At 70.2% G+C, this 181631-nt stretch carries 156 protein-coding genes, 1 tRNA gene and 2 pseudogenes; 89 read left to right on the forward strand and 70 right to left on the reverse strand.

All coding sequences use genetic code 11. The annotated features are described in order from the left end of the window. Positions 1-453: 453 nt before the first annotated feature. Positions 454-1614, forward strand: coding sequence for a hypothetical protein (locus AB0C02_RS13335; RefSeq protein ID WP_357547737.1), 1161 nt, complete (start codon positions 454-456; stop codon positions 1612-1614). 15 nt (positions 1615-1629) lie between these two features. On the opposite strand, the gene AB0C02_RS13340 is transcribed toward AB0C02_RS13335, so the two are convergent. Further along, the gene (locus AB0C02_RS13340) at positions 1630-2289 is read right to left on the reverse strand and encodes a response regulator transcription factor (RefSeq protein ID WP_357547738.1); all 660 of its coding nucleotides are present in this window, start codon (positions 2287-2289) and stop codon (positions 1630-1632) included. Further along, complete coding sequence (locus AB0C02_RS13345; protein WP_357547954.1) at positions 2286-3515, reverse strand: sensor histidine kinase; 1230 nt, start codon at positions 3513-3515, stop codon at positions 2286-2288. The genes AB0C02_RS13340 and AB0C02_RS13345 overlap by 4 nt, the downstream gene beginning before the upstream one ends. A gap of 179 nt (positions 3516-3694) precedes the next feature. On the opposite strand from AB0C02_RS13345, the gene AB0C02_RS13350 reads away from it, so the two are divergent. The 3 genes from AB0C02_RS13350 to AB0C02_RS13360 all read left to right on the forward strand — a co-directional run bounded on the left by AB0C02_RS13350 (position 3695) and on the right by AB0C02_RS13360 (position 6936). Then, the gene (locus AB0C02_RS13350; protein WP_357547739.1) at positions 3695-4318 is read left to right on the forward strand and encodes a hypothetical protein; all 624 of its coding nucleotides are present in this window, start codon (positions 3695-3697) and stop codon (positions 4316-4318) included. Between the two features lie 36 nt (positions 4319-4354). Then, positions 4355-5218: a GPR1/FUN34/YaaH family transporter gene (locus AB0C02_RS13355; RefSeq protein WP_357547740.1), complete on the forward strand. Its 864-nt coding sequence runs from the start codon at positions 4355-4357 to the stop codon at positions 5216-5218. Positions 5219-5292: 74 nt separating this feature from the next. Beyond that, the gene (locus AB0C02_RS13360) at positions 5293-6936 is read left to right on the forward strand and encodes a hypothetical protein (protein WP_357547741.1); all 1644 of its coding nucleotides are present in this window, start codon (positions 5293-5295) and stop codon (positions 6934-6936) included. On the opposite strand, the gene AB0C02_RS13365 is transcribed toward AB0C02_RS13360, so the two are convergent. After that, complete coding sequence (locus tag AB0C02_RS13365) at positions 6921-7199, reverse strand: hypothetical protein (RefSeq protein ID WP_357547742.1); 279 nt, start codon at positions 7197-7199, stop codon at positions 6921-6923. The two genes, AB0C02_RS13360 and AB0C02_RS13365, sit on opposite strands and share 16 nt — an antisense overlap. Before the next feature lie 293 nt (positions 7200-7492). On the opposite strand from AB0C02_RS13365, the gene AB0C02_RS13370 reads away from it, so the two are divergent. Beyond that, positions 7493-8314 (forward strand): RICIN domain-containing protein, encoded by an 822-nt coding sequence (locus AB0C02_RS13370; RefSeq protein ID WP_357547743.1) that lies wholly within the window; start codon positions 7493-7495, stop codon positions 8312-8314. A 322-nt stretch (positions 8315-8636) separates the two neighbouring features. Further along, entirely contained in the window at positions 8637-10607 is a 1971-nt protein-coding gene (locus tag AB0C02_RS13375) for a zinc ribbon domain-containing protein (RefSeq protein ID WP_357547744.1), read from the forward strand. On the opposite strand, the gene AB0C02_RS13380 is transcribed toward AB0C02_RS13375, so the two are convergent. The 3 genes from AB0C02_RS13380 to AB0C02_RS13390 form a co-directional block, all read right to left on the reverse strand. Next, positions 10590-10778, reverse strand: coding sequence for a hypothetical protein (locus AB0C02_RS13380; protein ID WP_357547745.1), 189 nt, complete (start codon positions 10776-10778; stop codon positions 10590-10592). The genes AB0C02_RS13375 and AB0C02_RS13380 overlap by 18 nt on opposite strands. Further along, positions 10766-11137 carry a hypothetical protein gene (locus tag AB0C02_RS13385; protein WP_357547746.1) on the reverse strand — a complete coding sequence of 124 codons (372 nt, stop codon included), beginning with the start codon at positions 11135-11137 and terminating at the stop codon, positions 10766-10768. Before AB0C02_RS13385 ends, AB0C02_RS13380 begins: the two co-directional genes overlap by 13 nt. Before the next feature lies 1 nt (position 11138). Further along, a tRNA-Tyr gene (locus AB0C02_RS13390) sits at positions 11139-11211 on the reverse strand. 230 nt (positions 11212-11441) lie between these two features. Here AB0C02_RS13390 and AB0C02_RS13395 point away from each other — a divergent pair. From AB0C02_RS13395 to AB0C02_RS13405, 3 genes are all read left to right on the forward strand, one after another. Then, positions 11442-12131, forward strand: coding sequence for a hypothetical protein (locus tag AB0C02_RS13395; protein ID WP_357547747.1), 690 nt, complete (start codon positions 11442-11444; stop codon positions 12129-12131). A 92-nt stretch (positions 12132-12223) separates the two neighbouring features. Further along, positions 12224-14185 (forward strand): histidine kinase, encoded by a 1962-nt coding sequence (locus AB0C02_RS13400; protein ID WP_357547748.1) that lies wholly within the window; start codon positions 12224-12226, stop codon positions 14183-14185. Continuing rightward, positions 14182-14829 (forward strand): response regulator transcription factor, encoded by a 648-nt coding sequence (locus tag AB0C02_RS13405; protein ID WP_357547749.1) that lies wholly within the window; start codon positions 14182-14184, stop codon positions 14827-14829. The genes AB0C02_RS13400 and AB0C02_RS13405 overlap by 4 nt, the downstream gene beginning before the upstream one ends. Before the next feature lie 16 nt (positions 14830-14845). Here the strand turns inward: AB0C02_RS13405 and AB0C02_RS13410 are convergent, their stop codons facing one another. Both AB0C02_RS13410 and AB0C02_RS13415 read right to left on the reverse strand, forming a co-directional pair. Then, positions 14846-15508 carry a response regulator transcription factor gene (locus tag AB0C02_RS13410; RefSeq protein WP_357547750.1) on the reverse strand — a complete coding sequence of 221 codons (663 nt, stop codon included), beginning with the start codon at positions 15506-15508 and terminating at the stop codon, positions 14846-14848. Positions 15509-15584: 76 nt separating this feature from the next. Continuing rightward, positions 15585-16715, reverse strand: a complete 1131-nt coding sequence (locus tag AB0C02_RS13415; protein ID WP_357547751.1) for a sensor histidine kinase — start codon at positions 16713-16715, stop codon at positions 15585-15587. A 143-nt stretch (positions 16716-16858) separates the two neighbouring features. Here AB0C02_RS13415 and AB0C02_RS13420 point away from each other — a divergent pair, with 143 nt between their 5' ends. From AB0C02_RS13420 to AB0C02_RS13450, 7 genes are all read left to right on the forward strand, one after another. Further along, positions 16859-17848 carry a carboxymuconolactone decarboxylase family protein gene (locus AB0C02_RS13420; RefSeq protein WP_357547752.1) on the forward strand — a complete coding sequence of 330 codons (990 nt, stop codon included), beginning with the start codon at positions 16859-16861 and terminating at the stop codon, positions 17846-17848. Between the two features lie 9 nt (positions 17849-17857). Continuing rightward, complete coding sequence (locus AB0C02_RS13425) at positions 17858-18301, forward strand: DUF6220 domain-containing protein (RefSeq protein ID WP_357547753.1); 444 nt, start codon at positions 17858-17860, stop codon at positions 18299-18301. Next, complete coding sequence (locus AB0C02_RS13430; RefSeq protein ID WP_357547754.1) at positions 18298-20034, forward strand: multicopper oxidase family protein; 1737 nt, start codon at positions 18298-18300, stop codon at positions 20032-20034. The genes AB0C02_RS13425 and AB0C02_RS13430 overlap by 4 nt, the downstream gene beginning before the upstream one ends. 97 nt (positions 20035-20131) lie before the next feature. Further along, positions 20132-20956 (forward strand): ABC transporter ATP-binding protein, encoded by an 825-nt coding sequence (locus AB0C02_RS13435; RefSeq protein ID WP_357547755.1) that lies wholly within the window; start codon positions 20132-20134, stop codon positions 20954-20956. 31 nt (positions 20957-20987) lie between these two features. Beyond that, positions 20988-21971, forward strand: coding sequence for an iron-siderophore ABC transporter substrate-binding protein (locus AB0C02_RS13440; protein WP_357547756.1), 984 nt, complete (start codon positions 20988-20990; stop codon positions 21969-21971). Then, positions 21968-24076, forward strand: a complete 2109-nt coding sequence (locus AB0C02_RS13445) for an iron ABC transporter permease (protein ID WP_357547757.1) — start codon at positions 21968-21970, stop codon at positions 24074-24076. The genes AB0C02_RS13440 and AB0C02_RS13445 overlap by 4 nt, the downstream gene beginning before the upstream one ends. Positions 24077-24120: 44 nt before the next feature. After that, positions 24121-25044, forward strand: coding sequence for a siderophore-interacting protein (locus AB0C02_RS13450; RefSeq protein ID WP_357547758.1), 924 nt, complete (start codon positions 24121-24123; stop codon positions 25042-25044). Here the strand turns inward: AB0C02_RS13450 and AB0C02_RS13455 are convergent. Together AB0C02_RS13455 and AB0C02_RS13460 are read right to left on the reverse strand one after the other, a co-directional pair. Continuing rightward, the gene (locus tag AB0C02_RS13455) at positions 25014-25589 is read right to left on the reverse strand and encodes a GNAT family N-acetyltransferase (RefSeq protein WP_357547759.1); all 576 of its coding nucleotides are present in this window, start codon (positions 25587-25589) and stop codon (positions 25014-25016) included. The two genes, AB0C02_RS13450 and AB0C02_RS13455, sit on opposite strands and share 31 nt — an antisense overlap. Then, positions 25579-27636, reverse strand: coding sequence for a penicillin acylase family protein (locus tag AB0C02_RS13460; protein ID WP_357547760.1), 2058 nt, complete (start codon positions 27634-27636; stop codon positions 25579-25581). The genes AB0C02_RS13455 and AB0C02_RS13460 overlap by 11 nt, the downstream gene beginning before the upstream one ends. Positions 27637-27833: 197 nt before the next feature. Here AB0C02_RS13460 and AB0C02_RS13465 point away from each other — a divergent pair, with 197 nt between their 5' ends. From AB0C02_RS13465 to AB0C02_RS13480, 4 genes are read left to right on the forward strand one after another with little or no spacing between them, the layout of a single operon-like run. Beyond that, a complete protein-coding gene (locus tag AB0C02_RS13465; RefSeq protein WP_357547761.1) occupies positions 27834-29390 on the forward strand; it encodes an aspartate aminotransferase family protein in 1557 nt (518 codons plus the stop codon). 40 nt (positions 29391-29430) lie between these two features. Next, on the forward strand, positions 29431-30726 hold the full coding sequence (locus AB0C02_RS13470; protein WP_357547762.1) for a SidA/IucD/PvdA family monooxygenase: 1296 nt from the start codon (positions 29431-29433) through the stop codon (positions 30724-30726). Further along, on the forward strand, positions 30723-31310 hold the full coding sequence (locus AB0C02_RS13475) for a GNAT family N-acetyltransferase (RefSeq protein WP_357547763.1): 588 nt from the start codon (positions 30723-30725) through the stop codon (positions 31308-31310). Before AB0C02_RS13470 ends, AB0C02_RS13475 begins: the two co-directional genes overlap by 4 nt. A gap of 13 nt (positions 31311-31323) precedes the next feature. Next, the gene (locus tag AB0C02_RS13480; RefSeq protein WP_357547764.1) at positions 31324-33132 is read left to right on the forward strand and encodes an IucA/IucC family siderophore biosynthesis protein; all 1809 of its coding nucleotides are present in this window, start codon (positions 31324-31326) and stop codon (positions 33130-33132) included. 36 nt (positions 33133-33168) lie between these two features. On the opposite strand, the gene AB0C02_RS13485 is transcribed toward AB0C02_RS13480, so the two are convergent. Beyond that, entirely contained in the window at positions 33169-33918 is a 750-nt protein-coding gene (locus tag AB0C02_RS13485) for an ABC transporter permease (protein ID WP_357547765.1), read from the reverse strand. Then, positions 33908-34675 (reverse strand): ABC transporter ATP-binding protein, encoded by a 768-nt coding sequence (locus AB0C02_RS13490; protein WP_357547766.1) that lies wholly within the window; start codon positions 34673-34675, stop codon positions 33908-33910. The genes AB0C02_RS13485 and AB0C02_RS13490 overlap by 11 nt, the downstream gene beginning before the upstream one ends. 41 nt (positions 34676-34716) lie before the next feature. Between AB0C02_RS13490 and AB0C02_RS13495 the strand changes: the two genes are divergently transcribed. The 8 genes from AB0C02_RS13495 to AB0C02_RS13530 all read left to right on the forward strand — a co-directional run bounded on the left by AB0C02_RS13495 (position 34717) and on the right by AB0C02_RS13530 (position 42144). Continuing rightward, positions 34717-35265 carry a TetR/AcrR family transcriptional regulator C-terminal domain-containing protein gene (locus AB0C02_RS13495; RefSeq protein WP_357547767.1) on the forward strand — a complete coding sequence of 183 codons (549 nt, stop codon included), beginning with the start codon at positions 34717-34719 and terminating at the stop codon, positions 35263-35265. Between the two features lie 329 nt (positions 35266-35594). Then, positions 35595-36380, forward strand: a complete 786-nt coding sequence (locus AB0C02_RS13500; RefSeq protein ID WP_357547768.1) for an AraC family transcriptional regulator — start codon at positions 35595-35597, stop codon at positions 36378-36380. A 127-nt stretch (positions 36381-36507) separates the two neighbouring features. After that, the gene (locus tag AB0C02_RS13505) at positions 36508-38517 is read left to right on the forward strand and encodes a carbamoyltransferase C-terminal domain-containing protein (protein ID WP_357547769.1); all 2010 of its coding nucleotides are present in this window, start codon (positions 36508-36510) and stop codon (positions 38515-38517) included. Positions 38518-38519: 2 nt separating this feature from the next. Next, entirely contained in the window at positions 38520-38777 is a 258-nt protein-coding gene (locus tag AB0C02_RS13510) for a hypothetical protein (protein ID WP_357547770.1), read from the forward strand. Positions 38778-38874: 97 nt separating this feature from the next. Further along, the gene (locus AB0C02_RS13515) at positions 38875-40032 is read left to right on the forward strand and encodes an epoxide hydrolase family protein (protein WP_357547771.1); all 1158 of its coding nucleotides are present in this window, start codon (positions 38875-38877) and stop codon (positions 40030-40032) included. A 5-nt stretch (positions 40033-40037) separates the two neighbouring features. After that, positions 40038-41366 (forward strand): FAD-dependent oxidoreductase, encoded by a 1329-nt coding sequence (locus tag AB0C02_RS13520; protein ID WP_357547772.1) that lies wholly within the window; start codon positions 40038-40040, stop codon positions 41364-41366. Positions 41367-41391: 25 nt separating this feature from the next. After that, positions 41392-41763, forward strand: coding sequence for a VOC family protein (locus tag AB0C02_RS13525; RefSeq protein WP_357547773.1), 372 nt, complete (start codon positions 41392-41394; stop codon positions 41761-41763). 15 nt (positions 41764-41778) lie between these two features. Then, the gene (locus tag AB0C02_RS13530; protein WP_357547774.1) at positions 41779-42144 is read left to right on the forward strand and encodes a VOC family protein; all 366 of its coding nucleotides are present in this window, start codon (positions 41779-41781) and stop codon (positions 42142-42144) included. 47 nt (positions 42145-42191) lie between these two features. Here the strand turns inward: AB0C02_RS13530 and AB0C02_RS13535 are convergent, their stop codons facing one another. Both AB0C02_RS13535 and AB0C02_RS13540 read right to left on the reverse strand, forming a co-directional pair. Beyond that, positions 42192-43349 carry an epoxide hydrolase family protein gene (locus AB0C02_RS13535; RefSeq protein ID WP_357547956.1) on the reverse strand — a complete coding sequence of 386 codons (1158 nt, stop codon included), beginning with the start codon at positions 43347-43349 and terminating at the stop codon, positions 42192-42194. A gap of 14 nt (positions 43350-43363) precedes the next feature. After that, positions 43364-44545: an acyl-CoA dehydrogenase family protein gene (locus tag AB0C02_RS13540; RefSeq protein ID WP_357547775.1), complete on the reverse strand. Its 1182-nt coding sequence runs from the start codon at positions 44543-44545 to the stop codon at positions 43364-43366. Between the two features lie 216 nt (positions 44546-44761). Between AB0C02_RS13540 and AB0C02_RS13545 the strand changes: the two genes are divergently transcribed. Further along, positions 44762-46108: an FAD-binding monooxygenase gene (locus AB0C02_RS13545; RefSeq protein ID WP_357547776.1), complete on the forward strand. Its 1347-nt coding sequence runs from the start codon at positions 44762-44764 to the stop codon at positions 46106-46108. 56 nt (positions 46109-46164) lie between these two features. Here AB0C02_RS13545 and AB0C02_RS13550 read toward each other — a convergent pair whose 3' ends face one another. Beyond that, positions 46165-47379, reverse strand: a complete 1215-nt coding sequence (locus AB0C02_RS13550; RefSeq protein WP_357547777.1) for a glycosyltransferase — start codon at positions 47377-47379, stop codon at positions 46165-46167. Between the two features lie 176 nt (positions 47380-47555). Between AB0C02_RS13550 and AB0C02_RS13555 the strand changes: the two genes are divergently transcribed. The 5 genes from AB0C02_RS13555 (at position 47556) to AB0C02_RS13575 (ending at position 54851) form a co-directional block, all read left to right on the forward strand. Beyond that, entirely contained in the window at positions 47556-49022 is a 1467-nt protein-coding gene (locus AB0C02_RS13555) for an MFS transporter (RefSeq protein WP_357547778.1), read from the forward strand. A gap of 138 nt (positions 49023-49160) precedes the next feature. Next, positions 49161-50075 carry a glycosyltransferase gene (locus AB0C02_RS13560; RefSeq protein ID WP_357547779.1) on the forward strand — a complete coding sequence of 305 codons (915 nt, stop codon included), beginning with the start codon at positions 49161-49163 and terminating at the stop codon, positions 50073-50075. Continuing rightward, on the forward strand, positions 50072-51949 hold the full coding sequence (locus AB0C02_RS13565; RefSeq protein ID WP_357547780.1) for an ABC transporter ATP-binding protein: 1878 nt from the start codon (positions 50072-50074) through the stop codon (positions 51947-51949). Before AB0C02_RS13560 ends, AB0C02_RS13565 begins: the two co-directional genes overlap by 4 nt. After that, positions 51946-53727 (forward strand): ABC transporter ATP-binding protein, encoded by a 1782-nt coding sequence (locus AB0C02_RS13570; RefSeq protein ID WP_357547781.1) that lies wholly within the window; start codon positions 51946-51948, stop codon positions 53725-53727. The genes AB0C02_RS13565 and AB0C02_RS13570 overlap by 4 nt, the downstream gene beginning before the upstream one ends. A gap of 290 nt (positions 53728-54017) precedes the next feature. Then, entirely contained in the window at positions 54018-54851 is an 834-nt protein-coding gene (locus AB0C02_RS13575; RefSeq protein ID WP_357547782.1) for a fumarylacetoacetate hydrolase family protein, read from the forward strand. 168 nt (positions 54852-55019) lie between these two features. Here AB0C02_RS13575 and AB0C02_RS13580 read toward each other — a convergent pair whose 3' ends face one another. Together AB0C02_RS13580 and AB0C02_RS13585 are read right to left on the reverse strand one after the other, a co-directional pair. Then, on the reverse strand, positions 55020-56990 hold the full coding sequence (locus AB0C02_RS13580) for a zinc ribbon domain-containing protein (protein WP_357547783.1): 1971 nt from the start codon (positions 56988-56990) through the stop codon (positions 55020-55022). Between the two features lie 140 nt (positions 56991-57130). Then, on the reverse strand, positions 57131-57727 hold the full coding sequence (locus AB0C02_RS13585) for an XRE family transcriptional regulator (RefSeq protein WP_357547784.1): 597 nt from the start codon (positions 57725-57727) through the stop codon (positions 57131-57133). 94 nt (positions 57728-57821) lie between these two features. On the opposite strand from AB0C02_RS13585, the gene AB0C02_RS13590 reads away from it, so the two are divergent. Genes AB0C02_RS13590 through AB0C02_RS13600 form a run of 3 tightly spaced genes read left to right on the forward strand, consistent with a single transcriptional unit; the run spans position 57822 to position 60221 of the window. Continuing rightward, positions 57822-58781 (forward strand): NAD(P)/FAD-dependent oxidoreductase, encoded by a 960-nt coding sequence (locus AB0C02_RS13590; protein WP_357547785.1) that lies wholly within the window; start codon positions 57822-57824, stop codon positions 58779-58781. Further along, entirely contained in the window at positions 58778-59413 is a 636-nt protein-coding gene (locus tag AB0C02_RS13595; protein WP_357547786.1) for a class I SAM-dependent methyltransferase, read from the forward strand. Before AB0C02_RS13590 ends, AB0C02_RS13595 begins: the two co-directional genes overlap by 4 nt. A 43-nt stretch (positions 59414-59456) precedes the next feature. Further along, positions 59457-60221: a methyltransferase domain-containing protein gene (locus AB0C02_RS13600; RefSeq protein WP_357547787.1), complete on the forward strand. Its 765-nt coding sequence runs from the start codon at positions 59457-59459 to the stop codon at positions 60219-60221. 129 nt (positions 60222-60350) lie between these two features. On the opposite strand, the gene AB0C02_RS13605 is transcribed toward AB0C02_RS13600, so the two are convergent. Then, the gene (locus AB0C02_RS13605) at positions 60351-61466 is read right to left on the reverse strand and encodes a cellulose binding domain-containing protein (RefSeq protein WP_357547788.1); all 1116 of its coding nucleotides are present in this window, start codon (positions 61464-61466) and stop codon (positions 60351-60353) included. 282 nt (positions 61467-61748) lie between these two features. Between AB0C02_RS13605 and AB0C02_RS13610 the strand changes: the two genes are divergently transcribed. Continuing rightward, complete coding sequence (locus tag AB0C02_RS13610; protein WP_357547789.1) at positions 61749-62357, forward strand: class I SAM-dependent methyltransferase; 609 nt, start codon at positions 61749-61751, stop codon at positions 62355-62357. 25 nt (positions 62358-62382) lie between these two features. Here the strand turns inward: AB0C02_RS13610 and AB0C02_RS13615 are convergent, their stop codons facing one another. After that, positions 62383-62898: a putative immunity protein gene (locus tag AB0C02_RS13615; protein ID WP_357547790.1), complete on the reverse strand. Its 516-nt coding sequence runs from the start codon at positions 62896-62898 to the stop codon at positions 62383-62385. Between the two features lie 225 nt (positions 62899-63123). Between AB0C02_RS13615 and AB0C02_RS13620 the strand changes: the two genes are divergently transcribed. After that, positions 63124-64254 carry an N-acetylmuramoyl-L-alanine amidase gene (locus AB0C02_RS13620; RefSeq protein ID WP_357547791.1) on the forward strand — a complete coding sequence of 377 codons (1131 nt, stop codon included), beginning with the start codon at positions 63124-63126 and terminating at the stop codon, positions 64252-64254. 70 nt (positions 64255-64324) lie between these two features. On the opposite strand, the gene AB0C02_RS13625 is transcribed toward AB0C02_RS13620, so the two are convergent. Next, complete coding sequence (locus AB0C02_RS13625) at positions 64325-64858, reverse strand: DUF4240 domain-containing protein (RefSeq protein WP_357547793.1); 534 nt, start codon at positions 64856-64858, stop codon at positions 64325-64327. A 36-nt stretch (positions 64859-64894) separates the two neighbouring features. Beyond that, positions 64895-66103 (reverse strand): histidine kinase, encoded by a 1209-nt coding sequence (locus AB0C02_RS13630; protein WP_357547794.1) that lies wholly within the window; start codon positions 66101-66103, stop codon positions 64895-64897. A 35-nt stretch (positions 66104-66138) separates the two neighbouring features. On the opposite strand from AB0C02_RS13630, the gene AB0C02_RS13635 reads away from it, so the two are divergent. The 7 genes from AB0C02_RS13635 to AB0C02_RS13665 all read left to right on the forward strand — a co-directional run bounded on the left by AB0C02_RS13635 (position 66139) and on the right by AB0C02_RS13665 (position 72104). Further along, positions 66139-66828, forward strand: a complete 690-nt coding sequence (locus AB0C02_RS13635; RefSeq protein ID WP_357547796.1) for a response regulator transcription factor — start codon at positions 66139-66141, stop codon at positions 66826-66828. A 128-nt stretch (positions 66829-66956) separates the two neighbouring features. After that, the gene (locus AB0C02_RS13640) at positions 66957-67967 is read left to right on the forward strand and encodes a glycerophosphodiester phosphodiesterase family protein (protein ID WP_357547797.1); all 1011 of its coding nucleotides are present in this window, start codon (positions 66957-66959) and stop codon (positions 67965-67967) included. Between the two features lie 200 nt (positions 67968-68167). Continuing rightward, positions 68168-68500, forward strand: a complete 333-nt coding sequence (locus AB0C02_RS13645; RefSeq protein ID WP_357547798.1) for a YciI family protein — start codon at positions 68168-68170, stop codon at positions 68498-68500. Further along, on the forward strand, positions 68497-69717 hold the full coding sequence (locus tag AB0C02_RS13650) for a DUF6596 domain-containing protein (RefSeq protein WP_357547799.1): 1221 nt from the start codon (positions 68497-68499) through the stop codon (positions 69715-69717). Before AB0C02_RS13645 ends, AB0C02_RS13650 begins: the two co-directional genes overlap by 4 nt. 237 nt (positions 69718-69954) lie before the next feature. Beyond that, positions 69955-70779, forward strand: coding sequence for a serine protease (locus tag AB0C02_RS13655; protein WP_357547800.1), 825 nt, complete (start codon positions 69955-69957; stop codon positions 70777-70779). Between the two features lie 240 nt (positions 70780-71019). Then, positions 71020-71526, forward strand: coding sequence for a SigE family RNA polymerase sigma factor (locus AB0C02_RS13660; protein WP_357547801.1), 507 nt, complete (start codon positions 71020-71022; stop codon positions 71524-71526). Next, the gene (locus tag AB0C02_RS13665) at positions 71523-72104 is read left to right on the forward strand and encodes a hypothetical protein (RefSeq protein ID WP_357547802.1); all 582 of its coding nucleotides are present in this window, start codon (positions 71523-71525) and stop codon (positions 72102-72104) included. The genes AB0C02_RS13660 and AB0C02_RS13665 overlap by 4 nt, the downstream gene beginning before the upstream one ends. Positions 72105-72237: 133 nt before the next feature. Here AB0C02_RS13665 and AB0C02_RS13670 read toward each other — a convergent pair whose 3' ends face one another. From AB0C02_RS13670 to AB0C02_RS13690, 5 genes are all read right to left on the reverse strand, one after another. Further along, positions 72238-73347, reverse strand: a complete 1110-nt coding sequence (locus tag AB0C02_RS13670; RefSeq protein ID WP_357547803.1) for an ABC transporter ATP-binding protein — start codon at positions 73345-73347, stop codon at positions 72238-72240. Next, positions 73344-74168, reverse strand: coding sequence for an ABC transporter permease subunit (locus tag AB0C02_RS13675; RefSeq protein WP_357547807.1), 825 nt, complete (start codon positions 74166-74168; stop codon positions 73344-73346). Before AB0C02_RS13675 ends, AB0C02_RS13670 begins: the two co-directional genes overlap by 4 nt. Further along, on the reverse strand, positions 74156-75082 hold the full coding sequence (locus tag AB0C02_RS13680; protein WP_357547809.1) for an ABC transporter permease: 927 nt from the start codon (positions 75080-75082) through the stop codon (positions 74156-74158). Before AB0C02_RS13680 ends, AB0C02_RS13675 begins: the two co-directional genes overlap by 13 nt. Positions 75083-75089: 7 nt before the next feature. Then, complete coding sequence (locus tag AB0C02_RS13685; protein ID WP_357547811.1) at positions 75090-76220, reverse strand: ABC transporter substrate-binding protein; 1131 nt, start codon at positions 76218-76220, stop codon at positions 75090-75092. 167 nt (positions 76221-76387) lie between these two features. Then, positions 76388-77662, reverse strand: a complete 1275-nt coding sequence (locus AB0C02_RS13690; RefSeq protein WP_357547812.1) for an MFS transporter — start codon at positions 77660-77662, stop codon at positions 76388-76390. Positions 77663-77969: 307 nt separating this feature from the next. On the opposite strand from AB0C02_RS13690, the gene AB0C02_RS13695 reads away from it, so the two are divergent. After that, positions 77970-79403, forward strand: coding sequence for an acyl-CoA synthetase (locus AB0C02_RS13695; RefSeq protein WP_357547813.1), 1434 nt, complete (start codon positions 77970-77972; stop codon positions 79401-79403). Between the two features lie 45 nt (positions 79404-79448). Here AB0C02_RS13695 and AB0C02_RS13700 read toward each other — a convergent pair whose 3' ends face one another. Continuing rightward, positions 79449-81275 carry an AMP-dependent synthetase/ligase gene (locus AB0C02_RS13700; RefSeq protein ID WP_357547814.1) on the reverse strand — a complete coding sequence of 609 codons (1827 nt, stop codon included), beginning with the start codon at positions 81273-81275 and terminating at the stop codon, positions 79449-79451. A gap of 292 nt (positions 81276-81567) precedes the next feature. Here AB0C02_RS13700 and AB0C02_RS13705 point away from each other — a divergent pair, with 292 nt between their 5' ends. Next, a complete protein-coding gene (locus AB0C02_RS13705) occupies positions 81568-84864 on the forward strand; it encodes an endo-1,4-beta-xylanase (protein ID WP_357547815.1) in 3297 nt (1098 codons plus the stop codon). A gap of 239 nt (positions 84865-85103) precedes the next feature. After that, on the forward strand, positions 85104-86006 hold the full coding sequence (locus AB0C02_RS13710) for a DUF5996 family protein (protein WP_357547817.1): 903 nt from the start codon (positions 85104-85106) through the stop codon (positions 86004-86006). Positions 86007-86028: 22 nt separating this feature from the next. Here AB0C02_RS13710 and AB0C02_RS13715 read toward each other — a convergent pair whose 3' ends face one another. The 3 genes from AB0C02_RS13715 to AB0C02_RS13725 all read right to left on the reverse strand — a co-directional run bounded on the left by AB0C02_RS13715 (position 86029) and on the right by AB0C02_RS13725 (position 88819). Then, positions 86029-86568: a GNAT family N-acetyltransferase gene (locus AB0C02_RS13715; RefSeq protein ID WP_357547818.1), complete on the reverse strand. Its 540-nt coding sequence runs from the start codon at positions 86566-86568 to the stop codon at positions 86029-86031. Between the two features lie 118 nt (positions 86569-86686). Next, entirely contained in the window at positions 86687-87538 is an 852-nt protein-coding gene (locus AB0C02_RS13720) for an NmrA/HSCARG family protein (protein ID WP_357547819.1), read from the reverse strand. Positions 87539-87778: 240 nt separating this feature from the next. Further along, positions 87779-88819 (reverse strand): hypothetical protein, encoded by a 1041-nt coding sequence (locus tag AB0C02_RS13725; RefSeq protein ID WP_357547820.1) that lies wholly within the window; start codon positions 88817-88819, stop codon positions 87779-87781. A 95-nt stretch (positions 88820-88914) separates the two neighbouring features. On the opposite strand from AB0C02_RS13725, the gene AB0C02_RS13730 reads away from it, so the two are divergent. The 3 genes from AB0C02_RS13730 to AB0C02_RS13740 all read left to right on the forward strand — a co-directional run bounded on the left by AB0C02_RS13730 (position 88915) and on the right by AB0C02_RS13740 (position 91453). Further along, on the forward strand, positions 88915-89535 hold the full coding sequence (locus AB0C02_RS13730; protein ID WP_357547822.1) for a TetR/AcrR family transcriptional regulator: 621 nt from the start codon (positions 88915-88917) through the stop codon (positions 89533-89535). 117 nt (positions 89536-89652) lie between these two features. Next, complete coding sequence (locus AB0C02_RS13735; RefSeq protein ID WP_357547823.1) at positions 89653-89871, forward strand: hypothetical protein; 219 nt, start codon at positions 89653-89655, stop codon at positions 89869-89871. 181 nt (positions 89872-90052) lie between these two features. Next, a complete protein-coding gene (locus tag AB0C02_RS13740) occupies positions 90053-91453 on the forward strand; it encodes a DEAD/DEAH box helicase (RefSeq protein ID WP_357547825.1) in 1401 nt (466 codons plus the stop codon). A gap of 92 nt (positions 91454-91545) precedes the next feature. Here the strand turns inward: AB0C02_RS13740 and AB0C02_RS13745 are convergent, their stop codons facing one another. Beyond that, entirely contained in the window at positions 91546-91773 is a 228-nt protein-coding gene (locus tag AB0C02_RS13745; RefSeq protein ID WP_357547828.1) for a hypothetical protein, read from the reverse strand. Continuing rightward, complete coding sequence (locus AB0C02_RS13750; protein WP_357547830.1) at positions 91763-92140, reverse strand: 50S ribosomal protein L11 methyltransferase; 378 nt, start codon at positions 92138-92140, stop codon at positions 91763-91765. The genes AB0C02_RS13745 and AB0C02_RS13750 overlap by 11 nt, the downstream gene beginning before the upstream one ends. A gap of 414 nt (positions 92141-92554) precedes the next feature. Here AB0C02_RS13750 and AB0C02_RS13755 point away from each other — a divergent pair, with 414 nt between their 5' ends. Next, positions 92555-93736, forward strand: a complete 1182-nt coding sequence (locus AB0C02_RS13755) for a low temperature requirement protein A (RefSeq protein ID WP_357547831.1) — start codon at positions 92555-92557, stop codon at positions 93734-93736. Positions 93737-93862: 126 nt separating this feature from the next. On the opposite strand, the gene map is transcribed toward AB0C02_RS13755, so the two are convergent. After that, entirely contained in the window at positions 93863-94687 is an 825-nt protein-coding gene (map, locus tag AB0C02_RS13760) for a type I methionyl aminopeptidase (protein WP_357547957.1), read from the reverse strand. A gap of 87 nt (positions 94688-94774) precedes the next feature. Between map and AB0C02_RS13765 the strand changes: the two genes are divergently transcribed. Next, positions 94775-95035 carry a helix-turn-helix transcriptional regulator gene (locus AB0C02_RS13765; RefSeq protein ID WP_357547832.1) on the forward strand — a complete coding sequence of 87 codons (261 nt, stop codon included), beginning with the start codon at positions 94775-94777 and terminating at the stop codon, positions 95033-95035. A gap of 48 nt (positions 95036-95083) precedes the next feature. Continuing rightward, positions 95084-95581, forward strand: coding sequence for a YcxB family protein (locus AB0C02_RS13770; protein WP_357547834.1), 498 nt, complete (start codon positions 95084-95086; stop codon positions 95579-95581). 45 nt (positions 95582-95626) lie between these two features. Here the strand turns inward: AB0C02_RS13770 and AB0C02_RS13775 are convergent, their stop codons facing one another. The 7 genes from AB0C02_RS13775 to AB0C02_RS13805 form a co-directional block, all read right to left on the reverse strand. Next, the gene (locus AB0C02_RS13775) at positions 95627-96928 is read right to left on the reverse strand and encodes a nucleotide disphospho-sugar-binding domain-containing protein (RefSeq protein ID WP_357547836.1); all 1302 of its coding nucleotides are present in this window, start codon (positions 96926-96928) and stop codon (positions 95627-95629) included. 8 nt (positions 96929-96936) lie between these two features. Continuing rightward, on the reverse strand, positions 96937-99045 hold the full coding sequence (locus AB0C02_RS13780) for an HAD-IIIC family phosphatase (RefSeq protein WP_357547840.1): 2109 nt from the start codon (positions 99043-99045) through the stop codon (positions 96937-96939). Between the two features lie 58 nt (positions 99046-99103). Further along, positions 99104-100492 carry a condensation domain-containing protein gene (locus tag AB0C02_RS13785; RefSeq protein WP_357547841.1) on the reverse strand — a complete coding sequence of 463 codons (1389 nt, stop codon included), beginning with the start codon at positions 100490-100492 and terminating at the stop codon, positions 99104-99106. A 97-nt stretch (positions 100493-100589) separates the two neighbouring features. Next, complete coding sequence (locus AB0C02_RS13790; RefSeq protein ID WP_357547842.1) at positions 100590-102152, reverse strand: MFS transporter; 1563 nt, start codon at positions 102150-102152, stop codon at positions 100590-100592. 292 nt (positions 102153-102444) lie between these two features. Beyond that, positions 102445-102948, reverse strand: coding sequence for an SRPBCC domain-containing protein (locus AB0C02_RS13795; RefSeq protein WP_357547844.1), 504 nt, complete (start codon positions 102946-102948; stop codon positions 102445-102447). Between the two features lie 27 nt (positions 102949-102975). Next, positions 102976-103332 (reverse strand): metalloregulator ArsR/SmtB family transcription factor, encoded by a 357-nt coding sequence (locus tag AB0C02_RS13800; protein WP_357547846.1) that lies wholly within the window; start codon positions 103330-103332, stop codon positions 102976-102978. 86 nt (positions 103333-103418) lie between these two features. Continuing rightward, the gene (locus AB0C02_RS13805; protein WP_357547849.1) at positions 103419-104738 is read right to left on the reverse strand and encodes a nucleotide disphospho-sugar-binding domain-containing protein; all 1320 of its coding nucleotides are present in this window, start codon (positions 104736-104738) and stop codon (positions 103419-103421) included. A 454-nt stretch (positions 104739-105192) separates the two neighbouring features. Here AB0C02_RS13805 and AB0C02_RS13810 point away from each other — a divergent pair, with 454 nt between their 5' ends. Then, a complete protein-coding gene (locus tag AB0C02_RS13810; protein ID WP_357547851.1) occupies positions 105193-106377 on the forward strand; it encodes an acyl-CoA dehydrogenase family protein in 1185 nt (394 codons plus the stop codon). A gap of 149 nt (positions 106378-106526) precedes the next feature. Here the strand turns inward: AB0C02_RS13810 and AB0C02_RS13815 are convergent, their stop codons facing one another. The 6 genes from AB0C02_RS13815 to AB0C02_RS13840 all read right to left on the reverse strand — a co-directional run bounded on the left by AB0C02_RS13815 (position 106527) and on the right by AB0C02_RS13840 (position 115321). Further along, positions 106527-107159, reverse strand: coding sequence for a DUF899 family protein (locus AB0C02_RS13815; protein ID WP_357547853.1), 633 nt, complete (start codon positions 107157-107159; stop codon positions 106527-106529). A 105-nt stretch (positions 107160-107264) separates the two neighbouring features. Next, complete coding sequence (locus AB0C02_RS13820) at positions 107265-108428, reverse strand: epoxide hydrolase family protein (RefSeq protein ID WP_357547854.1); 1164 nt, start codon at positions 108426-108428, stop codon at positions 107265-107267. 27 nt (positions 108429-108455) lie between these two features. Next, the gene (locus tag AB0C02_RS13825; RefSeq protein WP_357547855.1) at positions 108456-109787 is read right to left on the reverse strand and encodes an FAD-binding monooxygenase; all 1332 of its coding nucleotides are present in this window, start codon (positions 109785-109787) and stop codon (positions 108456-108458) included. 53 nt (positions 109788-109840) lie between these two features. Beyond that, positions 109841-110107 (reverse strand): MoaD/ThiS family protein, encoded by a 267-nt coding sequence (locus AB0C02_RS13830; RefSeq protein ID WP_357547856.1) that lies wholly within the window; start codon positions 110105-110107, stop codon positions 109841-109843. 17 nt (positions 110108-110124) lie between these two features. Further along, complete coding sequence (locus AB0C02_RS13835; RefSeq protein ID WP_357547858.1) at positions 110125-110991, reverse strand: formylglycine-generating enzyme family protein; 867 nt, start codon at positions 110989-110991, stop codon at positions 110125-110127. Between the two features lie 16 nt (positions 110992-111007). Next, a complete protein-coding gene (locus tag AB0C02_RS13840; RefSeq protein ID WP_357547860.1) occupies positions 111008-115321 on the reverse strand; it encodes a glycoside hydrolase family 38 C-terminal domain-containing protein in 4314 nt (1437 codons plus the stop codon). A 194-nt stretch (positions 115322-115515) separates the two neighbouring features. Here AB0C02_RS13840 and AB0C02_RS13845 point away from each other — a divergent pair, with 194 nt between their 5' ends. From AB0C02_RS13845 to AB0C02_RS13910, 14 genes are all read left to right on the forward strand, one after another. Continuing rightward, positions 115516-116676: an epoxide hydrolase family protein gene (locus tag AB0C02_RS13845; protein ID WP_357547863.1), complete on the forward strand. Its 1161-nt coding sequence runs from the start codon at positions 115516-115518 to the stop codon at positions 116674-116676. A gap of 35 nt (positions 116677-116711) precedes the next feature. Then, on the forward strand, positions 116712-117290 hold the full coding sequence (rfbC, locus tag AB0C02_RS13850) for a dTDP-4-dehydrorhamnose 3,5-epimerase (RefSeq protein WP_357547865.1): 579 nt from the start codon (positions 116712-116714) through the stop codon (positions 117288-117290). A 171-nt stretch (positions 117291-117461) separates the two neighbouring features. After that, positions 117462-118526, forward strand: coding sequence for a glucose-1-phosphate thymidylyltransferase (locus tag AB0C02_RS13855; RefSeq protein ID WP_357547868.1), 1065 nt, complete (start codon positions 117462-117464; stop codon positions 118524-118526). A 135-nt stretch (positions 118527-118661) separates the two neighbouring features. After that, on the forward strand, positions 118662-119993 hold the full coding sequence (locus AB0C02_RS13860; RefSeq protein WP_357547961.1) for a nucleotide sugar dehydrogenase: 1332 nt from the start codon (positions 118662-118664) through the stop codon (positions 119991-119993). Continuing rightward, positions 119990-120976 (forward strand): NAD-dependent epimerase/dehydratase family protein, encoded by a 987-nt coding sequence (locus tag AB0C02_RS13865; RefSeq protein WP_357547869.1) that lies wholly within the window; start codon positions 119990-119992, stop codon positions 120974-120976. Before AB0C02_RS13860 ends, AB0C02_RS13865 begins: the two co-directional genes overlap by 4 nt. 326 nt (positions 120977-121302) lie before the next feature. Next, positions 121303-122508, forward strand: coding sequence for an aminotransferase class V-fold PLP-dependent enzyme (locus AB0C02_RS13870; RefSeq protein ID WP_357547870.1), 1206 nt, complete (start codon positions 121303-121305; stop codon positions 122506-122508). Positions 122509-122772: 264 nt separating this feature from the next. Further along, positions 122773-124080, forward strand: coding sequence for an extracellular solute-binding protein (locus tag AB0C02_RS13875; RefSeq protein WP_357547871.1), 1308 nt, complete (start codon positions 122773-122775; stop codon positions 124078-124080). Between the two features lie 56 nt (positions 124081-124136). Next, positions 124137-125105 carry a sugar ABC transporter permease gene (locus AB0C02_RS13880; RefSeq protein WP_357547874.1) on the forward strand — a complete coding sequence of 323 codons (969 nt, stop codon included), beginning with the start codon at positions 124137-124139 and terminating at the stop codon, positions 125103-125105. Next, on the forward strand, positions 125102-125977 hold the full coding sequence (locus AB0C02_RS13885) for a carbohydrate ABC transporter permease (protein WP_357547875.1): 876 nt from the start codon (positions 125102-125104) through the stop codon (positions 125975-125977). The genes AB0C02_RS13880 and AB0C02_RS13885 overlap by 4 nt, the downstream gene beginning before the upstream one ends. A gap of 28 nt (positions 125978-126005) precedes the next feature. Then, a complete protein-coding gene (locus AB0C02_RS13890; RefSeq protein ID WP_357547878.1) occupies positions 126006-126839 on the forward strand; it encodes an SDR family oxidoreductase in 834 nt (277 codons plus the stop codon). Continuing rightward, positions 126833-127753: a dihydrodipicolinate synthase family protein gene (locus AB0C02_RS13895; RefSeq protein ID WP_357547879.1), complete on the forward strand. Its 921-nt coding sequence runs from the start codon at positions 126833-126835 to the stop codon at positions 127751-127753. Before AB0C02_RS13890 ends, AB0C02_RS13895 begins: the two co-directional genes overlap by 7 nt. A gap of 85 nt (positions 127754-127838) precedes the next feature. Continuing rightward, the gene (locus tag AB0C02_RS13900; RefSeq protein ID WP_357547882.1) at positions 127839-128843 is read left to right on the forward strand and encodes a LacI family DNA-binding transcriptional regulator; all 1005 of its coding nucleotides are present in this window, start codon (positions 127839-127841) and stop codon (positions 128841-128843) included. Continuing rightward, positions 128840-130351 (forward strand): FGGY family carbohydrate kinase, encoded by a 1512-nt coding sequence (locus AB0C02_RS13905; protein WP_357547885.1) that lies wholly within the window; start codon positions 128840-128842, stop codon positions 130349-130351. Before AB0C02_RS13900 ends, AB0C02_RS13905 begins: the two co-directional genes overlap by 4 nt. Further along, positions 130348-131985: a fucose isomerase gene (locus tag AB0C02_RS13910; RefSeq protein WP_357547886.1), complete on the forward strand. Its 1638-nt coding sequence runs from the start codon at positions 130348-130350 to the stop codon at positions 131983-131985. The genes AB0C02_RS13905 and AB0C02_RS13910 overlap by 4 nt, the downstream gene beginning before the upstream one ends. A 221-nt stretch (positions 131986-132206) precedes the next feature. On the opposite strand, the gene AB0C02_RS13915 is transcribed toward AB0C02_RS13910, so the two are convergent. From AB0C02_RS13915 to AB0C02_RS13925, 3 genes are all read right to left on the reverse strand, one after another. Next, complete coding sequence (locus AB0C02_RS13915; protein ID WP_357547888.1) at positions 132207-133970, reverse strand: extracellular solute-binding protein; 1764 nt, start codon at positions 133968-133970, stop codon at positions 132207-132209. Between the two features lie 64 nt (positions 133971-134034). Then, entirely contained in the window at positions 134035-135825 is a 1791-nt protein-coding gene (locus tag AB0C02_RS13920) for a substrate-binding and VWA domain-containing protein (protein WP_357547889.1), read from the reverse strand. 84 nt (positions 135826-135909) lie between these two features. Beyond that, on the reverse strand, positions 135910-137154 hold the full coding sequence (locus AB0C02_RS13925) for a serine/threonine-protein kinase (protein WP_357547890.1): 1245 nt from the start codon (positions 137152-137154) through the stop codon (positions 135910-135912). 95 nt (positions 137155-137249) lie between these two features. Between AB0C02_RS13925 and AB0C02_RS13930 the strand changes: the two are divergent. Continuing rightward, positions 137250-137355, forward strand: a pseudogene (locus AB0C02_RS13930) (IS5/IS1182 family transposase); the annotation flags it as partial. Between the two features lie 124 nt (positions 137356-137479). Here AB0C02_RS13930 and AB0C02_RS13935 read toward each other — a convergent pair. Together AB0C02_RS13935 and AB0C02_RS13940 are read right to left on the reverse strand one after the other, a co-directional pair. Beyond that, positions 137480-139087 carry a cellulose binding domain-containing protein gene (locus tag AB0C02_RS13935; RefSeq protein WP_357547891.1) on the reverse strand — a complete coding sequence of 536 codons (1608 nt, stop codon included), beginning with the start codon at positions 139085-139087 and terminating at the stop codon, positions 137480-137482. Positions 139088-139317: 230 nt separating this feature from the next. Next, positions 139318-139800 (reverse strand): hypothetical protein, encoded by a 483-nt coding sequence (locus AB0C02_RS13940; protein WP_357547892.1) that lies wholly within the window; start codon positions 139798-139800, stop codon positions 139318-139320. Between the two features lie 225 nt (positions 139801-140025). Between AB0C02_RS13940 and AB0C02_RS13945 the strand changes: the two genes are divergently transcribed. The 3 genes from AB0C02_RS13945 (at position 140026) to AB0C02_RS13955 (ending at position 141943) form a co-directional block, all read left to right on the forward strand. Next, complete coding sequence (locus AB0C02_RS13945; RefSeq protein WP_357547893.1) at positions 140026-141234, forward strand: low temperature requirement protein A; 1209 nt, start codon at positions 140026-140028, stop codon at positions 141232-141234. A gap of 86 nt (positions 141235-141320) precedes the next feature. Continuing rightward, positions 141321-141599 carry a hypothetical protein gene (locus tag AB0C02_RS13950; RefSeq protein ID WP_357547894.1) on the forward strand — a complete coding sequence of 93 codons (279 nt, stop codon included), beginning with the start codon at positions 141321-141323 and terminating at the stop codon, positions 141597-141599. After that, positions 141596-141943 carry a hypothetical protein gene (locus AB0C02_RS13955; RefSeq protein ID WP_357547896.1) on the forward strand — a complete coding sequence of 116 codons (348 nt, stop codon included), beginning with the start codon at positions 141596-141598 and terminating at the stop codon, positions 141941-141943. The genes AB0C02_RS13950 and AB0C02_RS13955 overlap by 4 nt, the downstream gene beginning before the upstream one ends. A 318-nt stretch (positions 141944-142261) precedes the next feature. Here AB0C02_RS13955 and AB0C02_RS13960 read toward each other — a convergent pair whose 3' ends face one another. From AB0C02_RS13960 to AB0C02_RS13970, 3 genes are all read right to left on the reverse strand, one after another. Next, entirely contained in the window at positions 142262-142771 is a 510-nt protein-coding gene (locus AB0C02_RS13960) for a hypothetical protein (protein ID WP_357547898.1), read from the reverse strand. Between the two features lie 62 nt (positions 142772-142833). Then, entirely contained in the window at positions 142834-143970 is a 1137-nt protein-coding gene (locus tag AB0C02_RS13965) for an RNA-guided endonuclease TnpB family protein (protein ID WP_357547901.1), read from the reverse strand. Between the two features lie 478 nt (positions 143971-144448). Then, a complete protein-coding gene (locus AB0C02_RS13970; protein ID WP_357547902.1) occupies positions 144449-145186 on the reverse strand; it encodes a metallophosphoesterase in 738 nt (245 codons plus the stop codon). A gap of 101 nt (positions 145187-145287) precedes the next feature. Here AB0C02_RS13970 and AB0C02_RS13975 point away from each other — a divergent pair, with 101 nt between their 5' ends. Together AB0C02_RS13975 and AB0C02_RS13980 are read left to right on the forward strand one after the other, a co-directional pair. Continuing rightward, the gene (locus AB0C02_RS13975; protein WP_357547963.1) at positions 145288-145569 is read left to right on the forward strand and encodes a hypothetical protein; all 282 of its coding nucleotides are present in this window, start codon (positions 145288-145290) and stop codon (positions 145567-145569) included. A gap of 232 nt (positions 145570-145801) precedes the next feature. Next, positions 145802-146041, forward strand: a pseudogene (locus AB0C02_RS13980) (IS5/IS1182 family transposase); the annotation flags it as partial. Positions 146042-146080: 39 nt separating this feature from the next. Here AB0C02_RS13980 and AB0C02_RS13985 read toward each other — a convergent pair. Next, complete coding sequence (locus tag AB0C02_RS13985; RefSeq protein ID WP_357547904.1) at positions 146081-147070, reverse strand: EamA family transporter; 990 nt, start codon at positions 147068-147070, stop codon at positions 146081-146083. A 607-nt stretch (positions 147071-147677) separates the two neighbouring features. Between AB0C02_RS13985 and AB0C02_RS13990 the strand changes: the two genes are divergently transcribed. After that, on the forward strand, positions 147678-148562 hold the full coding sequence (locus tag AB0C02_RS13990) for a MerR family transcriptional regulator (protein WP_357547906.1): 885 nt from the start codon (positions 147678-147680) through the stop codon (positions 148560-148562). 20 nt (positions 148563-148582) lie between these two features. Here the strand turns inward: AB0C02_RS13990 and AB0C02_RS13995 are convergent, their stop codons facing one another. The 3 genes from AB0C02_RS13995 to AB0C02_RS14005 form a co-directional block, all read right to left on the reverse strand. Continuing rightward, the gene (locus tag AB0C02_RS13995) at positions 148583-149236 is read right to left on the reverse strand and encodes a pyridoxal 5'-phosphate synthase (RefSeq protein ID WP_357547907.1); all 654 of its coding nucleotides are present in this window, start codon (positions 149234-149236) and stop codon (positions 148583-148585) included. After that, positions 149233-149997 carry a class I SAM-dependent methyltransferase gene (locus AB0C02_RS14000; RefSeq protein WP_357547908.1) on the reverse strand — a complete coding sequence of 255 codons (765 nt, stop codon included), beginning with the start codon at positions 149995-149997 and terminating at the stop codon, positions 149233-149235. The genes AB0C02_RS13995 and AB0C02_RS14000 overlap by 4 nt, the downstream gene beginning before the upstream one ends. Positions 149998-150073: 76 nt before the next feature. Beyond that, a complete protein-coding gene (locus AB0C02_RS14005; RefSeq protein ID WP_357547909.1) occupies positions 150074-151468 on the reverse strand; it encodes a short-chain fatty acyl-CoA regulator family protein in 1395 nt (464 codons plus the stop codon). 227 nt (positions 151469-151695) lie between these two features. Here AB0C02_RS14005 and aceA point away from each other — a divergent pair, with 227 nt between their 5' ends. Next, a complete protein-coding gene (gene aceA, locus AB0C02_RS14010; RefSeq protein ID WP_357547910.1) occupies positions 151696-152967 on the forward strand; it encodes an isocitrate lyase in 1272 nt (423 codons plus the stop codon). Further along, the gene (aceB, locus tag AB0C02_RS14015; protein ID WP_357547912.1) at positions 152964-154574 is read left to right on the forward strand and encodes a malate synthase A; all 1611 of its coding nucleotides are present in this window, start codon (positions 152964-152966) and stop codon (positions 154572-154574) included. Before aceA ends, aceB begins: the two co-directional genes overlap by 4 nt. A 66-nt stretch (positions 154575-154640) precedes the next feature. Here the strand turns inward: aceB and AB0C02_RS14020 are convergent, their stop codons facing one another. The 6 genes from AB0C02_RS14020 to AB0C02_RS14045 all read right to left on the reverse strand — a co-directional run bounded on the left by AB0C02_RS14020 (position 154641) and on the right by AB0C02_RS14045 (position 167647). Further along, a complete protein-coding gene (locus AB0C02_RS14020; RefSeq protein ID WP_357547914.1) occupies positions 154641-154964 on the reverse strand; it encodes a hypothetical protein in 324 nt (107 codons plus the stop codon). Positions 154965-155099: 135 nt separating this feature from the next. After that, positions 155100-157022: a hypothetical protein gene (locus AB0C02_RS14025; protein WP_357547916.1), complete on the reverse strand. Its 1923-nt coding sequence runs from the start codon at positions 157020-157022 to the stop codon at positions 155100-155102. Then, complete coding sequence (locus tag AB0C02_RS14030; protein ID WP_357547918.1) at positions 157019-160627, reverse strand: DUF5682 family protein; 3609 nt, start codon at positions 160625-160627, stop codon at positions 157019-157021. The genes AB0C02_RS14025 and AB0C02_RS14030 overlap by 4 nt, the downstream gene beginning before the upstream one ends. After that, the gene (locus AB0C02_RS14035) at positions 160624-161814 is read right to left on the reverse strand and encodes an AAA family ATPase (protein ID WP_357547921.1); all 1191 of its coding nucleotides are present in this window, start codon (positions 161812-161814) and stop codon (positions 160624-160626) included. The genes AB0C02_RS14030 and AB0C02_RS14035 overlap by 4 nt, the downstream gene beginning before the upstream one ends. Before the next feature lie 47 nt (positions 161815-161861). Further along, positions 161862-166793 (reverse strand): hypothetical protein, encoded by a 4932-nt coding sequence (locus tag AB0C02_RS14040; protein WP_357547922.1) that lies wholly within the window; start codon positions 166791-166793, stop codon positions 161862-161864. After that, positions 166790-167647, reverse strand: coding sequence for a DUF4132 domain-containing protein (locus AB0C02_RS14045; RefSeq protein WP_357547924.1), 858 nt, complete (start codon positions 167645-167647; stop codon positions 166790-166792). The genes AB0C02_RS14040 and AB0C02_RS14045 overlap by 4 nt, the downstream gene beginning before the upstream one ends. Positions 167648-168016: 369 nt before the next feature. Here AB0C02_RS14045 and AB0C02_RS14050 point away from each other — a divergent pair, with 369 nt between their 5' ends. Further along, positions 168017-168688 (forward strand): FadR/GntR family transcriptional regulator, encoded by a 672-nt coding sequence (locus AB0C02_RS14050; RefSeq protein WP_357547926.1) that lies wholly within the window; start codon positions 168017-168019, stop codon positions 168686-168688. Continuing rightward, positions 168685-169530 (forward strand): ATP-binding cassette domain-containing protein, encoded by an 846-nt coding sequence (locus tag AB0C02_RS14055; RefSeq protein WP_357547928.1) that lies wholly within the window; start codon positions 168685-168687, stop codon positions 169528-169530. Before AB0C02_RS14050 ends, AB0C02_RS14055 begins: the two co-directional genes overlap by 4 nt. Before the next feature lie 241 nt (positions 169531-169771). On the opposite strand, the gene AB0C02_RS14060 is transcribed toward AB0C02_RS14055, so the two are convergent. Continuing rightward, positions 169772-170212, reverse strand: a complete 441-nt coding sequence (locus tag AB0C02_RS14060) for a hypothetical protein (protein ID WP_357547930.1) — start codon at positions 170210-170212, stop codon at positions 169772-169774. A gap of 142 nt (positions 170213-170354) precedes the next feature. Next, complete coding sequence (locus AB0C02_RS14065; RefSeq protein ID WP_357547931.1) at positions 170355-171479, reverse strand: FAD-dependent monooxygenase; 1125 nt, start codon at positions 171477-171479, stop codon at positions 170355-170357. Between the two features lie 28 nt (positions 171480-171507). On the opposite strand from AB0C02_RS14065, the gene AB0C02_RS14070 reads away from it, so the two are divergent. From AB0C02_RS14070 to AB0C02_RS14080, 3 genes are all read left to right on the forward strand, one after another. Then, positions 171508-172239 carry a TetR/AcrR family transcriptional regulator gene (locus AB0C02_RS14070; protein ID WP_357547934.1) on the forward strand — a complete coding sequence of 244 codons (732 nt, stop codon included), beginning with the start codon at positions 171508-171510 and terminating at the stop codon, positions 172237-172239. A 39-nt stretch (positions 172240-172278) separates the two neighbouring features. After that, complete coding sequence (locus AB0C02_RS14075) at positions 172279-172746, forward strand: hypothetical protein (protein WP_357547936.1); 468 nt, start codon at positions 172279-172281, stop codon at positions 172744-172746. Between the two features lie 125 nt (positions 172747-172871). Next, entirely contained in the window at positions 172872-173396 is a 525-nt protein-coding gene (locus AB0C02_RS14080) for an HAD domain-containing protein (RefSeq protein WP_357547938.1), read from the forward strand. 148 nt (positions 173397-173544) lie between these two features. On the opposite strand, the gene AB0C02_RS14085 is transcribed toward AB0C02_RS14080, so the two are convergent. Then, positions 173545-174354 (reverse strand): DUF5984 family protein, encoded by an 810-nt coding sequence (locus AB0C02_RS14085; RefSeq protein ID WP_357547940.1) that lies wholly within the window; start codon positions 174352-174354, stop codon positions 173545-173547. Positions 174355-174879: 525 nt separating this feature from the next. On the opposite strand from AB0C02_RS14085, the gene AB0C02_RS14090 reads away from it, so the two are divergent. From AB0C02_RS14090 to AB0C02_RS14100, 3 genes are all read left to right on the forward strand, one after another. Then, positions 174880-175347, forward strand: a complete 468-nt coding sequence (locus AB0C02_RS14090; protein WP_357547941.1) for a VOC family protein — start codon at positions 174880-174882, stop codon at positions 175345-175347. A gap of 192 nt (positions 175348-175539) precedes the next feature. After that, complete coding sequence (locus AB0C02_RS14095; RefSeq protein ID WP_357547944.1) at positions 175540-176055, forward strand: SMI1/KNR4 family protein; 516 nt, start codon at positions 175540-175542, stop codon at positions 176053-176055. A gap of 293 nt (positions 176056-176348) precedes the next feature. Further along, a complete protein-coding gene (locus tag AB0C02_RS14100) occupies positions 176349-177089 on the forward strand; it encodes a tyrosine-type recombinase/integrase (RefSeq protein ID WP_357547946.1) in 741 nt (246 codons plus the stop codon). A 71-nt stretch (positions 177090-177160) separates the two neighbouring features. On the opposite strand, the gene AB0C02_RS14105 is transcribed toward AB0C02_RS14100, so the two are convergent. Beyond that, complete coding sequence (locus AB0C02_RS14105; protein ID WP_357547947.1) at positions 177161-178216, reverse strand: hypothetical protein; 1056 nt, start codon at positions 178214-178216, stop codon at positions 177161-177163. 283 nt (positions 178217-178499) lie between these two features. Here AB0C02_RS14105 and AB0C02_RS14110 point away from each other — a divergent pair, with 283 nt between their 5' ends. After that, positions 178500-179267, forward strand: coding sequence for a hypothetical protein (locus AB0C02_RS14110; protein ID WP_357547948.1), 768 nt, complete (start codon positions 178500-178502; stop codon positions 179265-179267). Between the two features lie 99 nt (positions 179268-179366). Here the strand turns inward: AB0C02_RS14110 and AB0C02_RS14115 are convergent, their stop codons facing one another. After that, entirely contained in the window at positions 179367-179912 is a 546-nt protein-coding gene (locus tag AB0C02_RS14115; RefSeq protein ID WP_357547949.1) for a DUF4291 domain-containing protein, read from the reverse strand. Continuing rightward, on the reverse strand, positions 179909-181057 hold the full coding sequence (locus tag AB0C02_RS14120; RefSeq protein ID WP_357547950.1) for a transposase: 1149 nt from the start codon (positions 181055-181057) through the stop codon (positions 179909-179911). Before AB0C02_RS14120 ends, AB0C02_RS14115 begins: the two co-directional genes overlap by 4 nt. Positions 181058-181081: 24 nt before the next feature. Here AB0C02_RS14120 and tnpA point away from each other — a divergent pair, with 24 nt between their 5' ends. Beyond that, on the forward strand, positions 181082-181513 hold the full coding sequence (gene tnpA, locus AB0C02_RS14125) for an IS200/IS605 family transposase (protein ID WP_357547952.1): 432 nt from the start codon (positions 181082-181084) through the stop codon (positions 181511-181513). Positions 181514-181631: the final 118 nt, after the last annotated feature.

Below are 181631 nucleotides of genomic sequence, written 5' to 3' on the forward strand. Positions count from 1 at the left end.
CGTCACGACCAGATCCGTGCCCAACCCGCCAACCACGAGGAACGCGACCACCATCAGCCGCACGATCAGCCACGCCCGACCACGACCCGCGGCACACAGCCCACGCATCATCCGACCTGATCCGTACGCAGCTTGCCGGCCAGGATGAGCCGGCCGCGCCGGACCTGGACGACGGCGTAGGTTTCGTAGACCGCGACCACGCGCGGGACGGCTCGTCGCACCGTCTACCTCCATGCTCTTGTGCCCGGCCTTTGGCGGTGACGGACCGTAGCACGTCGCCGTTGCTGATCCCACCGTCAGCCGGATACCCGCTGAGCAGGGCTGACGGAGAGGTAGCGGCTGTCAGCTTCCGATGCACGGCCGTTCCGTGCGGCCCGGACGGAACGCGTCGGGCATCTCCCCTTCGGTGTCAAGCTGGCGCGACATCCATACGCTGACGCCGGAGGTGGCCCCATGCGGCAGGCACGTCGGCAACGGCTGGCACAGCGCCGGGAAGCGCGGGCGCTGCACTGGTCCCGCGCGGGCCGGCACGCATGGGCGATCCACCTGGCGAACGAGGCGGTCGCGCTGCGGCGGCCGATCGCCGAGCAGCACCCGGCGGCGATGGCACGAGCGCTCGCCGTTCGGGCCGTGTGTCTGCACGTCAGGGGACGTACGGCCGAGGCGGCACGCGATGTCGACGAGTGTCTGGCCTACCTTCTAGGCCAGGTGGATGACGTAGCGGGCACGGCCGACGTCGCGTCGCTGCTCGGGCAGGCGGGCCACACCGACGAGGCAATGGCGCTGGTCGAGCGGCTGCTCGCCGACGCCGAGACGCTTCCGCGACCGCGTCCGCCGGCGCCGCTGCTGGTGTACGGCGAGCTTCTGCTCCGGCGCGGGCGTGCCGAGGATGCCCGCGCCGCGCTGCGCGAGGCGTACGCGGCGGCTGAGGGGTCCGGCCTGCGGCTACGGGCGAGCGGCCTGCTCTTCGAGGCGCTCGCCGCCGCCGGACGCCTCGATGAACTCGAGGAGCACGCGTTTCGCGATCTGTGGCTGTTCGCGGTCAACGCCTGGGGGAACGTCCCTGGGCGCCTGCGATACATCCACCTGCTCGAACTGCTGGCACGCCAGGACCTCGTCTCCGACCGCCTTCCGCCCATGGCGATGGCGATCGCGAAGCAGTACCGGAAGCTGCTTCGCCAGCAACGCCGACGGTGGATCCTGGTGGCGGCCCGCGCGGTGTTGACCGGCCGCTTGCGCGGGCTGCCGGAGCGGCCGCGAGCGGCTGGGCCGTTGGACGCCGGCCGGGCAGCCGTTCTCGCCCACCTGGCGCGGGCCGAGGCCGACATCGAGCGGTGCCGCGAGTCCGGCGATGCCCGCGCGTTGTCGGAGGCCTGGGGCGCGCTGGCCCGGGCCCGCTGGCAGGCCGGCGGGCAGCGCAGCGCCGCCCTGGAGGCACAGCGCACCGCGCTCGCGGCCACCCGCCGGTGGGCCGAGGAAGACCCCGACAAGGCCCGGCCGGCGCTGGTCAGGCACTTGCGGCGGTTCGCGGAGTTCGCCGGCACCGTCGGGCTGCACTCCGATGCACAGCTGGCCCGGGCGGAGGCCGAGCAGCTGGACGGTGTCGGCGGGTAAGCGGCGACGTCGGGTTCAGTGGCCGGGTTGGACGAGACCGCACTCGTAGGCGAAGACGGCGGCCTGGACCCGGTCGCGCAGGCCGAGCTTGGCGAGGATGCGGGTCACGTGGGTCTTGACCGTCGGCTCGCTCAGGAATAGCTCCGCGCCGATCTCCGCGTTGGAGCGGCCGCGGGCGATGAGACCCAGCACCTCGAGCTCGCGCGGGGTCAGCGTCTCCAGCCCGGCGGGTCGGCCCGAACCGGGTCGCGGACGACGTACGTACTCCTCGATCATCCGTCGGGTGATCTCCGGGGCCAGCAGCGCGTCGCCTGCGGCGACCGTGCGGACGGCTCCGGCGAGTTCGCGCGGCGGTGCGCTCTTGAGTAGGAAGCCGCTCGCCCCGGCGCGCAATGCCTGATAGACGTACTCGTCCTCGTCGAAGGTGGTGAGGATGAGCACCCGCGCCGGGCAGCGCCGGCCCCGCAGCAGGCGGCGGGTCGCCTCGATTCCGTCCATGCGCGGCATCCGGATGTCCATGAGGATGACATCGGGCAGCAGGGTCAACGCGCTGTCGACCGCCTCAGCGCCGTCGGCCGCCTCACCGACGACCTCGATGTCGTCCTGGCCGTCGAGAATGGATCGGAAGCCGCCGCGGACCAGGGCCTGGTCGTCCACGAGCAGGACCCGGATCATCGGGGGGCCGCCTGCAGGGGCAGCCTCGCGGCCACCGCGAAGCCGCCGTCGCTGGCGTGTCCGGCCTCCAGGGTGCCCCCGTAGAGCCCCACCCGCTCACGCATTCCGAGCAGCCCGTGGCCGACCCCGTTCGGGTCCGGTCCCGTGACCGCACCCGTGCGTCCGGTGTCCCGCACGTTCACTCGCACGGACTGCTCGTCGTAGTGCACCATCACGTGCGCCGTGGTGGGCGCGGCGTGCTTGAGCGCATTGGTGAGTGCCTCCTGCACGATCCGGTAGACGGCCAGGTCCACGCCGGGCGGCAGCGGGTGCGCCGGGCCCTCCACGGTGAGCTTGACCGGCAGGCCGATGCCGGCCATGTGGTCAACCAACTCGGCCAGGTCCGCGGTGCCCGGCTGCGGCTTGAGTGCGAGCCGCGTCCCTTCCCCACGTAGCAGGCCGAGCATCCGGCCCAGCTCGCCGACCGCCTGCCGTCCGGTCTCCTGCACCGAGCGCAGCGGCGCGTGCGCCTTGGCGGGATCGCGGTCGAGCAGGTCTTCGGCGGCGCCCGCCTGGACGACCATGACGCTGACGCAGTGGGCGACGATGTCGTGCAGTTCGCGGGCGATGCGGGAGCGCTCCTCGGCGAGCGCGACCTGGATCGCCTCCTCCCGCTCGGCCTCCAGCCGCTGGGCCCGGGCCCGGTCGTCGGAGTGGCTGCGGGCCCGGGCGCGCAGCACCCGACCGGCGACGAGGACGATGACGAACGGCACCGCGGCGAACGGGATGTTGCTGACGGTGCCAGCGTCCGGGTTGCGCAGCATCACGACGACGACCGTGGTGGCGGTGGCCGCGACGCCGAGCCAGGCGGGAGTGCGCTCACTGTGCCGGGCCACCGAGTACGTGGCGATCAGCAGCGGCAGGAAGCCGCCCCACAGTGTGAACGTCAGCGGGGTGGCCAGCATCGGTGCGGTGATCGCGACCGCGACGACCACGGCCGTGGCGAGCGGCGCCAGCCTCCGCAGCGCCAGCACCAGCGCCGCCACGAGGGTGGACACCACCACGGGCGGCATGGGGCCGTATCGGGTCGAGTTGTCGAGGTCGAAGAGGATGTCGAGCTGGGCGAAGACCGTGATCGCGAGCGCGAGCAGCGCGTCGGGCAGCAACGCCGCCGGCCTGCGCCGCAGCCAGGCCCGCGCCTCCGACTCCGCTCGCGCCGGCGACTCAACGGGAGCCGTCCACAGCATCACACCCGCACGCTACCGGCGGGCGGGCCCGGGTGGCGTCATCCGCGGGTCGTATTCGTCCCGCACGGATCGCGACCCGGGAACCACCCGGTACCGACCGCGGCACGACGACGCACCGGCTCCGCCGCGCCGACGCTGATGTCAGACCGCCGAGGGGCGGTGCGACCCAGGAGGAGACCATGACTGTGAACCTCAAGCGCCTGGCCGGATGGGCGCTCATCGTCGGCACGATCGTCGCGGCGTTCGGCTACCTCGCCGCCAACCTCCTCGCGCCGGGCAGCGGCGACGAGGTCTTCCGCTACCACCTCTGGCCGTTGTTCGAGGGGATCGCGATCGGCGGGAACGTCATCATCGCGCTCGGGCTGCCGGTGATCCTGACCTTCGCGCGACGGGCGCCGAAACTGCACATCGTCGGCTACCTCGGCATCTTCGCCGCGCTGGCGATGTTGGACATCGGCGAGGGTGTCATCGAGGGGTTCGTCAAGCCGTACCTGGTCGACCACGGCGGCATCCCCACCGACGAGCCCGCCGGCTTCGCCGTCTTCGGGGGCGTCGCGCTGCTCAGCCTGATTGTCGGCGGAATCTGCCTCGGCATCGCCGTGCTGCGTGCCCGGACGCTGCCGTGGTGGATCGGCGTCGCGCTGATCGTCTCGTGCCTGCTCGGCGCCCTCGGGCTGCCCGGGGCCTGGTTCATCCTCCCCGACGACGTCTTCTTCGCCGCGCTGTTCGCGATCGGCATCTACGCCGTACGGGACCGCAGCGAGGTAGCCACGGGGAGCGTCGCCGAGCCGGCCGCCGTCTGACGCCCTGGGGGCCAGCCGCATGGTGACCTGCCCGGCGTGGCGGACCAGCCGGGCGGGCACCGACGGCGGCGGGACCACCCACCGAAGGGCGCGGGCTGTGTAGAACAGCTCTCCGTGGGTATGCGCGCGCAGCTATCGACGGCGTTCGCCCGGCGGGGCGTACGAGAGGGGCGTGCGATGACTCATATGGCACAGCCGGAAGCCGATGGTGAGTTCGACTTCTGGCGCAACCACGCACATATCTCTCTGCAGCCCGTCGCGGCGCCGTCGATCCTGGGGCTCTTCGGCTTCGCGGCGGCCACCTTCATCGTCGCCACCAACCTCGCGGGTTGGTACGGCAACACGACCTCGACGCCAACGTTCCTGTTTCCCTTCGCCGCTTTCGCCGGCGGACTGGCGCAGTTGCTGGCCGGGATGTGGGCGTACCGGGCACGGGATGGGTTGGCTACGGCGATGCACGGCATCTGGGGTTCGTTCTGGCTCGCGTACGGACTGCTCTACCTGCTGGTGGCCGTCGGGGTGCTGGCACCGCCGACCCCGTTCGTGGCGCTCGGCTACTGGTTCGTGGCCCTCGCCGCCATCACCTGGTCCGGGGCGGTTGCCGCGCTGGCGGAGAATCTCGGGCTCGCCGCCGTGCTGGCGACGCTCGCCGCCGGCGCCACCTGCCTGGCGGTTGGTCAGCTCGCCAACAGCTCGGGCTGGCGTACCACGGGCGCTTGGATCTTCATCGTTTCGGCTGCTCTGGGCTGGTATGTCGCCACAGCGATGATGCTGGAGGGCACCTTCCGCCGGATCGTCCTGCCACTTGGCAAGAGGCGTGGCCCGAATGTGCCGGGTCAGTCTCCGCGGCAGGTCATCCAGTTCGTGGCCGGTGAGCCGGGCGTCAAGGTCGGTCAGTGACCGCTCCGGGCCGGCGCGCATAGGAGTAGCCGCAGCAGACGTGGCGGAATGGCGGCGGGCAGGAGGTCGGCGGGATGGTTCCGCTGCGATCGGCGTCCGGGCGCACCCTGGCGCTCCTGCTCCTGACCGTGCTTCCGCCAACGCTGGAGGCGGTGCTGTCGACCCACTACGGGCTACGTTCCGTGGTGGGGCTTGCTCCGCAGGCGAGCGCCCTACCGCCCTTCGCGACCTTTCACGACCTGCGATGGATTTCCGTCTACCACAACTCGTGGCCACAGTTTGCCGGGGAACTTGCCGTCTCGGTCGTGGTACGTGGCCTGTGGGTCACCGCGATCGTGCTGGTCGCCTGGCCGTCACACCTGCGGCCCCGACCGCCGTGGGGCCGGGCGCTCCTCACCGGGGTCACCGGCACCGCTGCGCTGACGGTCGCCATGCTGCCCTGGGCGGCGGTCTCGGTGGCACTCAGCGCGACGTCCCTGTCCTGGTTCTTCGTCGGCGGCGTGGGTACCGTATTCGTGCTTGCCCTCGTCATGCAGCGGGCCGGTCTGGTGTCCACCTGGTGGCGGGGGGCGCCGCCGTTGGCCGGCGCGCTCTGGGCTGCGCTGGCGTTCCTGATCCTGACCATCGCATCGGTGCTCGTCTCCACCGCGCCCGACCCGTCGCCGATTGTGCTGGCTGCCCTCTTCGGCGCGGTGAACGGCTGGCTCTGGCGCCGTCTGCTGCCGGCGGTGCTCGTGGCGCGCGTTCGGCTTGTCCGGGTTCCGGTCGCTCCGCTGGTTGCCGTCGGGCTCGTGGTCGGCATCGCCCCGGCCGGGTTCCTGGGCCGGGCCGCTCTCCAGGATGCCGGGCAACCGCCGGTCCCGCTACCTGCTCGGCGGAACGGAGACCCACCCCAGGCGATCATCTACGTCGACGGGTTTGATTCAGTCGGCGACGGCGGCTCGATCGACGGCGGCGGGCAGGCTGCCGACAGCATCCCGTTCGAGCTGTTCTCCTACGCCGGTCTCGACGCACAAGGGCGACCGCTGCCGTATCAGGCCGAGCAGACCCAGCAGTCGCTGGAGCGCAGCGCGGAACTGCTCGACGCCCAGGTCACAAAGCTGCACAGCCGCACCGGCAAGCCCGTGGCGCTGCTCGGAGACAGCGAGGGCACCCTCGTCGTCCGGACCTACCTGCAGACCCGCCCGCACCCGGATGTGGTCGCGGCCGTTCTGCTCAGCCCACTGCCCAACCCCGCCGCGGCGAGCTACCCGCCACCCGTCGCCCGGCACGGTTGGGGGTTGGCCACCGGCGCCCAGCTGCAGGCGATCATGGCGGCCGTCAGATGGTCCAGCGGCCTCCGGATCGACACCGACGCGCCGTTCCTCCGTTCGCTCCTGGACGACCCGGGGCGCTACCGGGATCAGATGTTCTGCCCCGTCCCCGGAACACGCCTTGTGGCGTTCGTGCCCCTCGACGCCGCCCTCGCCGACCGCCCCGGCAACCCGATCGAGGTGCCCTTCGTCCTGGTGGACACCTTGCACGGGGGCGCGTACGACAGTAGTGAGGTCCGGCGGCAGATCGTCGCGTTCCTTGATGGTGAGGCGCCAGCCACGGCCGGAACAGCCGTGTACCGGGTGCTGCGGGCCGCGGCGGTCGCCTGGCAGGCACCACCGCTACGACTTCGCCTTGTCGACCCAGGTTCGGCCGGTTACGGCCCACCTCACTGCCACGCCTGAACGACTTCCTCACCCTCGCCGGACGGTGGCTCAAAGCTCTCAAGATAGCGGGCCAGTAGTCCCTCGTTGATCGGGAACGCGGCGCTGGCGTCGAAGCGCGCAGCTCGCCCGCGCAGCCGCACCCGCAGCAATGCCGGGTCGACCTGAAGGTAGATCAGGCGCCAACGCCCGCCGGCTTGCTCGATCAGCTCTTTGTATTCCCGCCGCCAGCAGTCTGCACGGCCACCGAATCGGCTGTCATCCGCGTCGCCGTGAAGGCCCACCCGACAACATTAATAGCTGCATTTAAATGCCTCCATGTATCGTGGAAGCGGCGATCACGTCGCACCGGAGCTGCGAAGTGGACCGCCAGAGTCCTCGGTGGACAACCCCTCATCCTAGGGAGGCATGTGTGCGATCTGAGCCCGGAAGCAGAAGATTCCCGTGGCGGCGACTGTTGGTCGCGGCGCTAGCCGCCGTATTGGCGGTTCCGCTAGGTGCGTCCACGGCCTCGGCCGCCGGCACCGCCGGTCAGGCGCCGGCATCGCTGAGCGCGGGGGATAGCGCGCCCGCGGGCATGACGACCGCAGCGGCCTCCGCCGCCGCCACGGTCTGCGCCAAGGTGGCCGCCAAGGCCGGCTTCTCGTACACCGAGAACGTCAGCACCTCGGCGGGCAACGTCCGGAAGATCGTGATCGCCGTGGCGGTCGCCATGGCCGAGTCAAGCTGCAACCCGTCGGCGAAGGGCCAGAACCCCGGCTCGATCGACCGAGGCCTGTGGCAGATCAACAACTACTACCACTCCGAGGTCAGTGACGCCTGCGCCTACCAGGTCCAGTGCAACGCCAACGCGGCGTGGAACATCTCCAACCACGGCAGTAACTGGAGCCCGTGGTCCACGTACAACAACGGGGCGTGGAAGAACTACCTGGACACGGCCCGCGACGCCATCACCGGGTTCTCGTTCCAGCTGAAGAACCGGGGCGCCGGCACCTGCCTGGACGCCATCTCCTCGGACGTACGCAACGGCGGGCGGATCGCCCAGTGGCCCTGCAACAGCAACGACAGCTACCAGCAGTGGCGCGTCGTGGTCGGGGCGAACAACTACAACCCAGTGCTCCAGAACGTCGGCGCCGGCACATGCCTGGACGCCAACGCGTCCGACGTACGCAACGGCGGCGTGATCTTCCAGTGGGCCTGCAACAGCACTGGCGACGCCTTCCAACGGTGGTGGTTCTCCGGCAGCGGGCAGCTCAACACCAACGGCGACGCCAACGCCGGGCTGCACAACGCCGGTAGCGGGACGTGCCTGGACGCCCAGGCATCGGACGTCGGCCAGAACGGGAACATCATCCAGTGGGCCTGCTCCGGCAGCGACCTTTTCCAGCTCTGGAACTGACCGCGTGACAGGGCCCCGCGGGGCGCTGGCCTCAGTCCCGCGCTGCCGGGTCAAGCCATCCAGTGCCCCGCGGTGGTCCAGCCGAGCAGCCGTCGGCCCGTGCCGGCCCTGCCGTCAGGGTCGAACTTTCCGCCGCAAATAACGTGCGCAAGGCCGGTCACCGCCGGCGTCAGCCGGGTCCGCACGTGGTCAGGCTGAGCGATTTGATTACCGATCCACAGTGGTCATAGAATTTCCGTTGTCGGGCGTTTTGTTTGGGAGCGTCGGCGGAAGGCCGGGCTTGTCTGTTATTCGAGTCCGGGTGGTGCCAGGACGGTGGCGGGTGAGCCGGAAGTTGGCGTTGGCTGAGGGCGAGGCGGTGCGGACCGCGTGTGCTCGTGTGCTGCTGCGAACGGGGCTGGATGAGGCGTCCGGGGAGGTCGTGTCCCGGGCGGTGCTTGCCGAGCGGGTCGGTTGGTGTGCTGATCTGGTGGCGGGCATGGTCGGCAGTCTGCTGGCCGGGCACTGGAACGCGGCTGATGTCGGTGTGCTGGCCTCCGGTCGGGATGCGAGTGGTCGGAGGTTGCCGTCGAATGCGTGGATGGCGTTGCGGCGACTGGGCTGGGCGACCACCGTACCGGAGGGTGTGAGGGTCAATGACCGGATCGTGCGGATGGCGCAGGAGCAGGCGGGGCGTGTTCTGCGGTCGGTGAAGTGGCGCGTCGACCTGACCGCCGGGATACTGACGACCTGGCCGGCCGACCCGCGCAAGCGCACCGGCGTCGAGTGGGAGCAGCTCCGCGCGGCGATCCCGGGCGGGCAGGGTCTGGCGTCCAGTGTGATCAAGGGTCGTACCCGGCAGGCCGCCGCGTTCCTCGCCGCTAACGGTCGTTTGCCGGTGGATGTGTTCGAGTTGGAAGGCGTGCCGAGGGTTGCGCGGATGCTGCTGTTGGCCGCGTGTGACCGGCAGCAGGCCACGATCGAACGCAGTGAGACGGACCCGGGCAGGGTGCTGCTGCGCCTGCAGTTGCCGACCCGGGCTGATCCGCGTTCGTATCGGGACTGGACGTGGGTGGCCTGCCCGATCAACCTGCCACCCACCGTCCCCGCCTCAGCGGTCCTGCACCTACCCACCCTGCGCGTCACCGGCGGGACGGTGCGCGCCGATCTCGCCTACACGCATCCGGTGCCGAAGGCCAAGCACGTGGGGCATGAGGTGGCGCTGAGCGTGGACTGGGGTCTGAACACCCTCCTCAGCGCCGGAACCCTCCGCCTCGGGCCCGACGGTCGGATCACCGCGCTCGGGGCCGGTGGCCAATTCCGGGCCACTGGTGTCCTGGCCAAGCAGCATCGGCTGCGACGTCAGAGTGAGCGGCTGCATACCAAGGCCGATCACTACCAGCGGCTGATCGGCGGTGACCAGCAGCACGACCTCGCCGGAAAACATACGGTCCTGCGCGACGAGATCCAACACGTGTCCGCCCGCCGCACGAACCTGAACGACGCACTCGCCTGGTCCGCCGCCCGCTGGACCGTCGACCAGGCCATCGCCGCCACCGCGACCGTGATCTACCTGGAAGACCTCCGGTCGATGGAAGCCACGGGCATGGGCGCCACCATGAACACACGCCTGTCCCAACAGGTCCGCGGGAAGATCGCCGACCGCATCCGACACCTCGCCGCCGAGCAGGGCATCGCGGTGGTCACCGTCCCCGCCCGCAACACCTCCAAACACTGCCCGCAGTGCCTCACCCCGCTACGGCACCGTAAGGCCCCGGACCAGCCGACCGTCGCGGGCTGGAAGTGGGCCATCTGCCCCCACCCGTCCTGCGGCTGGCAGGGCGACCGCGACCACGGCGCCTGGCAGCGCATCGCCGCCCGCGGCCTCACCCACCAAGCCAAGACCGCCATCGACAAGACCAGCGGGCACATGGTGATCCGGTCGGTCGTGGACACGCTCGAAGCCGCAGCCGTCGTTACCCCCACCGCGAAAGCCAGCGGGATGGACCGGTCGAAGACCGGCCCCACCGCGCGCAAGCCAGCACGCCCCGCGCCCAGGCGACGCAGGGCACCCTCCCCCACCCGGCCCCACAGCCGGGCGGGCAAGCGTCCGGAGGGACACGCACCAACGGACCGGAAACTGCCCCGCGCAGCACACCGGCACCAGAACGTGACCACGACCAGCACACCCACCACCGGCCACCAGGCCCGAGGAGCAGCGCTGGGCGCAGGATTCCATCTCCACGCCCACGCCACCCCACCCAGGTGGGAAACGATCCCGGAACCTACTCCGAACTCACGATCGCTTAGCTGATTTGAGACGCTGGACGGCCAGCCGCTGCTCGGCGTCTGCCAGAAAGGCGGTCTGCTCCTCTCCGGCGGACAGCGACAGGAAGAACAGCATCTGCCGCCACGCGTACGCCGTGTTCTTGACCGTGGCCAGCGGTCGCGGATTGTGGTGGATACATGCCGTCAGCCGCAGCACAATCCCGTGTCGCTCAACCAGGACCAGAACAGCGCCTGACGCTCGGCCGGCAGACCCAGTCGCCGCGCCCGGTCGGTCTCGTCCGGGCGCAGCGCACCGCCCGCCGCCGGCTGGCCGGTCGCGAACCCGCCGTGGGCCACCTCCGGCGTCACCCACGTCGGCAGGCCCTTCACCGGCGTACGCGAACCGATGTTCAGCCGTCCCTCGGCCATCCCGTCCACGACCTGCTGCCAGCGGCGTACCTGCAGCTCAGCCCGCTCTCGGGTGGCCGCGTCCTCGTGCGTCCGAACGGTCGTCAGCGCACGCGCCAGCTGACCCAGCGGATAGCCCCGGCCGATGCGGATGTCGTTGTCGCTCACGCCGGCGTGGCGGGTCCCGCCCCCGCGCCCTCCGGGATTACAGCCCGGTGCTCTGCTGACTGAGCTACACGCCGCTGCCGCGAGACTGTACGCGGATCACCGCCGACCGGGCAGCCGAGATTCGAAGCAGTTGGATTGCCGCAACCCGGCCCTCGCCAGTGCTGGCGGTCGTGAAGCCGGAGAACGGTTTCCGTCAGGAAACGGGAATCCCGAGGGTGCGGGGACAGGCGGCTCTGCCGCCCGGGACGGGTGGACGCCGATGGTGGGTAACACCTCAGGCCAACCATCGAAGCAGGAGAAGATCGTGGACATTCGTACCGTTTCCCGAGCCGCGGCCGTGGCCACGCTCGCGATCGCCGGCGTGGCCAACGCCATCCCACTGGTCGTCACCGACAACGACGAGGCGCCGGCCGTGGACCAGTTCCGCGACTATGCCGCGCATTCCGGGGTGGCCGCCACGTCGAACCTCATGCTCCTCGCGTTGATCTGCCTCGTACCCGCGATGATCTACGCTGCGCGGCTGGCCCGGCGGGGCGCGCCGAAACTCGCCTTCATCGGCGGTGGGCTGTCGGCGCTGGCCTGGCTCTGCGGGCTGATGAGCATCGGCAGCTTGCAACTGGCGTTGTATGAGGGGTCGAAACTGCCCGACCAGGCGGGTGCCGCGGCGCTCGTCGACGCGATCACCGGAGATCCGGTCTACAACGCGCTGCTGTCCTCGTTCGTCCTGGCGCACATCGTCGGCATGATCATCCTGGGCGTCGCGTTGTGGCGGTCCGGCAGTGTCGCGTGGTGGGTCGGTGCTCTCTACATCCTGTACGTCGTACTGCACACCGTCGGCCACGCGGTCGGCCCGGTCGTGGACATGGCCGCCGGTGTGGTGCTGGGCCTCGGTCTGCTGGCGGTGGCGTTCCAAATCGCCCGCACCCCGAACGAGCTGTGGGACCTGCCGACCGGCGCGGATGCCCCAGCACGGCAGCCGGTCGCCGTCGCGTGATGAGCACCAGCGACCGCGCCCGTGACCAGACCGACCCTGGCCTGGTCACGGGCGCTTCCCTACGGGCCGGCCGGAGCGCACAATCAGCGGTGATGCCCGCGAAGGTGCGACTCGTCAGCTTGTCCGCGATCACCGTGGCCGTGCTGTTCGCCGTGCTGGGCCTCGCACTCATCGGCACCGGCAACCTGAGCTGGCTGTCCGTCATGCTGTCGGTCGTCGGCGGGATCTACCTCTCGGTCGCGTTCGTCGGCGCGGCGATCCTGCGGACCCGGCCTTGGAGCAGCACCGGCTGGATCTTCCTGATCTCCGGCACGGCGACGCCGGTCGCGTCCGGGCTGGGCGCCGCTTCCGACGTCGCCGTGCACCTCGGGCGCCTCCGGCTGGGCTCCTGGCTGTATCTCGTGAACACGCCCTTCGCGCTGGTCGGCGTGCCGCTGGTCGCCACGTTCGGGATCCTGCTGTTCCCGGACCGGCGACTCGACACGCGGCGGCGGCGCGTACTCGGCTGGGTCTACGCGGTCGAACTCACCTTGCTGTTCGTGTGGGCGCTGCTCTCGACCGACTCCATCGACGTTCCCGGCCTCTACAACCCGATCGGCGTACCGGGCGCGGACATCCTGGTGGTCAGCATCCTCGTGCTCGGACCGTTGAGCCTGCTCGCGTGCGTCTCGCTGTGGCGGTTCGCCCGGCGGGACACCGGCCCGTACGCGATTGCCCTGCGGACCGCCGCCCGAGTGTCGTTCGTGGTGCCGGCCTCCTTCATCGCGTGTGTCGTGGCGGGGTTCACCACCGGCAACACCGCATCGATCGCGATCCTGGAAAACTGCGCGGCGATCGCGCTCGGCACCGCGGCCTGGGTCGGAATCGCCCGGCACGGCCTCTTCGACACCCGTGCGGTGCTCAACCGGGCGCTCGTCTACGGTTTCCTGAGCGTGGTGCTCGTCGCGGTGTACCTCGTGGTGGTCGTCGCACTCGGGTTCTTCGCCGGCGGGCTGGTCCCCCAGGTCGCCGCCGCCGTCGCCGCCGCGCTCGCCGTGCTGCCGCTACGCGACCTGGCGCAACGAAGGATCAACCAGATCGTGTACGGGCTGCGCGACGACCCGGCTGCCGCGTTCGCCAGGCTCGGGGACCGGCTGGACGCGGCCGGAGTGCCCGAGGACATCCTCCCGGCAGCCGCCAGTACCGTCGCCGAAGCCCTTCGGCTCAGGTATGTGGCGATCGAGGCCGGTGGCGCGATCCTGTGCCGGTACGGGCGAGTCGTGCCCGGTGTGACCGAGGAGCTTCCGTTGCCGTTCGCGGGCGAGACCATCGGGCATCTCGTGTTGCAGACCCGTGCCGACGGCGACCTGGCACCGGACGAGCGGCGGCTCCTGTCCGACCTGGCCAAGCAAGTCGCGGTGGCGGCCCGCGCGGTCGTGCTGACCCAGGAGCTGCTGGGCTCACGGCAACGCCTGGTCGCGGCGCGCGAGGAGGAGCGACGGCGGCTACGACGCGACCTGCACGACGGTCTCGGCCCCACGCTCGCCGGCATAGCGCTGGGCATCGACACGGTCCGGCGCGCGACCGGCGACGACGGGCCAACCGCGGAGCTGCTCGCCACCCTGCGGCAGGCCACCGAGGCGGCGGTCGGCGACATCCGGCGGATCGTCTACGACCTGCGGCCCCCGATCCTCGACGAGCTCGGGCTCGCCGGCGCGATCCGCGAACAGGCGATGCGGCTCGGCGCGGCCGACGTCGACGTCCCGGACAACCTGCCGCCGCTACCCGCCGCAGTCGAGGTGGCGGCGTACCGGATCGCGGTCGAGGCGCTGACCAACGCTGCCCGACACGCCCCGGGAAAGCCGGTGTCCGTACAACTCTGTGTCAACGGCCGGCTCGAACTGTCCATCGCCGACGACGGTGCCGGACTGCCCGACGGATACCGCGCCGGGGTCGGGCTGAACTCGATGCGGGAACGGGCCGCCGAACTCGGCGGCCGGTGCGTCGTGAGCCGGCGAGATCCGTGCGGCACGCTCGTACGCGCAGAATTCCCGTTGCTGGAGGCCGTGCCTTGACCGTTCGCGTACTGGTCGCCGACGACCATCCGCTGTTCCGCCAGGGCCTGCGCTCGCTCATCGCCGACTCCCCCGAGACCGAGCTGGTCGGGGCGGCCGCCGACGGCGATGAGGCGGTCGCGATCGCGCTGGCGCAACGGCCCGACGTCGTCGTGATGGATCTCCGCATGCCGGGCCTCAACGGCGTCGACGCGACCCGGAAGATCGTCTCATCGGTGCCGGAGGTCGCTGTGCTCGTGCTGACCATGGTCGAAGAAGATGCGTCGATCTTCGCCGCCATGCGCGCCGGCGCCCGGGGGTACGTGCTGAAGGGCGCCGAACCGGAGACCATCCTGCGCTCGATCCTCGTGGTGGCGGCCGGCGAGGCGATCTTCGGCTCGGCGGTCGCGGCACGGCTGACCCAGTACTTCGCTACCGGAGCGGAGCACACCACGACACCGTTTCCCGAGCTCACCAGCCGCGAACGGGACATCCTCGCCCTCATGTCGACCGGCGCGAACAACGCGACCATCGCGTCACGTCTCGGGCTTACCGAGAAGACTGTGCGCAACAACGTGTCGAACGTCTTTGCGAAGCTGCGCGTCGCGGACCGGGCGGCAGCCGTGGCCCGAGCCCGCGACGCCGGCCTCGGCTCGTCCTCGTAGCCCGATACTCACCGGGTCACCGGCGGCGGGGCGTGACCAGACCCGACTCGTACGCCCACACGACCAGTTGGGCACGGTCGCGGCAGTGCAGCTTCGTCATCGCCCGGTTGACGTGTGTCTTGGCGGTCAACGGACTGATCACCATGCGCTCGGCGATCTCGTCGTTGCTCAGCCCCCGGGCGACGAGCTCGACGATCTCCTGTTCGCGGGCGGTCAGCACGTCGCGCCCAGCCGCCGGGTCGGCCGGCGGCGGTCCGGCGACGAACTCGCCGATGAGCGTACGCGTGACCGCCGGGGCGAGCAGCGCGTCGCCGCGCGCGACGACGGCGACGGCCTGCAACAGGTCGGCGGGGTCGGCGTCCTTGAGGAGGAACCCGCTGGCGCCGGCGCGGAGCGCGGCGAAGACGTACGAGTCGAGCCCGTAGTTGGTGAGGATAAGGACGCGGACCGTGGCGAGGTCGCCATCGGCGGCGATGCGCCGGGTGGCTGCGATGCCGTCGAGCCCCGGCATCTGCACGTCCATCAGCACGATGTCCGGCCGCAGGCGTCGCGCGAGCTCGACGGCCGAAGCGCCGTCGGCGGCCTCGCCGACGACCTCCAGGTCGTCCTCCGCGTCCAGCAGCGCCCGGAATCCGGCCCGCATCAGCGCCTGGTCGTCGACGAGCAGAACCCGGATCACGCCGGCTCCTCCCTGCGGTCGGAGCCGCCACGATCCGTGACGGACTGAGCTGGTTGGACCTCGCGCACGCGCTCGGTCATGCCGGCTCTTCCAGCGGGAACGTGGCCCGTACCGCGAACCCGCCGCCGTCGTGGGCGGCGGCGTGCAGTGTGCCGCCCAGGCCGGTGACCCGTTCCCGCATGCCGCGCAGGCCCACACCCGGGGTCACCGGCCGGGCCGGCGACGCCTGGCCGTCGTCGGTCACCGAGACGGTCAGCTGCGCCGGGGCGTACTCGATGTGGATCTGGGCGGTGGCGGAGCCGGCGTGGCGGGCCACGTTGGTCAGGGCCTCCTGGACGACGCGATACCCGGCCTGGTCGACCTCGGCGGACAGGTCCCGAGGCTGCCCGGTGACGGCCACGTGCACCGGCACGCCCGTCGCCCGGGTCCGCTCGGCGAGTTCGCCCAGCCGGGTCAGCCCGACGCGGTCCCCGTCGGCGGGTGACCGCAGAACCTCCAGCGTCGCCCGCAGTTCCCGCATGGCGGCGCCGCTGGCCTCCTGGATCGCCAGCAGCGCGGCCGACGGTTCCTCGCCGTGCTTGCGGGCCAGGTGCACGGCGATCCCGGCCTGTACCTTGATCACGGAAATGCTGTGGGTCAGCGAGTCGTGCAGGTCCCGCGCGATGCGCAGCCGCTCCTCCCCGGCGCGGCGCAACGCCACCTCCTCGCGGGTGCGTTCGGCCTCGATCGCCCGCTGCTCGACCTGCGCCAGATACGCCCGGCGCTGTCGCGAGACGAGCCCGGCGACGTTGGCCGCCAGAAACCAGCCCAGCAGCAGGGCGGTTCGCTCGGCGATCTGCTGGCCGGGCCGGCCGGCGGGCGCGACCGAGACATCGTGGGCCAGGAAGCCGCCGAGGAAGACGAGGCTGGCCAGGGCGGGGGCGAATCGGTGCCCTCGCCAGGCGGCGACGTAGACCGCGCCGAGGACGGGGAACGCGGCGGACACCCCGGGGTGCACCCGGACGTGGAGAGCCAGCATGGCGGCGGTCACCACCAGCAACGTCACCACCGGGTACCGCCGGCAGACCGCCAGGGCCGCCGCCATGAGCAGGATGTGGACGACGTCGATCGCCTGCACCGGCGCGGCGTCCGCCGCGATCGCGGCGTTGCCGAGCAGCAGGACGCCGAGGACGAGGCCGCTGAGGGCGTACGGCAGATCGCGGCGCATGATCGCACTGTAGAACGGCCTACGCCAGAGAGCATCCCGCGATCGCGGTAGCTGGGGCGTACTGCGGACGCGGTATCGGCGGACGGGCAAGTGTCTGCGGTGGCACGACGTTTTCCCGGCCCGCCGAGGCAAGCATCGAGCCCATGACATACCGCTTCTTCACCCCGGCGAAGGCATCGGCGGCGGCTGGTCTCACCGCGGCGGTCTACCGGCAGCTGCGGGACGAGTTTCTCGGGCCGGTGCCCACTTTCCAGGCGCTCTCGGCCGCGCCGGAGGTGCTGGCCGCGACCTGGACGCTGATGCGCGAGGCCCTGCTCGCCGGGGACGCGTCCCGGGTCGACCGCGAGCTCGTGGCGTCGGCGGTGTCCCGGGCCAACCGCTGCCGGTTCTGCGTCGACGCCCACGTGATGCTGCTGCACGCACTCGGCGAGCACGGGCTGGCCGAGGTCATCGCCCGGGGTGAGACGCCACCGGAGCCGAGGCACGCCGAGCTCGCCGCCTGGGCCGAGGCCAGCCGCAGCCCGGTAGCCGCCGACTGGGACAGCCCGCACCGACCTGAGGTCACCGGCACACTGCTCGCCTTCCACTTCATCAACCGGATCGTCTCGGCGCTGCTGGACCCGGATCTGCTGCCTGGCGGTCTGCAGCGGTCCCCGGTGGTGCGGTCCGTTGGGGGCCGGCTCTATGCCAGGACGGCCCGGGAGCCGAAGGAGCCCGGCCGCAGCCTCTCGCTCGTCGACAGCGGCCCGGTGGCACCACCGGGTTGGGCCGGGGACAGCCCGGTCGGTGTCGCGTACGCGTCGTTGCGGGAGGTCGCCATGCACGGCGGCGAACTTCTGGGCGATGTGGCGCGCCGGACGGTCACGGCCACCGTGCGGTGGGAGGACGGACGGCACCCGGCCGAGCCCGCAGAGTGGGTCGCCGATCTGGTCCGGGACCTGCCCGACACCGACCGGGTCGGGACGCGGATCGCGCTGCTGGCGGCGTTCGCGCCCAGCGCGATCCGTACCGGCGACGTTGCCCGGTGGCGGCTGTCCCATCCGGACGACGCCGACCTCGTGCGGCTGGTCGCGTACGGGGCGATCGCGGCCACCGATCACGTCGCCCAGGCCCTGTCCCCCGCTCATCTCTAGGAGGTCACCGTGCGCAAGGCTTTCGTCGTCGTCACCACTGTGCTGCTCGTCGCGTTCGTCCTGCAGTTCGTCTTCGCTGCCGTAGGCGCGTTCACCAAGCCAGCGGGTGATGGCGCATATGTCCTGCACAGCGTCACCGGGATGGCCGTCATCCCTGTTCTCACCCTGCTCACCACCCTGTTCGCCGTGCTGGCCAAGGCGCCGGGTCGGCTCATCGGGCTGGCGATCCTGCCGCTCGGTCTCGTCGTCCTGCAGGGGCTCATCGCCATGCTCACGAACGCGGCCACCGACGCCGCGGGCGCCAGTACCCCCTTCGGCCTGATCATCGCCGGGCTGCACGCGGTCAACGGAATCATCGCGGTACACGTCGTGGTGAGTGTCCTGCGGGCGGCGCAAAGGCTGGCCAGGCCGACGCCCGCTCTGGTGCCCGTTCGAGAAGGGGCGCCCGCGTGACCGTCGGCTCGCTACTCGTGGCCGACCTCGTGATCGCGGTCCTCGCGGCCGCCGGGTGGCTGGGCGGCGGCGCCTCGGCTACCCGAGGCCGTCGGCTCGCGCTGGGGCTGGCCGTCTTCGCGCTGCTCGCCACAATCGCCCGCGCGATCACGATCACCGCGCTCGCCCGGGCCGGCTGGTGGTTCGCGGCGGAGAAGATCCTCATCGCCGCCCCACTGTCGCTCGCGGCGGTGGTGGTCGCCGGGCCGCGACTGCTGCGGGCCCCGGCCGACATCCGGTCCGTCGCGGTCCCGCTTCTCTTCGCCGGGTACGCCGCGAGCGGCGCCCTGCTCGTGACGGTCCTGCACGGCTATCCGGCGTCGGCGGGGGTGGGACTGCTCGCGGTCGCCGGGGTCGTCGCGGCCACCGCCGTCTCATGGCAGGCCCTCGGTGCGCGCCAGTCGCGGACGATGTCCCGGGCGGCCTTGGTGGTGGCGGTCGCGGCATTGGTGACCGGAACCGGGCTGACCGCCGCCCCGAATGCCGCGCCCGCCGTACCACATGATCATGGACTTGGGGATGCGCGGACCGTGGGCGAACCGACCAGGCGGTTCACCCTGACGGCCGGGACCGCCACGGTGCGCGTGAGCGGCCGCGACATCGCGGCGTGGGCGTTCAACGCCCAGGTTCCCGGGCCGGAGCTGACCGCCACCGTCGGCGACGTACTGGAGGTGACCCTGCGCAACCGGGACATCGCCCGGGGCGTCACGCTGCACTGGCACGGGTACGACGTGCCGAACGGTCAGGACGGGGTGCCCGGCGTGACGCAGGCCGCGGTGCGGCCCGGGCAGGAGTTCGTCTACCGGTTCCGCGCCGATCAGGCCGGCACGTACTGGTATCACACGCATGCGGTGTCCGACGTCGGCGTGCGGATGGGGCTCTACGGTGTCCTGGTGGTGCGCCCGGCACCGGTGACCGGCGTCGAGGTCACGGTGCCGGTGCACACGCTGGCCGGCCTTCCGCTGCCCACGTCGAAGGTGGAGCCCGTCGAGGCCGGGGCGCCCGTGCGGCTGCGGCTGATCAACACCGACAGCACGACCCACCGGTACGCGCTGTCCGGGGCCCCGTTCCGGGTCGCCGCCATCGACGGGTCCGACCTGCGAGGCCCGACGCCGCTGGTGGACACCGCCGTGCTGATCCCGGCCGGAGGCCGCTACGACCTGGTGTTCACCGCGCCCGCCGCGCCGGTGGCGCTGTTCGTCGACGGACGGCCGGTCTACTCGACCGGACCGGTGTCCGCGGCGACCGGCGCGTGGCCGGTGCTGGATCCGCTCACCTATGGCGTCAGTTTGCCGGCGCCGTGGTCCCGGTTCGACAGGGAGTTCACCCTGGTTCTCGACCGCGGCCTCGACTTGCACGGACTGCTTCCGCGGTACGCCCACACCGTCAACGGCGCGGCCGACCCGGACATCCCGCCGCAGGTCGTACGGCGCGGCGACGTCGTCAGGTTCACGATCGTGAACCGATCACTGGTGGTGCACCCGTGGCATCTGCACGGCCATCACGTCCTGGTGTTGTCCCGCAACGGAAGGCCACCGACGGGAAGTCCTTTGTGGCTGGACTCGTTCGACGTTCGCCCCGGCGATGTCTGGGGGGTGGCCTTCCTGGCCGACAACCCCGGAATGTGGGCCAACCACTGCCACAACCTGGCGCACGCCGACGCCGGAATGACGCTGCACCTGATGTACGGGTAGGGCCCCGTTGCGAACACCCTCGGCCATTCGCAACCGGCATCCGAGAGTTTTCCGGCACCTTGACAATCGCAAGTAAGGTTAGGTTAACCTAACCGGCATGAGCGAGGGGTACAGCCGCGCCGAGGGACTTCGGGGTGTGGACCTGCGTCTGGGTTACCACGGCACGACCGTGGTCCACGACGCGGCGATCGCGCTACGTCCCGGCGCGGTGACGGCGCTGGTCGGGCCGAACGGCAGTGGCAAGTCGACGCTGCTGCGCGGGCTGGCCCGGCTGCATCCGTTGGAGCGGGGCGACGTGCTGCTCGCCGACGGCGCCTCGGCCCGCGCCCTGTCCGCCCGGCAGTTCGCCCGCCGGGTCACCCTGCTCGCGCAGAGCCGCCCCACCCCGAGCGGTGTCACCGTGCGGGACGTGGTCGGCTACGGGCGGCACCCCTACCGGGGCCGGTGGCGGGCCGACGACCCCGATGGCCCGGCCGAGATCGGTCGGGCCATGGCGGTCACCGGTGTCGCCGCGATGGCGGACCGGCCGGTCGACGAGCTCTCCGGCGGGGAGTTGCAGCGGGTGTGGCTGGCCACCTGCCTGGCTCAGGACACCGCCGTACTCCTGCTCGACGAGCCGACCACCTTCCTCGACCTGCGCTATCAGGTGGAGATCCTCGACCTGATGCGGGACCTGGCCGACACCGACGCCGTCGCCGTCGGTGTCGTCCTGCACGACCTCAACCAGGCCGCCGCCGTCGCCGATCACGTGGTCCTCCTGCACGGCGGACGCGTGCGGGCCGCCGGCCCGCCCCGGGACGTGCTCACCGAGGACGCCCTCGCCGAGACGTACGGGATCCGGATCGAGGTGACCGCCGACCCGGTCACCGGGCTGCTCTCCACGCGACCCGTCGGGCGGCACACCACCCGGGCCGTCGCCTGACCTCAACCTGTCCACGAACAGAAAAGAAACCATGATGCGTACGCGCGCGACCGTCCTGGTCGCCGCCGCCGCGCTGCTGCTCGGCGCCTGCGGCACCACCGAAACCCCCGCGGCCGACCCGCCCGCCTCCGAATCCGCGTCCAGCGGCCCGGTCACCGTCACCGACAGCCGTGGCCAGACCGTCACCCTGAAGGCGCCGGCCAGCAAGGTCGTCGGGCTGGAGTGGGGCGAGGTCGAGATGCTGGTCAGCCTCGGCGTCATGCCGGTCGGCGTCGCCGCCCCCAAGGGGTACGCCACCTGGGTCAGCGCCGCCAAGCTCGACCGGAGCGTCAAGGACGTCGGCACCCGGGGCGAGCCGAGCGTCGACTCGATCGTCGCGTTGCAGCCCGACCTGGTCGTGATGGAGGCGGAGCGGGGTGCGGCGCTGGTCACCCAGCTCGAGAAGTACGTCCCGGTGCTGGTCACCAGGGGCAGCGACGCCTCGGACAACCTCGGCCGGATGCGGTCCGACCTCAACATGATCGCCACCGCGACCGGCAAGTCCGCCGAGGCGCAGAAGCTCCTCGCCGACCTTGACGCCGCCATCGCCGACGGCAAGCAGAAGATCGCCGACGCCGGCGCGGCCGGTCAGCAGTTCGCCATCGCCGACGGCTGGAAGGAGGGAAGTACGGTCTCGATCCGGATGTTCGGCCAGGGCGCGCTCGTCTCCCAGGTCGGCATCCAGCTCGGCCTGAAGAACGCCTGGACCGGCAAGACCGACGAGATGTGGGGGCTGGGCCAGACCGACGTCGAAGGGCTGACCGTCCTCAAGGGTCCGGACCTGCACTTCTTCTACAACGCCTCGGACAACGACGACGTCTTCGCCGACGGGCTCAGCGGCAACGCGATCTGGAAGTCGCTGCCGTTCGTGCAGCAGCACAAGCTGCACCGGATGCCGGACGGTATCTGGACCTTCGGTGGTCCGCTCTCCGCCACGCAGTACATCGACCAGTTCGTCAAGGTCTACGCGGCTTGAGCCAGCTCAGCGCCCCGGCCCGGTCGGAGCCGGCCACCCAGCCGGCCCCGACCGGGCCGCTCTCCCGCCGCCGGGTCGCCGGCGTGTTCGTCCTCGCCGCCGCGCTGTTCGTGGTGATCACGCTGGTGCACCTCACCCAGGGCACCTCGTCGGTCGGTGCGCTCGACCTGCTGCGCCTGCTCACCGGCGCCGACGACGACACCGCCCGGGTCCTGGTCGCCTCCCGCATCCCCCGCCTGCTCGCCGGGCTTGCCGTCGGCGTCGCGCTGGGTGCCGCCGGTGCCGCCCTCCAGTCGTTGACCCGCAATCCGCTCGCCTCCCCGGACACCCTCGCGGTCAACGCGGGGGCGCACCTGGCGATCGTCGTCGCGGCGGCGTTCGGGCTCGCGCTGCCGGCGTTGCCCGCCGGCGGGCTCGCGTTCTGCGGTGGCCTCGCCGCGGCCGGGCTCGTGATGGCGTTGTCGGCCGGCGGACAGGCCGCGACGACCCGGCTGATCCTCGCCGGGTCGGCCACCGCGATGGCTCTCAGCTCGGTCACCATGCTGCTGATGCTCCTCTTCGAACAGGCCACCATCGGCCTGTTCGCCTGGGGCAACGGTTCGCTCGTGCAGGCCGACCTGACCGCGTTCACCCAGCTCGCCCCGGTCATCGGCCTCGCCGTGCTGCTGCTCGTGGTGCTCGGACACCGGCTGGACATCCTCGCCCTCGGCGACGACACCGCCACCGTGCTCGGGCTGGACGTGCGGCGTACCCGGCTCACGGTCGTCCTGCTCGCGGTGCTGCTCTCCGCCGCCGCGGTCACCCTCGCCGGGCCGATCGGCTTCGTCGGGCTCTGCGCGCCGGTGATCGTACGGCTGCTCGGCCGGGTGGTGCCCGGGGTGCACCGGCACCGGGTCCTACTGCCGCTGTCGAGCATCGTCGGGGTGGTCATCGTGCTCGGCTCCGATGTGCTGCTGCGGGCCGTGCTCGGCGGCCAGGCCGGGGTGGACGTGCCGACCGGCGTGGTCACCACGCTGTTCGGCGCGGCGCTGCTGGTCTGGCTGGCCCGGCGGCACCGGGACGCCGGGCCGACCCGCCGGCCCCCGGGCGGGCACGCCGCCGTCCGGTCCCACGCGTTCCACCGCACCGTGGTCACGGCGTGCGCGGTGGCGGCCGTCAGCGCGGTGGTGCTCGGCATGCTCGCCGGAGACACCTGGGTCCTGGTCGGCGACATCGCCAACTGGGTGCAGGGCCGCACCGGCCCGGCGTACACCTTCGTGCTGGACCAGCGGTGGCCGCGGGTCGCGGCGGCGGCGCTGGCCGGCGCGGCGCTCGCGATGGCCGGCACCACGGTGCAGGCGGTGTGCCGCAACCCGCTCGCCGAACCAGGCATCCTGGGCATCACCGGTGGGGCCGGGATCGGTGCGGTGTCCCTGCTGACCTTCGTCCCGCTGGCCGGCGTGGCCGCCATCTCCGCGGCGGCCGGGGTCGGCGCGATCGTGGCGTTCGCCCTGGTCTACGGGCTGTCCCGCTACCGCGGCCTGAGCTCCGACCGGCTCGTCCTGATCGGCTTCGGGGTGTGGCAGGGCGGCACCGCGATCATCACGTTCATCATCGTCACCTCCGACCCGTGGAACACCGGCAAGGCGCTGACCTGGCTCTCCGGCTCCACCTACGGGCGGACGGCCCCGCAGGTGCTGCCGGTGGCGATCGCCCTGCTGGTCAGCATCCCGGCGGTGATCGCGGCCCGCCGGGACCTCGACCTGCTCGCGTTGGACGACGACACGCCCCGGGTGCTCGGGGTCCGGCTGGACCGTGCCCGGCTGCTCGCCCTGGGCGCGGCGGCGCTGCTCACCTCCACGGCCGTCTCGGCGGTCGGCGTGATCGGCTTCGTCGGCCTGGTCGCCCCGCACGCGGCGCGGGCGCTCGTCGGTGGCCGGCACGCCCGGGTGCTCCCGGTGGCGGTGCTGCTCGGGGCGGTCGTGGTCAGTCTCGCCGACACCCTCGGCCGCACCGTCATCGCGCCCGCCCAGGTGCCCGCCGGGCTGGTCACCGCCATGATCGGCACCCCGTACTTCGTGTGGCTGTTGTGGCGCTCGCGCGGCGCGCCGGCCCGCCCTCGATGAGATTCCGCCACCGGCTGGCCGGTGCCCGTTATAGGAAGGTTCTCATGCCCAGCACCGTCACCGTCACGCCCTGGCGTGTGTTCAACGTCGAGGTCGGCGCGCTACGGCGGCTCAGCCCGTCGTTCCTGCGGGTCACCTTCGCCGGACCGGGCCTGGAGCGGTTCGCCGACAACGGGTACGACCAGCGAATCAAGCTGGCGCTGCCGCTGCCCGGTAGCCGGGTGGCGGAGCTGCCGAACGGCCCCGACTGGTACCAGCGGTGGCGGGAGTTGCCCGACGACCGGCGCAGCCCGGTCCGCACCTACACCGTCCGCAAGGTCCGCCAGCAGCTGCGGGAGGTGGATGTCGATCTCGTCCTGCACGGTGACGGCGGTCCGGCGACCCGGTGGGCGGGGCGGGCCCGGCGGGGTGACCGGCTCGCCCTGGTCGGTCCGGACGCCGGGTACCCGGGCAGGCACGGCGGCGTCGAGTTCCGGCCGCCTCGGGACGGGTTGCTGCTGCTCGCCGGGGACGAGACGGCCGCGCCGGCGATCTGCGCGATCCTGGAACGGCTGCCGGCCGGGGCACGCGGTCACGCGCTGATCGAGGTCCCCGATCCGGGGGACGTGTTGCCGGTGACCGCACCGCCGGGTGTCACCGTGAGTTGGCTGGCCCGGGGCGGCGGCGGGTACGGCAGCCGGCTGCTGCCGGCGGTGACGGCGCTCGCCGCTGAGCTGCTGCCGGCCGCCCGGCCGGCCCTCGCGCCCGTCGGCGCCGCCGGACCGGATCCGCTGATGGACGTGGATGTGGATCGGGAGATTCTCTGGGAGGTGCCGCCCTCGTCCGCTCCCGCGTCGCTGTACGCGTGGCTGGCCGGCGAGGCGGGCGTCATCCGTGGGCTGCGTCGGCACCTGATCGCCGAACGCGGCCTCGGTCGAGACGCGGTGGCCTTCATGGGCTACTGGCGGCTGGGCCGCGCCGACTCCTGACCGCGAGCGTCCAGGAAGAGCAGCTGGGCGTGCTTGTCGGGCAGGTCGATCTGCGGGCCGGGCACGAACCCCGCCCGCATCAGCCGGGCGATGGCGCGGTCGTTGCGGGCGTCGGGCTCGGCCACGATCCGCCGGCGGCTCGGGTCGGCCAGCACGAAGTCCAGGAAGGCGGCGAGGACGGCGCCGGTGAAGCCCGGTTCGGGACCGCCGTCCGGCGGCGCGACCATCAGATGGATGCCGAAGTCGCCGGGCTGCACGTCGTAGCACTCGCCCACCGGGTCGGCCGCCGGCTCGTACGTCTGGAAGAGACCCACCGGGCGGCCGTCCCGGTGGATCAGGTACGCGTGGTGGGTGGTCAGCGAGTCCAGGTACGAGTAGATCTCCCGCACCCGCTCCCGGCTGGCGTCGCGCATCCCCCAGAAGCGGGCCCGGTCCCGGGTGACCCAGTCGTGGATCAGGTCGGTGTCGGTCGCGGGGTCGACCGGCCGGATCAGCACCTGCCCGAGGTTCTCGACGTGGCGCAGCCAGATCGGGTCAGTGGTCATGGTCTCGCTCCTCGGTGAGCCGGTGCCAGTCGGTGACGACCGGGATGAGTTCGCCGCGCAGCCAGTGCGGCAGTTGGTCACGCTGGTGCGGGTCGCCGGGCACCCCGGAGGCCCCGAACGGGACGATCCACCGGCTGTCGTCGCGCCGGCCGAGGTCCCAGACGTAGCGGGCGGCGGAGGCCCGGAAGCAGTGGTGCGTGACGCCGGGCACGCTGGAGGTGGCCAGCACGCAGTCGTGGTCGCCGGCGAGGCCCGGCCACTGCACCGCCGCGTCGGGGAGCGCCTGCCAGGGGGCGAGCCGGTGCAGCTCACCCCAGTGCACCGGGGGCTCCTCGGCCGCCTCCTCGACGGCGGTCCGGGCGGCGTCGGCCAGGTCGGCGGCGGGCAGCAGGCCGCTGCGCAGCAGCGTTTCCAGCGCGAAGCCGACCTTGGGCACCAGCGCGAGCCAGGGGTGGAAAAGCGCCGGGTAGCGGGACGGGTCGGCCAGCGGGGCCAGTATCGGGTGGGCGGCCAGCCTGCGGACCAGGGCGGCGCGGACGGCGGCGAAGGCGGCGGCGTCCACACTGTCGGCGCGCATCTCGCAGTCCCAGGACATCAGCCGGTCGCGCAGCGCCACGGCGGCCGGGCCGAGCCCGGTCAGGTCGGCGAGGAGGGCCAGGAGCGGGTCGGCCGAGGCCAGCCGGGTGTCGGTGTGGACGGTGGTCAGCTCCCCGGCTGTCCAGTCCGCTCGGCTGGTCAGCAGCTCCCGGATCCGGTTCGCCCGGTGGGGTGGCGCGAACTCGACGCCGAGCGGGGTGGCGATCCCCTGCTCGTTCGCCATCACGGCGAGGTCGGGCACGTCGGCTCGGGGCATGGGGTGCCAGCCGCGCCATTCGTGCCCGGGCTCCCAGGCCGGTACGACGAGCAGCCGGTTGGCCTGGTCCCGGACCGGCACGGCACCCGCGACCCGATGCAGCAACCCGCCCGCGGTGTCGGCGGCGAGCACCACGTTGACCGGCTCCACCCAGTGGTCGCAGGCGGCGTCCACGTCGGCGACCCGGGTGGCGGCGAGCAGGGCGGGCAGCGCGGCGAAGCCGAGGTCTCCCCGGACCCGGGGCGGGTACCGCAGGCTGATCGCCAGCTCGACGTCCGGCCCGCCGACGACGATGGGACCGCGTTCGGTCTCGATCACCTCGATGTCGACCGGGTCACCGCCGGCCACCTCGACGGTCTCGACGTGGGCCTCGGCGGGGCACCAGCCGGCAGGGCCGAGCGCCTCGACCGTCCCGTCCCGGCGGCGCAGCCGTTCGGCGTAGAGGTCCTGGTAGTCGGCCATGGCGTTGGTGATCGCCCAGGCCACCGAGCCGGTGTGGCCGAAGTGGGCGATGCCGGGCACGCCCGGCACGGCGAAGCCGACCACGTCGTACGCCGGGCAGGCGAGCCGGATCTGCTGGTAGATGCCCGGGTCCTCGAGGTAGCGGTGTGGGTCTCCGGCGACGATCGACGCACCGCTGGCGGTGCGTTCCCCGCTGAGCAGCCAGCCGTTGCTGCCGGAGGTGTCCGGGCCGTCGGTGGCGAGGCAGGCGACCGCTTCTTCGCCGAGGTGCCGGGCGGCCTCGGTGCGCCACAGCTTTGCGGGGAAGCCGGCGAAGAGGACGTGGTGGGTGAGCCAGACGGCCAGCGGGGTCCAGGGCTGCCACCGGCCGGGGGCCAGCCCGGTGGCGGTGAACTGCGGGGCTCGCCGGGCACCCACGGCGAGGCCGGCGTTGACCCCGTCGACGTACGCGCCCAGCCAGGCCGCGGTGTCCGGGTCGAGATTGTCGTGACAGCGGCGGGCGGTGTCGTCCAGTCGGGCCTGCCGGGCGAACCGGTCCCAGTCGACGGCCTCGGGGCCGAGGAAGGACGCGCTGGTCCCCTGTGACCGGTGCCGCTCCACCTCGATCTGCCAGGCGCGGTCGAGGGCGGTGACGCGGCCCTGGGCAAAGGCCAGCGCGGGCGGATCGGCGGCCCGCAGGTGCGGTATTCCCCACGGATCCCGGAAGACCTGATGCTCCACACCGCTCCTCATGATTTAGGTTTGCCTAACCTATGAAATCCTCGCGCCGCGTGCAATCGCGCCCGTCCCGCGACTCACCGAGAGCGAGCGGCGACTCCTTGACAGAAGATTAGGTTAGGTTAACCTAACTCAGGCTTTCGCCGGTGCCCCCTCGGGGCCGCCGGCCCGGCCGGTCCACCGTCTCCACGCGACCGTTGAGGAAACCGCCGATGAACCTCCAAGGGCACTCCGCCGAGGCCGCGCCGCACCCGACACGCGGGCGGCCGTCGGCCGCCCGCGCGCATCTGTTCCACCACGGCACGGTCGACGCCTACCGGCAGCTGCTGGCCACCGCCGTCGACAAAGTCGCACAGCGGGTGACCGACGTCGACCGCCCCTTCAGCGGGATCACGCCGGACCGGCTCGCCCCGGAGATCGACCGGATCGATCTGGACCGGCCGCTGCCCGACCCGGCTGCCGCCCTCGACGAACTGGACTCGGTCTACCTCCGCGACGCGGTCTGGTTCCACCACCCCCGCTATCTGGCGCACCTCAACTGCCCGGTGGTGATCCCGGCACTGCTCGGCGAGGCCGTGCTCAGCGCGGTGAACTCCTCCCTGGACACCTGGGATCAGAGCGTCGGCGGCACGCTGATCGAGCGCCACCTGATCGACTGGACGGCCGACCGGATCGGTCTCGGCCCCGCCGCCGACGGGGTGTTCACCAGCGGCGGCACCCAGTCCAACCTCCAGGCCATGCTGCTGGCCCGGGAGGAGGCCGTGGCAGCGGCGGACCGACCGCGCGAACAACTGCTGCCCCGGCTACGCATCCTCACCTCCGAGGCCGGGCACTTCAGCGTGCAGAAGTCGGCGAAGCTGCTCGGCCTGGGCCGGGACGCGGTGGTCACCGTCGAAACCGACTCCGACCGGCGGATGCGGAGCGCCGCGCTGGCCCACGAGATCGCCCGCTGCCGGCAGGACGACCTGGTCGTGATGGCCGTGGTCGCCACCGCCGGCACCACCGACTTCGGCACCATCGACCCGCTGCCGGCCATCGCCGAGCTGTGCCGGGCCGCCGGAGTCTGGCTGCACGTCGACGCCGCGTACGGCTGCGGGCTGCTGGTCTCGCCGACCCGCCGGCACCTGCTCGCCGGCATCGAACGGGCCGACTCGGTGACCGTCGACTACCACAAGTCCTTCTTCCAACCGGTCAGCTCCAGCGCGCTGCTGGTCCGCGACCATGCGGTGCTGCGCCACGCCACCTACCACGCCGACTACCTCAACCCGAGGCGGATGGCCGAGCAGCGCATCCCCAACCAGGTCGACAAGAGCCTGCAGACCACCCGCCGCTTCGACGCGCTCAAGCTTTGGCTGACCCTGCGGATCATGGGCCCGGACGCGATCGGCGCCCTCTTCGACGAGGTGCTCGACCTCGCCGCCGATGCCTGGCGGCTACTCACCGCCGACGCTCGCTTCGAGGTGGTGGCCCGGTCGCAGCTGAGCACCGTCGTGTTCCGATACCGGCCGGCCGAGCACCACCTGGCCGACGACGCCAACCTCTACGCCCGCGAGGCGCTGGCCGCCTCCGGCGGGGCGTTGGTCGCCGGCACCAAGGTCGACGGGGCGCACTACCTGAAATTCACCCTGCTGAACCCGGAGACCACCGTGGACGACATCGCCCACGTCCTCGACCTGATCGCCGCCCACGCGAGCCGGTACGTGCGGGCGCAGAGCGGCGTCGACGTGTCGCCGATCGGCGTCGCCGCCCAGCCCTGCCCCATCGGCTGACCGCCGTCGTCCCCCTACCGCGTTCCTTGGAGAAATTCGCATGTCCACCACCCACGACTTCGTCGCGATCGGCCTGGGCCCGTACAACCTCGGGCTGGCCTGCCTGGCCGAGCCGATCGCCGACCTGGACGGTGTCTTCCTGGAGGCCCGGTCGGAGTTCGACTGGCACCCCGGGATGCTGCTGGAGTCGAGCCGGCTCCAGACGCCGTTCATCGCCGACCTGGTCAGCCTGGCCGATCCGACCTCGCCGTACTCGTTTCTCAACTACCTGAAGGAGTCCGGACGGCTCTACCCGTTCTACATCCGGGAGAGCTTCTACCCGCTGCGCCGGGAGTACAACGACTACTGCCGCTGGGCGGTCGGGAAGCTGTCCAGCCTCCGCTTCGGCCAGGAGGTCACCTCGGTCCGCTACCGCGACGGGGTTTACCTCGTCAGCGCCACGATCAGCGCGACCGGGGAGACCGTGGAACATCGCGGGCGACGCCTGGTGCTGGGCACCGGCACCCCGTCACACCTACCAGCGGCCTGCGCCGGGCTCGGCGGCGACGTGATCCACAACTCGCGGTACCTGGAGCACCGGGACGCGCTGCGGGCCAAGGAGAGCATCACCATCGTCGGCAGTGGTCAGAGCGCCGCCGAGATCTATTACGAGTTGCTCGCCGACCTCGACCGGCACCACTACCAGCTCAACTGGGTGACCCGGTCGCCGCGCTTCTTCCCCCTCGAATACACCAAGCTCACCCTGGAGATGACCTCCCCCGACTACGTGGACTACTTCCACGCCCTGCCCGAACCGACCCGCTACCGGCTGGAGTCCGAGCAGAAGGGCCTGTTCAAGGGGATCAACTCCGACCTGATCAACGACATCTTCGACCTGCTCTACGCCCGCAGCCTGGACGGTCCGGTCCGCACCCGGCTGCTCACCCACACCGAACTGACCGACGCCCGATACGACGACTCGACCGGCTGCTACAGCCTCGCCCTGCGACAGGTCGAGCAGGGGCGGGACTTCACCCTGGACACCGCGGGGCTGATCCTGGCCACCGGCTACCACTACCGGGTGCCGGAGTTCCTGGCCCCGATACGGGACCGGATCCGCTGGGACGCACACGGCCGGTTCGACGTGGCCCGCAACTACACCATCGACCACGCCGGCCGGGAGGTCTTCCTCCAGAACGCCGGCACCCACACGCACAGCATCACCTCGCCCGACCTGGGCATGGGCCCGTACCGCAACTCATGGATCATCCGGGAGCTGACCGGGCGGGAGCACTACCCGATCGAGAAGCGCATCACGTTCCAGGAGTTCGGCGTACCGGCGGGAGCCGCGTCGTGACCGATATCGTCTACCGGCGCACCGATCCGCGGCTCGGCGCGTTCGCCCTGCGTACCCTCGACCCGGACGCGGACGCCGCGCTGCTGCACGGCTGGGTGACCCACCCCAAGGCCGCCTTCTGGATGATGCTCGACGCCGATGTGGCCCAGGTCGCGGACGAGTACCGGCGCATCCACGCCCACCCCCACCAGAACGCCTTCGTCGGCCTGTGGCGGGACCGCCCGGCCTTCCTCGCCGAACGGTACGACCCCGCACACGTCGAGCTGGTCGACCGGTACGACGCGGCGCCGGGCGACGTCGGTATGCACTTCCTCTGCGCGCCCACCGACACCCCGGTGCACGGCTTCACCCTGGCCGTGATCACCACGGTCGTGGCCTGGCTCTTCGACGACCCGACGACCCGGCGGGTGGTGGTCGAACCGGACGTACGCAACAGCGCGGTGCACGCCCTCAACGCGGCCGTCGGCTTCACCGTCGTTGGCCCGATCACCAAACCCGAGAAGGACGCCCTGCTCTGCGTCTGCACCCGCGCCATGTTCGAGGACGCCACCGGCCTGACCACCGGCGCTCCGGCCACCCCCTGAAGGAGTCCCTCTCGTGATCCCCTCCGCCCCCGCCGCCCGGCCGTCCACCCCGGACTGGTCGGTCGCGCACCTGATTCCGCAGCACTGGGACCGGGCCAACCGCCTGCTGGTCCGCAAGGCGCTCGCCGAATTCGCCCACGAACGGCTACTCACCCCCGAGCCGGTCGGCGCCGGCCGGTACGTGGTGCACAGCGACGACGGCGCCGTCGAGTACCGGTTCAACGCCCAGGTGCTCACCCTGGAGCACTGGCACATCGACCCGGACAGCATCACCCGGCGCCGGGACGGGCGTCAGCTGCCGCTGGACGCCGTGGACTTCTGCACCGAACTGCGCGGCACGCTTGGCCTCTCCGACCAGGTGCTGCCGGTCTACCTCGAAGAGATCACCTCGACCCTGGCCGGAACCGCGTACAAGCTCGGCCGGCCGCCGATGTCCGCCGCCGTGCTGGCCCGGGCCGACTTCCAGGCCGTCGAGACCGGCATGACCGAGGGGCACCCCTGCTTCGTCGCCAACAACGGGCGGCTCGGCTTCGGCATCCGCGACTACCACCGTTACGCCCCGGAGGCCGGCCGGCCGGTCCGCCTGCTCTGGCTCGCCGCACACCGCGACCACGCCACCTTCACCTGCAGCACGGACCTGGACTACGACACCCACGTACGGCAGGAACTCGGCGACGAGACCCTGGCCCGGTTCGCCGCCACCCTCACCGAGCTTGGCCTCGACCCAGCCGACTACCTGCTCATCCCGGTGCACCCCTGGCAGTGGTGGAACCGGATCTCGGTCACCTTCGCCGGTGAGCTGGCCACCCGCCGGCTGGTCTGCCTTGGCGAGGGGCCGGACGAGCATCTCGCCCAGCAGTCGATCCGCACCTTCTTCAACGTCACCGCGCCGCACCGGCACTACGTCAAGACCGCCCTGTCCGTGCTGAACATGGGCTTCCTGCGCGGGTTGTCCGCCGCGTACATGGCGGCCACCCCGGCGATCAACGACTGGCTCGCCGACCTGTTCGACCACGACGAGCTGATCAGGTCGACCGGCCTGACGATCCTGCGGGAACGGGCCGCGATCGGCTATCGCCACCGACAGTTGGAGGCGGCCACCGACCGGTACTCCCCGTACCGGAAGATGCTGGCCGCCCTCTGGCGGGAGAGCCCGCTGCCGTCCCTGGAGCCGGGCCAGCGGCTGGCCACCATGGCGTCGCTGCTGCACACCGACTGGGACGGCCACTCGCTGGCCGCCGCGCTGATCGCGGAGTCCGGGCTGTCCGCCGAGGGGTGGCTGCGCCGCTACCTGGACGCGTACCTGGTCCCGCTGCTGCACGCCTTCTACGCGTACGACCTGGCGTTCATGCCGCACGGCGAGAACGTCATCCTGGTACTGGACGGCGGACAGGTGCAGCGGGTGATCTTCAAGGACATCGCCGAGGAGATCGTGGTGATGGACCCGGCGGTGGCCCTGCCCGAGCAGGTACGCCGGATCCAGGCGGACGTCCCGGAGGAGATGCGCCTGCTGTCGATCTTCACGGACGTGTTCGACTGCTTCTTCCGGCACCTGGGTGCGCTGCTCGTCACCGAGGGGGTGCTGACCGAGGAGACCTTCTGGCGGACCGTGGCCGCCTGCGCCGCCGACTACCGCGACCGGGTGCCCCACCTGGCCGACCGATTCCGGCGGTACGACCTGTTCGCCGACGAGTTCGCCCTGTCCTGTCTCAACCGGCTCCAACTCCGCGACAACCAGCAGATGGTCGACCTGGCCGATCCCTCTGCCGCCCTGCAACTGGTCGGCACCCTCCCCAACCCCATCGCCGCCTGGGCCTCGTAGATCCGGGGCCGGCACCGGCCGACACGATGGCCGTTGCTACGAGGTTGTCCTGCGGATCCGTAGCGCGGCGGCGGCCAACCCGGTCGCCCCAACGGCGAGCAGGATCCCGATCGAGAGTCCGGCCGCCTCGGTGCGCCCGGTCAGCGCGTCGGTGTATCCCCGCATGGCCCAGAAACCGGGGGACAGCGGGGCGAGTGGACCGGCCCAGGACGGCAGCAGAGCAACCGGGATCAGTGCCCCGCCGAGGCCGGCCAGGGCCAGCGTGGCGATGTCCTTGACGGCGCTGAGCTGAGCATGGCTGCGTACTGCGGTAGCCAGCGCGGTGCCGCAGCCGACGACGCACAACGCCCACGCGCCGCCGACCGCAGCGGTGCGTGGGCCAGCGGCGGCCAGGTCCAGCCGGTAGGCCACTGCGGCGTAGCCCAGCACCACGGCCTGCTGCGCCAGCAGGGCCGCCAGCAGCGGGAGTGCCTTGCCGACCAGCAGCTCCAGCGGGCGAGTCGGGGTGGTACGCAGTCGGTCCCAGGTGTTCCATGCACGTTCGACCAGCAGGCTGTCGCCGATGACGCCGGTCATGAACAGCGAGAACATCACGAGCATGCCGGGTGCCGCCGCGACGATGCCCGGCGTACCGGCGTCGGCCAGCTGAGCGCGTACCGGTTCGAGCAGCGTGGTCAACACGATCGGCATGACGGTGTACGCGATGAGCGGACCGGGCGCGCGGCGCAGCAGGACCAGCTGGTGCCGGGCGATGACGAGGATCCGGTTGGCCGGTTCACGCCACATCGAGCGCCTCCTCGGCGGCGGCACTCCAGCGCTGGAACACGTCATCGAGGGTGGGGGGACGCCCACCGATCGGCGGCAGCGTGGCGAGCAGCTCGGCGCGGGTGCCCCGGAACACCACCCGGCCGGCGTCGGCCAACGCGACGGTGGCACCGAGCAGTTCCAGTTCGGGCAGGTAGTGCGTGGTGTAGCAGACCGCCGCGCCGGCTCGGGCCCGGGCCCGGACGGTCGCGAGCAACGCCTGCCGGCTCGCCGGGTCCGCGCCGACGGTCGGCTCGTCCAGCAGCAGGACGGCCGGTTCGTGCAGCAGCGCGGCGGCGGTGTGGACACGCCGTTGCTGGCCACCGGAGAGCGTGCCGACACGGCGGGCGAGCAGGTCGGTCACGTCCAGCGCGGAGGCGGCATCCTCGATGCGATCGTGCAGCAGCCGACCGCGCAAGCCGTGCAGCCCGCCGAAGAGGCGCAGGTTCTCGGCGACCGTGGCGGTGGGATAGAGCGCCAGCTCCTGGCCGGCCAGGCCGAGCCGACGCCGGGCCTGGACCGGATCGCGGGCGATGTCGATCCCGTCGACCCGCACGCCACCCTGGTCGGGTCGCAGCAGCCCGGCGGCGATGCCGGCGAACGTCGACTTGCCCGCGCCGTTGCGCCCGATCAGGCCGACCACCTCCCCCGCGGCGATGCGCAGATCGAAGCCGGCCAGCGCCCGCACCGGGCCGTAGCGCTTGTGCACCTGCTCGGCCATCAGCATCACAACCTCCATGATATACGTCGTATATCTACGATGTATACTATGCTGGCCGCATGCCGGCAAGAGCGAAGGTCACCCGCGAGGAAATCCTCGACACCGCACTGCGGCTGGCGGACGAGGTCGGCCTGGCCGGGCTCACCATGCGCGGGGTGGGCGACCGGCTCGGGGTCACCCCGATGGCGCTCTACCGGCATGTCGGCGACAAGCAAGGCCTGCTCGACGGTTTGGTGGAGCGGCTGCTGACCGGCGAGCTGCCGGACCCCGGCCTGCCCTGGCGGGAACGGCTGCACCGACAGGGGGCGATCCTGCGGGCCGCCGCCCGACGCCACCCACAGGTCTTCCCGCTCCTGCTGGCACGCCGCGCGGCCACCGACGCGGCGCTAAGCGCCCGGGACGGGGTGTACCAGGCGCTGCGGGAGGCCGGGGTACCCGAGGACCAGGTGCCCCGGGTGGAGCGACTGCTGTCCACTTTCGCGCTCGGCTTCGCCGCCTCCGAGGCCGGTGGCCGGTTCCGCAGCGAACAGGAGGCCGACGCCGACTTCGCGTTCGCCGAGGAGTTGTTCGGCCAAATGATCGAGAGTCTGACCGCTGCGGCGGAATAGCCACTGACGCTTTCTTCGGGCACCGGGATCGGCGCGAGTACGCCTTCCCGGATTCCGGGACGCCCGCCGCCTTGACAATCGAATCATTGCTATGTGGAGTGTCCTGGGTTACCGTCGACGCCGGCAGGCGTCGGAGATCCACGACCGGCGGGGATTGGAGTCGGCATGTGCGCGACGCGAGGGGTGCCGGAATGAGGGTGCGCGCCCTTTTTGCTGTCGCGGAGAAGGCCGATCAAGATAACCGATGAATCACCATTAAGCCTCGCGAGCAGGCGGCATTACGGCTTCGACAATACTCACTTTCTCGATTGTCGAAAATTGGAGGCCTCGTGAACGAGTCCACCGAGCGTGCCGTTCGGCGCGCGATCATCACCATGCGGAACAACCTGGGTGAGCAGATTACCGTCGAGGATCTGGCCCAGGCCGCCGGGTTCAGCAAATTCCATTTTTCACGGGTTTTCCTGCAGGTCACGGGCGTCTCGCCCGGACGGTTTTTGTCGGCCCTGCGGCTGCAACGCGCCAAGACGTTGCTAGTTTCAACCGCGCTCAGTGTGTCCGACATCAGCCTCTGCGTGGGTTACCACAGCGTCGGTACCTTTAGTTCCCGGTTCAGTCGCAGTGTGGGTATGTCGCCAACGCTCTTTCGCCAGCGGGCCGGGTTCGCGTTGGCGATAACCACCGACACGCGCTTCCCGCGCGGTCTCGCCAGCGGCGCCCGCATCTACGGCACGATCAGCCGTAACCACCCTGGAAGCGGATTAATCTTCCTCGGGTTGTTCGCCGATCGGATTCCCGAGGGGCGCCCGGTGCGCTGTGCGGTGCTGGACGAGCCCGGCGAGTTCCAGTTCGATACGATGCCGCGCGGTTCGTGGTATCTGCTCGCCCAGACGGTGACCGGCGACCCGCACGCGGCGACCGTCCGCGGCGGCGGCACCGGGCAGGTGCTGGTGGCCACCTACGGCCCGATCACTGTCCGGGTTGACACCCGGCTGACCGTCGACCTGCGCCTGGAGCCGGCCCGCGAACTCGATCCGCCGGTGCTGCTCGCCCTGCCCGACGCCCGCAAGCTGGCGCTCGCCGGCAGCGGGCGCGAGCCGCATCGACTGGGCGCCTGAGCCACCGCAGGCTGCGGCACCGCAAGGTGGAAGTGGCCGGCTGACTGGCGTTCTTAGCAAAATGGCCAGACAAGCACCTCCGTCTACCAGAACGGTCCGCGTGACGCATGGCGCAAAGGAGGATGGCGTGCTGGTACTCGGGCTCAGCGGCGGGTTCGCCCCGCCCGACGGGGACATCGTGCCCGGCATGGTCGACTGGTTCTTTCACGACGCCGCGGCCTGCCTGGTAGAGGACGGTGTCCTGCTGGCGGCCGTGGAGGAGGAGCGGCTCAACCGGATCAAGATGACCAACAAGTTCCCCGGCAACGCAATCCGCGCATGCCTGGATACCGCCGGGGTCGAACCGGGAAGAGTGGAAGCCGTCGGATACTACTTCCCCCGCGACTTCGTCGACGAGTCGCTCAACGAACTGTACGTCTTCAACCCGCGTACCCCGCTCGGCTACGCCCGGGAGCTCGTCACCGACCGGCTGCGTACCGAGTTCGGCGTCGATGTGCCTGAGGAACGCATCGTGTACGTGAAGCATCACCTGGCGCATGCCACCGCCTGCTTCACCCGCTCGGGCATGGACGAGGCGCTGGTGGCCACGGTCGACGGGCGCGGCGAGCGGGATTCGGCCACCATCTACCACGGTCGCGACGGCGAGCTGACCGAGCTTGCCACCTACGACATCCCGCGCTCGCTGGGCGCGCTCTACGTGCACACCATCGAGCTGCTCGGCTACCGGATCGGTGACGAGTACAAGGTAATGGGGCTGGCGCCGTACGGCGACCCGCGGACCTACCGCCACCTGTTCGACAGTATCTTCACGCTGGGCCCGGACGGCGCGTACGACGTGCAACCGAGCACGATGAACAGCCACCCGGTGGCGGCCACGTTCTACCGGGCCGGGTTCCGCCCGCGTCGCAAGGGGGAGAAGTTCACCCAGCAGCACATGGACCTCGCGGCCGCACTGCAGGAGCTGCTGGAGCGCGCCGCGCTGCACATGCTGGGCCACTGGGCCGGCGTGACCGGCCTGCGCAACCTGTGCTTCGTCGGCGGCGTGGCGCACAACAGCAGCCTCAATGGCCTGCTGCTGCGCTCGGGGCTGTTCGACCGGATGTTCGTACATCCCGCCTCGCACGACGGCGGCGCCGCGGAGGGTGCGGCGCTGGCCGGCGCCTGGCAGCTCGGCTCGCGGTGGCCGCGGCAGCCGCGGATGCGCACTGCTGCGGTCGGTCCCGCGCTCGGCGACGCCGACCAGGTGGCGAGTGCTCTGCGGGCATGGGGCCGGCTGGTTGACGTCGAGCGGCCGGCCGACGTGGTCGACACCGCGGCCCACCTGCTCGCCGACGGTCAGGTGCTGGGCTGGGCGCACGGGCGCAGCGAGTTCGGGCCGCGTGCACTGGGCTTCCGCAGCATCGTGGCGGACGCCCGGCCGGCGGAGAACAAGACCCGGATCAACGCGATGGTGAAGAAACGGGAGGGCTACCGCCCGTTCGCGCCGGTGGTCACCCCGCAGGACGCCGCCGACTACTTCGATCTGCCGGCAACCGAGGCCAACTACGACTTCATGTCCTACGTGGTCCCCGTGCATGACGAGCGCCGCGCCGAGCTCGGCGCGGTCACCCACGTCGACGGCAGCGCGCGGATCCAGATCGTCGAGGCCGACGTCAACCCGCGGTTCCACCGGCTGGTCACCCGCTTCGGCGAGCTGACCGGCACGCCGGTGCTGCTCAACACCTCGTTCAACAACAACGCCGAGCCGATCGTGCAGACCATCGAGGACGTACTGACCAGCTACCTGACCACCGACCTTGACGCGCTGGTGATCGAGGACTTCGTGGTCCGCCGCCGGCCGGACGCCGACCAGGGCCTGGACTCCTTCGTACCGCACTTCCGCCCGACCACCCGGGTGGCCGCGCGCACCCGGATCACCGCGTCGGGTGAACGCGAGATCACCCACGAGATCTACCTGGAGTACGGCGTCTGGGGCCCGCAGGCGCAGATCTCCCCCGAGATGTACGCCGTGCTGGCCGCCGTCGACGGGCGGTCCAGCCTGCGTGAGCTGGCCGGCGGGTCGCTCGACGACGCCCTACGCAAGGAACTGTTCGGCCTGTGGCAGGAGCGCTTCTTCGCCCTCCGGCCGCCGGCGTGACCGTGACCGGGCCGCTCCCGGACAGCGACCCGCTGATCGCTGCCCGGCAGGCGTACCTGGAGGCCGCCGAGGCGATCATGCGGGCCTACCAGCGGCGGGGACAGACGCCACAGGCCAGGCTCACCGATCTGTTGCAGGAGGCGCTGAGCGCCGGACGGGCCGCCTCCGCTGCCGTGCGCTTCAGCCTCATCGAGCAGGGCGACGCCACCCGCCGGGAGACCGGCCAGCGGCGCTCCCTACAGCAGGCACCGCCCCTCTGACAACCGCGCCCTGCCCATGCCGGGCCGCAATCTGGGAGATGCGCGACGCCCGATTGCCGGAAATCGTCCAATCGCGAGCTGCACTGGAGACCGTCCCATGCGACCTTTCCGCGTCGAGATCCCCCAGGCCGACCTGGACGACCTGCGCCGCCGGATCGCCACTACCCGTTGGCCGGACGAGCTGCCGGATGTCGGCTGGACCCGCGGCATCCCGCTCGGCTACCTCAAGGAACTCGCCGACTACTGGCGCACCGGGTACGCCTGGCGGGCAGCCGAGCGGGAGCTCAACAGCCACGAGCAGTTCCTTACCGAGATCGACGGCGCGCAGGTGCACTTCCTGCACGTGCGCTCGCCCGAGCCGACGGCCACCCCAATGATCATCACTCATGGCTGGCCGGGCTCGCCGGTGGAGTTCCTCGACGTGATCGGGCCGCTGACCGACCCGCGGGCACACGGCGGCGACCCAGCGGACGCGTTCCACCTGGTCATCCCGTCGATTCCCGGGTTCGGCTTCTCCGGGCCGACCCGCGACGCCGGGTGGAGCGTGTCCCGGGTGGCGCGGGCATGGGCTCAGCTGATGCGCCGTCTCGGCTACGACCGCTATCTCGCCCAGGGTGGCGACTGGGGAAAGGTCATCTCGCTGGAGCTGGGCCTGGCCGACCCGAAACACGTGCTCGGCGTACACGTGAACACGCTGGTCACCTTCCCGCCGCCCGATCCCGCGGTGCTCGGCGGCCTGAACGCCGATGAGCGGGCGCGGCTGGAGCACGCGATGTGGTTCGCGCAGGACGGCCTCGGCTGGCAGAAGATCCAGTCGACCCGACCGCAGACCCTGGCGTACGGGCTGACCGACTCACCGGTTGGCCAGTTGGCCTGGATCATGGAGAAGTTCCGAGAATGGAGCGCCGCGAAGGACGTCCCCGAGGAGGTCATCGACCGCGACCGCATGCTCACCAACGTCAGCGTCTACTGGTTCACCGCCACAGCCGGCTCCAGCGCCCGGCTCTACTACGAGACCACCCCCACCGACGCCGACTTCGTGCGCACCTGGGGCGGCCCGTGGCCACTGTCCATGCCGTGCGGTGTGGCGGTCTTTCCCGACGACGCGAGCCGCCCGATCCGGCGCTTCGCCGAGGTCGCGCTGCCTACCCTCAAGCACTGGACGGACCTGCCCCGCGGCGGCCACTTCGCCGCACTGGAGCAGCCGGACCTGCTGGTCGACGACGTGCGCGCGTTCGCGCGCCTGGTCCGGTGACCGCGATGACCGCGCCGGGGAACGGCGTAGGGCAGCGGGCCGTCGTGCTCGGTGCCGGTATGGCAGGGTTGCTTGCCGCCAGGGTGCTGGCCGACGCGTACCAGGAAGTGGTGGTGGTGGAGCGCGATGCGCTGGACGGCGGTGACCGGCCGCGGCGCGGCGTGCCGCACGGGCGGCACGCGCACGCGCTACTGGCCCGCGGCCAGCAGATTGTGGACGAGCTGTTCCCGGGACTGACCTCCGGACTGCGCGCTGATGGCATCCCGGCCGGTGACGTGGCCGGCAGCCTGCGCTGGTACATCAACGGCCGGCGCCTTCAGCCCGGGCACGCCGGACTGCTCAGCGTCTCGGCCACCCGCCCGGTGCTAGAGGAGCGGGTGCGTGACCGGGTGGCTGCGCTGCCCGCCGTACAGCTGCGGAGCGGGTACGATGTCGCCGGGCTGGTCTCCGCGAACGGTGGGCGGCGGATCACCGGCGTACGGATCGCCCCCACCGACGGCGGCGCCGGTGAGACGCTCGACGCGGACCTGGTGGTCGACGCGACCGGGCGCGGCTCGCGTACGCCGGTGTGGCTGGCCGAACTCGGCTACGCCCGGCCGCCGGAGGACCGGGTCAATATCGGGCTGGCCTACACCACCCGGCACTTCCGGCTGCGGCGCGACCCGTACGGCACGGATCTGTCGATCAATCCGGTCGCCTCGCCGGCAAACCCGCGGGGAGCGTTCTTTCCGAAGCTGCCCGGCGACATGAGCATGCTGTCGCTGACCGGCGTCCTCGGTGACCACCCGCCGGTCGAGCTGGACGGGTTCCTCGCCTTCGCCAAGTCGCTGCCGATCCCGGACATCTACGACGCGATCCGCGACGCGGAACCACTCGACGAGGGCGTCACCTTCCGCTTCCCGGCAAGCGTGCGGCGCCGCTACGAGCGCCTCGGCGAGCTGCCCGAACGGCTGCTCGTGATCGGCGACGGGGCGTGCAGCTTCAACCCGGTCTACGGTCAGGGGATGACCGTCGCCGCGCTGGAGGCGATGACGCTGCGCCGTCACCTGGCCGCCGGGAGGCCGCCGCAGCCGCAGGCGTTCTTCCGGGACATCGCCCGCGACATCGACGCACCGTGGGACATCTCGGCCGGGGCCGACCTGAGCTACCCGGGGGTGGCCGGCAAGCGCACGCTGAAGGTGCGGATGGGCAATGCGTACATGGCGCGGCTACACGCGGCCGCGACGCGCGACGGTACCCTCACTGCAGCCTTCATGCGCGCGGCCGGCCTGGTCGACCCCGTTCGCGCACTGATGCGTCCCGGCGTGGTACGCCGGGTACTGGTCCGGACGTAGCGGTAGACGACAGATCGGAGCACGGATGGCATTCCCCGCACTCGGCAGTGTGCTGCTCGGCACCGCCGACCCCGACCGGCTGCGCGCCTGGTACCTGGAGGCGTTCGCCCCGCCGGTCGACAGGTACGGCTTCCTCGTCTTCGGCCCGGTGAAGGTCCTCATCGACCGCCGGGCCGATGTGGCCGATAAGAACCCGGAGCCGGGCCGCATCATCCTCAACCTCAGCGTCGATGACGCGCGGGCGGTCGCCGCCCACTTGAACCGGGTCGGCGTGACGTGGCTGGCCGAGCTGGAGGAGCGTGAGCACGGCCTGTTCGGCACGTTGGTGGACCCGGACGGCAACTACGTGCAGATCATCCAGATGAACCAGAGCTACCATGACTCCTTGACAGACTGAGGTGAGGTGTTGATCATGTTTGCGGACAGCCCTGCCTTCAGCGGCTTCGCGGTGAACGACGTACCCGCCGCGCGCGACTTCTACGAGAAGACCCTGGGTGTGCGCGTCACCGAGCAGTACGGGATGCTGCACCTGCATTTGGGCACCGGCGCGGAGGTACTGGTCTACCCGAAGCCGGAACACGAGCCGGCCACCTTCACGGTGCTCAACTTCCCGGTCGACGACATCGAGGCGGCCGTGGCCGAGCTGGCGAGCCGCGGCGTGCGGTTCGAACGCTACGACAATGTCGACGACAAGGGCATCTTCCGCGGGCAGGGACCGTTCATCGCGTGGTTCCGCGACCCGGCCGGCAACATCCTCTCGGTGCTGCAGGAGAAATAGCTGCCACGACGAACGGGCCCGCCGCAGGTGGGCCCGTTCGTCGTGCCTCACCGCAGCGCGGCAATGAAGTTCCTGATGTCGCGTACCAGCAGCTCCGGCTGTTCCATCGCGGCAAAGTGGCCGCCCCGGTCATGCTCGGACCAGTGCACGATGCCGGGGAATGCCGCGTCGGCGAACTCACGGACCGGCGGGAACATCTCGGCCGGGAACACCGACACCCCGAGCGGCACGCCCATCGGCGGTGGCGCGGGAGCCGCCGGTACGTTCGGCAGCGTGGCGGCCTCCTCGTAGTACAGCTGGGCGGACGAGCCGGCGGTGCGGGTCAGCCAGTAGAGGGTCACGTTGGTGAGCATCTGGTCCCGGTCGACCGCCTCCTCCGGCAGGCCGTCCCCGTCGGTCCACTCGTAGAACTTCTCCACGATCCAGGCAAGCTGCCCGACCGGCGAGTCGGTCAACGGGTACGCGATCGTCTGCGGCCGGGTCGCCATGAGCTTCATGTAGCCGGACTGCGGACCGGTGGCGAACCCGAGCAGCCGCTCGATCCGCATCCGATCGGCTGGCGCCAGCCGATCCACCGCCCCCTGCTCCGCCGTGGGTCGGGTGAGCAGCAGGTTCACGTGTACGCCGAGGACGGCCTCCGGCGCGCACAGGCTCAGGATCAGCGACACCGCCGCGCCGAAGTCACCGCCCTGTGCCACGTACCGCCGGTAGCCGAGGCGGCTCATCAGTTCGGCCCACGCCTTGGCGGTGCGCTGCAGGTCCCAGCCCGGCTCTGGTGGGGGCGGGGAGAAGCCGTAGCCGGGTATCGAGGGGACCACCAGATGCACCGCTTCGGCCCGGTCGCCGCCGTAGGCCGCAGGATCGGTGAGCGGGCCGATAATCCGCAGGAACTCGGCGAACGACCCTGGCCAGCCGTGAGTGAGGACCAGCGGCGTCGCGTCGGGCTCCGGCGAGCGAACGTGCAGGAAGTGGATCAGCGTACCGTCGATTTCGGTACGGAACTGGGGGTAGGCATTCAGCCGCGCCTCGGCGGCGCGCCAGTCGTAGCCTTCACGCCAGTACGCCGCCAGATCCTTGAGGTAGCCGCCCGGGACGCCCCGCGCCCAGCCGCCGCCGGGCAGTTCGTCGGGCCAGCGGGTGGCGTCCAGGCGGCGCCGCAGGTCGTCCAGGTCGGCCTCTGGTACGTCGATGGTGAACGACTCCATGTCCGGGCCGCCCGTCACAGGTAGAACGTGTTGGGTTCGAGGCCGCACAGCACCCGCCCGTACAGCTCCAGATTGGTGTCAGGGTGCATCAGCGCGTGCAGGTTGATCGCCTGGACGTCACGGAAGATCTGCTGGATCGGTACGGTGCGATAGATCGACGACCCGCCGCTGGCCCGGCGCAGCACGCCGACCGCGTGCTGGGCGAGCTCGCAGGCCCGGCCCATGTCGGCGCGGGCCCGCGTCCGCTCCAGCAGCGTCCACTGCGCCGCATCGGCGTTCTTGGTGTCCAGGAGCGCGGCCACCCGCTCGGCGTGGAACTGTGCGGCGTCGGCGGTGAGTGTCGCGTCGGCCAGTTGCAGGTGGGTGATCGGCGCGTCGCGCTGATCGTCGTACGTGGTGTAGGTGATCTTCCGGTTCGGCAGGCGCTGCTGGAACGCCTCGATCGCGGCCCGGGCCAGCCCGATCGCCACGCCGACCGAGGACGCTGACGCGGTCGGCAGCAGCGGCCCGCGGAAGATCCGCGCGTCGGCGTTGCGTCGGGACGCGTACTGCTCCTGCAGCACGGCGGGCAGCGGGAGCACCCAGGCGGCGGGTACGAAGATGTTCTCGGCGACTGTGCTGACGCTGCCCGAGCCGCGCAGGCCCTCGGTGTCCCAGTCGTCGACGATCCTCAGGTCGGCCACGCGGGCCAGGGCCAGCACCGGCATCTGCCGCCCGTCCGGCGTCGGCGTCATCGCCACCAGCACCTGCCACTGGCTGTGCAGCGCACCGCTGACAAAGCCCCACCGGCCAGTGAAACGGAACCCGCCGTCGACCGGCTCGGCCAGCGCTGACGGACTCAGCGTGCCGCAGGTGCGCAGGTCGGGGGTGGCGAAGACCTCGTCCTGCACCTCGTCGGGGAAGAGCCCGACCATCCATGTGGTGATCCACGAGACGGACGCCGTCCAGGCCGCCGAGGCGTCGTGCCGGGCCAGCTCGGAGGCGACCGCGACCATCGTGGCGGCGTCGCTCTCAAATCCACCATAGCCCTGCGGCATCCGCATCCGGAAGATGCCGGCGTCGGTCAGCGCCTCGATCGACTCGTCGTGGACGCGCCGGTTCTGCTCTCCCCAAGCGGCATGCGAGCGCAGCAGCGGGGCGAGCCTCGACGCACGCTGGGCCAGTTCGGCAGCGCCGGGTATCTGGGTTTTCTCCACAAGATCCTCCTAGGCGTACGGCTTCGCGTGGTCATCGCATCGTCACACCGGCGGTCGTGGCGGCTCATCTCCTGTATTGCGGGCCTGGCAGAGCGCAAGACCGGAGATGAATCGCCACGGCGGCCAGTGTGACGATGCGATGGCGAGCGGCCGGCGGACAACTTCCTGCGCAGGAATCGAACCCTTTGACCAGTAGGCACGATGGAAGGGAGCACGATGGGAGCATGGGTGGGCAACCGCGCGATCGTGCTCGGCGGCGGCATGGCCGGGTTGCTGGCCACGCGGGTGCTGTCCGAGACGTACGCCGAAGTGTTGGTGATCGACCGGGACCAACTGCTCGGGGTGACCGATCCCCGGCGCAGCACGCCGCAGGCCTGGCACGCGCACGCGCTGCTGGCCCGCGGTCAGCAGGTGCTGGCCGAGCTCTTCCCCGGGCTGACCGGCGAGCTGGAGGCCGCCGGGATGCCGATGACCGACATGGGCATGCTGCACTGGTATCTGGACGGTGAGCGGCTGGCCTCGGCGCGTACCGGTCTGGTGGTAGTCAACACGACCCGGCCGGCGCTGGAGTTCCACGTCCGGCGGCGGGTCGCCGCGCTGGCCAACGTACGGTTCGTAACCGGTTGCGACATCCTCGGCCCGGTGGCGTCGGCGGACCGGTCGCAGATCATCGGCGTCCGGGTACACCACAGCGACGAGGCTGCCGAGCGGATCTACGACGCTGATCTGGTGGTGGACGCCACCGGCCGTGGCTCGCGGATGCCGGTCTGGCTAGGCGAGCTGGGCTACCAGCGGCCGGCCGAGGACCGCGTGAAGATCGACCTGTCCTACTCGACATGTATCTTCCGGCTGCCCGTCAGCCCGCTGGAGGACAGTCTGTCGATCATTCCGCTGGGGACGCCGAACTTCCCCACCGGGGCGTTCTTCGGGCGGGTCGGCGGGAACCGTCACGTGTTGTCGCTGACCCGGATGCTGGGCGCGGCGCCGCCGGCCGACCTGGCCACCTTCCGCGAAGTGGCGCGCGAGCTGTGCACACCGCGGATCTATGAGGCGATCAAGGACGCCGAGCCGGAGGCGCCGCCCGTGGTGATCCGCTTCCCCGCCAGCGTACGGCGGCGCTACGAGCGGCTGCCCGCGTTCCCCGCCCGCATGATCGTCATCGGTGACGGGCTGTGCAGCTTCAACCCGATCTACGGGCAGGGGATGACGGTCAGCGCGCTGGAGGCGCTGGCGCTGCGTGACCTGCTCGCCGAGGGGCGGGCGCCGGAGCCGCTGCGGTTCCTGCAGGCGGCCGCCACGATCATCGACACGCCCTGGGCCATCGCGGCCGGCGGCGACCTGGCCTGGCCGGGCGTGCAGGGCGAGCGGACGCCGGAGGTCGAGCGGGCGAACGCGTACATGGGGCGGCTGCAGTCGGCGGCGCGCTTCGACGGGCGGATCACCGCGGCATTCATGCGGGTCGCGGGCCTGATCGAGCCGCCGGAGAGCCTGTTCGCCCCGGAGGTCGCCACGCTCGTCGACACGTACGTCCCGGCGCCGGCCCCCGCCGAGCAGGCGCATTGATCCTGCCCACGCTGCCGGGGGACCCGGCCGCGTGGCATCGGCGGCTGTCCCGATGATCAGGACGAGGAGGTTTGGCCAGCGAGGTCGGCGGTGCGATGCACCGTGCCGCCGACGCGCCGCGCCTCGGCCGTCAGGTCCCGGCCCCAGCGCGCCCAGAGCCCGGACAGGCGGGAAGTCAGCAACACGGCGTCGACCGCGTGATCGGCCAGCGGAGTGCGCAGCCCGATCGCGTGGTGCTGCGGCCGTACGGTGGCGTCGAAGTCGATCAGCACAGTGGTCGCGGCGCGCGGCGGCACTTTGGCGCCGCAACCAAAGATAGCCACCCGCGCGTCCGGCGGCACCTCGGCCAGGGCCTGCTCGATCTCAGCGGTCACGGCCAGCTCACGCGCCTGCTCGGTCCAGCCGCGCAGGAAGCTGTAGTGCGCCTCCAGCCCCAGCGGGTTCTCCTGTGCCTCCATCAGGTGCCAGAGGATCTCCACGGCCGGCTCGGGGTGCTTGGCCATCAGCCGGACGAGATTCGCCCGGCACTCAGCGAAGATGGTGCCCAGGTCGCGCTCGTGCGGCGACTCGACTACCCATGCGCGCCGGGACACGCGAAACGCCATACCGCCATGGAAGAGCCGGTGGCCGAGCTCCTGGTCTTCCAGGCCCCAGCCGCGGAAGCCCTCGTCGAAACCGCCAGCGCGCCAGAAGTCCTCGGCTGGCAGCGAGCAGTTGAGGGTCCAGAAGAGCACCCACGGCGCGGCCAGCCGGCCGGCGTCGAAGTCGCAGTCGGCGAACTGTTCGTGCCGTACGTCGGCGAACTCCGGCACGGCGCCGAACTCCCGTACCACGTCCTCAGGGTCGGCCCGGGCCAGCGCCTCGGCCAGGCCGGCCACCCGGGTCTGCAGGTTGTAGCCGTGCGCGTAGCCCATCACCGCGCTCCGCCCGCCGGGCACGTGTTCGGACAGATGGGCGGTGAGGAAGTCGGGGCCGACCATGGCGCCGGTGTCCAGGAAGACGAGCAGCGGCGCGTCGGCCAGCAGTGCGCCGGCGTTGCGGGCGGCACCGGCCCGGAAGCCCTCATCCGGCTGGAAGTGGTAGCGGATACGCAGTCGGGCCGCCGCCTCGTCGACCACGGCACGGGTATCGTCAGAGGAGCCGTCGTCGGCGACGATCACCTCGAACCGGTCGGTCGGCAGCCGCTGCAGGGAGAGATGATGCAGCGTGCGCCGCAATAGCGCGCTGCCGTTGTAGGTCGGGATGATCACCGACACCACGGGACGGTCCATACCCGACTGGTACCTCTCTGGCTTGGCACTTGAGCATCCATCCTGGGATCGGCGCGGCCCGCGCGCATCTTCCAGATTGCTGCCTCTGGCTGTCATCAGAGCAATCGTGAAGAAGTCTGATCTATATCGAGCTGAGACGATGCCGTGATCATGTGCCCTCACGACAGGAGATCACGGTGGACCTGAGGTCATCGACCGCCGAGTCGGCGTCCGGCCGGGCGCCGACTCGCGCGGGCGCACTGCTCGCCCTGCTCTGTGCCGCCAACCTGCTGGCCATCTTCGACTCGCAGATCGCGGGCGTCGCGCTGCCCTCCATCCAGCGCGACCTCGTGCTCAGCACCACCGAAGCCCAGTGGATTATCAGTGCCAACCTGCTCACCTGGGGCAGTCTCCTGCTGCTCGGCGGCCGCGCCGCCGACTACTTCGGCCGCCGCAGGATCTTTCTCGCCGGTCTGTCCCTCTATCTGCTCACCTCGCTGACGGCCGGCCTGGCGTCCAACGGCGGCACCCTGGTAGCCAGCCGGGCGGCGCACGGCGTGTCCGCCGCGATGATGTATCCGACCGCGCTGTCCATCCTGACCAACACGTTCCCGCAGGGCGGTCCGCGCAACCGGGCGCTGGCGCTGTGGGCCGGCATGGGCGGCGTCGGCTCCACGCTGGGCCTGTTGGTCGGCGGCGGCGTTGTCAACGCCTGGGGCTGGCGCTGGGGCTTCTATCTGCATGTGCCGATCACCGCCGCGATGATCGTGATCGCGCTACGGCTGCTGCCGCGGGATCACGTCGTCTCCCGGCCGCGCAGCCTGGACCTCACCGGCGCGCTGACCATCACTGCCGCGCTCGGCCTGCTGGTCTACGGCATCGCCCAGGCGCCGGCGGACGGCTGGACCAGCCCGAAGATTCTCGGTATCGGCGCGCTAGCGATTGTCGGGGTGGCGCTGTTCGTACTGGTCGAGCGGCGTTCGGCCGCGCCGCTGATGCCGCTGGGAATCCTACGGTCACGGCTGCGCGCGGGTGGCAACCTGGTCATCTTCTTCACCACAATGATCGCCTTCGCGCTCAGCTTCCTCTATTCCCTGTACGCGCAGGAGGTAGCGGGCTACTCGCCGATGAAGTACGCGCTGGCCGCCGCAGTCGCCTCGGTCATGGTGATCATCGCGGCGTACGTGGGGCAGGCGGCGCTCAACCGGTTCGGCTTCCGCCCGGTGGCCGTGACCGGAATGGTGCTGTTCGGAGCCGGCGCGCTGCTGTTCGCACGGATGCCGGTGCACGGGTCGTACCTCGCCGACAGTCTCCTGCCGCTGGTCCTGGAGGGTGCCGGTCTCGGCGCGGCCACGCTGGCCGCGTCGGCCGCCGCGCTCACCGACGTCGCTGGGCACGAGGCCGGGCTGGCCTCGGGCGTCAACACCGCGACCACGATGATCGCCGGTGGGCTCGGCGTGGCCGTGGTGGCGACCGTGGCGGCCTCGCGTACCGGCGTCGCCACCGGTCCGGCCGCGCTCAACTCGGGCTTCCAGGCCGGCTTCGCCAGCGGCGCGGTCATGGCGCTGGTCGGCTTGGTGCTGGCGATAGCCCTGCTCGGACTGGGCCGCCGTGCCCGGGCGGCACAGGTCGCCGAGGCGGCGCCGGTGCAGGAGGTGTCCTGAAGCGAGGTTCTGCGACGCGCCGGGGTATACAGCAATTTGGAAGACGTACCTCGGCGCGTCTGCGGATACGCTCACCGCACATCGGCGACCCCAAGTCCGCCCCTGGTGGTCGCATCCCCAACCACCAGGAGAGACCACATGTCCGACACGCTGCGTTGCAGTGTTGTCATCCCGACCTACGACCGGGCCACCTTGCTCGGGCACACCCTGGCCGCGTTGGCCCGGCAGAGCCTGCCGAGAACCCAGTTCGAGGTGCTGGTCGCCGACGACGGCTCGACCGACAACACTGCTGACGTGGTGGCGGGCTTCCGCGACCGGCTGGACGTGACCTATCTACGCCAGGAGCACGACGGCGTCGGCGCGGGCCGGGCCCGCAACATGGGCATCGGCGCGGCCCGCGGCGACGTCTGCGTGATGATCGACTCGGGAGTGCTTCCGCACTCCGGCTGCCTGGCCGCGCACGTCGCGGCGCACGATGCCGCGCCCGGTCCGGTCGCGGTGATCGGGTACGTCTACGGGTTCAGCCTCGACGGCGACGACGCCGAGCTGGAGCAGCTCATCGACGTGCATGACGCGGACGCCACGATCGAGCGAATGGCGGCAGAGCCCTTGCACGGGGACGTCCGCGACCTGTTCTACCGGCGCTACGATGACGACTTCGCCGATCTGCCGGCGCCGTGGGTGATGTTCTGGACGTGCAACGTCTCGGCGCGCACCGCGCAGCTACGTGATGTGGGCATGTTCGACGAGCACTTCCGTACCTGGGGCGGCGAGGACCTCGACCTGGCGTACCGGTTGCACTGCGCTGACGCGCGCTTCGTCCTCGACCGGGCGGCCAGCTCCGTACACGTGCCACACAAGAAGAATTTCGAGGCCAGCCTGGCCAGCGCGCACGGCAACTACCAATACATGATCACCAAATACCAGTCGCCGCTGATGCCGCTGCTGCTGGCCACCCCCACGATCAACCCGTTCAACATCAATGACGTCATCCCGGTGCTGGACCTGCCGCCCGACGCCGGCAAGTCCGACCGGAAGCAGGCGGACGCATGAGGTGGGTACGCGCCTGGGGTGCCACGCTGGCCGACCGGTGGAGCATCGTGCGGCTGCTGCCCCGGGCCGGGCTCGGCCTGGTCGCCGGGTTGGGTCTGATCAACGTGCTACTCGGTGCGCTGCCCGTGGTGTTCGTGGTGTCCACCAGCATGGTGCTCGGCAAGGTGCCGGACGCCGTCGCCGGCGGGCCCGAGTCGGATGCCTGGAAGGCGATGCTCGCGCTGTTCGGCGTCGCGGCCGCCGCGTTCATCGGCCAGCAGGCGCTGGCCCCGTTCCAGATCGCGCTCGGTGAGCTGATGGCGCGCCGGGTCGACGGCCAGATGTTCGACGACCTGATGGCCGCCGCTCTGCGCTCGCGCGGCATCGCCCCGCTGGAGGACCAGCAGGCGCTGCACGACCTGCGTGCCGCGGTCGACCAGGTGCAGTACGGTTTCATGAGCCCCGGTAAGGCGTGCGCCGGCCTGCTCGCCCTGGTCGCCCGATACCTGCAGATAGTCGGATACGTCGCGGTAGTTGGCGTGGCCTTCAGCTGGCTCGCCGCGGCCGGGCTGGTCGTCGTGGTAGCCCTGTTCCGCTACGGGCAGCGCAACGGCATCCGCAAGTACTCACGCCTGCGGTTCGCCCTCGACGGCCCAGAGCGTGAGATCGACTACCTGCGCAAGCTCGGCATCCAGCCGGCCGCTGGCAAGGAGATCCGGATCTTCGGGTTGACCCGCTGGCTGACCGGCAACCTGGACCGGGCTTACCGGGCCTGGCTGGTGCCGCTCTGGGCCGCCCGCCGCAAACTCTACCTGTGGCCGTTCCTCTGGTACGCCATCGCCGGCCTGGCCGTCACCGGCGTGGTCTTCGTCGCCACCGGCGCGGCCGCCACCGACCGGCTGACACTCACCGCCTTCGCCCTGGTCATGCAGGCAGGCCTGGGCGCGCTGCGGCTGTCGGAATTCTACCCCGAGGCGGACAACCAGATCGTCGTGGGGATGACCGCCTACGAGGCGGTCCGCCGCTTCGCCGCCCGGGTCGATACCTACCCGGCCGAGCTGCGCGACGGCGCCGTGCCCCAGGGGCTGGCGGCCGTACCCGAGCCGGCCGGCGTCATCCACTTCGACCAGGTGTCCTTCACCTACCCCGGTCAGCAGCGGCCAGTCTTCGAGCGGCTCGACCTCAAGGTTCCGGTGGGGCGCTGCACGGCGATCGTCGGTGTCAACGGCGCGGGCAAGACGACGCTGGTCAAGCTGCTGGCCCGGCTGTACGAGCCGACCGGCGGGGCAATCCGGGTGGACGGCGTCGACATCCGCGACTTTGCGGTCACCGAGTGGCGCCGCAAGCTCGGTGTGATCTTCCAGGACTTCGCCCGCTACGAGATCTCCGCGGCGAGCAACATCGGCTACGGCGCGATCGACGACGCCGACGACCGGGTCGGCATCCGCGCGGCCGCCGAGGGCGCCAACATCGCCGACGCGCTGGACGCGCTGCCGCGCGGGCTGGACACACCGCTGACCCGACAGGTAGCCGGCGGCACCGACCTGTCCGGCGGCCAGTGGCAGCGGGTCGCGCTGGCCCGGGCGCTGTTCGCGCTGCGGCACGGCGCTCCCATCGTGGTACTCGACGAGCCGACCGCCAGCCTCGACGTGCGGGCCGAGGCCAGGTTTTTCGACGAGTTCGCCGAGCTGACCAGGGGCGCCACGACGCTGCTGATCTCGCACCGGTTCTCCACGGTGCGCCAGGCCGATCACATCGTGGTGTTGGAGGACGGCCTGGTCACCGAGCAGGGCAGCCATGATGAGCTGGTGGCCAGTGGCGGGCGGTACGCGGAGCTGTTCCGGCTCCAGGCCGACCGGTTCGTCACGGCGGGTGCGGGCGGGGGTCAGGAATGATCAATTTGTTGGCCGGCTGCCGGCAGATGCTCGTCACCGCCTGGCGGATGGACCGAACCAAGACCGTCCTGGCCGTCCTCCTGATGGTCCTCGGTGCCGTCGCCGCGCCGCTGCTCGCGCTGGCCCTGGGAACGATGACCGACGCGGTGCTCTCGGGCCGGTCTCGCGACGCGGCGATCGACGGCGCCCTGGTTGCCGTGCTCGCCATCGTGGCGCTTACCTTCAGCCACTTCGCGCACGTACTCTACTTCGAACTGTCCGAACTGGCCGAGATCGACTTCGACAAGCAGCTCATCGCGCTCTCCAACGGCACGACCGGGATAGCCCACCACGAGCAGGCCGACCAAGCCGACTCGCTCACCGTCCTGCAACACGAGAGCCGCCAGTTCCGTACCAGCCTGGAGGCTCTGCTCAACGGCATGGGCCTGGCGCTCGCCATGGTGATCACCGCGGTGCTGCTGGCCAGGCTCGACCCGCTCCTGCTGCTGCTCCCGCTGTTGGCTGTCCCGCCGCTGGTGACCGGCCGGATCGCGGAGCGCCGGTTGGACCGGGCCAAGACCGCCACGGCCGAGCCCACCCGCCTCGGGCTCAACCTTTTCCAGCTGGCCACCTCGTCGCGGCACGCCGGCGAAATCCGGGTGTTTCGGCTGGCGAATCAGCTACGCGACCGCCGGGGGGAGCTGTGGCGGCAGGCCACCACCGGGTTGTACCGGGCACAGGTGGCCGCGGCCGCAACTCGTACCGCTGGTCAGTTGGTGTTCGCCGCCGGCTACGTGGTTGGCGTACTGCTGATCCTGTGGGGCGCCGCGCACGGCCGCCACGGCGCCAGCGACGTGGTCCTGACCGTCGCCCTCGCAGCCCAGGTCAACCAGCAGGTCACCCTGGCCGTCACGCTGACACAGGAGCTGCAACGGATGGCCAGCGCCTACCGCCGGATGGACGGGATCCGGGCCGCGGTGACCCCTGCTGAGCCGGTCGCCGCCGACCAACAGGTGCCGGGCGAGCTGCGCGAGGGCATCCGCCTGGCCGGGGTCAGCTTCAACTACCCCGGCCAGGACCGCCCGGTGCTGCACGACCTCGACCTCACCCTGCCGGCTGGGTCCATCGTGGCCGTCGTAGGCGAAAACGGCGCCGGCAAGACCACTCTGATCAAGATGCTGTGCGGCTTCTACGAGCCGACCGAGGGACGGCTGTTGGTCGACGGGGTCGACCTACGGCGGCTGCCGAGCGAGCGGTGGCGCGAGCGGATCGCCGCCGGGTTCCAGGACTTCGTCCGGTACGAGTTCCTCGCCCGCCAGACCGTCGGCGTGGGTGACCTGCCCCGCATCGACTCCACCGAAGCGGTCTCCGACGCGCTGGCCCGCGCCGGCTCCGCCGACGTGCTCGACCACCTGGCCGATGGCCTGGAGACCCGGTTGGGCAAGAGCTACGCCGACGGAGTGGAACTGTCCGGCGGCCAGTGGCAGAAGCTCGCCCTCGGCCGTGCGCTGATGCGGGAGAGTCCGCTGCTGCTGGTCCTCGACGAGCCGACCTCGGCACTCGACCCGCAGGCCGAGCACGACCTGTTCGAGCGATACGCCGAACAGGCGCGCCGGGTCGGCGCCGAGGGAGCGATCACTCTGCTGGTCTCGCACCGCTTCTCCACCGTCCGGATGGCCGACCGGATCGTCGTGGTGCGCGACGGCCGGATCGCCGAGGTCGGCACGCACGACGAGTTGATGCGGGCCGGTCAGCAGTACGCCGAGTTGTTCTCCCTCCAGGCGAGCGCCTATCGCTGACGAAGCGCCGTGGACGGGTCGCCTGCTTACCGCGCCATCGTTCGTGCGCCGGAAGCAATCTCCGGGTGACGGGCCGTGCGCCCCACCTTGGCCTGATGGATCTCCTGGTAAATCTCGGCGCGCAGTTCGGCGAACCGGGGCAGCGACCGGGTGGCCAACTGGTCACGTTCAGTAGGCAGATCAACCGTTACCTGGTGCTGCACGACCGTGGGTGAGGCGGACAGCACGATGACCCGCTCGCCGAGGTAGATGGCCTCGTCGATGTCGTGGGTGACGAGGCACCTGAAGCGATGCGTCTAGCCACCATCCGCACACCCACGGGCACCCGAGCGGCCCGGGTCGAGAACAATGTCGTCGTCCCGCTCGGCTATCAGGACGTGGGCGCGCTGCTCGCCGCGGCGGGGTCGCAGGACATCGACCGGATCCCGCCGGCCGGCGAGCCGGTACCCGTCGAGGACGTCGATTTCGCCCCGGTCGTCACCAGCCCATCGAAGATTAACTGCGTCGGGCTGAACTATCGCACGCACATCCTCGAGATGGGGCGCGACCTGCCCGAGCACCCCACGCTGTTCGCGAAGTTCGCCGACACGCTCATCGGCGCCCGGGACGAGATCGTCCTGCCGGCCACGAGCGCCGAGGTCGACTGGGAGGCCGAGCTGGGGGTCGTCATCGGCACCCCGCTGCGCCGGGCGACCCGGGAGCAGGCACTCGATGCCATCGCCGGCTACACGGTCGTCAACGACGTCTCTATGCGCGACTGGCAGTGGCGGACCACCCAGTGGCTGCAGGGCAAGGTATTCGAGCGCAGCACCCCGGTCGGGCCGTTCCTGGTCACGCCGGACGAGATCGACCATGCCCGGGACCTGGAGCTGCGCTGCGAGGTCGACGGCGTCGTCGTCCAGCGCACCCGCACCTCGGACCTGCTCTTCGACCCCGCGGCCACCGTCGCCTACATCAGCCAGTTCACCACGCTCCGCCCCGGCGACCTGATCGCCACCGGCACGCCGGGCGGGGTCGGCGCGGCCCGCAACCCCAAGGTCTTCCTGACGCCCGGGCAGACCCTACTGACCGTCGTCGAAGGCATCGGCGAGTGCCTCAACGTCTGCCGGGAGGAGAAGGAGTGAACGCCCCCCGGTGACCGACACCCTCGCCGGTCGCACGGCGTACCTCTCCGGCCGCCCGGCGCCCGACGTCGCCAGCACCGGCGAGAAGCCCCCGCCCGCTCTCCCGCGGTGGCTCTGACCGGGCGCGATTCCTGTGTGAAAGGACGACCTCACGAGGAGCGTCTCAGTTCAGCTAAGCGATCCTGTGTCGGAGTAGGTTTCCGGGATCGTTTCCCACCTGGGTGGGGTGGCGTGGGCGTGGAAGTGGAATCCTGCGCCCAGCGCTGCTCCGTGTGGCTGGTGGCCGGTGGTGGGTGTGCTGGTCGTGGTCACGTTCTGGTGCCGGTGGGCTGCGCGGGGCAGTTTCCGGTCCGTTGGTGCGTGTCCCTCCGGACGCTTGCCCGCCCGGCCGTGAGGTCGGGTGGGGGAGGGTGCCCCGCGTCGCCTGGGCGCGAGGCGTGCTGGCTTACGCGCGGTGGGGCCGGTCTTCGACCGGTCCACCCCGCTGGCTTTCGCGGTGGGGGTAACGACGGCTGCGGCTTCGAGCGTGTCCACGACCGACCGGATCACCATGTGCCCGCTGGTCTTGTCGATGACGGTCTTGGCCTGATGGGTGAGGCCGCGGGCGGCGATGCGCCGCCAGGCGCCGTGGTCGCGGTCGCCCTGCCAGCCGCAGGACGGGTGGGGGCAGATAGCCCACTTCCAGCCCGCCACGGTGGGCTGGTCCGGGGCTTTACGGTGCCGTAGCGGGGTCAGGCACTGCGGGCAGTGTTTGGAGGTGTTACGGGCGGGGACGGTGACCACCGCGACACCGGCCTCGGCGGCGAGGTGCCGGATGCGGTCGGCGATCTTCCCGCGTACCTGTTGGGACAGGCGCGTGTTCATGGTGCGGCCCATACCTCGGGCTTCCATCGACCGCAGATCTTCCAGATAGATCACGCTGGCCCCGGCCGCGATGGCCTGGTCGACGGTCCAGCGGGCGGCGGACCAGGCGAGGGCGTCGTTCAGGTTCGTGCGGCGGGCGGACACGTGCTGGATCTCGTCGCGCAGGACCGCGTGTTTCGCCCGTAGGTGTTCGTCGGGGCGGCCGTCGATGAGCCGCTGGTAGTGGTCGGCCTTGGTCTGCAGCTGCTCGCTCTGTCGGCGCAGCCGATGCTGTTTGGCCAGGACGCCGGCGGCGCGGAACTGGCCGCCGGCACCGAGCGCGGTGATCCGACCGTCCGGACGAAGTCGGAGGGTTCCGGCGGACAGGAGGGTGTTCAGGCCCCAGTCCACGCCCAGCGCCACCTCGTGCCCCGTGCGGCTGGCCTTCGGCACCGGATGCGTGTAGGCGAGATCGGCTCGCACCGTCCCGCCGGTGACGCGCAGGGTGGGTAGATGCAGCACTGCGCCCGCTGGAACCGTGGGTGGCAGGCTGATCGGGCAGGCCACCCACGTCCAGTCCCGATACGAACGCGGATCCGCCCGGGTCGGCAACTGCAGGCGCAGCAGCACCCGGCCCGGGTCGGTGTCGCTGCGTTCGATGGTGGCCTGCTGCCGGTCACACGCCGCCAACAACAACATCCGCGGGACCCTCGGGACGTCTTCCAACTCGAACACATCCACCGGCAACCGGCCGCTAGCGGCCAGGAACGCGGCGGCCTGCCGAGTACGACCCTTGATCACACTGGATGCCAGACCCTGCCCGCCCGGGATCGCAGCGCGGAGCTGCTCCCACTCGACGCCGGTGCGCTTACGCGGATCGACCGGCCAGGTCGACAGGATCCCGGCGGTCAGGTCGGCACGCCACTTCACCGACCGCAGAACACGCCCCGCCTGCTCCTGGACCATCCGCACGATCCGGTCATTGACCCTCACACCCGATGGCGGGGCGGCCGTCCAACCCAGCCGCCGCAACGCCATCCACGCATTCGACGGCAACCTCCGACCACCGGCATCCACCCCAGAGGCGAGCACATCAACATCGACCGCGTTGCAATGCGCACCAAGCAGGGCGCCCACCATGCCCGCCACCAGATCAGCACACCAACCGACCCGCTCCGCAAGCACCGCCCGGGACACGACCTCCCCGGACGCCTCATCCAGCCCCGTTCGCAGCAACCCACGAGCACACGCGGTCCGCACCGCCTCGCCCTCAGCCAACGCCAACTTCCGGCTCACCCGCCACCGTCCTGGCACCGCCCGGACTCGAATAACAGACAAGCCCAGCCTTCCGCCGACGCATCCCCAACAAAACGCCCGACAACGGAAATTCTATGACCACTGTGGATTAGCAATCAAATCGCTTAGCCTCTGCGCTCTTACCGATTCTGGTTCGATCTCGGTGCGACGCGCACGTGCGCGCGTTCGCCCTGCCTGCCGAAGAGGCTGAGGTACTCGACGGGACCGGAGCTCGTGGCCCCGAACCAGTGCGGGGTGCGGGTGTCGAACTCCGCAGCGTCTCCGGGTTGAAGGATGAGATCGTGCTCGCCGAGGACCAGGCGCAGCGTGCCGTTGAGGACGTAGACCCAGTCGTAGCCCTCGTGGGTGCGTAGGTCGGGTTCGCGATCGTCGTTCCCGGCCGGGAGGATGAACTTGTAGGCCTGGATGCCTCCAGGCCTACGGGTCAGCGGCAGGATGGTTGATCCGTCGCCGGCGGCGACGGGGCGCAAGTTGATGCGGGGATCACCGGTTGGTGGTGCGTCGACGAGCTCGTCGAGGGTGACACCATAGGCGCGGGCGAGCGGGAGGAGTTGCTCGAGCGTGGGGCGCCGCAGGCCCGCCTCAAGCCGGGACAACGTACTGACGGAAATGCCGGTTTCCTCGGCCAGGTCGGTGAGCGTGATGTCGCGGCGGGTCCGAAGCTGCTTCAGCCTCGGGCCGACGGCGTCGAGCGTGCGTTCCAGTTCGTCGTCCACGCTCCCAGTTTGCCATTTGGCAAAGAATTTTGCCCAACCGCTCGATGCGGGGTCAGGATCGTGCTGACCAGCGGAGACGGGTGAGGAGTTCGACATGGTCGGGCAGGCAGAGATCATGAGGGACGTGATCGTCGTCGGTGGCGGCGCGGCGGGACTGAGCGCGGCGCTGACGCTGGCGCGCTCGCGTCGCCGGGTGACGGTCGTGGACGCCGGCACACCGAGGAACGCGCCCGCCGAGGGCGTGCACGGCCTGCTGGCGCTCGACGGGCTGAGCCCGCTGGAGCTGCTCAAGCGTGGCCGTGACGAGGTCACCCGCTACGGCGGCGAGATCATCTCGGCCGAGGTGAGCGACGTGTCGGGCACGTCGCTGGGGTTCGCGGTGATGATGCGTGACGGCGGTGTGTTGCACGGGCGCCGGCTGCTGATCGCCACCGGGCTGGTCGACGAGCTGCCGGACATCCCGGGATTGCGGGAGCGGTGGGGGCGCGACGTGCTCCACTGCCCGTACTGCCACGGATGGGAGGTTCGCGACCGCGGGATCGGCGTGCTCGCCACCGGGCCGATGTCCCTGCACCAGGCGTTGCTGTTCCGGCAGTTGAGCAACGACGTGCGCTTCTTCTCCAACGACCATGATCTCGGCGACCAGGACCGGGCGAAGCTCGATGCGCTCGGCATTCCGACGATCCCCGGAGGCGTCTCGAGGCTGGAGATCGTCGACGACCGCCTGGCCGGCGTCCGCCTGGCCGACGACCGCATCGTCGAGGTCGAAGCCCTGGCCGTGGCGTCGCGGCTGGTCGCCCGCGCTGAGGTGTTCGCGAGAATCGGCATCCAGCCGACCGCGCACCCGGCGGGCTCCTTCATCGCCGCCGACCCGACCGGGCGTACGGCTGTGCCCGGGGTTTGGGTTGCGGGCAACTCCACCGATCTGTCCGCCCAGGTCGGCGCGGCCGCCGCGGACGGCGCGCGCGCCGCAGCGCACATCAACGCCGACCTCGTCGCCGAGGACGTCGACCGGGCTGTCGCCCGACTCTCGGACGCGGAGGCATCCCGATGACGCACGGATTCGACAAGGGCTACTGGGAACAGCACTGGCACCGGACGCACGGCGACCACCCCGGCTCCATGGCCGGCAATCCGCCGAACCCTTATCTCGCCCGGGAGACCGGCGGCCTGGCGCCGGGCACGGCGCTGGACGCCGGGTGCGGCGCCGGCGCCGAGGCGATCTGGCTCGCCTCCCGGGGCTGGCACGTCACCGCAGCCGACATCGCCACCGAAGCCCTCGCCCACGCCGCCGGGCGCGCAACCAACAGCGGGGTGTCCGAACGCGTGCGGTGGGTCCAAGCGGACCTGACCGTCTGGCACCCCGACTCGCGGTTCGACCTGGTCACCACGCACTACGCGCACCCGGCGATGCCGCAGCTGGCCTTCTACGACCGTGTTTCCGCGTGGGTGGCGCCCGGCGGCACCCTACTGATCGTCGGGCACCTGCACGCCTCGGGAGCCGTGGGGCACGGGCACCACCCGCCCGCCGAGGCTTCAGTCACCCTCGCCGACATCACCACTGGCCTGGACAGCACCCAATGGGAGATCACCACCGCCGAACAGCATCTCCGCACGGTCCCCGGCCCCGGAGGCCGGGCGGTTCCACTGCACGACGTCGTCGTACGCGCCACTCGGCGCAACTGACCACACCACAGCGATCGGCGCGGATCGTGGCATGATGCCCGGCATGTCTGGTCGTGCGCAGAGCTTTGGCGCGGTGGCGGAAGCATACGAACGCTTCCGGCCGGGGTATCCCGTGGCGGTTTTCGACATGGTGATGACGTACGCGGGTCAGCCGGTTCGGACCGCCCTTGAGATTGGCGCCGGGACAGGCAAAGCCACCCGTCTGTTCGCTCAACGGGGAGTCACGGTCACCGCGAGCGAGCCTGACGGGGCCATGCTCGACGAGCTGCGTCGGCACGTGCCAGCGAACGTCAGGACCGTGCAAGCCGCGTTCGAGGACGTGCGACCCGGCGAGAGCTACGGGCTGGTTTATGCGGCAGCAGCGTTGCACTGGACCAACCCGCAGGGGCGGTGGCCGCGCCTGGCCGCGCTCCTCGAGCCGGGTGGCGTGTTCGCCTCGTTCGGCGGACCGCTCCGGCTGGCTGACCCGGCCGTGGAGGAAGCTGTGCGCGCGGCCCGGGCACCATTCTTGGACAGCGACGAGGTCCCGTCTCCCGATGGGACGCCTCCGGGGCATGAGATGCAGTGGCCCGGCACGGAGCTGCAACGGTCCGAGTGGTTCGCCGATGTTCAGCAGTCCGAGATCGAGCGGCGATTGACGATGAGCGCTCGCGACTACGTTGGCCTGCTCTCGACCATCTCGGCTTATCTCGAACTGCCGACCTCCGACCAACAGCAGGTATACGGCCGGATCATGCAGGTGTTGCCCGAGGCGGTCGAGGTTTCCGCAGATATCACCGTCCATCTCGCGCGTCGCCGCGAGCAGTAGTGCCTCGACAGAGTCGGATGGCCGCCCCGATCTCGGCGATGGTCGCAGCCGGGTGCCGGGCCAGGCGGGCGTCCGCCCGGTGGTTCTCGGTGCGGACGCCCGTGGGTGGAAGGTTCGGCGGTGCCGTGCTCAGGCGTAGCTGAGCGAGAAACTGTTGGAGACGAAGGAGGACTGGCCGGCGGTGCCGGTCAGCTCGAAGCCGAACTGGATGTCGCCGACGGTCACGTCGCCCCACCAGCCCTGGGTGCGCAGCCACCGCATGATCGCCAGGACGTCGACGGTGCCGGAGTTGGTGACGCTGGTCCGGACGAACGAGAAGACGGCGTTGCTGCCGTTGGAACCACGGAAGACGTTCCAGGTGTGGCCGCCGACGTTGACGTTGCGCGCGTCGGGGACCGCGCCGTTGCCGTCGTACGAACTCGCGATCGGGCCAACGGCGCCGGCCTGGTTAGCCCAGATCATGACCTCGTAGGCGTGGTTGTTGGCCCAGATGTCGTAGGCGGTCGCGTAGTCGCCACCACTTGGCACGGTGACGTTGAACGAGCTGCTCACAGAGCTCAGGGAGCTCAGCGTGCGGTTGAGGGTTCGGCCGGTGTGCGGGTAGGACTTGACGCCGCTGGTGCGCGGGTGGTTGGCGACGACGCCCCAGTTGGTGCCGGTTCGCGCCCAGATCGTCTGGGGGCCGGCGCCGGAGCCCCAGACATCGTTGTTCAACGTGTAGCCGTTGTTCGTCCACGAGTCCCACTGGCCGCTGGCGACCCAGGCCGCGTCGGAGGGCACACCGTTGGTGGGGGGCGGGGTCGGACTGTTGGTGGGCGTCGGCGTGCTCGTGGGGCCGGACACGCCGCCGGTGCAGGTGACGCCGTTGAGGGTGAAGGTCGCGGGCAGCGGGTTGCTGCTCGTCCACGAGCCGTTGAAGCCGAATGACGTGCTCGCGTTCGTCGCCAGGGAACCGTTGTAGCTGACGTTCTTGGCGGTCACCTGGGAGCCGCTCTGGGTGACGGTGGCACTCCAGGCCTCGGTCACCTTCTGCCCGGCCGAGTAGGACCAGACCAGGGTCCAGGCGGTAACCGGGCTGCCAAGGTTGGTGATGGCGACGTCCGCTCCGAAGCCGCCCGGCCACTGGTTGCTGACCGTATAGCGGACGCTGCAGCCGGTGGCTGCCGAGGCGGGGAGAGCCGTGAGGATGCAGGCCCCGAACGCAACCGTGGTGGCCGCTGCCAGGGCGAGAGTACGCCTTCGCATGGGATGTGACCTTCCAGGAGTCGAATACCGGGTCGTCGGGGAGGCTGTCGACGGGCGTTGGCCGCCGAGGTGCCACCGCGTGCCGCCGGTGGAGCGCACGGCGCGACGGCGGGTCGGCCCGGACTGGTCACGACAAGGCACCGGACTGGGTCGATGGTCCCGGTGTGGTGACCCCGATTGGGAGCGTGCCCTCCGCCCCTCGGCAAAAGATAGCAGTTCATCGATGCATGCTCAAGGAATGCCAGCGCGCCCTGCCCACCGAGAGCTCATATAGTCACGCGGATGAACCTGGAACAGGTCCGGCAGGCATATGCGTCCCTCGCAGAGCTCTACATCGAGATGTTCGGCACCAGCCAGCAGGTACACCCCGACGACCTCGCCTTCATCGGGCGACATCTGGCGGGCCGACCCGGCACCGTGCTCGATCTGGGCTGCGGGCCGGGCCATATCACCGGTTACCTTCGCTCGCTGGGCGTCGACGCAACGGGAATCGACATGGTCCCCGAGTTCATCGCCCATGCGCAGGCGGCCCACCCGAACGGCAGGTACCAACTCGGGTCGCTAGAAGATCTCGCCGTTGCCAACCACTCCATCGCCGGCATCCTGGCCTGGTACTCGTTGATCCATCTACCGCCGCACAACCTCGACGGCGTGCTCGCTGAGTTCCGACGAGCAATGGCCCCGGCCGGAACGTTGGTGATCGGTCTCTTCGTCGGTGACGAGGTCGCCGCCTTCGACCACAAGGTCGTGACCGCCTATCGCTGGCCCGTCGACGAGTTCTCCGCGCGATTGGCGCGCGCCGGCTTCACCGAAGTTGAGCGCCTCAAGCGGCCCAGCGATGGCACTCATCGGCCGCACGCCGCCATCGCGGCAATCGCAACCGACGGGTGAGCTGAGTCGCGAGCCGGTAGCCCGCTCAGCAGTCAAACACCGACCAGCAGATGTCGTTCCGCAACCGCTGGTCATCGAGCACGAGCTCGCGAATCGCCGCCGAGAGTTGGTCACGCTGCCATCGGCACTCGAGTCGTCCTGCGGCATCGCTCTCGCCTTCCGGCACGGCAGCACGTGCGGCCTTGATCGCATAGGCGGCCGCACCGAGTTCGTGCGCAGCGACGTGTGCGACGACCCCCGCCTGGCCAGCAGCGTACGCGGCGTGCCGTGCAGCCCCGCGCAGGTCTCTGGCCGCGCCCATCGCATGGCCGCCCGCCGCGCGAGCCTGCATCATCGTGACCTCTCCACGCACCCAGGCACGGGCGTGCTCGATCGCTTCACGTGGTCGTGGGTCCGTGGGCTGAACCGCCTCGAACAGGTGAAGGACGTGCTCCGCGCACGACGCCGCCCAGAGAGCGAGGAGATGGTGATTCGAATCGGTGAGGGTCCCACCGCGACGGAGCGTGATGAAGCGAGGGTCCCGAACCTTCGGGAGGATCATGGTTGGTCGCTCCTTCTCAGGGACCGGCCGCAACCTCTACCGTAGCGGCCCGGCCGGCTGCGGTGCTCCACCACGGCAGCCGGCCGATGACTCTTGGCCTGTTGAAAACTGCCAGGCGGTGCGATGGAATAGTCGAAATGTTTCACCATCGATCCTCGCGGATGAAGCGCCATCCAGCCCGCAACAGTTGTCGTTGTTGTTCCGCACCCCTCATGGAGGCAGCGCATGTCAACTCATCGGCACGAGGTCGACCGACGCACCCTGTTCAAGGCAGGTCTGGGTACGGGGATCGCGGCGATCGTCGGCACTGAACTGCTCTCGGCGACACCAGCGGGTGCCGCACCCAGCCCGATGTTCCCCTGGGTCATCGACTGCGACACCTGGGGCGCGCGTCCGTCACGGGGGGCGATTCAGATCACCGGCAACGTCACCAACAAGATCATCCTGCACCACATGGCGTTCCCGAACGTCACGGACTACTCGCGCGACCACGCGATGCAACTGGCGCGGGACTGCCAGAACCTGCATATGGACGTCAACGGCTGGGCGGACACCGGACAGCACTTCACGGTCAGCCGTGGCGGCTACGTGCTGGAGGGTCGCCACCGCAGCCTGGAGACGCTCGACGCGGGCGCGCACCAGGTCAGCGCCGCACACTGCCCGGGCGAGAACGGAAACGCGATCGGGATCGAGAACGAGGGCACGTACATCACCGAGACGCCGCCTGACGCGCTGCTCGACGGGCTGGTGAGGTTGTGTGCCGCGGTGTGCCAGCAGTTCCGGCTGCAGCCATGGGACATCTTCGGCCACGGGGACTTCTACAACACCGAGTGCCCGGGCACCGCCTTCTACCGGTTGTTCCCGATGGTGCGCTCGCGTGTCGCGGCAGCACTCGGTAGCCAACAGCCGGACATCCCCGCACGCCGGTGGCCCGACATCTGGCGTTTCGTCGACGGCCCGGTGGTGAAGGTCGCGCAGTACCTGCTCGCGGACCTCGGGTACCCGCTGATCCCGAACGGCGACTTCGGCTACGACATGAATGCCGTCGTCGCCGACTTCCAAGCCAACCACGGCATTCGGGTCGACCCGGACGCGACCTTCGACGCGGCCACCTGGGAGGCGCTTGTGCCGACGCTCGACAAGCACGCCAGCGGTCTTCCCGTCAACGCGCTGCAGTACCTGCTCGGCCGTAAAGGGTACGGCGGCGTCACGGTGAGCGGCGAATTCGACCACAGCACCATGAAGGCGGTCCAGGACATGCAGCGCCTGCACGGCCTCGTACCCAACGGCAAGGTCAACGTGGACACGTGGTGCGCGATTGTCGGCGGCTCAGTTCGTTCGGCCTTCCGGCACTGAATGCCGCCCTGCTGGCTGGTTTCAGCCGTTTGTGGTAGCGGCGCCTGGCGCCGCTACCACAAGGGACGCGTCACCAGCCGCCGGGATTGCAGCCCGACTCGCGGGAAATGCCCGAGCCGGTGTCCGGGTAGCCACCGAACCGCTCGTTGTGCAGACGGGCGAAGAAGTAGCACATCGCCTCGCACTCCGCGTCCAGCACCGCCACCGCGGGGTCGGCGTGGACCGCGTTGTAGAACTCCTGGCCTGCCGCGACGATGAACCCGCGGCAGTACAGGAAGCCGTCGTCCGAACCGTCGGTGTGCTCATGGACCTCTTGCCGATCGAGGTCGTACAGCTTTCGCTCGACCACCCGGTCCAGGTCCGTCAACTCCGCGCTCGACAGGTCGGCACACATCCCCCGCAGCTGCGCCAGAAACCGATCCATCCAGGCATCGAGGGCGTGGAGGCTGTCGTTACCGTCGTCCGCTGCGGGATCACGCCCGACCAGCGCCTGCCGAACGTGCGCCTGCTCGGACCCGCACGTCGCCCACGCCGACTCGACCAACCCCCAGAACCGGGCCTCCTCGGCTGCGGTCGGCACCCGGCCCACACCGTTCGTCGTCACGGACGGGAGAGTATCGGGACCCACCGACATCGGCTCTCAAGGTGGCGGTGCGGAACGTTTCACATCGCGCAGGTGTGGGAACGCGGCGAGCACCTGCCACTGGCCGGCGTCCACCGGGCCGTAGCTGAGCGTGCCCCCGTACGCCTCGACGTCCGCGGCCAGGCTGCGCAGCCCGTATCCGGGCGTGTCGCCGGGCGGTGGTTCCGGGCGGGCCGGGCCGCCGCCCGGAGCGCGGGTGCTCAGCACCGACAACCGGGTCCGTTCCGCGTCCCGCTCGACGCGGAACGTCAACCGGGTGCCGGGGCCGGCATGGCGCAGCGCGTTGGTGGCCGCCTCAGCGATCAGCCGGCGCGCCACCACCAGCACCGGTTCGGGGAGCGCTGCCAGCGTCTCCGGCAGCCCGTCCGGTACGTTCAGCCCGGCCGCGCGCAGCTGGTCCAGCCGCTCGGTGAGATCGTCTCTGGTCGCTACCGCAACCTGACGGTCGAGGGCGGCGACCGTCTGCCGGATCTCGCCGAGGGCCGCCCGCCCCGCGCCGAGTACCCGCTCGACTCGGTCCCGTTGCGGCGCGGCCAGTCCACCGCCGACCCGCAGCGCCTCGGTCTGCACCAGCATGACTGTCAACGTGTGGGCGAGCGTGTCGTGCAGCCGGCGCGCCAGGTGTTCCCGCTCCTCCGCTACCGTCCGCTCCTCCGCCGCGATCCGCCGCTCCAGCCGCAGCCGGGTCTGCTCCGCCACCAACGCCGTGCGCTGCCGCAACTGCTTGCCCCGCTCGACGCCGGCCAACCAGGCGACGGTGAAGGCCACGAACGCCAGCAGCCCGCCCTCGACCAGGCCCCGGTGTGGGAGGCTCGCGGCCGCCACGGCCACCGTCACCGCCCCGCACAGGCCCCACCGTACCGCCGCCGACCGGCCGTTGGCCGCCGCTGTGTAGAGCGCCAGCATCGCGGGCAGGTAGCCGATCGTTCGGGAAACGCCGACCAGCATGTGCACCGAGGTGGCCAACCCCACCACGGCCAGCACCAGCCCCGGGGCGGTCCGCCGGACCACCAGCGGGAGGATCTGTTCCGTCGCCAGCACCACGGAGAGCGGGTCCCCGGAGGTTGCGCCGCTCGCCAGGAACAGGCCGGCCGCCAGCGCGGGCAGCGTGAGGTCCACCACGAGCTGCCAGTGGCGCCGTACCCATCGGGTCGTCCGGTCCCGGAGCTGCTCGACCAGCCGGGGCGGCCGGGCACCTGTCGACATCATGTCTCCTTCCGCCGGATCGGTACGATCTGCCGGTGATCCGGCTTGCCATCGTTGACGATCAGGCTCTGGTCCGGGAAGGGCTGGCCCTGATCCTCGATGCCCAGCCGGACATCGAGGTGGTGGCCGTGCTGCCGGACGGTCCGGCGTTGCTGGACCTGATGCGGCGGTCCGAGGAGCCCGCCGACGTGACTTTGTTGGATCTCTATTTGCCGGGCCTGGACGGCGTCCAGGTGCTGCGCCAGCTCCGGTCGCGCGCTCCCGCACCGACCACGCGGGTGCTGATGCTGACCACCATCGGGCGGGCCACCGACATCCAACGGGCGTTGGCCGCCGGGGCGGACGGCTTCGTGTTGAAGGACGCCACCGGGGACGAGCTGGCCGCCGCCGTCCGGGGCGCGTACGCGGGGGTCACCGCGCTCAGCTCCTCGGCCGCGCGGGTGCTCTGGCCGCAGCGCTGCCCCGCCGACGCCGACGAAACGGCCACCCTGGACGGTACGGCGGGACGCAGCCTCGACTCGCCCGCTGCCCGGGTTGCTTCGCTCACCGCCCGGGAGCGCGAGATCCTCGACCTGCTCGGTCAGGGGCTGGCGAACCAGGAGATCGGCCGGGCCCTGCACCTGGCCGAGCGGACGGTGAAGACGCACGTCAGCAGCGTGCTGGCGAAGCTGGGGGTAACCAACCGCACCCAGGCCGCCCTGCTGGTCCGGGACTTACCGGACTGAGTCGCCAGCTGAGCCCACATCACGGGCCCGGCCCGAAAGACGTAGGCCGGCTATGTCCTTCGCCGGTTCCGGCGGCCGCCGGGGAGCGAAATGCTGACCGGGTCCATCGGTGATCCGTGAGGAGAATTGTGTCCCCGTCCGATCCGACCCATCGTCGTCCCGCCTCCCGGCGGCGGATCCTGCGCGGCCTGCTGGTCGGCGTACTCGTGTTGACCGCCTTCTGCTACGTCAACAACACCACCTTGCTGGCCGGCTCCGACGGAGCCCGCCCGCTGCTGCTGGCGCACCGGGGGCTGGCCCAGACCTTCGGCTTCGAGGGGATGACCAACGACACCTGTACGGCCGAGCGCATCGACCCGCCCGAGCACCCGTACCTGGAGAACACGATCGCGTCGATGCGGGCGGCCTTCGACGCGGGCGCCGACATCATCGAGTTCGACATCCAACTCACCAAGGACGATCGCCTGGCGGTCTTCCACGACCACACGCTGGAATGCCGGACCGACGGGGTCGGCAAGGTCCGTGACCACACCCTCGGCGAGCTGCGCCGGCTGGACATCGGCTACAAGTACACCCCCGACGGCGGCGCCACGTTCCCGTTTCGTGGCAAGGGCGTCGGCCTGATGCCCACCATCGAGGAGGTGACCACCACCTTCCCCGACCGGGAACTACTGGTCGACGTCAAGAGCGGCGACCCGGTCGAGGGGGAACGGCTCGCCGACTACCTGGCGGCCCTGCCCGCTGCGCAGCTCAGGACGATCACCGTGTACGGCGGTGAGGCGCCCATCGCCGCGTTGGCGGCCCGGCTGCCGCAGGTGCGGGTGTTGTCCATGGCCACCCTCAAGGGCTGCCTGTACCGGTACTTCGCGGTCGGTTGGACCGGTTACGTGCCGGCGGCCTGCCAGAACCGGGAGCTGCACATCCCCGAGACGTACGCGCCCTGGCTGTGGGGCTGGCCGAACAAGTTCGTCGACCGGATGGGCAAGCACCACAGCCGTGTCGTCATCGTCGCCGGTAATGGCAGTTTCTCGGAGGGCTTCGACAGCGCCGACGACTGGAAGCGCCTTCCGGCTGGGTATGCCGGAGTGGTCTGGACCAACCGGATCGACCGGGTGGCACCGCTACGCGACCAGAGCTGAGCGGCAACGGTGCGGCGTGGCCGGAAGCGAGCCGGCGTGCACTGCGCGCGAATGCGTTCCGGTCGCCCGCCGCACGGCATGGCGTACGAGAATCCTCGAAGAAATCTCCACGGAGAGTGTCGGATCGAGGCGGCGGCGTTCGTAGCAGGGGTGAAAGGCGGCCCGAGGGGGCGGCCACCCGACGGCAGGAGATGATCCCGATGGCGCAGTACCTGATTTCCGTTCTTCACGACCGGAGCGACCTGGCCACCGCGGAGGAGATGGCCGCGATCGACGCCTTCAACGAACGGCTCGTGGCCGAGGGTCACTGGGTCTTCGCCGGCGGCCTCACGTCGCCCAGCACGGCCACCGTCGTCGACGGTCGGCACGGGGAGGCCGTGTTCAGCGACGGGCCCTATCTCGAGTCGAAGGAGTGGATCATCGGCTTCTGGATCATCGAGGCGCCCCACCTCGACGTGGCGCTCCGGCTCGCCGCCGAGGGATCGAAGAGCTGTAACCGGAGGGTCGAGCTGCGGCCGGTCCTGGGCGAGTGACCGACGTCAACGAGATGATCACCCGGGTCCACCGCGAGGAGTGGGCCCGGGTGGTCGCGACCCTGGCCAGGCGCCTCGGCGACCTCGACATCGCCGAGGAGATGGCCGCCGAGGCGTTCGCGACCGCCGTCGAGCGCTGGCCGGTCGACGGTGTCCCGCCGAGTCCCGGCGCGTGGCTGACCACCACCGCCCGCCGCAAGGCGATGGACCGGATCCGGCGCGAGGCCAGGCGCGAGGAAAAGCACAAGGAGGCGCTGATGCTGGCCGACACCCCCGAGCCGCTCGGCGCCGTCGACGACGACCGGCTCCGCCTCATCTTCACCTGCTGTCACCCCGCTCTCGCCATGGAGGTACGGGTTGCGCTGACCCTGCGGATGGTCGGCGGGCTCACCGTGCCCGAGATCGCCCGTGCGTTCCTGGTCCAGGAGGCCGCCATGGGCCGGCGGATCACCCGCGCGAAGGCGAAGATAAAGGTAGCCAAGATCCCCTATGGCGTGCCGTTCCGCGAGGACCTTCCGGCCCGGGTCACCGGGGTGCTTGCCGTCCTCTACCTGATCTTCAACGAGGGCTACCTGGCCTCCGGCCCCGAGAAGGAGCCAGTCCGAACCGACCTGACCGCCGAGGCGATCCGGCTGACCCGGCTGGTCCGTGCCCTGATGCCGGCGGACGGCGAGGTCGCCGGACTTTTGGCGCTGATGCTCCTGACGGAGGCCCGCCGGGCCGCGCGGGTGTCGGCGAGCGGTGAGCTCGTCTCCCTCCCCGAGCAGGACCGCGGCGCCTGGGACCGCAAGCTGATCGCCGAGGGCCACGCCCTGGTCCGCGCGCGCCTCGCCGCCGGCCAGGCGCCGGGGCGCTACCAGATCCTCGCCGCGATCAACGCCGTCCACACCGACGCCCGCGACGTCCGTGACACCGACTGGTCGCAGGTCGTCGCCCTCTACGACCAGTTGGTCCGCCTCGACCCCTCGCCGATCGCGCGGCTCAACCGGGCGATCGCGGTCGCCGAGCTCGACGGCCCACAGGTCGCCCTGGCGGAGGTGGACGGTCTGCCGCTGGCGGACTACCACGCCTTCCACGCCACCCGCGCCGACCTGCTGCGCCGGCTGGGCCGGAGCGAGGAGTCGCGGGCGGCGTACGACCGGGCCATCGGGCTGGCCGGCAACAGCGGCGAGGCGGCGTACCTCATCCGTCGCCGCGACCAACTGGCCGGCCCGTGAACCGCACCACCCACGCCTGCCTCGGGGCTCCACCTCCTTGACCGCTCAACCCATCGCTTGGTATCAATCTTTTCAGCATTGGCTCCAGGGGTCGGCGTCGACCGGATCAGTGACGGCGACTGTCCGCCCCCTGGTGCCACCGCCGTATTCAGCACCACCACCCCGACCGCCGGAATGGAACCCTCCCCCACCGGCGTCGCACGACATCGAGGCACTCACCAACCCCCAGGAGGTCTCATGCTCAGGCGTATCGCCAGCGTCCTTGGCGCTGCCGTCCTCGGCGCAGCCGTCATCAGCGGCCCCGCCACCCCCGCGGCTGCGGCGGTCACCCCCAGCCTCACCGCCACCATCGCCCTCAACAACTGCTCCGCCTCCCTGGTCCGCTACCCCACCTCGCTCGACACCGACCGGGCCATGATGCTGACCAACGGCCACTGCTACGAAGGCGGCATGCCCGCCAACGGCGTCGTCCTGCAGAACAAGACCAGCACGCGGTCCGGCACCCTGCTCAGCTCCAGCGGCAGCTCTCTCGGCACGGTCCGGGCCGACACGCTGCTCTACGCCACGATGACCGGCACCGACGTCTCGCTCTACCGCCTCACCACGACCTTCGCCGCTCTGAAGAGCAGCTACGGCGTCACCGCGCTGACCATCACCAACACCCACCCGGTCGACGGCAGCAGCATGTTCATCCCGTCCGGCTACTGGAAGCGGACCTGGAACTGCAGCATCAACGGATTCGTGGCCACCCTCAAGGAAGACCAGTGGACCTGGCGCGACTCCATCCGCTACAACACCGGCTGCAACACCATCCACGGCACCTCCGGCTCGCCCATCGTGGAGGTTTCCACCGGCAAGGTCATCGGCATCAACAACACCGGCAACGACAACGGCGGACTGTGCACCCTCAACAACCCCTGCGAGGTTGACGCCAACGGCACCAAACGCGCGTACCAGGGGCAGAGCTACGGGCAGGAGGTCTACTGGTTCACGACCTGCCTCAACGCAAGCAACCAGATCACCCTGACCATCAGCGGCTGCCTGCTCACCAAGCCCGCGTAACCGCACCGCCCGCTGCACCGGACCATCGCCGTGGCCGCCGAGGCGCTTCCCCGAAGCGCCTCGGCGGCCCGCTTGGTGCGCAGCGCGGATCAGGGTCTGCAACTCACGCGGGTCGGGACGAATTCTCCGCTCGTGCAACCTGCGGACGGGATTCTTACATGGACCAGGCATGAGCATGTGCAGCGAGCGGACCGGGCAGTCGGCCCGGGCACGGGGCGACCAGCCCGGCGGGGAGTCGGCATGAGCGACGCACCGAACGGATTCCGCGAGTATGCCGCAGCCCGGCGGGGTGCGCTGCGCCGCACCGCGTACCTGCTGTGTGGCGACTGGTATCTCGCCGACGACCTCGTGCAGGACGCGCTGGCCGGCCTGTTCGTCCGTTGGCGGCGGGTACGGGCCGGCGGCGAGGTCGACCCGTACGTGCGTCGCATGCTCGTCAACGGGTATCTGGCCACGCACCGGCGCGGGTGGCGGCGTGAACTCGCCGTTGCCGACCTGCCTGAGACCGCCGCGCCCGGGCACGGCGACGACGGCACTCGCGATGTGCTGCTGCGGGCGCTGTCCGACCTGCACCCGTCACAGCGCGCGGTCGTCGTGCTGCGTTACTGGGAGGACCTGTCGGTCGAGCAGACGGCGACGGTGCTGGGATGCAGCACCGGCAACGTGAAGAGCCAGGCCGCCCGTGGCCTGGCGCACCTACGCGCGGCGCTGGGGCGGTCCGGCGCACTGGAAGGAGAACCGGCATGACAGTCCACGAGGAAGAAGTGCGCGCCGCGCTGGCGGTGCTCGTCGCCAACGAACCCGGCCTGCCCAGCGGGACAGCGGACATCGAGCGGCGTGGGACGCGCCGCCGCGTCCGCCGCCGTGTCGCGGTCGGCGCGCTGGCGGCGGTGCCGCTGCTCGCCGGCGCGGTCGCCGTAGCGGTGTGGCCGGCTGCGCCGCCTCGGCAGGTCGCCCAGCTTCCCTCGTCGCCGCCCGCGGTGGCCGACCCCAACGCCGGATCGCAGCTGGCCATCGGATTTCCGGTGGGCAGCGCGGTCGACGCCGTGTCAGACGCGCTGCCGGCCGGAGTGTCGCTCGCGGAACTGCCCATGGACGTGGGTTGGCGAACGGACGGCTCGTTGGCCCTGCCACTGTCCAGGGGCGGGGAGCTGACCTTGACGGTCGGGAACGGCACCTGCGTCGTCAGCGCGCCCCACCTGAACGTCGCGCAGGCCGAGGCCGCGGCGGACGCGGTGTGCGCAGCGTGGCGGGCGGCAGGCTCCCCGCCGGTGGTTCCCGCCGGTCCGGCCGGGCCGGAGCAACCCGAGCTGGCCACCCGGTAGCCGCGCCCGGCGGCTGAACGCGGCTGCTGCCCCGCTGAGCTGCGGCGCGGCCTCGCTGCGCGACGTCGCCGGGTCAGCCGGTCGCACCCCCGTCAACGCGCCGGCCCTGGGTTGAGCAGGATCGACGACCGGTTCAACGGCCTGCGCGCTGCTCCCCGAGCGCCACTGGCGCCGGCCGTAGCCTGATCTCCACGGCGGTGCCCGGCGCGAGATCCGACAGCCGGCTGCTGTCGACCTGCGCGACGACCAGCGTGTCGTCCGCCAAGGCGACGGTGACCCGGCTGGTGGCACCGAGGAAGCTCGCCGCGAGCACCCGGCCCGCCCCGGTCTCATCGGCCACCACCTCGACCGATTCAGGTCGGACCAGGGCGGTCACCTCGGCGGCGTCGTACGCCGAGGCGGCGTCCGGGTCGATCAGCGGCAGCCGGGAACCGAGCACGTGCACGTCGGTCCCCGAGACCCGGCCCTGCAGCCGGTTGCTCAGTCCCACGAAATCCGCGACGAACGCGCTCGCCGGACGCAGGTAGACCTCGGCGGGCGTCCCCACCTGCTCCAACCGCCCGGCACGCATCACCCCGACCCGATCGGCCACCGCGAGCGCCTCCTCCTGATCATGGGTGACGAGCAGGGTGGTGGTGCCGACCTCGATCTGGATCCGACGGATCTCGTCGCGCAGCTGTACGCGTACCTTGGCGTCGAGCGCGGACAGGGGCTCGTCGAGCAGCAGCACCCGTGGCCGGATCGCGAGCGCCCGGGCCAGCGCCACGCGCTGCTGCTGGCCGCCGGAGAGCTGGTGCGGGTACCGGCCGGCGTGTGATCCGATCCCCACCAGGTCAAGCATCTCGCCGGCGCGCTCGCGTCGCTCGCCGGCCGGCCGCCCGCGTAGGCGCAGCCCGAACTCGACGTTCTCCCGCGCGGTCAGGTGCGGGAACAAGCTGTACGACTGGAACACCATGCCCATGTCCCGGCGGTTCGCCGGCACGGTCGTGGCGTCGATCCCGTCGACCAGCACCCGCCCGCTGTCGGCGTCCTCCAAGCCGGCGAGGATCCGCAGCGCGGTGGTCTTGCCGCAGCCGGAGGGGCCCAGCAGTGCGACCAGCTCACCCGGGGCGAGGTCGAGGTCGAGTCCGTCGAGCGCCGGTACCGCGCCGAAGCGGCGGCGTAGGCCCTGCAGTCGTACCGCCACGCCCCGCCGGTCGTCTCGGCCTGCGGACGGGGTGACGACATCGGTGGATCCGGTCAAGAGAGCTCCTTGGTGGGGGTCCGGTGCCGGCCGCGCCCGACGAGGGACAACAGGAACAGCAGCGCGAAGGCGAGCAGCAGCGCCGCCAGCGACACCGCCACCGACATCGTCGCGCTGCTCTTGCCGAGCAGGTTGATGGCCACCTGGAGGTTTACCCGGCTGAGCAGAGACGCGACGGTGAACTCCCCGAGCACGAGCGCGACGGTGAGGAACGCGGCGGAGAGCACCGCTGAGCGGATGTTGGGCAGCACCACCCGCCACATCACCGTGCCCCAGCCCGCGCCGAGGCCGCGCGCCGCTTCGGACAGGGTGCGTACGTCGATCGCGGACAGCCCGGCGTCGAGCGCCCGGTAGGCGTAGGGCAGCACGAGGACGGTGTAGGCGAAGGTGAGGGTGAGCGGGGAGCCGCCGAGGAAGTACGTGACCCAGGCGTACACCGGGGCGAGGCCCACCACGAGCACGATCGCCGGGATCGTCAGCGGCAGCAGGCAGACGAACTCCACCACCCGGTGTAGTGCGGGTAGGCGGAGCCGGACCCAGATCACGGTGGGCACCAGCAGCACCAGTGTGAGCAGCACGGTGAGCCCGACGAGCCCGAACGAGGCGACGATGCCGTCCCACAGGTCGGGGTAGGTGTCGCCGAGCCGGCGCCAGTCGACGAGCAGCCGCCAGGTGTCCAGCGACAGCGTCCCGCCGGCGCCCCTGGTGGTGAACTCCAGCATGCCCAGCATCGGCAGGAGGAAGAAGAGGCCGAGCCCGGTGAGGACAGTCCAGCGCAGGACGCGCTGGCGACGGGCCCGCCGACGGATCACCCCAGCCATCGCGCGGCCCGCCGTTGCAGCAGCGTGTAGAGCCCCATGACCACGGCGACGACCAGCACCATGCCCAGTGCCATAGCCTTGCCGATATTCTGCTGCCCCAGCACGACCTCGCTGGTGAGCGCGCTGCGGATCTGCAACGGTGCGATCGGACTGCCCTGGCTGACCAGCGCGGCGGCGGTCGCGTACGCCGAGAAGGCGTTGGCGAACAGCAGCAGCGCCGCCCCGAGGAACGCCGGGGTGAGCAGCGGTCCACCGACCATCCGCCAGTACTGCCAGGTCGAGCCGCCGAGGCTGTCGGACGCCTCCCGCCACTGCGGGCGGATGCCGTCGAGCGCGGGCAGGAACACGATGACCATCAGCGGCACCTGGAAGTAGGTGTAGACCAGCGCCAGACCGGGCAGGTCGAACAGCCACACCCCGCTGGAGTAGATGTCGATGCCCAGCCGATCGCGCAGGAATTCCGTGACGAAGCCGCTCAGTCCGAGGGTGGCGATGAACGCGAAGGCGAGGGTCACCCCGCCGAACTGGGCGAGCACCCCGCACGCCGCGCTGACTGTCCGCCGCAGCAGCCCGCCCTCGCGGGCCGTGACCAGGGCGTAGGAGAGCAGGCCGCCGAGGACCGCGCCGATCAGGGCGGTGCCGGCGGACAGCAGGATGCTGCGCAGGAAGGCGTTGACGATGTAGCTGTCGGCCAGCGCCATCAGGTTGTCGAGGGTGAAGCCGCCGTCATCGCTGGTGACCGCGCCGACCACCACCACGAGGGTGGGGATGGCGAGGAACACCGCGATGAACGCGAAGAACGGGACGACGCCGAGCAGGCTGCGACCGCGGCGCAGCATCGGGGTTCGCCCGGGACGGGGGCGGATCCCGGGCGCGTCGGCCACGGGATCCGCCGGGTGGGTCAGGCTGCTCATCGGAGGCTCAGCCGATGACCTTGGCCCAGTTCGCCGCGAGGTAGTCCTTGGCCTGCTTGGTCTGCGCCTCGGTCAGGAACACGGGCGTGCCGGTGTAGGTCGGCAGTTCGGCGTACGCGGTCTGGTCGAGGGTCCCGGCCTGCTGCATGGCCTCGGCCCGCACCGGCCGCGCGCCGCCCTTGAGCCAGAGGTTCTGGCCCTCGTCGGAGTAGAGGAACTCCTGCCAGAGGCGGGCTGCGGCGGGGTGCGGAGCGTCGACGTTGATCGCCTGGACGTAGTAGGAGCCGAGCACCGCGTTGGCCGGCACGACCGTCTTCCAGTCGACCTTGCCCTGCAGTTTCTTGCCCTGCGCGACGTTGAGGTAGTCCCAGTCGATGACCAGCGGGGTCTGACCGGACTCGATCGTGGCCGGGGTCGGATCCACCGGCAGGAAGTTGCCGGCCTTCTTCAGCTGCCCGAAGAAGTCGACGCCCTTGGCGATGTCGTCGGCGGAGCCGCCGTTACCCAGCGCCGCCATGGCCACGCCGCTGAACGCCGCGCCGGCCTGCGTCGGATCGCCGTTGAGCGCGACCTTGCCCTTGTACTCCGGCTTGAGGAGATCGGTGACGCTCTGCGGGGTGGGCACCTTCGCCGCGTCGTACCCGATCGACATGTAGCCGCCGTAGTCGTTGATCCAGGCGCCGCCCGCCTCCTTCAGCGCGTCGGGCACGTCGTCCCAGGTCGCCACCTTGTATGGGGCGAACTTCGACACGTTGGCGAGTGCGACGGCGCCGCCCAGGTCGAAGACGTCCGGCGCGTTGGCCTGGCCCTTGAGCTGGTTGGCCGCGTTGATCTCCTCCTGGCTGGACGCGTCCGGCTGGGCCGAGTTGACCTTGATGCCGTACTTGTCACCGAAGGCCTTGATGAGCTCACCGTAGTTGGCCCAGTCCGGCGGCAGCGCGATGACGTTGAGCTGCCCTTCCTTCTTCGCCTCGGCGACGAGCTTGTCCATGCCCCCGAAATCGGCGGCACTGGTGGCCGTGGCCACCCCGTTGGACTGCGCGCTCTTGTCCTCTGGCGGGGCGCAGGCCGCGACAGCCAGCAGAACGGTGGACGCTGCCGCCAGGGCAGCGCCGCCGCGGACGACCGAGATACGCACGGTTCCTCCTTCTTACCGACCCGTCACTGGCCGGAACGCATGGGTGGCAGTCCGCCGGCCGAACCCGACCCGAACCAGCCGGGGACCATCGTGCCCGCCCCAGGGAACGGAAACGCCTGCCCAAAGCAACGCCGGATGAACGTCCCGTGCCGGGTGGTGGAACGTTGTCAGCCGGGGGTGCGGCCAGCCCTGCCGCCCAACAGCAGGACCCCGCAGGCCACGGCACCGCTGAGTGGCGCGAGCAGAAAGCCGGCAACAGGGTGTCCCACCGTGTCCAGCAGCGCCCCACTCGCCGCCGCGCCGCCCGCGCTGCCGACCGAGAAGGCCGTTGCCGCCCAGGCGAATGCCTCGGCCGCCGTGCCAGCAGGTGCCACCTCGTCGATCGCGACGAACGCGACGGTGAGCAGCGGCGGCAGCGCGAGCCCGCTCACCGCCATCAGCACCAGCATGACCGGCGGAGCAGGCGTGAGTAGCAGCGGCAGGTAACCGGCGGCGAATATCCCGACCGCGCGGGGCAGGGTGGCGTGCCGGCGAAGCGTGGCGAAGCGCACGTAGAGGAGACCGCCGACCAGCGCCCCGGTCGCCTGCGCGGCGAGTAGCCAACCCGCCAGGGACCGGGCGCCGGACGACTCGGCGTACCCGGTCGCGGCGACCGTCACGCTGCCCACCGCGGCGCCGACCATCAGCAGCGCGCCGAGGATCAGCCGAAACCGGCCGACGCGTAGCGGGCCGGCCCAGTGCCGGACCGCCGGCTCGCCCAGCCAGTGACGGACGGCGCCGGTGGTGGCGAACCACAGCGTCCCCGCCGCCTGGAACAGTGCTGCTGCCGCCAGGCCGCCACCCGGTCCAGCCAGCGCGACGGCGGCGAGCGTGACCACCGGGCCGAGGATGAAGATGGCTTCCTGGACCGCGATGTCCAGCGTGTACGCGGTCTGCACCTGCTGTGCGGGAAGCAGGTCGCGCCACAACACCCGCAGGCACGACTCGAACGGCGGCGCGCCCAGCCCGGCCAGACCGGCGGCGAGCACGGTCACTGGCAGGCTGACCCGCGCCGCGGTAAGCGCGAACCCGACCGTGGATATCGTCGTCGCCAGCCACAGCACCGGCGGCTGCCGCCACCGGTCCGCCATCCGGGCGAACATCGGCTGACCGACCGCGGTGCCGGCGGTGAACGCGCCGACCAGCAGGCCCGCGACCGTGAGCGTCATCGCCTCCCGGGCGAAGAGCAGCAAGGCCAGCGGGGCGGCGCCGAGTGGGATTCGCCCGAGCAGGCTGGCGGCAAGCACCCGGGCGGTCTGCGGAGCCCGGAGCACGGCCAACACGGAAGGGTGGCCAGAGGTGGAGGAGGTCTCGGCATCGCTCGGCGGCGAGCCGAACGACGCATCCGCGACGGACAGGTCTCCGCTGGGCGGGACACTGCGGGTGTGGTCGGGTACGGGCATGACAGGGCGCTCCCACGGTGGTGGACATGGATCGGACGGCGAATGGAGCCCGGACCGATCAGGGAGCGAAGTCGGAGCGCTCGTGGTCGTTGCCGTACAGCGGCAGGTCGGGGGTGATCCAACAGCCGTACGCCACGGCGACGGCTTCGATCGGAATCACGCCGACAAGCCTAGGCCGTCGACTGGCCCCGTGACAGCGGCAGGTTCCCTATCCCGGCCGCACCCCAGGCGAAGTGCTCGGGGCGGCAGCAGGACGCTATCGTCGGGCAATGGTGGACGAGGTGAGCGGCGCCGGGCGGTGAGCGGGATGCGGCGAGGCAGCGACGACGTGCTGCTGCCGGCGTTGTCCGGAGCGTTCGGTGACCACGCCGACGCGATCCGGGTCGGGGGCCAGCGGGCGTCCCGGGAGGAGCTGCTTTCCGCCGCCACCGCCCTCGCCGATCGCATCGCCGGCGGTGACGCGGTGGCGACCTGGGCGACGGCCAGCATGGAGACGGTGGTGGCCGTGGTCGCCGGCCTGATCGCCGGGGTGCCCGTCGTACCGGTGCCGCCGGACTCCGGTCCCGCCGAGCGGGACCACGTGCTGCGCGACTCCGGCGCCTCGCTGCTGCTCGTCCCGCCGGCCTGCGCGGGCGCCGCAGCGCTGGTGGACGTGCCGGTTCCCGTCGCCGCCGTGGACCTCGGTGCCCGCTCAAGCACCGGCTATCCGGAGCCCGCGCCGGAGAGCACAGCACTGATCCTCTACACCTCCGGCACGACAGGAGCCCCGAAGGGAGCACTGATCCCCCGACGGGCGATCGCCGCCGATCTGGACGCCCTCGCCGACGTCTGGTCGTGGACGCCCGACGATCTGTTGGTGCACGGGCTCCCCCTGTTTCACGTACACGGCCTCGTGCTGGGGATGCTGGGCGCGCTCCGGGTCGGATCGCGCCTGGCCCACACGGGCCGACCCACGCCGGAGGCGTACGCCGCCACCGGCGGCACCCTGTACTTCGGTGTGCCGACCGTGTGGTCGAGGGTGTGCGGCGCTCCGTCTGCCGCCCGGGCCCTCTCGTCGGCCCGGCTGCTGGTCTCCGGCAGCGCGCCGCTGCCCCTGCCGGTCTTCGCGCAGCTCGCCGATCTCACCGGTCAGCCGCCGGTCGAGCGGTACGGAATGACCGAGACGCTGATCACCGTCAGCGCCCGGGCGAACGGCGAGCGCCGGCCCGGGTTTGTCGGCACCCGGCTGGCTGGCGTGGAGACCCGGCTGGTCGCCGAGGACGGCAGTCCGGTGACGCCCGACGGGGACTCCCCGGGCGAACTCCAGGTACGCGGGCCGATGTTGTTCAGCGGATACCTGAACCGGCCGGAGGCTGCCCGCGAGTCATTCACCTCGGACGGCTGGTTCTGTACCGGGGACATCGCCACCATCGACGGCGACGGGTGGCACCGGATCCTGGGCCGTGCCTCCACTGACATGATCAAAAGCGGCGGGTACCGGATCGGCGCGGGCGAGGTGGAGAACGCGCTGCTCGCCCACCCGGCGGTACGGGAGGCGGCGGTGATCGGCGCGCCCCACGCCGACCTCGGGCAGCAGGTGGTCGCCTACGTGGTGGCGGACGCCGCGACCGAGGCGCAGCTCATCGAGTTCGTGGCCGGCCGGATCGCCGCACACAAGCGGCCGCGGCAGGTCCACCTGGTCGAGCAGTTGCCCCGCAACGCGATGGGCAAGGTGCAGAAGAAGCTGCTGGCCGGCGGCTGACCCGGCTACCCGGCGGCCCAGGCGTGGCACGCCCACGCCGCGCGGTCAGTGGCCGCGATAGAGGGCGTCGATGTCGGCGGCACGCTGCTGCTGCACCACCTCACGTCTGATCTTCAACGTGGGGGTGAGCTCACCGTTGGCCTCGGTGAAGTCATCGGGCAGGATCCGGAATTGTTTGATCGCCTCCGCGTGGGAGACCGACCGGTTCGCCTGGTCGATCGCGGTCTGGATCTCGCCACGCAGGGCGGGGTCTTCGCGCAACTCCGCCGCTGAGGCGCGTGGGTGACCGTGCGTGTCGCGCCACCGGGACCACGCCTGCGGGTCGAGGGTGACCAGGGCGGCGACGTACGGCTTGCCGTTGCCCGTCAGCATGGACTGGCTGACCAGCGGGTGTGCGCGGATCCGGTCTTCGATGGGGCCGGGAGTGATGTTCTTTCCCTCCGCGGTCACGATGATCTCCTTTGTGCGTCCGGTGATCCGCAGATAGCCGTCGTCGTCGAGGCTGCCGAGGTCGCCGGTGCGGAACCAGCCGTCCGCGGTGAACGTCTCGCTGGTCGCGGCCGGGTTGTTCCAGTAGCCGTGGAACACGACATCGCTGCGGACGAGGACCTCCCCGTCGTCGGCGATGGCCAGCTCCACGCCGGGCAGCGGCCGGCCGACGGTGCCGATCCGCATCGCCGAGGGCCGGTTCACCGCCAGCGCCGGGGATGTCTCCGTCAACCCGTACCCCTCGAGGGTCGTGAGGCCGGCGCCGCGGAAGAAGTGCCCGAGTCGCTCGCCGAGGGGAGCCCCGCCGACGATGGCGACCCGGCAGCGGCCGCCGAACGCGGCCCGCAGTTTCCGGTAGACCAGCAGGTCGAGGAGACTCCGCAGCAGCCGGAGGCTCGTTCCGGGGCCGGACGGCGTGTCGAGCGCTCGGCTGTACCGCACCGACACCCGGTCCGCGAGGTCGAACAGCCGCCCCCGGCGCTGGTCGGCTGCCTGCTGCCGGGCCCCGTTGTACGCCTTCTCGAACACCCTCGGCACGGCGAGGACGAACGTCGGCCGATACCGGCGCAACTGCTTCAACACGTCATGGGCACTGGGGGTGTGCACCGTCGTCGCCCGGGTCTGCACCATCGCCACCTGGACCATCCTGGCGAAGGCGTGCGCCAGCGGCAGGAAAAGGACCGTCGACGCCGTCTGGTTGAACAGCTCCGGCAGCGCCGCGACCGCGTTGCCGACGTCGAGGTGGATGTTCTGGTGCGTCAGCACGCAGCCCTTGGGCCGGCCCGTGGTCCCGCTGGTGTAGACGATCGTGGCCGGGTCCTCGCCCGACACCGCGGCACGCCGGCGTTCGACGGCCTCGTCGTCAACGGCCCGGCCCTGCTCGGCCAGCTGGATCAGGTCACCGGAGTCGATCTGCCACGCCTGGCGTAGCTCCGGCAGGCCGTTGCGTACGCCGGCCAGCAGCTCGGCGTGGTCGGCCGTCTCCACCACGCACGCCACCACGCCCGAGTCGGCGAGGATCCAGGCCAGCTGCTCGGCGCTCGACGTGTCGTACACCGGAACGGTGACCGCACCGATCGCCCACACCGCGTAGTCGACCAGCGTCCACTCGTACCGGGTGCGGCTCATGAGTCCCACCCGCGCCCCCGGCGTCACGCCCGCCGCGACCAGCCCGCGCGCCACGGCCTGCACGTCGTCGCGGAACTGCCGGCAGGTCACCGCTGACGGGTCACCGGATGAGCACGGCCACGACCGGGCGTCCGCGTCCGGGCGCCGGAACTGCACCGTGCCCGGGTCCTGCCGCGCGTTGTCCCACACCACGTCGGCCAGCCCGACCGACTCCCCGCCGGTGATCTTCGGCTCCACCCTGACGTTGCGCCGCATCACGCTCCCCTCCCGGCCCGTGGCCGCGCCCCTGGATACCCGGCCCGGCGACGGCCATGCGAGTTACCGCCCCGCGTCGCCGTCTCGCCAGATTCCGAAAACTTCCGGAAGTTCTGGCCTCGACGCTCGGCCCGTCTTAACATGCACGCGCTTGGATCCGTCCAGCGAACGCTGATGCCAGGCACACCCCACCCGCCGTCCAATCTGCGTAAAGGGACCGCCGATGCGCCTCTGGAACCTGCCCCATCGATCACGACGCCGATCGCGAACCCTCGCCGTACTCTGTTCGACCGTGCTCATCGCGGCCGTCACCGCCGCACCCACCCCGGCCGTCGCCGCGGGGGTCGTCCTCTCCAACGACTTCGAGTCCGGCTCGTACGCTCCGTGGGGGCCACGCGGTGCCGTGACCCTCGGCATCGCCGACGAAGGCCACGAGAGCAACCACAGCCTGTCGGTCACCGGCCGCACAGCCAACTGGCAGGGCCCGGCCACGAGCGCGACCGCACTGTTCAAAACCGGTACGCAGTACACGGTCAGCGCCTGGGCGAAGCTGCCGGCTGGCACCGAGGGCACCGCCGGGGTGCACTTCACCGTCGAGGCGACCCCGGCCGCCGGCGGTGACAACACCTACACCTGGATCGGCGGCAGCGTCCCCACCACCGCGGGCGGCTGGGTGCGGATCGGCGGCGACTACACGCTGCCCGCGGGGCTCAGCGCCGCCACCCTCTACGCCGAGGCGGACGGCAACACTCCGTTCCTCCTCGACGACATCGCGATCACCGGGCCGGACGGCGGTGGCCCGGAGCCGGGCACCAATGTCATCGACACCGACTTCGAGAACGGGCTGGACGGCTGGGGCCCACGCGACGGCGGTCCGGGTGCCCCGCGGGTCACGCTCACCGACGTCGCGCACGGAGGTGCGTTCGCGGCGCTGGTCACCGAGCGGGTCAACCAGGGCGCCGGCCTCGGCCGCGACGTGACCGGCCTGTTCAAGGCGGGCGTGACCTACGAGTTCGACGCCTGGCTACGGTTCGCCGAAGGCCAGCCGACCGACCAGGTCTGGCTCAGTCTGGCCAGCACGACCGGCGGCAGTCAGTCGTTCAGCACCCTCGCCCGGTTCGAGACAGTCACCAACTCCGGGTGGACGCAGGTGACCGCCCGCTTCACCATGCCGGCCGCGGACAGCGCGTTCCTCTACTTCGAGACCCGCTGGCAGGGCGCGGACGTGGCCGGCAACACCAGCGACTTCCTCGTCGACGACATCGTCGTACGGGTGCCCACGCCGCCAGCCATCGAGGACCTCACCGGAATCCACGAGACCACCGACTTCCCGGTCGGCGTGGCGATCGACAGCCGGGAGACGGTCGGCGGGGCCGCCGAGTTGCTGACCCGACACTTCAACCAGATCACGCCTGAAAACCACATGAAGCCCGAGGCCTGGTACGACAACGAGCGCAACTTCCGCCCGCACGAACAGGCGCTGGCCCTGATGGACTTCGCCCGGGACAACGACCTGCACGTCTACGGCCACGTGCTGGTCTGGCACAGCCAGACCCCGGCCTGGTTCTTCCACGACTCCGCCGGGCAGCCACTGACTACCTCGGCGGCCCACCAGCAGCTGCTACGCGAGCGGCTGCGGACCCACATCTTCTCCGTCGCCGAGTCGCTGAGCCAGCGGTACGGCAAGTTCGGCTCCGCCACCAACCCGCTGTACGCGTTCGACGCGGTCAACGAGGTGGTCAGCGACAGCGGTGAAAACGCAGACGGCCTGCGTCGCAGCGAGTGGTACCGGATCCTCGGCGAAAGTTTCATCGACCTGACGTTCGAGTATGCCAACGAGGCGTTCAACAATGTCTACGCCGTCGGAAACAGCCACCCGGTCGCCCTGTTCATCAACGACTACAACACCGAGCAGATCGGCAAGCAGACCCGCTACCGGGCGCTCGTGCAGCGGCTGCTCGCGCGCGGCGTGCCGATCGACGGGGTGGGCCACCAGTTCCACCTCTCGCTGGCCACTCCGGTCAGCAGCCTGGAGGCCGCGCTGGACGCGTTCGCGGACCTGCCGGTGACCCAGGCCGTCACCGAATTCGACGTCACCACGGGCACCCCGGTCACCCAGGCGAACCTGATCGAGCAGGGCTACTACTACCGGGACGCCTTCCGAATCTTCCGGGCGCACGCCCACGACCTGAAGTCCGTCACCGTCTGGGGCCTCACCGACGGCCGCTCGTGGCGGAACAGCAGCGGCGCGCCACTGCTGTTCGACGACAATCTGCGGGCCAAGCCGGCGTATCACGGGGCAGTGGACGGCGGTTTGCCTGCCCGGCTGCGTACCGCCAACGTCTTCGCCGGTGACGTGGCCCTCACCGCCGGTGCCCCGAAGGATCTGACCTGGCGCAAGCTGCCGCTGCACCCGGTGGAGGACAAGGCGCGGTTCCAGCTGCGCTGGGCACCGGATCACCTGACGGCGTACGTCACCGTCAACGACACCACGGTCTCCGGCGACGACCGGGTCAGCTTCGTCCTGGGCAGCAGGACGTACCAGGTCGCCCGTGACGGCAGCGGTGACGTGCCGGCTGTGGTGGCCGAGCGGGACGGCGGCTACCAACTGGTCGCCCACCTGCCGCTGACCGCCGCCGTCCAGGGCGACACGCTCACCCTGGACGTGCGGGTTCGCGACAACGGTGCCACGTCCGGCTGGAACACCCCGGGAGCGGTCGGCACCCTCACCCTGGTGGAGGGGCTGTCGTACCTGGAGGTACGCGAGGCGGCCACCGCGCCGGTCATCGACGGCAGGGTGGACGCCGTCTGGGCCCAGGCGAGCGCGGTGACCACCGCCAAGCGGGTCTCCGGCACCGGCGGCGCGACCGCGAAGGTCCGTACCCTCTGGCGGGGCCAGACGCTCTACGTGCTGGCCGAGGTCACCGACCCGGTGGTGGACGTCTCCGGTTCCGACCCGTGGACCCAGGACTCGGTCGAGATCTACGTCGACGCCGGCAACGCCAAGAACGGCGCCTACCGCTACGACGACACCCAGATCCGGATCAGCGCCAACAACGTCGTGTCGTTCGGCACCGGTGACGAGGCGTTCCAGGCGGGCCGGCTGCACAGCGCAACCGTGCGTACGGCGACGGGCTACACCGTCGAGGCGGCGATCAGCCTGCTCGAATACGGCGGCCTCGACACGTTCCACGGCCTGGACTTCCAGGTCAACGACGCGTCGAACGGCGCTCGTACCGCGATCCACAACTGGGCCGAGCAGGAGGGCGTGGGCTACCAGACCACCGCCCGGTGGGGGGTGGGCCGGCTGGTCGCCGGTTCCAACGTGGACGTCACCCTGACCACCTTCACCCGGTGGAACTCCGACAGCGGCGGTGGCTACTGCGCGAACATCACCGCCACCAACACCAGCGGCAAGCCCGTCGAATGGACCGCCGTCGTCGATCTCGAAGGCGACATCTACGACGCGTGGAACTTCAAGCGGGAACGCCTGCCGGATGGCAGCTACCGGATCAGGGGCGTGGACTGGAACCGGACCCTGGCACCGGGTGCGAGCACCTTCAGCGTCGGCTACTGCGCCAACCTGTAACACCCGGCGACGGGTGTCCCGTGGCGGCGGCCACCGTTCAATACTGACGGTGGCCGCCGTCGGCGGGGTCGACCACCCACGTTCCGGATCTTCCTCGTCATGCTCGCCCATGCGATCCTCACCGTGGGCGCGGTCGAGCTGGTGAAATTGGTGGGCCCAACGCGAGGTTGGCCCCATGCGGCCAGCGCATCGGGAAAGATGCCGACATGGGCCCGAATCACACTGTCGGAGGTGTACGGATGACCGAGCTGTTCCCGCCGATCCCGCTGTCCGCGTGGGCGGACTCGAAGGAAACCGTCCACCGGTTCGCGCAGATCGTCGGCAAGATCCGGCTGGACCAGGCACCGCCGCGCAACCACTGGTGGCACGTGCCGTTCCACCTGACCGGCCGCGGCATCACTTCCCGACCCATGGGCCGGGAGGTGATGTTCGCCATCGACTTCGACTTCGTCGACCACCGGCTGATCATCAACACCCTGGCCGGCCAGACGGTCTCCTTCCCGCTGCCCGGCATGTCCGTCGCGGCGTTCCAGGAACGGCTGTTCACCGCGCTGTCGCACCTTGGCATCCACGTCCACATCGCGGCCAAGCCCTACGATCTGACCGACAGCATCCCGTTCGCCGAGGACACCACGCACGCCGCGTACGACCCGTACTGGGTCAACCGGTACTGGCAGGTACTCAGCCAGGTGGGGCTCGTGCTGGAGGAATATGCCTCCCGGTGCAACGCCAAGACCAGCCCGGTCCACCACTTCTGGCACACCTTCGACATCGCGGTCACCCGCTTCTCCGGCCGGCAGGTCCCGCAGCCGGACACCGTCGACCCGGTGACCCGCGAGGCGTACTCACACGAGGTGATCAGTGCCGGCTTCTGGTTCGGCGACAAGAACATTCCCGAACCGGCCTTCTACTCCTACACCGCGCCCGAGCCCGACGGCCTCACCGAGGAACCGCTGCGACCCGCGCAGGCACGCTGGGTCGAGAACCGGGGTGCACACCTCGCGCTGCTGACGTACGACGATGCCCGCGCCACCGCCGACCCCCGCGCGACGGTCCTCACCTTCCTGGAGAGCGCCTACCAGGCCGGCGCCTACCGCGCCGGCTGGGATACCAGCGAGCTGCGCACCCAGTACGCACCCTGACCACCGACAGTCGAGCACGAGCTCAAGCAGACGGCGTGACCGGGGACCGCAGGCCGAGCCACTGCTCGGCGTCCCAGGCCTGGAACCGCTCTACCTCGGTGAACCCCAGCTTTGCCGCGAGGCGCATCGAGCCGACGTTGGCGGTTTGGGTGGTGAGCACCACCGGCTCGCCGGGAAGGACGCCGTCGAACCAGTCGAGTGCCGCCGCGCACGCCTCGGCGGCGTACCCAAATCCCCACGCCCGCGGCAGGAACAGGTAACCGAGATCGGCCTTCCCCACGGCAGCCGGGCGATGCTGCCCCGTTGCTCTCCTGAGCAGGATCTGGCCGATCATCGCCCCGTCGAGGTCAACGACGAAACTCCCGGGCCACCGCTCGGGCACCCCGGGCATCTCGCGCTCAAGCTCGTCGCGAGGCCGGGGGCCGCCGAGGTAGGTGTGTACCTCTGGCGATGCCAGCAGCTCGATGAACACCGAACGGTCCCGGGCCTCGGACGCACGGAGCACGAGCCGCTCGGTCCGGATCGGCTCGGGCGGCCAGGCGACGGGTCCGAGCTCAATCATGTCGGTCAGCTTTTCAGCAGACGCGGCAGCGATCAAGACCGTCGCTGTCTCCGACGAACTCGCCCCCGATGATCGAGGAAGCGGGTCACCGGTCGAGCGCTCGCGCTCGCGTACGTGTTCACGGAACGGATGCGAAGGTGTGGTGGGCCCAGTCGGCGAAGCTGGTCCAACCGACCTCGGGGTGGGCGGCATGCAGCGTGGCGATGTCGACCTGGTAGCCCGGCCCATTCAAGAACGTCCACATCGCGTGCATGTCCGGGTTGCCGATCTCGGTCAGTGGCGCCTTCTCGTGGTGCACTTCCCGCCCCAGCGCCGCGCTCAGCGCGGCCGCCATCTGGGTGGGGGTAGGGGCGTCGCTGGCCAGCTCGATGCGTCGCCCGACGTAGGGGGCGGGGTCGAGTAGCACCTGCGCGGCGAAGACGCCGTGGTCGGTGCGGTCAAGCTGCTGCAGCGGCCGGTCCGCCGGCAGCGGCAGTTCGAGCACCCCACTGCGAATGCGGTCCGCCACGCCGAGGGCGTTGTCGAAGAAGTACGTCGGCCCCAAGATCGTGTAGGGGACATCGCCAGCAGCCAGTTCGGCTTCGATGCGCGCCTTGCTGTCGAAGTGCGGCACGCCGCTGTCCTGATCGGCGCCGGCCACCGAACTGAACACCAGATGCGGTACTCGGGCTTCGCCGGCGGCTGCCAGGATCGCCCGCCCCTGGGCCACCTCGGCGTCCACGCCCGCCTCGAATGGCGTCGTGAGCGCGAAGGTGGCCGCCGCGCCCGCCATCGCCGCGGCCAGCGAGCTGCGATCATCCAGCGATCCCGTGACGACCTCGACACCCCGGTCGGCCAGCCGCCGAGCCGTCCCCCGCTTCGGGTCGCGCACCAGCGCCCGTACCCGGGCCCCGCGGCCCAACAACGCCTCGGTGACGGCACCGCCCTGACCGCCGGTCGCAGCGAGCACCAAGATCGGCGCATCGGCCATCAGAGTCACCTCTCCTCGGCGAGCTGGCGCGGCGACCGATCGTCGCCGCGCTCTACGCTATCCGCCCACCTCGGCCGTCACCCCTTCCTTGCGCACGTTCGTACGAGTGCGGTGGCGCCCGCTGGCGCAGAGCACGGGCCGCGGCGAAAGGATCGGTCGCCGCCAGGTCGTCCCGCGCCCCGCCGGCGCCCCGAACGGTGTCGGCGACGTACGTCGACAGGGGTTTGCGGTTGGCTGGGGTCACGCAACTGCGGCTGCGGCGGGCGGGGCGCTGACGGCGGTTGTGCGGCTGGGCGCGCGTAGGGCGCCGACGGCGCACAGGATCGCCCCGAGGGCGAGCCAGGCCAGCAGCACCGTCAGGGGCCGGGCGGCGCCGTGTCCGTCGAAGAAGGCGGTCGAGCGCAGCAGTGACCCGGCCGCGCCCGGCGGCAGCAGTTGCCCGAGCGTGCCGGACCAGCCCGGCAGCATCTGCGGCGCGGTGGCCGTGCCGGCCAGCGGGTTGCCGATCAGCATCATGATGACCGCTCCGAGGCCGAATCCGGCGTAGCCGAGCAGCGATTCCAGGCCGAGCAGGGTGAGAGAGGTAGCGGCGATCGACAGCGCGACCACGCCGGAGTTGGCCCAGTAGGCGCCGGTGATGGAGCCGAACCAGAACTGCAGGATCGCTGCGATGGCCAGCCCGCCGGTCACGGCGAACGCGAGCGCTCCGACTACCCGTCGCCCGGTGCCACGGATCCGGTTGGTCAACAGGACGGCGGCGAGCATGCCTCCCATCACCAGCGGCAGCGATCCGGCGGACAGGCCGGCGCCGCGAGGGTCGTCGGCGGGCAGCGGGGCGATGTCGCGGACCGCGCCGGCTGCGGCGGATGCGTCGCCGGTCGCCTGCGTCAGGGCGCCGGCCATCTGCTGCAGGGTCTGCGCGACGGAGGGGCTGGCAGCCGAGGCGATGATCACCTGCGGGGTGCCGGTGCTCACATCGATCGCCCCGTAGACCTCACGGTTGAGCACGGCGGCCTCGGCAGCGGCGGTGTCCGCGACTCGGGTGATGTCGAACGCGCCTGGTAGGCGCTGCTGCAACGCGGCAGTGACCTGATCCGTGGCGGCGGCCGGGCCGGCGACGGCGATTGGCACGTCGTGCACCGATGACCGCACAGCCGGCCACGCGAACGCGGTGAGCAGCGCACCGATGATCACCGTCAGCAACGCGACCACCGCGGCGACCTGCGGCCACGGCGACACCGCCGGCGGCGTGTCGGCTGGGGACGAGACGTCCGAGGCCATGACGACTCCTAAAGAAGAGCGGATGTTCGCTTTCGACGGTAGGAGTCGGCCGGGCGATTCGTCAAGAACGAACGTTCGCTTTTACGATGGGAGCCATGCCACGCGTCTCCGCCGAGTACCGCGCCAACCGCCGCGCCGAGATCCTCAACGCTGCCGCCCACCGCTTCGCCCGCGACGGGTTCCACCTGACCTCGATGGCCGACATCATCAGCGAGTCCGGCCTGTCCGCCGGGGCCGTCTACCGATACTTCCGCAGCAAGGAGGAGATCATCGGCGCTGTCGCCGAAACGGCCCTGACCACCGCCGACGAGGTGTTCGCCCGCCTGCTCGCCGACAACGCCACCCCCTCCCCCGCCGAGGCGGTGTCGGCGATGGTGAACGGCATCCTCAGCCGGGCCATCAACGACCCTGCCATCGGCCAGGACCTGACCCGTATCGCCGTCCAAGCCTGGGGCGAAGCGCTGCGCAATCCGGAGATCCGCGGGCGCGCCAACGACGCCTACCGGCGGCTACGCGGACACTGCGCCGAGGTCGCCCGCCGCTGGCAGGCCGCCGGAAACCTGCCCATCGACGCCGTACCGGAACACGTCGGCGCCGCCATGCTCGGCCTCACCCAAGGTTTCCTGCTGCAGCACCTGCTCGTCGAAGGCACCACCGCGCCCGACTACCTCGCCGGCGTGCACGCCCTGCTGTCACCGGGCACCACCGCAGTGTGACCGCGCACCGGCCGAGGGCCCCCGGGACCCCGCGAATGCCCGGTCACCTCATCGACGTCGGAGGATACCAAGATCGCCAACGTTCCACACTCGGATCTGGTGCTATACGGTCGGGGGGTGAAAACCGAGCGTCACTGGTGGAACGGCGACCGCACCGTGCGGGGGCGCCGCGACGTGTTCATCCGCACCGACGGCGAGTCGTGGGAGGTCGAGGCCCGAGCCGGCGGCAGCGCCGGTCGGTCGAAGATCCACCAGTGCCCTGGTCGGCAGTCGGCGGAGATCCTGGCCCGGGCATGGATGGACGGACAGAGCCGGTGGCAGGTGATGGCACCCTGATCGGCCGATGCCGATGCTCGTTCACCGCCGGTCAGCAGGCAGCATGGTCCGGTAGCTGGTTCGAGTAGACTGGCAGCGCGGCCCGCCCAGCATGGCGCGGCCGGGTTCGATGTCCCACGCCACGTGCCGCGGCCGAAGCGGTCAGCGCCGGGCGGACATCCCTTCGACGTTCGGAGCCTTCATGGCGGCAAGCCGCCCGCGCCAGACCAACTCGCCCGACTCCCCGACCTTCGCCGACCTCGGCGTACCGGACGCGCTCAACCGCGTGCTGGCCGCGGCCGGGGTGGAGCGGCCGTTCCCGATCCAGGCCGCGACCCTGCCCGACGCGCTCGCCGGGCGGGATGTGCTCGGCCGGGGCCGCACCGGTTCGGGTAAGACCTACGCTTTCGTACTGGCGGTGCTGACCCGCCTGGCCGCCAGCGCCACGCCACGGCGGGCCGGGCGACCCCGGGCGCTGATCCTCGTACCCACTCGTGAACTGGCCACCCAGATCGACACCGTGATGGCGCCGCTGGCGCAGGCGCTGTCGCTACGCGCGATGACCATCTTCGGTGGCGTCGCCGCCCGACCCCAGATCGCCGGGCTACGCGCCGGGGTCGACATCCTGGTGGCCTGCCCGGGCCGGCTCGCCGACCATGTCGAGGCCGGCAACGCGCACCTGGACGCGGTCGAGATCACCGTGCTCGACGAGGCCGACCACATGGCCGACCTCGGCTTCCTGCCCACCGTACGGCGGCTGATGGACCAGACCCCACGCGGTGGGCAGCGTCTGCTGTTCTCCGCCACCCTGGATGCCGGCGTCAACGTCCTCGTGCGGCGGTTCCTCACCGATCCGGTCGTGCACAGCGTCGACTCGACGCTGTCGCCGGTCGCCGCGATGACGCACCACGTCCTGCACGTCCACGCCGACGACCGGTTCGCCGTGCTGGTCGAGCTGACCGCCGCGCCGGGCCGCACCGTGGTGTTCACGCGTACCAAGCGGGGTGCGAAAACCCTCACCCGCCGGCTGGTCACGGCCGGTGTGAGGGCCGTCGAGCTGCATGGCAACCTGGCCCAGGCCGCGCGTACCAGGAACCTGCAGGCGTTCTCCGCCGGAGAGGTGCACACGCTCGTCGCCACCGACATCGCCGCCCGGGGCATCCACATCGACGACGTGGCCCTCGTCGTGCACGCCGACCCGCCCGCGGAACACAAGGCGTACCTGCACCGCTCGGGCCGTACCGCCCGGGCCGGCGCGGCCGGGACCGTCGTCACGCTGATGACCGACGGGCAGGTGCCCGAGGTACGGGAATTGACCCGCAAGGCGGGCATCACGGCGACCACCACCCGCCTGCGCCCGGGTGACGCGCTGCTACGCGAACTCGCCCCGGGGGAACGGACGCTGGTCCCCCAGCCCGTACCGCAGTCCGCCGCCCCGCAGTCCGCCGCCCCGCGGCACGACGCGCAGCCCGCCCACGGCGGCCGGGGCCGACGCGGCGGCAAGCCTGCGTCGACCACCCCGACACGATCCACAGCGACGCGATCCGGTGCGGCGGCCTTCTCCGCCCGGGCCCGGCCGGGCGCTCGCCACGGTGGGCGCTGACCGCTACCCGACGGGGCCGAGCACCGAGACCTCGGTGAGTTCGGCCTCCTCCGCAGCGCCCAAGCCGCGCACCCGGTAGCTGGTCAGTACCTTCAGCCATCGGTGGGGCAGGTGCCCCCGCCGGGATCACCGACGAGGACATGCGCGCCGCGGTCGGCGGCGCGGCGTAGGAACCCCAGCATCCGTGCGGCCATCTCGGGGTCGTAGAAGGCGTCGCCGGCGAGGATCACGTCGGCGTCGGCGTCGCCGCCGTCGCCGCCGAGCAGGTCGCCCTCGTTCACCGCCAGCGTGACCGCGTTGGCCGTGGCGTTAATCGCCACGGCCGCCAGGCGCGTACGGGGCGATGTCGTTGGCGGTCACCTCGGCGGCGCCCGCCTTGGCTGCGGCGATGGCGACCAGACCGGAGCCAGACGCCACGTCGATCACCCGCCGGCCGGCCACCACCTGCGGATGGTCCAGGACATACCGGGCGAGGGCCTGGCCGCCGGCCCAGGCGTTCGCCCAGAACGGCGTGCGGCCCGGTCCGACCCGTGCCTCTCCAACCTGGCCCGGCAACACGATCGCGTCATCAGCCAGGTACAGGCGGATCCCCGGTACGAACGGAAGACGCACGAGGCGCAGTCCGTCGAACTCGTCGGCGCGGAACGCGACGAAGGGCGTGAGCAGTGCGCCGGGCGGCGTGAGCAAGACATGCTCCGTTCATGGACGGTCGCCGGTCAGGGCGACCGGTTTCAGGCGCCCGCCGAACAAGGACTACGTCCGACCGCGTGCAGGTGGCGGGCCCGACGTCGCGGTGTTGATCGCCCGAAAAGCACGAGCGGATGTGCTGCCCTTCGGCGCGGCGGCACTGAGCCGTTTCACCCTGAGTAGCGGCTGGTCTCGACGCTGTACGGGACGAGGACGGCCTGCACGACCGCGGTCGCCCGGCGGGGGCGGCAACGCAGTGCCGTTTCTTGGGTACTCGGCGGTCCAGTCCTGTTTACGATTGGGCCGAAGGGGCGATTTGTCAGATCATGATCGTGTCTAGGGCAGTCGGGCGGCCGAGTGTCGAGGCGAGCGGCCGAGTGTCGGTGGCCGCCGATTCACCAGATCGGGGGGCCCGTGACGACCGACCGGGCGGTGGGGCTGACCCGCCAGGCCGGGGGACCGCAACGAGCAACCCTGTTGGAACTGTTCCTCGACCTGGTCTTCGTTGCCGCGCTCGCCCTGACGTCGCAGAAGCTGGCCGCTGATCTGACCTGGCCCGGAGTTTTTCAAACCCTGGTCCTGCTGATGGCGCTCTGGTGGGTCTGGTCGGTCACCGCGCTCACGACCGACATCTACTTACCGTATCGGCCACCGATCTACCTCATGACCATCTCGGTCATGTTCGGCACCATGCTGATGGCCGCCGCGCTGCCTGCGGCCTTCACCCGCGACGCCGTAGTCTTCGCGGCCGCCTACGTGGCGATCCACCTAGGCCGCAATCTCTTCCTGGCACCCGCCTTGCGAGGGCGCCAGGCACGTCGACACGCCGCGCGATTCCTCTTCTGGTTCTCCGTCTCGGCCCTGCCATGGCTCACTGGAGCCGCCGTGGCAGGAACCGCGCGTGGCGCGCTGTGGACGGCGGCCCTCGCCCTGGATTACGGGTCGGCCTGGCTCCGCTACCCCACACCCCGGCTCGGTCGGATACCCAGGTCGCAGTACAGGCTAGCGGCCGAACACCTGGCCGAACGCTACCAGCAGTTCTTCACTCTCGCCCTCGGCGACCTCATCCTGGTCCCCACCCTGACATACGCCGGCCGCGGATTCGCGCTCGACCGGACCGTCGCGTTCGTGCTCACGTTCGTCACCACCGTGCTGCTGTGGCAGATCTACATCCAACGCGCCGGGGCCCTGCTACAGGCCACCATCGAGGCCTCCCGCGACCCGGGCCGGCTCGTGCGGTCAGCGCCCTACACCCACCTGATCATGGTGGCCGGCGTCGTCGTCGCCGCAGCCGGAGCTGAAACCAGCATCCACCATCCCAGCGGCGACACCACCCTCGGGCTCATCGCTGTCGTTCTCGGCGGGCCCGCGTTGTTCCTGGCCGGCCGAGCCCGATTCGAGTACGAGGTATTCAGCCGGGTCTCCCCATCCCGTCTGGTCGCACTGCTCGTACTGGCCGTCGCCGCGCCGGTGATGGTGTACGTCCCACCGCTGGGGGTCGCCATCGTCGCGAACCTGGTCCTGGCCGGGGTGGCCACCGCGGACATCGTTCGCGCCCATGGGCGCCCACCCGAAGCACCATCCCCCGCCTTCTAGTGAAGTTAGGGATCGCCTTGGTCTGTCAAGGCGGGCTGGCCCCGCGGAGACCCGTGGATTGCTGACGCCTGACGATGGAATCAGCAACGGTTGCCGGCTACGGACCAAGCACCTGCCGCTGGCGCGCTACGCGTCTTTTGTGGATAGACGGCTGGTGGAATCGCCCCTCGTTATGGGGTCCTCCGGTTCACGCCGGGTGAGCACCAGAGGAGCGTCCTCGGTGATGGCGACCGTGTGTTCGGAGTGGGCCGTGCGTGAGCCGTCGGCCGACCGGATGGTCCAGCCGTCGGCGTCATAGATGATCCGGTCGGTGGTGCGGGCGAGCCAGGGTTCGAGCGCGAGGGTCAGGCCCGGCCGGAGCGTGAGGCCGCGCCCTGCCCTGCCCTTGTTCGAAACGTGGGGCTCCTCGTGCATGGTGCGGCCGAGGCCGTGGCCACCGAACTCGGTGTTGACCGGATAGCCGTAGTCGTGGGCTACCGCCCAGATGGCTGCCGAGATGTCACCCAGGCGGTTGCCCGGACGCGCCATCTCGATCGCCGCCGCCAACGCCTCCTCGGTGGCGCGGATGATCCGCAGGTCCTCCTCGGCGGCGGTCCCGACGACGACCGTGCGCGCCGAGTCGGCGACCCAGCCGTCGATGCTGACCGCGAGGTCCGCGCTGAGTACGTCGCCGTCACACAGCGTGTAGTCGTGGGGTAGGCCGTGCAGGACGGCGTCGTTGACCGACAGGCAGATGACGTTGCGGAACGGGCCGCGTCCGAAGGACGGTGCGTAGTCCCAGTAGCACGACTTCGCCCCGCGCCGTTTGATCATGCCGCGCACGTGGTGCTCCAGGTCGAGGAGGTTGACGCCCACGTCGGCGAGCTGGCCGACCTCGGAGAGCACCTCGGCGACGAAACGCCCGGCTACGTGCATGCGTTCGATCTCCGCAGGCGTTTTCAGTTCAATCACGAATACCTCGCGCCACAGGGTGTTGGTATAGTTATACCAACACGCTAACACTTGCCGGTATAGTAATACCAGCCCTATCCTGGGAGCATGGTCCGCCAACCGCTCACACCTGAGCAGATCGAAGCCGGCAAGCGTCTCGGCGCCCTGCTGCGCCAGGCGCGAGCGGGACGCGACCTGGCGGAAGTCGCGCACGCGGCTGGCATCTCGCCGGAAACCCTGCGCAAGATCGAGACCGGACGACTCCCCTCCCCCGGCTTCGGCACGATCATCTGCCTCGGTGAGGCGCTCAACCTGCCGGTGCAGGAGTTGGCCGCCACCTGGCGCGGCAGCGACCTAGCCGTCCTGTAGCCGCTGCTCCATTCACGGAAACCGGCCGGCGGGCACTATCGTTTCCGCGTGCACATCCGTTTTGACGTACCAGCCGATCCCGCCTACCCGGGCCGCGTGGCCGCTGCGCTCAGCAGTGTTCGGCTGCGCAGGTACGGGATTGTCGGCGCGGTGCTGGCGGCGGTCGGGGCGATCGGTTTCGCCGTCTCGTGGGGGTTCGCGTGGGGCGAACGGATCACGCCGCTGTACATAGCGCTGGTCGTGGCTGGCCTGCTTTCGATGCTGTACTCGCCGTGGGTGCGGTCGCGCGCCCGGCGCCGCTCCAGTCGCTACGCTGTCGAGGGCGCCTACGACATCACCGACGACAACATCATGATGCGCAGCGGCTCGGAATCCGGCGGCATCGCCTGGGACGGGGTCGCCCGGGTAAGGGACACCCCTGACTTCTGGATCGTGTATGTCGGCCGGATGCCGGCGACCGTGATCCCACGCCGCTTGATGTCCGCCGAAGACGCCGAGACCTTGCGAGCCTATATGGCCGAACGTGGGCTGCTCCAGCGTCGGTGAGTTCGATTGCCGCTGCGTCAAGGTCGGTGACAATCGTGTGGGCCCTCACCTGGGCTCCCCCTCGTTGGCCGCCGTCAGCCGGCGACGGAGTGTCTCTCGCTGCGCCGGCGACAGTTGACGCAGCCGGGCGAGTAGGGCGTCTCCGTTCCGGCGCGCACCAGGGAACTGCTGCCCGTTCAGGAGCCCACGCACCAGGTCGGCCACGAGCCGCCCGGACGCAGCCGAGTCGATCGGTGCCGGGGGGTCGAGCCGGCGGCCGACGCGACGTTCGAGGGCCTCGGCGACCCGCTCCGGGGTCCACTGCCCGACCGGCAGCCATTCCGCCAAGCCGAGATGCGCGAGGCGGGCGGCGTTATCCGGCCGGTCGAAGTTGCAGGGCAGGATGATCTGAGGCGTTCGGGAAGCGGAGGCCCGCGCCAGCGTGCCGATGCCGCCGTGGTGGATGACCGCCGAGACCCTCGGTATGACCTCCCGGAACGGCAGGCGGCGGAACCAGCGTATTCCCGGCGGCAGCGGCTGGGGCACCATGTCGGGGTGGGGGCAGACCAGCAGGCCGGTACGCCCGGCCCGGGCGCAGCCCTCCGCCGCCGTGGAGTAGAAGTTGTCGTGGGTCACCATGCTGGTGCCACCGGCGATCAGCACTGGTGGGGTGGCTGAGTTCAGCAGGTCTTCGGCCTCCGGCGGGACGGTGCCTGACTCGCCCGGGTCGTGGCTGACGAAGCCGGTGAGGTGGACGTTCGCCGGTGAAGCCGGGCCGGCCTTGTCGAACCAGTCCGGCCACAGCGCGATCTGCAGGTCGGGTCGGTCGTACCAGGCAACCCAGTCATGGATCGGCGGCAGCCCGAACTCCGCCCGCACCTTGTTCATCCGCGCCCCGATGGTGTAGCGGTACATCTTCTCCATCAGTGGCAGAGACTGTATCTGCGTGGGGCACACGGCCACCCAGGCCACCGGAACCCCTAACGTCTCCGCCGCCATCAGGGCGGACACGCCACTGCTGTGCCGGGCCACGACGACCGTGTCACCCGGCACGTGGCGGTCGACCAGAGTGGTGAACTCGGTCCGGATCTGGTCAAACCAGGTGAACCGCTCATAGAACTGTGCCACGGCCATCGGACGGCGGAACACGTCCGCGTTGAGCCGCTGAGTGTCCAACAACTCCTGGGCGTACTGCTCTTCGGTGTCGATCGCGACGAAGTCCATTCCGGAACCGACGACGACGTCCCGATACGGGCTGTGGGTCAGCACGGTCACCCGGTGCCCGTCGGCGGCCAGCGCCTTTCCGACGCCGATGAGCGGCAGCAGGTCGCCGGCTGTGCCGTGCGTGATGACGAACGCGTTAGCCATGATCGTCCCTAGTGATCGTCGGCGGCGTCTAGCAGGACCTCGATCCGTTCGCTGGGCAGAACCCTGAGCTGACCGGCCAGCATGTCGAGCTCGTCGACGTCGTGATCGCCCTGCTGCGCCTCGTCGATGGCGGCGGCGATCTCGGCGATACTCAACGTCGTCTCGAACAGGACGTTGACCGGTAGCTCGACACCGAAGTGCTGGCGGACCTGCCCCATGAAGCCGACGAGCTTGAGGGAATCGCCGTTGAGTTCGAAGAAATTGTCGGTGATGGACCGTGGTGGCGGCGTGAGCAGCTCGGCCCACAGCTGCATGACGGTGCGCTGTGTCGAGGTCTGCGGCGGCACGATCTCGTCGGCGGCCCCGGGGTAGTCGGCGGTCGTGATGCTGCCCCGCCAGGCTTGGACGGCCGCGACGATCTGGGCTGCGGTGGTCAGGTTCGTAGCGATGTGCTGGATCTTCTCCGACGGTGCGGCCGAGGTCGGTCCGGCCTGAATGTTGGCGTCCCCGGACGGGGGTGTGTCGGCGGCCTCGTCGGGTTGGTAGCGAGCGGCGGCGGCCTCGGCGGCGGTGAGGCAGAGGTGGCTGGTGCCGGTGGTACGGTCCCACTGGCCGGGCAGGGCGGCCAGGAACTGGTACGCGGGCAGGTTCCGCCCGGTCGGGACGTACGCGACCCGTACCTCGGTCAGCCCACGGGCGATGGCCCGGGTTCCGAGGTCAGCCATCATACGGTGTTCGATGCCGCGACCGAGCGCACGACAGGACAGCAGCATCGCGTCCACCACCAGTACCGCCTGGTCGACGTGGCACAGGGTCACGCCGACCAGGCCGTAGTCGCCGAAGCGGTCGCGTGCCCGTACCACCAGGCAGGTGCCGTCGTCGAGGTAGGGGGCGAGGTCGGCCACCGGGTACCGCTGGCCGGTCAGGTTGAACTGGTTGGTGCGCGCGGTCAGTTGCGCCACCCGTTCCAGCTCCGTTTCCGTGGGCGCGTCGATGGTGACCGTCAGCCGCAGCCGGTCCAGGAACTCGGCCAGGGTGCCCGCCCGTGCTCTGACCTGTTCGCGTTGCCCGTGCTCCCGGTAACGCAGCCCCCGCTGGCTGTCGTCCCGGGTCACCGTGAAGGTGTCCAGCAGCCAGCTATGGGTCAGCAGCGACACGGCGGCGTCGGCGTCGGGCGGCAGGAGTATCGATGTCACCTGCGGCAGGCTCGACCGCATCTCGGCCACCTGCACCGGATCGTCGTCGACGAACAGGAAGTCGTCCAGCGCGAGCCCCAGTTGCGTCGACAGCGAGCGCAGGTTCTCCGGCTTCGGCTGCCAGTTGGCCCGGATCGCGGTGACGTGCTCGTCGCGCACCAGCATGTCGGGATGCCGTTGCAACACCTCCCGGACGTCCCCGTCGTCGTTGCGACTGTTGAGGCAGAGCAGCCGCCCGGCGTGCACCTGCTCGATCAGCAGCTCCTGCAACCGGCGCCGGCCGGGGGAGACCTCGACGCCGTCCACCCCGACCTCGCCGACCACACCGTCCCACAGCGTGCCGTCGCAATCGGCCACGACGACCTTCTGCGCCGGCCGCAGCCAGCCGTGCACGGCCCGCGCCACCGCGGTGCCCAGCATCGCGTACCCGTCTCGGGTGTACGGCATCCGGCCGAGTTCCTCGGTGAACGGCTCGTGCCACTCCTGCTCGGGAAACCACGACAGTAGTCGTGCCGAGGAGATCGCCACCGCGCCCGGTACACCCGCGAGCTGGGAGATCAACGATTCCTCGGCCTCGGCCGTCGCCTCGGCCGACTGCGATGGTGACGGACACACCACGACCGCCACCCGGGCCGATCCGGCTGCCACGCGTACCGCTTCCGCCAGTTCATCGACCAACTCCGACAGGTTCGGGTCAGGCCCGTCGCCGGCCCGCCCGGAATCGGTCAGCCAGTCGGCCAGCCGAACCAGCACCACTCGGCCGTCCATGTCCACGCCGCTGACGCCGAGCAGTTCCTGGAACACCTGGCCGAAGCCACCGAACTGCCATCCCACGTCCAGATCGAGCAGTCCGGTCCAGAACTCCAGCACGTCGTTGACGGGATCGACCGTGAACGACCCGATCACACGCACCCGGAACACGATTCCTCCCGTTGATCCATCGATCGAGTTACTCATCGCGCCAGTCGGTGCCGGCAGGTCAGGCGCCGGCCAGTTCCCGTGTGAGGGTTTCGAGCGTGCCCTGGTACTCAGCCGCCAGCCGGTCGATCGTCTGGTGGTCGAACCGGTCGGTGCGGTAGGCCACGTTCACCGCGATGTCGCCGGACGCCCGGAAGCTGAGCGTCCACAGCGCGCCGTCCGGGATCTGGGCGGTGACCGGTACGTTGCCCGTCTGCGGTCGGGGGACCGGGTTGAACGTCACGCCGCCGGCGGTCGTGGGATGCGAGTCGGGCACGAAGGGCAGGGCTTGGAACGTCACCGGCGCGAGGTCGTCCCGCATGGCTGCCGCCATGAGGTCTGGAGCGGCGTCGAAGATGCGCGTGGACGGCACGTCGTGGGCGTAGGCGGCCAGGCAGGTGTCGCGGGTGCGCCAGAGCAGCTCCAGCCCAGCGGTGCCCTCGTCCAGCCTCGTCCGCAGCGGCACGAAGTTGAAGAAGGAGCCGACCGCGCTGTCGAACAGCCCGTTTCCCCGGCCCGGAGTGTGCGTCGAGACCACGATGTCGGTGGCGCCGGTCAACCGCTGGACCAGCCGGTAGTAGGCGGCGAGCAGCACCATGAACGGTGAACACCGGGCCTGCCTGGCCAGCCTGGTCACCTCGGTGCCCAGATTCGCGGGAATCACGAATCGGTGCGCGGCGGTCACCGGCGGCAGCTTCGCCGACCGGGGGTGGTCACACCTGAGCGCGGTCAGCTCCGCCCCGCGCAGCGCCTCCGCCCAGTATCGCTCGGCGGTCGTCATCGACCGGCTCCCGGCCCGCGCCCGCTCCCAGGCGACGAAGTCCCGGTACTGGGGTACCGGCGGCAGGTCGCCGGGAGTGCCCGCGCACCGGGCCGCGTACAACTCCACGAGATCGCGCGCGATCACCGGCAACGACCAACCGTCGACCGCGGTGTGGTGCATCAACAGGGCCAGGACGGCATCCTCTTGATCGAAGTACATGATTACCGGGCGTACGTGGGGCAGCTCGTCGGCGTCGACGTCGCTGCACTCCAGCTCGTTCAGGAACGCCGCCGCCCGCCGGGGCCGCTCCTCGTGCGGCACGCCGGGGCATTCCCTGACTTCGAGCCGCGGTGGGCTGGCCGGAAAGACCTGCTGGTAGGGCGACTCGACGCCGCGCACGATCCTGGTGCGTAGGGCCTCGTGCCGCCGTACCAGGTCGAGGAGCGCTCCGCGTAGCGCGGCCTGGTCGATCGGTCCGGCCAGCCGCCGGTCGAGCATGATGTGGTAACTCGGACCGAACGGGCCCGACTCGGGATCGCTGTCGAACATGCACAGGAACTCCTGGTTGAACGAGAGCGGCAGCCGATCCGGCGACACCGCGCCACCCGGGGCGTCCGGTCCGTCGCGCGTCGGGTCCAACTTGACCACCTTGTCCTCCTCGCTGGCATGCGTCTCGCGCCACGGAACCTGTGCGCGAAGGGCGGCCGCCGTGCGTCGGTCGGCGCACCTGGCCTGGTAGGGCAGATCACTCGGCTTGCTGCGCCTCGGCCTGTTTCGCACCGATCGGCGCAACCCCGCGCAAGGTGGTGAACGCCAGCACCGCGAGCGCGAGGAACAGGACCACGCAGAGGGCGGCGATGTTCGTGACCGCGGTGTTGAAGGTCTCTCTGGCCGCGAGAAGGAGCTTTTCGGCGGCACCGGCCGGGAGCCCGTGCGCGAGGTTGAGCGCGTGAGCGATCGAGTCGTTGGCGACGGCCCCGTCTGCCGGCGAGACCTCGGCGGGGATGCTCACGTTGCCCGAGTAGAAGGCGGTCGCCAGGCTGCCGAAGATGGCGATGCCGAACGCGGAGCTGGCCTCGCCGGCGGTGCCGTTCAACGATCCGGCCGAGCCCGCCTGGTCGGCGGGGGCCGCCTGCATCACCAGTTGGCCGCTGAGCACGCCGACAGGGCTGGTGCCGGCCATGACGATGCACAGTCCGACCATCAGCGTGGTGAGACCGTCCACCGCGGGCGTCTGGCTCAGCACGGCGGACCCGACCGAGGCGATGACCAGGCCGCCCGCGAGCACGAACGCCGGTCGCGTCCGCTTCGCCAGCATCGTGGAGACGTGTACGCCGCCGATCGCCACCGTGATCGGCAGCACCATCCACAGCGCGGTCGTCAGCGTGGAGAAGCCCTCGACCAGTTGCAGGTGCTGGTTGAGCACCAGACCGTTGCCGCTCTGCACCACCCCGACGAGCAGGAACATGGCCAGCGTGGCGCCGATGGCGCGGATGCCGAACAGTCGCATGTCGAGCAGGGGATTCGACCGTTGGCGCTGGCGGGTTACGAACACCGCGCCCACCACCAGACCGAAGGCCATCACGGTCAGCGGCAGCGGCTTCCAGCCCACCCGGGCAACGGTCGTGAGACCGTAGACCACCGGGACGATCGCCATCAGCCACAGCACCACGCTCAGCACGTCGATCGGCTGGTCGGACCGGTGCCGGGTCTCCGGTAGGACGAACGGGCCGACCACCAGCAACCACAGCATCACCGGTACCGCGATCAGGAACACCGACCCCGGCCAGAACCGGTTCAGCAACAGGCCGCCGACGGTCGGCCCGAGGGAGACGCCGACCATGGCCGCGGTGGCGGAGATGGACATCGCCGTGGCCATCTGCCGGCGGTCCGGGAACAGCTCCCTGATCAGGGCGAAGAGACTCGGTCCGACGGCGCCGCCGGCCATGCCGAGCGCCGCCCTGAGGACGATGAGGGATTCCGGCGTATTGGCGAACGCGGCCAAGAGGGACAGCACGCTGAAGGCGGCAGCGCCGGTCAAGAGCAACTTGCGATGGCCGACCCGGTCACCGACGCGACCCATCGCCACCAGAAAAGCCATCAGGAAGAAGCCGTAGATGTCCGCGATCCAGAGGGTTTGCGTGCTGGTCGCCCCGAGGTTCGCGGTCAGGGAAGGCAACGCGAGGAAAATGATGCCGTTATCCAGGAGGATGAACATCATCGGCACCACGAGGGCGGCTAATCCCACCCACTCCCGGCGTCCGGCGCGCCGGACCTGATCCGCTTTTCCGCGCTCCAACTCGACCATGCGAAAAGCATTCACCGCGAGGGGCGCATCGGTCATCTTCGAACTTGCCTATCGTCGCCGACGCTTGCCGGCGTCCTTTTCCAGCGATATCCGCGCGGCAACGCGCGGCTGCCACCACGATGGGTGTGGCAACCTGCCCGCGCTCCAGCCAAGCAGGGCACCGGGACGGACGATGCCGTAGGCCCGTCCACCCCGGTGCCGCTTCACTCCTCGGTCCGCCACGCCGGCGCCGCAGCCCGCCGGTCTGGCCACGGACTAAGGGCGGGTTGTCGCTGAGACGGCGGGCCGGGCGCTACCGCGCGGCCAGCCCCGCCAGGTACGGGCCGAGGCGGTCGACGGTGGCGGTCCAGCCGTTGGCGATGCCCTTGGTCAGCCAGCTGCGGACGGCCTCGTCGCTCACATGGTCGTCGAACCCGACGTCGAGGGTCATCTCGGTGGCACCGTCGACGTCCTTGAGCGTGACCGTGACGACCGGGTTGTCGTCGGAGCTGTCCACCCCGACGGGCGGCCAACCGTCCACCGCGCCCCAGGTGAAGACGAGCTTCTCCGGCGGGACGACCTGACGGTACACGCCGCCGGTGGTGTACTGGCGCTCCTCGTTCTCGATCATGTGCAGCCGCCAGGCGCCGCCGGTCTTGAGGTCGACCGTGGTTTCATGCCGCGACCCGGCGGTCTCCGTGTCGATGAACCAGTGCAGGTGTTCGGGGTCCGTCCATGCCTGGAAGACGAGTTCGCGGGGGGCGTCGAGCCTCCGCACGATGGTGAATCCGCGTCGGGTCTCGGTCAGGGTACTCATCGTTGGTCCTCTCGTGGTTGTCCACGCCTACCCGTCGGCGCCGGCCGGTCCCCCGGCCTCCCGGTCTCGCATCATGGTTTTCAGGTGCTCCTCCAGCCGGTCCAGGCGGGCCTGGAAGGCTCGGTAGGGCTCCATCCACTTGTCGAGCTCCAGCAGCGGGCCGATTTCGAGCCGGCAGTGCCGCCACTGGGCGTTGCGGCTCTTCACCACCAGCCCGGCCTTTTCGAGGACGCTGAGGTGCCGGGACACCGAGGGCAGGCTCATCGCGTGTGGCGCGGCGAGCTCCTTGACCGTGGCCTCCCCCTCTGCCAGCCGAGCCAGGATGGAGCGCCGCGTCGGGTCGGCCAGGGCGGCGAACGTCGCGCTCAGGGAGTCATCAACCACGGCATTTACTCACCTTGTTAATTAGCAGATGCCCTAAGTAGATCCCTCGCCGTCGATGATGTCAACCCAACCCCCGGCAGCCCGGCTCAGCGATGTCCGGCGAAGGTCAGCTTCTCCAGCGTGGGTACGAGATCGCTGGGACTCGGGGCGGCGAGCATGTCCGTGCGCAGCCGCGCCGCGCCCACGGCGAACGCGGGATCGGCGATCACCCTGGTGATCTGGTCACGGATGGCGGGGATCGACGGCTGGCCGAGATCCATCACCTCACCCGCGCCGAGGCTGGTCACGTACCGCCCGGTTATCGGCGCCAGCTTGTAGCGGAAGTAGCCATGAGACGTCCCGTCCTCCCGCTCCGGCAGGTCGACGACGAGCTGGGGCACACCGGCCTGACCGGCCGGGGCCATCGTGCCGAGGCCACCGTGGTGGATGAGCGCCGAGCAGGTGGGCAGAAGGTAGTCCAGCGGGAGGTAGTCGACCACCCGGACGTTGCCCGGGACAGTGGACACGGCGGCCAGTTGGCTCTCGTCCAGCGTCGCGATGACCTCGATGTCCAGCCCGGACAACGCTTCCATGAGCGCTTCGAGCCAACCCCACCCCGTTTTGAGGTACGTCCGCACGGACAGCCCCAACGACAACGCCACCCTGGGCCGCTCCGGCACCGGATACAGCCAGTTCGGCATCGCGACCTGCTCCGAGTACGGGATCCAACGCATCGGCAGCCGCAACGTGTCGACGGAGTAGTTCATGCCCTTGGGCATGACGTCGATCGTCCATTCGCCGTACAGGATGTCGTGGTCGACGTTGACCCCGTACTTCTCCGCCATTCCGCGTACCGTCTCGGCGAAGGGGTTGGGCAGATCGGGCGCGTCAGGGCCGCTGGTGAGCCGGGAGAAGGTGTCCAGGTACCAGCCGTTGTAGTCGGTACCGGACTGCCGCGCCTGCCGCGCGCCGGCCGCCCGCGCGGCCACCGCCGCGCCCGGCATGCACGGGTCCCAGATAACCAGGTCCGGCTTCCACCGGCGGAAGAACGTCACCATGCCGTCCATGGCCGGCATCGGATCCTCCGGCGAGGCCTGGAAAGGGCAGAACTCCCACATGGATGGCAGGAATCCGTAGCTGACCGTGTCCCAGGCCAGCTTGTCCTCCTTCGGAATGGGCAGCATCTGGTTGATGCGGAACATTTCCTCGCGCGCTGCCGGGAAGTCGGCCGCCGGCCCCTGCGGCGGAGGCGCCTCGGCCTCGCCGTACATCGATGCGAACGGCAGGCCGGATGCGGCGACGGTCTCGGCCAGATCCGGGTGTGAGACGAAGACGACCTCGTGCCCGGCGTTACGCAACGCCCAGGCGAGCGGGACGAACGGATAAAGGTGGGCAGGCGCTGGCCAGAGCGCAAACGCGACGCGCATCCGGAACTCCTCTCGTTTCGGTCAGGATGTCCCGCGCTGTCGACGAGTCGACTGTTCCGCAGGGCTGCCGTAGTGGTGGTCACCGCAAGCCACGCCGCACCGGCTGATCGTGCCGTTCGCGGTTCCTCCCCCATGCGCAATGCTCGCCCCACGGCCGCGAAGCCTGCATCTTCCGACGTGCTGACGCACCAGCGGCGACGACCCGGCCGGCTGGCACTCGATCTCGGGGATGAGCACCCGCCTCCCGTCCAAGATCTCCTGGTTTGCGTCCGGCCCACCGGCCGCGGCCGACAGCGCACGTCAAGAGATGCGGGGCCACCATGGCGGTGACAGTTTCAGGTTGTCGCTGCCGTGGGCCGGCCGGGCGACGGGAGCTCGGTCAATCGAGCAGACCCGATCCGCCGACGGTGGTCGCCACCGTTGGGTGAGTCGCTCTGGCTGTTCCTAGGAGGACATGGTGTTGGAAACACAGGCTCCACCTCGGTCGGACCTCGTGGCCCGCGCGTCCGAGCTGATCCCGCTGCTTCAGCGGCATGCTCGGTGGCACGAGGAGAACCGTCGCCTTCACGACGAGGTGATCGCGGCGTTGACCGCCTCCGGCATCCTGCGGATGCGCATCCCGCACCGCTTCGGCGGGTACGAGAGCGACGCGCGGACCGTACTCGATGTCCTGGCCGAACTCGGTCGCGGGGACGCGTCCACCGCCTGGACGGTCTCGGTGTGGTCGATCAGCAACTGGCTGGCTTGCCTGTTCCCCGACGAGGTCCAGGACGAGGTGTTCGGCTCGCCCGGCACTCGGGTCTGCGGCGTGCTGACCCCGTCGGCCGCGGCGGAGCCCACCGCCGGCGGCTTCACCGTCAACGGTCAGTGGCGGTTCGTCAGCGGGGCCCTGCACAGTCAGTGGCAGGCGATCCTGGCGATGGGGCCGGCGCCCGACGGCAGCCAATGGCCGGTGATGGGCCTGGTACCGATGTCCGACCTGGAGATCGTGGACGACTGGCACACCTCCGGCCTGGCCGGCACCGGCAGCGTCAGCGTCGTCGCCCGGGGCGTGTTCGTCCCGCAGGAGCGGATGATCCCGATGCCCGCCGTGCTCAGTGAGCAGTACGCCTCGCGCACCAACGCCGACCACGGGCTGTACCGGCAGCCGATGATGGCGACCGGCTGCGCCAGCTTCACCGGCTGCGCCATCGGGCTGGCGCAGGCGGCGCTGGAGAGCTTCCTGGAGCGCCTACCGCAACGCAAGATCACCTATACCACCTACGACAGTCAGCGGGAGGCCCCGCTGACCCACTTCCAGGTGGCCGAGGCGTCGCTCAAGATCGACGAAGCGCGGTTCCACGCGCGTCGGCTGGCCGACCTCGTCGACGGCAAGAGCGTCACCCTGGAGCCGTGGACGCTCCCCGAGCGCGTGCTCGCCCGGGCGAGCCTGGGCCGCGTCTTCCACCTCACCCGGGAGTCGGTCGGCCTGCTGCGCACGGCCAGCGGTGGCAGCTCGATCTACACCGACGTTCCGATTCAACGCATCGACCGCGATGTGCAGGCGTTGAACATGCACGCCCTGATGCATCCGAACACGAACTTCGAGCTCTACGGCCGCGTGCTCTGCGGTCTTGAGCCGAACACCCCGTACATCTGATCTCGCCCGGCGCCGTGCCCCGCGGCTGGCGTCGCCGATCGCGGGGAGAGAAAGCAGCACGTCCATCACCTTCCGGCCGGCATCCGGGGTGGACGCGTGCGGGCGGTGGCCGCCGGCCACCGCCCGCACGCCGCGACAGAACACGACCCCTAGCCGTACGTGGGATGCTGCGGCCAGCCGGGCGGCGAGTCTTCCCAGTCCTCCTGGCGGCCGTAGACCGTGATGTCGAGGATGCTGTTCCGCCACACCAGCCGGTCCACGCCCCGCTGGCCGGTGGAGTAGGTGCGGTAGATGCTGTCCCCCTCGGCCCGCAGGAACGAGCTGAGCAAGAAGCCCGCGCCGGCGCCGCAGTCCGCCGAAAAGGAGGTGCCCCGCGACGAGGCGATCGGCACGTTCCAGCCCTTTTCCTGTTTGGCCGCCGCCAATTGGGCGAGGGGCATGTCGGAGACGGTCACCCAGCCCACACCGCGCCCGGCGAGGATGTCCACTCCCCGGTCGGGGAGGTTGTCGGTGAATCCCGTGCAGCCCGGACAGAGCCGCCCCGGCCCCGCGTCCATGAACTGGTAGATCAACAGCTGGTGGTGTCCCTGGAAGAGGTCGAGCAGGGACCTGGGGCCATCCGGAGTGTCGAACGTGTACGAGTTGTCGAACTGCACCATCGGCAGCCGGCGGCGCCGCGCCGCCAACGCGTCCAGCGCCCGGGTCGCCTCCTTTTCCGCCTTGAGCAACTCGTCCCGTTCCTGTTGCCACTCTTCCGCAGACACGATCCTCGGCTTGTTCACGTCGCGATTATGCGCCAGGAGCGTGACAAAGACCGGCATCAACGGCCGAAGGGCTTAGGTTTCGGGTCCCCGTCGCCTACCGCCCGCGGATGGGGGCGGGCGAGGTCACGACAGAATCCGGGCGAAGGCGCGAACGTCGTCGACGAAGAGTTCCGGCTGTTCCAGCGCGGCGAAGTGTCCGCCCCGATCGAATTCGGTCCAGTGGGCCAGTGTCGGCAGGATCTGCTCGGCCAACTTGCGGACCGGACGGACCACGTCCCCCGGGAAGTACGCCACCCCGGCGGGCATGGTCAACGGCCACGGTCCGGCCCAGGTCCTCAAGAAGTCCTCGATCCGGTGGTTCGACTCGTAATAGAGCTGCGCGCTCGACTCGGCCGTGGCGGTGAGCCAGTAGATCGAAGCCATCGCCAGCAGATCGTCCCGGTCGATCGCCTCCTCCGGCGCGCCGGTCGCGCCGGACCACTCCTTGTACTTCTCCACCAGCCAGGCCAACTGCCCGACCGGCGAGTCGGTCAACGCGTACCCGAGCGTCCTGGGCCGGGTGGACTGAATCTTCCGCCATCCGGCGCCATCCTGCTCGAAGCGGCCGGCGAAGGCGAGTCGGGCCTGGTCCTCGTCGTCGAGTTCGAGTGCGGCCAACGCGGACGGGTCGGCCGGCGGCATGGTGACCAGCATGCTGACATGCACCCCGGCGACATGCGTGGGGTCGGCCAGGCCCAGGTGCAGCGAGATCGGGGCACCCCAGTCACCGCCCTGCACGACATACCGGTCGTAGCCCAGCTGGCGCATCAGCTCCGCCCATGCTCGGGCCACCCGACGCACGTCCCAGCCGGCCTCCCGGGGTGCGCCGGAGAAGCCGTAGCCGGGCAGTGAGGGGATGACCACGTGGAACGCGTCGCGCGGGTCACCGCCGTGCCGCGCCGGGTCGGTCAGCGGCCCGATCACCTTGAGAAACTCGGTGAAGGTGCTCGGCCAACCGTGGGTGAGGACCAGCGGTACGGCGCCGGGCTCGGGCGACCGGACGTGCACGAAATGCACGTCGACGCCGTCGACGCCCGTCACGTACTGCGGAAACTGGTTGAGCCGTTGCTCGACCGCGCGCCAGTCGAACCGGGTCCGCCAGTGTTGGACCAGATCCTCCAGATACTGCCGCGGCACCCCTCGTTCCCAGCCCACCCCCGGCAGCTGCGGCTGCCAACGGGTGGCGTCGAGCCGCCGATGCAGGTCATCCAGACTGGACTGATCTACATCGATGCGAAACGGGCGCATACTCCACCTCCCAAGGGATTCGGGTTGTCAACGGATCGAGTGCCGAAGCACCCGGAGGACAGTTCCGGGCCGCATCAGGGCCTGCGGCGGGTCAACCATGCCCGCCGCCCGGATGAAGGCGTTCGTGAGCGCCGGATCGCGCACCGCCGCCTTCTGTAGTCGCGCCACATAGGCGTTCGCCATTCGGATCTTCAGCGTGCGGTTTCCCTCCACGCCGGGAAAGCCGAGATCGGCGCCGGCCGAGAAGTCCCAGGCAAGGTCGACCTCCGGTGCCATTTCCCGGAAGAAGGTCTGCGGGTCCGGCATGCCGCGTTCGAGCTGCCGGCGCAGGACCACCGACTCGATCGCGGCCACCGTCATCCCCTGGGCGTAGATGGGATTGAAGCTGCACAGCGCGTCGCCCATCACCAGCAGCCGCTCCGGAAACCGGGTGAGACGCTCGTAGCGTCGGCGGACGCTCGCCGGATAGCTGAACGACACCGGGTCGTCCAGCGGCTCGGCGTCCCGAATGGCCTGGTAGATGTCCGGCACCGGCAGGGATTTGGCGAAGGCGACGAAACCCTCGGGATCGGTCGGCGGGTGATCCCCGAGCATGCCGGTGAGCGACAGCTCGTACCGCCCCGGGTCGCCGGGCAGCCGGTAGAGGAACGCGCCGCGTGGGCTCGTCGGCGTCGGAGCCGGGATGATGGCCAGATCGTCGCCGAGCGGGTCGGTACGTAGCCGATAGTGCCGGGTCGTGTAGGCCAGCCCGATCTTGACCTTGTCCTCGGGCGGCCGGTCGTAGCCCAGTTCCCACAGCCAGCGCGGGGTACGCGAGCCGCGGCCGGTGATGTCGAGCAGCAGGTCCGCCGGGATCGTCTTCTCGGCGTCCCCCTCGGCCCGGCTGCGCACCCGGACACCGACCACCCTCCGCCGGTCCGGGGTCGCCTCGAAGCCGAGGATGTCGTGCCGGTCGAGGATGGTGACGTTGGCCAGCTTCCTGACCCGCTCCCGCACGTGGTGCTCCAGCACCGGCCGGGTCGCTGGCACGCAGAGCAGGCCCGAGATGCTCGGTGCCAGCCGCTTGCCGTCGATGTACCACCGGTTTCCGCCGTTGAAGTCGCCGGCCTTGACGCCGGCGGCGATCATCTCGTCGGTCAGCCCGGGGAACTGTTGCTCCAGGATCTGCTGCCCCTTGGCCATGATGCCGTGGGCGTGCCGACCGTGCGGAACCCCCCGGCGGTACCCGGCGCTGTCCGGCAACTCGTCCCGGTCCAGGACGAGGACCTCGCCGAAGAAGTCGGCGAGCGTACGGGCGGCCAGCAGCCCGGCGATGCCGCTGCCCAACACCAGGGCACGGTCTCCCACCCGACTGGTCATCGGTATCTCCTCCTTCAGGCCCGAGTGGGCCGAGTCCGGCGCTACGGCAGCCGTCAGCCGCCCGCCATCGGCGGGATGATGGTGACCGTGCTTCCGTCCGCGACCACCGTGGCCGCACGGGCCTGCCTCGGCACCAGGACGTCGTCGATGCACACGTTGAGGTAGCCGGCCGGTTCCTGGTCCGGGCCCAGCAGCCGCCGGCGGTATGCCGGGTTCTCGGCGACGAAGCGCTTGACCACCTCGGGCAGCGGCCCGGCCTCGGTGTCGAACGTGGACTTGCCGCCTTCCGCCCACACTCCGGGCAGGACGATCTTCACCATGACATTTCTCCCGTTCCTCACGCGCTCTTCGCGCAGCGGAACCCGTGCGCGAAGGTCGCCCAACCAGTCGGGTCACCGTGCATCCGCTCACTGCACCGGACCTGATATCGGAGGTTCATCCACGAGCCGCCCCGGATGACGCGGTAGCGGCCGAACGCCATCCGGACGGTGGGGTCGCACTCGGTCGTCTCGGCGTACTGGTGCGACACGGTGCCCGTCCACTCGTAGACGTTGCCGGCCATGTCGGCGCAGCCGTACGGGCTGTCACCGCGGTCCGAGAAGGCACCGACCGGCGTCGACCGCGGCACCACGCCGTCCCGGTCGCACATTTGCGCCCACCAGGCCTGCCAGTCGCCGTACGTCTGGACCGCGTCCACGTGCAGTTCGGTCGTGTTGGCGTTGGCGGAGGACCACTCGTCGCCCCACGGCCAGACCCGGAACTCGGGCCCGCGCGCGGCCAGTTCCCACTCGGCCTCGGTGGGCAGGCGTTTACCGGCCCACCGGGCGTACGCGGTGGCGTCCCCCCAGGAGACGTGCACCACCGGGTGGTCGTCGTACCCGTCGATCCGTACGCCCGGTCCGCCGGATGCGTCCCAGTGGGCGCCGGGTAGCTCCTGCCACCCCGCACGGCCGTAGACGAGGCTGTACCCGCGACGTTCGGCCTCGGTCCGGTACCCGGTCTCCCGGACGAACCGGCGGAAGTCACCGACCGTCACCGGGTACCGGTCGATCAGATACGGTTCCAGCTCCCGGGCGACCGGCGGTGTCTCGTCGGCGAACCACTGCCGGCCGAACGGCTGATCCGCCTGGTCGAGCAGGGCCAGCATCCACTCCGGAGAGCCCTGCAGGAACCGCCCGCCAGGTATGTACACCATCTGCCCCATGTCCCTCCCCTCCCGACTACTCGGTCTGCTCTGACGCGGGCGCCGGCTCCCGCACCACGATCGGCACCGACGGGGTGTAGTGGACGGTGCCGAACGCCATGACCTTGACCAACGCCCAGACCTCCATCGGCGGGGTGGCGGGCGGGACGCGAACCGGGAACCTGACCTCGACCAGGCCGCCCGGCGGGACGGAGAAGGCTTGGGTCCATGGTCCGAGCAACTCCCACGTCCCGTACGGGGAGATCAGCTGCGCCTCGCCGTGGACCTCCGCCCGGCACGGGTTGGTCAGCTGGACCCGCAACTCGGCCGGGCGTCCGGGGACGACGTCCAGGGCCGGGGTCTCGACTCGTACGTCCAGTGGCCCGCTCCGGTCCTCGCCCGGCCCGATCCACAGCGCGGTCACGTCCTCGACGACCTGGCCGTGTTCGCCATGCACCCGGGCGGCGAGGTGGCGCACCCCGGGGACGGCGTCCTCCCGGGGGGTCACTCTCACCTCGAAACGCCGGTGACCGTCGTCGAGGTCGTAGCAGAGACCGCCGGTCGGCGTCGCGGTCACGCCGGCCGGTATCACCAACTCGACCTCCCCGGCGGCCGGACCGGTGGTCGAGACGGTGACGGTCACCGTCGTGGGACCGGTCAGGTCGACCACCTGCGGCTCGACGTGCACCATCACCGGCTGGTCGCCCAGCGGCGCCGCGCCTTTGTCGTGCAGCCAGTAGCGGGCGTACACCGGCTGCGCGGCCTCCCGTCGGGGCCCCAACTCGGCGGGCTCGGCCCCGGTCCCGGCCGGGTCCGGGACGGCCGTGAGGGTGACCGTCGCGGCCGGTCCGAGGTCGACCACGACGCCGCCACCGGCGGCCTCCTCCAGCGGCGGGCCCGTCTCCTCCCTGAGGTTGGACATCGCCCCCTCCCGCAGGGGACGGAAGCAACTCAGGGTGGCCCGGGTCGGCCGGCCGTGCGCCTCGAAGCACCGCACGGTGATGCCGTTCTCCAGGTGGGTCGGCAGCCCCGCCGGCAGGCCGGTTTCGCGCCGCTTGAGCGCCGTCACGACCACGTTGTCGGCATCCACCTGGAGCAGGCTCGCCGACGCCGGAAGCTCACCCTGGTGGGTCTCGGTGACCTCCGCGTGCAGCCGGCTGTTGTACGCGTGGCCGGCCCGGACGAGACCCGCGTCCCGCCAGTCGCCCGGCCCCCAGACCAGGGCGTACTCGAAGGTGTGAGTCCAGTGCTGGAGGGCGAAGCTGGAGCCGTCGGGCGCGGCGCGGCGCGGCGGGTCGATCCAGATGCCGCTCGGCCACTCGCTGCACGAGCGCATCAACGACAGGTAGAGGGTGCCGTCCGGCTCGACCACCGCGCCGGGCGTGCCCCGGTTGAGTAACGCCGCCGAGTAGCTCTCCAGCGACTCGACCGGATCGGCGCCGTCGACACCGGCCGGCTGGTCCACCTCGATCGTCGAGTCGGCCAGGTCGGCGACCAGTTCGGCGACGGCCCCGGCGGTCGCCCGGTCGTCGCGGCCGGCGACCACGAGGACCGGCAGCGCCTGGTCGCCGCGCACGTCCGCGCCGGGTACCCAGGTCTCCCGCCGGCCACGCGCCGCCGGCACCCAGAGCCGGGCCGTACCGGTGGTGGCGATCAATTCGCGCAACCGATCGGCGTACCGTTCTCCGGCGGCGGCGAGGACCCGCGCGGTGAACGCGTTGGTCTCGGGCCCGCCGATCGCCAGCCGGATATCCGGCAGGTTCGAGTCGAGGGTCAGGGAACCGCAGCGGGAGCCGTCCGGGCGGGACGTGGTGGCGGTGACTCCCTGCTGGACGAGGGCGGCCACCAGCCCGCGCAGCACGTCGTCCGCAGGCCCGCCGGCCCCGTGTTCGGCCACCACCTCCGCGACGCCGATCGCCTGGGCGCCCCGCGACGTCGTTCCGTCGCGCAGCGCGATCCGGGCGGTGGCGGAGAGGCCCACCCAGGTGTACGCGGGATTGTCCAGCACGAACGGGTGTTCGGCGACGTCCAGCTGAGTGTGGCCGAAGGTGCGGCCCACCACCGCGTTGCCCACCTCGTACACCGGGAGGGCACCGGCGATGTCCAGTGGGAAGCGCACCCGCAGCAGGCGCTCCTGAGCAGCGAAGGCGTCGACGCGGGTGCGGAACTCCAGCCGGTCCAGCCCCCGCCACAGGGTGATCTCGGTGACCACGTCGAAGTCGTCGAGGCGTCCGGTGACCACCAGTCGCTGGCCGGCGGGAGACACCTCGACCCGTACGTCGGCGGGCTGTGAGCCGGTGGACCGACGGGTCCCACGCGGGATGATGTGCCAGGGGCCCTTGCGGAACTCGGGATGCTCCGGGTATTCGTCGTCGCAGACGACCTCGCCGGCAACCTCGCCGGGCCGTAACAGGTCCTTGCCGGTGCGCTTGTCATACACCCGGCTCAGCGCGCCGCCGCGTGCCGGGTCCGCCACGACGAGGAGAGACTCGCTTTCGATGCGCCGGCCCGGCACCGGCCGCCAGCCCGACACGTCCGGCCCGGTCCGCTCGCGCAGCCGGTACGTCCGGTAGCCGGTGGCCGGAACGTCCGCGGCCACGAAGGCGAGGGTGATCGACGCCAGGGTGCCGTCCGGATGCCGTGACATCGCCGTGGCGACGGCCGGCACCTCATTCCCAGCATCGTCGGTCACCGTCACGCCACCCGTGCCGGGGTGGGCGAACCCGGCGGTGACCGAAACCAGATCGGTGCGGCCCCACGCGTGGGTGTTGACGACGACCAGTGGCCGGCCGTCGCCGCGGGTGTCGACCCGGCCGAGCAGGCAGGCGAGCGCCTCCCGGCGTACTCCCGTGCCGAGCTCGTACGCCTCTCGCCAGCCACCGAGAAGATCGAGGTAGACCTGGTCGGACATCACGCCGGTGATGCCGTCGTGGTGGGCGCCGAAGCAGAGCTGCCGCCACGCCTTGTCCAGGGCCTCGGCGGGATAACGGGCACCCAGGAGGCTCGCCAGCGTGGCGAGCTTCTCCCCCTCGGTGACCGCCACCTCGGCGGCGCGCTGGCCCTGCTTGATGTCGATGTACGACACGTCCTTACCGGTGTAAACCGGGTTCATGTCGCGTGACTGCGGGCTGAAGGTAAGTCCTCGCCGGTCGGCCTCGTCGCGTACGCGGGCGAAGAACTCACCCGGCAGACCGCAGACGAACCGCGGCCACACGTACCGTTTGTTCCACGACCGGTGGATCTCGGTGGTCCACTTGGCGGGGATGACATGGTTGTAGCCGACCGGCAGCAGCACGTTGCGGGTCGCCGCCACCCGTTTGAGCGCCTGGAACTGGGCGTACACCTCCTCCTCGGCGTCGGCCAGGGTCTCCAGGTCGTTGAGCCGCCAGCCGGCCGGGTAGTGGTGCGCAAGGTAGGTGGAGAGCAGCCCACGCCCGTCCGGGCCGATCCACTCGAACTCGGTCGGGAACTGCATGCCGGTGGTGCCCCCGGCGCTGAGTTCCGGGCCCCACTTGTGGAACGGTCCCCGGGCGAACGCGCTCGCGGTGAGCCCGGCATCGGCGAGCACCGCCGGGAGGGCGGGATCGTGGCCGAACACGTCGAGCAACCATCCGGTACGCGGATCCATGCCCACCATGTCCCGGTGGTAGCGGATGCCGAACATCGCGTTGCGGATCGTGCTCTCCAAACTGGTCAGGTTCGTGTTCGGCTCGTTGTACATACCGCCGACCAGTTCCAGCCGGCCGGACGCGATGAGCCGGCGTACCTCGTCCCGGTCCTGCGGGTACAGGTCCCAGTACGGGCGCAGATAGTCCAGCTCCGCGAGGACGAACTTGTAGTCCGGGTCGCGGCGGGCCAGGTCGAGGTGGGAGCGCACCAACTCGAACGCGGCGGCCTGGCCGGGCTTGCGATGGTCCTGGGCGATCTGCGGCTGCTCGTCCCAGGTGTCGAGGAAGCCGGCCTGGGTGTTCCACCAGAACGGGTCGTAGTGGAAGTGCGGCACCAGGAACACGGTCCAGCCGGGCGCGGCGACGACCAGTTCGGTCTCGCGTCGGACGCTCCGGTCGCCCTGCCGCGCGAGGACGGTCACCGGCTGGCGGGTTCCCTCGGCGAGGTGTGGGTCGACGGCGACGGGTACGTCGACGACGCGCTCCTCGCCGGGACGCAGCCCGGACACCTCGACGCGGTCCGGCGTACCCACCCCGACGCCCTCGACCAGCACGACGACCGGCTGTCCAGCCCGTAGGCTCTCGCCGGCACCACGGCGCAGTGTCACCCGGTGCAGTTGGAGAGGTCGTTCCTCGGTACCGACGAACAGGTCGGTCGAACTGACGTCACCAATTTCAATCATGCGTCTCCGACCTCTGCTGTTCGAGTTCACACGCCCGCCAGCTCTCTCATCAGCCAGGATGGGGCACCGGTGACGCCCCGGCATCTTCCCGAATGCCGTACCGCCGGCCGGTGCGGGAATCGCAACCGAGAAGAAGATCCTGTCACCGCAGGGCCAGCATGCTGGACTCAGTTCCTCAGCGGAAAGGGCTGCGCGTGCGACCATTCAAAGTTGACGTTCCAGAATCGCAGTTGGTGGACCTTCGTCAGCGCATCGCGGCGACCAGATGGCCGGGCGAGAATATCGCGTCCGACTGGGAACGGGGGGTCCCGGCGAACTACCTGAAAGAACTCGCGGAATATTGGGGTACGAAATACGACTGGCGGGCCGCCGAACGCCGGTTGAACGAGTACCCGCAGTTCGTCACCGACATCGACGGCGCGAACATCCACGTCCTGCACATCACCTCGCCGGAGCCGGGCGCCACCCCGGTGGTGCTCACCCACGGCTGGCCCGGTTCGATCGTGGAGTTCCTGGACATCATCGGTCCGCTCACCGACCCGGCCGCCCACGGAGGCGACCCGGCGGACGCCGTCCACCTGGTTCTCCCGACCCTGCCCGGGTACGGCTTCTCCGGGCCGGTCGGGCAGGCCGGCTGGGACGTGCGGCGCGTCGCCCGGGCCTGGGCCGAGCTGATGCGTCGTCTCGGGTACGACTCCTACGTGGCGGCGGGCGGTGACTGGGGGTCGTTCGTTTCGCTGGAGTTGGCCCGGCAGGACCCCGAACACGTCACCGGCGCCCACCTGTCCATGCTGCTCACCGCCCCGTTCGGCGAGCCGGGCGAGATCGAAAAGCTGTCCGAGTCGGACGCGGCGCGACTCGCCGACCTCGGGCACTTCCAGGCGGAGTTGTCGGGCTACCTGGTGCTGCAGTCCACCCGTCCGCAGACGCTGGGTTACGGCCTGACCGACTCGCCGGTGGGCCAGCTCGCCTGGATCGTGGAGAAGTTCCGCGAGTGGAACCGGGCCGCCCGGACCCCCGAGGACCTGATCGGACGCGACGCCCTGCTGACAAACGCCACCATCTACTGGTTGACCGGGACCGCCGGCACCTCCACACACCTGTACTACGAGTCCGCGGCGTACACGGCCGAGTTGTTCACTCCCGGCGCCCGCCGAGACCCGATCCGGGTACCGCTGGGCGTCGCGGCGCTGCGGCTGGACACCACTCCACCGATCCGCGCGTTCGCCGAACGGGACTACCCCGCCATCACCCACTGGTCGGAACTCGACGGTGTCGGCCATTTCGCCACCCTGGAGCGGCCCGAACTCTACGTCGACGACCTTCGCGGTTTCGTCCGGTCCGTCCACGCGTAACCACCATCCGGCACCGACACACCTTGGGAGGAACCATGAAGCCACTGGGGATCGCAGGGGCGTGGACTCGGGACACAAGAGTGTTCCGGGACGCCCGGGGCAGCTTCCGGGACTGGTACCAGGGCGGGGAGATCAGCGCCGATGTGGGGCGCGACTTCGTCATGCGGCAGGCGAACTGCGTGGTGTCCCACCGGGGAGTGATGCGCGGGATCCACTACACGCAGGTACCCCCGGGCACCGCCAAGTACTTCACCTGCGTGCGGGGCACGCTGCTCAGCGCCGTGGTCGACGTTCGGGTCGGCTCGCCGACGTTCGGGCAGTGGCGTACGGTCGAGCTCAATGCCGCCGACGGACAGGCGCTCTACGTGGCCGAGGGCCTCGCGCACGGGTTCCTGTCGCTGGACGATTCGGTCCTGGTCTACGCCTGTTCGACGACTTTCAACCCGCGTCATGAACACGGCATCAACATGCTCGACCCCGAGTTGGGTATCGACTGGCCCGCCGGCGTCAGCCCGGAACTCTCGGAGAAGGACTCCGTCGCACCGAACCTCGCCGAGGCGGAGCGGCTCGGGTTACTGCCCCGGTGGGTGGACTGCCCGGACGGCCAGGCCTGACTGGTCGGCGGGGGTGGCCGGCCAGCTACGGCAATTCCGGAGATGCCGGGAGCGACACACCGGGCTGCAATTAGTACAAGTGACGACTGTCGGGTTATCCGCTGGATACGGCCCGGGGCCGCGCTAATTGCGGCCTGACGACATCCACTGCCCTCCAGGGAGGCAACGCACATGCGAGCTCTGGTGTTGTCCGGCGGTTCCGGCCTGCGATGCCGACCATTCACGCATTCGATGCCGAAACAGCTCATCCCAATCGCGAACAAACCTGTTCTGCATTATGTGATCGAGAACATCCGCGATCTGGGTATCACCGACATCGGCCTGGTGGTGGGCCTCTGGGAACGGGAGATCGCGGAGTCGATCGGCGACGGCTCCCGCTTCGGGGTGCGCGTCACCTACCTCCGCCAGGAGGCACCACTCGGCCTGGCCCACGCGGTGCAGGTGGGCCGGCCCTTCCTCGGCGACGACGACTTCTTGCTGCATCTCGGCGACAACTTCCTCGCCGAGGGGATCGCCGAGGTGGCCGCCGACTTCGCGGCCCGTCGTCCGCCCGCGCAACTGCTCCTGCACAAGGTCGCCGACCCCAGCTCGTACGGGGTCGCGGAGGTCAACGCCGACGGCTCGGTACGCCGACTGGTGGAAAAGCCAGCGCAGCCGCGCACCGACCTGGCGGTCGTCGGGGTGTACTTCCTCACCCCCGACATCCATGCGGCGATCGACGCGATCAGGCCCAGCTCGCGCGGCGAGCTGGAGATCACTGACGCGATCCAGTGGCTGATCGACCACGGCGCGCGGGTCACGTCCCGCGAGTACGGCGGGTTCTGGAAGGACGTGGGTCGCATCGGCGACATCCTCGCCTGCAACCGCCGGGTACTCGACGGCCTACGACCGGCCGTCCGGGGCCAGGTCGACCGGGAGAGCATGCTCCATGGCCAGGTCGTCGTCGAGGACGGCGCCCGGGTGCTGCGATCACGCGTGGACGGGCCGGTGATCATCGGGGCCGGCACGGTGGTGGAGGACAGCTGGATCGGCCCCGGCACCTCCGTCGGGCGTGACTGCGTCATCCACAACTCCGGGATCCAGGAGTCGCTCCTGCTGGACGGGGCACAGATCACCGGGGTCCGTGGTGCCGGGGAATCGCTGATCGGCCGCCGCGCGAGCATCCGCCGGATCGCCGCCAACACGGTCGCGCACCGGCTGATGCTCGGTGACGACACGACGGTCGAGGTCCCGTAGCCGAACCACCCACCCCGCACAACGAAGCCTGCGGCGTGGCCGCTTCCTTTCCTCTGGCCAGCCAGGCCGCGACCGACGAAGAGGTGCCCGTTGTCCAGCGAACATCGCCCGCCCAGCGAAACGTGGGTCGACCGACTGCCCGAGGACCCGACGGTGGCCGTGGTCGGCATGGGGTACGTCGGCTGCTGCACCGCCGCCACCCTGGCCGACCGTGGTCTCGACGTGGTTGGTGTGGACGTCAACACCACCCTCGTCGACAACCTGACCCACGGTCGCCTCCACCTCGACGAGCCGGGGCTCGCGGAGATGATCCAGGCGGCCACGGCCGCTCGGCGGCTGCGATACACCACCGACTTCGCCGCCGTCTCCGCCTGCGACGTGATCGTGATCGCGGTCGGCACGCCGATCGCCGAGGACGGGTCCCTCGACGATCGCCAGCTGCGCGACGCCTGCCTGGCGCTGCGCGAACACCTGCGTCCCGGCCACCTCGTCGTCGTGAAGAGCACCGTCCCACCCGGCACCACCCGCGGCCTGGTCGCGGCGTTGCTGGCCGGGGAACAACGGCGCGCCGGGGTCGACTACCTGCTCGCGTTCAGTCCGGAGCGGCTCGCCGAGTCGACCGCGCTGGACGACCTGCGTCGCTTCCCCATCGTGGTGGGTGGGATAGATGAGCGCAGCACCCGGGCCGCCGAGCGGTTCTGGCGCCGCGGCATCGGGGTCGACGTACTCGCGCAGGACTCGCTGGAGACCGCTGAGATCGTCAAGCTCGCCGACAACTGGTGGATCGACCTGAACATCGCGCTCGCCAACGACCTGGCGAAGTTCTGTGCCCTGTACGACGTGGACGTGCTGGACGTCATCGCGGCGGCGAACACGATCCCCAAGGGCAAGGGACACGTCAACATCCTGCTGCCGGGTGTGGGCGTCGGCGGCTCCTGTCTCACCAAGGATCCGTGGATGGTGTGGCGGGCTGCCCGGCACCGGGGCGTCGAGTTGCACACCACCCGGGTCGGACGCGAGGTCAACGACGCCATGCCGGCGTACACCGCGCAGATGATCATCGACGAGTTGGGCGCGTTGGGCCGCGATCCGGGCACCGCGACGGTGACGATCCTCGGCGTGGCGTTCAAGAACAACACCGGCGACCTGCGCAGCAGCCCGGTGGTCGGGGTCGTCGAAAAGCTGGTCAAGGCCGGCGTGCAGGTGCGCGTCCACGACCCCCTGGTCGATCCCGCGCAGGTACGCAAGCTGCTGGGGGTCCATCCCGACGCCACCGTGGCGGAGGCGGTCCGCGATGCCGACTGCGTGGCCGTCCTGGCCCTGCACGACGCCTACCGGGAGATCGACTTCGCCGGCCTTCCGGTGGCCCGTCCCTGCGTGGTCGTAGACGGCCGCGCCTACTACCCGAAGGAGAAGATCGCCATGCTGCGTCAGCTCGGCTACCGCTATCGGGGAGTGGGCAGATGAGCGCCCGGCGCGTCGTGGTCACCGGCGGCAACGGCTTCATCGGCAGCCATCTGGTGGAGCACCTGGTCGCCCGGGGTGACGAGGTGACCGTCTTCGACGGTGCACCGCTGCCGCCGGACAGCACGGCCGCCGGCCACGTGCGGATCGTCTCCGGCGACATCCGCGACGGCGACACGCTGGCCGAGGCGGTGGAGCCCGGCGTGGACGTGGTCTATCACCTGGCCGCGGTCGTCGGGGTGGACCAGTACCTCGCCCGGCCGCTCGACGTGATCGACATCAACTTCTCCGGTACCCGCAACGTGCTCGAACGGGCGGCTAAGGCGGGATCGCGGGTCGTGGTGGCCAGCACCAGCGAGGTCTTCGGAAAGAATCCGGCGGTGCCGTGGTCCGAGGACAGCGACCGGGTGCTCGGCTCCACCACCGCCGACCGCTGGACGTACTCCTCCAGCAAGGCGCTCGCCGAACACCTCACCCTCGCGTTCGGGCGGCAGCACGGCCTGGAGTCGACGATCGTCCGCTACTTCAACGTGTACGGCCCCCGGCAGCGGCCGGCGTACGTGGTGAGCAGGTCGGTACACCGGGCGCTCAACGGGCACCCTCCGGTCATCTACGACCAGGGCGGACAAACCCGGTGCTTCACCTACATCGCCGACGCGGTGGCGGGCACGATGGCCGCCGGGGACAGCCCCGCCGCGACCGGCGAGGTGTTCAACCTGGGTAGTAGCTGGGAGTCCACCGTGGGGGAGGCGGCCCGGCTGGTCGCCGAGCTCACCGGCCTATCCGAGACGGTCGACGTCGATACGGCGACGGCCCTCGGTGCCGCGTACGAGGATCTGCGCCGCCGGGTGCCGGACAGCGCCAAGGCCGCCCGGCTGCTGGGCTGGACAGCCGAGACTCCGCTGCCTGAGGGGCTGCGCCGGACCATCCGATGGGCGCGCGGTAATCCCTGGTGGCTCGCCGTGCCGGAATCGGGCGCCGGCTGAGTCCGGCCGCCACCACCGGCGCATCCCGCGAGCCCCGTCGCCGCTGGCCGCTGACGGGCTCGCGTCGGCCAACGCAGGTACGTGGGGATACGCGATCGGGTCACCGGCACGGCAATGACGAAGATGCACCCCTGATCGGCAGCTGGCAGCGTGGAGAGGAAATCGGTGGCCAGCCACACAATGCGGACGGCATCTGTCCGCGTGCCGTCCACGGATAGCGGTGGCGACGCGGCCCGCACCTCCTGGGGGACCCCATGACGACGATCCCGCTAAAGTCCACCGCGCCGGCACCGGCGGGGAACGGTCCAGTCGGGCAGGTCCCCGCCGTGCTCGGGCAGCGGCTACCGGTCCGGCTTCCCGACGGTCGCCTCGTCGACTACGCCAACCTTGATTACGCGGCGACCGCACCTTGCCTCGCCGCGGCCGCCGCCGCGGTCAACGAACTGCTGCCCTGGTACGCGAGCGTTCATCGGGGAGCCGGCGTGGCCTCCCGCCGTTGCACCGCCGCCTACGAGGAGGCCCGCGAGCGGATCGCCGCCTTCGTCGGAGCCCGCGCCGACGACCATGTGGTGTTCACCCGCAACACCACCGACGCGATGAACCTGCTGGCGCGGATCCTCCCGGCGGGGACCACCGTCGTGGCCTGGGCCGGTGAGCACCACGCGAACCTTCTGCCGTGGGCCCGGACGGTGCGGCTGCCGCTGCCCGGGTCCCCCGACGAGGCCGTAGGGGCGCTGGCCGCCACCTTGCCCGCGCTGGACGGCCCGGCGCTGGTCACGGTCACCGCCGCTTCCAACGTCACCGGCGAGCTGTGGCCGGTCGCCGCGCTCACCGAGGTGGCTCATCGCCACGGCGCTCGCATCGCCCTGGACGCCGCGCAACTGGTCGCGCACCGGCCGGTGTCGCTGGCCGACTCGGCGGTGGACTATCTGGCGCTGTCCGGACACAAGCTCTACGCGCCGTTCGGGGCAGGCGTGCTGGCGGGTCGGGCGGACTGGCTCGACGCGGCGCCGCCGTACCTCGCCGGTGGCGGTGCGACCGCCTACGTGGGCGAGGCGACCGGCGACGTGCGGTGGTACGACGGACCGGCTCGGCACGAGGCCGGCACGCCGAACCTCCTCGGTGTGGTGGCGCTCGCCGCGGCCTGCGACGAATTGTCCCGGGTTGACCCCGGCGTGCTTGAGGCCCGGGAGTTGGCGCTGGTGAGGCAGTTGCGGTCCGGGTTGAGTCGGCTACCTGGAGTGGCCGAACTTCGGATGTTCGACGCCGACCAGGACCGGGTCGGCATCGTCAGCTTCGGCGTCGCGTCCGTGCCGGCGGCGGCGGTGTCCGCCCACCTCGCGGACCGCCACGGCATCGGGGTGCGGGACGGCTTGTTCTGCGCGCATCCGCTGGTCCGGCGGCTGCTCGCCGATTCGTCGGCGCGGCTGGGGCAGCCGCTCGGTGACACTGCGGTACGCGTCAGCATCGGTCTGGGCACCACGGTCGAGCACGTCGACCGTCTGCTGGCGGGGCTGCGGGAACTGGTCTAGACGAGTAGTTCCGAGACCGGGCAACGGATCTTGGCCAATCGCTGTCCTCCTTGGAGCCTTGCCCTCATCGATCTTCGGGGTACTCGCACCCACCGTGACCAGCGCGATCGCGACGAAAAGTGCTCGTCGCCGACTGTTGACAAGATCACGGGGCCTGGGTACCGTGCCGTGAAATCGATTTCATAGATCACTCCGCGGGTACGTGATACCCCCCCTCCCCCCGCAGCACCAGCACACGCGTGGCGTGTGACAGAGGAGTACACGATGAAGTTGTTCACGGGTCTGGCATCGCCACGAGCGGGCGTGACACGACGCGGCCTGCGGGCCATGGGCGTCGCGACCGTCGCCGTGCTTGCACTGAGCGCATGCAGCGCCGGAGGCGGAGGTGACTCGTCCGGCAACAGCGCCAGCGGCGAACTGACCTTCTCGAACTGGCAGTTCCTCGAGGACGGCAAGGGACCGATCCTCTGGGACGCGGTGAAGGACTACACCGGTCCCGACGGGGACGTCTCGCTGACGAAGATCGAGATCCCGTTCGCGAACTACGCCGACAAGCTCAGCACCGAGCTGGGCGCGGGCGGGGGCCCGGACGTGATGGTGCTGCAGGACAGCCAGTTCGCGTCGCTCGTCGACGCCGGGGTGCTCGAGCCGCTCGATGACATCGCGAAGGAGTTCGGCGACTCGCTGAACGGCACCAACGAGGCGGGCTTCTTCCAGGACAAGCAGTTCGGGTTCAACTGGGAGCGACCGACCTACAACACGGTCATCTACAACAAGGACCTCTTCGCCGAGCTCGGCCTGAAGGTCCCCACGACGTTCGACGAGTTCCTCACCACCGCGAAGACCATCAAGGAGAAGCGCGGCATCGCCGGCTGGGCCGGACGCCACCAGACCGCCGAGGTAGACGGCTGGACGCTCGAAATGGCGAACTGGGTCTACGGCTTCGGCGGCGAACTGAGTGACGGCAAGGCGCTCACGATCGACGCCCCCGCGAACGTCAAGGCGGTCGAGGCCTTCCTGGAGACCTTCAAGTCCGGCGTCGCGCCGATCGGCGACGACGCGTCGACCTTCCGCGCGAAGTTCGGCCAGGGCCAGGTCGGCATGTTGTTCGAGAACTCGGGCGTCGCGACCACCCTCACGAGCAATCCCAAGAACGTGATCAACGGTCAGAACCTGGGCGCGGCGCCGCTTCCCATGGCGCACTCGGGCTCCAACTCGCAGCTGATCATTGCCGTCAATGCGGCGAGCAAGAAGAAGGAGGCTGCGAAGGAATTCGTGCGCTGGGTGCTCGGCGAGAAGGGACAGGTCGCCCTCCGTGCCGGTCTGGGTGCTTCGGCGATGGCCACTGATGTCGAGCCTGACCCCGAGTTCCTGAAGGCGAACCCGTGGGCCACTCAGTTCCTTGAGGCCGCGAAGACCTCGCGCTCGACCCTCGTCAAGGGGTTCGAGACCGAGAGCAAGGTTATCTGGCGTGAGTTCCTCACGGCTGTCGAGGACCTGCGTGTCAACGGCGGTGACGTTGCGGCGAAGCTTGCCGGCGTGCAGAAGGCGCTCAAGGCACAGCTCGGCTGATTTGCGCGGGGGTGGGCGGTTGCGCCGCCCACCCCCGCCCAACGGAAAGGACCACGATGGTCACGAACACGGCCGAGAGGGCGCAGACACCGCGGCGCAGCGCATGGCCCGTGAATCGGAGGCGCGGCGGAGGGAAGCTCTCGCTCTTCATCGAGCGTAACGGCGCATATCTCTTCCTCTTCCCGGCAATCGCGTACCTGGCGATCTTCACCGTCTTTCCGCTGATCCGCGGAGTCTTGCTGTCGTTCACCGCGACCAAGCTGGTAAATCCCTCCGGCGGCCGGCCCGTCGGTCTGGATAACTACAACTACCTGCTCGCCAGCGACAGGTTCTGGGCCTCGGTCGGCACGACGCTGCTGTACACGCTCTTCACGGTCGTCTTCGCCGTCGGCATCGGCACCGCCGCAGCGCTCTTGCTGAACAAGGCGTTTCGCGGGCGCGGCCTCGTCCGCGCCATCGCCACCGTCCCGTGGGCCGTGCCCACCGTCGCGGCCGCCCTGATCTTCGTGTGGATCTACAACAATGAGCAGGGCATCCTCAACAGCACCACGATGGCGCTCGGGTTTGGCCAGCACGGTTGGCTCATCGACCCGAGATACGGACTGCTGTCGGTGACCCTCGCCACGGTGTGGAAGCTCACGCCGCTCGTCATGCTCGTCATGCTGAGTGCACTGCAGAGTGTGCCGCACGAGCTGCGCGAGGCCACGTGGGTCGACGGTGCCTCGCCCCTGCAGTCGTTTCGTGCCGTCACCCTCCCGCACATCATGCCGACGATTCGTGTCATCACGCTGCTGATGACGATCTGGTCGATCCGCCGATTCGAGATCATCTTCCTGATCACGGGCGGCGGGCCGCTGGACAAGACGAACACCCTCGTCGTCAACGTCTACCGCACCGCCTTCCAGGACCAGAATCTGGGCCGCGCGGCCGCGATCGGCGCGCTCGGTCTCGTCCTCTCATTGCTCGTGACGGTCGTCTACTTCGTCGTCGAGCAGATCCAGGAGCGTCAGGAGAGCCAGCGATGACCACCTCTCTCACCTCGACGAAGCCGCTGCGTCGGCGTGGAGTCCTCGCCCGCATGGGCAGCCTCGGTAAGGCAACCCTCATCACGCTGTTGGTCGTCTTCACCGGCTTTCCGGTCTACTGGATGCTCGGCACGTCGCTGGGGACCGAGCAGTCCCTCTACCGCGACGGCGGCCAGCCGCTGGTCCCGGAGTTCGCGAACATCGGCCAGTGGGGCGGCTTCCTCTCGGAGGTCCCGATCCTGCGCTGGCTCGGCAACTCGTTGGTGATTGCCGGGGGGACGACGGTCCTCAGTCTCGTGCTCGCGACGATGGCGGCATACGCGCTCAGCCGCTACCGCTTCCACGGGCGAGGCGTTGCCGGGTTCATCTTCTTCAGCACTCAGATGCTGCCGGAGGCACTCATCATCGTGCCGCTGTACGCGATCTTCGCGGGCGCGGGGCTGCTGAACAGCCGTTGGGGGCTCGTGCTCGCGGACACCGCATTCGTGATGCCGGTGAGCATGTTCATCATCAAGAGCGGCATCGACAAAATCCCCTACGAGATCGAGGAGTCGGCGCGGATCGACGGATGTTCGCGCCTGCGCATGCTGATCACGATCGTGCTGCCGCTGATCCGACCGAGTATCGCCGCCGCTGCCGTCATCGCGTTCTTCGACGGCTGGAACGAGTTCATGTTCGCCAACACGTTCATCTCGAACTCGGAACTGTGGCCCGCCTCCGTAGGACTTACCTCGTTCCTCGGGCAGTTCTACACGCCGATGAATGTCGTCATGCTGTGCGCGCTCCTGTTCGCGCTCCCGGCGATCATCTTCTTCCTGTGGGCCCAGCGCGGCATCGTGTCCGGCCTGACAGCAGGTTCCGTCAAGGGCTGACAAGCCGCAACAGAAGGGAGTATCGACCATGTCGGAAGCGTTCGATCCGCTGTTCTCGGTGCACCACCACATCGCCGTCGTGACAGGTGGTTTCGGCCAGATCGGTGCCGAGTTCGTCAAGGCGCTGCACGCACGCGGCGCTCGCGTGGCGGTGACCTCGCGCAGCGAGGTGGTCGACCCGGCGGCGAAGCTCGGGGTCACCGTCGACGCCGATCGGCTGATGGCGGTCACGATGGACATCACCGATCAGGCCAGCGTGGAGGCGGGCTTCGATCGGATCACGCAGACGTGGGGTGTCCCCACGATCCTCGTGAACAACGCCGGTCTCGACACCCAGCCCAGCGCGCCCCCGGAGGTGTCCGGGCCGTTCGAGCAGTTCCCCGCCGAGGTGTTCCGTGAGGTCGTCGACACCAACCTCGTCGGCACCTTCCTGGTGACGCAGGCGGCCGGCCGACGCATGCGCGAGGCGGGACTCGAGGGATCGATCATCAACATCGGCTCGATCTACGGGATGGTCTCCCCGGTGCAGGACATCTACGCGTACAAGGCGGAGGACACCGGCATCCCGTTCATCAAGCCGGTGGCCTACTCCGCCGCGAAGTCGGGTCTCTACAACCTGACGCGCTACTGCGCCACCTATTGGGGCAAGGCAGGCATCCGGGTCAACACGCTCACACCATCCGGTGTACGCCGCGACACGCAGGACGCGAAGTTCCAGGCGAACTACACGGCGCGCATGCCGATCGGCAGAATGGCGGAGGCCGACGAGTACAACGGTGCCCTCATCTTCCTCGCCTCCGCTGCGTCGCGATACATGACCGGGGCGAACCTCGTCGTGGACGGGGGGTGGACCGCATGGTGACCGGCATCCTCGGCGACCGTCTGATCGTCGCCGCGCCGACGCCGATCCGGGTCGACGAGAGTCTCGATCTCGACGCGTTCTCGCTGATGCTGGACGGCGATGTCGCACGGGGAGTCGAGGGCATCTACGTCGCCGGTTCGTCCGGCGAAGGCCTCCTGCTCAGCACCGATGAGCGGATCGCGCTCACTCGGTCCGCCGTGGAGGCGGCGGGCGACCGGGTCCCGGTGTACGCGCATGTGGGTGCGATGTCGACGCGGGAGGCGATCTCGCTCGCGGAGGCCGCACGCGAGGCTGGCGCAGCGGCGATCTCGATGATCCCGCCGCTGTACTACAAGTATTCGACGGCGGAGGTCGTCGCTCACTTCCGTGCCGTCGTCGATGCGGTCGACCTGCCGTTCATCCTCTACAACATCCCGCAGTTCACCGGCCGCGACATCTCGGACGGCGGATTTGAAGGGCTCCTGGAGCTGTCCCAAGTGGTGGGGATCAAGCACACGTCGCAGAACCTCTACGGCGCGGAGCGGCTGATTCAGCGATATCCCCACCTGAGCCTCATCAACGGCTTCGACGAGCTGTATCTGCCGGCTCTCTCCATCGGCGCGAGGGGGGCGATCGGGACGACGATCGGACTGCAGATCGAGCTCTTCCGGTCGCTGAGGGCACGCCACGCTCGTGGTGACGTCGACGGGGCGCGCACCGTGCAGACCCGAATCAACGACACGGTCCAGGCGCTCGTCGCGGAGGGCGTGTTCGCGGCTGCGAAGTACCTCGCCGGCAAGCAGTCGATCCCGCTGGGCACCTGCCGACGGCCGCTCCCGGGGCTGGATGACGACGCCCGACGCCGCCTGGACATCGTGTGGGAAAGACTTCGAGAGTACGTGCACAGCACGTCGACGGAGGACTCGTCGATCTGATCGCTCGACAGGGGTGTCAGAACGCGGGCACCTATCTGATCACGATCGACATCCGTCTCGGCGCACTTCGGGCAGAAGGGCACTAATGGCCACCATCTATGAGGTCGCGAAGCTTGCCGGCGTCTCGCCGGCAACCGTCTCACGTGTCTTCAACGGAGCCGCCGTCTCGGAGGAGAAGGCACAGGCAGTTCGCGAGGCGGCTCGCCAGCTCCGGTTCATGCCCAACCGGGCCGCACGCACCCTGCGCAAGCAGAGCACGGAGGTGATCGCGCTGATCATCCCGGACATCGAGAACCCCTACTTCACCGAGATGGCACGCGGGGTGGAGGACGTCGCGCAGGAGGTCGGCTATTCGGTCGTGCTCTGCAACTCCGACGCCCGCAAGGAGAAGGAGAACTCCTACCTGCGCATCGCGATAGCCGGAAGCATGGCCGGGGTCATCATCGCGGCGGCGTCGGACCACACCGACCTCGATGACGTTATCGCCGATGGTCGCCCGGTCGTTGCGGTCGACCGCCGCTCGGGCTACGACGTGGACAGTGTGGTGATGGACAACCGGACAGCGGGCCGCATCGCGACGGATGCGCTTCTCGATGCCGGCTACCGCCGCATCGCCTGCCTGACCGGTCCCGACAACGTCGAGACCGCCGTCGAGCGCGCGAAGGGGTGGCGTGACGCGATGACCGCTCGCGCCGATGTCGATCTCACCGGGCTGCTGCATCACTCCAGCTTCCGAGTCGCAGGTGGGCGAGAGGCTATCGCTCAGCTGCTCGACAGCCCGCAGCCGCGGCCTGACGCAGTCGTCGCGGCGAACAACCTCCTCGGTGTCGGAGCGCTGCAGGTTCTCACCGAACGCCGCCTGACACCTCCCGACATCGGCGTCGCCGTCGTCGGTTCGCTACCGTTCACCACGCTCACTCCCGATGTCGTCACCGTCGTTCGGCTGCCGGCGCGGCACATGGGCGTCACAGCGGCGCGCATGCTCCTGGAACGCATCGAGGGGAACACCGACCCGGCCCACACGGTGGTGCTGCGCGGCGAACTGCAGCGCGCGCGGCTCGGGCGCAACGCGACGGAGATGGTGTCGTGACGCGCTGCACCCTCGGCGTCGACATCGGCACATCGAGCAGCAAGGGCGTCCTCGTCGACGAGCGCGGGCGGATCATCGCCTCGGCCACCATCGCGCACCACGTCCAGCGCCCACGCAGCGGATGGGTCGAGATGGACGCGCATGTCTGGTGGGCGGAGTTCGTCGAGCTCAGCCGCCGTCTCGTCGCTGAGGCGTCTGTGCACGACGTCTCCGTGGTGGGCGTGGGCGTGAGCGGCATGGGTCCGTGTGTGCTGCTCGTCGACGAGAAGGGCGAGCCGGTGCGGCCGGCCATCCTCTACGGCGTCGACACCCGCGCGACGGCTCAGATCGAACGGCTCACCCGCGAGCTCGGTGCCGACGAGATCACCCGCATCGGAGGATCCGCGCTGAGCACCCAGGCCGGCGGGCCGAAGATCGCGTGGATCGCCGACGAGGAGCCCGAGGCATACCGCCGCGCTCGGCGGCTGTTCATGCCCGCGAGCTGGCTTGCCTTTCAGCTCACCGGGTCGTACCTGCTCGACCACCAGTCGGCCAGCCAGGTCTCTCCGCTGTACGACGTCGAGTCCGAGCGTTGGCACGAACCGTGGTGGCAGCGGTACGCGCCGGGAATCGAGGCCCCGCCGTTGAGATGGGCCAACGAGATCGCCGGGACGGTGACCGCCGACGCGGCCAGCGCCACGGGCATCCCCGAGGGCACGCCCGTGATCGCCGGCACGATCGACGCCTGGACCGAGGCGGTGAGCGCAGGGGCGCACGGGCCGGGCGACCTCATGTTGATGTATGGCACGACGATGTTCCTCGTCGCCACCGGCACCACGACCTTGCGTACGCCCTCGATGTGGACGACCGTCGGCGCATTCCCGGGTACGCGCAACCTCGCCGGCGGCCTTGCGACATCGGGTGCGCTGACGGCCTGGCTGAAGCAGCTGTCGGATGCCGACTACCCCACGCTCCTCGCCGAGGCCGAGGAATCCGGTCCGGGCGCCCGCGGCCTGTTGATGCTCCCGTACTTCGCCGGTGAACGCACGCCGATCCTTGACCCGGAGGCGCGAGGCGTCATCGCGGGACTGACCGTCACCCACGGCCGGGGCGACCTGTACCGGGCCGCGCTCGAGGCGACCGCGCTGGGCGTGCGTCACAACGTGGAGACGATGCGGGCCGCCGGCGCCGACATCCGTCGCATCGTCGCAGTGGGCGGCGGAACCCAGGGACCGCTGTGGCTGCAGGTGGTGTCGGATGTGACGGGCCTCGTCCAAGAGGTGCCCCGCACCACGATCGGCGCCAGCTATGGTGCCGCATTCCTCGCCGCGGGGGCGGTCGCGCCGGACGGTGCTCCTCCCCGGATCGAAGACTGGAACCCCGTCGAGACGGTCGTCGAGCCGAACCCGGACCGCGCCGCACTCTACGACCGCCTGTTCGACCTGTACCTCGACCTCTACCGGGGCAGCAAGGACGTCGCACACGGCCTCGCCGCCCTGCAACGCACGGAAGGAACCACCCCTGCATGAGCACCTACACGATGCCCGTGAAGACCAAGCGGCCCGCCATCGCGCCGAAGACCGCCTATCTCATCGCGAGCGGCGACCTCCGCGAGTCGGCCAACCGGGCCGGCTGGCCGACGCAGGCCCAAATGGAGGCCGACGTGACGGCGGCTCTCGCGGAGCTCGGGTGGAGCGTCATCCGCGCGAACGAGGTCGACCCCGAGACGGGGCACGGGTTCATCTCAAGCCAGCGCATGGGGCTGGAGGTCTTCAAGAACATCCCGACGGATGCCCCGCTCATCGTCGCCGAGGCCGTGTGGCAGTACTCGCACCACGTGCTCGCGGGGCTCCGCACCCACGAAGGCCCAATCCTCACGGTCGCGAACTTCGCGGGGGAATGGCCGGGCCTGGTCGGTCTCCTCGGGCTCAACGCCGGCATGACCAAGATGGGCAAGGATTACGCCACGATCTGGTCGGTCGACTTCACGGATGACTGGTTCAAGCGCGGGCTCAAGGAGTGGACCGAATCCGGGCGCATCACCCACGACGACTCGCACGTGCGGCCGCTACCCGCCCTGCCCGACACGCCAGAGGTCGAACTCGGCTGCGCCCTCGGCGACCAGCTGCTCGCCGAGAAGGCCATCATCGGCGTGTTCGACGAGGGCTGCATGGGCATGTACAACGCGATCTTCGACGACGAGCTGCTCAACAAGCTTGGCATCTACAAGGAGCGCCTGTCGCAGTCGGCGCTGTACGCCGAGATGCTGACGGTGGCGGACGCCGAGGCCGACGCCGCCCGCGACTGGCTGACCGGCAACGGCATGACCTTCCGGTTCGGCACCGACGAGGCCACTGAGCTCACCGAGGCGCAGGTGCGGTGGCAGCTGAAGATGTACATCGCGGCGCTGCGTATCGCCGACGACTTCGGGCTCGATGCCGCCGGGATCCAGTACCAGCAGGGCCTCAAGGACCTCGTGCCGGCCTCCGACCTCGCCGAGGGCATCCTGAACTCGACGGAGCGCCCGCCGGTGTTCTCGCGCGACGGTTCGCGTGAGCTGTTCGCGGGCCGCGCGTTCCCGCACTTCAACGAAGCGGACGAGGGCGTCGCGGTGGACGCGCTCGTCACCGACCGGGTGTGGACGGCGATGGGCCTCGTCCCCGACAACACGCTGCACGACGTGCGTTGGGGCGAGGACCACGACGGCCAGTTCGTGTGGGTATACGAGATCTCCGGTTCGGTGCCCGGCTCACACCTGGGCGGGTGGGACAAGGCCGAGGGCTGGCGCCAGGGCCCGGTGTTCTTTCCCGCTGGCGGTTCGACCATCAACGGCGTATCGAAGCCTGGCGAGGTCGTGCTCTCGCGGGTCTTCATCGCCGACGGGATCCTGCAGGCCGACATCTTTCGGGGCAGCGTGATCGAGCTGCCCGCCGAGGAGACGCAGCGGCGCAAGGATGCCACGAACCCCGAATGGCCGATCGCGCACGTCGTGCTGCACGACATCAGCCGCGACCAGTTCATGGCTCGCCACAAGGCGAATCACGCCCAGCTCGTCTACGCCCCCGACGCCGAGACCGCCGACAAGGCGCTCGTCGCCAAGGCCGCGATGTTCGACCGCATTGGCGTCAAGGTCAACCTCGTCGGTCGCGTCGACGCGCTCTGACCCGGATCCTCGGGTAGCGGGAGCCGGGCGGATCGTCAGCGGTGAGGTATCGGCCAGCATCGGGGTGACCAACCTGATGCCGTAGTCGGCCCGGCCGGACGCCAGCAGGTCCGCCGAGGGGTAGCCGAAGCCCGAATAGTGCTCAACGGGCAGCACCCCGCGGCGGGCCAGCTCGGCGTGGATCGGCTCGGTCATCGCTGCGTCCGGCACCTGGCGCGACACTAGAAGCTACTGACCAACTTGACGAACGCGTCGTCGATCTTCGCCGGGTCGCGGGCGTCGAACGCCTTGCCCGCGGACGCTTTGGCGATCCGGTCCAGGGTCGCGAAATCGGACTGCTCGTCGAACGCGATGCAGAAAATCTTGACCGGCCGTTCCGGATCCAGCGCGACATCCTGAAGTAGCCGGGTGAGCTTGTTGTCCTTGTTGTATTCGTTCTTGCCGTCCGTTAGGACGACCACCGCGTTGATCCGGGACTGGTCATAGTGGTCGAGCATGTGACGGTGCGCCGCCCGTATGGTTGCGTACAAGGCGGTGGCGCCTTCGACGTGGAGATTGTTGATCTTTTTGGTGAGGGCCTTCTGGTCGAACGCCGACAGTCGGACCTCTTCGCTGTAGGGCGAATCCGGCCGCAGTGGCGTCTCGGAGGAGAACGACCAGAGCGCGACCTGGTCCTCGGAGTTCAACAGCCCGAAGCCTTTGGCGGCGGCCGTGGTCGCCACCTGGAACCTGCTCCGGTCGCCGATCTTGGCGTTCATGGAACCGGACGTGTCAACGGCGACGAGGATGTTCGCCTTCTTGCGCAGCATGTCCCAGCCGTTGAGGATCGCCTTGACCACGGTCGGCTCTGGCGGATCGAAGTAGGTGAGATCCGGGGCTGCCCCGCGCCCGCCGACGGCGGCGACCAGCGGGGCGGACGCGTTGCGCTCGTGGTCGCGGAACCCGAGCCGGCTGAAGCTCCGCTGTTGTGGCGGCTCCTGGAGGAACGCCAGGAAGTCGGCAGCGGCGTCCCGCTGCTCCTGACTGGCCGAGGGAAGGACCACGTACGGGTGGTCGAGGTTGAACGTTCCCTCCTTCGGATACACCGCGACCAGCGGGACCTTGGGCTTCTCGCCCCGGGACGGGCTCAGCTCTCCCTCGTTGTACTGGTAGACCAATTCCTCCTGCGTCACGATCGCGCTCAGGTCGGTCGGGGCCTGCGTGCCGGCGCCGGACAGATCCGCCTCGGCGAGGTTTTTCAGCAGGTCCACCACGTCGTCGCTGTAGTGCGACACGTTGGCCTCGATGCGGCGGACGAACTGGGTCACCCTCGGATTCGCCAGGTCGCTCTCGGTGAGGTCGCTGGCCCGGTTGATGGCCGCGTAGTACGTCGCGATGATGGCGGCCAGCCCGGAGGTGGACAGGTTCGGGTTGACCTTGCCGAACGCGAACCGCCCCCACTCGGGGCGACCGAAGGTGGCCCACCCCGTCCGCCCGGACAAGCCCAGGATCTCGCCCCAGCCGAGCGGGCCCTGCTGTTGAAGCAGCTCTCCCTTCGGCTGCGGCATGGCGATGACCAGCGGGCTGTTCGCGACCGACGGGTACGGGCCGGAGGTCTGCGCTGGGCGCCCGGCGGCCTCGTCCAGCAACCTCAACTGCCCGGTCCACAGCGTCGACGTCGGCATCCACACCTGCGGTCGTGGGAGACTGGGCTGCTTGACGGCCCAATCGCCGGCCAGCGCGTCCGTCGCCGCCCCCGAGGTGAGGCCGTGCACGGTCACGGCGGCGCAGCGACCACCAAAGCGCCGATCACTCTTGTTGTATCGCTCGGCCAACTCACCAAGCAGTACGTCCTTCTCAACCGACGAGCTGACCTCCAGCGGCGTGCACCCGACCTCCGTCGCCGGCCGGACAATCAGGTAGGCCGCCGCGACGACCGCGACTCCGGCCACGATGGCTGCGGCGTACGGCAACCACGGCCGGGCAGTCGATCGACCTGAAACCATCTGTCCTCCAGGGTGTCGGCTGACGGCGCTGGCATCAGCCATAGTGCAGCAGGCCCGTCGGCAGTCAGAAGCTGCTGACCAGCTTCACAAACGCCTCGTCGATCCTCGCGGGATCGGTGGCGTCGAACGCCTTGCCTGAAGACGCCTTGGCAATCCGGTCCAGGGTGGCGAAGTCCGATTCCCGGTCGAAGGCGATGCAGAACACCTTGACCGGGCGCTGGGGGTCCAGCTCGACGTCGGCGAGCAACCGGGCCAGGTCGGTGTCTCGGCTGTACTCGTTCTTGCCGTCGGTCAGCACGACCACCGCGTTGATCCGTTGCGGGTCGTACCGGTCGAGCACGTAATGATGGGCGGCCCGGACCGTCGCATAGAGCGCGGTACCTCCTCCGGCGTGCAAGGCGGCGATCCGACTGTTGATCCGCTTCTGGTCGAAGTCGCCGAGCCGGACCTCCTCGCGGTACGGGCCGTTGGGCCGCTGCGGGGTCTCCGAGGAGAACGACCAGAGCCCGACCCGGTCCTCCGCGTTGAGCAGCGCGAGCCCCTTGCCCGCCGCCGCGGCGGCAACCTGCAGACGGGTACGGTTGCCAACCGCCGCTTCCATCGAACCCGAGGTGTCCAGCGCGATCAGGATGTTGGCCTTCTTGCGAAGCGTGCCCCACCCGCGGAGCATCGCCTCGACCACCTGCGGGTCCGGCGGCTCGAAGTAGGTCAGCCCGCCGGTGGGCTCGGCGCCGACGCTGGCAAGCATCTGCGCGGAGGCCCGGCGCTCGTGGTTCCGGAACCCGAGGCGGGCAAAGCTCTCCTGCTGCACATCTTCGGTCAGGAATGCCAGGAAGTCGACCGCCGCCGCACGCTGCCGCTCATCGGCGGACGGAAGCACCACGAACGGGTGATCCAGGTTGAACGTACCCTCCTTCGGATGGACGGCGACCAGCGGCACGTTCGGCCGCCGGCCCTGCTCCTGGCCGTCCTGCCGCGGGCTCAACCTGCCCTCGTTGTAGAGGTGAACCAGTTCCTCCTGCATGACGATGGCGCTCATGTCGTCCCGGCTGCTGCCCCTACCGGCCAGGTCGGCTTCGGCGAGGTCTCGGAGCAGGTCCACCACATCGTCGCTGTAATGCGACACGTTGGCCTCGATCCGCCGGACGAACTGAGTCACCGCCGGGTTGGCCAGGTCGGACCGCGTCAGGTCGCTGGACCGGTTAACAGCCGCGTAGTAGGTGGCGATGGTCGCCGCCAGCCCGGAGGTAGACAGGTTCGGATTGTCCTTGCCGAAGGTGAAGCGGCCCCACTCCGGCTTGCCGAAGTCCGCCCAGCCCGCCCGCCCGGAGAGGCCCAGGATCTCCCCCCACCCCAGCGGCCCGCGCTGGCGCACCAGGTCACCCTTGGGCTGCGGCATCGCGATCACCAACGGGCTGTTGGCGATCGACGGATAGCGGTCCGGAGTCTGCGGCACCCGCCCCGCGGCCTGGTCCAGCCGCCGAAGCTGACCGGTCCACAGGCTCGACGTCGGCAACCAGACCTGTGGCTTCGGCAGGCCGGTACCGCTCCAGCCGGCGGCCAGCTCCTCGGTGGCCTTGCCCGAAGTCAGCGCGCTGACGTGCACCCGGGCGCAGCCGCCACCGTCGAGCGACCTGTCGCTGCCGTTGTACCGCTCGGCCAACTCGACCAGCAGCGCCGCCTTCTCCGTCGAGGAATTGACCTCCAGGCTGATGGTGCAGTCGGCGCGGGGCCGGCCGGTGCCCGCGTCCCGCTGCCGCACCAACGCGAACGCCCCGGCGATGACCAGCAGCCCGGCGATGACGGCGGCGGTGTATGGCAACCACTGTCGCGTACGCGTTGGGGCTGGGGCCATGGGGGCATCCTCCTTGGCGGTCAACGGATGGCAGTGAACCTACCGATTCAGCCCATCGACTCTGCACGGACCCGCGCACCGTGGTCACGGACGGTCCGGCCCGCCGGCGAGTGCTGCCGCGACCAGCAGCCGAACCACGTAGACCACAACGAAAGTGGCCGCGCCGGCCGCCACGGCCGCGCCCACCTCGGTCGACGCGACGTAGCCGGCAGCAGCGCCGACAAAGCCGAGGAAGATCGCGATCGAAATGCCCCAGGCGTCGACGGACTCGCGGCGCAGGCGCCGCCCCCAACCACCATCGACGCCAGCGGAGTCACCGGTTGCCGGCACCGGAGAGCGACCCTGCGCCACCGGTTGGACCTGGGTAGGTGCCGGCCAGTTCTGCGGCAACGTCGGCGCGGGACGGGGCAGCGGCAGCGGCTGGTTCGGCGTCGGCGTGCCGGCGGTCTCGTTACCCACCACGAGCACGGTCTCCCGGTGAAGCGGGCCGGTGACCCTGGCGTCCTGCCCGAGCAGTCGCATCAGCACGTGCTCGGCCTCCGGCCGATCCGCCGGCTCCTTGGCCAGGCACTGCCGGATCAACTCGCCGAGCCCCGGAGGCAGCGGGGGCAGATCGGGCGGCTCGTTCAGCACCCGGTGCATCACGGCATAGAGCGAGTCGTTACCGAACGGTGGCCGACCACCGGCGGCGAAGGCGACGGTGGCGGCCCAGGCGAAGACGTCGCAGGGTGGGCCGACCGAATCGTTGCGGAACCGCTCCGGCGCCATGTACGCAGTGGTCCCCATCACCCGGCTGGTCACCGTCTCCGTGACGCCCAACGCACGGGCGATGCCGAAGTCGATCACCCGCGGGCCGTCGTGGCCGAGCACCACATTGTCCGGCTTCAGGTCGCAGTGAACGACATCGGAGCGATGGATCGCCGCGAGCGCCGTGGCGGTGCCGACGGCGAGCCGGTGCAACGCGTTGCCGGCGACCGGGCCGTGCTCGCGGACGTGCCGGTGCAAGGTCGGGCCCTCGATAAACTCGCTGACCACGTAAGGCTGTTCACCGTCCACCTCGGCGAAGAGCACCTGCGCGGTGCAGAAGGGGGCAACGCGCCTCGCCGCCGCGATCTCCTTCATGAACTGCGACCGCGCTCGGGGGTCACTCAGGTCGATGTTAATCATCTTGACCGCGACCCTGTCACCCTGGCCGTCCTCGCCGAGGTACACCACTCCCTGGCCGCCCGCGCCCAGCCGGCCGACCAGTCGGTAGGGGCCGGCGGTAATCGGATCGTGCGTAAACAGTGGTGTCAGCCCCGGCACCGGCGCGCCGGCCAGTCCTGTCATCCCGACTCCATCAGCGTCGTGTCCCGGCCCACCGGGCGGCGGAGGACACCGATCATGGTGCCATGCCCCCACGGCCCGGACGAGGGTCTCCGGCCGGCCAAGCAGCCGGCCGTCGACCGGTGACCGGTCGACCGTGGCAAGGGCGGCGCGAAACGCTCCACCGGCGTGGACGGCAACGGGATCCCGCTCGGGTTGACCAGCACGGCAACCAACCGCGCTGACGAGACAGGAGGGTGGCAGCGGCGCCCTGCGGGGGCTTACGAAGCCCTGCGGCCTCGTCCTGGCCGACAGGGTCCCTGGCCCTGTCGGCCGGCACTCCCGGCGCTCACGTTGTCGAGCAGGCGACGCCGTTCAATCGGAAGCCGGTTGGTGCCGGACTCGCCGATCCATTGCCGGTGTATGCCGGGCTCCACGTCGCGCCCGGCGCGAGGTTTTGCGCCCAGTCCGGCGCTTTCACGGTGAAGGTCGGCGCGCTGAAGGCCCAGGTACCGTTCCAGCCGTTGGCCAGCGACACGCCGTTAGGGGCGGTGAAGGTCAACGTCCAGTTGGTGAACGTCGTGGTGCCGGTGTTCGTCAGTGTCACGGTCGCGTTGAAGCCACCGGACCACGAGTTGTCCACGCGGTAAGTCGCCCGGCAGGACGTCCCCGCCGGATTGCTCGGGCTCGGGCTCACGCTGGGCGACGCGGACGGTGACAGCGACGGTGACTGCGACGGCTGCGGAGACTGCGAGGGCGGCGTACCGGTGGATTTGGCAGCCATGTTGGCCGAGTGCTGACGGAAGACCGCGAGTTGCGGCGCGCCGAAGGCGGTGTCGAATCCGCCGCCGCCGCTGCCGTCCTTGTACCACCAGAACCCGCTGCCGTCGCCGCCGGCCGCCTCGAAGTCGCCGTATATTTGCGTCCACCAGTTGGTCCAGTCTTGGTGGACGTTCCACTCGCCCATGTAGAACGGCTTGCCCACCACGTTGTGCGAGTCGTTGATCCAGGCTCGAATCAGCGCCTTGGTCTTGGGGATGTCCAGGCCCGCCCAGCCCTCGTCGGGATACGGGTGCGCCGAGGTGAAGTCGATATACGGAGACTGATGAATGTAGACGAACGGGTTGCCCTCATTGCCGCCGAAGCCGTACTTCGATTCGTGACCTTCCAAACCGGTGCCAAGCATGTGATTGCGGTCGATGTTCTTGACGTACGCGCCCATCTCGTCGACCCACGCGCGCAGGGTAGCCCCGCTGACATTCTCCGCAGGGCTGACGTCTTGATAACGCGGCTCGTTCATCAACTCCCAGGCGAAAATGGTCGGCTCGTCCTTGTATTTCACGCCGCTGTAGTGGTTTGTGCGGTTGAGGGCGTAGTTCACGTAGTTCTTGTACTGGGTGAAGCAGCCAGGGCACAGCTGTTTGTTGAAGAACTTGGCGCGGCCGGGATGTCCACCCGACAGGCCCTCCCAGGACAGCCGCGTGTCGATCCCGCCATACGCCTCCCAGTAGTTCTCGAAGACCGGGATGAGCATGACGTTGTGCGCCTTGGCGGACTGGATCACGTAGTCGAACAGGGCGAACTGCTGGTCGTTGTAGACGCCCTTGCTCGGTTCGAAACCGTGCCAGCTCTCATGGCTGAACATCCACAACCGCAGCACGGTCACCTTGTCGGCCTGCAGGTGGGCGAAGTGGGCGTCGATCCGGCCCTTGTCCATGTAGGTCGTCTCGGTATCGCCCCAGCTGCCGCCATACGTGAAAACGTCATAGGTGTTGGCGCCGGCGAAGTAGAAGTTCTGTCCGTTGAAGCAGAAGCGGATGCCGCAGCGCTGGGCGAAGGACACCGCCGCGCCGGCGCGATTGATCATTACCAGACTGGACAGCACCACCGCCACCACCACGGCAAGGGTGAGCATGGTAGCGCGCAGGCGCTGATTCGAAGCTAGATAGGCCTTCATAGCTGCCTGCCAATGTCCGTGGAGAAACGGGGAGTGAACTGGTTAAGGCCGGACGCTACGGGAGCGCTCCCATCGCGTCAAGTCGATGTCTCAGACCGGGCCCGGGCAGGATCCGCCGTCGCGACGCTCAACGGCCGGAAAGTCTGACCAATCTACGCTGCTGTCCCCGCCGCGCAACCACGATCGTGCAGGCCATCCCCGTCGTGCGCCGCGCCGAGACCAGCTCCAACTCAGGTCGAAATGGGCCCAGTGATCGTGAAGACACGATCAACGGGGTCCACGACGGCGGCCAGCACCGCGCCGGGCACGAGGGCCGGGTCGTCGGCGCGGATCGTGTCTGCCTCGAACGTGGCGAACCCGGGTCCGCTGATACGCAGGTGGAGTTCCAGCCCAGGATCTTCCCCGCCCAGGTGATTCGCCACCCGGAGAATCTCCGCCGTCGCGGCGACACCAGCGGCCGATAGCCGACGCGCGTCGCGGCGCGAGCGGGCGACCAGCCGCCAGCCGAAGACGCCGAAACCGCCACCGACGATCGTCGTCAGTACGCCACCGGCGAGCAGGCCCCAGAAGTCCGTGGGCGACCGCAGCGGGTCTGTCGTCATCGCAACGGCGAGCAGAACCGGCCCGGGCAGGCAGATGGCCAGGAACGTCAGCCGGCTAAGTAGCGCGCCGATCGGACCGACGCGCGCTTCCGCTTCCCGGGCGACACTCATCACCCCTCGCACCCTACGGTCCTGGCAGATACGGCGTAGCACGGACGCGGCCACGCTCACTCCGCGTAGTCGCGGTGCCATGCTCCGGACTCTCCCCTGCGCCGCTGCCCCTACTGGCCCCGACTGCCGAGCACACAGCGCGTTCGGCTGCATGAACTGGTCGCGCGCCAACCGGACTGTCCGTCTTCAATGTTTTCGTTGTCGACACCTGGGTTTATCCGGGAGGTGACGAGGAACATTCCGCGCTGGGACCAGGACTCGCTGCTCCGCAAGGGCACGGCGGAGCAGGCAACCTTCGTTGAACTGTTCTTCGACCTGGCAATGGTGTTCATCCTCAGCCGGCTGGTCGGACAGGCGTTCGATGTGTTGGCCGAGGCGCACGGCCCGTCGGGCTGGGTGGTGCTGGGGCAGAGCCTGCTGCTGTTCCTGCCACTGATGCGGGTATGGACATTGACCACGTACATCACCGCCCAGCTCGATCCGCGCCGACCCGCGGTGCAGGGCTGCGTCATCGCCAGTGTGTTCGGTGTGCTGGTCTTCGGCGTCAGCGTGTCGGGGGCCTTCGACGGGCGTGCCATCGCATTCGCGGGCACCTACATCATCATGCAGGCCGGCCGAACCCTGGTGATCAGTCTCCTCGCCACGGCGCCCGGGGTGCGTACCGCGTTTCTACGGGCCTTCTGCTGGTACGCGGTCGTCTCGTTCCCGTGGCTGATCGGCGCGTTGTGCCACGGGACCGTCCGCTCGGTGCTGTGGGCCTTGGCGGTAGTCGTCGAGTACGTCGCGAATGCCCGCGGCTGGCCCGTGCCCGGGCTCGGCGCTGGCCTGGCGAACCTATGGGCGACGACTGCCCGATATCTCGCCGAGCGCTACCAACAACTGCTGATGATCTCTTTCGGTGAGCCGCTGCTGTCCGTGGGCGTCGCCTTCACCCAGGTGCCGGCCAGCCCGTACCGGATCACCTCACTGGTCCTCGCGTTCCTGACCACCGTGCTGCTGTGGCGCCTGTACTTTCACGTCGCCGGTCAACTGGTCGACGACGCGGTCTTGGCCGCCAGACACCCGGCCCGCGCCGGGCGCCTCGCCGGCGTTGCTCACCTGGTCATGATCTTCGGGGTCATCACCACCAGCGTGGGACACGACCTGGTCGAGAAGCACCCCGGCTTGCACACCCCCCTCACCTGGTCATCCGTCATCCTCGCCGGGCCTGCCATCTTCCTCGTCGGCCGCTCCGTGCTGGAGTACGTCGTCTTCGCGCGCGTCTCCCTGCCCCGCCCTGCCGGCATCGCCGCCCTCGTGGCCCTGATCGCCCCGCTGACCCTCGTCCCACCACTGGCAGTCTCCGGCGCCGCCGCCATCGTTCTGCTTCTTGTCGCCGCCGCCGACATCAGACGCTCGCACCGCCACCCCGACGAACAACCGACCCCGCCCTGACAACGTGCCGGACCACCCGGGTAGCGGTCGTGGATCTCTTCATAGTGACGCCTCTAGCTGCTAGAATACGCGTGTATTACGCTAATGTGGTGCCGTATGAGTGGGAAGAGTGGGCATTGCAGGCCCTGGCCGGCATTCAGCCGTACGAGGTCCGCCAGGTCCTGGAGGCCAGGCAGCGGTGGCCGCGTCCCGGCGCTGACGCCGCCGGATTGCGGGTACTGACCGTCTGGGCGCGCACCCGCGACGGCCGGCCCCTGATCGTGGCCGTGCACCACATCGACGGCTTCACGTGGAAAATCATCGGCGCACGAGACATGACCGACACCGAACGTGCCGACTTCAGCCAATGGGAGCAGACGCGATGAGCGACAACCAGCACCTGCCGCGCACCCCTGAGGAGGCGGCCGCGCTGATGAACCACCTCACCTTCGACCCGGCGCCGGCGACATCTGAGCAAGAGGCCGAACTGCTCGCCTCCCTCCCACCAGAAGGCGCCGAGGTCATGGTCGTGCGGTCGCTGCGCATGCCAACCGACCTCGATGACGCCGTCACCACGGCCGCCAAGGACGCCGGCATCACCAAAACCGCCTGGATCCGCCAGGCCATCGAGATCGCGCTGACCATGCAGTCCGACGACGACCAGCCCATCTCCCGCGCAGACGCCCTGCGCGCCCTGACCCTGCTACGCCCCGTACGCCGCGCCGCGTAACCAGGAAGACCACCGCCGGCAGGAGAAGGCAAGACGCACGAACCAACCAGCACGACTTACGTCGGTCCGCATGGACCCAGACGGCCGCACGAGAGCCCTCGCGAGCGCAGCGCGACCCTGTCCGCCAGTGTGAGTTGAGGCCAGCGGCTCGCAGGAAGCCCCGCTGACAGGGCAAGATCAGGATCGATTGACGTTGGTTGTGCTCGTCGTTGAGTTGGACCGGCACCTGCACGACCGCACCGCCGGCATGATCGGCATGCCTCTCGCACCTGACCTGCGGAGCTGCCGTCGACGCGATCCTCACCGGCACCGAAGCGATCACCAGGACCGTCCTCGACCGTGTCGAACTCGACCACGCCGCCGACAGCCAACACACCATCCAAGGCCGCCGTCGATGACAGCACCTCGGGCGCGCTGAGCTCGCACGGCGGTGGAAGACATCGTCACCAACTCCGGCCGAGCAGGCACGAACAACGTCGTCACGCCCAGCACCTCGTTCATCGCAGCGAGTTCGTACTCGCGCCAGCAATCGGTCGCGTTCCTGACCCCGCGGATGATCACACCGCACCCGTACCGCCGGCAGTAATCCACGGTCAACCCACGCCAGGCGGCCACCGCGACGTTCTCCCAGCCCACCGGAAGCAAGCCCCGGATCTCCCTCGCCCGCGCAACAGTCGGCTGGGACGGCCGCTTGTCGTCGTTGACGGCAACCAGGACCGTGACCTGATCAAACATGCGGCGCGAGCGGTCAACAACATCAAATTGACATCCTCCCGGCCCTGAAAGGGCCGGGATTCTCACGGTCGCCCGTGGGGTTTCCTGTTTCATCGCCGACTGCCTTTCCGGGAGGACTTCTTCCCTTGAGGTCTTACACCAGCTCCGCAGGCGTTTTACCTCTCCGCCAGCCCGGCGGCGAGGATGTTTCTAGCGGCGTTGATGTCCCGGTCGTGTTCGGTCTGGCAGCCGGGGCAGGTCCAGGTGCGGTCGTTGAGGGCGAGCGTGGTGTTGATGCGTCCGCACGTCGAGCAGGTCTTGGACGACGGGTACCACCGGTCGACGGGGATCACCTCACGCCCGTACCAGCCGGCCTTGTACTCCAGCATGCTGCGGAACTGGCCCCAGCTCGCGTCGGAGATGACGCGGGCCAGGCGACGGTTGCGCAGCATGTTACGCACGCTGAGGTCTTCGATCACGACCGTTTGGATCTCACGGACGAGTCGAGTGGTCAGCTTGTGCAGATGGTCCCGCCGCCGGTCGGCGATCCGGGCCTGAATCCGCGCCACCCTGAGCCGGGCCTTCGCCCGGTTCGCGGAGTCCTTCTGTTTGCGGGCCAGGTCCCGCTGGGCTTTGGCCAGCTTCCGCCGGTCGGCCTGCCCAAAGCGCGGGTTGGCCACCTTGCCCTGCTCGTCGCTCATCCCGGGGATCGGGTGGGTCAGGGTGAGCAGGCTGGTGATGCCGGCGTCTACCCCGACCTCCGCCGTGACCGGCGGGAGCGGCTTCACGGTCGGGTCTTCCACCAGGATGGAGACGAACCAGCGGCCGGCAGGGTCCCGGGACACGGTGACCGTGGAGGGTTCCGCCCCTTCGGGCAGGGGCCTCGACCACACGATGTCCAGCGGGGTGTTCATCTTGGCCAGGGTGAGCTGCCCGTCACGCCAGCGGAACGCGGAGCGGGTGAATTCGGCCGACGCCCGCGACTTGCGCTTGGACTTGAACCTCGGATACCGGGACCGCTTGTCCCAGAACGCCACGTACGCAGCCTGCAAGTGCCGCAGCGTCTGCTGCAACGGAACCGACGACACCTCGTTCAGAAACGCCAACTCATCCGTGCGCTTCCACTCGGTCAGCCACCCCGAGGACTGCACATACGTGCTGCGCTGACGATCAACCACCCACGCCCGGGTACGGGCCTCCAACGCCCGGTTGTACACCTTGCGCACGCAACCGAAGGTGCGGTTCAGCAGCTCAGCCTGTTCAGGGGACGGGTAGAAGCGGTACTTGTACGCCCGCTTCACCACCTCACCCACGCCTCACAATCTAGCAACCGTCCATGTAAGACGATCAGCGAGGGGAGGGAGCGGCGTTTCCTCCCGGCCCTAAACGGCCGGGTTTCCACGCCGCAGTTCTGATAAACCGCTCGGGCCGACCCGAGACCGCCATCAGACGCATGAGGCACCGAGCCAGCGTATGCCAGCGCCGAGCCCGGGCGCGTCTCACGCCGAAACCCGGATTAGTCCAACTTCAATGACACAGAGCGCCGTGCGCCGAACCCCGCCGTCCCGCGCGTCACTCGTCTTTGTCAGTGGATCTGATCCGCTGAGCTCAGGGCACTCCCGTTCGGACCAATGTCCTTGGCAAAGGACAGTTGACCAGCAGGATCCGCCGTCGCCGGAGCGGCACGACCCGCCGACCGGCACCTTCTTACGGTCCCGGTGTCATATTCAGTTCATTCTGCGCGGTGCCCTCACCGGCGCAGCACGGCTGCGTCGGCGCCGCCGCCGCGGCTCACAGGGAGCGCCAGTGCGTCACCACACGGTTGTCCTCGCCCACAAGATGCCAGGCCAGGGTGGGCGCGACCGCCGTGTTCGGCGACGGCATGTCCTCTTCGTCGAGGCACACCGTCGAGGTGATCCCGCCGCCGATCAGCAGCGGCAGCCCGGCGAAGGTGGTCGCGCACATGGTGTGCGCGTGGCCGACGAGCACCGCGACCACGTTGCCGTGCCTGCGGAGCACGGCCTCAAGCTCGGCTGCGTTGGTGAGCTTGACGTTGTCGGCCGGCCGCACGTGGATGTCGACCGGCGGGTGGTGCAGGCACACGAAGCTGGGCCGACCGTCGTCGAGGTGGCGGTCGAGCCAGTCGAGGGTCTGCGGGGACAGCGTCCCGTAGTCGACGCGACCGCCAGGCGGCGCCGGGACCAGAGAGTCGAGCATGAGGAACCGGTATCCGCCGACGTCGATGGCCGTGTCGACAGGCCCTTCGTGGCCAGGCGCGAACGCCGCCGCGAAATGTTCGCGCACATCGTGATTCCCGGTCCCGACGACCACGGGAATGGCCATTGGCGCGAGAATTTTCCGGGCCAGCTCATATTCCTCGGGCATCCCGTGATCGGCGACGTCACCGGTGAGAATGACCACGTCGGGCGCCGGGCGAACGGCGACCAAATGACTTACCACCTGCCGGAAACGATCCGCCGCGTCCGGCCGTAGGCCGACATGAGGGTCACTCAGATGAGCTATCAGCACCCGGCGATCCTAACCGGAGCCCAGCGTGTCGACAAGGCGGAAGAGCAGGCAGGAACGCGTCGGGTCTTCCCAATTATGAGACGAATGGCTGACTGTCACCCATCGGTCATGCGGGGGGCAGGCAGCCATTCGTGACCACCGACAATCAGGTCGTGCTGGCCGCCAACGGCGCTATCTACAACTTCCGCGAATTGCGCGCCGAGGTCGGCGAGGACGCGGACCGCAGCCATTCCGGCTGCGCGGTGCTGCTGCAGTTCTACCGGCGCGACAGCCTGTCATTCCTGGACCGGGTGCGCGGAATGTTCGGCATCGCGATCACCGATCTGCGCGAGCAGCGGCTCGTCCTGGCCCGCGACCGGATCGGCCTCAAGCCCCTGTTGTAGGACGAGACCGAACTGGACCCAACGGAGGTCGAGCACCGGTGTGGACGGTGCCGGGATCCCGCTCGGGATCACCCGCACGAGCGCGAACCGGCACAAGTCGCCGCTGCTACATGACACCTTCCAAGCGTGCAGCGCCCAGCTGCGGCACTACTGACCCGAGCAGGCCACCGCGCATCTGAACCGCGCCTACGACAACCACCCGAGCCGTGACCTGCTCGATGATCTGGGCTTCGACGCCGAGATCGCCCACAAGGGTGCCCCCACCCCGGTTCAGGTCGGCAAGCGTTGGGCGGTAGAGAGGACGAACTCGTGGATGAACGGAAAGATCCGCCGCCGCACCGACCGCGACGCCAACATCATCGATTTCTACCTGCACCTGGCTGCGGCGATCATCACCGTCCGTCAACTCATCCGCCATACTCGCACGCCCTACCGCTGGGACACCCGACCCACCACCCGCAGACTCAAGTAACGCCTGTTGCCGGTCGCTCTCAGTCAACAAACCCGTGAACTACCCGCCTGCGAACTGGTTGACATCTTCCGCTCCCCGGCGTCCAGCGCCCAGGGGAGCGGTCAGCAGGACCAGACCCACAGCGAGCAACCCCAGCCCGCACCAGGATGCCGCCGGAAGGCGTTCGCCGAGGACGGCGACCCCCAGGACCGCCGCAACGGCCGGCTCGGCCAGGGTCAGAGACGTGGCCACCGACGCGGGAGTGCGGCGCAGCCCGTATCCGAAAAACCGATAGGCCAGGTAGACGGTGAACACTGCCAGGTACACCGCCACCGCCGCACCGCGGATGCTGGCGAGCCATCGCACATCGACGAACACCACGATCGGCAGGACGAGCACCCCGGCCGCACCGAACAGCACGCCCATCACCGCGTCGGACGGATGCCCACGGGTGATGAGCCGACCGCCGATCAGCGAGTAGGCGGCGTACGACAAACCGGCGCCCGCAGCGAGCCCGACGCCTGCCATATCCACCGGCGCGGCACCTGCGCCGAGTGCGGGGCCCAGCACCAACAGGACGCACCCCACTACCGCGAGCGTGGTGGCGCCCGCCCAGCGGGCGGTCGGCCGGGCCTGCCCGGTCATCCAGGCCAGCAGTCCGGCGAAGACCGGCGCGCTGCCCAGCGCGATCACGGTGGCCACCGCCACGCCGGTGCGGGCAACGGCCGGGTAGAAGGTGACCGGATACCCGGCCACCACCAACGCGCCCAGGACGAGCAGCCACCGCTCGGGACGTGTACAGGCGGCCGGCAGTGAGCGGGCAGCGCGGGAGGTGAGGAACAGCAGGATGCCGCCAAGGGTGAGACCTGCGCAGCCGATGGCCGCCGCAGGCGCACCGGCAGGTGCCAGGGAGCTGGCGGTCCCGGTCGTGCCCCACAGCAGCGCCGAGATGAGGATGGGCGCGGAACCGCTGGGGAAACCGGAGTGTGAAGCGCGCGGGCCGGTCGCGGCCGGGAGCGCGGGAGTCAGGGAGAAAGTGCGGTCTGGCACAGTCGTGATCTTCCGTCGTCGAATGCGTCTGGGACTCGATTCGAAACGGGCGCACGACACAACCCCTGCCGACCCTGCGGGTCAACCAGGGCGCGGGGAACTCAAGCCATCAGCGTCTGCGCCCGATCAGGCGCAGAGCGGCGGCAGAACGACGTGCCAGTAGGTGCTCACCCCGCGATGATATCCGCCCGGAAGGCGCCCACCGGAACGGGGCGAGACGGCAGCTGCGGCCCTCCCCCGGTGCCAGCATGTCCCTGAGCTCGGCGATCGCCCTCAGGGACGGCTTGAATACCGGCGGGCGTTGTCCGGCTTCTTGCACCGGGGCTTGGCTTCAGGATGACCTCGACGCCGCAGGCCGGTTACTCTGTGCGACGAGCGCTTCGCGGCGTGCGGATGCGGTGCCGATACGTCAGTCGTCGACCAGCCAATCGATCGTTTCGGCGGCAGAGTCGTGCCGACCGGCGTCACAGGCCGCGGATCGAATGTCGATCCCCCAATCCCCTGCCTCCGCGCAGGCCCTGACGTTGCGGTTCCTGTCCAGGAACGCCGTGTGTTTCGGCGTCAGCTGGTTGACCCGTACCCCGGGGTGCGGGTTTATGGTCTGCGAATGCGGGTGGGTGAACTTGCGCGCCGGACCGGGACGACCGTGCGGGCGTTGCGGTATTACGAGGCGGTGGGATTGGTCGTGCCGCGGCGGCTGGGCAACGGCTACCGCGACTACAAACCGATCGCCGAGCGGCAGGTCGCCCAGATCCGCGAGCTGATGGCGCTCGGTCTCACCGTCGAGGAAACCCGGCCATTCGTCGAGTCGATCGCCAACGACGACGATGTGTGCGCCGCGGCGGTGGCTACCTTCCGCAGTACGGTCACCGGCCTGCAGGCCCGCATCGGCGAGCTGACGGCCCAACGCGACGCCCTCAACGCGCGCATCGACGCCGCCGCCCACCGGATCGTAACCAGCGCACCCGCCAGCAGCACCAAACCCGCCGAGCTGACCGGTCGACCGCTGCCGCCCCTGCACTTCTACGCCACGAACGGCCAGCCAATCGATCTACACGATCTCGGCCCCGGTCGCAGCATCATCTTCGTCTACCCGCTCACCGGCCGCCCCGGCGTCGACCTGCCCCGCAGCCTGCTCGAAGTTCACGGTGCACGCAGCCAGGACCAATGGCTGCGCGACCACCACGCCGAGATTCTCGCCGCCGGAGCCGCACGCGTGTACGGCCTGTCCGCCCAGTCGACCGGTTACCAACGCGAACTCGCCCACCGGCTCCGGCTGCCCTACCCGCTGATCCCAGACCCGAAGCTGACGCTGGCCACCGCCACCGGCCTGCCCCTCCTGACCGTTGGCGACCTGGCCCTCTACGAACGACTTACCCTCGTGGTCACCGACGACCTGGTGGAGCACGTCTTCCACCCGATCGCCGACCCGGCCATCCACGCGCTCGAAGTGATGCGCTGGCTGACCAAACGCCGTACGAAAGCCTCATGATCCGTATCGCAGGCCCGTGGTCAGGGCCACAGGATCTCGCGGCACCAGCCGTTGGCTATGCGGGTATAACGCAGCCGGGTGTGCCGACGCCGCTGGTCGCCCTGCCAGAACTCCACCTCGGTCGCGCGCAGGGTGTAGAGCGTCCACTCGGGCACGATCAGGCCTGGCTCGCCCTCGATACGGTGCAGCGCCTGCCGCATGGCCAACTCTAGGTCGCGGGGGTCGGCGAGGGGCTCGCTCTGCCGGCCGAGCAAGGCTTCCGCGCGGGACGCGGGCGGGCGTGCCAGGAAGTCGGCGGCGCTGCGGTCGGCGGGTTCGGCCGCGACCGGGCCCCGGACGCGGACCTGGCGGGCGAGGGCGGCCCAGTAGAAGGTCAGGGCTGCGGCCGGATTGGCGAGCAGCTCGCGACCCTTCGGGCTGGCCGCGTGCACGGCGAACTGCCAGCCGCGCTCGTCGACGTTCTTGCAGATGAGCACCCGCGCCGACGGGTCGCCGTCCACGCCGACCGTCGACAGCGTCATGGCGTGCGCCTCCCGGACACCGGAGTCGACGGCTGCGGTGAGCCACTGCACGAACAGCGTCTCAGGGCATTCGGGTGCGGCTGTCGGGTCGAACAGCGGTAGCTCGCCCGCGAAGACCGGCAGGTCGCGCAGGTACGTCCTGATGTCGGTCACGGGTGGCCCACGATCAGTCGCAGGGAGCCGATGAACATGCCCTGACTGCGAAGATGCCCGTATCGGGCGTCCCAGGCGCCGGAGTTCAGATCGGCGCGCAAACGGTCGATGGCAGCAGCGGTGGCCGCCGGGTCGACGAAACCCCAGGCGGACTGCGCGGCCCGGACCCGCGGGTCGAGGAACTGTTCCGGGCGGGCGTAGTAGGCCTCGGTGAACCCGTCCACGCAGTCGATCGGAATCGGCACGTCGATGACCTCGGCGGTGCGTCCGACGGCAGCGGCGATGACGGCGATCGCCGGGTAACGGCGGCGTTCTGCAGCGATCAGCTGCGGCGCGTACTCGGCCAGCCAGAGCCGGTCCAGGGCGTCGCCGTCGAAGGTCAGCACAACCACTGGACCACGGGAGACCCGGCGCAGCTCGGCCAGCCCACGGGCGGTGTCCGACCACTGGTGGACCGTGACGGTGGCCATCACCGCGTCGAAGCTGTCGTCGTCGAACGGCAGGTTCTCCGCGGTCGCGTTCACTGCGGGCGCGGCGCCCGCTGGTCGCTGGGCGCGCATGCTCGCGGACGGTTCGACCGCGACGACATGCCGGTCGGAGGGTTCGTAGGAGCCGGCGCCGGCACCGACGTTGAGGACCGTGCCGGCATCGCCCAGCGCTGTGTGGATGATCGCGGCGATCCGGCTGTCGGGCCGCCGCTGGACCGCGTACCCCTCACCGGTGGTCTCGTAGTCGACGTCCCCGCCATGTCTCGTAATCATGCCGTGACCCTAAACTTGCACCCCGGGGTACAGGTCAAGCCGACAAGCCGGCGATCCGCTCGCCACCGGGCTCGGCTCAATCCTTCAACGGGTACGGGATGAAGGTGCTCCGGTTCTCGTCCAGGTCGAGTTGGCGGCTGATCGGTGCGGCGGCCCGTTGCGGGCAGGTCATCCGCTCGCAGGTCTTGCAGCCGGGGCCGATCGGTGTGGCGGCCTCTGCGGCGTGCAGATCCATCCCGGCGGAGTAGACCAGCCGGCCTGCGTGGCGGGTCTCGCAACCGAGCCCGATGGCGTAGACCTTTCCCGGCTGGTTGTAGCCGCCGTGGTGGCGGGTGATGGTGCGGGCGATCCACAGGTAACGTTGCCCGTCGGGCATGGCGGCGACCTGTACGACGACCCGGCCGGGCGAGCCGAACGCCTCGTAGACGTTCCACAGTGGGCAGGTGCCGCCGGTGTGGGAGAAGGGGAAGCCGGTGGCGGACTGGCGTTTGGACATGTTGCCGGCCCGGTCGACCCGGACGAACGAGAACGGCACACCGCGCGCGCGGGGGCGTTGCAGCGTGCTGAGCCGGTGACACACCGTCTCCCAGCCCATCGCGAAGTGCTGGGTGAGCAGGTCGATGTCGTACCGGCGTTGCTCCGCCGCGGCCAGAAACTGCTCGTACGGCAGGATGAGTGCGGCGGCGAAGTAGTTCGCCAACCCGACCCGGGTGAGGATCTGGGTCTGCGTCTCGTCGAACCGCTCCTCCTCCACGATCTCGTCGATCAGGTCGGCGAACTCCAGCAGCGCGATCTGCGCCGCCATCCGCATGGCTTCCTGCCCGGCGCGCAGCGACGCCGACAGGTGCAGGGTGCGGGCCTGCGGGCGGTAGCGGTGTAGTTCGTCGCCGAGCAGGGCGGCGTCGTCGCGGCGGACCAGAATGCCGTGCCGCTGGGCGAGCCGGTCCTGTAGTGCGGCTCGGACCTCGCCTCGGCGGAATCCGATGGCCACGGCCAGCCGCTCCGCCGCCTCGTCCAGATCCGGTACGTAGTTCTGCCGTCGGTAGAAGAACTCGGTCACCTGGTCGTGCGGACTGCGGCCAATCGTCTCGCGATCGCCGAGCAGCTCGGCGAGTTGCTCGTCCGTCTGCCGGTACCGGCGGTGCAGATCGATGACAGCCTCCGCGACCTCGGGTAGTCGGGTGGCGAGTTCGGTGAGATCGGCGACGCCTGCCCGCCCGGGGAGCGCCTCGCGTAACCCGGCGACCAGCCTCGGGGTGTCCCGCGGGGCGAAGACGGCCGGGTCGACGCCGAACACCTCGGTGATGCGCATGAGCACCGGGACGGTCAGCGGCCGGGAGTCGTGTTCGATCTGGTTGAGATAGCTGGGTGAGATGGTCAGCAGGCGGGCCAGGTGCGACTGGCTGAGAGCGCGGTCTTCGCGCATGCGGCGCAGCCGGGCGCCCGCAAAGATCTTGGCGATCGCCCTCACCTCCCTGTTGGTCTTCGCTGGTCCGACACCATTTGCAGGGTGAAAATATAGCGGTTCACAACTTCGCAAAGTGGTGCGGGAAATTCTCAGAACTTGGCTTTTTCCGTCCCTCGACCAGCCGTCGGCGCCGTGTGACCGTTGGCGGCACGCCGGACCGGCATGGAGTTCGACGCCGCCAGGGGCATATCCGAAATGCCGGCGTCACCGACATCCGAGGGGACGAGATCATGCAGAACGCCGTTGAGCAGTTGCGCACCGAGTGGGAGACCAGTCCGCGTTGGCAGGGGGTGCGGCGCAGTTACCGGGCGGAGGACGTGGTACGCCTGCGCGGGGCGATCCAGGAGGAACACACCCTGGCCCGGCATGGGGCGGACCGGCTGTGGGGCCTGCTGCACAGCGAGGAGTACATCCACGCGCTGGGCGCGCTCACCGGCAACCAGGCCGTGCAGATGGTCCGGGCCGGCCTGAAGGCGATCTACCTCTCTGGCTGGCAGGTCGCCGCGGACGCCAACCTCGCCGGCCAGACCTACCCCGACCAGAGCCTCTACCCGGTTAACTCGGTGCCCGCGGTGGTGCGTCGGATCAACAACGCCCTGCTACGCGCCGCCCAGATCAGCACCGTCGAGGGCGACAACACCGGAACCGGCTGGCTGGCGCCGATCGTCGCCGACGCCGAGGCCGGCTTCGGCGGCCCGCTCAGCGCGTACGAGCTGATGACCGCGATGATCGCGGCCGGCGCGGCCGGCGTGCACTGGGAGGACCAGCTCGCGGCCGAGAAGAAGTGCGGCCACCTGGGCGGGAAGGTGCTCGTCCCCACCGGCCAGCACATCCGTACCCTGGAGGCGGCGCGGCTCGCCGCCGACGTGGCCGGCGTGCCGACCCTGGTCATCGCCCGCACCGACGCGCAGGCGGCCACGCTGCTCACCACCGATGTGGACGAGCGGGACCGGCCGTTCGTCACCGGCGAGCGGACCGGCGAGGGCTTCTACCGGGTACGCAACGGGGTCGAGCCGTGCATCGCCCGCGGCCTGGCGTACGCGCCGCACGCCGATCTGCTCTGGATGGAGACCAGCACCCCGGACCTGGAGGTCGCGCGCCGCTTCGCCGAGGCGATCAAGGCCCAGTACCCGGACCAGCTGCTCGCCTACAACTGCTCGCCGTCGTTCAACTGGCGCAAGCACCTCGACGACGCGACCATCGCGAAGTTCCAGCGGGAACTGGGGCACATGGGGTACAAGTTCCAGTTCATCACCCTGGCCGGCTTCCACGCGCTCAACTACTCGATGTTCGACCTGGCCCGTGGCTATGCCGCCGACGGAATGTCCGCCTACGTGGCGCTGCAGGAGCGGGAGTTCGCCGCCGAGCCGACCGGCTACACCGCCGTCAAGCACCAGCGCGAGGTGGGCACCGGCTACTTCGACCTGATCAGCACCGTGCTCAACCCGGCCGCCGAGACCACCGCCCTGCGCGGCTCGACCGAGCAGGAGCAGTTCGCGTGAGGTACGAGGTCATCGGCCCGCTGGCCGAACGATTCGACGAAGTCCTCACCGCCGGGGCGCTGGAGTTCCTGGTCGCGCTGGACAGCGAGTTCGCCGCCCGACGGGTCGCGCTGCTGGACACCCGGCGGGCCCGCCGCGACCGGTACGCCACCGGTCAGCTGCCCGACTTCCTCCCTGAGACCGCCGAGATCCGCGCCGACCCCACCTGGCGGGTCGCGCCGCCCGCACCCGGGCTAATGGACAGGCGGGTCGAGATCACCGGACCGACCGACCGGAAGATGACCGTCAACGCCCTCAACTCGGGGGCGAAGGTGTGGCTCGCCGACTTCGAGGACGCCACCGCCCCGACCTGGCACAACGTTATCGCCGGCCAGCTCAACCTGATCGACGCGCTGGATCGCCGGATCGACTTCACCGACCCACGCGGCAAGCGGTACGCCCTCGGTGACGAGCTGGCCACGATCGTGGTCCGGCCACGCGGCTGGCACCTCGTGGAGAAGGGGATCGCGGTGGACGGGCGGCCGATCTCGGCCAGCCTGGTCGACTTCGGGCTCTACCTGTTCCACTGCGCGCGGCGGCAGCTCGACGCCGGCGCCGGGCCGTACTTCTACCTGCCGAAGCTGGAAAGCCACCGCGAGGCACGGCTGTGGAATGACATCTTCGTCTTCGCCCAGCGTCACCTGGGCCTGCCGCAGGGCACCATCCGGGCCACCACGCTGATCGAGACGATCACTGCCGCCTTCGAGATGGAGGAGATCCTGTACGAGCTGCGGGAGCACTCGGCGGGACTGAACGCCGGGCGGTGGGACTACATCTTCAGCGTGATCAAGAACTTCGGGCAGTGGCCGGACTTCGTCCTGCCGGACCGGTCCGAGGTCACCATGACGGTGCCGTTCATGCGCGCCTACACCGAACTGCTCGTGCATACCTGTCACCGGCGCGGCGCGCACGCGATCGGCGGGATGGCCGCGTTCATCCCCAGCCGGGACCCCGAGGTCAACGAGATGGCCCTCGGCCGGGTGCGGGCGGACAAGCGGCGGGAGGCCGGCGACGGGTTCGACGGCTCCTGGGTCGCCCACCCGGGTCTTGTTGAGACGTGCCGGGAGGAGTTCGACGCGGTGCTGGGCGACCGCCCGAACCAGCTCGACCGGCTCCGGGACGATGTCGAGGTCACCGCCGCCGACCTGCTCGCCGTCGACAAGACCCCGGGCCAGGTCACCACCGCGGGCCTGCGGTCCAACGTCGCGGTCGCGCTGCGCTACATCGACGCCTGGCTCGGCGGGGTCGGCGCGGTCGCCCTGTGGAACCTGATGGAGGACGCGGCCACCGCCGAGATCGCCCGGTGCCAGGTCTGGCAGTGGGTGCACCACCGCACTCCGCTGGCCGGTGGCGGCTGCGTGACGGACGAACTGGTCCGGTCTATCCTCGCCGAGGAACTGGCCGCACTGGCCGCGGGACGCGTGGGCGGCGACCACGATCGCGCCGAGCAGGCCGCCCGGATCGTCGAGGACACCGCGCTCGGCGAGGACCTGCCCGCGTTCTTCACCACCGGCGCGTACGCCCGGCACCTCGGTCCGAACCGGAGGACCGCCGGGTCGGTCGGCTGACGGCGAACGGCGCCGCGCCGGAGCCGGGAAGAGCCGCCAGGGCCTTCCCGGCTCCGGTCCGAGAGGTCACTGCGCGGTGGGGGCGGCGGCCTGTTTGAGCGCCTGGCGCAGGCGCCGGATCGGCGGTACGCCCGAGACGGTGGTGTCGTCGCGGTAGAGCCGGCACGCCATCGCCGGGCTGTGGTCGGGCTCGGCGAACGGATCCTGACCGTTGATGAGGACGCTGGGTGAGCCGAGGAAGCCGATCTGCTCGGCCTCGGCCTGGCTGGTCACCACCCGGATGGTGACCTGCACCGTCGACAGGCCTATTTCGTCGAGTGCGCGGCGCACCACGGCGGCGGCCGGGCCTTCGTTCGGGCAGTCCTCAACCACCAGCAGCTCCACCTTCACCCGCCCATCGTGCCGGTCAACTGCGGTGCCGGCGGCGGCGGGGTGTCGGCGGCAGTCTGAAATTGTTTCGCCGCGCCGGCGCGCCCACCCGGGGTTCGGGCGGGGGCCGAGGCGCAACACCGGATGCCCGGCAGGTCAACCGACGGGCGGGGTGGTCCAGGAGGACCGGATCAGCTCCCGCTCGGCGGCGGCGAGGTGGGCGGTCGCGGCGAGCCAGGCCCAGGCGTACCGGTTCGGGTCGGGATCGGTAAGCCGGCCGAACGCGTCCCGGCCGCGCCGGTCGGACTCGTCAGCGAGCGCGTCGGCGACTGCGGCGGCGGTGATGAAGCCGCTGCGGCGCAGCGGACCAGCCAGACCGGCGCGCTCGCCGCGAGCTGCCTCGGCGACGGCGCGGCGACCGCCGGAAACCGCCAGCTCCACCAGCCGCCGAACCCGCCACAGCGGGGATTCCGCAACCGCGTCGGCGCCGACGGCGAGGACCGGTTCGAGCATCGCGGCAGGGTCGCGCGGCGGTAGGTGACCGCCCTGGATCTCGTCGTAGCCGAGGTCCGCTCGGCCGTGCCAGTCTGTGGGCAACCGGAGTGTCGTGGCGGCACCGGGCACCGGGCCGACCGCGAGCGGGCGCAGCGTGCTGGCCCGATCCGGGTCCAGCCGGCCGACCACCCGGAGCTGCAGGCCCGGCCAGGAGGCCAGCCGCCGCAGGTTGGTCACGTGGGCCAGCATCGGGTGGGAGTTGGCCGGTGCCAGCCGGATCACCGGCCCATCCGGCACCGGGACACGGTCCGGTCCGGCGTCGGTGGCGGGCGCCAACTCGCGTGCCAGTACCTGACCACCGACGGCACCCACCACCATCAGGTCACCGCCGACCAGCGCGGTCCCGGCCGGGGCGGGAGCCTGCGCATCGTCGGCGGCGAGTTGGGCGGTCACCACCTCGGCGAGCGGGCGGGCGAACAGTTCCGCCAGCGGTGCGGCGGACCAGTCGGTCCCGGTGAGCGGGGTGGCCCGGATTCCCTGGCCGGCGCCGAGCCGGCCGTCCGGGGAGACGGTGGTGCCGCTGATCCGCAGGCCGCCGCGCGCCAGGGTCGCGTGGTTGACCGCGACCGCGCCCATCTCGGTGACCGTGCGGGCGCCGTCTCGTGCCCGCTCCGGGCCGCCCGGTTTCACGTCGGCGAAGGAAAGCTGGCGCCCGTCGGCGGTGACCAGGTGGGTGACCACCCCGGCGTACCCGGTCGCGCTGATCACCGGTTCGCGGCAGCCGCCGTACACCTCCAGCGTGCCGTCCGGCTGGTAGGCCCGCCGGAGGATGCCGACCAGCCCCGGGTCGGGATCGCCGGCGGCCAGCCGGCCGGCCACGTACAGCAGGTCGTGCAGCACCTCGACAAGCTCGGCCTGCCGGTGGCCGGCCTGTCGTTCTCGGTGGGCGCGCAGGCCTCGTACCGTGCGCAGCGCGGCGTTCTCGGCCCGTGGCAGGCCGGCCAGTCGGGCGCTGTGGGCGGCCCGCAGCAGTTCGGCCTGGGGTACCGCGCCGGCGGCCGGCACACCAGCGGCGAGCACCCCGGCGGCGGCCCGCCACAGCGCGTCGGCGGCGGCCTGTTGGGCCTTGGTCGGTGCCGTGCTCCGGCCGGTGCGACCGGCGGCGGTCCGTGAGGATTTTCCGGTTCGCCCGGTCCGCTCGGCGGCCGGGCCGGGGCTGTCGTGAGTGGATGGCGCGGTGGGGGACGCCGAATCGGAATGGGTGGCCGGGTCGGCGACCGGGCAGGCGACCAGGATCGCGGTCCGGTGCAGGCAGCGGGGCGACAGTAGACAACTGCACCGCGCCTGCTGCGGGTCCGTGACCGCGCCGGTCGGCCCGGGCATCAGGGTGACCAGGGCCTCGGCGCCGCAGTCGATCGACACGCCGCCGTCGGCCGGGCCGACTGGTACCCCGGCCAGCCGTTCGACGGTGGCGTCCAGCCGCTTGTGCAGCCGGGATGGTAGGGCCGCGACCGCCGCGGCGGCGACCACGGGTAACACGGGCGGCAGGCGGTCGGTGTCCGTGGTGGGTGTGCGGTGCGTCAACGTGCTCCTCCGCGGATACGGTCGCCCACCCAACGGGCGAGTTCGAGCGGGCTGAGGGCGGCGACCGGCATCCCGGCCGCGACGAGCTGCTCGGCGACCGGTATCGAATAGCAGGGCACTCCGCTGTCGTTCAGCGCGGCGCAGCCGAGCAGATGCACGCCGGAGCTGGCCAGCGTGCGGACTTCGCCGAGCAGCCCGGCCAGCGGGTAGCCCTCCTCGAAGTCGCTGACCACGGCCACGATGGTGCGGCTGGGCACGGTCACCAGCGAGCGGGCGTGGGCCAGCCCGGCGGCGATGTGCGTACCGCCGCCGACGCGTACCTCCAGCAGCAGCGACAGCGGGTCGTCGACCCGGTCGGTCAGGTCGACGACCTCGGTGGAGAAGGCGAGGAAGTGGGTGGACAGGGTGGGCACCCCGGCCAGCACGGCGGCGGTCAACGCCGACCACACCACGGACGCCTCCATCGAGCCGGACACGTCGACCACCAGCACCAGTCGCCAGTCGGCTGCGGCACGGGTGCGGGTGTTGAAGATCGGGCGTTGCGGCATCACCACCGTGCGGCCGTCGTCGAGCCGCTGGGTGTGGGCCAGGTTCGCTCGAAGCGTACGGGCGAGGTTGATCCGGCCGCCGGGACGGCGGGATGGGCGCGGGTTGGTCAGCCCGGTCAGCGCTGGACGCAGGTGAGTGGTCAGCTGTTTGGTCAGCTCCTCGACCAGCCGTCGCACCAGTGGCCGGAGTTTGGCCAGGTGTCCCTCGGGCAGGCCACCGGCCAGCGACAGCACCGTGGTCAGCAGTTCCATCGAGGGGCGGACCGCGGCGGGGTCGAGTTCGGTGAGCACGTCGCTGCGACCGTTTTCGGCCGCCCGGGCGATGACCTCCTCGCGTACTGCGGTGCCGAAGAGCGCTTCGAGTTCGGCGGCCCACTCGCGTGCGGTCGGGAAGGAGGCTTCCTGGCCGCCGGCGGCGGCCTGGCCGAGGTCGGTGCCGCCTTCGCCCTGGCCCGCCCCGTACAGCTCGTCCAGGGCGCGGGCGTAGCGGCGGGCGTCGGCCGGCAACCGGTCGGGTTGGCGACCGAGCAGCAGCCGCCACCGGTCCGTGGGGGTGAGCCGGGCGGCCGGCGGGTCCGACCCGGGTTCGGTGTCGGCGGAGCCGGCCGGCGGGTCCGACCCGGGTTCGACGTCGGCGGTGCGCGTGCCGGGAATCGGGATGTGGCGGGCGACCAGGGCGGCCCGGCCGGCCGCGTCCGCGGCGGACCAGCGGGCCAGCAGCTCGGGCGAGGCGGACAGGACCAGGTCGAGCCGGTCGCCGAGCCGGTCGGCGATGGTGTGCAGCAGCCGGTCCCGGGCCGCCGGGGTGAGCACGTCGAACCCGCCGCGCAGCGCCGGCAGCCGGTCCAGGAAGTCGGCGTCGGGGAGGCGTTCGATCCGTTCCAGCAGCGGGTCCAGCGCGGCCGGGGCGGACTGCAGCAGCGGGTGCGCCGCGGTGAGCAGACCAGCGAGCTGCCCGTGCAGGTGCCGCCGGGCGTCCGGTCCGGTCGCCGCGTCGATCCAGCCCGCCATCCGAGTGCCCAGGGTCTGCAGGTCGGTCAGGTCGAGCAGCACCCGGGCGGCCAGCGCGGCGCCCTGGATCAGCGGCGAACCCGCCCGGGTCAGGTAGCCGAGGGCGTCGTCGAGGCGCAGGCCGAGCCGGTCGTCGCCGGCCCGGACCGCGAGGTCGACCAGCGCGGCGGCGTCGGCCGCGGCGTCGCTGCCGGCCAGGCCGGGCAGCCCGCGGACCGCCGCGTCGAGCAGCACACCGGGCAGGTCGGCTGCCCGGGCTCGGCTCTCGGCGGTGGTGCCGGGCAGGTGTTCCCGGCGCAGCGCCTCCAGCAGGTCCAACGCGGCCAGCAGTTCGGGCAGCGTGCCGGTGTCCGGCAGCACCACGGTGGCCAACTCGAGCCGGTCGGTCACCAGCTCGGGCAGGTCGCACCGGGCGGCGTCGCGTAGCCCGGTGAGCAGCTGCGCGGCGGTGGGTCCGCCGTCGGTGGCCTCCCGGCGGAACCGCTCCCGCAGGGTGCCGGCCGCAGCCAGCGCCGCGGTCACCCCACGTACGCCGACCAGGTCCAGCCGGGCCGCCACCGATGGTGTCCAGGCCAGTTGCCAGCGGGTGGTCAGGGCGGCGCCGTCGCCGGTGCCGGACACGGCGATCGGCTCGCCGTAGCCGACGCCGCAGACCTGGAGGCGTTGCAGCAGGATCTCCCTTCGCCCGTCCAGGTCGGTGCGTAGCGGGTCGAGCCGGACCTCGCGGGCCTTCGGGCTGTCGGGGTTTGGCAGCCGTAGCGCGGTGAGTTCCGCCTCGGCCGCGGGGCCGAGCCCGGAGCGGGGCGTACCGGGGGCGATTCGGCCCCGCTCGGTGCCGACCAGCACGGTCTCCAGCGCGGTGGCCAGCGCTCGGCCGCGGCCGAGCAGTTCACCCTGGCCGAGCACAGTGGTCACCGCCTCCAGCACCTCGCCCCGGCCGGGGGCGGGTAGGTTCCGCAGTCGGGCCAGGTCGCCGGCCAGCCGTACCGTTTCGGCGGCCTCGCCGGTGCCGGCGGTGTGACCGGTCGAGCGGAGTTCCCGGCACAGGTCGGTGACCGCCCGGGCGGCGGCGGCCCGGATCTGCTCCGGGTCGCCGGCTGCGGTGAGGATGGACTGCTGCCAGCGCGGGTCGCGGATCCCGGCCGGGTATCCGGACCGGGAGTCGAGCAGGTCGAACGCGTACGGCACCAGCGAGGTGATGACGGCACCGCCGCCGTTGGTGGTGGCCGGCTCGGGCGGGGGCGTCACGGACCGGACGACACCGGTCGGGACGGCACCGCTCGGGACGGCGAGCAGGGCCGGGGCGTGGAAGGCGCCGATGATGGCGGCGACCCGCCGGCCGTCCGCGCCGGCCTCGGCCAGCACCCGGCGCATGTGTTGCTCGCGGGCCAGGTCGCGGGCTGGTACGCCGTCGCCGCTGGCGCTGTCGGCACGCATCGCCCAGCCGACGCCCAGGGCGGCCCGGCGGATCGCCTCGGGCTGGCAGCCCGGGGCGCGCACTTCGACCACCCGGTCCCACAGGTCGTCGCCGTCGCGGCCGGTGCCGCTGGCGCTGAGCGCGGCGGCGTAGGACCGGTGTGGGTCGGACACCGGCTCACCGGCGTCCGGGGCGGGAGCGGCGGTCGGCTCGGCGCAGGTGGCCGAATCGGCGGTCCAGCCGGGGTCGGCCAGTGGCAGGTCGCAGCACACCACCTCGACGCCGCGCTGCCGGGCCCAGCGGATCGCGGCCAGCTCCGGGGAGAAGTCGGCGAACGGGTAGAAGCTGGTCGGGCCGTTCGCGCCGTGGCTGCCGACCAGGGCCAGCGGGGCCCGGGCGGCCGGGTCGGACAGGTACGGCAGCCAGCGCTGGAAGTCGGCCGGCAGTTCGACACAGACCACCTCGGCCTCGACGGCGTCCAGCAGTGCCGGAATCACCGCCGCCAGAGCCGGGCTGTGGTGCCGCACCCCGATCAGGTACGGCCGCAGCGAACCGGCGAGCGCGTCGACCACCGCTCGGGGGTCGGCCGTCACCGGGTCGGCGGTCGGCGGGCTGGCGAGAGTCGTCACCTGAGGCTCCCCCGCAGGTCCCAGAGCCGGCGCCACATCGCCGAGCCGTCCTCGGCGCGGCGGCGGACCGGGCCGTCCCAGTAGCCGAGCAGCCGGGCGTGGTCGTCCTGGTCGTCCTTTCGGACCACACCGAGCAGGTGCCCGGGCACCAGGTCGAGCGTGTCTCCGCCGGGCAGGTACGCGGCGGCCAGGCCGAGCGACACCGCCACCTGCACCGCCTCGGCGGTGGACATCACCGTGCCGGGACGTTCCACGTCCCAGCCCTCGCCCGACCGGCCGGAACGCAGATCGCGGAACACGGTGACCAGGGCGTCCAGCACCGCATCGTCCACCGTGTACGTCGCGCCGGCCCGCTGCACGGCGGCGGTGGCCTGCCGGCGGACCAGGTCGGTCTCGGTGTCCGCGTCCGAGATCGGGTGGATCGTCTCGAAGTTGAACCGGCGTTTGAGGGCCGAGGACATCTCCGACACGCCCCGGTCCCGCAGGTTGGCGGTGGCGATCACGGTGAACCCGGGCACCGCGCGGATCAGGCCGTCCTCGGTGCCGGCCAGCTCCGGCACGTTCATCCTCCGGTCGGACAGGATGGACACGAGCGCGTCCTGCACCTCGGGCAGGCAGCGGGTGACCTCCTCGATCCGGACCACCCGACCGGTACGCATCGCGGTCAGCACCGGCGAGTCGACCAACGCCTGCGGGGTCGGGCCCTGGGCGAGCAGCAGGGCGTAGTTCCAGCCGTACCGGAGGGCGTCCTCGGTGGTGCCGGCGGTGCCCTGCACGGTCAGCGCGCTGGTGCCGCACACGGCGGCGGCGAGCAGCTCGGACAGCATCGACTTGGCGGTGCCGGGCTCGCCGACCAGCAGCAGGCCCCGCTCACCGGCGAGGGTGACCACGCACCGCTCGACCAGGCTCCGCTCACCGACGAACTTCGCCGGGATGGTCATGCTGGCCGGCAGTGCGGTGCCGTCCGGACCGGTGCGCTGGTCGGCGGGCAGCTTCAACACCTCGCCGTTGCTGCCCTGGATGAAGGTGACCACGGCGCGCGGGGTCAGCGCCCAGCCCGGTGGCCGGGGCCCGTCGTCGTACGCGGCCAGGAAGGTCAGTTCGTCGGCGTACCGCTGTTCGGCGGAGAGAACCTGGGCGGCGGTCTCCGGCGCCGTGGTGGGGCGGACGTGTTCCGTCACGGTCACGGGTGGTCCTCGATCTCTCTGGCTCGGATGGGTGTTGGGGACAGGGGTCAGCGGCGGGTGCCGCGGGTGGGCAGGTCGTCGAAACGGGGCCGGTCGCCGTCGCGCAGCCGTTGCCAGGCCCGGCGGTAGCAGCCGGCGGCCGGTTCGAACGGCGCGGTCACGCCGAGCGCGGCCGTACCGTCGGGGGCGAGGTCGAACAGAGGGATCTTCCAGCCCTCGATCGGGGCCTGCCCGCTGCCGCGCTCCAGCCACCGGCCAGGCAGGAACAGCGACCGGCCGGCCCGGGACCGGCTGGCCTCGACGACCAGGTCGGTGCCGGCCAGTTCGGCCCGGGCCGCCTTGAGCCGGGCCGGTTTCCAGCCGGTCCACTTCGCCGTGTTGCGGTCCGTGGGGTCCGGCATGGCCAGCAGCATCAGGTACACCGCCGCCGCGTCAACGCCCAGGCCATGTTCCCCGGCCACCTCGGCGACCAGGTCGGGCACCGACCGGGTCGGATCCTGCGGCCACCAGGTCCCGTCGGCCTCCCGCGCGCCGCCGTCCGGCTCACCCGGATCGCCCAGCAGCGCCGCGAACCGCGGGTCGCGGACCAGTCGCAGCGCCATCTCCATTGGGTACGGCTGGGCCGCGTCCTGCCGCAGCGCCGGCAGGTACGGGTCCGTCCCGTCGGCGTCGAGCAGGTGCGGCCGCAGCGCGGGCGACGGTTGATTGTCGTAGGTGGACAGAACGATGGCGCCGTACCGTTCCCAACCGGGGCCGGTCTCCGACGGGCTGCCCGCCACCCGGCGAAACGCGGGCAGGGAGACGTACTGGTCGAAGTCGAGCAGCAGGTCGGGGTTGGCCAGCCGGTCCCGGATCGCGGCCAGCGCTGCCGGCAGCGCGGCCCGGCACGGGTCACCGGCCGGCATGTGGTGGGCGACCCAGGCGGCCAGGGCGACGGTGGAGCGCAGCACCTCACCGGTGAAGCCCGCCGCCCGGCCGTCGACCTGCCGGGCCCGGTCGCCGCGAATCTCGAAGGTCAGGTCGGTGCTCAGCTCGGCCGAACGGGCCGGGTCGAGCAGCGCCGGCAACGCGTTCGCGGGTTTCCAGCCGGTGCGAAACGCGCGCGCCGCGCCGGCGAGTAGTTGTTCGGGCACCACCATCCGGCGCCCCACGGCGGCGTTCCAGACCGCCGCGGCGGCGGTCACGTCCGGACCGTCGGTCCACAGCCGGGCCGGGTCGTCCGGCAGCAGCGCCGCGACCACGGCCCGCCGGATCTCCGGGCTGGCCTCTCGCAGCACCCCGAAGGCCAGCTTGACCTCACCGGCCTGCTTGACACCGAGCGCCCTGCGCAGCTCGGTGGGCACGGTGCGCGCCGAGTCCACGTAGGGCAGGCCGGAAAGCACCAGCTTCGCGGCGGTGGCGGTGACGCCGGTCAGCTCGGCGAAACGCTCGGCCGTCTCCGGCTGCCAGGGCAGCGGGCCGCGTGCGACCCACTCGGCGAGGAAACCGGCCAGCCAGCCGGCCGGCCGCTCGTCACCGACCGGCGCCGAGGAGTGCACCGTGTACGGCTCGGGCACGGCGAACGCGCCGGCCGGGTCGTGGTACAGCGCCTCGAAGAAGTAGCCGGTGGCCGTTCCGGTGGCGTCGAGGAAGGCGAGGAACGCCCCATCGGGCAACGGCAGGACGCCCGGCTCGGGGTACCGGTGCGAGCCGTCAGGGTTGGTCAGGTCGTCGTCCAGCAGGTGCAGCCTGAACCGGCGCCACCGGGCCGGCTCGGCCGCCGTGCTCAGGTCGAGCCGGTCCAGCTCGGTGAGCAGGGTACGCAGCGTCTCCCGGTGCTCGTCGGGGGTGACCGCCGCGACGGCCCGGTAGGCGACGGCCGCGACACCGCCGAGCAGGGACCACCAGTCCAGTGCGGCCGGCAGCGACGGTCCGTCGAGGTGCAGCCGTACGGGTTCGCTTCCGCTGGCGGCGGTCCGCTGGGCAGCGAACGCCTGGAACTGGGTGAAGGCGTGGGTCAAGCTTTTCGCCCTGTAGGCCGAGCCACGCAGCCCGTCCAGCGCCGTGTTGAGCTGCTCGTCGGTGGGTCCGTCTGCGGCGGGCGCCGCCGCTGTCGGGGCGGACAGCGACTTGGCGAGCCGCTCGGTCACCGCGTCCAGGTCGGTGCGGACCCGGGCGGCCAGGCGCAGCACCCCGGCCACTCCGGCCAGCACCGCGTCGTGGCTGACCGCCGGCAACGTCGAGCGGACCAGTTCGACCAGCGCGTCCTTCTCGTCTTCGCCGGCGGCCCGTACGGTCCTCTCGGCCAGGGTGGCACGACGCTCGTCGAGGGCCGCCTTGAGCAGCGCGGCGGCGGTGTCCCGGTCCATCCGGCGCAGGGCGGTGGAGCCGGCCGGGTCCCGGGGCAGCAGGTTGCCGAGGAACTGCGGCCCCGGTAGCGGGACCGCCTCGGGGGTGTAGTCCCGGCTCGACGGCGGCCCGCCGGCGGCCGACACCACCCCGTCCGCGTCGACCAGGACGAAACCCTTGAGGACGGCCCGTGGCCGGTCGTCGCCGGGCAGCAGCAGCGCCGCGATCGGCTCCTGCCCGAGGGCCACGGTGACGGTGCGACCGGCAAGGTCCTCGCCGCGTACCGAGCCGTCGGGCAGGGTGACCACCCGCCAGCCGAGCAGACCGTCCACCGGAGCGGCGGCCGGAGTGGCCCGGTCGAACGGGGCTGGCCGCAACCAGCTGGCCGACTCGCGGAGGTGGCTTCCGTCGACCGGGAGGTCGGCCAGGAAGCCGGGCAGGCTGCGCCGGCCGTGGGTGTTGCTGGCCGGGTCGTACTCGTGCCAGCCGCGCTTGCCGTCATCCTCGCCGGCGCGGAAGACCCAGCAGGAGGTGCCGTCGGTGATGACTGGCAGCTCCGCCGGGACAGCGGTGTCCCCGACGTGCAGCACGCCGTCGCCGGTGGTCCGCCCGCCGTCGGTCAGCGGCAGGGTGACCGCGCTCGGGCGCGCCTGCCGGCCGTGTCGATCGCCGAGGATGGGCTGTGGCTCGCCGGGTGACGAGTGCCAGTAGCCGCGCAGGTCGTAGCCGAGCGCCTCGGAACGCCAGTAGACCAGCAGTTGGCCGTCGACGTAGTGGTAGCTGGGCTCGCCCCACCTGTCGCCGGCGGGGATGCGCAGGTCGTGGCGGAGCACGATGCCCTCGACGCCGAGCACGCGCACCGTGGTCGGCCCGCCGAGGATCAGGTACGGCCAGGCTTCCTGCACGGTCAGCTCGACCTTGTGGTCGCCACCGGTCACCTCCTGCCAGGCCAACTCCCACTCCGGCCAGCCCAGCTCGTCGAGGATCCCGCCGCGCAGGCTGCGGGCGACGTGCTCGGCGAGGTCAACGCCGAGGGCCAGCCCGAGATCGCCGCCCTGACCGGGGTCACCGGGCTGGTCGAGGTCGGCGAACACCAGGCGCAGCGCCTCGACCGGAAGCCTGCCCAGCCAGTCCACCGACTCCGGCAGGTACGGCAGTCCGGCGGTGAACCGGTCGCGGACCCGGGCCCGTAGCCAGTCGGCCAGCAACGGCCGAACACCCGCCGTCCCGACCATTCGGCGCAGGGCGTGCTGCTGGTCGTCGAGCTGGTCGAGGCCACGGCGCAGGGCCCCGGTGAACCGGTCGTCGCCGGCCACGGCGCGCAGATCCCGCTCTCCCCCGGCCGTGACCCAGTGCGCCAGGTCCAGAATGTCGCGCTCCTTCAGTGGGGCCACCGGCAGGTCGAGGGCGAGCAGCAGGTCGAGCAGGTCCGGGTCGCCGTCGGCGGTGAGGGTCTCGCCGCTGTCGGCCAGTTCGGCGCGCAGCCGGTCGGCCATCCGCTCGACGAGTGGGTACAGCTGCGCCACCCGGCGGCGGCGGTGGCCGGAGTGGGCCCGGCTCACGAAGCGGCGCAGCCAGCCGACGGAACCGTCCTGCGGGCGGGCGGTGTCCGGCACGTCCGGGTCGAACAGGCCGGCGAGCGCCCCGGTGTCGGTCAACAGGGCCAGCCAGGTGACCAGGTTGTCCCGGTCGGCGGGCAGCAGATCGAGCAGGCTACCGCGGATCGCCGGATCCCGGCCCGCCAGGGCCGTCACCGCCGGCAGGTGCACCTTCCACCAGCCGGCCGGCGCCTCGGCGGCCACCGGCAGCCGGAGCAACTCGGTCAGGTAGGCCGCCTCACGATCGGCGGCGGCTGCGCCGGCCTTACCGGCGGCCTTGGCGGCCGTGCGGACCAGCCGGTTCACCGCGTTGGCCGACTGGGTAGACGGAACCACGCCGGCGGCCGCGGCCCGCAGCGCCAGCCGGCAGAACTGGTCCAGCGCCGCGTCGGCCGGCAACTGCGCGGACAGTTCCTTCGCGTAGCCGGCCAACGCGGTCGCGGAGACCACCTTTGCCGCCGCGAACTCCACGTAGACCTCGTGCAGCCGGTTCAGGTCGACCGGCAGGCCGTGCTGCGCCTCCGCCTTGCGCGCCTTGTTGAACAGTTGCGTCGCGTAGGTGTCCTGCCCGGCGGCCAGGAACACCCGTGCCGCCTGCTCGTAGAACGTCGGCAGGAAGTGGGGCAGCGTACGGGCGAACCGGTCGGCGACAGCCTGGTGACCGTCCAGGGCGGCCTTCGGCCGCGACCGTACCTGCTTGGCCAGCTTCTGCAACTCCGGCACCACCGCCAACGCGTGCCGGCCGTCCGCCGGATGGTGTACCAGCACCCACTCGGGGAAGGCCAACGGGCGACGCGGGCCCAGCCCGACGAGGGCCGGCTCGGCGCCCGGTGTCAGGCCGAGGAACCCGACGGCGATGTCCTCGCCCTCACCCAGGGCGGCGTCGACCAGGCGCACCACCAGCCGGTCGTCGAGGGCCGGGTGTCGGTAGGTGCGGGCGGTGAGCGGCACTGCCCGGTCGCCGGCCCCGGCGGTGTCGGCCGGCAGCACCGCGCCGGCGGACAGCAGGCCCTCGGCCGAATCCTCGCCCGACATGGTCGTCATCGCGGTCACGCCCTCTTCCCGGTTCCCGTTACGGCGCCGGACAGGGCCGTCGCCATCCGCATTCCTTCCGACCAGGCCACCGGCCCGACCTCGGTCAACCGCAGCGTCGGTCCGTCCACGACCGACCAGGAGAGGTTGCCGAGGGTCGCCTCGGAGTCCCAGTAGTCCTCGTCGAACCACATGGCCGCCTCGATCGTGCGGCCGGCCTCCCAGACCCGGCACCTGACCTGGGAGCCGGAGACCCGGAAGCCGAGCGTGGCGGCCCGGGCGGCCAGCCGGTTGGGGACCGTGGCGCCGCGGAAGTCGGTGATCGTGGTGTCCCGGTCCTTCAGGTTGGTGGGCTTGCCCCAGGTGCCCCGGTGCAGCTGCTCGACCCGCTGGGTGACGTCCAACTCGTCGGCGAACTCACGCAGGTCGGGCAGGTCGGGCAGGCGCACCGGGTGGGGTAGCGTCGCGTGGGCCGGCGTGAGCCGGACGGTCTCCCCGTCGAGGTTGACCACGCGCAGGTCACCGGTGTCGGTGACGTCCCGCAGGAACCCTGGCTCAGCCGGGTCGTCCCCGAGCACCACGAGGTCCCACAGCGCGTCCCGCCAGGCCGGGTCCGGCCAGACCCGGGCCAGCAGGCCGGTCGGCACCGGCAGCGAGGACACCACCCAGGCGTCGACCCGGGCCAGGCATTCCGCGGTGTGCCGGTCCAGCCACTGGGCGAGCTGCCGCAAACGGTCCACCTCGGGGTCGTCCCGCAACACTTTCGGCAGAGTCTTCAGTGGACGGCCGGTGGCCCGCGGGCCGGTGGAGCGGGCCGCCACCTTTCCATCCACGAGGGAGATCTCGTACGAGTCTCCCACCGGCAGCCAGCCCATCAGGAACACCCTCCGCAGTGGCGAATTAGTCAGATTTCGTGAGGAATCGGCCACGATCGACAACGCAGGGCACGCTAACAGCAGTGACCGACACGACCGAGATCCGTCGGCGGGAGCGCCGAGCGGGACGAGGTCGATCGGACCTACGGGAGCCGCAGGTCCGGCCAGCCCAGGGGCACTGCGAATGGTCAGGTGCGGCCCGACGGGAAGGCGAATGCGGTGACCTAGGTCACACCAAACGAGCGTGGCGCAGCGGCCTTGGCCGACCCGGCCAGAGGAGTGCCGACGGCCGATCATCGGGTGTGTACTGTCTCCTCAGACAAGCTGAGGAATCGGTCCCAGATGCCGAGGCGGGGAGAGAGGCAGGCGATGATCCCGTCGGTTCAGCGGCACCCGCTTGCGGCGCAGACGGCGGATGCCCTGTTGGCGCATATCCGCTCAGGCGCGTGGCCGCTGGGGCACAAGCTCCCCGGCGAGACGACTCTGGCGGCGCGGCTGGGCGTCGGGAGGTCGACGCTCCGCGAGGCGATCCGCGAGCTTGCCGGCAAAGGCGTGCTCGACTCCCGGCAGGGAGCCGGGGTGTTCGTCACCGCGCTGGACGTCGCCGAGGAGCGGGGCGCAGTGTTGCGCCGCGCGTCCGTTATCGCGGTCATCGAAGCCCGGGTGGCAATTGAGGCCGAGGCTGCTTCGCTGGCGGCCCAGCGGCGCACACCGGCGGATCTACGGGCAATCCGGCGAGCGCTAACCCAACGGTCGGCCACCGATCACCGCATCGAGGAACACGTCGATGCCGACATGGCATTCCATCGCGCCGTCATCGTCGCGGCCCACAACGAGGTGCTGACCGAGTTGTTCGACAGCTTCGTCCCACGCATCCACGTGGCCATGGTCGGCATGTTGCGGGCCCACCCACTGGCCTCGCCCGAAGCGGACCACGCCGCCCACCAAGCGCTCGTCGAGGCAATCGCGAACCGCGACCCGCAGTCCGCCGCGAACAGCAGCCGATCTCACCTGAGCGCTCTGAAGCGAGCACTAGCATGATCCCCGACAAGTCGGCGCCAGAGACAGTGCTGCAACTGAGCGACGTGACCTTCCGCCGCGACAACAAAGAGATACTCCGCGGCATCACCTTCACCGTCAGAGCTGGCGAACGCTGGGCGCTCCTCGGCCCCAACGGCGCGGGCAAGAGCACTCTCCTCGGTCTCTGCGGAGCGGTCAACCACCCCACCTCGGGCACTGCGCAGGTACTGGGCGAGCAGCTCGGCCGCGTCGAGCTGCAAGCGCTCCGCCGGATGATCGGGCACGTCAATCCGCGCCATCCGCTGCGCTCGCCCCTGACGGTCCGCGAGGTGATCCTCACCGGGCTCACGGGCACCACCGAGACGCCGCCGCGCTGGCAGCCCCAACCCAGCCAAGTCGACAAAGCCGACGCGCTCATCGACGCGTTGGGCCTGGTAGGGAAGGCCGACGAACGCTGGCCCACGCTCTCCCAAGGCGAACGAGGCCGAACGCTCATCGCCCGCGCGCTCGTCAGCGAGCCGCGGCTGCTCCTGCTGGACGAACCATCCACCGGCCTGGACGTCGCCGCCCGCGAGCAGCTCCTCGAAACCATCGACATGCTGGACGAGACTCACCCCCGGATCGCGTCGATTCTCGTCACTCACCACCTCGAAGAGTTGCCCACCACGACCACGCACACCCTGCTGATGGCCGCAGGCGTGGTCGTGGCCGCAGGTCCGGCGCGCTCGACGGTGACGACGGAGAACATCTCCGCCGCCTTCAACCATCCCATCGACGTCCAGGAGCACGGCGGACGATGGGCCGCTCGCGCGACACGTGCACGACAACGAGACCTCGCGTCCCTCGTCACGGCAGCTGGGTGAGCAACCTCCGGCTTCGAGTCCGACTTACCAGGCTTGGAACGTAGGCCGAGACACCACCGGCATCGTCCGTACTCCTGGCCTCCGCGAGACCCCGGCGGCGATGCACCTTGCCGCAGTGCGAACGTTGCGCGGCGCGACGCCGGTAGCAGCGTCCGGCCCGCAGCCCAAGCCGTCGCGAGAACGCAGAAGCGCACGCTCATGCCGAGTAGCGGATGCTGGGAGGGCCTTCGGCAGACGAGGCTCAGACCTGCTGAAGGAGGTGGAGGCTCGGATGATCCCGGATATTCCACTCCGCAGGTGATCCGAGCATCCCGTCGGTGGCGCATCGCACGCCGACGCCTATCGCCCGCACGGCATCGCCGTCGGCGTAAAGCGTGAAGCCGACCGCGACCTCGAAGGCATCGCCACCGCACTCGCACGAGATTGGCTCGGCTTCATCGTCCATCCAGTACTCGCCACTGTTTGCTATGTAGGCCATAGCATTGCAACGGACGCAGGTTCGGTACGCGCCCTGTCCTCCGTCATCGACAACGACGCGGAAGACGCGGTAAGCGCACGCACCGCAGACGGACGCAACGACACGGTCTATGGGCCAACCTGCAGGCTGATACTCATGGATCCACTCGGCGAGATCGTTCAAGTCCTCGCCATGGTCGAACAAACCGTCAGACGTGATGACCATGGCTCAGTATGATCGCTCACGCAGCCGAGCGAGCGACCTACAGGTTGACGTAGGCATCCTCAACTGCCGCAGGCAACGCGCGCGGGTGCTGACACTCCCATCGCCCTCGGTAGCCGTCACGGTTCGGCTGCACGGCGCGTTCTCAGTCTGCGGGCACCGGTTCGGCGGGCCGGGCCATGAAGAAGCGGACGATGTCTTCCGCCGCGGTGGCGGACAGCATCATCGCCTGGACTCGTTCGGACATTTCGGCTATCGCGCGAGTCCTGGTGAACATCGCCTCCTCGTACGTCCGGATTGCCGAGTCCGGGTCGGCGGGGTTGGCGGCGAGTCGGGCGGCAAGCTCGGCAGCGTCGAGCATGGCCTGGTTGGCGCCCTCGCCGACCGGCGGCATGAGGTGCGCGGCGTCGCCGATAAGGGTGACGCCCGGCCTGCTGGCCCAGCGCGCACCGATGGGCATCGCTTCGATCCTGCGCGGCGTCGGCGCGTTGTCGCTGGCTTCGATGAGTGCGGTAAGACTTGGATCCCAGCCGGCGAACATGTCGAGGAGAGCAGGCTTACGTCGGTATGTGTCGATGCGGCGATCGTCTTCGCGCAGCGAGATCCCGACCCGTAGGCTGCCGTCGCCGAGGCGTTGCGCTGCCAGGATCTGGTTCACGCCGACGCACCACAGGTTTCCGGGGCCGACCAGGTTGGCGAGATCGGGATGACGCCGGTCGACGTCTTCGATGTTCAGCTCTATGAGGGTGGCCACATAGGACAGTTGGACGTCGGTCAGCAGCGACCGGACGACCGAGCGCGCGCCGTCCGCGCCGATGAGGATGTCGCAGTCGGTTCGGTGTCCGCCGTCGAATGTCAGCCCCCAGCCCCCGTCAGGTAGCGGGGTCGCCGCGACAAGCCGGTGTCGCCAGACAACCGCGTCGCCGGGAAGGGAATCGAGCAGAAGATCACGCAGTACGTTCCGGTCGATCTCGGGGCGTCCGGAGAATGAGCCGGGTTGCGGCTTGTGGTGCACCAGGGTCCGTCCGGTCGGGTCGACGATGCGATGTTCCTCGCCGTCCGGCCGCGCCTGCGACCGGAACCGGCCGGCGAGACCCGCTTCGGCCAGGGCCTGCTGCCCGGATTCCGGGTGCAGGTCGAGCGCGCCGCCCTGGGGCCGCGCGGATCGGCTTGCCTCGCGCTCGTACACCACTGCGCCGATGCCGTGCTGGTGCAGGATCCGTGCCAGCGTCAGCCCGCCAAGGCCGCCACCGGCGATCGCGATTCTCATCTTCGTTCCCTTACCGTACGCTGTATTCGTGGATACACCGTACGGTAGCGAAGCGTTGCCGGTTTGGGAACGGCCTGAGCCCCAGCCGCGAGCGGCACCGGTGCCGTTGAGCCGCGAGAAGATTGCCGCTACGGCGATCCGGCTTGCCGACGCGCACGGCCTCGACGGCCTGTCGGTTCGCAAGATCGCCAAAGAGCTGGGGGTCGGTCCGATGCGGCTCTACGACTATGTGATCAACAGATCCGAACTACTCGATCTGATGGTCGACGTCGTCTATGCCCGGATCGCCGAGGTCGGCCGGCACTCCGAGTGGCGCACCACGGTGCTGGCCGTCGCCCACGCGACCCGTGACGCCGCCCTTGATCATGAGTGGTTTTCCGATCTGCTCGGCGCAAGGCCACACTTGGGACCTCACGCGCTCGCCGTGGGCGAAGCGACCGCGGCGGCGTTGAGCCAGGCCCCTGGCGTGCGCGGCATCGACGACCTCCAGCGGGCTCTGGGTGCCCTCAACGCCTTCATCATCGGAGCGGTCCGCAGAGAGGTCACCGAGCGACGCACCGCCCGTTCCACCGGCGCCGATGAGGCCGCCTGGCAGGCCAGCCTCGGCCCCTACCTCACCCGCATGTTGAAAACCGGCAGGTACCCCACCGTCGCCCGGCTCGTCATCGACGGCGCCCACCTCAATGCCGAAGAAACCTTCAACCACAACCTGACCACCCTCTTGGACGGCATCACCAGCCGTCCCCGCACGGCGACCTAACGCTCTGGGCCAGCAGCGCCCCATCCATAGACTGCCGCAGTGAGGTACGACGAGCTCGAAACGACGATTCGCCATCTGGTCACCAGGGCCAGCGAGGACAACCTCCGCGTTTTCGGCGCTGAGACGGTCACCCGTCTCGTCCGGGACGAACGGCTGTTTGACGTCGCAGTTGAGTTTGAGCTCGACAAGGATGCGGCGGCGGCGCTCACCATCGCCCGCGAGAACGTCCTGACGGCCAGCCCGACCAAGTTACGCGCACAGCTGGCGCGTATCGATGACGGCATCCTCACCGACGGCGACATGGACACTGACCTGCTGAACATCATCTGCGCACTCGAGCATTGGACGACCTACCTGGAGACAGGCCACCGCAGCGAGCTCTACGAGCTCGCTATCCGCTCCATCGAACAGGTCGATTCTCAGGTCTCGGCCGATATCAGCGACTTTCTGGCCGAACCCGAGATGGCCGCCGAGTACGAGCGGATCGAGCGCCTGCTCACCGCGTAGGGACGACCGGAACCGACGTTCCCGAGCAACCGCTTATGCCGCCGTTCGAACGCTGCGGGGACGGCACGGGTCGGTCGAGCCGACCGACGTCCCAGGGCATCGTTGATCAGCGGTACGGTTCGGCCATGCCTGCTGGTGTCGCGCGACCGCTGATCTTTGTCGACGTCGATGGCGTGCTCATTCCGTTCCGCCGCCGTTCAGCCGGCGCTGGTGGCCGTTCCAGCGGTGACCCGGGACGTGCCCCCGACGGTCCTGGTAATCCGCTGTTGGATCGTCTCGACCGCGAGGATGGCCACCGTTTGCTCGCCCTACCCGGGGATCTGGTCTGGGCGAGCACCTGGATGGCCGAGGCGAACGAGGTGGTCGCACCCCGCCTCGGCCTTCCCGTTCTGCCGGTCGTCGAATTTCCCGACGCTGACGAGGAACCACCGCGCGGTGTGCACTGGAAGACCGCGCCCTTGGCGCGGTGGGCGGCCGGACGCCCGTTCGTCTGGCTCGATGACGAGACCACCGACGCCGACCGACGGTGGATCACCGCACACCACCCGCAGCCGGCGCTTCTGCACCGCGTCGACCCACATCGGGGACTGACCGACACCGACCTTGCGACAGCACGTCAATGGCTCGAACAGCTCAACCAGACCGCTTGATCGGCTGCACGCACCCGCGCAGGCAATGCACGCCGGTGCTGGCACATCCGTCACCCTCGGTAGTCGTCACCGTGGCGCATTAAGGTGCGAGGACGTCCGGACATGTCGATGAGCGGATGCTGTCCCGGTCAGGTGCTCGAAGGAATGCCTAGCCCGTTGGGGCGCCGGCCCGTTGAACGCCACCGAGCAGCAGGCGGGCACCTTCACGGACAACGTTCCAGTCGGTCTTCGGGGATCGGTCGAGGTTCTTGGCAAGCCAATGCCGCCGGTCTTCGTGTTCCCGCCGCAGATGGACGAGGTCAAGGTCCACGCCAGGTAGCCCGCCGCGGCGTTCCAGCTCCTCGACCCGCTGCCCCATGGTGTCCATCAGCTCGCGGTTGAGGGTGTGCACGGCCTCAAGGTATGCGGTGGTCGGGACGCTGAGCCGGACTGTGGGGTCGGCGGTGAAACCGATCTCACCGTCGTCCTCGTGCCGCCAATCCATGGTGATCTCGTCGCGATCGCCACGGGTGGTACGCCAGAACCGGAGCTTGGGAGGATTGCGCAGGTAACCGAAGTCCAGGTTGTGCTGGCCCTGCCAGATCGCGGCCGTGACGACTGGATGGTCGGGCACGTCCGCGTTCCCGTCGTCGGTCCGTTCCTCATCCGGTTCGGCCACGAACTCGAGCGGGTCACACGTCCACTGCGTGGGGTGGGAGGCGATGAACGGCTGCAGGTCGTCGGGCACCGGCTCCAGCGCCTCGGGTGTAAGGGCAATGACGTCTTCCCAGAGCCGGGCCAGGTAGTAGTCGATGTAGGGATGCGGGTGAACTTCCCGGGTGCGGCGCAGCAGCTCCTGCCCGCTTACTTCGAGCCAGTACCAGCCCTCGGTGAGCCCGAACCAGTGGAGCCTCGGCTGATCACTGCCCCACGGCGACACCTCGTCCAGTGGGTACAGCTCGAACCGGAACCTGATCATCGAGGCAGTATCCCGTAACGTCCGGCGGTCGATCGAGAGCCCGGATCTGCCGCCGACCGCGCGCCGCCCTACCGGCTATCTGGGCAAGTTCCGTCCCTCGGGCTCCATCGACCGCAGCACCTCCATTGGTGTGCGGCCGGTTGCCCAGCCAGAGCAGTGATCGCCGTCGCGGCGAGGGCGGTGAGGTTCAACGCGTAACCCAAGCCATCGACGCGAACCGCAGCGTCGGTGATGTTGTAGACATCGGCGTCCTCGTCCGCGAGATAGGCAGCGACAGCGCAGACCGCAGTTCGGTACGCCTCGTCGCCGGGCCGTCGCCGATTCCGAGTCATGGATCGAGTATCCCAACGAGCCCCCCAACACTCACGGAACGCCCGCTTCTGCCGCTGAGGGCTCGCCATCGAAGGTGACGGCGGCGGCGTCGCCAGCATGCGGACGTGCCGAGTTGCGGACGGTCACACGGTGACGACCGGCCTCCTCGTGTCGGTTGGTCTAGATACTGCGAACGCCTACCGTGGCAGATACATGATCGATACGACGGGAGCACGGCCCATGTCACATGTACGCCGCTTCGACCACGTCGGCATCACGGTTGCAGACCTCGATGTCGTGACCGCCTTCTTCGTGGCGCTCGGCCTGGAGGTCGAGGGCAGGGCGTTCGTCGAGGGCGAGTTCTTGGAGACGGTCTGCGGCATTCCCGACTCCCGCACCGAGATCGTCATGCTGAAGTCGCCCGACGAAGGCGCCCGCCTGGAACTCGCGAGATTCGTGCGGCCCGACTCCGTGCCGGGCTCGCCGGCTGCCATGGCCAACGAGCTGGGATTACGCAACGTCTCTTTCGAGGTCAACGACTTGCAGGCCGCTGTCGATTGGGCAGCGAGCGAGGGCTACAGACTGGTCGGCGGCATCGGCGAGTACGAGGGTGCTTGGCGGATGGCCTACGTCCGGGGGCCGGAAGGAATCATCGTCTCACTGGCAGAACGCATCGGCTGAGCCCCGCAACGCCCGGATCTGCCGCCGTCCGTGCGCGTCAGCCGCGCATCGCCCTCACTGTGGGTGGTCGGCTTCGCGGCGTTCGGGCATTCTGAACTGCTGATGAGCGGATGCCCGGCGGTTTGTCCACCGCGAGACGCAGGCGAGGTCTTCCCGGCAGGGCAGCCGTGTCCGTCTGCGTAGGATCGCTTGGTGACCGAGGAGGACCGAACGCTGCCGGCCGTGGTCGAAAAAGCACACGCATCAGGATTCTTCGAGGACCACGACGGTCACGACTTCCAGCCGGACGACATGTTCATGCGGTCCGGCGAGACCAAAGACTGGTGGCGTCACTGGACCGGCGACTCGGCCGCCGACGTCCCACCGTTTCGGGTCTTCGGACGCGACGGTTCCGGCGGGTTGGCTGCCTTCTGGATCCGTGCGCCGGGAGCCGCAATCGAAAAACAACCCATCGTGTTCCTCGGTTCGGAGGGCGAACTGCAGGTCATCGCCCGAGACATGGGTGACTACCTCTGGCTGCTGGCGAACGGCGTTGGACCCTTGGAGACTGTCGACGGCCTTCACCGCGTACCCGAGCCCGTCCCGCAACTCGTCGCTATTGCTCAGCGGTACACCGGCACTGCGCCACGGACCGTCGAGGCACTGATCGCCGCCGCCGATGCCGAGCTACCCGCGTTGACAGCGCTCGTCAATTCCGCAACCAAGTAGACACGCGGGGATCCGTATGGCTGGCGCACCCTCACCGATCTGCCTCCGCCCGGCGTCCGATTCTGCCGCTCCCGGCGTCGTGGCATTTCTTTACCGCTGGTGACGCACGGTGATGTATGACTACCTCTCCTGCTTCCGCTTCCGGTGTCGTACCTGCCGATCAACTCGTTCTACGAGCCGCGGCATCCGCCTTCCTGGGCCGCCACCGCGGCCAGACGCGCGTCCATACCGGGTCCGACCTGCACGTTTTCCTCCGCTGGTGCAGCGACCACGGCCTTGACCCGCTGACTGCGGTGCGGGTGAACATCGAGCGGTACGTGCGTTGGCTGCAGGACGTACGCCGGTACCAGCCCTCGACAGTGTCCCGTCGGCTGTCGGTCGTGGTCGGCTTCTACCGGGTCTGCGTCGTCGACACCATCCTGGAGCACTCGCCAGCCGACTACGTCCGCCGACCCACCGTGCCGGCCGAGTCACCTACCCTCGGACTGGGGCACCTGCAGTTCGAAGCCCTGATCACCACCGCCCGAAAGTCTCCGAATCCGAACGACTTCGCCCTGGTCGCCCTTCTGGGCCTGCTCGGGCTGCGGATCTTCGAAGCCTGCGGATCGAATATCGCCGATCTGGGCGATGAACGCGGCCACCGGGTCCTACGCGTACGCGGCAAGGGCGGCAAGGTCGTCCTCGTCCCCCTGCCACCCGCGGTCGCCAGGGCCATCGACCGGGCCGTCGACGAGCGCACCAGCGGGCCGATCCTGCGCAACACCCACGGTCGGCGGATGGACCGGCACGCCGCCACCCGCCGACTCAAGCACCTCGCCGGCACGGCGGGGATCCGAATGCCGAGGATGCACCCCAACATGCTTCGCCACACCTTCGTGACCACCATGCTCGACGCCGGCGTCAGCCTCCGCGACGTGCAGATCGCCGCCCGCCACGCCGACCCGCGAACCACCATGCGCTACGACCGAGCACGCAAGAACCTCGACCGGCACCCCAACTACATCCTCGCCGCGTACATGGCCTCCGGGACGTAGCAAACGCTCGCGGCTTTGCCGATGATAGTGAACCCGCCGGAGGAAGGGCGCTATCACGGCGAAGCAGGCGGTCAGAAGACGTAGAAGGTGTAGCTGTAGGGACGGCCTCGGTCGTAGATGGCACGCAACCATGGCTGTCTGACCTCGGGCAGTCGGGCCAGATCGCTGAGGAAGATCTGGCCGTCCGGCTCGAACCGGGAACCCGGGAGCAGTGCCGGCAGGGCCTCCGGCGGGATCGGGACCGACCGCCCGACCGGCTTCGGGGCGCGGTAAAACGCGAGGTGCCGCCAGGCGTCCCAGGCTAGCGGGACCGGCCTCACCGGCGGGGCCACCGGCCAGAGTTCGCCGGTCTGCGGATGTTTTGGAATGAGGGCGAGGTCGCCGTCGGCGTCCGGAAGGCCGGGCCCGGCCAGAACCAGGGTGCGCTTTGGCCCCGTCCTGCCCGGGCCGGCGAGACGATCGAGAGTGGGCCGGAAGACCTCGGCGACCTGGTGATCCGGGATCACTATCGGGTCGCCGCCCGAGGCGGCCAGCAAGTGTGCCAGCGCCGAACCTGCGGCGGCTGCCCACATCGGGTGCCAGTTGCCGCCCGGTTCGGACGGCGGGATACCGGGCCGCTGGTCGATCAGGTCCGCCCAGTCGAGCATCGAGTGCGGGCCGGGGCCGTCCTCGATTACGCGGGTGGTCAGCGGGTCCAGCCAGATGGCCTGCCGCAGGCCACAGTCGTCGATCCGGATGGCCACCGGCGTGCCGCAGGTGGCGCAGACCATATTGGGCTCGCCGCCGTCGAGGCCACAGCACGCGGAGTCGCCGACCAGCGCCGGGGCGATGACGGCGCCGCGGACGTCCCCCGGGGCGAGCAGCACTTGGCCGACCGGCCCGGCGGAGATGCGGAACCTCGGCGCGTACCAGCCGAGCGCCTCGGCCTCACCGGGTTCAAGTTCGGCCCACCGGCGCCATGGCGAACCGGAGGGCAGCGGATTCACCGCGAACGTGCCGGGTTCCAGTGCCGGGGCGAGCGATCCCGGCCCGTTCCCATACTTCTGGTCCGCGTGGACGGGCAGCGCCACCCTCGACACCGGAACCGTCAGAGTGGCGTCGCAGCTCCTGCAGCCGAAAACCGTCATGTATCCCCCGCGTGTCGACTGAGGTCAATCTAGATCACCGCCGCACCCAGCCGGCTGCGCTGCGGCCCCGTGCCGCGCGGACCTCGCGCGGCATCTCCGTATCGACAGGCCATACGCTCAGCGGCGCCCGGCAACGAATTCCGGTGGAGCGTGCCTCCTGATGATCTGCCGCCGATCGGACGGTCATTGACGCCACTCGGCCATGCCGACGAGCGCGCATTCGTCAAGGTGCGCGGCCGGTGCCTTGTGGTCGTCAGGCACCATGGCGCGAATGGTGACGAGCATGCCGATGTTCTGGGTTGGTGGCACACCGGGTTCCGGTAAGTCGACGACAGTCCGCCGGCTCGCCCACGAGCTTGACCTCGCGCTGCACCCGGTGGACGCCTACACCTACGACCACCTGGAGCGCCTCGGCGCCCTCGGGCCCCCACTCGATGATGTGCTCGCCTTGGGCGCGGCGGCTGCGGCCGACGACTTCGACCGCACGTCCGCACTCAGGCTGCCCACCGTGATGGACGACGTTCGAGCCGCTCAGGTTGCGGGGGTGCCGACGCTCGTGGAGGGGCCCCAACTGCACCCGCGAGCGGCGGCGACGTGGTCACCCGTCGGCGCGATCTGGCTTATCACCACCGCCGAGCGCTCGCGCACTGCTCGACGGCAACGGCTCGTGGAAGGAGACGACGCAGCCCGCCTTCGGGTAGAAGCCCTGGTCGAACGTGACCAGCTGATCAGCGCACGGCTTCAATCAGCGGCTTCGGATGCGGGCCGCGCCGTCGTCGAGGTCCCGACCAACGTCGATTGGGATGATGTCGTGGCGTCGGTGCGTGAGGCCATCAACACCGCCACAGCGCCATTCGCGCGGCTTCGGTCCGGGCGGGAACTGGCGTCGCGACGACGCCATGAGAACGACGTCGTCCATCGTCAGATCGTGGCCCACGAGCGGCATATCGGCGCGACCCTTCCGGCGTTTCCCTACTCATGTGAGTGCGGGCGCAGCGGCTGCACCGACACGGCCCCGGCCACGTCCGCCGAGTATCACACGCGCGGCTAGCCACCTCTACGCTCGACGCCCAGGCGGCAGGGACCCCCGAAGCCGTTAGCGCCCGCATGCCGCGACTGGGGCGCGTCGGCCTGCCGAGCGGCCGTCGTACTACCGCTCGGGCGCTTTGTCGGTGATGACGTCCGGGCTGGCGTTGAGGCCGACGGCGATCTGATCCGGCAGCGGGTAGACATCCTCGACAGGCAGTTGAGCTGCTGCCGCCTGTTCGTCGCCGCTACGCAGAAGGTCCCGGACCCGGTGCACGGTGGGGGTGATATCCGTGACGGCAACCACCCAATCGTCGACGTAACGGTCGACAGCCTCGCCAGACAACCCAACCTGCAGCGACCGGTCCGGCAACGCCTTCAACTGCAGTGACCGTTCAGGATCCCACTGCACCCGGACGGGACTGGTCTTCAGCCGCCGCGACCAGCCCGCCTTGTCGCCGTGCAAGTCTCGGTCGTAATGGCTCAGGCAGGCTCGCGCCAGCGCCCACTCAAATCCCTCCCGCGTGATGTCGATGGACAACACGCGCTCTTGCCCTGGCTTCGCGGCCCAGCCGCAGCGGTACATCATCCACAGGAAAGACGGCGTCAGCTTCTCGGCCCTGAAGGGCCGAGCTTGCAGATCGCGCCCGATGCTGGCTGCATCGGTCACGCCGCGTTTGGCAGGCTGACTGCTGCCCAGTCCGCGACACCGCGTGTGGCGATGTTACGGGCTGCGTTCACGTCGGCGTGCTCAGCGAAGCTGCACGACGTGCACCGGAAGGTGGACTGGTTAGGCCGGTTGGCCTTGGCGACATGCCCGCAGGCCGAGCATGCCTGCGAGGTGTACGCCGGATCCACGTAGACGACCGCCACCCCGGACCGTGTCGCCTTGTAGGCGACGAACGCGCCGAGTTGGTGGAACGCCCACGAGTGCAGCGTGACTCGCTGGGGCTTACGGAGCCGTACCCGGTCGCGGATACCCGTGAGGTTTTCCAGGGCGACACCACGACCGGTGCGTTCAGCCTCAATCACGATCTGCTTGGCGATGCGATGGTTCGTGTCCGCCGCGAACCGGGCTTCCTTACGCCGGCGGACCTTCAACAGCCGCTTTGCGGACTTGGTGCCGATCCGCTGAAGTTTGGCCCGCAGCCGCTGGTTACGGTGCCTGACCCGGTTCAAGCCTCTGCCGGAGTGGCGGGTGCCGTCGTTGGTGGTGGCGATGTTCGCGATACCCAGGTCCACGCCGAGGAATCCGTCAGGCTCTTTCACCTCGACATCACCGATATCGCAGGTGGCGTACAGGTACCACTCACCGTCCCGGCACACCAGGTCGGACTCACCCCGCCGATGGGCAGACAGCATCGCGTACTGCGCGTCCGAACACCGGAACGGAATGCGCCCCGACCGTCCCCGCACTGTCCAGATCGACACGGTGCGGTCCGGGATCTGCCAGGACAGGCACCGGTCGTCGAACGGCTGCGCCGCGTCCCGGCGGAAGCCGACCGGCTTCCCCTCAGCCTTGCGGCGGCGTTCCGACCCGGGCTTGCCGAGGTTACCGGCGCGAATGTTCGCTTTCACGGTGGCGTACGAGCCGGCAACCTTCCGGGCGACGTGGATCGCCGGCTGCGCCGACAACCCCATGCCCTTCAACCGCCCGTAGGTGAGCCGCTGCAACGCCTGCTTGCCGAACACCCGGAACCGGTACGCCTCACCGGAAACCACGTTCGCGGCCTCGTTGCACAGGTGCAGCGTGTCCCGCAGCGCCGCCTCCTGGCTGGCGTCAGGGAACAACCGCACCTGCACCACGATCTTCACGGTCCACAGTTTACCATCCGGTCTATGTCACCACGATGGGCACCAGACACGAACGTTCGCCGAGGGCGCAGCGTCGTCTTCAACCTGCATGTTCATCTGGTCTTCGTCACCAAATATCGGCGGGACGTACTCAACGACGCGATGCTCACCCGATGCGAGCAGGTCATGGCCGACGTGTGCGCCGGCATGGGAGCCGAACTGGCCGAGTTCAACGGCGAAGACGACCACGTGCACCTACTCGTGCGCTACCCGCCCAAGTTGGCGATCTCCACGCTGGTCAACTCCCTCAAAGGCGTGTCCGCCCACTACCTACGCAAAGAGTTCACAGGCCGGATCAACCGACACATCATGCATGGGCACCTATGGTCGCCGTCGTACTTCGCCGCGTCCTGCGGTGGCGCACCACTGGAAATCGTCAAGCAGTACATCGCCAACCAGAAGCATCCGGATCCGTGACGCGATTCCTCCCGGCCCTGAACGACTCCGTTGGGAAATGCCTGGAGTGGGGTGTAAGGCCGTTTTCAGGTGGCGAGTTCGAGTCGGGCAAGGTGGCTGGTTCTGGTCCGGCCGAATG

This window comes from Micromonospora sp. NPDC048999 (assembly GCF_040649295.1).
Taxonomy (GTDB): Bacteria; Actinomycetota; Actinomycetes; order Mycobacteriales; family Micromonosporaceae; genus Micromonospora.

What these genes read in the sequence shown, in the direction of transcription:
- AB0C02_RS13535 (WP_357547956.1), bottom strand. Translation starts at nt 43,349, where the DNA reads ATGGAGTCGTTCACCATCGACGTACCAGAGGCCGACCTGGACGACCTG.
- AB0C02_RS13420 (WP_357547752.1), top strand. Translation starts at nt 16,859, where the DNA reads ATGACATACCGCTTCTTCACCCCGGCGAAGGCATCGGCGGCGGCTGGT.
- AB0C02_RS13875 (WP_357547871.1), top strand. Translation starts at nt 122,773, where the DNA reads ATGAAGTTGTTCACGGGTCTGGCATCGCCACGAGCGGGCGTGACACGA.
- AB0C02_RS14110 (WP_357547948.1), top strand. Translation starts at nt 178,500, where the DNA reads ATGCCGATGTTCTGGGTTGGTGGCACACCGGGTTCCGGTAAGTCGACG.
- AB0C02_RS13565 (WP_357547780.1), top strand. Translation starts at nt 50,072, where the DNA reads ATGAGGTGGGTACGCGCCTGGGGTGCCACGCTGGCCGACCGGTGGAGC.
- AB0C02_RS13990 (WP_357547906.1), top strand. Translation starts at nt 147,678, where the DNA reads ATGCGGGTGGGTGAACTTGCGCGCCGGACCGGGACGACCGTGCGGGCG.
- AB0C02_RS13490 (WP_357547766.1), bottom strand. Translation starts at nt 34,675, where the DNA reads ATGGAGGTTGTGATGCTGATGGCCGAGCAGGTGCACAAGCGCTACGGC.
- AB0C02_RS13545 (WP_357547776.1), top strand. Translation starts at nt 44,762, where the DNA reads ATGGGAGCATGGGTGGGCAACCGCGCGATCGTGCTCGGCGGCGGCATG.
- AB0C02_RS13350 (WP_357547739.1), top strand. Translation starts at nt 3,695, where the DNA reads ATGACTGTGAACCTCAAGCGCCTGGCCGGATGGGCGCTCATCGTCGGC.
- AB0C02_RS13530 (WP_357547774.1), top strand. Translation starts at nt 41,779, where the DNA reads ATGTTTGCGGACAGCCCTGCCTTCAGCGGCTTCGCGGTGAACGACGTA.
- AB0C02_RS13595 (WP_357547786.1), top strand. Translation starts at nt 58,778, where the DNA reads ATGACGCACGGATTCGACAAGGGCTACTGGGAACAGCACTGGCACCGG.
- AB0C02_RS13450 (WP_357547758.1), top strand. Translation starts at nt 24,121, where the DNA reads ATGCCCAGCACCGTCACCGTCACGCCCTGGCGTGTGTTCAACGTCGAG.
- AB0C02_RS13460 (WP_357547760.1), bottom strand. Translation starts at nt 27,636, where the DNA reads ATGAGGAGCGGTGTGGAGCATCAGGTCTTCCGGGATCCGTGGGGAATA.
- AB0C02_RS13400 (WP_357547748.1), top strand. Translation starts at nt 12,224, where the DNA reads ATGCCCGCGAAGGTGCGACTCGTCAGCTTGTCCGCGATCACCGTGGCC.
- AB0C02_RS14060 (WP_357547930.1), bottom strand. Translation starts at nt 170,212, where the DNA reads ATGGTCATCACGTCTGACGGTTTGTTCGACCATGGCGAGGACTTGAAC.
- AB0C02_RS13675 (WP_357547807.1), bottom strand. Translation starts at nt 74,168, where the DNA reads ATGGCTGGGGTGATCCGTCGGCGGGCCCGTCGCCAGCGCGTCCTGCGC.
- AB0C02_RS13900 (WP_357547882.1), top strand. Translation starts at nt 127,839, where the DNA reads ATGGCCACCATCTATGAGGTCGCGAAGCTTGCCGGCGTCTCGCCGGCA.
- AB0C02_RS14050 (WP_357547926.1), top strand. Translation starts at nt 168,017, where the DNA reads ATGATCCCGTCGGTTCAGCGGCACCCGCTTGCGGCGCAGACGGCGGAT.
- AB0C02_RS13495 (WP_357547767.1), top strand. Translation starts at nt 34,717, where the DNA reads ATGCCGGCAAGAGCGAAGGTCACCCGCGAGGAAATCCTCGACACCGCA.
- AB0C02_RS13765 (WP_357547832.1), top strand. Translation starts at nt 94,775, where the DNA reads ATGGTCCGCCAACCGCTCACACCTGAGCAGATCGAAGCCGGCAAGCGT.
- AB0C02_RS14105 (WP_357547947.1), bottom strand. Translation starts at nt 178,216, where the DNA reads ATGACGGTTTTCGGCTGCAGGAGCTGCGACGCCACTCTGACGGTTCCG.
- AB0C02_RS13550 (WP_357547777.1), bottom strand. Translation starts at nt 47,379, where the DNA reads ATGGACCGTCCCGTGGTGTCGGTGATCATCCCGACCTACAACGGCAGC.
- AB0C02_RS14045 (WP_357547924.1), bottom strand. Translation starts at nt 167,647, where the DNA reads ATGGGCTGGCTGCCGGTGGGAGACTCGTACGAGATCTCCCTCGTGGAT.
- AB0C02_RS13840 (WP_357547860.1), bottom strand. Translation starts at nt 115,321, where the DNA reads ATGATTGAAATTGGTGACGTCAGTTCGACCGACCTGTTCGTCGGTACC.
- AB0C02_RS13345 (WP_357547954.1), bottom strand. Translation starts at nt 3,515, where the DNA reads ATGCTGTGGACGGCTCCCGTTGAGTCGCCGGCGCGAGCGGAGTCGGAG.
- AB0C02_RS14000 (WP_357547908.1), bottom strand. Translation starts at nt 149,997, where the DNA reads ATGATTACGAGACATGGCGGGGACGTCGACTACGAGACCACCGGTGAG.
- AB0C02_RS13790 (WP_357547842.1), bottom strand. Translation starts at nt 102,152, where the DNA reads ATGGTCGAGTTGGAGCGCGGAAAAGCGGATCAGGTCCGGCGCGCCGGA.
- AB0C02_RS13370 (WP_357547743.1), top strand. Translation starts at nt 7,493, where the DNA reads ATGACGACCGCAGCGGCCTCCGCCGCCGCCACGGTCTGCGCCAAGGTG.
- AB0C02_RS13680 (WP_357547809.1), bottom strand. Translation starts at nt 75,082, where the DNA reads ATGAGCAGCCTGACCCACCCGGCGGATCCCGTGGCCGACGCGCCCGGG.
- AB0C02_RS13360 (WP_357547741.1), top strand. Translation starts at nt 5,293, where the DNA reads ATGGTTCCGCTGCGATCGGCGTCCGGGCGCACCCTGGCGCTCCTGCTC.
- AB0C02_RS13465 (WP_357547761.1), top strand. Translation starts at nt 27,834, where the DNA reads ATGAACCTCCAAGGGCACTCCGCCGAGGCCGCGCCGCACCCGACACGC.
- AB0C02_RS14055 (WP_357547928.1), top strand. Translation starts at nt 168,685, where the DNA reads ATGATCCCCGACAAGTCGGCGCCAGAGACAGTGCTGCAACTGAGCGAC.
- AB0C02_RS13605 (WP_357547788.1), bottom strand. Translation starts at nt 61,466, where the DNA reads ATGCGAAGGCGTACTCTCGCCCTGGCAGCGGCCACCACGGTTGCGTTC.
- AB0C02_RS13615 (WP_357547790.1), bottom strand. Translation starts at nt 62,898, where the DNA reads ATGATCCTCCCGAAGGTTCGGGACCCTCGCTTCATCACGCTCCGTCGC.
- AB0C02_RS13485 (WP_357547765.1), bottom strand. Translation starts at nt 33,918, where the DNA reads ATGTGGCGTGAACCGGCCAACCGGATCCTCGTCATCGCCCGGCACCAG.
- AB0C02_RS13740 (WP_357547825.1), top strand. Translation starts at nt 90,053, where the DNA reads ATGGCGGCAAGCCGCCCGCGCCAGACCAACTCGCCCGACTCCCCGACC.
- AB0C02_RS13660 (WP_357547801.1), top strand. Translation starts at nt 71,020, where the DNA reads ATGAGCGACGCACCGAACGGATTCCGCGAGTATGCCGCAGCCCGGCGG.
- AB0C02_RS13940 (WP_357547892.1), bottom strand. Translation starts at nt 139,800, where the DNA reads ATGAGTGTCGCCCGGGAAGCGGAAGCGCGCGTCGGTCCGATCGGCGCG.
- AB0C02_RS13665 (WP_357547802.1), top strand. Translation starts at nt 71,523, where the DNA reads ATGACAGTCCACGAGGAAGAAGTGCGCGCCGCGCTGGCGGTGCTCGTC.
- AB0C02_RS13960 (WP_357547898.1), bottom strand. Translation starts at nt 142,771, where the DNA reads ATGAAACAGGAAACCCCACGGGCGACCGTGAGAATCCCGGCCCTTTCA.
- AB0C02_RS13515 (WP_357547771.1), top strand. Translation starts at nt 38,875, where the DNA reads ATGCGACCTTTCCGCGTCGAGATCCCCCAGGCCGACCTGGACGACCTG.
- AB0C02_RS14085 (WP_357547940.1), bottom strand. Translation starts at nt 174,354, where the DNA reads ATGATCAGGTTCCGGTTCGAGCTGTACCCACTGGACGAGGTGTCGCCG.
- AB0C02_RS13910 (WP_357547886.1), top strand. Translation starts at nt 130,348, where the DNA reads ATGAGCACCTACACGATGCCCGTGAAGACCAAGCGGCCCGCCATCGCG.
- AB0C02_RS13805 (WP_357547849.1), bottom strand. Translation starts at nt 104,738, where the DNA reads ATGCGCGTCGCGTTTGCGCTCTGGCCAGCGCCTGCCCACCTTTATCCG.
- aceA (WP_357547910.1), top strand. Translation starts at nt 151,696, where the DNA reads ATGCAGAACGCCGTTGAGCAGTTGCGCACCGAGTGGGAGACCAGTCCG.
- AB0C02_RS13575 (WP_357547782.1), top strand. Translation starts at nt 54,018, where the DNA reads ATGCGTCTAGCCACCATCCGCACACCCACGGGCACCCGAGCGGCCCGG.
- tnpA (WP_357547952.1), top strand. Translation starts at nt 181,082, where the DNA reads ATGTCACCACGATGGGCACCAGACACGAACGTTCGCCGAGGGCGCAGC.
- AB0C02_RS14090 (WP_357547941.1), top strand. Translation starts at nt 174,880, where the DNA reads ATGATCGATACGACGGGAGCACGGCCCATGTCACATGTACGCCGCTTC.
- AB0C02_RS13895 (WP_357547879.1), top strand. Translation starts at nt 126,833, where the DNA reads ATGGTGACCGGCATCCTCGGCGACCGTCTGATCGTCGCCGCGCCGACG.
- AB0C02_RS13730 (WP_357547822.1), top strand. Translation starts at nt 88,915, where the DNA reads ATGCCACGCGTCTCCGCCGAGTACCGCGCCAACCGCCGCGCCGAGATC.
- AB0C02_RS13520 (WP_357547772.1), top strand. Translation starts at nt 40,038, where the DNA reads ATGACCGCGCCGGGGAACGGCGTAGGGCAGCGGGCCGTCGTGCTCGGT.
- AB0C02_RS14080 (WP_357547938.1), top strand. Translation starts at nt 172,872, where the DNA reads ATGCCTGCTGGTGTCGCGCGACCGCTGATCTTTGTCGACGTCGATGGC.
- AB0C02_RS13570 (WP_357547781.1), top strand. Translation starts at nt 51,946, where the DNA reads ATGATCAATTTGTTGGCCGGCTGCCGGCAGATGCTCGTCACCGCCTGG.
- AB0C02_RS13825 (WP_357547855.1), bottom strand. Translation starts at nt 109,787, where the DNA reads ATGACCAGTCGGGTGGGAGACCGTGCCCTGGTGTTGGGCAGCGGCATC.
- AB0C02_RS13955 (WP_357547896.1), top strand. Translation starts at nt 141,596, where the DNA reads ATGAGCGACAACCAGCACCTGCCGCGCACCCCTGAGGAGGCGGCCGCG.
- AB0C02_RS13645 (WP_357547798.1), top strand. Translation starts at nt 68,168, where the DNA reads ATGGCGCAGTACCTGATTTCCGTTCTTCACGACCGGAGCGACCTGGCC.
- AB0C02_RS13880 (WP_357547874.1), top strand. Translation starts at nt 124,137, where the DNA reads ATGGTCACGAACACGGCCGAGAGGGCGCAGACACCGCGGCGCAGCGCA.
- AB0C02_RS13830 (WP_357547856.1), bottom strand. Translation starts at nt 110,107, where the DNA reads ATGGTGAAGATCGTCCTGCCCGGAGTGTGGGCGGAAGGCGGCAAGTCC.
- AB0C02_RS13600 (WP_357547787.1), top strand. Translation starts at nt 59,457, where the DNA reads ATGTCTGGTCGTGCGCAGAGCTTTGGCGCGGTGGCGGAAGCATACGAA.
- AB0C02_RS13435 (WP_357547755.1), top strand. Translation starts at nt 20,132, where the DNA reads ATGAGCGAGGGGTACAGCCGCGCCGAGGGACTTCGGGGTGTGGACCTG.
- AB0C02_RS13655 (WP_357547800.1), top strand. Translation starts at nt 69,955, where the DNA reads ATGCTCAGGCGTATCGCCAGCGTCCTTGGCGCTGCCGTCCTCGGCGCA.
- AB0C02_RS13590 (WP_357547785.1), top strand. Translation starts at nt 57,822, where the DNA reads ATGGTCGGGCAGGCAGAGATCATGAGGGACGTGATCGTCGTCGGTGGC.
- AB0C02_RS13775 (WP_357547836.1), bottom strand. Translation starts at nt 96,928, where the DNA reads ATGGCTAACGCGTTCGTCATCACGCACGGCACAGCCGGCGACCTGCTG.
- AB0C02_RS13720 (WP_357547819.1), bottom strand. Translation starts at nt 87,538, where the DNA reads ATGGCCGATGCGCCGATCTTGGTGCTCGCTGCGACCGGCGGTCAGGGC.
- AB0C02_RS13715 (WP_357547818.1), bottom strand. Translation starts at nt 86,568, where the DNA reads ATGATTGAGCTCGGACCCGTCGCCTGGCCGCCCGAGCCGATCCGGACC.
- AB0C02_RS13935 (WP_357547891.1), bottom strand. Translation starts at nt 139,087, where the DNA reads ATGAAGGCCTATCTAGCTTCGAATCAGCGCCTGCGCGCTACCATGCTC.
- AB0C02_RS13610 (WP_357547789.1), top strand. Translation starts at nt 61,749, where the DNA reads ATGAACCTGGAACAGGTCCGGCAGGCATATGCGTCCCTCGCAGAGCTC.
- AB0C02_RS13915 (WP_357547888.1), bottom strand. Translation starts at nt 133,970, where the DNA reads ATGGTTTCAGGTCGATCGACTGCCCGGCCGTGGTTGCCGTACGCCGCA.
- AB0C02_RS13920 (WP_357547889.1), bottom strand. Translation starts at nt 135,825, where the DNA reads ATGGCCCCAGCCCCAACGCGTACGCGACAGTGGTTGCCATACACCGCC.
- AB0C02_RS13440 (WP_357547756.1), top strand. Translation starts at nt 20,988, where the DNA reads ATGATGCGTACGCGCGCGACCGTCCTGGTCGCCGCCGCCGCGCTGCTG.
- AB0C02_RS13690 (WP_357547812.1), bottom strand. Translation starts at nt 77,662, where the DNA reads ATGCCCGTACCCGACCACACCCGCAGTGTCCCGCCCAGCGGAGACCTG.
- AB0C02_RS13695 (WP_357547813.1), top strand. Translation starts at nt 77,970, where the DNA reads ATGCGGCGAGGCAGCGACGACGTGCTGCTGCCGGCGTTGTCCGGAGCG.
- AB0C02_RS13700 (WP_357547814.1), bottom strand. Translation starts at nt 81,275, where the DNA reads ATGCGGCGCAACGTCAGGGTGGAGCCGAAGATCACCGGCGGGGAGTCG.
- AB0C02_RS13835 (WP_357547858.1), bottom strand. Translation starts at nt 110,991, where the DNA reads ATGGGGCAGATGGTGTACATACCTGGCGGGCGGTTCCTGCAGGGCTCT.
- AB0C02_RS13335 (WP_357547737.1), top strand. Translation starts at nt 454, where the DNA reads ATGCGGCAGGCACGTCGGCAACGGCTGGCACAGCGCCGGGAAGCGCGG.
- AB0C02_RS13620 (WP_357547791.1), top strand. Translation starts at nt 63,124, where the DNA reads ATGTCAACTCATCGGCACGAGGTCGACCGACGCACCCTGTTCAAGGCA.
- AB0C02_RS13725 (WP_357547820.1), bottom strand. Translation starts at nt 88,819, where the DNA reads ATGGCCTCGGACGTCTCGTCCCCAGCCGACACGCCGCCGGCGGTGTCG.
- AB0C02_RS13710 (WP_357547817.1), top strand. Translation starts at nt 85,104, where the DNA reads ATGACCGAGCTGTTCCCGCCGATCCCGCTGTCCGCGTGGGCGGACTCG.
- AB0C02_RS13855 (WP_357547868.1), top strand. Translation starts at nt 117,462, where the DNA reads ATGCGAGCTCTGGTGTTGTCCGGCGGTTCCGGCCTGCGATGCCGACCA.
- AB0C02_RS13455 (WP_357547759.1), bottom strand. Translation starts at nt 25,589, where the DNA reads ATGACCACTGACCCGATCTGGCTGCGCCACGTCGAGAACCTCGGGCAG.
- AB0C02_RS14065 (WP_357547931.1), bottom strand. Translation starts at nt 171,479, where the DNA reads ATGAGAATCGCGATCGCCGGTGGCGGCCTTGGCGGGCTGACGCTGGCA.
- AB0C02_RS13470 (WP_357547762.1), top strand. Translation starts at nt 29,431, where the DNA reads ATGTCCACCACCCACGACTTCGTCGCGATCGGCCTGGGCCCGTACAAC.
- AB0C02_RS13415 (WP_357547751.1), bottom strand. Translation starts at nt 16,715, where the DNA reads ATGCGCCGCGATCTGCCGTACGCCCTCAGCGGCCTCGTCCTCGGCGTC.
- AB0C02_RS13890 (WP_357547878.1), top strand. Translation starts at nt 126,006, where the DNA reads ATGTCGGAAGCGTTCGATCCGCTGTTCTCGGTGCACCACCACATCGCC.
- AB0C02_RS13630 (WP_357547794.1), bottom strand. Translation starts at nt 66,103, where the DNA reads ATGTCGACAGGTGCCCGGCCGCCCCGGCTGGTCGAGCAGCTCCGGGAC.
- AB0C02_RS13925 (WP_357547890.1), bottom strand. Translation starts at nt 137,154, where the DNA reads ATGACAGGACTGGCCGGCGCGCCGGTGCCGGGGCTGACACCACTGTTT.
- AB0C02_RS13810 (WP_357547851.1), top strand. Translation starts at nt 105,193, where the DNA reads ATGGTGTTGGAAACACAGGCTCCACCTCGGTCGGACCTCGTGGCCCGC.
- AB0C02_RS13885 (WP_357547875.1), top strand. Translation starts at nt 125,102, where the DNA reads ATGACCACCTCTCTCACCTCGACGAAGCCGCTGCGTCGGCGTGGAGTC.
- rfbC (WP_357547865.1), top strand. Translation starts at nt 116,712, where the DNA reads ATGAAGCCACTGGGGATCGCAGGGGCGTGGACTCGGGACACAAGAGTG.
- AB0C02_RS13525 (WP_357547773.1), top strand. Translation starts at nt 41,392, where the DNA reads ATGGCATTCCCCGCACTCGGCAGTGTGCTGCTCGGCACCGCCGACCCC.
- AB0C02_RS13560 (WP_357547779.1), top strand. Translation starts at nt 49,161, where the DNA reads ATGTCCGACACGCTGCGTTGCAGTGTTGTCATCCCGACCTACGACCGG.
- AB0C02_RS13340 (WP_357547738.1), bottom strand. Translation starts at nt 2,289, where the DNA reads ATGATCCGGGTCCTGCTCGTGGACGACCAGGCCCTGGTCCGCGGCGGC.
- AB0C02_RS13865 (WP_357547869.1), top strand. Translation starts at nt 119,990, where the DNA reads ATGAGCGCCCGGCGCGTCGTGGTCACCGGCGGCAACGGCTTCATCGGC.
- AB0C02_RS13820 (WP_357547854.1), bottom strand. Translation starts at nt 108,428, where the DNA reads ATGCGCCCGTTTCGCATCGATGTAGATCAGTCCAGTCTGGATGACCTG.
- AB0C02_RS13795 (WP_357547844.1), bottom strand. Translation starts at nt 102,948, where the DNA reads ATGAGTACCCTGACCGAGACCCGACGCGGATTCACCATCGTGCGGAGG.